Raw genomic sequence first — 228,712 nt, 5'->3', positions numbered from 1 at the left:
AGACCTATCCCGGTGTGACCGCCTTAAGCGGCGTCAGCCTGACGGTCCATCGCGGCGAAGTGCTCGGCCTGATCGGCGAGAACGGCGCAGGCAAATCCACCCTGATGAAGATCCTCGGCGGCGTCGTCGCCCCGAGCGACGGCACGATCGTCATCGACGGCGTCGAGCACGCCTCGCTGACCGTCAAGAGCTCCACCGCCGCCGGCATCGCCTTCGTCCACCAGGAGCTCAATCTCTTCGAGAACCTCGATGTTGCGAGCAATGTCCTGATCGGACGCGAACCCCGCTTCGGCGGCTTCATGAACCTGATCGACCAGGCGGCCCTGCGGAAGCGGGTGAAGCCGCTGCTCGACCGGCTCGGCGTCGATTTCGGCGTCAACGCGCTCGTCGAGGACCTGTCGATCGCCCAACGCCAGATGGTCGAGATCGCCAAGGCGCTTTCCTATGACGCCCGCGTCATCATCATGGACGAGCCGACCTCCAGTCTCACCCTGACCGAGACGGAGCGATTACTGAAGGTGATCGGCGAACTGCGCCAGTCCGGCGTCAGTGTGATCTACATCTCGCATCGCCTGTCCGAGGTCATGGCCTGCGCCGACCGCGTCGTCGTTCTTCGCGACGGCCAGCGCGTCGGCCAGCTCGATCGCGGCGCGATCACCCATGACGCCATGATCCGGCTGATGATCGGGCGCGAGCTGAAATCGCTCTATATTCCGCCGAAGGCCGCGCCGCGCGAGGGCGGCCTCGTGGTCGACGACCTCGTCACCACCGCCTTCTCCAACACCAAGGTTTCCTTCGCCATCCACCGCGGCGAAATCGTCGGCCTCGCCGGGCTGGTCGGCTGCGGTCGCACCGAGGTCGCCCAGGCAATCTTCGGCGTCGATCCGGCGCTCGGCGGCCGCGTCACCATCGACGGCAAGCCGGTGAAGCTCGGCGACGTCCATTCGGCCATCGCCAGCGGCATCTATCTGGCGCCGGAAGACCGCAAGCGCTCAGGCCTGGTGCTGGACCTGCCGATCGTCGAAAACGTCACGCTCGCCAGCCTGCCGCGCTATGCCCGCCTGACGCTGGTCGACGGGGCGCAGGAGCACAAGGTCGCCGAGGAGCAGAGCCGCAAGCTCAAGATCAAGGCCCCGAATGTCGATACGGTGGCCCTCACCCTCTCCGGCGGCAACCAGCAGAAGATCGTGCTCGGCAAGTGGATGTCGATGCAGCCCAATGTGGTGATCTTCGACGAGCCGACGCGCGGCATCGATGTCGGCGCCAAGAGCGAGATCTACGCGCTGATGCGCGAGCTCGCCGATTCCGGCGTCGCGATCCTGATGATCTCCAGCGACATGGAAGAGGTCCTGGGCGTCAGCGACCGCATGATCGTCATGCATGAGGGCCACGTCTCGGGCCTGCTCGACCGCAACCAGTTCTCCGAACACAACGTGCTGACGCTCGCCGTCGGCGGAACGATCCAACAGGAAGCCATCGAACATGCTTAGGAAAGAACTCGGTCTCTTCCTGCTGATCCTGATCATCGGCGCGATCACGGCGGTGCTCAATCCGCAGTTCATCTCGCAGATCAACCTGTCCAACCTTGCCAACCAGATCGGCCTGTTCGGCTTGTTCGCCATCGGCGTCGGCGTCGTCATCATCACCGGCGGCATCGAATTGTCGGTCGGCTCGATGCTCGCCCTGCTCGGCATCATCTTCCTCGACCTCTTGATCAATCACGAGCTCGCCTGGCCGATCGCCCTCTTGATCACGGTCGGTGGCGGCGTCATCCTCGGCACCATCCACGGTCTGCTGGTGACGCAGCTCAGGCTGCAGCCCTTCGTCGTCACGCTTTGCGGCCTGCTGATCTATCGGGGCCTCGCGCGCTACTACACCGCCGACTCCACCGCCGGCTTCGGCTATGGCAGTGGTTACGAGACGCTCGAATGGCTGGTCTCCGGACGCGTCGGCGTCGTGCCGAACGCCTTCATCTTCTTTGTCATCGTCTGCCTGATCATGTCGGTGGTGCTGCACAAATCGGTGTTCGGCCGCTATCTGTTCGCGGTCGGCAAGAACGAGGAGGCCGCCCGCTTCTCCGGCATCCCGACCCGGCTGGTCATCACCGCCGCCTATTCGATCGCAGGTCTTCTGACCGGCATGTCGGCGATCTTCTTCGTGTTCTACACGCAGTCGGTCTCGCCCTCGGCACACGGCAATTTCTACGAGCTCTACGCGGTCGCCGCGGCGGTGCTGGGCGGCTGCTCGCTGCGCGGCGGCGAAGGCTCGATCCTCGGTATCTTTCTCGGCACGGTGCTGCTGCAGGTGCTGCAGAACCTGGTCAACATGCTGGGTATTCCGAGTTCGCTGAACTACACCGTCATGGGCGCGGTGATCATGCTTGGCGTCATCGCCGATCGCGAATTGCAGCGTCGCCGCATGCACAAGATCATGCTCGACAGCGCCGCCGCCCGCGCCGCCGGCAAGCCCGCCTCCGCGGCGGGCTGATCACCAAGATTGCAGGAGCACAACAGGGCCTGGGGGCAACCTCAGGCCCTGTTTTTTTGTCCAGCGGACGCTGGGCGGCGTTTGTCGAAACGGCGAGACCCGTTGCGCACCACGCCACCCCGCCCTCGCCGTCATCCCCGGCTTGACCGGGGATCCATCCAGCCGGAGCGAAGGCCGCGCAGGGCTCCCTAAAACGGATGCATGGATCCCGGATCTCCGCTTCGCCGGGTCCGGGATGACGGCGAGCGTGGCGCGACAAACGCGCAAAATGAAGAGGCCGAGGCAGTCGCCCGCCCCGGCCTTGTTTGCTGCCTGGAAAACGCGCTGCTCAGCGCAAAGTCGTCTTCTTCATCCAGCCAAGGCCGTCCAGGGTCGCGCCGGCCGGGCGATACTCGCAGCCGACAAAACCGTCATAGCCGAGCGTGTCGAGCAGATCGAAGACGCGAAAATCGTCGAGCTCGCCGGTGCCCGGCTCGTTGCGCAGCGGCACCGAGGCGATCTGGATGTGTCCGGTGATCGGCAGCAGGACTTCAAGGCCCTTGCTGACGTCGCCATGCAGGATCTGGCGGTGGTAGATGTCAAACTGCAGCTTCAGGTTCGGCAGGCCGAGCGCGGCGATCAGATCAGCCGCCTTGCCAAAATCATTCATGAAATAGCCCGGCATGTCGCGGCGATTGATCGGCTCCAGCACGAGATCGATGCCATGCGGCGCCAGCGTCGCGCAGGCGAAACGGATCGCCTCGCGATAAGTGGCGTCCGCCTTGGCGGAATCGCTCGGCGCCAGACCCGACATCATGTGCAGCCGCTTGACGCCGGTCGCCTGCGCATAGTCGAGCGCCTTCAGGACCGAGGCGCGGAATTCGGCCTCGCGACCCGGCAGCGCCGCGATACCCCGCTCGCCAGCGGCCCAGTCGCCCGGCGGCAGGTTGAACAGCGCCTGTTCCAGCCCAGCCGCCTTCAGCCGCGCCGCCACGTCCTCCGGCGAGAAATCATAGGGAAACAGGAATTCGACGGCCTTGAAGCCCGCATCCGCGGCGGCGGCGAAGCGATCGAGGAACGACCACTCGTTGAACATCATCGACAGGTTGGCGGCAAAACGCGGCATCTCGGGTCAGTCCTTGGAATCTTGGGTCTTGGTGTCTTTAGCGGGCAGCTCGATGCCGGCGATCTGGGCATAGAGCCGGGCGACGGAGGCGTCGTCATCCTTGCCCATTCCCGCCGCCGCCGTCATCAGAAACATCTGCAGCGCCGACGAGGCGATCGGCGTCGCGAACTTCTCCGAGCGGGAGATGTCGGCGATGATGCCGAGATCCTTGGTGAAGATCTCCACCGCGCTCTTCGGCGCATAATCGCCCTCCAGCACATGCGGCATGCGGTTCTCGAACATCCACGAATTGCCGGCCGAGGCGGTGATCACCTCATAGACCCTCGCGATGTCGAGGCCGAGCCGCTTGGCGAAGACGATCGCCTCGGAGGCGGCGGCAATGTGAACACCTGCCAGCAACTGATTGACGATCTTGAAGGAAGCGCCGATGCCGACTTCGTCGCCGAGCAGATAGAGCTTGGCCGACATGGCGTCGAACGCCGCGCGCGCCTTGTCGATCGCCGCCGGCGGACCGGAGACCAGCATGGTCAGCGCACCTTCCGCCGCCCGCGCCGCGCCACCGCTGATCGGCGCATCGACATAGTGGAGGCCAGCCGCCGTCACGGCGTCGCCGAGCGCCCGCGCCCGCTCCGGCGCCATGGTGGCGCAGGAGACGATGACAGCGCCCGGCTTCGCCGAGGCGACCAGGCCGCCCTCGCCGAGCAGCACCTGCTGCGTCTGGTCGGCATTGACGACGACGATGACAAGAATATCCGCATTGGCAGCGGCCTCGGCCAGCGACGACGCCCCACTGCCATGCTCGGAAGCGAACTTCGCCACCATTTCGGCGCGCGTGTCGTAACCGGTGACGGCGAAGCCGCCCTTGGCCAGCGACTGCGCCATGCCGTAGCCCATCGAGCCAAGCCCGATGACGGAGACCCGCGTCTGCGACGCTTCCATGCTTGCCATCCTGTTGTCCTTTCCAAGCCATTCGGGCGCGTGCCGATCGGCGCCCAATCCGGGCCAACCTCTGGCGCAGGCGTTGGGCCGTTCAACGGCCCGAGCCGCATCGCAACCGCCGGCGCGGATCCCGGCACCGGAACCCGCCTCATACGCCATGACAGCGCTGTCATCGCTGTTGCGAAAGTTGCATGACAGCGCTAACAGTAGCCACTATTGCCGAGACGGCGTGGTGCCCGTCAAGCCATGGAGCCGGAAATAATGCCTTGCGCTGCAGCATCCGCGCGACCGCCTTCGTCGAAATTCCAGGCGCGGCCCTCGTCCGAGCCAGGCGCCGCTAGACGTCCGGCCATTGACGGTCGGGCGCCCCCTCGCCGATCCTCGTCCCGCCCTTCCCGCGCCGTCGCCCTCGCACGCGCCCTTTGATTCGACCGCAAGGATTTCCCGCATGCTGCTTGGATGCATCGCCGACGACCTGACCGGGGCGACCGACCTCTCGCTAATGCTCTCCCGCGAGGGACTGCGCACGGTGCAGAGCACCGGGCTGCCGCAGGACGATCTCGACCTCGCGGGTGTCGACGCGCTCGTGATCGCACTGAAGTCGCGCACCATCCCTGCAGCCGAGGCGGTCGCGCAGTCGCTTGCCGCCGCCGACTGGCTGCTCGCCAACGGCGCGAAACGGCTGTTCTTCAAATATTGCTCGACCTTTGATTCGACCGACGAGGGCAATATCGGCCCGGTGACCGAGGCGCTACTGAAGCGGCTCGACGCCGGCTTCACCATCGCCTGCCCCGCCTTCCCGGCGACCGGCCGCTCGATCTATCAGGGCCATCTGTTCGTCAACGGCGTGCCGCTCGACGAAAGCTCGATGCGCGATCATCCGCTGACGCCGATGCGCGACAGCGACCTGCGCCGCGTGCTGCAGCGGCAGACGGAGCTGCCCGTCGGCCTCGTCGCCTATGCCGATGTCGATGCCGGCGCCGCCGCGATCACCCGCGCCTTCGACCGCGAGCGCGCCGCCGGCAAGCGGATCGCCATCGTCGATGCGCTCAAGGATTCGCATCTGCGCGAGATCGGCATGACGCTGGTCGACCTCGCCTTGGTAACCGGCGGTTCGGGCATCGCCATCGGCCTGCCGGCCGCCTATCGCGACGCCGGGCTGATCGCCGAATTGACGCCGCCTGCGACCTCGATCGCCGCGCCAGAAGGCCGGGGCGCCATCCTCGCCGGCTCTTGCTCGGCGGCGACACGCGGCCAGGTCGAGACGGCGCAGAAAGCGGGCCTGCCCACCCTCCGGGTCGATCCGCTGGCAATCGCCTCGGGCGAGCTGACGCCCGCCTCTGTAATCGGCTGGCTCGTCGCCCAGCCGGCCGAAACGACGCCGCTCGTCTATTCGAGCGATGACCCCGACAGCGTCCGCGCCGTGCAGGATAAGCTCGGCCGCGACAAGGCCGGTGCGCTGGTCGAGGAGCTGCTGGCGACGGTCGCGGCGGCATTGCCCGCAAAGGGGTTCACCCGCCTGCTGGTCGCCGGCGGCGAGACCTCCGGCGCCGTGGTCAACGCGCTCGGCGTCAAGGCGTTGTCGATCGGGCCGGAAATCGACCCCGGCGTGCCCTGGACGCGCAGCCGCTCCGGCCCGGATGTTGCGCTGGCGCTCAAATCCGGCAATTTCGGCACGCCCGATTTCTTCCTCAAGGCTTGGAGTTCATTGCAGTGAGCGCACCCTCCACGACCGAATCCGCGCTGCGCGAGCGCATCTGCAAGTGCGGCGCCTCGCTGTTCCAGCGCGGCCTCACCTTCGGCTCGACCGGCAACATCTCCGTCGCGCTGCCGGATGGTGGCTGGCTGATGACGCCGACCAACGCCTCGCTCGGCGATCTCGATCCGGCCCGGCTGTCGAAGATCGACGCCAGTGGCAATCATGTTGGCGGCGACAAGCCGACCAAGGAGGCCTTCCTGCACCAGGTCATGTACCGCCAGCGGCCGACCTGCGAGGCCGTCGTGCACCTGCACTCGACCCATTCGGTCGCGGTCTCCTGCCTGCACCGCATCGACGAGCATGACTGCCTGCCGCCGCTCACCGCCTATTACGTCATGCGGGTCGGCCGGCTGCCGCTGGTGCCCTATCACCCGCCGGGCGACGAGAGCCTCGCCAAGGCAGTGGAGAAGCTCGCCGAGAAGCACCACGCGGTGCTGCTCGCCAATCACGGCCCGGTCGTCGCCGGCAAGAGCCTGGAAGACGCGATGTACGCGACGGAGGAGCTGGAGGAGACCGCCAAGCTCTTCCTGATGCTGCGCGGAGAGGCGACGAGACCGTTGACGCCGGAACAAGCCGACGACCTGCGCAAGCGCTTCGGCTGAAGCGCTATCTGCGTCGCTGCGCTCAGCCGTTGCCGATGATCTTGCTGGCAAGCAGGATCACCGCATCCTTGGACCCGACGGCATCAGGGCATTCGCCGGCCTTCATGACGGAGGCCCGGCTAGGCTGCATCCCTTGCATCAGCTTGTCAGCTTCGCAGGCGATCGCCTTTCCGCGGCTTACGTTCTTGGCGAACGTGGAGAGTGGCTTGGTCACCGTCGTATCATCCCCCACGCCGGTCAGCTCCGGGGAGAGCGCGGCCAGGGCGGGCGATCCATTTCCGATGATCTTGCTCGCGAGAATCTGGATCTTGCCGACCGCCTCGATGTCGTCCGGCGCGGCCTTGCCGTCTTTGTCCGGCAGGCCGGCGGCAAAATAGAGGATCGCGAGGGCGAGATCGCGATCTGCGACCTTGGCATCCGGCTTGATGTATTCCTCGGCGACCAGCTGCATGTCCCTAGCCAGTGAGGGCGCGGCGCTCAATCCGGTCAGCAACATGGCGGCGACGACGGCTTTCAGCATCATGATCCCCTCCCGAGGAAGACGTCCGGCCGCGCGTCGCGAGGATCCGACCACGCGGGCAGACCACGCCTCTACTATGACGAGAAACCGTCCCGCCCTGTAGTCACGACATGTTCACGAGCGCGCTAGCCTCGGTTGCAGCCAAAAGCGCCAATTCACCTTGACTTCACGTCATCAGAGGGTTGACCTTCCTCACCGGAAGTTGCGGAGGGAGGATAGTATGAAACTGGTTCTGGTGCTTTTCGTTTGCGCGAGCGTACTGGCGGGTTGCCAGACCAATCAGGGCTCGGGCTCGCTGTCGTCGGGCTGCCAGTCGACCGGCGCCGGCGGCACCACGGACGTCATCTGCCCGGATTGAGCCGTCAGCCGGTCGGCTGCGTTCGACAACAGCGGTCTACCTGGACCTGAGTAGTCGCCTCTCCCGGCAGGAGGGGGCGAGCACTGCTTTGGTGTTTCAGATAGATCCCGTCGGCGCGCAGCGCTCAGCACGGCTCGCAGGCACGCGCATAGAGCGCCAAGACGCGCTCGACGCCGCGTTCGAGCAGCGCTTCGGCGGTAGCCGGGCAATCGCCTGCGAACACCGCCTCCAGTTCCTCGGGCAGGAACTGCGCGATCAGCGGCAATGGAATGGTTCGCCCGGCCAGCGCCTGCATCAGCCGCGCAACCGCCTGCTCAGCCTGTTCATGCGGCCAGTAATAGCGGATGCGGTCGCTATAGCTGTAGTGGCGCAGCACGTGCTGCTCGTCCGGCGTGCCCGGATAGTAGCGCTGCCAATATCCAGGCTCCGCCAGCATCAGGCTCTCCATGGCATCCGCCAGCGCCCGGCCGCCATAGCCGGAATCGAGTTCCGCAGCGATCAGGTCGAGACCGTACAGCGTCTGGCGCAGGGCGAAGGTGAGGCCGGGGCCGACCTTCAGGATCGGGAAGCCGTCCCGCACCAGCGCCGCCAGCGCCGCTTCCGGTTGATAGTCGGTCGAATGCGCCTCGAACACGAACTGCGTCTCGTCCCGGAGCACCGCCACGAGTTCGCGCGCCCGCTCCGGCCGATAGACGACAACCTTTTCGTGGCCGAACTCGACGCCGGGCTGCACGACAAGACCGATCACCCGGCCAAAGGCCTCCTCGAGCCCCTGCTCGGCGAAGACGTGTCGATGGGTGGCGATGGTCTGGCGCGCCGCCGCAGCCGCCGTCGGCGGCACGTCGTCGAGCTCATGCAGCGCGCCGCCCGGCGTCGGCACCTCGGTGCCGATGATGTAGAGCGGGCCGGCAAGACCAGCCTCGCGCGCGGCTGCCTCGGCGACCTTGGCCAGCCGCGCGGCGCGATGCGCTGTCGTCTCGTCATCGAGCCCTTCCGGCTCGCCGGCGCAGCCCATCGAGGCGTCGAGATGGATCTTGGTGAAGCCGGCGGCGACATAAGCCGCGACCATGATCTCGGCCTTGGCGAGCGCCTCCTCGGCCGGCCGCGAGCGCCAGGGGTTGGGACCGAGATGATCGCCGCCGAGGATCAGCTTCGCCGTATCGAAGCCGACCTCCGCCGCGATGCCCTCGACGAAGCGGCGGAAATCGGCAGGCTTCATGCCGGTATAGCCGCCCTCGTGATTGACCTGGTTGCAGGTCGCCTCGATCAACACCGTCGCGCCGGTGCGAAATCCCTCGCGGAGCGTCGCCCGGATGACGGAAGGATGGGCGGAGCAGACCGAGGTGATGCCGCGCACGCTCCCGGTCTGATAGTCGCTGGCGAGTTGGCTCAGAAGGCTCATCAGGCGTCTCCGGTCGGCGTGGCGGCAAGGAAGGCGTCGAGTTCGGCAAAGGTCGACGTGCCTTCCATCGGTCCCTTCACCGTGACGGTGCGGGCGCCGGCGGCGTTGGCATAGCGAAGCGAGACCGGGACGGAGCGGCCCAGCCGCCGGGCGACGAGATAGGTGGCGCCAAAACTGTCGCCGGCGCCGGTCGGGTCGATCTCCTCGACGACGAAGCCCGGCATGTCGGTCCGGCCGTCACGATCGAAATGGCTGGCGCCGGCCTTGCCGCGCTTCAGCACGATCTCCCGGACACCGGCGTCGAGCAGGGCGGTAACCGCCCGCGCCTCGTCGGCCTCGCCCGAAAACAGCGCCAGTTCCTCGCCGGACGGCAGGAACAGGTCGGTTGCCTTCAGCACCGCCTCGAACGCAGCCTTGCCGGCGGGGTCGCGCAGCATCTCGACGCGGATGTTGGGATCGAACGACACCGTGCCGCCGCGCGCCTTGATGGCCGGGATCGCGGCGCGGACCATGCCGAACACGGCGGGGACCGGCAGGCCCGAGCCCATGACGTGCAGATGACCCGCCTCGGCGAGGACCGCCTCCGCCTCCGGCGTCGCTTTGATGCGGCCGGCGGCGCTGTCGCGCATGTTGAAGACGAAGTCGCGGCCGCCATCCGGGCGATAGCGGACGAAGGCGCTGCCGGTGGCAGCCCCCGGATGGATGGCGACCGCGGAGATATCGACGCCGTCGCGCTTCAGCCGCTCCAGATTGACCGTGCCGAAATCGTCGTCGCCAACGGCGGAGACGATCGCGGAGGGATGGCCGAGCTTGCCGACCTGGTCGATGAAGATCGCCGGCGCGCCGCTCGGGAACGGGCCGATCAGTGTCTGCGCCTCGAGAAAGCCGTGGCCGAGCGTGGTCGCCATGATCTCGACGAGGATCTCGCCGATGGTGACGATCTTGCCTTCAATCATCCGTAATTCCCTCCCCCGGGACGCGTCCGATTCCGGACACCGACGACTATGCACTGGGACGGCTCGGGCCGTCAGTTCTGGAACAGGGTAATCGGCTGGGCGCTCGCATAGATGGCGCTCTCGTCGATCGAGAACATGCGCTGGTGCATGATCAGCGCGCCGCCCAGCGCCGGCCCTTCGAGCCCGAGCGCCGAGATCTCGATCTTCGGCATGGGAAACCCTTCCAGGAATTCGCGCCGCATCGCCGTCGCGACCTCGTCGGCGACGAAGCGAAACAGTGGCGCCACCGTGCCGCCGAGGATGATGACGCCGGGATTGAGCACGCTGGAAAGCTGGATCAGGCCGATGGCGAGGCCGCTGCCCCATTCCCGCGCCGTCCGCCGCGCCGCCGGATCGCCGCGTTCCAGGGCGGCCAGCAGCGCATCGACATCGCTCCCCTGCGGGCCGCCATTGGCGCGGTAGCGCGCCAGCACGGCATCCTTGCCGATATAGCTTTCGAGATGGCCGGGCTTGTGCCGGCCGGCGAAGAAGCCCTCGCCGCCGAGGACGAGCTGGCCGAACTCGCCGGCAAAGCCGGTCGAGCCGCGAAACAGCCGACCACCGATGACGATGCCACCGCCAGCGCCATTCTCGATCAGCAGGAAGGCGACCGTCTCGGCGCTGTGCGAGGGATCGCGATAGGTCGAAGCGATGGCGAAGGCATTCGCGTCATTCTCGATCGAGACCGGCAGGCCGAGTTGCGGAAAGCGAAGGGCGAGCCGCGCCGTGACCAGCGCCTTCAGGTCGACGTCGCGCCAGCCGAGGATCAGGGCATTGATCACCTTGCCGTCGCCGTCGAGCAGCGCTGGCAGCGTCACGCAGAGACCGCGGATCCGCGCCGTCTCCGGCAAGCCGTCGATCCCCTCGGCGATCATCGCCGTGATCCGCTCGATGCCGGCGTCGAGCGGCTGCTCGAACACCGGGAACGGCATCGACAGCCGGCATATCTCCTGCGCGGTGAGGTCGATCGCCACCACCGTCAGCCGGTCGACGCCAATCTCGGCGCCGAGGAAGGTCGCGCCGGCCGGGTCGATCTCGATGTTGATGCCCGGGCGGCCGGTCCTGGCGGCGCTGTCGCCGCGGCCGCCATCCGGCCGCTCGACGACGAGGGCATCGGACATCAGATTGGCGATGATGTTGCCGGTCGTCGACCGGTTCAGCCCGAGCCTGCGCGCCAGATCGGCCCGGCTCATTCCGCCATGGCGAAAGAGCGCGTTGAGCGCCCGGATTTCGTTCAGGTAGCGGACGGATTGGGGCGTTGCCAAGGTCGGGAACTCGTTCTGAAGCGACTTGCTGTTCTGAATCGATTTGCGAGCGGTTCGTCGGAACCGGCTGGGATCCCTGATGAATTTAAGGCCAGGGACGCAGTCCGCCTGATTACCGCGCCTGGCGACTTTCGAGAAGGCTCGTCGTCGCGCGGGCAGAGCTGGAAAGGATGGATGGCAGCCGGTTCCGGCGCCATCCATCAAGGGCGGAACGCCTCCCGGGAGGAGACGGAGGACGAACCGCGCGCGGGGCGAGGGCCAACCGGGGTCCGCCGGCCCTGCCCCGCGATCAGAGCGAGCGCGCCGTGGCGGCCTTGCGGGCGGCCTCGCCGATGCGCGCCTCGATATAGGCCTTGGCCAGGCGCGCCACCTCGACATTGTCGGTCCAGGTATTGCGCCAGATCGCGCAGGTGATCGACAGATCCTTGTCGACGACCTCCGTGGAGAAGCTCTCGAAGGTGATCCAGTCCTGGTAGTCGATTTCCTGCAGCGCATCGAAGATGGCCGGGAAGTTGATCACGCCCGAGCCGAGGAAGCCGCGATTGCTTTCGCCGATATGGAAATAGCCGAGCCGCTCGCCGGCGGTGCGGATCGCCTGCACCGGATCGGCTTCCTCGATGTTCATGTGGAAGGTGTCGAGGTGCAGGAAGATGTTGTTTGAGCCGGATTGCTCGATGAAAGCGAGGCCCTGCGCCGTGGTGTTGAGCAGATTGCTCTCGAAGCGGTTGACGATTTCGAGGTTCATCGAGACGCCGGCGGCCTTGCCGATATCGGCGGCGCGGGCGAGCGCGGCGACACTGTTGTCCCAGCCTTTCCGGGTTGGCAGGCTCTGATATTTGGTGTGGGCCGAGAAGATGATGCCGCCGAGCTTGGAGCTACCGAGGTCGCGGGTGATGGAGATCGCCTCGGCCAGAACCGCCTCGCCGCGCTTCACCACGGCAGGATCCTCCGACGAGACATCGCTGTCGACCGGCAGGCCCGTGGTGACGACCACCTTCAGTCCATAGTCCTGCAGCCGCTTCGCCAGCCAGGAAACATCGAACTTCTTCGGGTCGAGGCGCGGGAATTCGATCAGGCCGTAGCCGAGGTCATGCGACTTCTTCATCGCGCCTTCGAGGTCTTCCTGCGTGGTGCCGCCGGTCCAGACGAAGGAATGGATGCCAAGCTTCTTCATCAGCGCTTCCTCACGGTTTCGATCGCCACACCGGCTCCCGGGCCGGACGGACAGGCCTCGCGATTTCCCCATCGCTTATTTGTTGGCAGTAGCAGCAAACAAACTTGCGTTCAAGAACGAGGCATGGCTAGCTTGCCCTATCGCCCTGCCATGACCGTGCGGTGTGCAGCCATTCGCCTGCCCGGCTCCTGCCGGGACAAGGGCTTCGGAGGAACCCAAATGTCCGCCAACCAGGCATTTCGCGCCGACATGACGCGCCCGTTCGACATGACCGGCAAGGTCGCCCTGATCACGGGAGCGGCGGGCGGCATCGGCCGCGCGCTCGCGACCCTGTTCGCGGCCAACGGCGCCACCCTCGCCTTGCTCGACAAGAACGAGGCGGTGGACGCATTTGCGGCCGGGCTCGGCGACAGCCACAGGGGCTGGACCGGCGACGTCACCGAAGCGGCCACGATCGAGCGCACCGTCGCCGAGGTCGCGGCGCATTTCGGCAAGATCGACATCCTCGTCAACAATGCCGGCATCGGCATGCTGGCGCCGGCCGAGGCGACGACCACCGAGAGCTGGGACCTGCAGCTCGCGGTCAATCTGCGCGCGCCCTACCTCTTCTCGCGCGAGGTGGCGGGCCACATGATCGCCGCCGGCTGCGGCCGCATCGTCACCATCGCCTCGCAGGCGGCGGTGATCGGCATCGAGGGCCATGTCGCCTACTCCGCCTCGAAGGCCGGCCTGCTCGGCATGACCAATTGCATGGCGCTGGAATGGGGCCCGAAGGGCATCACCGCCAACTGCATCTCGCCGACCGTCGTCGAGACCGAGCTCGCCAAGATCGGCTGGGCCGGCGAGAAGGGCGAGCGCGCCCGCGCCGACATCCCGACCCGCCGCTTCGCCCAGCCCGAGGAGATCGCGCTTGCCGCGCTCTATCTCGCCAGCGACGGCGCCGCGATGGTCAACGGCGCCAATCTGCTCGTCGACGGCGGCTACACCATCCGTTGAGGGTCCGAGCCTGAAGCGGAAAACGGGCCCGGCGCGCCGGCGGTCCCCGCCGACGCCGAAAAAATCCGGTCGCCCTGTCGAAACCGGCCCTCCCCGCTCGTCGTGCTCATGACGGCGGCCTGACGGCTGCCGATTGCCCTGTGGCAGCGAGAGGAGAACGAACGATGGATACCAAGACCGACGAGGCCAGCACCTTCGCCACCATGCCGAAGGTTCTGAGCGGCGTTGCGCCCTATCTCAGCGTCGGCGGCGCCGTGAAGGCGTCGGAATTCTACCAGCGCGCGCTGGCGGCCGAGGAAGTGATGCGGGTTCCCGTCGACGAGAAGGGGCGGACCATGCACATCCACCTCTACATCAATGGTGGCTCGATCATGCTGGCCGACCCCTACGAGGAATACGGCCATCCGCTCGAGACGCCGCAGGGCTACACGCTGCACCTGCAGCTTGCCGACGATATAGACGGCTGGTGGAACCGCGCCGTCGAGGCCGGCATGGAAGTCGTCATGCCGCTCGACCTTCAGTTCTGGGGCGATCGCTACGGCCAGCTGCGCGATCCGTTCGGCGTGCTCTGGTCGTTCGGCGCGCGGGCCCAGAAGGCCTGAGGCGCCCGGAGGGAGAAGGGGCGCCGCCCACCCCGCGCCCCTTCTCCCCCATGGCGAATGGGTAATTCTTTCCCACGCTTATGGAGCGCGTTCAGCCCTCAAAGACGTTCTCGCGATGAAACCGCAGATAGCTCGGATGCGGTCGCAACTCGGGACGTGCGGGAACGGCTAGCTTTCTGTTCAGAGGCGGCCAGCCTTGCATTTGGTCGGGCTTAAGCCGGCTTGCGACCAGGATCGTGTAGTCATCGGCAATGGAAAACAGCCCCGCGTCGAACATCCAATGCACGGAGCGCGAAAGCGCGATGCCGTTGCGAACGCTATCTGGCCCTCCTTGGGCCACGGGCCAGATATGGGCAGCTTCAGCTTCCCATCGTCCATGACAATCCATCACCCGGCTCCCGGTCATCGCGCACCGGTTGTCGTAGAGCGCCATCACGGCTGCGGGAAATGCCGGGTCGCGCATCGGGCGAGAAACCAGCCTCGTCTCGACCCGCCGCGCGGGCACCAACGACCCATCATGCACGAAGACTGCCGCGTCTTCAGCGGCGTGCAAAAGCCTTAGGTTCGGGAAGATGGTTCGGTCTGGCTCGGGGCGGAGCAACGGCGCATCGGCAGAGGCAGCCGCCAATCCGGCTTCGACGATCCGTTCGAACTCGGGTCTGGGCAGATTGCGAACACCCTGGCCTAACGCCCCGCTGTTCTTCGAACCGTCCGCCTTGCGGAGCGCAACCTCGTAGTAGTGCCCACCCTCGTTGAAAGCCACCGTCCGATCGAAATCGCGATAGTCCGCGATCCGCGCGAGAAGATAGCCTGGCCGCAACGGCTCCGGGTCGATGCACTCAACCCGTGCCATGGCAAAATAGCCGGGTGGGAGAGCCGAGCGGGCCGCCCTGTCAGGCCTGTAGTAGATGATCCAGTTGCCGATCGAGGCCTCGGCCTGGTTCAGATTTTTGCTCCTGAAAACATAGCGCGTATCGATGCGGCCATCGGAGACATCATAATCATTGGTTGTAAAAATCGAGTTTACAATCATTCAATATGAATGACCTACCTCTACGGAAGGCGCAAGAGCCTCACCTCTTGGACGTATTGATTTCTAACGGCGCGACGGTTCGATACGGCATGCCTTGACCGGATGCCGTCCCCGTTGCGGAGGTCCGGCGCAGCCCGCCTCGCAACGGCGCCGGCCTCGTCTTTCGTGTCGGCGACAAGGGGAGAAGCGGCTTGGCGCCCCTTCCCCCTCGTTTCCGATGCCTGTCCCCCTCACCCGACGCCAGGCGTATGGCGGGCCAGCGCCTTGATCACCTGCTTGGCGGTGACGCGGCCGATCTGCTTGCCGTCGGCGTCGACGACGCCGACCCATTGATGTTCTGCGAATAGCGGCAGCACGTCCTCGCAACGCGCATCCATCGACACCGACTGCTCGCACGGCTCGGTCGCGCCGCGCTCCATGATCGAGCGGACATGGATGGCGCGCGCCTTGTTCACCTGGCGCACGAACTCCTCGATATGCTCGTTGGCGGGACGCAGCACGATGTCCTCGGGCTTGCCCTCCTGCTGCAAGGCGCCGTCCTTCAGCACGGCAATGCGATCGCCGATCTTCAGCGCCTCGTCGAAATCATGCGTGATGAACAGGATCGTCTTGTTGAGCGATTTCTGCAGCGTGATCAGCTCGTCCTGCATGCCGGCGCGGATCAGCGGATCGAGTGCCGAGAACGCCTCATCCATCAGGATGATGTCGGCATCCATCGCGAGCGCCCGCGCCAGGCCGACGCGCTGCTGCTGGCCGCCCGAAAGCTGGCGGGTGCGCGAATGCTCGTAGCCGGCGAGACCGACCGTCTCGATCCATTTGGCGGCCGTCTCCAGCCGCTCCTTGCGGCCGACGCCCCGGACTTCCAGGCCGTAGGCGACGTTGTCGATGACGGAACGGTGCGGCAACAGGCCGAACTTCTGGAACACCATCGCCACCTTGGTGCGGCGATACGTACGCAGTTCGTTGAGGCTCATCTTCAGCACGTCGGTGCCGTGGACGAGAATCTCGCCCGCCGTCGGCTCGATCAGTCGGTTGACGTGGCGGATCAGCGTCGACTTGCCGGAGCCGGACAGCCCCATCACGACGAAGATCTGCCCGGCCGCGATGTCGAGCGAGACATTGTCGAGGCCGACGACGTGGTTGGTCTCGGCCTGCACCTCGGCCTTCGACTTGCCGGCCCGCAGCAGAGCCAGCGCCGCTTCCGGATCCGGGCCGAAGATCTTGGTGACGCCGCGCATGGCGATGGCGAGATCCGTCTTTCCATGGATATCGGACATTTAGCGTACCTCCTGCATGCCGATGCGGGCCTGCAGCTGCCTGCCGAACGCCTGGGTGATGCGATCGAAGACAATCGCCAGCGCGACGATGCCGAGGCCTGCGAACAGCCCGCGGCTGACTTCGAGACGACCGATGCCCTGCAGCACCTGGTAGCCGAGACCGCCGGCGCCGATCATCGAGGCGATCACCACCATCGAGAGCGCCATCATCGTCGTCTGGTTGACGCCGGCGAGAATGGTCGGCAACGCCAGCGGGATCTGCACGCCAAACAGACGCTGGCGCGGATTGGTGCCGAAGGCGCGGCTCGCCTCCATCACCGAGGGATCGACCGAGCGCAGGCCGAGATCGGTCAACCGCACCAGCGGCGGCGCCGCATAGACGATCGTCGCGATCAGCGCCGGGATCTTGCCGGGCCCGAAGATCATCACGGTCGGGATCAGATAAACGAAGCTCGGCAGCGTCTGCATCAAATCGAGGATCGGCGTGACGCACTGGCGCAGCCGGAACGAGCGCGACATCCAGACGCCGACCGGGATGGAGATGAAAATCGCCGTGAGGGTCGCGGCGATCATCAGCGCCATCGTGGTCATCGCGTCTTTCCAGAGGTCCATGACGCCGAGGAAGAGCAGCGAGCCCAGCACGATGGCCGGCAACTGCCAGCGGCGCGTGGCGAGCCAGGCGATGCCGGTCAGGAGCGCTATGATCATCCACCAGGGCGTCGCGATCAGCAGATCCTCGATCGCCTTCAGGAGCACCAGGAGCGGATAGGCGGCGGCCTCGAAGGTGCCGCCCCAATGGCGGACGACCCAGTTCAGGCCATCATCGACCGCGCGACGCCAGGGCCGCGTATCAATCAGTTGGGGGAACAAGTTCATCTCTTTCGTGAGCCCGCGCGGGCGGGGTTTGCGCAAGATCCAGGCGCGCGTCCGCCCTGCCCGGCCAAAGGTCCGGCATCGGGACGGCCAAACGGAAACGGCCGGGGTTCGCCCGGCCGTCCGATCGCCTGAAAAGCTATGTCAGTTGAGGCTGGCCTTGACCTTGGCGGCCACCTCGGCCGGAACCCAGCTGGTCCAGCGGTCTTCCTTGGTCTTCAGGAAGTTCGCCGCGGTCGCGGCCGCGTCGGCCTTGTTCTCGTCGCCATAGACGAGGATCTCGCTGATTTCGGCATTGGTCAGGCCGACCTTGGCGAGATAGCCGGCGACGTTGGGCGCGTCAGTCTTGATCCAGCTCGCAGTGCCAACGACGGCGGGCGACGACGGATAGGCCGTCACGCCGGGCTTGTCGTCACAGTCGCGGTTGGTGTTGCACTCGTAGACTTCGGGCTTGGTCGGGCCCAGATCGAGCTGCACGGCGTCATACTTGCCGAGCACGGCCGTCGGACCCCAATAGTAGAACAGGATGGGCTCTTCGCGGGTGAAGGCACGGGCGATCGAGGCGTCGAGCGCGCCGCCGGAGCCGGGCGAGAACAGGTTCCAGCCCTTGTCCTTCATGCCGAGCGCCTCGAACAATGCGCCGGTGGAAATCTCGCAGGCCCAGCCGGGCGGACAGGAGTAGAGCCGTCCCTTGCTGGAGTCCTCGGGATCCTTAAACAGCTCCGGACGGGCGATGACATCCTGGACGCTCTTGATGTCGGGATGCGCCGTCTGGACGTAGCGCGGGATGAACCATCCCTCGACCGTGCCGTCGGTGATGGCGTCAGCCAGTTCGACGACCTTGCCGTCGGCCTTGCCCTTGGCCCAGGGCTCCTGGATCGTGCTGGTCCAGAGTTCGGGCGCGACCGCCGGGCTGCCGCGCGTCAACATCGAGGACGATGTCGGAACGGTGTCGCCGGTGACGATCTCGACATTGCAGCCGAAACCCTTCTCCAGAATGATGGCGTGGATATGGGCCAAGGCGGCCGCGGATGGCCAGGTCATCTCGGCGATATCGATGGTGCGGTCGGTACCGCAGGCGGAATCAGCTTCCTGGGCAAGCGCGGGAAGGCTCGTCGCCGACAAAAGGGCAACAGCGATCGCGGCGGCCATGCCACCGGATTTCAACATCATTAGGTCTAACCTCACATGATTTCAGCAATCAAACCATAGGGATGCAGTCCTACCGTGTCAAATCACTGAAATCAGTGCCGAATATTTGCCAATATAATCCAAACTACTTGCGATTATGCCTTGCGATACCCCTAATATATACCAGATCAAGTTAATTTAAGATGGAATATGGACTGTCGCATGAGGGAAGATATACGATCACAAAGAAAAAATAAATTTTAGACACGGATCAGCCACAATCGGATACTTGAGGCGAGGCACCGGCCAAGCGTGCCGAAAGTCGTGCGCCGGTCGTCCCGGCTTTCGCGCCATCGTCGTGCGAACACCCTTGACTGGACGATCAAGCCCTATACCAAGGCGACGAAGTCAACTTTATGCGAGAGACACAAGGCCATGTCCGGCACCATCGATCTGGTCCCCCCGCCCGTCGCGAGTCGCGCCAAGACCCTGAAGGCCGAGACACGCGAGACGCATGAGCGGCTCGACGGGTCGATCATGGCCGGCAGGCCGTTCGAGAGCCAGGAACGCTACGCGCTGTTCCTCGCCGTCCAGCACGGCTTCCATCGCGACATCGAGGCGCTCTACGCCAATCCGGCGCTCGACGCCCTGCTGCCGGATCTCGCCGGCCGCCGCCGATTTGGCGACATCGAGCGGGATTTCGCCGATCTCGGCATCGTGGCGCCCGAGCGCACCGAGGCACCGGCCTTCGGCGAGACCGCCGATATTCCGACGGCGCTCGGCTGGCTCTATGTCGCCGAGGGTTCCAATCTCGGGGCCGCCTTCCTGATCAAGGCGGCGACGAAGATCGGCCTGTCGGAAGAATTCGGCGCCCGCCACCTCGCCGGCGCGCCGGAAGGCCGCGGCCTGCATTGGAAGACCTTCACCGAAGCGCTCGACGCGCTCGATCTCGACGAGGCCGAGGAAGCCCGGATGATCGCTGGCGCCAAGGCCGCCTTCGGACGCGTCCAGGGCCTGGTCGGTACCGTCTTCGGCTAAACGCAATCCGGACGGTGCACCCAGCGCCGTCCGCTCCTCCGCGAGGCCCATCCGTCGCCCACCCCTGCGTGGGAACACCGCCTCCTTCCCGCTGCCTTCCATCCAGCACCAGCGCCCATCGTCCCTTCCCGTCCGAACCAGCGGTTCCGACTGGACGCTGACGCAGCGTCCAGCTACGGTCTTTGGAACGGATACAGACAAGACTTCCGGCCGGGCCCATCGCCCAGCCAATACGGAGCCGTCTGATGTCGGATGTGGAGGCTCGTCGCCCCGTCAGTGCGCGCACGAAACGGGACGAAATCATCGCCTTTCTGATCCTGGCCGTCGTGATCTGGCCGGTCATCGCCGTGGGCGTCGTCGGCGGCTACGGATTTCTGATCTGGATGTCGCAATTGGTCTTCGGACCACCCGGCGCCCCGCCTTGAGGGCCCGGCAATGCGCACCCGCGATCACGACATCGACCGACGCGCCTTCTTGACCGGCAACGTGCTTTCCGAGGCCGACAAGGCGCGGCGACCGGCGGAGCGATTCTTCCATATTTCCAGCGCCGTCGTGACCGTCCGCCCCGAAAAGGCGGCAGAGGTGGCGCGCCGCCTCGCCGCGCTTCCGCAGACCGAGGTGCACGGCATCGAGGGTTCGAAGATCGTCATCGTCATGGAAGCCGACAGCACAGGCGAGATCGGCGGCCGGCTGACGACCATCGCGCTGATGGACGACGTGTTCTCGGCCAATCTCGTTTTCGAGCAGATCGAACCCCTCGACGACCACGGAGCTGACCCATGACGCTTTCCCGTCGCGAGATCCTGAAGGCGCAGGCGGCCGGCGTCGCGGCGCTCGTCGCCAACATCGCCCCGCCCGCCTCGGCGCAGCCGGTCTCCGGCGGGGTCGAGGCGCTGCAGATCACCTGGTCGAAGGCGCCCTGCCGCTTCTGCGGCACCGGCTGCGGCGTCATGGTCGGCGTCAAGAGCGGCAAGGTGGTGGCGACGCACGGCGACATGAAGGCCGACGTCAATCGCGGCCTGAACTGCGTCAAGGGCTACTTCCTGTCGAAGATCATGTATGGCGCCGACCGGCTGACGCAGCCGCTGCTGCGCAAGAAGGACGGCGTCTACGCCAAGGACGGCGAATTCACGCCCGTCTCCTGGGACGAGGCCCTCGACACCATGGCGGCGCAGGCGAAGCGCGTGCTCAAGGACAAGGGCCCGACCGCGCTCGGCATGTTCGGCTCCGGCCAGTGGACCATCTTCGAGGGCTATGCCGCCACCAAGCTGATGCGGGCCGGCTTCCGCTCCAACAATCTCGATCCCAATGCCCGCCACTGCATGGCGTCGGCCGCCTATGCCTTCATGCGCACCTTCGGCATGGACGAGCCGATGGGCTGCTACGACGATTTCGAGGCCACCGACGCCTTCGTGCTCTGGGGCTCGAACATGGCCGAGATGCACCCGATCCTGTGGACGCGGGTCGCCGACCGCCGGCTCGGCCATCCGCACGTCAAGGTGGCGGTGCTGTCGACCTTCACCAATCGCAGCGCCGACCTCGCCGACATCCCGATCGTCTTCAAGCCCGGCACCGATCTGGCGATCATGAACTACATCGCCAACCACATCATCACCACCGGCCGGGTGAACAAGGACTTCGTCGACAAGCACACCACCTTCCAGCTCGGCGCGACGGATATCGGCTACGGGCTCCGGCCCGACGACCCGCGCGAGGTGGCGACCCGCAAGGCCGAGGACCCGGCCGCGACGACGCCGATCGACTTCGAGGCCTATGCTGCCTTCGTTAGGGACTACACGCTCGACAAGGTCTCGGAACTGACCGGGGTCGAGCCGGGGTTCCTGGAACAGCTGGCGGAGCTCTACGCCGATCCCCAGCGCAAGGTCGTCTCGCTCTGGACCATGGGCTTCAACCAGCATGTGCGCGGCGTCTGGGCCAACCAGCTCGTCTACAACCTGCATCTTTTGACCGGCAAGATCTCGGAGCCCGGCAACAGCCCGTTCTCGCTGACCGGCCAGCCGTCGGCCTGCGGCACGGCGCGCGAGGTCGGCACCTTTGCCCATCGCCTGCCGGCCGACATGACGGTGGTCAATCCCGAGCACCGCAAGCATGCCGAGGAGATCTGGCGTGTGCCCGCCGGCATCATCCCCGAAAAGCCCGGCTACCACGCCGTCGAGCAGGACCGCATGCTCAAGGACGGCAAGCTCAATTTCTACTGGATCCAGGTCAACAACAACCTGCAGGCGGCGCCCAACAGCGCGAACGAGACCTATCCCGGCTATCGCAACCCGGAGAATTTCATCGTCGTCTCGGACGCCTATCCGACGGTGACAGCGCTCGCCGCCGACCTGATCCTGCCGGCCGCCATGTGGGTCGAGAAGGAAGGCGCCTACGGCAATGCCGAGCGGCGCACCCATGTCTGGCACCAGCTGGTCAAGGCGCCGGGCGAGGCCCGCTCCGACCTCTGGCAGCTGATGGAATTCTCGAAACGCTTCACCACCGACGAGGTCTGGCCGACCGAGATCCTCGACGCCAACCCGAACTATCGCGGGCTGACGCTTTTCGACGTCCTCTACAAGAACGGCCATGTCGACCGCTTCCCGCTGAGCGAGATCAACCCGGCCTATGACAACGCCGAATCCGTCGATTTCGGCTTCTACGTCCACAAGGGCCTGTTTGAGGAATATGCCAGCTTCGGCCGCGGCCACGGCCACGATCTCGGCCCCTACGACCTCTATCACGAGGTGCGCGGCCTGCGCTGGCCGGTCGTCGACGGCAAGGAGACGCTCTGGCGCTACCGCGAGGGGCTCGACCCCTATGTGAAGCCCGGCAAGGGCGTCGAATTCTACGGCAACAAGGACGGGAAGGCGCGGATCCTCGCCGTTCCCTACGAGCCGCCGGCGGAATCGCCCGACGCCGAGTTCGACGTCTGGCTGGTCACCGGCCGCGTGCTCGAACACTGGCATTCCGGCTCGATGACCATGCGGGTGCCCGAGCTCTACAAGGCGTTTCCGGGCGCGCGCTGCTTCATGAACCCCGAGGACGCCCGCAAGCGCGGCCTCAACCAGGGCGCCGAGATCCGCGTGATCTCGCGGCGCGGCGAAATCCGCACCCGGGTCGAGACGCGCGGCCGCAACCGCATGCCGCCCGGCGTCGTCTTCGTGCCCTGGTTCGACGCCAGCCAGCTCATCAACAAGGCCACTCTCGACGCGACGGATCCCATCTCCAAGCAGACGGATTTCAAGAAATGCGCGGTCAAGATCGTCTCCGTCTCGGCCTGACAGACCGGGGCACGGCTCTGGGCGCCGCGCTGGCGGGCCTGATCGTCTTCGCCTGCGGGGCTCTTTCGCAGGACGCGTCGCCGATCCAGATCGTGCCGCGCGTCACCGGCGAGGCGGCGCCGATGAGCGAGGTGCCCGTCCCGGCGCTGGCCCGGCCGGTCGTCGACGACGTCCGCCGCATGCGCAACTATCCCGAACAGCCGCCGATCATCCCGCACGCCATCGACGGCTATCAATTGACCGTCAACACCAATCGCTGCCTCGACTGTCACAAGCGCGAATTCACCGAAGGCTCGGGCGCGCCGATGATCAGCATCACCCATTTCCAGGATCGCGACGGCCAGGTGCTCTCCGACGTGACGCCGCGGCGCTACTTCTGCACCGCCTGTCATGTCCAGCAGACCGACGCCCGGCCCCTGGTGAAGAACCTGTTCCAGGACGCCAACGACATCGGACCGAAGCCGTAACGGGGCACGATCATGAGGGCTCTCTTCCGCCGCCTGTGGGCCCTCGTGGTCTGGTTCTGGCGGGTCATCAGCCGGCCGAGCGCCTTTCTCAGCCTCGGCTTCCTGACGCTCGGCGGCTTCATCTGCGGCGTCATCTTCTGGGGCGGCTTCAACACGGCGCTGGAAGTCACCAACACCGAGAAGTTCTGCGTCTCCTGCCACGAGATGCGCGACAACGTCTATCAGGAGCTGACCCAGACCATCCATTTCTCCAATCGTTCCGGCGTGCGCGCCAGCTGCCCGGATTGCCATGTGCCGCATAACTGGACCCACAAGATCGCCCGCAAGATGCAGGCTTCGAAGGAGGTCTGGGGTAAGCTCTTCGGCACCATCTCGACCCGGCAGAAGTTCCTCGAGCACCGGCTCGAGCTCGCCAAGCACGAATGGGCGCGGCTGAAGGCCAATGACTCCCTCGAATGCCGCAACTGCCACTCCTCCGTCGCGATGGACTTCACCAAGCAGACGCGCCGCGCCGCCGACATCCACAGCCGCTTTCTGGTCAGCGGCGAGCGCACCTGCATCGACTGCCACAAGGGAATCGCGCATCAGTTGCCGGACATGACCGGGATCGATCCGGGCTGGAAAGTGCCGCCGGAATTCAACCCCGACGGCAATGTCTCCTGGCACGCTCCCGAACACGCGCTGCAGAACTTCGTCGCCAGCATCAACAATCCGTAGGTCGACGCCTGCCAAACCCGGTCGCCGCGAGAGAATTCCGGCCCAACTTGCGGAACGCATGGGGAACAGCTAATCTGTTCGCGTTTTGTACCTTGACGATTCTGTCGTCCCCCTTTGGCAATGCCCGCAGCGCGAGATCACCATGCTCACTCGGAAGCAGTATGAACTCCTCATGTTCATCCACGAGCGGCTGAAGGAAGCAGGCGTTCCTCCCTCGTTCGATGAAATGAAGGATGCGCTCGACCTGCGCTCCAAGTCGGGCATCCACCGCCTGATCAAGGCGCTGGAAGAGCGCGGGTTCATTCGCCGTCTGCCCAACCGGGCGCGCGCCCTTGAAGTCGTCCGCCTGCCCGAGACGATGACGCCGACCCTGGCGCGGCCGAAGAAGCAGGCCTTCTCGCCGAGCGTGATCGAGGGCAGCCTCGGCAAGGTCCGCCCTGCCGAGGAGATGCCGGATCTCGCCGCCTCCATCGTTATTCCGGTCATGGGGCGGATCGCCGCCGGCGTGCCGATCTCGGCCATCCAGACCCAGAGCCATACCATCGCCGTGCCGCCGGAAATGCTGCGCGCGGGCGAGCATTTCGCGCTCGAAGTGCGCGGCGATTCGATGATCGAGGCCGGTATCCTCGACGGCGACACCGTGCTGATCCGCAAGAGCGACAATGCCGACTCCGGCGATATCGTCGTCGCGCTGGTCGACGAGGAAGAGGCGACGCTGAAGCGGCTGCGCCGCAAGGGCGCGTCGATCGCGCTCGAAGCCGCCAATCCCGCCTATGAGACGCGCATCTTCGGGCCGGACCGCGTCCGGATCCAGGGCAAGCTGGTCGGGCTTCTGCGCACCTACTGACCGTCGGGGACGGGTTCGTAGCGCGGCATCCACGGCCGGCGCAGCGGCGCATAGGCCGTCGTTACCTCGAAGCGCACCTCGAGCCGGCGCCGTGCCTCGTCGGCCGGGGGCGGCCCGGCCGGCTCGGCGACCGGAATCACGTCCTCGTCGGCATCATCGCGTTCGATTTCGGCATAGCGCGCCGGCAGGCCGGCCTCCGGCTCGGCGGACGCGGCGTCGAGTGGCGCGAAAGCGGTGTCGAAGGGCGCCGAGGCCGGTCCATCCGGCTCACTCGGAGCTGCGATAGGCTGGTCGGGTTCGAGCGCCGCCTCTCGGGCCGCTCCCTCGTCGGAATTGCGCTCCCCGGCCTCGGGCGCGTCGAGCCCCGCCATGCCGTCGGCTTGCCCCTCCCTGCCCGCTTCCCCAGGGGGGGCGTTGAACAGCAGCGTATTCCCCGTCCCCGCCCCGGTTCCGGTTTCGGCTTCCATGCCATCCGGATCCTCGCCGCTTCCTGACGGGCTGATCCCGGATGGTTCTTGACCCGTCCCGGATGAGATGAGCGCCGGATCGGCCGGTTCCCGTGGGCGCGACACCAGGGCGATCGAGCCCGAACGTTCCAGGGCGCGCCGGTCGATGACCGTCGTGTGCACGCCGCAGCCGGCGGGCGCGACCAGCGGCGTCACCACCAGCGCCGCGCGCCGGCAATCCTCCTCGAAGGCGGCGCGGTCGAACGCCAGCGCCACCAGCGCGCCGCCGGGCAGGCGGCCGACGCAGCCGGCGGCGTCACAGCCACCGGCCTGGACGACGCCGCCGGCGGCGCGGTCGCGCGGATCGCCGTCCGAGCGCAGCCAGATGTCGGTGACGAAGCGATCCGGCTTGCGGGCGAGCATGACATAGCGGCCGTCCTCGCCGCGCAAAGCGAGCTGGCGGCCGTCGGCGCTGACCAGCAGGCCGGGCCGCGCCGGGAAAAGCGCCAGCGCGACGCCGAGCGCCATGGGCATGAGGCCGAGCAGCCGCCAGCGTTCGCGCCAGAGCGCCAGCCAGACGAAGCCGGCGACGAAGACGAGGAGCGCGCCGGCGCCCGGCATCGCCATGCCGCCCGATTGGCCGGACCACCGGCTGACCGTGGCGGCGATGACGAGCATGACGTCGATGCCCCAATGCACAACGGCGAGCGGCAGCGCCTCCAGGCCGAACGGCATCGCCAGCACCGAGAGCAGCGCAAAGGGCATGATCAGGAAGTCGGTCAGTGGCATCGCCGCGACATTGGCGAGGATCGACAGCGGCGCCATCCGCTGGAAGTGGTAGAGCGCGAACGGCGTCGTCCCGATCCCGCCAAGCAGCGAGGTGACGACCATGCCGCCGCCGAACAGCAGCAGCCGCCGCGAGGCGACCGCGCCCCGCCCGCGCGGCAACGGTCCGTTGGTCGACGCCAGGCGTCGGCGATCGGCCAGGATCTCGAAACCGGCGACCAGCGCCACGGTCGCGGCGAACGACATCTGGAAGCTGGCCGACAGGATGCTTTCCGGAGTCACCACCAGCACGACCAGACCAGCGAGCGCGACATTGCGCATCGAGATCGCCCGCCGGTCAGCCAGGATGGCGAGGAAGGCGATCGACGTCATGACGAAGGAGCGCTGCGCCGCGACGTCGAGGCCGGAGATCAGCAGATAGAAGCCGCTGAGAAGCAGCGCCGCGACGGCGGCCCATTTGCGGATCGGCCGGCGCAGCGCCAGCGACGGCACCAGCGCCAGTCCGGCCCGCACGCCCCAGAAGATGACGCCGGAGACGAGCGCCATGTGCAGGCCGGAGACGGACAGAACATGGGCGAGGCCCGAAAGGCGCATCTCGTCTTCGGTCTGCTCCGACAGGCCACCGGCATCGCCGATGATCAGGGCCGAGGCGATGTAGCGGCTCTCGCCGGAGAGCGAGGCGACGATGCGGGCGCGGATCGCCTCGCGGATCGCCTCGATCGGCTGGCGCAGGCGGATGGTGAGCGGCGGCGGCCCGAGCTCCGCCGGCTTCGCCGCGCCATAGGCGAAGCCGGTGGCGCCGACGCCGCGATAATAGGCGTCGCGGGCGAAGTCGTAGCCGCCCGGCAGCACCGGCCCCGAGGCCGGGCGAAGCCGCGCCAGGACCTGGACGCCGTCGCCTACCTTGGGAACGTCCCTGCCGCGCACCGTCACGGTGACGCGCTGCGGGATCGCCGTGAGCCGCCTGGCGTCGAGGGTCGCGACACGGATGGTGAGCCGATAGCCGCCGCGCCGCGCCTTGCGCTCCTCGACCCAGCCGGTCAGCGTGCCCGTCACCTGCCGTTCGAGGCCGATGGTAGCGAGCGTGTCGGTCCGCAGCTTGATCGCCACCGCCCCTGTCGCCGCCATGGCGAGAAGGATGACGAGACGGACGGAGAGGGTTCGATGGCGCCGCGCCCAGGCCAGCCACCAGAGCCCGAGCGCCAGCGCCGCCAGCGCCATTATCGAGGGCTCGGACGGCAGCGCGAAATAGAGCAGCGAGCCGACGCCAAAGGCGACGGGAAGCCAGAGAAATCCGCGCCCGGCTTCGATCTCGCGCTCGAGCCAGGCGCCGGCGCCGAGGCGGAGATGGTCGAGCCCGAAGCCGGCCCTTGCCCAGGACGGCGGCGCGGGGAATTGAAGCCGGCGGCGCGTGCGGACCGGCGCCGGCGGGTCGCTGGCGCCCTCAATTTCGTGTGGATCGCTTTCGGCCATGGCCCCCGCCTTTCGCCCGAGCGCTCCGCCATGCTACATGACCCACCGCAGTTCGCCGAGTGGCGAGAATCCATGCCCCTTGCGGCTTCCCGCACGTCTGGAACCCCTCATGTCCAAACCAGTTGTCACCCGCTTCGCCCCCTCTCCCACCGGCTTCCTCCATATCGGCGGCGGGCGCACTGCCCTGTTCAACTGGCTCTATGCGAAGCATACGGGCGGCAAGATGCTGCTCAGGATCGAGGACACCGATCGCGAGCGCTCGACCGACGCCGCGATCGACGCGATCCTCGACGGGCTGAAGTGGCTCGGCCTCGACTGGGAGGGCGAGACGGTGTTCCAGTTCGCCCGCGCGCCGCGCCATCGCGAAGTCGTCGAGGAGCTGCTGGCATCCGGCAAGGCCTATCGCTGCTACTGCACACCGGCCGAGCTCGACGCGATGCGCGAGAAGGCGCGCGCCGAGGGCCGTGCGCCGCGCTATGACGGCACCTGGCGCGACCGCGATCCGTCCGAGGCGCCGGCCGGCGTCAAGCCCGCCATCCGCATCAAGACCCCGCTCGACGGCGAGACGACGATCGAGGACCAGGTTCAGGGCCGCGTCGTCATTCCGAACAAGGATCTCGACGATCTCGTCCTGCTGCGCTCCGACGGCAACCCGACCTACATGCTCTCCGTCGTCGTCGACGATCACGACATGGGCGTCACCCACGTCATCCGTGGCGACGATCACCTGACCAATGCCGCGCGCCAGATGGTCATCTATCAGGCGATGGGCTGGGAAGTGCCGGTCATGGCGCATATCCCGCTGATCCACGGCTCGGACGGCGCCAAGCTGTCGAAGCGCCATGGCGCGCTCGGCGTCGATGCCTATCGCGCCATGGGCTACCTGCCCGAGGCGATGCGCAATTATCTCGTCCGCCTCGGCTGGGCGCATGGCGACGACGAGATCATGTCGCTCGAGCAGATGATCGAGTGGTTCGACATCACCGATGTCGGCCGTTCCGCCTCCCGCTTCGATTTCGCGAAGCTCGAGAATCTGAACGGCCACTACATGCGGGCGATCGACGACGCGGCGCTGCTCAAGACCTTCATCGACACGCTGCCCTATCTGCCGGGCGGCGAGGCGATGGCAGCACAGCTGACGCCGGAAAAGACCGAGCAGCTGCGCATCGCGCTGCCCGGCCTGAAGGACCGCGCCAAGACGCTGGTCGAGCTCAAGGACGGCGCCGCCTTCCTCATGGTGCAGCGCCCACTCGCGCTCGACGACAAGGCGACGGCGATCCTCGACGACGCCGCCCGCGCCCTGCTCAAGGACGTGCACGCGGTGCTCGAGAACGTCGGGGAATGGACGGTCGAATCGACCGAAGAGGCCGTGAAGGCGTTCGCCGAAACCCGCGGTTTGAAGCTCGGCAAGATCGCGCAACCTCTGCGCGCAGCGCTGACCGGACGCGCTACCTCGCCGGGCATTTTCGACGTCCTGATCGTGCTCGGCCGCGACGAAAGCCTCGGCCGGATTGGCGACCAGGCCCGCTAAAACCTAGGACCGCGGCGGTTTTCGAGCCTGCCGCCGCGGCACTTTCATTGATAGCAAGACCTTATAATAGCCTTGTCGCGGGCCGCTTGCCGCGATGCAATAAATCGGATACCCAGAGGACCGTTAATTTCTCTGGCAGCGCGCCCCTCGTCACTCCGGCGACCGACGCGCCAGCACCGCCCGATCACACAATTCTGCAAGGGGGTAGGTTTCATGAGCGAAACCAAGGCGACACTTACGATCGGTGACGAGACCTGGGACTTCGGCATCAAGGAAGGCACCCTCGGCCCTGACGTCATCGACATCGGCTCGCTCTACGCCAAGACCGGTCGCTTCACCTATGACCCCGGTTACACGTCCACCGGCGCCTGCGACAGCAAGATCACCTTCATCGACGGCGACAAGGGCGTCCTGCTCTATCGCGGCTATCCTATCGAACAGCTGGCCGAGAACGGCGACTTCCTCGAGACCTGCTATCTCCTGCTCTACGGCGAGCTTCCGACCGCCGCCCAGAAGGCCGATTTCGATCAGCGCGTGACCTACCACACGATGGTGCACGAGCAGATGTCGCGCTTCTTCACCGGTTTCCGCCGCGACGCGCATCCGATGTCCGTCATGGTTGGCGTGGTCGGCGCGCTGTCCGCCTTCTACCACGACTCGACCGACATCTCCGATCCGCATCAGCGCATGGTGGCGTCGCTCCGCCTGATTGCCAAGATGCCGACGATCGCGGCCATGGCCTACAAATACCATGTCGGCCAGCCCTTCGTTTATCCGCTGAACTCGCTCGACTACGCGTCGAACTTCCTGCGCATGTGCTTCGCCGTGCCGGCGGAAGAGTACAAGGTGAACCCGATCCTCGCCCGCGCGATGGACCGCATCTTCATCCTGCACGCCGACCACGAGCAGAACGCCTCGACCTCGACGGTCCGGCTCGCGGGCTCGTCGGGCGCCAATCCCTTCGCCTGCATCGCGGCCGGCATCGCCTGCCTCTGGGGCCCGGCGCATGGCGGCGCCAACGAAGCGGCGCTCAACATGCTGCAGGAGATCGGCTCCGTCGATCGCATCCCGGAATACATCGCCCGCGCCAAGGACAAGAACGACCCGTTCCGCCTGATGGGCTTTGGCCACCGCGTCTACAAGAACTACGACCCGCGCGCCAAAATCATGCAGAAGACCTGCCATGAGGTGCTCGGCGAGCTCGGCATCACCGATGATCCGATCCTTGAAGTGGCGCTCGAGCTGGAGCGCATCGCGCTGCATGACGAGTATTTCGTCGAGAAGAAGCTCTACCCGAACATCGACTTCTATTCCGGCATCACGCTGAAGGCGCTCGGTTTCCCGACGACCATGTTCACCGTGCTGTTCGCGCTCGCCCGCACCGTCGGCTGGATCGCGCAGTGGAAGGAAATGGTCGAGGATCCGAGCCAGCGCATCGGCCGCCCGCGCCAGCTGTACACCGGCGCCCCGGCCCGCGACTACGTTCCGGTCTCGAAGCGCCACTGAGCCTTCGACCGCTGACATGCAAAAGGGCGCCTCTGGCGCCCTTTTTTGTTGCTGTGGCCTGACCCGCTGCAGCATTCGGCGACGCCGCACTCCCCTGTCATCCCCGCGAAGGCGGGGATCCATGCAGCCGCGAAGTAAGCCGTTTTCACGCGGGAACAACCCGGCTGAATGGATCCCGGGTCAAGCCCGGGGCGACGGCAGTGCGTGGGTGGGTTGGCGACTTCGTCTCGATGACGCTCGGCCCAACGGACGTTCGGCTGAGACAGACGGGCGGGAGGGCTCAGCCCCGAGCCTGCGCCAGTACCGCCAGCACCGTCGCCGCCGCCCGGTCGGAGGGTGGCACGCCGCCAGTGCTCATCAGCGCGTCAAGACGCGCGAAGCCATCGAGCTGCGCCTGGCGCGCCGTGCCGTCGGCAATCAGGGGCGCCAGTGCGTCGGCGAGCTTTTCCGGCGTGCAGTCCTGCTGGATCAACTCCGGCACATAGGGACCGTCGAGCACGACGTTGGGCAGGGTCGCGAAACGCCCGACGATGACATATTTGGCAATCCGCGCCTCCCAGTCGGAAACGCGGTAGCCGGCGACCAGCGGCACGCCGGCCAGCGCCAGTTCGAGCGTCACCGTGCCCGACGCCGCCAGCGCGGCGCGGGCCTGACGAAAGGCCGTCAGCTTCGCCGCCTCGCCCGTGACGATCTCGGGCCGCACCGGCCAGTCGCGCGTCGCTTCGCGGACCGCTTCCTCGAGACGCGGCAGCGTCGGCAGGACGAGATCGAAATCGATGCCGCGCGCCTTGAGCAGGCCCAGCGCCGCGCCGAACGGGCCGGACAGGCGACGAAGCTCCATGCGGCGGCTGCCGGGCAGCACCAGCAGCTTCGACGGCATGCCGTTGCGCACGGCGAGGTCGGCGCCGCTCGGCTGCAGATCGGGAACCTCGCTCAAGAGAGGATGACCGACATAGGTTGTCGCCGGGCCGCCGAGCTTGCGCATGACGGCGGGCTCGAAGGGCAGCAGCGCCAGCACATGATCGATGATGCCGTACATCTTCCGCGCCCTGCCCGGCCGCCAGGCCCAGACCGTCGGCGCGACATATTTCACGATCGGCAGATGCGGCAGGCGCTTGCGGACGCGGCCGGCGACGCGGCGGTTGAAGTCCTGCGCGTCGACCAGAACCAGGATGTCGGGCGGATTGGCGACGATCGCCTCGACCGTCTCCTTCATCCGCTTCACGAAGGTCGGCAGCTTGGCGAGCACGGCGCCGAAGCCCATCGCGGTCAGATCATCCATCGGATAGAGGCTGGTCAGCCCCTCCCCGACCATCCGGTGGCCGCCAACGCCCCGGAACGACAGCGAGCCACTCCACTGGCCGTCGAGCGACCGCATCAGACCGGCGCCGAGAATGTCGCCCGATTCCTCTCCCGCGATGAGGAAAACGTCGAGCGGCCGCGCGGCGGGAACGGTCATGAATCAAGTCCGATGATGAACAGGCCCGTCTCGTCGGCGATGCGGATGATGTCCTCGATATTGGCTGCGATGACGCCGCCGGCCTCGACCGCGACACCGGCAAGCCCGGCCTCGGCGGCGAGCTCGATCGTCCGGGGGCCGATCGACGGCAGATCGAGCCGGCGGTCCTGGCCGGGCTTCGGCGCCTTGACGAGCATGCCGGCCTTCTGGCGCAGCTTGATGCGGCCATTGGCACGCAGATCCCGGCAGCGCTCCAGCATCAGATCCGTGCCCTCGGCCGCCTCGACCGCCAGCACACGGCGGCCGCCGACGACGACGCCCTGGCCGATGTCGAACTGGCCGAGCGCACGGACGACGTCAAGGCCGAAATTCGCCGCCTCGAGATCCTCGGCGCTCGGCCGATGGGCGCCGAGCACGCCGGTTGGCACCAGGATGTCGGGTGCGATTTCATGTGCGCCGACCAGTTCGAAGCCATGCTCTTCGAAGATCCGCCCGACGGCCGTCAAAAGGTGATCGTCGCCGCCCCGGAACATGCCGAGCACGCGCGGGATCAGCTTCAGCGAGCCCCAGTCGACCCGAAGCTTGGCAATGCTCGGACGCAGCACGGTGCCGACGAAGACGACCTGGCGGCAGCCATTACGGCGGAGCACGGAGGAGAGTTTGCCGAAGGATCCAATATGGATCCATTCGTGCGGATAGTGCTCGACAGCGGCCGCCTCCGCGAAACCGTGGATCGGCAGCAGGAACACCTTGCGGCCCGCCTTGAGCGCCGCCTCGGCGACGACGACAGGAAATGCCCCGCCGCCGCAGATGATGCCGAGCGTGCCTTGTTCGGGCGCGCTCGGGGATGGGACGGCCGCTTCCGTCACGGCCGGCCTCTCACGCGTCCGCGTCGTGATGTTCGGTCGCCACGCTGCGCGGCGTCGTCAACCGGCGCTTGCCACGCCGGTGGATGAAATCCACCACATGCATGACGTTTGCGTCGTCGGCATAGCGCTCCGCGACCGTCTCGATGCGCTCGGCCAGTTGGCCGGGGCCGAAGAACAGGTCGCGATAGGCCGCGCGCAGGCGCTGGATCTGCGGCCGGTCGAAGCCACGACGCTTCAGGCCGATGATGTTGAGACCGCCGAGACCTTCCGCGCCCTCGCGGACGGCGCCGAACGGAATGACATCGTGCCAGATCGGGCAGAGGCCGCCGATGATCGCCTGGTCGCCAACGCGCACGAACTGGTGCAGCGCGCAGAGGCCGCCGAGAAAGACGTTGTTGCCGATTTCGACATGGCCGCCCAGCGTCGCGCAATTCGCCATGATGACGTCATTGCCGAGCGAGCAATCATGCGCGATGTGCACGCCGGTCATCAGGAAGCAGCGATCGCCGACCTTGGTCTCGCGCCGTTCGCCGACCGAGCCGATGCTGATCGTGACATTCTCGCGGATGACGCAGTTCTTGCCGATCGTCACCAGTCCCGGCTCGCCCTTGTAGTGGACGGATTGCGGGTTGCCGCCAAGCGAGGCGAACGGGTGGATCGTCGTGCCCTCGCCGACAGTGGTCCGGCCGGCGATCGAGACGTGGTTGTGGACCACCACGCCGTCGCCGAGAACCGCGTCGCTGCCGATCAGCGAGAAGGCGCCGACGCGGACGTCGGCGCCGATGCGGGCGCCGTCCTCGATGACGGCTGTGGGATGGATGTTGCTCATGAAGCTCCGTTCACTGATCGATCAGCATGGCGCTGATCTCAGCCTCTGCGACCTTGGCCCCCGCGACGATGCCCTCGCACTGGAACTTCCAGACGACGCCACGCGAACGCGTCTTGCGGACGTGATATTCGAGCACGTCGCCGGGAACGACCGGCTTGCGGAACTTCGCCCCGTCGATCGTCATCAGATAGACGACGCGCGGCGGACCGTCCGTGCCGGCGTTGCGAATGCAGATCGCACCAGCCGTCTGCGCCATGCCCTCGAGGATCAGAACACCCGGCATGACGGGATGCCCAGGGAAATGACCCTGAAAATGCGGCTCATTGAAGGAGACGTTCTTGATGCCCCTGGCGCTCTCGTCGCGGTCGATGTCGACGATGCGATCGACCATCAGGAACGGATAGCGATGCGGCAGCAATTCCAGAATCTTCTGGATGTCGGCCGATCCGAGTTCTTTTGTTTCGTCGGTCACGGTCATGGGCTCAATCCCCCTGCGTATCCTTGTGTCCGGTCCTGGCCTCGCGCTGGGCGAGGCGGCGCAAAGCCACCTCCTCGCGGAACCATTCCTTGATGTTTCGCGCCGGCGCGCCGCCATAGCGCCCGCCTGCCGCGAGATCGTCCTTGACGCTCGACGTCGCCGCGACCTGCGCGCCCGCGCCGATCGTCACATGGCCGTTGACGCCGACCTGGCCGCCGAGGACGACGAAATCGCCCAGCGTCACGCTGCCGGCAAGCGCCACCATCGAAACGATGACGCAATGCCGGCCGATGACGACGTTGTGTCCGACCTGGACCTGGTTATCGATCTTGGTGCCCTCGCCGATCACCGTGTCGCGATTGGCGCCGCGGTCGACCGTCGTGTTGGCGCCGATCTCGACATCGTCCTGGATGACGACGCGGCCGATCTGCGGCACCTTGGAATGGCCCTTGCCACTCATCAGATAGCCGAAGCCATCCTGGCCGATCCGTACGCCCGGATGCAGGATAACCCTGTTTCCGATCAAGGCGTTGGTGACAGTTGTTCCACCAGAAATAGAGCAATCGCGGCCGATCCGGACGCTGGCGCCAATGACGGCGCCCGGTCCGATGATGGTGCCGCTGCCGATTTCGGCACCGGCGCCGACGACAGCGCCGGGCTCGACGGTGACGCCGGCCTCGAGCCGAGCCGTCTCATGCACATGCGCGCCGGGCGAAATACCCGCGCCATAGACGAGAGCCGGCCGCAGCGCGCCCGGATAGAGCTTCACCTGGACGGCGACATAGGCCTCATAGGGCTTGGCCGCCTCCAGCGCTGCGACGCCAGCCGGGACGGAGGCGACCTGCTTCGGCGAACAGAAGCAGGCGGCCGCCTCGGTATCGGCGAGCAGCGGCAGATAGCGCGGATTGTCGATGAAGGTCAGGTCGGAGGCGCGCGCCTGATCCAGCGGCGCCACGCCGCGGATGATCCGGGAGCCTTCGATGCCGTTGGCGATCCGTGCCCCGGTCAGGGCAACGATGTCGTCGAGCGTGATCGGCCCTGACGGCGCGAAGAAGACGGGATCAGCCATGCCGTTGGGTCCACAAATAGAAAGGCCGCCGGCTCACCCGGCGGCCTTGCAACTCTCTATAGAGGCTATCAGAACTGCGTGCCAGCGCTGAAGCGGAAGACCTGCGTCTTGTCCCAGTCCGCCTTGGACAGGGCTTCGGCGAAGTCTGCGCGCAGCAGGCCGAACGGCGAGTTCCAGATGATCGACGCGCCGACCGACGAACGAACGGTCGAGCTGTCCTGGACATCGAGGCCCGCGAGATCGTCATGGCCCCAGAGCGAGCCGGCATCGGCGAACACGGCGCCACGCAGACCGAACTCTTCCGGGAACAGCGGCAGCGGGAACTGGGCTTCCGCCGTGACGTTCCAGTAGTTCTTGCCGCCGATGGCGTAGTCGCTGGCGTTACCCTGCACGCGACCGCCATAACCGAGCGATTCGAAGCCGCGGATCGTCTCGCCGCCACGGTAGAAGTTGTCGAGGACCGACACGTCCTTGCCGCCGAAGCCGGTGATGTTGCCAGCACCGCCCTTCAGGAAGCCGACGATGTTCGAATCAGGCCACAGTTCCTTGTAGTAGCGCGCATCGATCGAGCTGCGGACGAACTGGCCGTCGCCACCGACACCGGCAAAGTCCTGCGCGAAGCGGACGAAGACGCCGTCACGCGGATCGTTGATGTTGTCGATCGTCGAATAGGTCAGCTGGTAACCGACCGACGAGTTGACCCACGTCCCGAGCGGATAGAGGGTCTGCAGAATATCATTCGGCGGCGTGTAGTCGGCCGAGTACTGGCTGCCATACGACTTCACGTCGCGCTGGACCAGCTTGTAGTTGAACTGGACGTTGAAATCGTCCGTGATGGGCAGGCCCAGGCGGATGGTGCCGCCATAGGTGTCCATGTTGTAGGCGCGGAAGTCAGTTTCCTTCGACTGGTTGTAGAACACGTCGAAGCCGAGCGACATGCGGCGGCCGAGGAAGTACGGCTCGGTGAACGAGAGGTTCGCCGTGCGATCGTCGACGCCGCCACCGACCGCGATCTTCAGGTACTGGCCGCGGCCGAGGAAGTTCTTCTCGGTCATCGACACCTGGGCGATGAAGCCGCCGCCCTGGTCGGTCGTGTAGCCGCCGCCGATCTGGAACGAACCGGTCGACTGGTCTTCAACCTGGACGTCGATGACGACCTTGTCGGGCGCGCTGCCCGGCTGGGTGGTCACGGAAACCGTCTTGAAGTAGCCGAGATTCTTGAGGCGACGCTCTGCCTTGTCGACGATCACGCGGTTGAACGCATCGCCTTCCGACAGGTCGAACTCGCGACGGATGACATAGTCACGCGTACGGGTGTTGCCGCTGACGTTGATGCGCTCGACATAGAGGCGCGGGCCTTCGTCGATCAGATAGGTGACGTCGATCGTGCGGTTTTCGTAGTTGCGATCGCCGCGCGGACGAACCTGGGCGAAGGAATAGCCCTTGCGCGCCACGGCCGTGCTGAGATCCTCGGTCGTCCGCTCGATCAGGTTCGAGTTGAACACGCGACCCTCACGGGTGCGGACCAGGCCGCGCAGATTGGCGGCATCGACCTCGGGGATCGACGAATCGACGTTGACGGTGCCGAAGCGGTAGCGCGGACCCTCGTCGACCGTGACGACCAGGTCATAGCGGTTGGTCGCCTCGTTGAAATTGGCCTCGGCCGAGACGATGCGGAAATCGGCGAAGCCGTTGCGCATGTAGAGACGGCGGATCAGTTCCTGGTCGGCCTCGAAGCGCGACTCGTCGAACATGTCGCGCTTGGACAGCCAGCTCGTGATGTTCGTGCGCTTCGTCGTCATCACATCGCGAAGACGGCCGCTCGAGAAGTGCTTGTTGCCGACGAAATTGATGCTCGAGATGCCGGTACGCGTGCCTTCGTCGATCTTGAAGGTGACGTCGATGCGGCCATTGTCGCGCGGCGTCGTCACGACGGAGACGCCAGCCTCGGAACGGCCGTTACGGCGGTAGGCTTCCTTGATCCGCTCGACGTCGCCGTCCAGCTTCTCCTGGGTCAGCACGCCGCGAGACTTGGTCTCGATGATCGGCTGCAGCATGTCCTTCTTGAGCTTCTTGTTGCCCTCGAAGCGGACGGTGCCGACGACGTTGTTTTCCTTGACGCTGACGATCAGCGAGTTGCCCTGACGCGAGATCTTCACATCGGAGAACAGGCCGGTGCCGTAGAGCGCCTTGACGGATTCGTTGATCTCGGCGGGACCGAAATTGCGGCCCGGCTCGATCGACAGATAGTTGCGCACGGTCTCGGGATCGACGCGCGTATTACCCTGCACGACGATGTTACGCACGACGTCAGCTTGGGCGGACGTTGCCCCAATGACGGACATTTGCGCGGCAAGCACCGGGACGGCCACAGTGATGGCCGCGGCACGTGCGGCTCCCCGCGTGAAAGTCTTGAAGGAATTCATTGGGTTCAAACGCCCTGTTCTATTCTGACTTTCCAGTCCGAACCCCATGACGGGATTCGTATACCGGACTGATCGACTGCAGCTTTGTGGCATGCGCCCAACCCGTTCGCAAGCCGAGCCCTAGTGTGACACGAAGGAATTTAACGGTCCGTTGCCGAGCGGCCACGCTCGGTCAAAGGGAACTCAAGTGAATGATATCGTTCCAAGTTGTGAAGAGCATCAGCATCAGCACGGCGGCCAGGCCGATGCGGAAGCCGATGTCCTGAGCGCGCGCGCTGAGCGGCTTCCCGCGGATGATCTCGAACAGGTAGAACATCAGATGCCCGCCATCGAGCATCGGGACTGGGAACAAATTGAGCAGACCGATGCTGACCGACAGGATTGCAGCCAGATTGATGAGCGCAACCACGCCGAGCGTCGCCACCTGACCGGAAACCTGGGCCACCCGAATCGGCCCGCCGAGCTCCTCGGTCGACTCGCGGCCGGTGAAGATGCCGCCGATATAGTCGAAGGTGCGGTCGACGATGAACCAGGTCTCCTGCGCGCCGAGCACGACCGCCTGCGGCAGCGAGAAACGCTCCAGCTTGACGTCGGCGGCAGACGCGCTGCGCGACAGGCCGAGCTGACCAATCTTGTGGACATTGCCGAAACGGTCGGTGATCTCGCGGCGCTGCGGCGTCGCCTGCAGCGTGACCTCGCCGCCGTCGCGCTCGACGACGATGGTCAGCGATTCGTCGGCGCTGGCGCTGACGATCCGCTGCAGGTCGTTGAACGAGGCGATCGGTGCGCCGTCGATCGAGAGGACGAGGTCGCCGACCTTGAAGCCGGCCGTCTCGGCGGCGCCGCCGGTGACGACCTGGTCGACGCGCGCGCTCGTCACTTCACGGCCGTAGAGGGTGAAGATGCCGGCAAAGATGACGATGGCGAGGATGAAGTTGGCGATCGGGCCGGCGGCGACGATCGCCGCGCGCTGCCAGACATTCTTGGCGAAGAAGGTGTCCTTGCGGTCCTCCTCCGACATGCCGGCGATCGTGTCGCGGCTCGGCGTGCTGGCCGCGTCCTCGTCGCCGAGGAACTTCACATACCCGCCGAGCGGAATGGCGGAGATCTTCCAGCGCGTGCCGCGACGATCGTTGAAGCCGATCAGCTCAGGCCCGAAGCCGATCGAGAACGCCTTGACGCGCACGCCGCACCAGCGGGCGACCAGGAAGTGCCCGAGCTCGTGGAAGAACACGACGATCGTCAAGACGAACAGGAACGGGATCAGATAGCCGAGCGTGCTCGATCCGAATTGTCCCAGAGGGGCCAGAAAGTCCATTCCTCAATACCTTTCCGCTTCCGCGCGCGGCGCCATCAGCTGGCGCGTCGCCCCCGGAATTCAATCTGCTCGCCGGCGAGCCGCCGGCCTTCGGCGTCGAGCGCCAGGACGGTTTCGACCGTCGCGAATTCCGTGCCGCCGACCGTGGCCGTCGCCCGTTCGAGCACCTTCTCGACCGTCGCCGCGATCTCCAGATACTCGATCGCGCCTTCGAGAAACGCCCCGACGGCGACCTCGTTGGCCGCGTTCAGTATATTGGTGGCCCAGTCGCCCCTTACGAGGGCATCCCGGGCGAGCGACAGCGCTGGAAAGCGCTCCAAATCCGGCTTTTCGAAGGTTAGCGTACCAATCGCGGCCAGATCGAGACGCGGCGTTGCCGTCGCGACACGGTGGGGCCAGTTCAGGCAGTGCGAGATCGGGATCCGCATGTCGGCGGCGCCGAGCTGGGCCACCGTAGAGCCATCGGCATAGGTGACGAAGCCGTGCACCACGGATTGCGGATGCACCAGCACGTCCAGCCGATCCGAACCGATGTCGAACAGATGGTGCGCCTCGATCAGCTCGAGGCCCTTGTTCATCATCGTCGCCGAATCGATCGAGATCTTCGGACCCATCGACCATCGCGGGTGCTTGAGCGCCTGGGCGGGCGTCACCCGGCGCATCTCGTCCAGCGAGAAGGTGCGGAACGGCCCACCGGAGGCAGTGACCGTGATCCGCTCAACGGCGCCGACATTGGCCGCTTCCAGCGACTGGAAGATGGCATTGTGCTCGGAATCGACCGGCAGGATGCGGACATTGGCCGCGGCGGCGCGCCGATTGAACAGGGCGCCGGCACAGACCAGGCATTCCTTGTTGGCGAGCGCGATATCGGCGCCGGCATCGATCGCCGCCAGCGTCGGCTCCAGCCCGGCGGCGCCGACGATCGCCGCGACGACGAGATCGACCGGGCGCGAGGCGGCCTCGACGATGGCCGCCGGCCCCGCCGCGACGGCGATCCCGGTGCCCGAAAGCCTCGTGCGCAGCGCCTCGAACAGGCTGGCGTCGCCGATGACCGCAAGGCGGGCGTCGAGCCGGATCGCCATCTCGGCCAGCCCGTCGACGCGGCTTTGCGCCGTGACGACTTCAACGGCGAAGGCCTGGCGATGCTGGAGAATGACGTCGGCGGTGCTGCGGCCGATCGAGCCGGTGGCGCCGAAGATCGAGACCGTGCGAAAGGGCTTGTCAAAGCGAATCCCCCCGGCCGTGATGGCGGGGCTCCTCACCATGACAGCATCCCCTGCCCGACCTGATGCTCGCCGAGATGGAGCCAGCCGATCAGCGCAGCGCCGGCGGCCGCGAAGATCAACCCGTCGACACGATCCATCATGCCGCCATGTCCTGGAATGATCCGGCTCGAATCCTTCCTGTCGAAATGACGCTTGATGGCGGATTCGAAAAGGTCGCCCGCCTGCGAAGCAATCGACAGCAGCGCCAGGCAGAGGATCAGCATCGGCCCGATGCGCATGCCGAAGGCGTAGGCGACGATCGCCGCCAGGGTGACGCCACCGACCAGCCCGCCGATTGAACCGGACCATGTCTTCTTCGGCGAGACGCGCGGCCAGAGCTTGGCGCCGCCGATGGTCCGGCCGGCGAAATAGGCGCAACTATCCGTCGCCCAGACCAGGACGAGCAGCACGGTGACCGAAGCGAGCCCGTAGGCCGGATCGGCGCGAAGCGCCGAAAGCGAGACGCCGAGAAGACCGGCATAGGCGACGCCGCCGGCCAGCCAGGCCGAGCGCGACAACAGCGCCACGCCGATCATGCCGGCGACCAGCACGGCCAGGCCGACACCGAGCCCCTGCATGCCGGCGGTGATCGAGGCCAGCGCGACGAAGGCCGTGCCGATCGACACATCCGGCGTCGACGGCAGCAGGCGCGGCGAGCGGCCGACGATATTCGCCCATTCGGAGAAGACGATCGCGGCGACGAGCGCGACGAGAAGGAAGGCGGGCAATCCGCCCCACCATGTCGCGACCAGGGCTATCGGGATGAGCACGGCCGCCGACAGCAGCCTGAGGCGGAGTTCGCTCCGCCCCGATTGGCCGCCCTGCGCGGGCGAACCCGCGGGATGATGGGATTTCAACCGCTCCTCCGGGCGGCAATTCCGCCAAAGCGCCGCACGCGACGCGAATATTCCTCGATCGCCTGCAGATAGGCCGCGCGATCGAAATCAGGCCAGAAGGCGGGGATGAAGACGAGTTCCGCATAGGCCGCCTGCCAAAGCAGGAAATTGGACAGCCGCATCTCGCCGCTGGTGCGGATGACGAGATCCGGATCGGGCATGCCGGCCGTATCGAGATAGGACTGGACGGTATTCTCGTCGATCGCGTCCGGCGACAGGCGCCCGGCCGCGACTTCCTCGGCGATCCGCCTCGTCGCCCGGGCAATCTCGTCGCGCGCGCCATAGTTGAAGGCGATGACGAGACGCAGGCCGGTATTGTCGCGCGTCAGCGCCTCGGCCTGGTCGAGCAGCGAGCGGATGTCGGCGGCGAGCTTGACGCGGTCGCCAATGACGGTGACGCGCACGCCGTTCCGGTGCAACTCGGCCAGATCGCGCTGGATGAACAGGCGGAGCAGGCCGAACAGGAACTGCACCTCGAGCGGCGGCCGCGACCAGTTTTCGGACGAGAAGCTGAACAGCGTCAGGTAGGAGACGCCGAGTTCGCGCGAGGTCTCGACGGCGGTGCGGACGGACTCCATGCCGCGCCGGTGTCCCTCGGTGCGCGACAGGCCACGTCCCTGGGCCCAGCGCCCGTTGCCATCCATGATGATGGCAACGTGACGCGGCACGTTCAGGGGCGCCGCGGCGACGCCTGTGGGTTTCGCCAGGAGCTCGGCACCCGAATCGTCGGCATTCGAGTTCATGGCTATCCCCGCCCGATCAGATCTGCGTGATCTCCGCTTCCTTCGCCGCGAGGATCGCGTCGATCTCGGCGATGGTGTCGTCGGTGAGTTTCTGGACCTTCTCGGAGAGCTTGCGGCTCTCGTCCTCGCTCATGCCGTCCTTCTCGCTCTTCTTCAGCCCGTCAATGCCGTCACGACGGACATGGCGGACCGAGACGCGGGCGGCTTCGGCATACTTATGCGCGACCTTGACGAATTCCTGGCGGCGCTCGGCGTTGAGCTCCGGGATCGGAATGCGGAACACCTGGCCCTCGACGACCGGATTCAGGCCGAGGCTCGACTCGCGGATCGCCTTCTCGACGGCGCCGGCCGTGGCGCGGTCCCAGACCTGCACCATGATCAGGCGCGGCTCGGGAACGCTGATCGTCGCCAGCTGCGTGATCGGCATATGCGAGCCATAGGCGTTGACGACGATCGGGTCGAGCATGCTGGAGGACGCGCGCCCGGTGCGAAGCCCGGCAAGCTCGGTCCTCAGGACGGAGACGGCACCGTCCATGCGGCGCTTGAGATCGTCGAAGTTCATGGCATCCTCATATATTGGCGCGCCGACGACATTGCGGCAGCGAACATCAATCGTCAGCGACAACCGTCGCACGGCCCTGGCCGCGCAGGATATCGACGAACGCGTTGGGTTCCTGGATCGAAAATACGACAAGCGGAATGCCGTTGTCACGAGCGAGTGCAACGGCGGCCGTGTCCATCACCTGCAGGCCGCGCGACAGCACGTCCGCATGCGTCATGCGCTCGAAACGGACGGCGTTCGGGTCCTTGCGCGGGTCGGCGGAATAGATGCCGTCGACATTGGTGCCCTTGAAGAGCGCCTCGCAGCCCATCTCGGCCGCGCGCAGCGCCGCGCCCGAATCCGTGGTGAAGAAGGGATTGCCGGTGCCGCCGGCGAACAGCACGACCTTCGAGCGCTTCAGGGCGCGTTCGGCACGCTGCTGGCTGAAGGTCTCGCAGATCGTCGGCATCGGCACCGCCGAGAACACGCGCGAGGAGACGCCGCGACGCTCGAGCGCCTCGTGCATGCCGATGGCGTTCATCACGGTCGCCAGCATGCCCATGTGATCGCCGGCGACGCGATTGCCGCCCGCCTTCGCGATGGTCATGCCGCGAAAAATATTTCCACCGCCGACGACGAGGCCGACTTCGACGCCCAGCTCGACCGCCTGCCCGACTTCGCCGGCGATCCGGTCGATGACTTTCTCATCGATGCCGAAAGGCTGATCACCCAGAAGCGCTTCGCCGGAGACCTTGAGGAGGACACGTCGAAAACGGACCGATTCCGCCATACTAGCTTCCTCTTCACTTTATGAAATGCGCCTCCGGATACACGAAGGGCGCCGGATTGTCATCCGGCGCCCCATTGTTTTTCGCGAAGGAACTGGTGTTCCCCGATTATTTCGTGCCGGCGGCCGCAGCGACTTCGGCGGCGAAATCGGACTCTTCCTTCTCGACGCCCTCACCGAGGCGGAACGAGACGAAGGTCTTCAGCTCGATCGGCGCGCCGACATCCGCCTCGGCGGCCTTGAGGGCCTTCTCGACGGTCAGGTCGGGGTTGATCACGAAGGCCTGCGAGAGAAGCACGACTTCCTCATAGAACTTGCGGACGCGACCCTCGACCATCTTCTCGATGATCGCTTCCGGCTTGCCGGACTCGCGCGCCTGCTCGGCGTAGACGGAGCGCTCACGCGCCACAACGTCGGCGTCGAGCTCTTCACTGCGAACGGCCAGCGGGTTGGTGGCGGCGATGTGCATCGCGACCTGGCGGCCGAGCGCGAGGAGCTGGTCCTTGTCGCCGGTCGACTCGAGGCCGACGAGAACGCCGATCTTGCCGATGCCCGGCGCGACGGCCGAGTGGATGTAGCTGGCGACGACGCCGTCATTGACGGTGACGGCGGCCGAGCGGCGCAGGTTCATGTGCTCGCCGATCGTGGCGACGGCGGTGGTGATCGCCTGCTCGACATTCTTGTCGGAGCCGGGGAAGGTCGCAGCGGCGACAGCGCCGACCGAACCGTCCGTGTCGAGCGCTGCCTGCGCGACGTTGAGTACCAGCTGCTGGAACTCGGCGTTGCGGGCGACGAAATCGGTCTCGGAATTGACCTCGACGACAACCGCCTTCAGGCCCGACGACGCAACGCCGACGAGACCCTCAGCCGCGACGCGGCCGGCCTTCTTCGCCGCCTTGGCCAGACCCTTGGTCCGCAGCCAATCGATCGAAGCCTCGACGTCGCCGCCGTTCTCGATCAGCGCCGCCTTGCAGTCCATCATGCCCGCGCCGGTCTTCTCGCGCAGGTCCTTCACCATCGAAGCGGAAATGGTCATCGTCTGCCTCGTTTCACGTTGTTCTAACGAACAGCCGGGCAAAAGCGCCCGGCTGCGTTTGTTTCAGTCGATCCATCGCGCTTGGCGTGCGACGGCGCGTTCACATCAGACCGAAGCGGCCGGGGCTTCCTCAGCCGGGACTTCCTCGACCGGAAGAGCCTCTTCGTAGACTTCTTCCTGCTCGCCGAGATCGATGCCAGCCGAACCCGAAGCGCGCAGGATGCCGTCGAGGGCAGCGCGGGCGACCAGGTCGCCATAGAGCGTCAGCGCGCGGCCGGCGTCGTCATTGCCGGGGATCGGGTAGGTGATGCCATCGGGATCCGAGTTCGAATCGATGATGGCCGCGACCGGGATGTTCAGGCGACGGGCTTCCTGAATGGCCAGTGCTTCCTTGTTCGTGTCGATGACGAACAGGAGGTCCGGAATGCCGCCCATGTCCTTGATGCCACCAAGGGCGTTCTCGAGCTTGTCGCGCTCGCGCGACAGCGTCAGACGCTCCTTCTTGGTCAGGCCCTGCACGTCCGAAGACAGCAGCTCGTCGAGGTGACGCAGGCGCTGGATCGAATGCGAGATCGTCTTCCAGTTCGTCAGCATGCCGCCGAGCCAACGCGAGTTGACATAGTACTGGGCGCAACGCTTGGCAGCCGCGGCGACCGGCTCGGAAGCCTGGCGCTTGGTGCCGACAAAGAGAACGCGACCACCGCCGGCGACCGTGTCGCTGACAGCCTGGAGCGCACGATGCAGCATCGGCACGGTCTGGGCCAGGTCGATGATGTGGATGTTGTTGCGGACGCCATACAGGTACGGCGCCATCTTCGGGTTCCAGCGATGCTTCTGGTGACCGAAGTGAACGCCTGCCTCGAGCAGCTGACGCATCGAATAATCCGGGAGAGCCATGGCCCTATCTCCTTTTACCGGTTCTAACCTCCGTGGGGAAAGCCGCGATTGCGACACCGGTGGGTTCCGTCGGACGATTCGCAAATCGCCGCCGGAGCCCGAGCCCCACGTGTGGAATGCGCGCCTTATAGGCGGCGAAAGGCCAGAGCGCAAGCGTTTCGCCGCACTGCATCAACACAAGATGGGGAGGGTGGCGACAGATTTCCCAACCCGGCTGGATGGATGCCGTCTCGGGGGACGGGATGACGGCGAGCGTGTCATCGCCGCATGGCAATGACTACACCAGCTCCACCTGCACGACGCCGCTGACGGCGCGGAGCGCGCTGGCGATCTGCGGCGACAGTTGGTAGCGGCCCGGCAGCTGCACCTCGACCTCCTTCTGGCCCTTGTCCAGCATCAGCACCAGGCTGACATCGCCGTCCCCTCTGCCCTTGGGCAGATGGCGTTCGAGGCTCTGCAGCGGCTCCTCGCCGCGCAGGAACACGCGCAGCTGCTTGATGCCGGTCGTGATCTGGTCGAGCGGCTTCACCGTGACGATGCGGATGCTGATGCCTTCGGGCCGGTCTTCCGCGCCGACCTGCAGGATGACCGACTGGCCGGGCTCCAGCCGGTCGCGATATTCGTTGAGCGCCTCGGAGAACAGGATGGCCTCGAACTGGCCGGTCGGATCGGAGAACTGGACGATGCCCATCTTGTTGCCGGATTTCGTCCGGCGTTCCTGCCGCGTCGTCACCGTGCCGGCCAGACGACCGGCGGCGGCGCCGAGACGGACGGATTCGGAAAACTCCGCCCAGGTCTGGACCCGCATGTTCTTCAGGATCGGCCCGTATTCGTCGAGCGGGTGGGCGCTCAGATAGAAGCCGACGACTGCATGCTCGCGCTGCAGCCGCTCGGACGGCATCCACGGATCGACCGCCGGCAGGGTCAGCGTCTCGCCCTGCCCGCCCTCGCCGAACAATTCGTCCTGGCCGATGGCGGCGCCCTCGACCACCCGGTTGCCGATCGCCATGATCCGCTCGACGCCGGCCATGACGCTGGCGCGGTCCGGATTGAGCCCGTCCAGCGCGCCGGCGCAGATCAGGCTTTCCAGCGTCCGCTTGTTCAGGATGCGCGGATTGATCCGGGCGGCGAAATCGGAGAGATCGCGGAAACGACGGTCGGCCCGGCTCTCGACCAGATGCTCGACCGCCTGGCTGCCGACGCCCTTGACCGCCGCCAGCGAATAGAGGATGCGCCCCTCCTCGACGTCGAACACCGCACCGGAGCGGTTGACGCTGGGCAACTCGACAGTGATACCGAGACGCATCGCCTCGCGGCGGAAATCGTTCAGCTTCTCGGTATTGCCCATGTCGAGCGTCATCGACGCGGCGAGGAACTCGACCGGGTAGTTCGCCTTCAGATAGGCGGTCTGGTAGGCGACGAGCGCGTAGGCCGCCGCGTGGCTCTTGTTGAAGCCGTAGTCGGCGAACTTGGCCAACATGTCGAAGATGGTGTTGGCGTGGTCCTTGGTCAGCCCCTGCTTGACGGCGCCGACCACGAAGCGGTCGCGCTGCGCATCCATCTCGGCCTTGATCTTCTTGCCCATGGCACGGCGCAGCATGTCGGCTTCGCCGAGTGAGTAGCCGGACAGGATCTGCGCGATCTGCATCACCTGTTCCTGGTAGATGACGACGCCGTGCGTCTCCTTGAGCACGACCTCGATCAGCGGATGATAATAGTCCGGCTTCTCCTCGCCATGCTTGCGGGCGTTGTAGGTCGGGATGTTGTCCATCGGGCCCGGACGATAGAGCGCCACGAGCGCGATGATGTCCTCGAACCGGTCCGGCCGCATGCCCATCAGGGCCTTGCGCATGCCCTGGCTTTCCAGCTGGAACACGCCGACGGTCTCGCCCCGCGTCAGCATGTCGTAGCTCGCCCGGTCGTCGAGCGGGATGGCGGCGAGATCGACCTCGATGCCGCGCTTGGCGATCAGCTTCAGCGCCGTCGACAGCGTCGTCAGCGTCTTCAGGCCGAGGAAGTCAAACTTGACCAGGCCGGCGCTCTCGACCCACTTCATGTTGAACTGGGTGACCGGCATGGTCGAGCGCGGATCGCGATAGAGCGGCACCAGCGCATCGAGCCGCCGGTCGCCGATCACGATGCCGGCGGCATGGGTCGAGGCGTGGCGATACAAGCCCTCGAGCTTCTGCGCCATGCCCAGCAGCTGGGCGACCGCCGGATCCTCGTCGCGCGCCTCGCGCAGGCGCGGCTCGTCGATGAGCGCCTGCGCCAGCGAGACCGGGTTGGCCGGGTTCTGAGGCACCATCTTCGACAGCCGATCGACCTGGCCGTACGGCATCTGCAGCACGCGGCCGACGTCGCGCAGCACGGCGCGCGCCTGCAGCGTTCCGAAGGTGATGATCTGCGCCACCTGGGCGGCGCCGTATTTCTGCTGGACGTAGTCGATGACCTCGCCGCGCCGGTCCTGGCAGAAGTCGATGTCGAAGTCCGGCATCGACACGCGCTCGGGATTGAGGAATCGCTCGAACAGCAGCGCGAAGCGCATCGGATCGAGATCGGTGATGGTCAGCGACCAGGCGACCAGCGAGCCGGCGCCCGAACCACGGCCCGGCCCGACGGGAATATCCTTCGACTTCGCCCACTGGATGAAGTCGGCGACGATCAGGAAGTAGCCGGGGAACTTCATCTTCTCGATGACGGACAGCTCGAATTCCAGCCGGTCCCAATAGTCCTTGTCGGTCAGCCCCGGCGCGAGGCCATGGAAGGCCAGCCGCTTCTCGAGGCCGGTTCTGGCGAGATCGCGCAGCGCCGCGACCTCGGCCAGCTCCGCCGCCTCGGGCTCGGCGTCGGCGCCGGCGAAGCGCGGCAGGATCGGCTTGCGCTTCATCGGCCTGTAGGAACAGCGCAGCGCGATCTCGACCGAATTGTCGGTCGCCTCCGGCAGGTCGGCGAACAGCTCGACCATCTCGGCGCGCGACTTGAAATAGTGCTCGGGCGTCAGCCGCCGGCGCTTCTCGTCGGCCACCACCGCACCCTCGGCAATGGCGACCAGCGCGTCATGCGCCTCGTAGTCGTCGCGCTTCGGGAAGAACGCCTCGTTGGTCGCGACCAAGGGCAGGCCGTGGCGATAGGCGAGATCGATCAGCTCCGGTTCGGCCCGCTGCTCCTCGATCGTCCTGTGGCGCTGCAATTCGACATAGAGCCGGTCGCCCAGCAGGCCGGCCATGCGCTCCAGCCGCCGCTCGGCGAAGGCGCCCTGCCCGACCCGGATCGCCTGGTCGAGCGGTCCGGCGCCGCCGCCGGTGAGGACGATCAGGCCCTGATGCGATTCCTCGAGATCGGCGAACTTGATATGCGGCTTGTCGCCGGCATCCGTCTCCATGAAGGCCCGCGAGACCAGGCGGACAAGGTTCCAGTAGCCGGCCTCGTTCGACGCGATCATGACAAGATCGGAAAGCGTCTTCTGGCCGGAGACCGGCCGCCGCGACGGCTCGAAGCCGTCATCGAACTGAATGGCGACCTGGCAGCCGATGATCGGCTGGATACCGGTCTCCACCGTCTTCTCGGAGAATTCCAGCGCGCCGAACAGATTGCCGGTATCGGTCAGGCCCAGCGCCGGCATCTTGTCCGCCGCCGCCAGCTTGATCAGCGTCTTGAGCGGCAGCGCCCCTTCGAGCAGCGAATAGGCGGAGTGGACCCGCAGGTGAACAAATCCGACGTCCCGGGCGATATGACTCATCAGGCGATCCTCTTCCGCCCGATTTACGGCGAGAGCAGCCCGCCTGTCCATCACGCGGCCGCCTTTCTCCCGCCCTTGCCGGTCAGACGATGGCGACGAGCAGATCCGACCACAGGCCGATCATCGCGATGAAGAGCATCAAGGCGCCGAGGGCTGCCGCGTCACGGATATAGGCTGTCATGGCTATCTCCTAATCGGACTGTCGATATCTCATTTGTTCACGTTTTGTTCTTTTGGTCAAGCCCGACGTTTCCACCGCTAATTTCCACCCTGCGGCAATCGATCCTTTCAGTCCGAATGCGGCCATTCGGCTCGCCTCACGCGCTGTTGAAGGCGCAACCGGACGTCGGTGGCCGCGATTTGGGACGCAACGCCCGCGGATGGGATTCCGCACGCTCGCAATATTCGATCGGCAGGATATGGTAGCCGCGTCGGCCGGGCCTCGCCCGCGACCCGGCGGCCGCCCGCGAGCCGCTGACCGGGCAAACCGGCAGCCTGTTCGAAATCGTCCTGAACGATGGAGTCTACAATGAGCGACCTCGTATTCATCGCCTTCCCTTCCGAGCAGAAGGCTGAAGAAGTCCGGGAGAAGGTCCTGGAGATGCAGAAGGAGTACCTGATCGAGCTCGCCGACGCGGTTGTCGCCGTGCGCGACGACAAGGGTCGCATCAAGCTGAACCAGCTGGTCAACACGACGGCTGCCGGCGCGGTGTCGGGTGCCTTCTGGGGCACGCTGGTCGGCTTCATCTTCCTGATGCCGCTGGTCGGCACAGCGATCGGCGCCGCCTCGGGCGCGCTGGGCGGCAAGCTCACCGATGTCGGCATCAATGACCAGTTCATGAAGGACGCCGCGGAATCGCTGGCTCCCGGCAATGCCGGCCTGTTCCTGCTGATCCGCAAGATGACCACCGACAAGGTGCTCGCCGACCTGCGCGGCGTCGGCGGCACGGTCATGCGGACCTCGCTGACCGACGAACAGGAGCGGGCGCTCCGCGACGCGCTCGGCGCTCCCTCGGACGCGACGGCCGCCCCTGCCCCCGAGGCAGCGCCGTCGACGACGCCCGCCGGCAGCACCAGCTGAGCCGATAGCATGATGTCGCCCCTGCGCCGGAGCCGCGGATGAAGCCGATGGTGGACCCCCGCGGGGGCGATATTGAAGACGACGCGTCCAGCACCAAGCAGCGGTCGCTGCTGGCGATCGCCGGGTCGCTCTTGGCAGAGATCAGCCCGATCAAGCTGATCATCGCCTGGACGCTGCTGATGGGACTGCCGGCGCTCGCCCTCGGGCTGGTGCCGGTTCTCCTGTCGATCTGGCTCCGGATCGCCTCACGTCAGGCGGCGATCGTCTATACCGGCCTCGCCCCCCTGCTCTTTCTGGCAGCCCTCGGCCTGATCGGCTGGTTCGGCGGGCGGCGGGCCTTCCGCATGCTCGAGAGCAGCTTCTGGTCGCTGAACTCCGTCGCCGTGCAGCCGCTCTATGCGCTCTGCCGCGAAACCCTGCGCCACTTGACCGAACACCGCCTGCTGTCGCGTTCCAACGCGCCGCCGAAGACGATCGCCAGGGCGCGCGCCGTCACCGCCGCCGTCGCCGGGCTGATCGTGTTCGCGCTGGCGCTCGGACTGGCGCTGCTGGTCTGGCCGGCGACGCGCTGGGTCGGCACGCTGGCCGATCTCGCCGCGCCGCGCCAATTGGCGCTGGTCGCCGTCGCCAATGGCGTCGTGCTGCTCTCGCTCTATCTCGCCATCGCCGCGCTGATCTGGGGCATCGCCGACGCCACCATGGCGCAGCCGCGCACCTTCACCGCCTTCCGCCCCGCCGCCCCGGGCGCGCCGCGCTGGCGGGTCGCCCATCTCTCCGACATCCACACGGTCGGCGAACGCTACGGCTTCCGGATCGAAAGCGGCCGGGTCGGCCCGCGCGGCAACGACAAGTTCGCGGCGACGCTGGCCAGGCTCGCCGCCGTGCACGCCGCCGAGCCGCTCGACGCCATCCTGATCACCGGCGACATGACCGATGCCGGCCTTTCGACCGAATGGGCGGAGTTTCTCGACGCGCTGGAGCCCTACCCGGAGCTCGCTGCTCTGGTGACGATCCTGCCGGGCAATCACGACGTCAACGTCGTCGACCGCACCAATCCGGCCCGCATGGACCTGCCGATGAGCCCGAACAAGCGGCTGCGGCAATTGCGGACCCTGTCGGCGATGACGCAGCTGCAGGGCGAGCGCTACCATGTCGTCGACCGCGAGCGGCGCGATCTCGGCGACACACTCGCCGCCGCCATGGCGGCGCGCCGCGAGCCGGTCGAGGCCTTCGCCGACCGTGGCTCGCGCCGGGCCGGCGGGGCAATCTCCGAGCTATGGGCGACGGTCTTCCCGCTGGTGCAGCCGCCCTCGCGCCCCGACGGCCTCGGCATCCTGGTGCTGAACTCGAACGCCGAGACGCATTTCTCCTTCACCAACGCGCTCGGCATGGTCTCGCTCGAGCAGGCGCGGGCGATGGACGCCGTCAAGGCCGACTATCCCGATGCGAGCTGGCTGATCGCGCTGCACCACCACGTCGTCGAATATCCGCAGCCGGCCAAGGCGCTGTCGGAACGGATCGGCACGGCGCTGATCAATGGCAGCTGGTTCATGCGCTGGATCGGCCGCTTCGCCGGACGCGCCATCGTCCTGCACGGCCATCGCCATGTCGACTGGATCGGCGAGAGCGGCGGACTGCCCATCATCTCGGCGCCCTCGCCGGTGATGGAGGGCACCAATGCCGTCGACAGCTATTTCTACATCCACACCCTGCATCGGGCGGACGGCACCCTGACATTGGCACGGCCGGAACGGGTGGTGGTGCCGGCGCCGGACCAAGAGGCGGCGGCGCCGTCGTCGCTGGGGTAACGGGAGGTTACCAGGACGGGGCGTGTTAACCCCTGCCTAGTTCTTGGACGTTTCGGCCGGCCCGACGCCCAGGATATCGGCGATCCAGCGGCTCGATTCGTGATGGGCGCAGATCGTCACGGCGGCGATGACGATCGGCACACCGATGAAGGCGCCGGCGATCCCCCACAAGAAGGTGCCGAAGAAAACGGCGAACAGCACCATCACCGGCGAGATTGACAGCGCATTGCCGGCGATCCGGGGTTCCAGATAGCTGCCAACCAGGAACTGGATCAGGTTGAGCAAGACGAACACCAGCACCGCCGCCTGCCACGTCTCGAACTGCGCGATGGCAAACAGCGTCGGCAGAACGGTGGCGAAGAGCGGCCCGATCACCGGGATGTAGTTGAGCGCAAAGGCGATCACGCCCCACTCGGCCGACAGGCTGAGACCGGCGGCATAGGTCAGCCCCCAGACCAGCACGCCGGTCATGATGCTCATCAGCGTGCGCACCCACATGTAGCGGCGGAGCTTGGCGGCGGTCTCGCCGCTGCCAATGAGGAACGCCTGGCCAACGCTGCCAGGCTTGAAGCCGGCGAGCTTGCGACCGATCGCGCTGACTTCGAGCAGGCCCAGCATGACATAGATCAGCACGACGAGCAGGAAGGTCAGCGTCGTGTTGAGGCGGCCGCTGACATGCTGGACGATGCGGATGACCCAGCTGGCGTTGAAATGCTGCTCCCAGAGCCCGGATACGACGATGCCCCTGCCCTCGAGCCAGACGGCCAATTCGCTATACATCGTCTGGAACCGCGCCGTGTCGCTGAGCGCATAGCGCCCGACCCGGCTCAGGCTCCAGGCGAGCAGCGACGAGAACAGCACCATTACCACGATGGTCACCGTCAGGCTGAACAACAGCGCCAGCAGCTGCGGCATGCGGGACTGCAAGGCCCGCTGGAACGGCCACAGCATGGCGATGAGGAGCAGCGCGAAGGTCAGCGGCGCGAACACGTTCTGCGCCCAGTACATCGCCGCCAGGATCAGGATGAGAGCGCATATGCCGACCATCGCCGGAACCGGGCTGCGTCCTGGATTGCTCGTCGGTTCGGTCATCGGATCTGGCTGTCCTGTTCGCCGTTGCACCCAGGAGCGTCGTAGCACGCGCCGCCTGATTCGGGAGGCACGGTCCGCGTCGGCATTCCCGCGCCGGCCGGCACCCCGCCTCCGACGACGGTGACAGGGCCGCTCCGCTCAGTGCGGGATGTTGGAGGCTGGGGCGAAGGCTTCGCGGATCTGGTCCAGCAGCGCATTACCGAGCAAAGGCTTCTCCACCAGCGCAATACCGGCGGCGGTGACGCGGCGAACCAGCGCCGGCGACGGATTGGTCACGGTCAGGATGAACGGGATGGTCCAGTCGCGCGCCCGCAGCCGCTCAATCAGGTCGACGCCGGTCATGTCGGCGAGATGATGATCGACCACCAGACAGGCCCGCTCAGCGCGCTCGGCGAACCTCAGAAAGCTCTCGGCATCCGAATAGGTCTCGACACGGAACCCGTCGATCCCGAGGGCGAAACGCAACGAGCGCCGTACGGCGGCATCGCCGTCGACGACGAAGACCAATCCCGGATCCGGATCTAAGGTTGCAAGGACGGACATCGCTCAGACGGTTCGCGGCGGAAAGCGTGCAGTCTGGATCGGCGGCATTCCGGCGGCATTGATCCATCGCAAGGCGAGACGTTTCTCGCTCAGTTGTCCGTGGTGGCGATGCTTCCCGACATGCCGACGATCAGCGCCATCCGCACCAGCTCGGACAGGCTGGCGGCCTCCATCTTGGTCATGACATGGGCGCGATAGATCTCGACCGTGCGGGGGCTGATATCCAGCTCATGCGCAATGCGCTTGTTGGCATGGCCGGCGACCAGCCCTTCCAGCACCTGTTGCTCGCGGTTGGAGAGCGTCGCGAGACGCTGGCGGATCTCGGCGCGCTGCTGGCCCTCCTCCAGCGTCTGGCTGTGTCGGACCAGCGCGGTCCGGACCGCGCGCAGCATCGCCTCGTCGTCGAACGGCTTTTCCATGAAGTCGACGGCACCGCTCTTCATCGCCTCGACGGCGAGCGCTATGTCGGCATGACCGGTGATGACGATGACGGGCAACAGGCTTCCCTGCGCCTTCAGGCGCTTCAGCATCTCGATGCCGTTGATTTCGGGCATGCGCACATCGGTGACGACACAGCCGCCCACCAACACCGGCGCCACGGCGAGGAACGCTTGGGCAGAGCCATAAGTGCGGACGGTGAGATCGGCGCTCTCGAACAGGAAGGCGAGCGAATCCCGCACGGCGTCATCATCATCGATGACATGGATGACGGCCTCAGCTGACACGCTCAGTCTCCTCGATACGGACGGCGGGAATGGTGAAGTTGAAGATGGTTCCGCCGCCTGGATTGCCCTCGGCCCAGATCCGGCCGCCATGCGCCTCGATGATGGTCCTGCAGATCGACAGGCCGACACCCATGCCGGTCTGCTTCGTCGTCACGAACGGCTGGAACAGCCGCGCCATGACATCCGGCGCGATCCCCGTTCCGCGGTCGAGCACCTTGATCCGGATCATGTCGCCCGATTCGGCCTCGCTGGAAATAGTCAGGTCCTTGCCGCCGCCCTCGTCCATCGCGTCGATGGCATTGCGCATCAGATTGACCAGGACCTGCTGGATCTGCACCCGGTCGCCAAACAACAGATCCAGCTCGGGATCGAGCTGGAACCGGATCCGGATGCCTTTCTCCCGGGCGCCGACAAGCGCCAGCGCGCTCGCTTCCTCCAGTAGCCGAGCCAGGCTCTCGACCCGCTTCTCGGTCTCGCCGCGCGCCAGGAAATCGCGCAGGCGGCGGATGATCTCGCCGGCTCGCAACGCCTGGTCCGCCGCACTTTCGAGCGCCGCGCGAACCTTTGGGATGTTCTCGGCCGAGCCGCTTTCCAGCAACCGCCGCGATCCGCGCAGATAGTTGGCGACCGCCGACAGCGGCTGGTTCAGTTCATGCGCCAGCGTCGAGGCGATCTCGCCCATCGCCGTCACCCGCGAGATATGCACGAGCTCGGCCTGCAACTCTTGCAGCCGCGCCTCCGTCTCCTGGCGCTGCGACAGATCCCGGATGAAGCCGGTAAAATAGCGCTGTTCGCCCGAGCGCATCTCGCCGACGGCGAGTTCCATCGGGAAGGTCGAGCCGTCCTTGCGCTCGCCGACGACGATACGGCCGATGCCGATGATCCGCCGCTCGCCGGTCTGCCGGTAACGCTGCAGATAGCCGTCATGCTGATCGCTATAAGAGGAGGGCATCAGCAGCTTGACGTTATTGCCGACGATCTCGGCGGCGTCATAGCCGAACATGCGCTCGGCCGCAGCGCTGAAGGACTGCACCAGCCCAGTCTCGTCAATGACGATCATCGCGTCGGGAATGGTATCGAGGATCGAGCGCAGATGTGCCTCGCGGTAGCGCAGGTCCGCTGCCGCCGTCGCCAACTGGCGCCGCACCCGTAGCAGCCATTCGCCCAGCACGGCCAGGCTGCCGCCGATCACGGCGAACGCCGCCCCGCTCCACACATGCGGCGCGTCGAGTCCGCTGGCGCTCACATGGATCGCCGAGCCGAGGACCAGACTGACCAGGGTCGCGACGACGCCCGGCCAGAGGCCTCCGATACCGGCGGCCACGATCACAGCGGGGATGTAGAGCAGAAAGGCGGATTGCGCCTTGAAGATCGGCTGCAGCGACAGGAAGGTCGCAACACCGATGAGCCCGGCGATGACAGCCGAGGCCAGGATGATGCGACGCGCGCCCGGATCCTGCCGGGAGAGAAATGTCATGACCGGATCGCCAGCCTCCGGCATCGCGTCGTCTCAACTCCGGCCCTGATTGCCGCGCTTGGCATGAACACCCAACCTACCTCTCGAATGGAAACCCGGCACCTAAGTGATATCCCTTAGGTACATGATCTGAATTTTGTCGCGCTCGGCATCGGCTTAATCGAACGACAACGCTGATGGAATTCAAGGATGACGACATGCTGACGTCTGTGGCAACCGCTCGAAGCCTCGTTTCGGACACGCCCCACCGCACCCTGCCGATCGTCTCCCGTGACACGCGCTCGGCACCGTCTGATTTCATCGGCCTGATGGGCATCACGCTGCACTATGAGCGCGGCACCGAGATTGTCGGCGAGGAAGACCCTGCCGACTACATCTATCAGGTCATCGAGGGAACCGTGCGCACCTGCAAGCTGCTGTGCGACGGCCGTCGCCAGATCGGCGCCTTCGTGATGCCGGGCGGCTACTTCGGCATGGAGGCGCGGGGCACGCATTGCTTCGCGGCGGAAGCCATCACCGACGTCACCGTGCACCTGATCAGCCGCAGCGCCGCCTACGCCGCCGCCGGCCGCGAGCCCGAGATCGCGCGGTCGCTCTGGGAGGTGACGGCGCAGAGCCTCGACGCCAGCCAGCGCCACGCCCTGCTCCTCGGCCGCAAGACGGCGCTGGAGAAGATCGCTTCGTTCCTGAGCCAGATGGCGGAACGTCAGGGCAGCGACGACGAAATCGAGCTGCCGATGTCGCGCCAGGACATCGCGGACTATCTCGGCCTCACCATCGAGACCGTGTCGCGCACGATGACGCAACTCGAAGGCGCCGGCACGATCAGCCTGGAAACGTCCCGCCACGTGCTGTTGAAGCGCCCGCTGGAACTGGCGCGGCTCAGCCATTGCTGACCCCGCCGCGCCGGTTCGTCAGGCGTGGCTGGAGACGCGCTCCAGCAGCGTCTTGACCAGGAGCGTGACGAGCGCCACCAGCGTCAGCACAGCCGCCGCCGCGAAAGCGCCGGCGGCGTTGTAGTCATGATAGAGCATCTCGACATGCAGCGGCAGCGTGTTGGTCTCGCCGCGGATATTGCCGGACACGATCGACACGGCGCCGAATTCGCCGAGCACGCGCGCGTTGCAGAGGACGACACCGTAGAGCAGGCCCCAGCGGATATTCGGCAGCGTGACGCGGAAGAAGGTCTGCCAGCCATGCGCGCCGAGCGTCGCCGCGACCTCCTCGTCGCTATTGCCCTGCAGCTGCATCAGCGGGAGCAGTTCGCGCGCAACGAAAGGCGCCGTCACGAAGGTCGTGGCGAGGATGATGCCCGGCAGGGCGAACATGATCTTGAGATCGTGCGCCTCCAGGAACGGCCCGAACAGCCCCTGCCCGCCATAGACGAACAGATAGGAAATACCGGCGACGATCGGCGAGACCGAGAACGGCAGCTCGACGATCGCCAGGAGCAGCTTGCGCCCTGGGAAGCGGAACTTGGCGATCGACCAAGCGGCGGCGATGCCGAACAGCGTGTTGACAGGCACAACGACGATGGCGACCACCACGCTGAGCCAGATCGCCGCCCGCGTATCGGGATGGGCAAGCGATTCGAGCGCGATGGCGAGCCCCTGCGACAGCGCCTGGATGAAGACCGCCAGGATCGGCGCGCCGATCACGATCGCGGTCACCAGCAGGACGCTGCCAAGCAACACGTAGCGAGACCAGCCCCGTTGCGGCTGTCCGCGGGAAGTCCCCGAGGCGGCGCTCATGGCGTCAGCTCGTGCCGGCGGGCATAGGCCTGCAGCGCGTTGGTAACGACGAGCAGCACGAAGGCGGTGCCGAGCATCACCGTCGCGATCGCAGCGGCGGCCGAATACTCGTATTCCTCGATGCGGATGAAGGCGAGCAAGGCCGTGATCTCGGTCTGATAGGGCTGGTTGCCGGCGATGAAGATGACCGCGCCGAATTCGCCCAGGCAGCGGGCGAAGGCGAGCGAAACACCCGCCAGCAGCGCCGGTACCAGGATCGGCAGCACGACACGGAAGAAGATTGTGACATTGCCGGCGCCGAGCGTGCGGGCCGCCTCCTCGATCTCGCCGTCGAGTTCCTCCATCACCGGCTGCAAGGTCCGGACGATAAAGGGCAGGCTGGTGAAGGCCATGGCGAGCGCGATGCCGAGCTGGGTATAGGCGACCTTGATGCCGATGAGGCTCAGCGGCTCGCCGAACCAGCCATTCCTGGCGAAGAGCGCCGTCAGCGCGATGCCGGCGACGGCAGTCGGCAAGGCAAAGGGCAGATCGACAACGGCGTCGAGCACGCGACGGCCGGGAAATTCGTGACGGACTAGCACCCAGGCGAGCGCGAAGCCGTAGATGGTGTTGAAGAGGGTGGCGAGCGCCGCGGCGCCCAGCGTCACCCGGTAGCTGGCGAGCGCCCTCGGCGAGCTGACGACGGCCCAATACTCGGCCGGCCCGAGACGAGCGCCGACCACGATCAGCGTCGCGAGCGGCAAGCAGATAATCAGCGCCGCGTAGAGCAGCGTCACGCCCAACGAAAGGCGAAAGCCGGGAACGACCCGGCCTTGCCCTCTTCCATATATCTTCCGTGAGCGTTGGCGCGCCCCCGCGCCAACCTCGCCCACGCTCACATCAAGGGAGGTCACTGGCCGGCGAGCTGCTGATCGAGAAGGCCGTCGGAACCGAAATACTTCTTGTTCACGGTAGGCCAGCCGCCGAACACGTCCTCGATGGTGACGAGGCGCACCGGCTGGAACGACCCGGCGTATTTCTCGGCCACGGCCTTGTCGCGCACGCGGTTGCCGAACTCGGCGAGGATCGTCTGGCCTTCCGGCGAATAGAGGAAGTTCAGATAGTCGGTGGCGATCTCCTTCGAGCCGCGCTTGTCGGCGACCTTGTCGACGACCGCGACCGGGAAATCGGCCAGCAGGCTGACGGACGGCACGACGGTGTCGAACTTGTCGACTCCGAACTCCTTGCGGATGCCGGTGGTTTCGGTCTCGAAGGTGATCAGCACGTCGCCGATCTCGCGCTCGACGAAAGTGGTCGTGGCGGCGCGGCCACCGGTGTCGAACACCGCGACATTGGCGAGGAACTTCTTGATGAACGCGTCGACCTTCGCCTCGTCATTGCCGAAGGCTTCCTTGGCGTAGGCGGTGGCGGCCAGATAGGTGTAGCGGGCGTTGCCGGAGGTCTTCGGGTTCGGGAAGACCAGCTTGACGTCGTCGCGGACCAGATCGCTCCAGTCCTTGATGCCCTTCGGATTGCCGGCGCGGACGAGGAAGACCGGCAGCGAATAATAGGGCGACGCGCCGTTCGGGAACTTTTCGGCCCAGTCGGCCGCGACGAAGCCCTTGTCGGCCAGTACCTGGATGTCGGTTGCCTGGTTGAAGGTGACGACGTCCGCGTCGAGACCCTCGAGAATTGAGCGAGCCTGCTTCGACGAGCCGGCATGCGACTGCTTGACCTCCAGGGTCTTGCCCGTGTCCTTCGCATATTTCGCCACATAGGCGGCGTCGATGGCGACGTAGAGCTCGCGCGCCACGTCATAGGAAGCGTTGAGGATCGAAGTCGGGGTCTCGGCATGGGCGGAAACACCGCTCAGCGCAAACAGGATCGCGGCCGTAAATACCGGAAGGCGTCGCATCGTGCTTCCTTGCTCAATCTTGGGCCGCCGCACGGGCGCGCCTGTCATCGGATGGGCAAAGGTAGCAAGGCCCCAACGGGGCTTCGAGAAACGGTCGTCTCATTTCCCGGACCACACAGGATGGCCGTCCTATGAAACGCCGCTTCCACGCACGAAATGCGCAAGAGTCAGAACTCGACGATCTTGCCTGCTTCGAGCGTGATGCGGCGATCCATGCGCCCCGCCAGCTCCATGTTGTGCGTCACGATCAGCGCCGCAAGCCCGGAGGCCCGCACGAGCGCGTCGAGCGCGTCGAACACATAGTGCGACGTCTTCGGATCGAGATTACCGGTCGGCTCGTCGGCGAGCAGGAGACGCGGCGCATTGGCAACCGCGCGGGCGATCGCCACCCTCTGCTGCTCGCCGCCAGAAAGCTCGGACGGCCGGTGCGCCTTGCGCGCGTCCAGCTTCATGTAGGAGAGCAACTCGGCCGCGCGCCGCGCCGCTTCCTTTTTGGGAAGCCCGCGGATCAGCTGCGGCATCATCACGTTCTCGAGCGCCGAGAATTCCGGCAGCAGGTGATGGAACTGATAGACGAAGCCGATCTGCAGCCGGCGGATCGCCGTTCTCTCGGCGTCGCCGAGTGAACCGGCCAGTCGGCCGCCGATCTCGACTTCGCCGGCATCTGGCCGTTCCAGCAGACCCGCCAGATGCAGCACAGTCGACTTGCCCGCGCCGGACGGCGCCACGAGCGCCACCGTCTCGCCTGGATAGACGGCGAGATCCGCCCCGGTCAGGATGCTGAGCTTGCCGGAGCCTTCCTTGTAATGACGCTCGACGCGAAGCAGCCGAAGCGCGGGAGCCCCCGCCTGGCCGACCGGCTGCTGTCGCTGTCTCTCATTGGTCAAGGTATCGCTCATTCGTACCGCAGGGCCTCGACCGGATCGAGCCGCGCCGCCCGCCACGCCGGATAGAGCGTCGCCAGGTAGCTCAGCACCAGTGCCATGATGACGATCGAAACCGTCTCGCCGGGGTTCATGTCGGCCGGCAACCGCGACAGGAAGTAAAGCTCGGGCGAGAATATCTCCGTGCGCGTCAGCCAGGAAACGAACTGGCGGATCGATTCGATGTTCATGCAGACGACGGTACCAAGCAGGACGCCTACCGCCGTGCCGACGGTGCCGATCGCAGCGCCGGTGATGAAGAACACGCGAAGGATGGCCCCCCGCGTCGCCCCCATGGTCCGCAGGATGGCGATGTCGTGGCTCTTGTCCTTCACCAGCATGGTGAGGCCGGAGATGATGTTGAGCGCGGCGACGAGCACGATCAGCGTCAGGATCATGAACATCATGTTGCGCTCGACCTCGAGCGCCGAGAAGAATGTCATGTTGCGCTGGCGCCAGTCGGTCATCAGCACCGGCCGGCCGGCCGCCTGCTCGATCGGCCCGCGCAGCGCACCGGTGTCGTCGGCATCGGCAATGTAGACCTCGATCGCCGAGGCCTTGTCGTCGAGATTGAAATAGGCCTGCGCCTCGGCAAACGGCATGAAGACGAAGGACGAATCATATTCCGACATGCCGATCTCGAAGATCGCCACCACCGGATAGGCCTTGATGCGCGGTGTCATGCCCATCGGCGTGACGTTGCCGCGTGGCGAGACGAGCGTCAGCTTGTCGCCGATCGTCAGGCCCATATTGGTGGCGAGCCGGGTGCCGATGGCGACGCCCTCGGCGGTATCGAAATTCTCGAGCGTGCCGAGCTTCACATTGTTGGAGACGCTCGGGATGCTCGGCAAGTCCTCGGCGCGGACACCACGCACGAGCGCGCCGGTCGAGTTGGTCGGGCCAGATGCCAGCACCTGGCCCTCGACGAGCGGGATCGCAGCCGTGACGCCCTTGACCATCGCAAGCCGGCTCGCGACATCGGCGAAATCCGTGAATGGCGTATCCGTCGGCTGCAGCACGACATGGCCGTTGATGCCGAGGATCTTGTCAATCAGCTCGCCGCGGAAGCCGTTCATCACCGCCATGACGATGATCAGCGTCGCGACGCCGAGCATGATGCCGATGAAAGAGAAGATCGCGATGATCGAGATGAAGGTCTCGCGCCGGCGAGCGCGCAGATAGCGCCCCGCCAGCATCCACTCAAAGGCCGCAAAAGGTCTCGTGCCGGTCGGCTCAGCCATACCTGTCCCGATCGCGGCGCGCCGCGGGTTAAGAGCTGCCAAGTAGTCTGGCCACTGCCGTATCCAAGCTAACGGATTCGCGCTCGCCCGTCGCCCGTCGCTTGATCTCAACTTCGCCACGCTCAAGTCCCTTCGGACCAACGATCAGCTGCCAGGGCAGACCGATCAGGTCCATGCTCGCAAACTTCGCCCCCGCGCGACCCTCTGTGTCATCGTAGAGGACTTCGATTCCGGCATTCGTAAGGCGCTCATACAGGCCGTCGCAGGCGAGATCGGTCGCGGCGTCGCCGACCTTCAGGTTGATCAGACCGACCTGGTACGGCGCGACGCCCTCCGGCCAGATGATGCCGCTCTCGTCGTGGCTCGCCTCGATGATCGCCGCGACCAGGCGCGACACGCCGATGCCGTAGGATCCCATGTGAACCGGGTATTCGACACCGTCGGGACCGGTGACCTTGGCGCCCATCGGCTCGGAGTATTTGGTGCCGAAATAGAAAACCTGGCCGACCTCGATACCGCGCGCCTCGAGACGATTTCCTTCCGGCAGGGCGTCGAATACCGCCGTGTCGTGCATTTCCTCGGTCGCGGCGTATTTCTCGGTCCAGGCCGAGACGATCGGCGTCAGATCGCCTTCAAAATCGGTGTCGGCGCCGGGGATCGGCGTCTCGAGCGCCGCCTTGTCGAGGAACACCGCGCTCTCGCCGGTGGAGGCGAGCACGATGAACTCATGCGTGGCGTCGCCACCGATCGGGCCCGAATCGGCGCGCATCGGGATCGCCTTGACGCCGAGCCGGTCGAACGTCCGCAGATAGGCGACGAACATGCGGTTGTAGGCGCGACGGGCGGCCGCCTCGTCGATGTCGAAGGAATAGGCGTCCTTCATCAGGAATTCGCGGCCGCGCATGACGCCGAAGCGGGGGCGCACCTCGTCGCGGAACTTCCACTGGATATGGTAGAGGTTCAGCGGCAGCTCCTTGTAGGAGCGCACGTAGCTGCGGAAGATGTCGGTCACCATCTCCTCGTTCGTCGGCCCGTAGAGCATCTCGCGCTCATGCCGGTCCTCGATGCGCAGCATCTCCTTGCCGTAATCGTCGTAGCGGCCGCTTTCGCGCCAGAGATCGGCCGACTGGATGGTCGGCATCAGGATCTCGACAGCGCCGGCGCGATTCTGTTCCTCGCGGACGATGCGCTGGATATTGGCCAGGACCTTCTGGCCCAGCGGCAACCAGGAATAGATGCCCGCGCTCTGCTGGCGGATCAGTCCGGCCCGCAGCATGAGCCGATGCGAAACGATCTCGGCTTCCTTCGGTGTCTCGCGGAGGATCGGCAGGAACGAGCGGGAAAGACGCATCAGAAATGGGCTCCAGGCGAGTCGAATGGGCGGACATCAAGCCATAGACGGATGAAAACACAAGAGCCAGCCGCAAGCGCCATTGTCGCGGCGATCTGAACAACTCTTGGGCAGCAGACCCCAGGTGGTACTGGCGCACCGCCGAGTGCTTAAGCCAGCCCGTTTCGAGGCTTAAATACTAAGGTCAGTCATACTGTCGCAAAAAAAATGTGCTGCCGATGCACAATTTGGTGACAAGCGAGATGCCTTTGGATAACGTCGGGGAACAACAAAGGACCTCGCACTAAAAGCGTGGCTCCAAACAAAGGCAACGCGGTCTAAGTCTTGGGAGGAAGCCCCCTCTGGCGCGCTGAAAAGCTGCTGCCGCCGAGCTCGATAAAATGAGCTCGATCAAAGCCAATCGGGCGAAAAGCTCGGCTTTGAGGGGTTGAACGCGAACTCTAGAGGCAGGAACCGAAAGGTTTCCTGCCTTTTTTATTGCCATCCAGCCCGTCGCGAGATTGTCGCGCCAGGCTCAATCCGGACGTGTCGCCGTCAGAACGAGAAGCGACCCAGCATCTCGGCCGTCCAGCCCATTTTCACATAGCCGTACCAGATGCCGTAAACGACGATCGCGCTGATGATCGAGGTGATGATCATCTTGCGCGGCAGGTTGAGGTTGGCCGGTGCGCTCGGCGTCGTGCCGAGGACGACATTGCCCTCCTCGGCATGCGTGCGCACGCCGAACGGCAACACGACGAAAAGCACCAGCCACCAGATGATGAAGTAGACTGCCAGAATGCTGTAGATCGGCATGATGTCTCAAGCCTCCTCAAGTTCGACCAGCGTTCCGAAGAAATCCTTCGGATGCAGGAACAGGACGGGTCGACCATGGGCGCCGATCTTCGGCTCGCCGTCGCCCAGCACACGCGCGCCATCGGCCTTCAGCCGATCGCGCGCGGCGATGATGTCGTCAACCTCGTAGCACAGGTGATGGATGCCGCCGTCCGGGTTGCGCGCCAGAAACTTGGCGATCGGCGAATCATCGCCGATCGGCTGCAGCAGCTCGATCTTGGTATTCGGCAACTCGACGAAGATGGTCACCACACCATGTTCGGGCAGGCGCAGCGGTTCCGACACGCGGGCGCCCAGCGTGTCGCGATAGACACGCGCCGCGGCGTCCAGATCGGACACCGCAATGGCCACATGGTTCAGTCGTCCAATCATCCGAACGGTTCCCTTCGCGGCGCCGAGGTCCGCAAAGGCGTCATACGACCGCGACGAAGACAGTGCAAAGTGGCTTTTTGCCCCAAGCCTGCCGGACGGAGGCGCGGACCGAGCGCCGGATCGCCTCGCGCACCAGCTCGGGATCCCGACGCCGGGCGCGCGGAATGCTCTCGATGGTGCCGAGCACCGCCGTCATGACGGTCTCCTCGAACGGGTGTCCGGACACGCCCTGAATCGGCAGGCCGGTCAGCGCTATCTCGGGATCGACGACGACGCTGCCCTTCGCGTCGAGCACCACAGAGATCGCCACATGGCCGGCAAAGGCCAGCTTGCGCCGCTCGGGCACGCCGATGCCATCGGCATCGGCGATGATGATGCCGTCCTTGTAGAGCCGGCCGACCGGAACGTCGTCGATCTCCTCGGCGGGTCCCGGCGCCAGGCGGACGATATTGCCGTTCTCCGTCAGCACGACCTGCTTGACGCCCATGTCTCGGGCGAAGGCGGCATGCGCCCACAGGTGCATCGCCTCGCCATGCACGGGGATGGCGATCTCCGGCCGGACCCAGCCATACATCTCGGCCAGTTCGTCGCGACGCGGATGGCCGGAGACATGCACCAGACGGTCGCGGTCGGTGATCACCACGATGCCCTGGTCGCAGAGCGCATTGATGATGTTGCCAATCGCCTTCTCGTTGCCCGGAATCGGGCGGGCCGAGAACACCACCGTATCGCCCGGCGACAACCCGACGAACTTGTGCTCGTCCTCGGCGATCCGGGCCAGCGCTGCGCGCGGCTCGCCCTGGCTGCCGGTCAGAATGGCGACCACCTTCGAACGCGGCAGGTAGCCGTAGGATTCCTCGTCGAGGAAAGGCGGCAAACCTTCCATGTAGCCGAGCTCGGTCGCGACCTCGATCGCACGCCGGAGCGCCCGACCGACGACGACGACCTGGCGGTCCGCCGCCTGCGCCGCCAGCGCGATCGATTTGATGCGGCCGACATTGGAGGCAAAGGTCGTGAAGGCGACACGCCCGGTCGCTTCCTTGACGATCTCGGTCAGCGAAGCGCCGACCTCGGTCTCGCTCGGACTGCGACCGTCGCGCATGGCATTGGTCGAATCGCAGACGAGCGCGAGCACGCCCTCGTCGCCGATCTCGGCCAGCCGCGCCGCATCGGTCAGCGGGCCGAGGACCGGCTCCGGATCGAGCTTCCAGTCGCCCGTATGGACCACCGTGCCGAGCGGCGTGCGGATCGCCAGCGCCATCGGTTCGAGGATCGAATGGGCGACGGCGATAAACTCGACCTCGAAATCGCCGATCGTCACCCGCTCGCCCGGCGTGACGATGGTAATCGGGATTTCGGGCGCACCGGGCTGCGCCGCCCGCTTGGCGTTCAGGAGGCCCGCGGTGAACGGGCTCGCATAGACCGGCACGCGCAGCCGCGGCCACAGGTCGAGCAGAGCGCCGAAATGGTCCTCATGCGCATGGGTGATGACGATCGCTTCGATGAAATCGCGCTCTTCGACCAGATAGCGGATATCCGGCAGAACCAGATCGACGCCGGGAAGATCGGGACCGGCGAAACTGACGCCGAAATCCACCGCCAGCCAGCGTCGGCGGTTGGAGGGACCATAGCCATAGAGGCCGAGATTCATTCCGATCTCCCCAACCCCGCCCAGGGGGAGGAAGACGAAGTCGTCCATAGCTGCTTTTTTTGCGCTCATTGCCTCGACGTCGCCACTGAACCGAAATGAACCTCGCCGGCGGCAATGGTCCTTATCACACCCTCGGGAGAACGCATGACGAGCCGGCCTTCCTCGTCAATCGTTTCAAATACGCCCGAGAACCGCTGTTCCCCTACCCGCACGACCACGGCTTCGCCGAGGCCCGCGGCCCTGTCGAGCCAGAGCCGGCGGATCGCCTTGAAACCCTGGCCATCATCCCACACCCGCGCCACGCTCGCCCAGGAATCGGAAAGCGCGCGGAACAAATGAGGCGCGTCGATGCCGACGCCGAGCGCTGCAAGCGATGTCGCAGGATATGGCAAGCCTTCCGGCGCGGCGACGACATTTACGCCGATGCCGATCACGACTGCGAGGCGGCCATCCGCGAGCGGTTCCGCCTCGAGCAGGATACCCGCGAGCTTGCCGCCGTCGAGCAGGACGTCGTTCGGCCATTTGAGACGCAAACGATCGCGCCGCCCTGCCTCGCCATGGCCCTCGACGCCATCCAGGCCGATGCGCAGGACCAGGTCCGGCGCGACGGTCCGCAGCGCTTCGTCGAGCGCCAGCCCGGCGGCGAAGCCGAGCGTGGCGGCGATGGCGGGATTGTTGGGGACGACCACCAGCAGGCTGGCCGCGAGATTGCCCACGGGCGTCGCCCATGCGCGGCCTCGGCGGCCCCTGCCCTCGGTCTGCTCCGCCGTGACGAACCAGCAGCGCCCGGGATCCCCCGAACGCGCCGCCGCCAGAGCCTCGGCATTCGTGGACCCTACCGTCTCATAGGATCGGAGACGGTAGAGATTGTCCTCTGCGGCCCGGCCAAGCTTGAACTTCATCAATCAGAAGAAGGTCTTGGCCGCGACGCTCGCCGCCTGGCCGAGCGGGCCGGCGAAGAAGACGAAGAGGATGACGAAGACGCCGGAGAGGCCGAGCACGAAGCGAAGCTCGCCCGGCATGGGCTCGAAGGCACCGGCCGGCTCGTCAAAATACATGATCTTGACGATGCGCAGGTAGTAGTAGGCGCCCACGACGCTCGACAGCACGCCGATCACGGCAAGCACGTAGAGCTGCGCCTCGATCGCCGCCAGGAAGACGTACCACTTCGCAAAGAACCCGGCCAGCGGCGGGATGCCCGCCAGCGAGAACAGGATCATGGCGAAGATGAACGCGATCACCGGATGGGTGCGCGACAGGCCGGCGAGATCGCTGATCTCCTCGACCATCTGACCCTTGCGGCGCATGAACAGGATGACCGCGAAGGCACCGAGCGTCATGGCGACATAGATCGCCATGTAGATGATGATGCCCTGCACGCCCGACTGGTTGCCGGCCGCCAGGCCGACAAGCGCGAAGCCCATATGGCCGATCGACGAATAGGCCATCAGGCGCTTGATGTTGCGCTGACCGATCGCGGCGAAGGCACCGAGGATCATCGAGGCGATCGCGATGAAGGTGATGACCTGCTGCCAGTCGGCGGCGGCCGGGCCGAGCGAGCCGAGCAGAACGCGGACGAACAAGGCGATGGCGGCGGCCTTCGGCGCGGCGGCGAAGAAGGCCGTCACCGGGGTCGGCGCGCCCTCATAGACGTCCGGCGTCCACATGTGGAACGGCACGGCCGAAACCTTGAAGGCGATGCCCGAGATGACGAACACCAGACCGAACACGACGCCGATCGGGATCGGGCCGGTGGCCAGCGTCGAGGCGATGCTTTCGAACTGGGTGTGGCCGGTGAAGCCGTAGATCAGCGACATACCGTAGAGCAGCATGCCCGACGACAGCGCGCCGAGGACGAAGTACTTCAGGCCGGCTTCCGTCGACTTGACGGAATCCCGGTTGCTGGCCGCGACGACATAGAGCGCGAGCGACTGCAGCTCGAGGCCGAGATAGGCGGCGATCAGATCGTTCGCCGAGATCATCAGCAGCATGCCGACGGTGGCGAGCAGGATCAGCACCGGATACTCGAAGCGGGCGATCTTCTCGCGCTTCGAGTAGTTGACCGACATCACGATCGCGAAGCCGGAGCCGATCAGCGCCAGCACCTTCATGAAGCGGGCGAACGGATCGAGCACGAAGGCGCCGCCAAAAGTCACGCCGTCTTCCGCCTTGAACAGCAGGACCAGCCCGGCGACCGCGATGAGCAGCACCGCCAGCGTGGTGACGAGCGGCGTCGAGCGTTCACCGCCAAAGGCGCCGACCATCAGCAGCACCAAGGCGCCGACGGCCAGGACCAGTTCCGGCAGGAATGGCGCGAGGGAGGGAAACGTAGCGAGGTCCATCATGATCTGTCCGTGTTCCTCACTGCGCTGCCAGCGCGAGCTTGCCGGCGGCAGAGAGCGCGGCCTGATAGTTGGTAATCAGATTGTCGACCGCCTGCCCCGTCACATTGAATACGGGCATCGGATAGACGCCAAAGAAGATCGTCAGCACGACCAACGGAACGAGGATCGCAACCTCGCGCCGCGACAGATCGAAGATCGACTTGAGCGACGCCTTGTCGAGCGCGCCGAAGATCACCTTGCGGTAGAGCCACAGAGCGTAGCTGGCTGACAGGATGACACCGGTGGTGGCGAAGGCAGCAACCCAGGTGTTGGCGCGGAAGACGCCGATCAGCACCAGGAACTCGCCGACGAAGCCGCTGGTACCCGGCAGGCCGACATTCGCCATCGTGAAGACGAGGAAGGCGAAGGCGTAGAACGGCATCCGGTTGACCAGGCCGCCATAGGCGGCGATCTCGCGGGTGTGCATCCGGTCGTAGATCACGCCGACACAGAGGAACAGAGCGCCGGAGACGATGCCGTGCGACAGCATCTGGAAGATCGCGCCTTCGACGCCCTGCGGGTTCATCGCGAAGATGCCCATGGTCACGTAGCCCATATGGGCGACCGACGAATAGGCGATCAGCTTCTTCATGTCCTGCTGCATCAGCGCCACCAGCGAGGTGTAGATGATGGCGATGACCGAGAGCGTGTAGATGAAGGGCGCGAAGTCGGCCGAGGCGAGCGGGAACATCGGCAGCGAGAAGCGCAGGAAGCCGTAGCCACCCATCTTCAGCAGCACGCCCGCCAGGATGACGGAGCCGGCCGTCGGCGCCTCGACGTGCGCGTCGGGAAGCCAAGTGTGCACCGGCCACATCGGCATCTTCACCGCGAACGAGGCGAAGAAGGCGATCCAGAGCCAGGTCTGCATCGAGGCAGGGAACTGGAACTGCAGCAGCGTCGGGATGTCCGTGGTGCCGGCCTGGATGTACATCGCCATGATCGCGAGCAGCATCAGCACCGAGCCGAGCAGCGTGTAGAGGAAGAACTTGAATGCCGCATAGACGCGCCGCGTACCGCCCCAGATGCCGATGATCAGGAACATCGGGATCAGGCCGCCTTCGAAGAAGACGTAGAACAGCAGCAGATCGGTGGCGCAGAACACGCCGATCATCAGCGTCTCGAGGATCAGGAACGCCACCATGTATTCGGCGAAGCGCTTCTTCACCGAGTACTTCGACGCGACGATGCAGATCGGCATCAGGAACGTCGTCAGGATGACGAACAGCATCGAGATGCCGTCGACGCCCATCGAGTAGGAGATCTTGCCACCGAGCCAGTCGGTGCGCTCGACGAACTGGAAGCCGGCGCTGGTGTTGTCGAAATCGATCCAGATCAGGAGCGACACCAGGAAGGTGACGATCGTCGTCCAGAGAGCGATCCAGTAGACGTTGCGCCGCGCCGCGGCGTCATCGCCACGGACGAGCAGGATCAGGAGTGCGCCGACCGTTGGCAGGAAGGTAACGGTCGAGAGGATCGGCCAGTCAGTCATCTAAAACCCCTCAACCCGCGAACATCATCCACGTGACCAGCGCAGCGACGCCGATCAGCATGGCAAAGGCATAGTGGTACACGTAGCCGGACTGCAGCCGGACAACCCGGTTGGTGACGTCGACGACGCGCGCCGAGATACCGTCAGGCCCGAAACCGTCGATCAGCCAGCCGTCGCCCTTCTTCCAGAGGAAGCGGCCGAGCCACTTGGCGGGACGCACGAACAGGAAGTCGTACAACTCGTCGAAGTACCACTTGTTGAGCAGGAAGCGGTACAGCAGCGGGTGCTCGGCGGCCAGGCGCTTCGGCGTCTCGGGCGACCGGATGTAGAAGTAGTAGGCCAGCAACAGGCCAATCACCATCATGATGAACGGCGAGTACTTCACGAGAGCCGGCACACCATGCATCTCGTGCAGGATGTGGTTGTCCGGACCGGTGAACAACGCACCCTTCCAGAACTCGTTGTAGCCCTCGCCGATGAACCAGTTCGAGAAGACAATGCCCGCGAACAGCGCGCCGATCGACAGCACGTAGAGCGGGATCGTCATGACCGGCGGCGATTCATGCACGTGGCTCATCACTTCCTCGGAAGCGCGCGGCTTGCCGTGGAAGGTCATGAACACGAGGCGCCAGGAGTAGAACGACGTCATCAGGGCAGCGGCGACGACCATGAAGAAGGCGTAGCCCGAGAAGGCGTTGTGGCCGACGAAAGCGCTCTCGATGATCGCGTCCTTCGAATAATAGCCTGCCGTCAGCGGGAAGCCGGTCAGCGCCAGCGTGCCGATCATCATGGTCCAGTAGGTGACCGGGATCTTCTTGCGAAGGCCGCCCATCTTGCGCATGTCCTGCTCGCCCGAGACGGCATGGATCACCGAGCCGGCGCCGAGGAACAGCAGGGCCTTGAAGAAGGCGTGCGTGAAGAGATGGAACACGCCCGCGCCATAGGCACCGACGCCGAGCGCGACAAACATGTAGCCGAGCTGCGAACAGGTCGAATAGGCGATGACGCGCTTGATGTCGTTCTGCACCAGGCCGACGGTGGCGGCGAAGAACGCCGTCGTCGCGCCGAAGAAGGTGACGACAGTGAGCGCAGTCGGCGCCAGCTCGAACAGCGGCGACATGCGGGCGACCATGAACACGCCGGCCGTCACCATGGTGGCGGCATGGATCAGCGCGGAGACCGGGGTCGGGCCCTCCATCGCGTCCGGCAGCCAGGTGTGCAGCAGGAACTGCGCCGACTTGCCCATCGCACCGATGAACAGGAGGATGCAGATCACCGTCAGCGCATCGAGGTCCCACGACAGGAAATGGATCGTCTGGCCGGCGACGCTGCCGGTATTGGCGAAGATCGTGTCGAAATCGACCGAGCCGAACATCACGAAGATCGCGAAAATGCCGAGCGCGAAGCCGAAGTCACCGACGCGGTTGACGACGAAGGCCTTGATGGCCGCGGCGTTGGCGGCCGGACGCTTGAACCAGAAACCGATCAGCAGGTACGAGGCGAGACCGACGCCCTCCCAGCCGAAGAACATCTGGAACAGATTGTCCGACGTCACCAGCATCAGCATGGCGAAGGTGAAGAGCGAAAGGTAGGCGAAGAAGCGCGGGCGGTGCTCGTCGTGGCTCATGTAGCCGATCGAGTAGACGTGCACGAGCGACGACACCGAGGTGACGACGACCAGCATCATCGCGGTCAGCGTGTCGATGCGCAGCGCCCAATCGAAGGACAGCGTGCCCGAGGCAACCCAAGGCAGCACCTTGACCCGGACAGTCTCGCCTTCCGGCGAGCCGATCGTCAGGAAGGCAACCCACGACAGGACGGCCGAGACCAGCAGCAGGCCGGTGGTAATGAGCTCGGCCGGACGGGAGCCCGGCGCCGCGGCGTGATGGCCGTGGCCGTCGTGACCATGGTCGTCATGGCCATGGTCGTCATGGCCGTGATCATCATGGCCGTGGTGGCCATGCGCGTGATCATCATGCGCGTCGGCGAAGCTCTCCTTCGGCGCACCGACCATGGCGGCGGAGTAGCTGCCGCGCAGAGCAATGATGCCGGCGAGGATGGCGCCGAGAAGAGGGAGGAAGACGATGGCTGAATACATAGCAGGCCTCAGCCCTTCATCATGTTGATGTCTTCGACCGCAATCGACCCGCGGTTTCGGAAGAAGACGACGAGGATGGCAAGTCCGATCGCAGCCTCAGCGGCCGCCACCGTCAGCACGAGCAGCGCGAAGATCTGGCCGACCAGATCCCCGAGGAAGGACGAGAAGGTCACCAGGTTGAGGTTGACCGCAAGCAGGATCAACTCGACCGACATCAGGATGACGATGACGTTCTTCCGGTTGAGGAAGATGCCGAAGACGCCGATCGTGAACAGGATCGCCGCGACCGTCAGATAGTGGGAGAGACCGATTACCATGGTGTTTTCCTCGTCTCTCGCTCAGATGCCCTTGCCGGGCTCGACGGAGTGCAGATCAACCTTCTGCGTCCGCCCAACCTGCTCGGCGATGTTCTGCCGCTTGACCCGCGGCTTGTGGCGCAGCGTCAGCACGATCGCGCCGATCATCGCCACCAGCAGCACGAAGCCGGCGGTCTGGAAGAAGAAGATGTAGTCGGTATAGAGCAGCCGACCGATCGCTTCCGTGTTGGTGACCTTGGTCATGTCCGGAATGGCCTGGACGGGATTGGCGAGCACTTCGGGCGCGAAGGCCCAGCCGCTCAGCACGATCACCAGCTCCGCCAGCAACACGACGCCGATCAGCGCGCCGATCGGCAGATACTGCAGGAAGCCCTGCCGCAGCTCGGCGAAGTCGACGTCGAGCATCATGACGACGAACAGGAACAGGACCGCCACCGCGCCGACATAGACGACCACCAGCATCATCGCCAGGAACTCCGCGCCGAGCATCACGAAGAGGCCGGCCGCGTTGAAAAAGGCGAGGATGAGGAAGAGCACCGAGTGCACGGGATTGCGCGACGAGATCACCATGAGCGCCGAGGCGATGGTGATGCCCGAGAACAGATAGAAAATGATGGTATGCAGGATCATGATCCGTGCCCTTGGACAGCGCGGCGCACCGCGGCATCCCTCCCAAATTGCGTCGGAACCACTCCCTACCTAGCGGTAAGGCGCGTCCATGCTGATATTCTGCGCGATCTCGCGCTCCCACCGGTCGCCGTTGGCGAGAAGCTTTTCCTTGTCGTAGTAGAGCTCCTCGCGCGTCTCCGTCGCGAATTCGAAGTTCGGCCCCTCGACAATGGCGTCAACCGGGCACGCTTCCTGGCAGAAGCCGCAATAGATGCACTTCACCATATCGATGTCGTAGCGCGTCGTGCGGCGGGTACCATCGTTCCGGCGCGGGCCGGCTTCGATGGTGATGGCCTGGGCGGGGCAGATCGCCTCGCACAGCTTGCAGGCGATGCAGCGCTCTTCCCCGTTCGGGTAGCGGCGGAGCGCATGCTCGCCACGGAAGCGCGGGCTGACGGCGCCCTTCTCGAACGGGTAGTTCACGGTCTTCTTCGGGGCAAAGAAATAGCGCATCGCGAGGAAGAAGGCGGACACGAACTCCGCGAGGAAGATCGACTTGGCGGTCTGGTCGAGGCGCATCACGGTGCCCATCCCATGGTCTGCAGAACGGCGGCCACCAGCACGACCATGCCAAGCGAGATCGGCAGGAAGACCTTCCAGCCCAGCCGCATCAGCTGGTCGTAGCGGTAGCGCGGAACGATGGCCTTCGCCATGGCGAACATGAAGAACACCATCGACGCCTTGAGGACGAACCAGACGATGCCCGGCACCCAGTTGAAGGGTGCGATATCGACCGGCGGCAACCAGCCCCCGAGGAACAGGATCGTCGTCATCGCGCACATCAGGCAGATCGACGCGTACTCGCCGAGCATGAACATCATGTACGGCGTCGAGCCATATTCCGACATGAAGCCGGCGACCAGCTCGGACTCCGCTTCGACGAGGTCGAAGGGCGGGCGATTGGTTTCCGCCAGAGCCGAGATGAAGAAGATGACGAACATCGGCAGCAGGGCGAGCCAGTACCAGTCCAGGAAGCTGCCCGGCAGGCCGAGCTTGGTTCCCAGACCCGTCTGCTGCGACACGACGATGTCGGTCAGGTTCAGCGAACCGACGCAGAGCAGGACGGTGACGATCACGAAGCCGATCGAGACTTCATAGGAGACCATCTGGGCGGCGGCGCGCAGCGACGACAGGAACGGGTACTTCGAGTTCGAAGCCCAGCCGCCCATGATGACGCCGTAGACGCCGAGCGACGAGATCGCCAGCAGATAGAGCACGCCGACATTCAGGTTGGCGATCACCCAGCCCGCATTGAACGGGATCACGGCCCAGCCGGCGAGCGCCAGCGTCACGGTGACAAGCGGCGCCAGCAGGAAGATGCCCTTGTTGGCACCCGACGGAATGATCGGCTCCTTCAACACGAACTTGAGCAGATCGGCGAAGGACTGGAACAGGCCGAAGGCACCGACGACGTTGGGGCCGCGGCGCATCTGCACGGCCGCCCAGATCTTGCGGTCGGCGAGCAGGACGTAGGCGATGAAGACCAGCAGCAGCACGAGCACCAGCAGGCTCTGGCCCACCATGATCGCGCCGGGGATGAGGTAGTTTTCGACGAAGCCGTTCATTCCCGCCTCACTCCGCAGCAGCGGCAAGCTGGCCAGCCGCGAGCGCAGAGCATTCCGCCATGGTGGCCGAGGCGCGTGCGATCGGGTTGGTCAGGTAGAAATCATGGATCGGATTGGCGAAGGCCGCCTTGCCGAGCGAGCCGCCTGCCGAAGCCAGGGCGGCGACATCGGTGATGCCGGCGGGTCGAACGCTGTCGACGGCGGCAAGATGCGGATGCGCGCCGTAGAGCCCCTTCCGCAATTCACCGAGTGAATCGAACGGCAGCCGGTGACCGAGCACGTCGGAAAGGGCACGAAGGATCGCCCAGTCCTCGCGAGCATCGCCGGGCGGGAACGCGGCCCGGTTGGCGACCTGAACGCGGCCCTCGGTGTTGACGAAGGTGCCCGACTTCTCGGTATAGGCGGCGGCCGGCAGGATGACGTCGGCGCGGTGCGCGCCGGCGTCGCCATGGGTGCCGATGTAGACGACGAAGGCGGAGCCGAGCCGGTTGGTGTCGATCTCGTCTGCGCCGAGCAGGAAGAGCACGTCGAGGGCACCCTGCCCTGCGGCGTCCAGCATGCCTGCAACGTCGAGGCCGCCCTCGCCCGGCACGAAGCCGATGTCGAGCGCGCCGACGCGCGAGGCGGCGGTGTGCAGCACGGCGAGGCCGTTCCAGCCCTCGTCGCGTCCGGGCGCCGAGGCGATCTTCGCCGCGGCGGCGAGCACGGCCTTGCCGTCCTCGCGGGCGAGAGCGCCCTGCCCGACGATGACGATCGGCCGCTTGGCATTGGCCAGGATCTCGCCGAACGCGCCCTTGCCGGCAACGATTTCGGCCAGCGTCTCGGGACCGGCGCCCAGATAGTCGTGCGGGTAGGTCAGGTCGACCGATTCACCGACGACGCCGATCTTGACGCCGCCAGCCCGCCACCGCTTGCGGATGCGGGCATTGACGAGCGACGCTTCCTTGCGCGGGTTCGAGCCCACGATGAGGATGGCGTCGGCCTGCTCGATGCCGGCGATGGTCGGGTTGAAGAGGTAGCTGGCGCGGCCGAGCGACGGATCGAGCGCGGCGCCGTCCTGGCGCGCGTCGAGATTGGTCGAACCGAGCGACCCGATCAGCGCCTTGAGCGCATAGATTTCCTCGACGGCGGCGAGATCACCGGAGATGGCGCCGATCTTCGAGCCGCTGGTGGCCTTGACCTTGCCAGCGATCGCCGCGAAGGCCTCGCCCCACGACACGGACTTCAGACGACCATCGACGCGCAGATACGGGCGATCGAGGCGCTGCGTGCGCAGGCCGTCCCAGATGAAGCGCGTCTTGTCGGAGATCCACTCCTCGTTGACGGCCTCGTTGAGGCGGGGCAGCACGCGCATGACTTCGCGGCCGCGCACGTCGACGCGGATGTTCGAACCGACGGCGTCCATGACGTCGATCGACTCGGTCTTGACCAGTTCCCATGGACGGGCCTGGAAGGCATAGGGCTTCGAGGTCAGCGCGCCGACCGGGCAAAGGTCGATGACGTTGCCCTGCAGCTCGGAAGACAGCGCCTTCTCGAGATAGGTGGTGATCTCGGCATCCTCGCCGCGACCGATCAGGCCCAGCTCGGAGATGCCCGCGACTTCCGTCGTGAAGCGGACGCAACGCGTGCAATGGATGCAGCGGTTCATCGACGTCTTCACCAGCGGGCCGATGTGCTTGTCTTCGACGGCGCGCTTGTTCTCGGCGAAGCGATTCTTGTCGACGCCATAGGCCATCGCCTGGTCCTGCAGATCGCACTCGCCGCCCTGATCGCAGATCGGGCAATCCAGCGGGTGGTTGATCAGCAGGAATTCCATCACGCCTTCGCGTGCCTTCTTCACCATCGGCGACTTGGTGAGCATGACCGGCGGTTCGCCGTTCGGGCCCGGACGCAGGTCGCGCACGTTCATGGCGCAGGAGGCCGTCGGCTTCGGCGGGCCGCCCTTCACCTCGACGAGGCACATGCGGCAATTGCCGGCGATCGACAGCCGCTCGTGGAAGCAGAAACGCGGCACCTCGGCGCCCGCGGCCTCCGCCGCCTGCAGCAGCGTGTACTCCGGCGGAACGTCGACTTCGATGCCGTCAACGATGATCTTGGCCATGGTTTACTCCGCCGCTTCCATCATCTGCCGTTCGACCGGCTTCGGATTGCGGGAATAGAGGTCGATGCGCTCCTCGATCTCGTGCCGGAAATGCCGGATCAGGCCCTGGATGGGCCATGCGGCGGCATCGCCGAGCGCACAGATCGTGTGGCCTTCGACCTGGGTCGTGACCTGCAGCAGCATGTCGATTTCACGCTTTTCGGCTTCGCCGCGCGACATCCGCTCCAGCACGCGCCACATCCAGCCCGTGCCCTCGCGGCACGGCGTGCACTGGCCGCAGCTCTCATGCTTGAAGAAGTAGGCGATGCGCGTGATGGCGCGGACGACGTCGGTCGACTTGTCCATCACGAGCACGCCGGCCGTGCCGAAGCTCGACTTCACCGCACGGGTGCCGTCGAAGTCCATGATCAGGTCTTCGCACTGATCGGCCGGGATGATCGGGCAGGATGCGCCACCGGGGATGATCGCCTTGAGATTGTCCCAGCCACCGCGAATGCCGCCGCCATGCTTCTCGATCAACTCCTTGAACGGGATGCCCATCGCCTCTTCGACGATGCAGGGCGTGTTCACATGGCCGGAAATGCCGAACAGCTTGGTGCCGACATTGTTCGGACGGCCGATCGACGAGAACCAGCTCGGACCACGACGCAGGATGGTCGGGGCGACGGCGATACTCTCGACGTTGTTGACCGTCGTCGGGCAGCCATAGAGGCCGACATTCGCCGGGAAAGGCGGCTTCAAGCGCGGTTGGCCCTTCTTGCCTTCCAGGCTTTCGAGCAGGGCCGTCTCTTCGCCGCAGATATAGGCGCCGGCGCCATGCGCGACATAGACGTCCATGTCCCAGCCATGCACGTTGTTCTTGCCGATCAGGCGCGCTTCATACGCCTGGTCGATCGCCGCCTGCAGATGCTCGCGCTCGCGGATGAACTCGCCGCGAACATAGATGTAGGCAGCGTGGGCGCCCATCGCGAAACCGGCGATCAGGCAGCCTTCGACGAGGTGATGCGGGTCATGCCGCAGGATCTCGCGATCCTTGCAGGTGCCGGGTTCCGACTCGTCGGCGTTAACGACGAGATAGTGCGGACGGCCGTCGTTCTGCTTGGGCATGAACGACCATTTCAGGCCGGTCGGAAAACCGGCGCCGCCGCGGCCGCGCAGGCCCGAGGCCTTCATCTGGTCGACGATCCAGTCGCGACCGGCCTCGAGAATGGTCTTCGTGCCATCCCACGAGCCGCGCTTCAGCGCGCCCTGGAGGCCCCAGTCGTGGTGGCCGTAGATATTCGTGAAGATGCGGTCTTTGTCCGAAAGCATCGTCCGCCCCTCTACTCTTTCTTGCCAGCGTCCGGCCGGACCGCGGGGTCCGAGGCCGGCACGTTCTGCTTGACCTGATTGGGAACCTTTTCCTTGTCCGCCTCGGCCTGCGCCTTGACAGCGGGGGCGGCAGGCGTCTCGGCAGGCTTGGGCTCGGCGGCGGCGCGGGCAGCTTCCTCGGCGGCCGCGGCGCGGGCGGCGATCGCCTCGCGCGCTGCCTGGAGGCCGACGCCCTGCCCGACCATCGAGCCGTCATAGAGTTCCGGCGACGTCAGCGCCTTGAAGCCGCCGACCGGTGCCGAATGATGGCGATCGATCTGCGGGCCCGGCTTGATCGGCCGACCTGCCTCGATGTCGTCGAGGAGCTTGCCGAGGCTCTCCACCGTCAGGTCTTCATAGGTATCCGGCACGATCTGCGCCATCGGAGCGTTCACGCAGGCGCCGAGGCACTCGACCTCTTCCCACGACAGCATGCCATCGGCGGAGGGGTGGAACGGCTCCGGGTGGATGCGTTCGCGGCAGAGATCGATCAGCTTGTTGGCGCCGCGCAGCATGCATGGCGTCGTGCCGCAGACCTGGATATGCGCCTTCTTGCCGACCGGGGCGAGCAGGAACATCGTGTAGAAGGTCGCGACCTCGAGCACGCGGATATAGGGCATGTCGAGGAACTCGCCGACCCAACGGATCGCGGGCTCGGAAACCCAGCCCTGCTGTTCCTGGATGCGCCAGAGAATGGAGATCACGGCCGAAGCCTGCTTCCCTTCCGGGAACTTCGTGATCTGCTTCTCGGCCCAGGCCAGGTTCTCCGGCGTGAAGACGAAGCTTTCCGGCTGTTCGGATGCGAGACGACGAACGGACATCAGCGGTCAACCTCTCCGAACACGATATCGATGGAACCGAGGATCGCGGAGACGTCGGCCAGCATGTGGCCCCGGCACAGGAAGTCCATCGACTGGAGATGCGCGAAACCGGGTGCGCGGATCTTGCAGCGATACGGCTTGTTCGACCCGTCCGCCACCAGATAGACGCCGAACTCGCCCTTCGGCGCCTCGACGGCCGCGTAAACCTCGCCGGCGGGCACGTGATAGCCCTCGGTGTAGAGCTTGAAATGATGGATGAGCGCTTCCATCGAGCGCTTCATCTCGCCCCGCTTCGGCGGCACGATCTTGTTGTCGGTGTAGGAGACCGGACCGGTCTTCTCCGTCGTCAGCAGGCGCTGCACGCACTGCTTCATGATGCGGATCGACTGGCGCATCTCGGCCATGCGGACGAGATAGCGATCGTAGTTGTCGCCGTGAACACCGACGGGAATGTCGAATTCGAGCTGCGAATAGCACTCGTAGGGCTGCGAACGGCGGAGATCCCAGGCGGCGCCGGCGCTGCGCACCATGACGCCCGAATAGCCCCACTTCCACGCCTCTTCCTGCGTGACGACGCCGATATCGACGTTGCGCTGCTTGAAGATGCGGTTGCCGGTCACGAGGCGATCGAGATCGTCGAGACGCTTTTCGTGATGGTCGCAGAAATAGCCGATGTCGCGGATCAGCTGCTCGGGCAGGTCCTGGTGGACGCCGCCGGGGCGGACATAGGCCGCATGCATGCGGGAGCCAGAAGCGCGCTCATAGAAGATCATGAGCGACTCGCGTTCCTCGAAGCCCCAGACCGGCGGCGTCAGCGCGCCGCAGTCCAACGCCCAGGTCGTCACATTGAGGATGTGCGACAGGATACGACCGATCTCGGAGTAGAGGACGCGGATCAGCTGGCCGCGGATCGGCACATCGATGCCGAGCATCTTCTCGACCGCGAGCGCGAAGGCATGCTCCTGGTTCATCGGCGCGACATAGTCGAGACGATCGAAATAGGGCACGGCCTGGAGATAGGTCTTCGACTCGATCAGCTTCTCGGTGCCGCGATGCAGCAGGCCGACATGCGGATCGACGCGGTCGACGATTTCACCGTCGAGCTCGAGCACCAGACGCAGCACGCCGTGCGCGGACGGGTGTTCCGGGCCGAAGTTGATATTGAATGGACGAACCTGGGCTTCTGCCATCTCGTGCCTCAGCTCGACTTTTGTTCGGTCTTGGGGGCGTCGGCGGCCTTCTCGTCGCCCGGCAGCACGTAGTCGGTGCCTTCCCATGGCGACAGGAAGTCGAAGTCGCGGAATTCCTGCGTCAGACGCACGGGCTCATAGACGACGCGCTTCTGCTGGTCGTCGTAGCGAACCTCGACATAGCCGGTCAGCGGGAAGTCCTTGCGCAGCGGATGCCCCTCGAAACCGTAATCGGTGAGCAGACGGCGCAGGTCCGGATGGCCGACGAAGAGGATGCCGTACATGTCGTAGGCTTCGCGCTCGAACCAACCGGCGCCGGGAAGGATCGACGTGATCGACGGCACCGGCGTGACGTCGTCGGTCTCGAGCTTGAGACGGATACGGAGGTTCCGCGTCGGGCTCAGCAGGTGATAGACGACATCGAAGCGCAGCTCGCGCTGCGGGTAATCGACACCGCAGACATCTATGAGGCTGATGAAGCCGGTGTTCGGATCGCTGGCGAGCCAGGCAACCAGATCGGCGATCGATTCCAGCCGAACGGTGACGTTCAGTTCGCCATAGGCGACTTCCCAGCCGACTACATCCGCGCCGCGATGGCCGGCAATGTAGTCCCCGAGCTGATTGAGGGTCTCTTCCATGCTGTGCCTTCAGCGCTCGATGGTGCCGGTGCGGCGGATCTTCTTCTGCAGCAGCAGAACGCCGTAGAGCAGCGCTTCCGCCGTCGGCGGGCACCCCGGGACATAGATGTCGACCGGGACGACGCGATCGCAGCCCCTCACCACGGAATAGGAATAGTGATAGTAGCCGCCGCCATTGGCGCAGCTGCCCATCGAGATGACGTAGCGGGGCTCCGGCATCTGGTCGTAGACCTTGCGGAGCGCGGGGGCCATCTTGTTGGTCAGCGTGCCGGCGACGATCATCACGTCGGACTGGCGCGGCGAGGCGCGCGGCGCGAAGCCGAAGCGCTCGGCGTCATAGCGCGGCATCGCGACCTGCATCATCTCGACGGCGCAGCAGGCGAGGCCGAACTGCATCCACATCAAGGAGCCGGTACGGGCCCAGGTGATCAGGTCCGAAGTGGCGGCGACAAAGAAACCCTTGTCGGCCAGCTCGTTATTGACCTCCATGAAGAAGGGGTCGGAGTGCCCAATCGGCCGGCCCGACGCATCCACAAGCCCCTTCGGCCGCTCTGCGACCTGGGTGCCGGAGGTTCCGCTCAATCCCATTCGAGCGCTCCCTTCTTCCATTCATAGATGAAGCCGATGGTCAGAACGGCCAGGAAAATCATCATCGACCAGAAACCGTACCAGCCGAGGTCGCCGAACACGACGGCCCAGGGGAAGAGAAACGCGACTTCGAGATCGAAGATGATGAACAGGATCGCGACGAGGTAGAACCGCACGTCAAACTTCATGCGCGCATCATCGAAGGCGTTGAAACCGCACTCATAGGCGGAAAGCTTCTCGGGATCCGGATTGCGGTAGGCGACCAGGAAGGGCGAGATCAACAGCGCAAGCCCGATGACCAGAGCAATCCCGAGGAACACGAGGATCGGCAGGTATTCGCGCAACAGGTCTTCCATGGTCCGGCTCCGTTGCTCCATCATTCGCAGCCGCGCCGCCGCGCTACGATGGTGCGGCGCAAAATGGCCGCCAAGCGTTTCACTCGACTAAGATATCGGCCGGCCGTGAAAACACGGCGATCCGCCAGGGCGGCGGTCGAAACATGAGGCGAGGCTTAGCGGAGGCGAACAGGCGTGGCAAGCCCCGAGCCAAGCGCCGAATAGCGCGGCTACGCCCCGAAAACGCCAATCACGGCGGGAAACGGGCAAAAATTAGAACTGGAAGAATGAAAGCAATTTGCTGTGCGGCGAGATGTCCCGTCGAAACGGGCCAAAGTCCCCGGCCCGCCTCGGAAAACGAGAATCCTCGGACCCGGAATAAATTCACAGGAAAATGGGGGCGAATCGCCCCCACTGCAGGTGCTAGGTGCCGCCGGGCCAGCCCCCCGCGGCGCCGCCGGCGGCCGCTAGCGAGCGCCGGAGGCTTGATTCTTCAGCATGCCGACAATCGCCGTCAGGATGGCGCCACCAGCACCGCCACCGACCACGTCGGTGATGATCTTGCCGAGATCCATGCCAGCCATCGCCGCGCCGGCATCGGGAGCGCCGCCGCCCATCACGGCCTGCAGGATCTGCCCGAGAATGAGGCCGCCAATGCCGCCTGCAATGGAGTTGCCGGTCGTTCCGAGGCTTTTTTCCTTGAGCGCCGAACCCGCCGCGTTTCCACCAATCAGGCCGGCAACCACCTGAATGATCAGAGGCAGTAGAGTCTCCATAAGAACCTCCTGAAAGGACGACCGACCGCGAATCATTCGTGACCGACGCCAGCAGTCAGAGGATAAACTTATCACACGGACCGATCTAATCTTTCTGTCGCTGCGCCGCAGCAACAGTATTCGGCCCGGAACGACGGTCCCGACGGACACAACACGGACGTTCAACCTGAGGGAGCCTTGCCGACGGGCGGCATGCCCCCGGGGGTAGCGGGTGGTGGTGACGGATCGGAGCGCGATACGGCAGCGCGAACCGGGGCGGCGCCAGGGCCATAGAGACGTCCGGCTGGGATCTCCGGCACCCTACCCCCAGCGACGCCGGCCAGGCGGCACCCTCAATGGCAGCCTGAAGGGCCCAGGACGGCCCAGGAGGCCGACAGGCTGCTCAAGCGCCATATACAACCCTGCCGCCGTCCGCACCGCCAGGGAGGCCCCTGAGAGGCGCGCCTGGAGCAGCGCTTAGCCAACCGGACACGAAACCACAGGCCGCGCGCCTCGTCGAACTGCGCGAGCCTGGACGACGCGCATCGAGTGATGGCGAGGGCGCCTAAGGCGCCCCAACTACAAATGTGTATTCTGGGAAAAAATGGCGGGAGTGACGGGGCTCGAACCCGCGACCTCCGGCGTGACAGGCCGGCGCTCTAACCAACTGAGCTACACCCCCGCGGGTGTCCCTTTCGGGCGATGCCGCATGAAGCCGCATCGTGCTTGCGTACCGGCGAACCGACAAGTCGGCATATCGCTGCGGTGCGCGGTTCCATGCAGTTCGTGACAAGGTCACCTGCATGGGAAAGAATGGCGGGAGTGACGGGGCTCGAACCCGCGACCTCCGGCGTGACAGGCCGGCGCTCTAACCAACTGAGCTACACCCCCGCTGGGGTCCTCTTTCGAGGCCGTCGCAGCTCTTCGCCGCGTCGTGTTGAGCGCTGAAGTACGGTACCGCCCTATCCAAGTCAAGCACGCGATCCGGTGCCATTGTGGAAAACCGAACTTGCCGCCGGGGATGCGCCGATCTCCCGCAAATCCCTCCCCTTCCTGCATCCGACATCGCAATCGACTAGCCGTGTAGGCGCTGAGACCACAGCCGGCAAAGAGCCAGCGCAGACGCGAGGAAGCAAGTTTCAGGGATTGGCGTGCAGGGAGACTGGAGAAGCGCTGGCGGCCCGTGGGCGGCCTTGCGCGACGGCAGGATGGTGGGCGGTGAGAGACTCGAACTCCCGACATCCTCGGTGTAAACGAGGCGCTCTACCAACTGAGCTAACCGCCCGGAGAATCTTCCGGCGCCGAGACGTGTAGGCGAAAGTCGCCCCGTCTTTCAAGGCCCTAAGCGCGTCGTCCACGACACGGACAAAATAAAACGGCCTCGCGCCGTTGAGCGCAAGGCCGTCGAAACCCAACAAGCCTGATGATGGCTTAGTTGACGGCGTCCTTCAGGCCCTTGCCGGCCTTGAACTTCGGCGTCTTGGAAGCGGCGATCTGGATCGTCTCGCCGGTACGCGGATTACGGCCCTCGCTGGCGGCGCGGGCAGCTACGCTGAAATTACCAAAACCGATGATCTTGACTTCGTCACCCGACTTCAGGGCAGCCGTGATCACGTCGAACGTTGCGTCGACAGCCTCGGCAGCGGCGGCCTTGGACATGCCGGTACGCTCGGCGACGGCAGCGATGAGATCGTTCTTGTTAGCCATGGATGATCCTTTCTCAGGTCTTGAGCCGGGACGATTCGCATGACCCGACCGAGCGCGAGAAATCACTGAAAATAGCGCTGATGGCAAGAGAAACTGGCAGGATTCTGCGCTTTTGGCTGATAATTCAGCGAATTTCGATACAAAAACGCCCGCCAGTGCGGCGGGCGTTCGATTTTTCGCGGGATTCTGCCCCTTAGTGAGCCGTCAGAGCCGCCGCAGCCTCGTCCTCGGCAGCGGCCGATTTATCGACCACGACCTTGCTTTCGTCCCATGTGATGGGCTCCGGCTTGCGAACCAGAGCATGGGCTAGCACGTCGTCCATCCGGGCGACCGGAATGATCTCGAGGCCGTTCTTCACGTTGTCCGGGATCTCGGCGAGATCCTTCGCATTGTCCTCGGGAATCATCACCGTCTTGATCCCGGCGCGCAGCGCCGCGAGCAGCTTCTCCTTCAGACCGCCGATCGGCAACACGCGACCCCGCAGCGTGATCTCGCCCGTCATGGCGACATCCTTGCGGACCGCGATGCCCGTCATCGTCGAGACGATCGCCGTCACCATCGCGATACCGGCCGACGGGCCATCCTTGGGCGTCGCGCCTTCCGGCACGTGCACGTGGATGTCGCGCCGGTCGAACAGCGGCGGCTCGATGCCGAAATCAACCGCGCGGGAGCGGACATAGGACGCCGCCGCCGAGATCGATTCCTTCATCACGTCCCGCAGATTGCCGGTGACGGTCATGCGGCCCTTGCCGGGCATCATGACGCCTTCGATGGTCAGGATCTCGCCGCCGACTTCCGTCCAGGCGAGACCCGTCACGACACCGACCTGGTCCTCGAGCTCGGCCTCGCCATAGCGATAGTGCGGCACACCGAGATACTCCTCGACGACCTTCTCGTCGACGACGACCGACTTCACCTTCTTGAGCAGGATGTCTTTGACCGCCTTGCGGGCCAACGTGGCCAACTCGCGCTCGAGACTCCGGACGCCGGCTTCCCGCGTGTAGCGACGGATGACAAAACGCAGTGCCTCGTCGTCCAGCGAGAACTCCTTGTCGTTCAGGCCGTGGTTCTTCACGACCTTCGGCAGAAGGTGGTTGCGGGCGATGGCGAGCTTCTCATCCTCGGTGTATCCGGCGATCCGGATGATCTCCATACGGTCCATCAACGGGCCGGGGATGTTCAGCGTGTTCGCCGTCGTCACGAACATCACGTTCGACAGGTCGTAATCGACCTCGAGGTAATGATCGTTGAACGTGCTGTTCTGTTCCGGATCCAGCACCTCGAGCAGCGCCGACGACGGATCGCCACGGAAGTCCTGGCCCATCTTGTCGATCTCGTCGAGCAGGAAGAGCGGGTTGGACTTCTTCGCCTTCTTCATCGACTGGATGACCTTGCCGGGCATCGAGCCGATATAGGTGCGCCGGTGGCCACGGATCTCGGCCTCGTCGCGCACGCCGCCGAGCGACATGCGGACATATTCACGGCCGGTCGCCTTGGCGATCGAACGGGCGAGCGAGGTCTTGCCGACGCCCGGAGGGCCGACGAGGCAGAGAATCGGCCCCTTCAGCGTGTTGGCGCGGCTCTGCACGGCCAGATACTCGATGATCCGGTCCTTGACCTTGTCCAGGCTGTAGTGATCGGCATCGAGCACCTCCTGCGCGAAACGCAGGTCGTGCTTGACCTTGGAGCGCTTGCCCCACGGAATGCCGAGCAGCCAATCGAGATAGTTGCGGACCACCGTCGCCTCAGCCGACATCGGCGACATCTGGCGCAGCTTCTTCAGCTCGCCCATCGCCTTCTCGTTGGCTTCCTTCGACAGCTTGGTCTTGGCGATGCGCTCCTCGAGTTCGGCGAGTTCGTCCTTGCCGTCCTCCTGGTCGCCCAGTTCCTTCTGGATCGCCTTCATCTGCTCGTTGAGGTAGTACTCGCGCTGCGTCTTCTCCATCTGCCGCTTGACGCGGGAGCGGATGCGCTTCTCCACCTGCAGGACGGAGATCTCGCTCTCCATCAGGCCGAGCACGCGCTCCAGACGACCGGCGACGGTCGGCAGTGCGAGGATCGCCTGCTTCTCGGGGATCTTGATGGCGAGGTGCGAGGCGACCGTGTCGGCGAGCTTCGAATAGTCGTCGATCTGCGTCACCGCGCCGACGACCTCGGGCGAGACCTTCTTGTTGAGCTTCACATAGTTCTCGAACTCAGTGACGACCGAGCGCGACAGCGCCTCGACCTCGACCTTGTCGCCGAAATCATCGTCCAGGACGCTGGCATAGGCCTCGTAATAGGCCTCGTGGTCGGTGTAGCGCTGGATCTCGGCGCGCGCGATGCCCTCGACCAGAACCTTGACGGTTCCGTCCGGCAGCTTCAGGAGCTGGAGAACGCTCGCGAGCGTGCCGACCGGGAAGATCGCTTCCGGAGCCGGATCGTCGTCGCTGGCATTCTGCTGGGTCGCCAGGAGAATTTGCTTGTCCGCCCGCATCACCTCTTCCAGCGCACGGATGGATTTCTCTCGCCCGACAAACAGCGGCACGATCATGTGCGGGAATACGACGATGTCACGCAGCGGCAGAACCGGATAGAGTTCGTCGCCTGCTTCGAGGCCGATCGAACGCTTGGTATCAGCTGTCATGAGGCATTCCTTTCGAACCGTTCCGGCCCGGATTGGCACCGTACGGCTTGGGAGATGAACCAACGGCAAGAGGGGAGACGGCCGGTGGATCGACTCAGGGGTCTGAACGTCTTCCGACGCGTTGACCATTAGGTGGCGTCGCACCATCGGGGTGTCAAGTTGTACACCGCACTGCAATCAGGCTCTTGCCGGGAGTTTTTGCCGAAGCCGCCGCTTCCGCCGGCCCGTCAGGCCGAAACGGCGCCGCGTCGGGGCAATCGATCTGCGAACCGGCGATGCCGCACCTGTCGCAGACACAAAAACGGCGGGGACATGCCCCGCCGCTTGAACTTTGTCGCTGCCCTCACCCTCAGGCGCTGGTGTTGGCAACCGCCTCATCCTGGCGTTCCGCATAGATGTAGAGCGGACGGGCCGAACCGTCGACGACCTCGGCCGAGATGACGACTTCCTGCACGCCGTCGAGGCCGGGCAGGTCGAACATCGTCTCGAGCAGGATCGCTTCCATGATCGAGCGCAGGCCGCGGGCGCCGGTCTTGCGCTCGATGGCCTTCTTGGCGATGGCCGAGAGCGCGTCCGGGTGGAACGTCAGCTCGACATTCTCCATCTCGAACAGGCGCTGATACTGCTTGACCAGAGCGTTCTTCGGCTCGGTCAGGATCGTGATCAGCGCCGGCTCGTCGAGATCCTCGAGCGTCGCCAGCACCGGCAGACGGCCGACGAATTCCGGGATCAGGCCGAACTTCAGAAGATCCTCGGGCTCGACATTACGGAACAGCTCACCGGTGCGACGATCTTCCGGCGCCGAGACGCGGGCGGCGAAGCCGATCGAGGTCGACCGTCCGCGATCCGAGATGATCTTCTCGAGTCCCGCGAAGGCGCCGCCACAGATGAACAGGATGTTCGTCGTGTCGACCTGCAGGAACTCCTGCTGCGGGTGCTTGCGGCCACCCTGCGGCGGCACGGAGGCAACCGTGCCCTCCATGATCTTCAGCAGGGCCTGCTGCACGCCCTCACCCGACACATCGCGGGTGATCGACGGGTTGTCGGACTTGCGGGAGATCTTGTCGACCTCGTCGATGTAGACGATGCCGCGCTGCGCCCGCTCGACATTGTAGTCGGCCGACTGCAGCAGCTTCAGGATGATGTTCTCGACATCCTCGCCGACATAGCCGGCTTCGGTGAGCGTCGTCGCATCCGCCATGGTGAAGGGCACGTCGAGGATGCGGGCCAGCGTCTGCGCGAGCAGCGTCTTGCCGCAACCGGTCGGGCCGATCAGCAGGATGTTGGACTTGGCCAGCTCGACGTCGTTGTTCTTCGCCGCGTGGTTCAGCCGCTTGTAATGGTTGTGAACGGCGACCGAGAGCACGCGCTTGGCGTGACGCTGGCCGATCACATAGTCGTCGAGGACAGCGCAAATCTCGAGCGGCGTCGGGACGCCGTCGCGCGATTTCACCAGCGAGGACTTCGATTCCTCGCGAATGATGTCCATGCAGAGCTCGACGCATTCATCGCAGATGAATACGGTCGGGCCTGCGATCAGCTTGCGCACCTCATGCTGGCTCTTGCCGCAAAACGAGCAATAGAGCGTATTCTTGGTGTCGCTTCCGCTGACTTTGCTCATCCGTCTACCTCGCTGTCGTTCAGGCTCGGGACCTCCAAACGACTTATTCGATGTCTCGTCCGGCTCGATGTCGGTCTGACCGGCGATCGAAAATTCGGACCCTGATGCCCCTGCCGACGGACGCAATCCGAGGAGTGCAATCCAATCATGCTATGCGCGACATGATCAATATATACTTAATGTCGCGGTCGGCTGCCGTACAGCCGACCCAGCTTCGGGAGCGTTATCCGGAACGAAGCGATCAGTCCTTCTTGATCGCTTCGAGGGCCTCGCGGCTCGTCAGGACCTGATCGATCAGGCCGAACTCGACGGCCTTCTCGGCAACCATGAAGTTGTCGCGCTCGAGCGCGTCTTCAACGGTCTTCATGTCCTGGCCGGTATGGTGCACGTAGATCTCATTGAGCCGCTTGCGCAGGCTCTCGACTTCGCGCGCATGGATCAGGATGTCGGTCACCTGGCCCTGATAGCCGCCCGAAGGCTGATGCACCATGACGCGGGCGTTCGGCAGCGCGAAGCGCATGCCCTTCTCGCCGGCCGTCAGCAGCAGCGAGCCCATCGAGGCAGCCTGGCCGACGCAGAGCGTCGAAACGGCAGGCCGGATGAACTGCATCGTGTCATAGATCGCCATACCCGACGAGACGACACCGCCCGGCGAGTTGATGTACATCGCGATCTCTTTCTTCGGGTTCTCGGCCTCGAGAAAGAGAAGCTGGGCGGTGATCAGCGTCGCCATATAGTCCTCGACAGGACCCGTGACGAAGATGATCCGCTCCTTCAGCAGACGCGAATAAATGTCGTAGGCACGCTCGCCGCGATTGGTCTGCTCGACCACCATCGGCACCAGCGTGTTCATATAGAGGTCGATAGGATCCTTCATGATCTTCCTTCGGCGCAGTGGACTGCCACGATTACCTGAGATGCCCCGGCCCGACCTCACTCGGAACGACCGATTCCCGGGGCACGAAGGCCCATACATATGGTACGCCGTCTGCGTTCGAAAGGGGTGGCGGCAAGCCCTTTCGCAGATCGTCATCCCGGCCAGGCCAGGATCCATCGGTTTGGTAGTGCCTTAGCCGTTCCGCCGGCGTGCCCGATGCCCCGGCCTGCGCCGGGACATCGGTTGTCAGTTCGGACGGGTTTCGGCCCGTCAGGAAAGCGCGCGGAGGCCGATCAGGCCTTCGCTTCTTCCTCGTCGTCCTTCATCAGCTCTTCGCGAGAAACCGGCTTGTCGGTGATCTCCGCGAGGCCGAGCAGGTAGTCGACGACCTTCTCCTCGAAGATCGGCGCGCGCAGGCTGGCCAGCGCGTCCGGATTCTCGCGGTAGAAGTCGTAGACCTGCTTTTCCTGGCCGGGGAACTGGCGGATCCGGTCGACGAGAGCGCGCTGCACTTCCTCGTCGGTGACCTGGATCGAGTTCTTCTCGCCGATTTCCGAGAGGACGAGACCGAGGCGCACGCGGCGCTCGGCGATCTTGCGGTAGTCAGCCTTGGCGGCTTCTTCCGTCGTGTCCTCGTCGGCAAAGCTGCGGCCCGAACGCTGCAGATCCTGGGTGACCTGGTTCCAGACGTTCTGGAACTCCTGCTCAACCATCGTCGGCGGCAGCTCGAAGGCATGCTTCTCGTCGAGCTTGTCGAGCAGCTGGCGCTTGACCTTGGTGCGGGTCGCGGCGCCGAGCTGGTTCTCGAGCTGCTGGCGCATCGTCGCCTTCAGTTCGTCGAGCGATTCGATGCCGAACTTCTTGGCCCACTCGTCGTCGATCGCCGCTTCGACCGGAGCCGAAACTTCCTTGACGACGACGTCGAAGGTGGCGGCCTTGCCGGCGAGCTGAGCCGCGCCATACGCCTCGGGGAAGGTCACGTTCAGGACGCGCTCTTCACCGGCCTTGGCGCCAGCGAGCTGCTCTTCGAAGCCGGGGATGAACCGGCCCGAGCCGAGCGTGACGAAGGCGTTGTCGTCGGCACCGCCGTCGAACGGCACACCGTCGATCTTGCCGAGGTAGGAAATGGTCAGACGGTCGCCATCGGCAGCCGCGCCATCCTTGGGCTGGAACTCAGCCGAATCGCGCGCCAGCCGCTTGAGCTCGGTCTCGACTTCCTCGTCGGAGACTTCTGCAACCGGACGCTCGATCTTGATGCCGTTGAGCTCGCCGACTTCGAACTTCGGCAGAACTTCGTAGGACATCGTGTAGGCGAGATCCTTCTTGCCATCGAGCACCTGGCCGGCGTCGGCCTCGTCCTCGGGAAGCTCGAAGCTCGGCTGCAGGGCTGCACGCTCGCCGCGCTCTTCAAGCGTCTTGCGGGCGTTCTCGTTCAGGATGTTCTGAACGATCTCAGCCATGGCCGACTTGCCGTAGATCCGGCGCAGATGCGCAACCGGCACTTTGCCTGGACGGAAGCCCTTGAGCTGGACCTGGCCCTTCATCTCTTCCAGACGCGCCGAAAGGCGGCTGTCGAGCTCGGTCGCCGGTACCACGATCTTGAGTTCACGCTTCAGCCCCTCTGAGAGGGTCTCGGTCACCTGCATGTTCAGCGCTTTCTGTCTTGTTCCGATCGGTTCTTTGGCGTCTCGCCCGGCTGCATTCACGGCTTATTCCGGGCGTTGGTGCGGGCGGAGGGACTTGAACCCCCACGGCGCAAGCCACTGGAACCTAAATCCAGCGTGTCTACCAATTCCACCACGCCCGCAATAACCGGTCGCGGCTAGGCTCCGGCCAAGGTGGCGCCTCTATAGCATCCGAATCCGCTCGGTCAAACGAAAAGCCGCGTGAACACACGGGGAAGCGCGTCGGCGAGGTCTTCCGCGATCAATCCGCGCCCCAAAACCGCTCCGGCATCGCCATGCAGCCAGATCGAGGCCGCCGTCGCCTCGAACGCCGGCATCCGCTCGGCCAGCAATCCGACGATCATCCCGGCCAGAACATCGCCGGATCCGGCGGTCGCCAGATAGGGTGGCGCGTTGTCGGCGATGGCGGCGCGGCCTTCGGGATCGGCCACTGTCGTGTCGGCGCCCTTCAACAGCACGATGGCGCCGGAGCGAGCCGCCGCTTGCCGGGCGCGATCAAGCTTGCCGGGCAGCGCCGCGAGATCGGGAAACAGCCGCGCGAACTCGCCGTCATGCGGCGTCAGCACAACGGGGGCGCTTCTCGACCGGATCTCGGCGAAAAGGTGCTCCGACGCGTCGTGAAACGCCGAAAGGCCATCCGCGTCGATCACCACGGCCGCTTCGGATCGGAGCGCCGCCTCGACGAGCGGGCGCGCGACTTCGACAGGACCGAGGCCAGGACCGAGGCCGACGCTGTTCAAGCGCGTATCGGCGAGAAGAGCGGCGAGCCCCTCGCCTCCCTCGATCCGCTTCAGCATGATCGCCGTCAGATGGGCGGCATTGACGGCCAGCGCGTCCGGCGGTGAGGCGAGCGTCACCAGCCCTGCCCCGGCGCGAAGGGCCGCGCGTGCCGCCAGCCGCGCGGCGCCAGTCTGCGTCATGCCGCCCGAGACGATGACGGCGTGCCCCCTGTCATATTTATGGCCATCGACCTTCGGCGCCGGCATGGCCGGCAACCACAGTCGCGGCCGATTCCGTAGCGCGCGTGGCCGAATCTCTTTCAGGACCCGACGCGATATGCCGATGTCAGCGACCGTCAGGCGCCCGACATGCGCCCTGCCCGGCATCAGCACTTGGCCGGGCTTCGGCAGGAAGAACGTCACGGTTTCATCGGCCCGGACCGCAACGCCCATCACCTGCCCAGTCTCGCCCTGGATACCGCTCGGCAGGTCGACGGCGACCACATGCGCCGTCGAGGCATTGATGGCGGCGATCGCTTCCGCCGCCTCGCCAGCGACCACCCGGTCCAGGCCGGCGCCGAACAGCGCATCGATGATCACGCCGGCGCCGGCGAAATCGAGAGCACCGACGGGGAGGATGCCGCCGCGCCAACCCGCCGCGGCCAAAGCGGCGTCGCCCTTCAGCCGATCGCTCGATCCGAGCAGGCCGAGTTGAACGCGGTAGCCGCGCTCGACCAGGAGGCGCGCCGCGACGAAGCCGTCGCCGCCATTATTGCCCGGCCCGCAGACGACCACGACCGGCGTCTCGACATGCCAGCCGGCGACGGCATCGGCTACGGCGCGTCCTGCGACTTCCATGAGCACAATGCCCGGCGTCCCGGCCGCGATCGTCAGGCGGTCGGCCTCCGCCATCTCTGCCGGCGTCAATAGCTCCAACATGCTGTTCCCGCTCATCCCTCGTCGCGCCCGCAGGCTGCCTTCCAGCGTGTAACTTTGGATGGGCCGGCCCCGGGCCGCAATCAGCATCTTCATTCGGCCGCACGAACCTGCGACAACCAGCCCCTGTCGTCAGCGGCCGATCCGCATCGGGCAAGCTTGTTCGTTTACCCGGCCGGAGTAAGCTCGCATCAAGCCATCCAGTCGGGACTCCTTCATGACCGCTCTCATCCAGATCAACGACGATTTCTTCGTGGCCGGCCAGATCGCGCTGCAGGATTTTGCCACCCTCGCCGACCAGGGCTTTAAGGCCGTGATCAACAATCGACCCGATGGCGAGGAAGCGAGCCAGCCGAGCTCAGACGAGGAAGCCGCCGCGGCCGCCGCCGCAGGCCTGCGTTATGCGCATGTTCCCGTCACGGGCCCGTCGATCACCGAGCAGGATGTGCGCGCCGTGCAGGCCGTGCTCGCCGAAGCGGGCGGCCCGGTGCTCGCCCACTGCCGCAGCGGCACGCGCTCGCTGACCCTCTATGCCATCGGCGAGGTGCTGGACGGCCGCATGAAGCGCGACGAACTGTTCGCTTTTGGCGCGCCGTTCGGCATCGACCTGCGCGGTGCCGAGGCATGGCTGGCGCGCAACGGGCACTAATTTCCGCAGCGGCGGCAACCGCGACTGCTCCCTTGTTGTTCATTTGCCTAGAAAATGAACAACAATTGAAGCGATAATTCTAAAACCTCGCTATTGTGCAGCGCAACGAGCCCATTTTTCCGGCGTTTCCCACGAAATCCGGCGATTGGCACGGAGCCTGCAAGTGGATAGCCAGGCCGGCATTCGGCCAGGTTGGGCAGGCGTCACAGGCAAGCATTCGGAGATGCGGAGGCAATGAAAAAGATCGAAGCCATCATCAAGCCCTTCAAGCTGGATGAAGTGAAGGAAGCGCTGCAGGAGGTTGGCCTGCAGGGCATCACCGTCACCGAGGCCAAGGGCTTCGGCCGCCAGAAGGGGCACACCGAGCTCTACCGGGGCGCGGAATATGTCGTCGACTTCCTGCCGAAGGTGAAGGTCGAGATCGTGCTGGGCGACGAACTGGTCGAGCGCGCGGTCGACGCCATCCGCAAGGCGGCGCAGACCGGCCGTATCGGCGACGGCAAGATTTTCGTTTCCAACATCGAGGAAGCGGTTCGCATTCGCACCGGCGAAAGCGGACTGGACGCGATCTAGCCCCACATCCGACCGGCGACCCGATCGCCGGAACTCCCTCAGCCGGCACCGCCGGCTTGTTGCTTGCCTCAGCCATGACCGGGCACACAGTTCACCTGATAGAAGGAAGAGAGTTATGACGACCGCGAAAGACGTCCTGAAGCTCATCAAGGAGCAGGACGTGAAGTATGTGGATTTCCGCTTCACGGATCCGCGCGGCAAGTGGCAGCATGTGACGTTCGACATCGGCATGATCGACGAAGAGATCTTCGCCGAAGGCACGATGTTCGACGGCTCCTCGATCGCCGGCTGGAAGGCGATCAACGAGTCCGACATGCTGCTGATGCCCGATCCGTCGACGGCCACCATCGACCCGTTCTTCGCGCAGTCGACCCTCTCGATCGTTTGCGACGTTCTGGAGCCGACCACCGGCGAAGCCTATGACCGCGACCCGCGCGGCATCGCCAAGAAGGCCGAGGCCTATCTGAAGCAGACCAAGATCGGCGACACGATCTTCGTCGGTCCGGAAGCCGAATTCTTCGTCTTCGACGACGTCAAGTTCTCGGCCACGCCGTACAACACCAGCTTCAAGCTCGACGACATCGAGCTGCCGACCAACTCCGACACCGACTACGAGAGCGGCAACCTCGGCCACCGGGTCAAGACCAAGGGCGGCTATTTCCCCGTGCCGCCGATCGACAGCCTGCAGGACATGCGCGGCGACATGCTCGCCGCCATGCAGTCGATGGGCGTCGTCGTCGAGAAGCACCATCACGAGGTCGCCTCGGCCCAGCACGAGCTCGGCGTCAAGTTCGGCACGCTCGTGACGATGGCCGACCACATGCAGATCTACAAGTACGCGATCCACAACGTCGCGAACTCGTATGGCAAGACTGCCACCTTCATGCCGAAGCCGGTCTATGGCGATAACGGCTCGGGCATGCATGTGCATCAGTCGATCTGGAAGGACGGCAAGCCGGTGTTCGCCGGCAACGAGTATGCCGACCTGTCCGAGACCTGCCTGTACTACATCGGCGGCATCATCAAGCATGCCAAGTCGCTGAACGCCTTCACCAACCCGCTGACCAACTCCTACAAGCGTCTGGTCCCGGGCTATGAGGCTCCGGTTCTGCTGGCCTACTCGGCTCGCAACCGCTCGGCTTCCTGCCGTATTCCGTTCGCCACCTCGCCGAAGGCGAAGCGCGTCGAAGTCCGCTTCCCGGATCCGGGCGCGAACCCCTACCTCGCCTTCGCGGCCATGCTCATGGCCGGCCTCGACGGCATCAAGAACAAGATCCATCCGGGCGCCGCGATGGACAAGAACCTCTATGACCTGCCCCCGAAGGAACTGAAGAAGATCCCGACGGTCTGCGCGTCGCTGCGCGAGGCGCTCGTCTCGCTCGAGAAGGACCACGCCTACCTGCTGGAAGGCGGCGTCTTCTCGAAGTCGATGATCGAGTCCTACATCGAGCTCAAGATGGAAGAAGTCATCCGTTTCGAGCACACCCCGCATCCGGTCGAATTCGACATGTACTACTCGGTCTGACCGCGACAGGATGCCGTTTCAGCGGGGCGCCTTCGGGCGCCCCGTTTCATTTCGACGCCGGTTGAGCCAAGGAGGCACCATGACCACCGCCAGCGCGCCCGAGTTTCCGCACCAGACGACGATCCCCGTCATCCGCACGATCGCGATGCCGCACGACACCAATCCGTCGGGCGACATTTTCGGCGGCTGGCTGATGTCGCAGATGGATCTCGGCGCCAGCACGATCGCGACCCGGCGGGCGCGCGGCCGCACGGTCACGGCCGCCGTCGATGGCATGTCGTTCCTGAGCCCTGTCTTCGTCGGTGACGAAGTGACGATCTATGGCAAGGTGATCTCGACCGGACGCACGTCGATCCGGGTGTTCGTCGAAACCTGGCGGCGCAACCGGCTGACCGACGACGTGAACAAGGTGACGGAAGCGACCTTCACCTTCGTGTCGATCGACACCGACCGCAAGCCGCGAGCGCTACCCCCGGAAGACGAGTAGGCCGACGCCGTTTCCGATCTCGGGAGAACGCGCCTCTCCCGCAAGGGGGCGAGGGCCTTGCGGCCCCCGCCCGCTTGGGACAATCACACGTCGCGGAAGCGCGAGACGGGCGAACCGGCGACCGGCGACTCGCCGATAAACACCGAGCCGGTCAGCGGCCAGCGCGCCAGCTGTTCCTCCGTGCGACCGTCGCGCAGGCTGGTCAGGAACAGGGTCTTCATGTCGGGTCCGCCAAAGGCCGGCATGGTCGGCGCCGCGGCCGGCACGTCGTAGCTCGCCAGCAATTCGCCCTCGGGCGAGAAGCGGTTCAGTTTGGCTCCAGAGACGCCGGCGCTCCAGTAGCAGCCTTCCGCATCCGTCGCGCCGCCATCCGGCCGGCCGATCGTGTCGTCGAGCACGGCGATGCGCTTGCGCTCGCTGATTTCGCCGGTGGCGGGATCAAACGCCCAGCGATCGATCCAGGGACCGCGCGAATCGGAATGGAACATCGTCCGCCCGTCCGGGCCGAAGGCGAGCCCGTTCGAAACCATCAGCCCGTCGATCTTGCGCTCGACATGGCCCTTCGCGTCGACGCGATAGAGCGCGCCAATCGGCTGGCGATCCGGTCGCTCGTCCATCGTGCCGACCCAGAAGCAGCCATCCGGGCCGACCTTGCCGTCATTGAGGCGGGTCTCCGGAATATCGGCCTCGATCTCGGCGAGCGTGGTGCTTTCGCCCGTCTCCGGATCGAACAGCACGACACTGTCGCGCAGCGCCACCACGAAACGGCCGGTCTCGGTCAGGCCGAACGAGCCGACGACGGACGGGAAACGCCAGACCTTCGTCTCGCCGGTCGCGAGATCGACGGCGTGGATCGCCTTGTCGGGAATGTCGCAATAGAGCAGCCGGTTGTTGCGATCGTCATAGACGGCGCTCTCGGCCAGCTGGTGCAGGGTGGGAACAAGCGGGCGAAGGCCGAGATCCGTCATGAAAGCGCTCCTGTTATGGCAAGGCCGCAACCATCGCATGCGCCGCCCGTCGCGTCGACCGTCGGCCAGCCAGCGTGATCGGCCGCACCACAGGAGAATTGTCATCTCACCGGGCAATCGACCGCCTCCCCGGAAGCCAACCTGTCATTTCTCGTCGCCAAAGCGCAGAAAATATGTAATATTGGGTTACAAGTTGACTTGGAGAGCTCCGATGAAGACAGATGCCGTCACCCCCATCGATCTCGCACGATCCGTCCTTTCGGTTCCGCCGCTGCCGCGCGGGGCCGACGGCGCGATCCACGAGGGCGAGACGCGGCGCCTGGTCGACTGGCTGCGCGCCGGCGGCGTCACCACCTACATGTTCGGCGGCAACGCCAATCTCTACAATATGGGCGTCGCCGAGTTCGGGACGCTGCTCGACGTGCTGGAGCGCGTCGCCCCCGCCGATGGCTGGATGATTCCGTCGGTAGGCGCCGACTATGGCAAGGCCTGCGACCAGGTCGACCGGCTGCGCGAGCGCGCCCTCCCGACGGCGATGCTGCTGCCCCTCATCTTCCCGGCGACCCCCGCCGGCGTCGCCACCGGCCTGCGCAAGCTGGCCGACCGGTACGGCAAGCCGCTGATCGCCTATGTGAAGAACGAAGGCTATATCGAGCCGCGCGATCTCGCCGCCCTGATGGCCGATGGCGCTGTCTGCACCGTCAAATATGCGGTCGTCCGCAAGGACACGGCCGAGGACGCGCTGCTTTCCGCCCTGCTCGACGCGACGGGATCCGGCGAGCGGATCATCAGCGGGATCGGCGAGCGGCCGGTGATCGAACACGTCACCCGCTTCGGGCTGAATGCCTTCACCTCGGGCTCGGTCTGCGTCGCGCCGCATCTGTCGATGGCGATCCTGAAAGCCCTGAAGCAGGGCGACGTCGACAAGGCGGCCGCGCTGCGGGCGAACTTCATCCCGCTCGAGGATCTTCGCGACAAGCATTCGCCGATCCGCGTGCTGCACGCGGCCGTGGCGCTCGCCGGCATCGCCGAGACAGGCCCGATGTCCGAATTCCTGAGCAACCTCGACGATCCCGCGACATTGGCCGCCATTCGCAGCGCCGCCGACGCGCTCCGTGCCAGGAGCCTGGAGTATGGACAGCAGAGCACCGTAGGCTGAGGCGCAACCAGCCGGAGCAGAGACACCAGCGATGCCGTATCAGCGCGTTCTCCTGACCGGCGCGGCCGGACATCTCGGCCGCGTCCTGCGAGCACGGCTCGCCGGGCGCTTCCCCGTGCTACGCCTCTCCGATGTCGCCGAGATGGATCCGGCCGGCCCCGGCGAGGAGGTCATGCGCTGCGATCTCGCCAACGCCGACGCGGTGGCCGAGCTCTGCCGCGGCGTCGATGCGATCCTGCATTTCGGAGGCCGCTCGAACGAGGACAGTTGGGATACGATCCTCTCTGCCAACATCGCCGGCGCCATCCATCTCTGGGAGGGTGCCCGGCTGGCCGGAGTCCGCCGCATCATCTTCGCCAGTTCGAACCATGCGATCGGCCTGCATCGCCGCTCGACGCGGATCGATCACCGGGCCCAGGCAGCACCGGACGGCCGCTATGGCCTCTCCAAGGCGTTCGGCGAGGACCTCGCCGCGCTCTATGCCTACAAGCACGGCATCGCGGCGCTCTGCATCCGCATCGGCTCCTCCTTCGCCGAGCCGGCCGACGCGCGGCAATTGTCGACCTGGATGTCGTTCGACGACCTCGTCCGGATGATCGAGGTCGGGCTGGGCGCCGACTACACCTACGAGATCGTCTACGGCGTCTCCGACAATTCGCGTTCCTTCTGGGACAATTCCAACGCCGAACGGCTCGGCTATCTGCCGGCCGACAGCGCCGACCGCTTCGCCGCCGCCCTGGCCGAGAAGCGTACCGCTGATCCGGTCGCCGAACTGACCCAGGGCGGCACCTTCTCGAGCGCCGAATTCTCCGGCGACCCGAGCGCCCTGCCCTGACGCTACCCGGGCGGCTGCGTGAACCCGGCCCCCGCTCGCCCCAAAGTACAGCCTCCGCCGTAATGCACCGCTTATTGCGCAGTTGCCGCAAAGCCATGCCGCGATGCAGCAAGAGAAAATTATATCAATATTCGAAGTATTTAAGTCTTGTGCAGCGCAACACGGGCGATTGCGGCGCGAGATTTTAGGGAAAATCCTTGAGGAGCGGACCTCAAAATCGCGACAACTTGCGTCAAGCGGCCGTTGCGGGGCTTTCGCGGCTTGCCTATGCTGCGGCCATCTCGGACCGACGCTCGACGTCCCCGAGTTGGCTATTGGGGAGGATAGTATGAAAAAGATTCTGAAGACGCTCGCGCTCGGCGCATCCGTCTCGCTCATCGCCACGGCGGCCTTCGCCCAGGGCGGCACGCTCGGCAAGGCTGTCGGTGGCTACTCGTTCGAGGACGCCGCCAAGGAAGCTGCAACCACCAAGGATTTCCACTCCAAGGACGGCAAGCTCACCTTCGCGATCGTCACCCACACCGCCGGCAACGGCTTCTTCGATCCCACCTATGTGGGCGCCCAGGTCGCGGCCGATGCCTTCGGCATCAACCTGATCAAGCTCGGCTCGGAAGCCCCGGTCGACGATATCCCGCGCGAGATCGAGATCCTCAACCAGGTCATCAACGATCCGACGATCGACGGCCTGATCATGACGACGCCGCAGTCGGGCGCCTATGACGATATCGTCAAGAAGGCCTTCGCCAACGGCATTCCGGTCGCCACGACCAACTCGTTCGACCCGAAGATCGCCAACCGCTCGCAGATCAGCCACACCGGCCAGCTCTCGACGGCGGCGGCCATCGGTGGCGAGGCGCTCGCCAAGTGCATCATCGACTCGGGCGCCAAGGGCGGCTCGATCATCTTCCCGTCGACGACCACGCTCGGCAACGAGGAAGTCAACCGTCGCGTCACGGCCGCCTTCGAGGCCGCCGTCAAGGTTCTGAACGACGCCGGCCGCCTGGCCGACTTCAAGGTCGACGCCGGCCCCGAGAACATCGGCATCGACGTCAACAAGGACGACATCACCAACTCCGTCGTCTCGCTGATCGAGTCGCGCGGTGACGTCGTCGGCGCCTTCGCCGCCAACGGCTTCGTGACGCCGGCGCTCGGCGACGCGGTCGCCCAGCTCAAGCTCAACGGCAAGGTCTGCGCCTTCGGCTTCGACCTCGGTCCGAAGCAGCAGGAACAGATCCGCACCGGCGCGCTCACCGGCTCGCTCGGCCAGCAGCCGTTCCTGCAGGGCTTCTGGCCCGTCGCCCAGCTCTACCTCCAGATCGACCGCGGCGTATCGGCCGCCAATCTCGACACGAGCGCGCAGCTCGTGACGAAGGACACGGTCGACCTGGTCGGCAAGCGCTTCGAAAACTGAGCCCGTTCCGGCAGCCCTTGTCCGCAAGGGCTGCCGGACAACGCGACTGCCTCTCCGTGCGACCGTGCCCTGCCCGGTGAACGGAGAGGCGTGATGCGCTTTGCAGCCATTCGGCTCGTTTCGACGCAAAGATATAAAGCCCATGACATCGACGACCCTTGCCCCCGCACGCAGACGCCTGCCGCTTGAATTGATCGGAGGCTGGGAAGTCGGCCTGCTGATCTTCATGGTGCTGCTCTACATCGCGGGCGTCTTCATCAATCCCAAGTTCTTCGGCCAGACGGACGCCATCTCGGCGATCCTGCGCGATACCGCGCGCTACGGCGTCATGGCCGCCGGCATGACCTTCGTGATCATCAACAAGGATCTGGACCTCTCGGTCGGATCGACGTTCGGCCTGGTCGCGACGGTGTTCTCGCTGGCCTTCTCGACGTCCTATTATGATCTCGGCATCGTGCCGTCGCTCGCCGCCGCCATCATCGTCGGCCTCGGCGTCGGCCTCCTGAACGGCTTCTTCGTCACAGTCCTGCGTGTGCCGTCCTTCATCACGACGCTGACCATGCTGTTCATCGGCCGCGGCTTCGTGCTCGGATTGACCGGAGGCAAGACGGTCTCCTACAGCGAGAAGGCCCTGACGGCGCCCTGGTTCTTCCAGATCGGCGAAACCAACGCCTTCGGCTTCAACAACCAGATCCTGATCTTCGCGCTCGTCACCATCGTCGGCATGTTCGTGCTCGCCAAAACGCGCTGGGGCTACGAGACCTACGCCACAGGCGGCAACGAGCTGGCGGCAACCTATGCCGGCATCCCGACCCGCCGCGTGCGGATGCGCGCCTATGTCCTCTCCTCCCTCGCCGCCACGCTGGCCGGCCTGATGAGCGTCGCGCAGGACAAGGGCATCACCTCGCAATATGGCCAGGGCGCCGAGCTGATCGTCATCGCCGCCGTGATAGTCGGCGGCGCCTCGATCCTAGGCGGTCGCGGCCGCCTGCTCGGCGGCGCGCTCGGCGCCATCCTCGTCACGCTGATCGACAAGGTTCTCCGCGAAGGCATTCCGATGAGCCGGACCGTCAAGGTCGGCGACGTCGAGATGCAGGTGCAGGGCATGGCCCAGCTGCCGCCCGGCGCCGTGCCGGCCTTTCTCGGCCTGATCCTGCTGATCTCGGTGCTGATCGAGCCCTGGATCATCCGCCGCAACGTCTTCCCGCGCCTCTGGGCGCGGGTGCGCGGCAAGCCCCTGCCCCCGATTATCGAGATCGGCGGCGTCGCCATCGAAGGCGCGCAGACCAAGGGCTCGTCCGCCTCCGACCGCTCGATGCGGGCGCGCGGCCCGATCTCGCATTTCCTGGCGCGTCGCGACGCGGCGGCGATCATCCTCGCCGTCCTGCTCTGGTGCGCCGGCCTCTATCTCCGCCCGGATTTCTGGGGTTCGCTCGACAACACCTTCAACCTGATGCTGTCCTTCACCGAGGTCGGCCTGCTGTCGATCGGCATGACCTATGTCATCGCCAATGCCGACATCGACCTCTCGGTCGGTTCGGTGCTGGCGCTGTCGGCGGCGACCTGCGCCTTCCTGATGAAACAGATGGGCTTCGACCCGATGAGCGCCGCCTTCATCGCGCTCATCGCCGGCGCCGCGGCCGGCGCTGTCAACGCGCTGCTGACGGTGAGCTTCGGCCTGCCGGCCTTCGTCGCGACGCTCGGCATGTTCTACATGGCGCGCGGCATCGGCGCCTGGCTGACGGCCGGACGGCAGCTGTCGTCCTTCCCGGAGTCCTTCAACCTGATCGGCCGCAAGCTGATCGATGCGCTCGCCTACTTCAACGTGGCGCCGGCCCGGGGAACGCTGTTCTACGACATCGCCGCCGCCGTCAGCGTGCAGACGATCTTCATGATCGTGGTCGCCATCATCGCGGGCGTTGTTCTGGCCAAAACGCCGTTCGGCCAGATGGTTTATGCGACGGGCGGCAATCGCCGCGCCGCCGACTATGCCGGCATCAGCACGGCGCGGGTCAGGGCGATCAGCCTGGTGTTCTCGGCGCTCTGCGCCGCGGCCGCCGGCGTCATCTATGTCGCCTTCCTGCGCTCGTTCAATCCGTCTGCCGGTCAGCTGCGTGAGCTCGATGCGATCGCGGCGGTGATCATCGGCGGCGGCTCGATCTTCGGCGGCTATGGCACGGTGCTCGGCGCGCTGGCCGGCGCGGCGGTGATCGCGCTGATCCGCTCGCTGCTGTCGCTGCAATTGATCCTCGGCAATGGCCAATCCTTCGTGATGCCGCAGCACTGGGTGAATGTCTTCATTGGCCTCATCCTCGTCATTGCCGTCGTCGGCGATATCTGGTTCAGGCAGGGTGACCTCGCCGGCTCGATCCGTCGCCGCTTCTCCCGAAAATCCGGGGCATCCCCCGAAACAGCTCACGTCTGAGAACGCCCATGTCAGAAAACAAAGCTGCCCCGATCGTCGAGATGCGTCACATCTCGAAGGCTTTCGGACCCGTCCAGGCCCTCAAGGACATCAACCTGACCCTCGGCGAGGGCGAGATCCTCGGGCTCGTCGGCGACAATTCCGCCGGCAAGTCGACCCTGATGAAGGTGATGACCGGCGCCTATCAGCGCGATTCCGGCGACGTGCTGGTTTCGGGCAAGCCGACCCACTTCAAGAACCCGCATGAAAGCCGCGAAGAGGGGATCGAAATGATCTACCAGGACTTCGCGCTGTGCGGGAACATGGACATCGCGCAGAACATCTTCCTCGGCCGCTGGCCGAAGAAGGGCCTCTTCGTCGACCGCAACCGCATGTATGCCGAGGCCGACCAGGTGCTGAAGCGCCTCAAGGTCGACGTCAACTCGGTGTTCCAGAAGGTCGAGAGCCTGTCCGGCGGCCGCCAGCAATCGGTTGCCATCGCCCGCGCCATCTCGTTCAATCCGCGCGTCGTCGTCCTCGACGAGCCGACCGCCAACCTCTCCGTCATGGCGACGGAGCGGCTGCTCGAGACCATGGCCGAGCTGAAGCGCCAGGGCGTCGCCCAGATCATCATCTCGCACCGCCTGACCGACATCTTCGAGGTCGGCGACCGGATCATGGTGATGAAGCGCGGCCAGAATGTCGGCGATCGCTACATCCAGCACACGACCGAGCAGGAAGTGCTGGAACTGATCGTCTCCGGCACGCCGGAGACGGCGCTGACCGCCGACCAGGCGCTGGCCGCCCGCGCCGCCTGATACCTTCGCCGACGCGAAAGCGGCGGCGGGTTCCCCTTCGACAAAAGCGTCGCGCCCGGCACGGGTGCGGCGCTTATCCGTTCGCCCCCTGTCGAATCCGCGCAACAGGCGCCGATATTCGCGTCCAGCGGGCATGAAAAGGGCGGCTTCCCACCCTCTCCCATCCCTTGCAAATCGTCCTGGCCGGGCGCATCTCTCGAAGCGTCACCGCGCCCGAAGACGAAAGCATGCCCCCCATGAATCAGCAGGGCCCCGCCCATCACGGCAAGCCGGCAACGGCCGCCGTTCCGATCTATGACGACGCCTTCGAACTGCAATACTCGCCCAACATGCTGGCCAAGCTGGAGACGCGACGCTCGGTTCCGATGCGGGCCTTCGATCCCATGCCGATCCCGGCGGATCATCTCGACCGGATCCTGACGATCGCGGCCCGTTCGCCCGATCACGGCCGGCTGGCGCCCTGGCGCTTCATCGTCGTCGAGGACGACGCGCGCCGGATCTCGGGCGAGCGCTTCGACGCGCTCTACGCCACCCGCTATCCGGGGCTGGATATCTCCAAGAGCGACATGTGGACGCTCTACATGATGCGCGCGCCGGTGACGGTCGTCGTCGTCAGCCATCCCGACCCGACCTCGAAGATCCCCGAATGGGACCAGGTCCTCGGCGCCGGCGCCGTCGGCATGAACCTGATCATCGCCGCGTCCGCCCATGGCTATGCCGCGCAATGGCTTCTGAAATGGCCGGGCCGCGACCCCGAGGCCGCCGCGATTCTCGGCGTTGGCGCCGGCGAACGGGTCGCCGGATTCATCCATCTCGGCCGCCAGACCGAGCGGCCGGCCGATCGCATCCGCCCCGAGCTGGAAGCCGTCGTCACCCGTTGGACGGGTTGACCACCGCCGATGTCGGCTGCGCCTGCTGTGCCAGGCGCATCTCGCGCCGGAACGTGTAGACGCCCGTCGCCACGACGATCAGCGTGCCGATCAGCGTCAGCGCGTCCGGCACGTCGCCCCACACCATGTAGCCGAGGATGACGGCGAAGATGATGCCGGAATAGCGGAACGGTGCCACGACGGCCATGGCGCCGAGCCGCATGGCGAGGATGGACGTGCCGTAGCCGCCGACAAGCAGGACGGCCGCTGCCGCGAGGATCGTCCATTGCCGCGCGTCAGGCATCGGCCAGGTCTCCGTCAGCGACATCGTTGCGCCGGTCATCATGACCGCGGCGGCGGTGACCGCGATGACCAGGAGCGTCGGCATTCCCGGCTTGAATTCGCGCGTCACCAGATCGCGCAGCGTGATGAAGCCCATCGAGGCCAGCGCCGCCAGCGAGTATAGATCGAAGCCCGATACGCTCGGCCGCATGATCAGCAGCACGCCGAAGAAGCCGACGGCAATCGCCATCCAGCGCCGCCAGCCGACCGGCTCCGCCAGGAACACCGCCGCCGCCGCCGTCGTCATCAGCGGCACGATCTGCCCGATCGCCGAGACGTTGGCGATCGGCATGTTGAACAGCGCATAGAGGTAGAGCAGCGTCGCGCCGATCTCGCCGACCGTGCGCCAGGCGAGCAGCCGGTCGCAGGCGAGCCGCCATTGCCGGTGGGTACCGGTAGCAAACACCACGACCAGAATGACGGCAAAAGCGAAGGCGCCCCGGATGAACAGGATCTGGCCGGTTGGAAGGCTGTCGCTGGCCAGCTTGATCCAGGTGTCATTGATGATGAAAGCGAGGTTCGAAAGCACCATCATGATGATGCCGCGGGAATTGTTGGCCAGGGCGGGCATGGGACTTCAGGCGATGCGCGGCAACACGGCGCCGCAGATGATCCGGGTCGAAGCGGGTCGGCCCCGACCGGTCGAGATTGACCAATTCGTCGGCGCGAAGCAACCGAGACGCGGCGTAAAAGCCAGCGCAATACATGGAAGACAAGAAAAACGGTCAGGCCCGCAAGCAACGCGACTGCTGCGATGCAGCATATGGCGATGGCGCCAAGTGCGGCGTCAGCCGCCAGTCATGCTCATGTGGCGACCAACGGCCGGGCGGCGATGCTCGCGGTCGATGATGAAATCATGGCCCTTCGGCTTGCGCCCGATCGCCTCGTCGATCGCGGCCGAAAGCAGGGTATCGTTCTCCGAAGCGCGCAGCGGCGCCCGCAGATCCGTCGCATCCTCCTGGCCGAGACACATGAACAGCGTTCCCGTGCAGGTGACGCGGACCCGATTGCAGCTCTCGCAGAAATTATGCGTCAGCGGCGTAATCAGGCCGAGCCTGCCGCCGGTCTCCGCGATCTCCAGATAGCGAGCCGGCCCGCCGGTCTTGTACGGGATCTCGTTCAGGGTCCAGTTCTGCTCCAGCCGCGCCCGCACGGTCGAGAGCGGCAGGTACTGCTCGGTGCGGTCGGCTTCGATCTCGCCGAGCGGCATCGTCTCGATCAACGTCAGGTCCATGCCGCGCCCATGCGCGAAGCGGATCAAATCGTCGATCTCATGCTCGTTCACGTCCTTGAGCGCGACGGCGTTGATCTTGACCTTGAGGCCGGCCGCCTGGGCGGCGTCGAGCCCCGCCATCACCTTGTCGAGGTCGCCCCAGCGGGTGATCGCGCGGAAGCGGGCGGGATCGAGCGTATCGATCGAGACATTGATACGGCGCACCCCGGCATCGGCCAGTTCGCTGGCGAAACGCGAAAGCTGCGAGCCGTTGGTTGTCAGAGTCAGCTCGTCGAGCTGCCCGCTCTCGATATGCCGGCCGAGCGATCGGATCAGCGACAGGATGTTGCGGCGGACGAGCGGCTCGCCGCCGGTCAGGCGTAGCCGGCGCACGCCCTTGGCAATGAACGCACTGCAGAGCCGGTCGAGTTCCTCCAGCGACAACACGTCCTTCTTGGGCAGGAACGTCATGTCCTCGGCCATGCAATAGACGCAGCGAAAATCGCAGCGGTCCGTCACGGAGACGCGGAGATAGGTAATCGATCGCCCGAACGGATCGATCATCGGTTTCGTCTCGGCCACCAGTGGCACGATCTGGTTCATGCACAGCCCTCGGGCCGCCCAATTCCGACTTGGACGACCATCTCTGCTATGTAGACGAGATGGCGGGCCTTTTCAAAGGCTCGCCCGGCACACACCGGACGCCCAACGGCGCCCGGCCGCGCAATTCGTTCGGCCGCCCGGCCGCCGGAGACGACCATGACGACCCCGACCCATCCGACCGCCTCGACTTCCGCCTCGTCCCCCTGGCCGACCGAGATCCGCCTGTCGCCCGACAAGCGCCTGCTCAGCGTCACCTTCGAGGACGGCACCCGCTACGCCCTGCCGGCCGAATATCTGCGCGTCACCAGCCCGTCGGCCGAGGTTCAGGGCCATGGCAAGGCGCAGAAGCAGACCGTGCCCGGCAAGATCGATGTCGCCATCGCCTCGATCAGCCCGGTCGGCAACTACGCGGTGCGGTTGAATTTCGACGACGGTCACGACACCGGGCTATTCACCTGGACCTATCTGGCCGAGTTGGGTCGCGATCAGGACAAGCTCTGGACGGAATACCTGGCGGAATTGCAGCAAAAGGGCCTCTCGCGCAGCCGGAGCTGACGCGATCCCTCGGCCCACCTTGCGCTTGAACCAAATTCGCTCGATATCGTTGATTCGACAGCCTGGCTCAGGAGAACCGAAATGGCCGATCCGAAACTACTGATTGAACTAGACGATCGTATCGCCAGCATTCGCGAGGCCATGCGGAACCTGACAGAACAGGCGGCCGCTGTTTCCGGTGCCGCCAGCGAGGACCGCATGGCCGACCGCATCGCGGATCTTGAGCGGCAGCTGGCGGTTCTGCAAAACGAGCGCGACGCGCTCTCCTAACCTGCTCCCAGCCCACCCGCTACCAGAGGGCGGCGCTGCGGGATTTCCGTGGCTGTCGCGCAGTCGTTTGCATCCGTCGACAATGGGTGGATGGCGGAAATCGGAGGAGCAAGCGCGGCCCTTGTGGTGGCGAGATCGTTCGCCACGAGGGGCGCCCCGACGCGCCTCTGGCGGATACGTGTTGGTTTATGGGCATTCCGGCCCTATGCTGGTCTTTCGTCGGTTCGCAGACGGCTCCGCACGGCAGCCCGGAGAAATCGGCCAGCACCAGGGACGTAACCGAAGCTATGGCGGCAAAAGCTGAACTGGACGGAGCACAGGGTTCCGTGCCGACGTCGATTCCGCTGAACTGTCCGCTCCATTTTCTGCAGGGCGGTGGCGAGATGGGCCGCGTTGTCCGCGCCTATGACTGGGCCGGCAGTCCGCTCGGACCGCCAGTCGCATGGCCGCAATCGCTGCGCACGGTCGTGGCCCTCGTTCTGGCGTCCCCCTTTCCGAAATGCCTCGTCTGGGGCAAGGAAATGATCGCTATCTACAATGATGCGTTCGTTCCAATCCTCGGCAGGAAACCCCTGTCGATTGGCCAATCCTTCCGGACGATCTGGAGCGAGGCCTGGGGCGTGATCGGCCCGATCGCCGAGAAAGCCTTTGCCGGCGAAGCGACCTTCATTGAGGATTTCCCCCTCGTCGTGACGCGCAACGGCTTTCCCGAGCAGACCTATTTCACCTTCTCCTACACCCCGTTGCCGGACGAGAACGGCGAAATCTCCGGCTTCATGGACACGGTCATCGAGACCACCGGCAAGGTGGAGGCGGAATCCCGGCTGCGCGTGCTGAACGCCGAGCTTGGCCACCGCATGAAGAACACGCAGGCGATCGTCCAGGCGATCGCGCGCCAAACACTGCGGGGCGCGGCGGACGAGGAAGCCCTCAACATCTTCACCGAGCGGCTGATGGCGCTCAGCTCGGCGCATGACATCCTGCTGCGGCAGAGCTGGGATTCGGCTCCGCTGCGAGCGGTGATTGAAAACGTTCTGCGCCATCATCTCGGCGGCGACCGCTTCGTTATCGAGGGGCCGGACGTCAATGTCGGTCCCAAGGCGGTCTTGTCGATGTCGCTGATGCTGCACGAGATGGCGACCAATGCCATCAAGCACGGCGCCATGTCGGTCCCAACTGGCGCGGTCGAGATCCGCTGGAGCCTGGTGGGCGACGATGACAGCCCGATCCTGCATATGCGCTGGACCGAGAGGAACGGCCCTCCGGCGACCGCTCCGAAGCGGCACGGCTTCGGGTCACGGCTGATCAAGGGCGGCCTGACCGGCGCCGGACGCGCCAATCTGCAGTTTCTCGCGACCGGCCTGGTGGGCGATTTCGAAGCCCCACTCAACTGGCTCACCGCCGGCTCCCTGACAGCGGACGAGCGCTGAGCGCCACACGCTGGGTGGGGACGCCGTTCGGGCGCGCCACGTCCGCAAAAGCGACGCCAATGTCAGATATGCGCAAGTGGCGCCCTGCAGGACTGCCTATTGGCGGCACTCGCAGACGCCGCATCGCATTCAACGAGCAGCCTGACATCCGCCAGCCAACGAAACGGCCGGTGAACGTCCTCTATCGTTGAAATTTCGCGGCTCGGCGGACAACGCATAGCGCGTCCGTCGAGCCACTCTCCATTCGGCCTACGATGCCTTGTGGGCGAAGACCTGGATCTCGACCTTGAGTGCCGGATCGGCAAGCTTGGCCTCAACGGTGGCGCGCGCCGGCGCCGAGCCGGGGGCAAGCCACTTGTCCCAGACGGCGTTCATGGCGTCGAAATCCCCAATGTCCGGCAGCCAGATATAGGCGTAGAGCGCATCGGCCTTCGACACACCGGCGTCAGCCAGCAGGCGGTCGATCTTCGCCAGGACGTCGGCGGTCTGGCCGGCGACGTCGAGCGTCTTGTCATCGGCGACCTGGCCGGAGACGACGACCATCGAGCCGTTGGCCGGCCAGGTGACGACGCCGCTCATGCGCTGGTTCTGGTGCAGGCGAGTGATCATGAAATGTCCTCTCTCGTTTCAGGGATTATTGGTAGCGGGTGCTCGAAAAGGCGGAAATATCGACGGCTGGCCGACGGCCGGCCACCAGATCGGCGAGAACGCCGGCCGCACCGCAGGACATAGTCCATCCAAGGGTGCCGTGTCCCGTATTCAGATAGAGATTGCCGATGCCGGTCTTGCCGATGACCGGCGGACCATCCGGCGTCATCGGCCGCAGGCCGCTCCAGCGCTCCGCATTGGCAATCGCCTCGCGCGGGATCTGCGGATACAGCGCCTGCGCCACATATTCGAGCCCCTTGTAGCGGTGCTCGGGGCGCGAGAGATCGTAGCCGGCCAGTTCGGCGGTGCCGCCGACGCGGATGCGATCGCCGAGATAGGTGACGCCGATCTTGAACGTCTCGTCGGAGACGGTCGAATGCGGCCCGATCGCGTCGCTGTCCGCCTGGATGGTCAGCGAATAGCCCTTGAGCGGATAGATCGGCAGCTTGATCCCGAGTGGGGCGAGCAGCCTAGCACTGCCGACACCGAGACAGGTGACGACGGCGTCGCAGCTATACTCGTCCTTGTCCGTGATCACGGAACGGACGCGATCGCCGCTGACCTTCAGCTCTCGGATCGTCTCGCCGTAACGGAAAGTGACGCCGTCCTGCACGCATTGGGCGGCCAGGGCCTGCGTGAAGCGATGGCAGTCGCCCGTCTCGTCGCCGGGCAGCAGCGCGGCCCCGACGATGCCGTTCTCGCGGATGGCGAGATTCGGCTCGCGCAGCGCCAGGGCAGCCGGGCGCAGCGTCTCCGCCGGCACGCCCATCGCGGCCAGCGTCTTCATGTCCCGCTCGTAGATGTCGAGCTGCTTCTCGGAGCGGAAGAGCACCAGCGTGCCGCGGTCGCGCCCGTCATAGTCGATCGGGATGGTGTTGCGCAGCTCGCGGAAGCGGTCGCGGCTATACTCGCCGATCGCCACCATCGCCTGCTTGGAGCGCTCATACTGCGCCGGCGTGGCGGCCCGCCACATGCGCCACAGCCAGCGCACCATCTCCGGATCGGGGAACTTGCTGATGATGAGCGGCGGGTACTTCTCGAACATCCAGTGCAGCGCCTTGCCGACCAGGCCCGGAACGGCCCAGGGTGCGGACAGCGCCGGCGATATCTGGGCGGCGTTGGCGTAGCTGGTGCCGAGACCGGTGGCGGGCTCCTTCTCCAGGAGGACGACTTCATGCCCTTCCTGACGAAGGGCATAGGCCGTCGTGACGCCGATGACTCCGCCACCGAGCACAATGATACGCATATGAAAGTCTCCAGAATGAACTGTGCTCGGAGGGGCCAGCCCGAAAGGCCGGGCCGCCCTGGGTCAGGGCGAGCCGGCGCCCATCTTATTGGAATTTCGACTTTCCGAGGAACTCGGCAAGCCGCTGCGATTTCGGGTTGTGGAACATTTCCTTCGGATCGCCCTCTTCGGCGATCACGCCATGCTCCATGAAGATGACCTTGCTCGACACCTGATAGGCGAAGCGCATCTCGTGTGTCACCAGCAACATGGTCATGCCGTCATTGGCCAGATCCTGAATGACGTTCAGGACCTCGTTGACCAGCTCCGGATCGAGCGCCGACGTAACCTCGTCGAACAGCATCAACTTCGGATTCATGGCGATCGCCCGGGCAATCGCCACACGCTGCTGCTGTCCGCCGGAAAGCTGGATGGGATAGTGGTTCTTGCGCTGGGACATGCCCACCCGCTCCAGCCACTTCTCCGCCACCGCGACGGCCTCGTCTTTCGCCATGCCGCGGGTCTTGCGCAGGCCGAGCGTCACATTGCCGAGCGCCGTCATATGCGGGAAGAGATTGAACTGCTGGAACGCCATGCCGGTCAGGGCGCGGTTCTTGGCCCGCTCGCGCTCGGGAAGGGCGACGCGCTTGCCGTTGCTGGTCTTGTAGCCGATGAGCTGGCCGTCGATGCGAATATCACCGCCCTGGAACTCCTCGAGCAGGTTGATGCAGCGCAGCAGCGTCGTCTTGCCGGAACCGGAGGAGCCGATGATCGACACGACCTCACCCGGCTTCATGGCGAGGTCAACGCCCTTGATGACCTCGAGCGGGCCGTAGCTTTTGCGAAGGCCTGATATTTCGAGAATGCTGTTCATGATGGACTTTCCTCAGAATGCCAGACGCTTCTCGACCAGCTTGCCGAACTTCGACAGGGTGAGGTTGATGGCGAAATAGATCAGGCCGCAGACCAGGTAGAACTCGGCGTTCATGAAGTTTCGCGAGACGATCTGCTGTGTCGTGAGCAGCAGTTCCGGCACGCTGATGACGGCCAGCAGCGAGGACGCCTTGACGATCTCGACCGCCGCGTTGATCCAGGCCGGCAATGCCTGCCGCAGCACCTGGGGCAGCAGCACGTAGAACAGGATCTTCGGGAAGGTCAGGCCGACGCTCTTTGCAGCCTCGGCCTGACCAGGCGGAACGGCCGCCAGACCGCCCCGGAATACTTCCGCCACATGGGCGCTGCAGAAGGCCGACAGCGCCAGGATGCCGGCGCCGGTTGCCGAGAGGCCAAGCCCGGCCAGCGGCACGATGTAGAAGCTCGCCAGCATCAGCACCAGGACCGGCGTGCCGCGGATGAAGTCGAGATAGATCCAGCCGCAGATACGGGCCGGCATCCGGCCATAGAAGATCATCAGACCCAGCAGCGAGCCGAAGACGCTGCCGTACGCGATGGCCTGGAACGAGACCGTGACCGTGGCAATCGAGCCCTGCAGCAGGCGCGGCCAGACATTGGCCAGCTCGACGAAAAAGGCGGAAAGATCCATGACCGTCACCTCTTGATGGCCAGACGCGCTTCGAACAAGCGAAGCAGCGAGGCAATGGTGAAGGTTGCCGCGACATAGAGCAGGCTCGTGACGATCCACGTCTCGATGATGCGGAAGCTCTCCACATTGATCTTGCGGGCGTAGTAGGTCAGCTCCGGCACCGCGATCGCCGCCGCGAGCGACGTATCCTTGAAGAGCGAGATGAACGCGTTGCCCATGGAGGGCAGCGTCGAACGCAGCATCAGCGGGATGATGATCGAGAGGCGGATCTGCATCGGCCGCAGGCCGACGGCCATGCCCGCCTCAGTCATCCCCTTCGGGATCGCTTGCAAGCCGCCCCGAAAGACTTCCGCCAGATTGGCGCCGGCATAGATCGACAACGCCGCGACGAAGGACGTGATCTTGCTGAAGCGAATGCCCAGCTGTGGCAGGGCAAAGAACATGAAGAAGATGACGAGAAGAATGGGGATGTTTCGGATGAACGAAACATACAGACCGGCGATCCAGGCCGTCGGCTTGTTCTTCGAAACCAGCCCGAACGCGACGACGCCGCCGATCACAACACCGATCAGGATCGACAATGCCGCAAGCGAGAGACCGATCCCGAGGCCATACAGCAGGGTGTCGAAGTTGCGCCATATCGGCACAAAGTCAAATGAGTAGTTCATTCGTTTTTCCGTCGAAGCTGTCGATGGCGACCGAATGCGCCGCCCTCCCCGCTACAGAGACAGAGAGCGAGCGGCGCCCACGCAGGCTTCCGTCCTGCCGGACGCGCGCCGGAGGCGGCGCGGTCCGGCAGCGACCCGTTCCGCCTAGCGGAATTCGACGGGCACACCGATGGCCGGCGGCGCCAGCTCGATGCCGAAATACTCGTTATACGCCTTGGCGTAGTCGTCGAAGTTGACGCCCGCGATGGCCTCCTGGAGCGCAGTGTTGATCCAGTTCAGCCACTCCTGGTCGCCCTTCTTGACGGCGCAGGAATAGGTCATCGGCTGCCAGTAATAGCCGATGTCGATGTACTTCTCCGGGTCCTGCTTGACGAGCCAGCGGATGTTGGAGGCATCGATGACGGCGGCATCCACGCGGCCGCTGTTGACGGCCTGGGCCACCAGATCCTGGCTCTCATACTGGTCGACGGTCGCCTCGGGCAGCGTCTTGTGCGTGAACTCCTCGGCGAAGACGTTCTGCAGCATGGAGACGGTCACAGAGCTGCCGGCGGCCTTCAGCTCCTCGAGCGTCTTGTACTTCGACTTCGGGCTGACCAGCAGGCCGACGCCCTCGCGATAGTAGGGAGCGGTGAACTCGACCTGCAGGGCGCGCTGCGGCGTCACGGTGATGAACTGGCACGTGATGTCGACCTTGTCGGTGACCAGATTCGCGATGCGCGCATCGGCCGACTGATCGACGAATTCGATCTTGGTGTCGTCGTTGAACAGGCTCTTCGCGATGATCTTCGAAATCGCGACGTCGAAGCCCTTCAGCTCACCCTTCTCGTCGATGTAGTGCCACGGCGCATTGGTGCTGCCGGTGCCAACGACGATCTTGCCGCGCTTCTGAACTTCTTCGAGTTTGCCGGCGAAAGCCGCGCTGCCCGATGCCGCCATGGCTGCGGCCGCGATCAAGGTTGCTGCGATCGATTTTTTCATTGCACATCCCCTCTGTCCACTACAAGAGACACATGCCCTTGTAACGGACACAATTCACTATAGGGGATATGGCGTGTCAAGCGGCTTTGTGGAAAATGAACGGACAGGGGGAATCAGATGCAGCGCGCAAAAGGGACGGACCGCATCCTCGACATTCTCGATTTCTTCGAGAGTGCGGACGGACCGGCGACGAGAAACGCCATCGCCAGCGCCATCTCCTGCCCACGCTCGACGCTGTATGCGCTCGTGGACACGCTGATCGAGCGCGGCTGGCTGACGCAAACGCCCGACGGGCACATCAGCCCCGGCAACAAGGTTGCCCGCATGGGGCTGGCCTATTCAAGGCACGCCAAATTCGAGGCGATCGCCCGCGAGATCATGAGCAATCTGGCCAAGGAGACCGGCGAGGTTGTTGAGTTCAACATCATCGACAACTGGAAGCAGCTTGTCGTGCTGTCGGTCACCCTCAAGGAGCACAGCTATCTGCGCGCCGTCGAGGGAACCATGGTGCCCGCGCCGGCCACGGCGGCGGCCCGGGTCTTGCTGACCGATATTCCTGCTCCGATCCTCGCCAGGCACATTCCGCCGGGCGATTTCACGCTGAACTCCGGCGTCACGATCTCCATGGACGAGTTCATGGCGGATATCGAGAAGGCAAGGAAGGATGGCTATTTCGTCGGCTATAAGCTCCTCGATGACTTCGTGAGCACAATCGCCATGCCCGTCTTCAGCCGCCGAGGCGAACGGATCGGCGCCGTCAGTATCGTCATGCCGACGTCCCACCTCGAAGCGGGCCCGCAGCCACTGGTCGAAAAGCTCGGCCGAACCGCAGGCCAGATCAGCGAATTCCTGAAGCTGACGCACTGGGATTTTGGGCAGAGCGCCTATGACAAGCTCGTCAACGCGCGTGCGGGCTGATTGAGCGCGGACGATTCTCCGTGATCCCGAGACGCTTGCCGACGGCTCCCGCGCCGATCGACAGAATGAATTTTTCCGGCAAGGCGGTCTCTAGCGGGCCACGGGTCGCCTCAGGCGGGTCACAACAAGGCTCGGGGCCATCGGCGACGGAAGCGGGCGATCCGTCACGCCAACGGTGCGCCAGACGGACAAAGCGTGAGCGAAGCCGGGAAGACACTGCCGTCTGGGTGCCTCGACCGTCGCGTGGCCGAGCTTGATTCCCCTTCATCCCACCAGTACCTGCGCGATCCTCGCGTGTGGAAAAGGCGCGGTCCCGAACAAATGAGCTTGTGTCCTGCCGTTCCTACCGGTAACACCAGCGGCGGAGAGGTGGCCGAGTGGCCGAAGGCGCTCCCCTGCTAAGGGAGTAGACGGCTTAAAACCGTCTCGAGGGTTCGAATCCCTTCCTCTCCGCCATTCCCCTATCAAGGCTCTGACATCCTTACCGATTGCTCGGTATAGCCCGGCAAAAGGTTGCGCGCATTTGCACCCACGGATCAAGCCCGCTTTGGCGTGCCTGCTCGCAGAAGCTGCGCCAAGGACCTCGACCATCGCCCTCCGGCTATGGTTGGTATGACAGCGAGCGCCCCCTGAGTTTCAGCGACTTTAGCAACGATCCAGCCATCAAGCCGGAAGCCGTTGCGCGTAGGGCTCATCCGGGCCAACGGGTCGACGATCGCGCGCCGCGATTCCTCGCGTTTATCGGCCGCCTGCGATCCAGTATGTTGCGCCATGACGCGCCTTTCAGCTCGAGGGATCTGGAAGCCCGTGTCGGAGGCCTATCGAATTTGACGACAACAACGGATCCTGCCCGCCCCACCGAATGGATCGCCGCGACCTGGCCCGGGCAAACCGTGCGAAACCCGTTCGTCCAGATTCTCACCGACGGCCTCGCCAGCGCCGGCCTGGAGTTGCGGCCGATCAGTCGTCCGTCGCAAATGCTGATCCCCGAAGCCTCGGCCCTGTTGATCCAATGGCCGGACCAGATCTTCTGGCATGCAACCGGGACGCTCGATCTGATCCAGCGCGCGGCTCGGGAGATCCTCGGATTGTGGCGATGGCGACGCAGCGGGAAGACGCTGATCTGGGTGGTTCACAACGCCGTTCCGCACGACCGCTCGCGCACGGAACGACGGATCTGGGCCGCCTATACCCACATGCTGGCCCGCCTCGTACACGGCTATATGACGTTGAGCCCGGCGACGCGCGACGCTGTGCTGAAAGCGCATCCGGGCCTCCGCGGCAAGCCGTTCGCCTGGTTCCGCCATCCTGCCTATCGCGATGTCCTGCGCGAGGAAAGCGTCGCCTCCGACACCCGGGAAAAGCTCGGCGTCCGCCCTGGTCAAGTCCTGATCTCCGCGATTGGAATGCTGAGGGCCTACAAAGGCATAGACGAACTTTTGACAGTATTCGGGCAAGCGGCCCGGAATGACTGGCGACTGCTGATCGCCGGACGGCCCGGCATGCGGAGCCTCTATGACGAGATCCAGCGCAGGGTTGCAGGTCACCCCAGCGTGATCATGGACGTACGCGAGCTGAGCGACGACGAGCTTGCGAACTACGTGGCGGCTTCGGATCGGCTGGTGGCGCCGTACAAGGACTATCTCCATTCCGGCTCGCTCATCTATGCGGTGAGCGCGGCGCGCATGGTGTTGACCCCGTCGACACCCTTCGCCAGGGACCTTTCCGATCTGGTAGGAGCGGGTTGGGTCAACACCTACAACCCGCCGCTGACGCCGGGGGACTTGCGTGCTTTCATGGAAAGAAGCCTCCCCGCGGCCCCTCCCGATATCAGCAGCCTGAAGCCGTCGAAAGCCGGCCGGGACATCGTCGACTTCATCGAGCGGCTGCGGCGGTAGTCCGGACGCGATCGAGCGCCGGCAGGGCTCCTGCCAGCCCTGCCCCCCGCTCCAGCATCGCGCTTTCGGCTCCCCGGGAACAACGGATGGCTCTCGCAGGGAACTCTCGCCGAATTCGGTCGTTGGCGTCGTAGATCAATACGATCATAGGGAGGACGGATCGATGCCATCCCATTCGGAAATGGCGATAGAGTTTGAAGCCCGACGGCTGTGGGAGGCGAGCGGTCGACCGATCTGGTCCCATCCGCTCGACCACTGGTCCGAAGCCATAGGCAGCTTGGCCGGCCGTTCGGCCGCACAAAAGGCCCGGGTGCCCCGCTACGGTCCCGGCAAGGCCAATAGCGATTGGGCCGACGTTCGGCAAAAGCGGAAGGAACTCGGATCGGACGCGTGATCCGATGGCGAACGCCGACGAAGGGCCCTCGTCCGGAACCATTGCGTCGAAACTCGACATGACCGGCGCCGCCGGCCTGACGATCCGGCGCCAGCGGCGAGGCAAGGGATTCATCTATTTCGACGAAAAGGGAAAGCGGATCCGGTCCAAGGCCGATCTCGAACGGATTGCTCACCTCGCCATTCCGCCCGCCTATGACTCGGTCCGGATCGCCGCCAATCCCGCGTCCCACCTGCAGGCCATCGGCCGCGACGCGGCGGGGCGCTGGCAGCATCGCTATCACGATGCCTGGACAGTCGTGCGCGAGGCCCGAAAGGCCGATCGCCTCGACGGCCTGATCTCGGTTCTGCCCAGGCTGCGGGCGACCGTGCGGCGGGACATGGCGCGGCGGGAGCTCGATCGCCGCAAGGCGCTGGCCTGCGCCGTGGCGATCCTCGACGAAACGCATATCCGCGTGGGATCGGAACCCTATGTGAGCACGTCGGGCGCCCGCGGCGCCGCCACCCTGCTCAAGCGGCAATCGGTGCTCGGTCGTGGGCGGGTCCTGCTCTGCTTTCGCGGCAAGGGCGGCACGCGGTTTCGCTGCACCGTCGTCCATTCGCCCCTCGCCCGGGCGCTGGCGAGGATCGCCACCCTGCCCGGCCGGCGACTGCTGCAGTATATCGACGCCGACGGCGTCGTGAGAGCCGTGCACGCCGCAGACGTCAACAGCTACCTGCGCGACATATCCGGCGCTGCCATTTCGGCCAAGGACCTCCGGATGCTGGCAGCCAACGCGCTCGCGGCCGAACGCTTCGCGGCACTGGCGCCGGATGAAAGCGAGACCGCGCGCCGCCGGCAGATTGCCGGCGTGATGCGGGAGGTGGCCGAGCATCTGGGCAACACCCCGGCCGTCACCCGCAAGAGCTACGTCCACGCCAGGGTCGTCGAGGCCTTCGCGTCCGGCCAATTGCCGAAGCTGCTCCGCTCCAGCCAATCGGCCAACCACCGCACGCGAAGCGAGGCCCTGCTTCGCCGGCTGCTGCCGTCATGAGGAGTGAGGCAGTCGGCGGTTCGGCGCCGCCCTCAGCCAGAACCTTCGAACACCTGCCGGAACATCGGGATCAGCCGGCTACCGCCTCGCTCGCTCAGATGATCGTCGTCATAGTAGATCGGCAGCCCATCAAAGGCGCCCCGGCAGCGGCCGTCGCTGCAGAGATAGGGCAGAGGATCGAGGATCTTCACGCCGCAGCGCTGGGCGGCCAGATCCTGGGCGGCCCAGACGAAGGCGTGCCGCTTGTGGTATTCCTCGAACGAGATGGAAATCTCCCGAAAATTGCCCTGCAGTCGCGCTCGTCCCATGCTGATGGGAACATCGGCGGGCATCTCCGGGATCGGCCGGACGAAGTAGACCGGCCGGGTGCGGGCGAACGCGCAGGCCGTGGCTACGAGCTTCTCGCGGACATTGGCGAAATAGGCCGGATCTCGAACCGGGGTCGTCGCGCTCGCAAGCGCGCCGGGAGCAGCTTCGACATTGTCGATATCCGTCGGATCGGTGTCGACGCCGGTCCGGTTCAGGATCACCAGGGGCGCGCCCGGCAGTGTCTGACTCTTCTGAAGCGCCAGGTCGACGAACTCGGCGCAACGGATGTCGTCGCTCTTGGTCCGCTTCAGCCCGCTGATCGTCTTGCAGCCAGACCGGGTCCAGTCGAGGACATGAAGATCGGGCGCCGGCAACGCCTTCTCGACCGATCGGATGACGGCGCCCGCATGGCTGTCGCCGATGACGATCGCGCCCAGCCTGGGACCGCCATAGGTGCATTCGGGAACCGGATTGTCGCCATTCGCCTGGCACTCGGCGATCCTCGGGTTCCGGTTGTCCGTCTCGGCAAAGATCGCGAGTATTTCGGCCGGCAGGCGCCCTGGCGCCCCCTTGCTCATCTTCACCATCTGGCTCGGCAGCAGCACAACCAGCACAGCGGCCAGCACCACGGCATAGCCGGCCGAGGATGGCAGGCGGACGAGGCCGACGCGGACCGGGGTCTCGATGTAGCGATAGGAAAGCCAGCCGAGGATAGCCGTCAGCAGCAAGCCGCAGGCGATGGCGGCGGGGTCCTTCTCCAGCTCGAGATAGTAGATCGCGACGACGATCGGCCAGTGCCAGAGATAGAGCGAATAGGAGCATCGCCCCATCCACTGGACGATTGCGCCGCCGGTCAGGATGGAGTTCTGGCGATGGGCGACCAGAACCAGGCCGGTCCCCAGAACCGGGACAATCGCGAGCCAGCCGGGCCAGACGACCGTCTGGTCAAGGAGCAGGACCGAGCCCAGGATCAGGATGAAACCGCCGACTTCGAGCCCGATCTGGGCCCTCTTGGTGGGCGGCGGCGCAGTCGCGACGAGGAAGACCAGCGCGCCGGCGAGCAGTTCCCAGGCGCGCCAGGGCAGCAGGAAGAAGGCGCGCGACGGCAGGCTGGCGGAGGTCAGGATCGATAGCAGAAGCGAAGCCAGCGCCAGCGCCGCCAGCGCCATCGCGAGCCTTCGCCGGTCGGGCGCGATGCGCCACAGCACGAGGACGAGGATCGGGAACAGCAGGTAGAACTGCCACTCGACCGCCAGCGACCAGGTGTGGAGCAGGATCTTCTGATGCGCCTCGACATCGAAATATCCGATCTCGCGGCTGAAGCGGAAATTCGAGAGAAACGCCAGGGCGCTGACCGTGTGCTTTGCCAGCAGCGCATATTCCTGCGGCGACAGATAGATCCAGCCGAGTACCATCAGCACGGCACAGAGCACGAGCAACGCCGGAACAATGCGACGCGCGCGGGCCAGATAGAAATTCGCCAGGAACCGCCCCGTCGACAAACTGCCGCTCGAGACCTTCTCGGCCCCTGCGAGCACGATGCCCGCCATCAGGTAGCCGGACAGCACGAAGAACACGTCGACGCCGACGAAGCCGCCGGAGAAGGTGGAAAAGCCGAAATGGAACAGGATGACCGAACCGACCGCCCAGGCGCGTAGGCCGTTGATGTCGGAACGAAAGGAAGGGCTTGGCATTTTGAGGATCGCAAGTTCGCGCGCACGGCTTTCCCGGCCCAGAAAGGCTCGGGATCAGGCGCTATCGACGGTGTGGTGGATGGGCGGACGGGCCGCGGCGAAGGGCCCGGAAGCGGTGCGGCTAACTCGTTAGGCGTTCCCCGGCGTTCGGCCCCGAGCCGTCATATTCGCACCCTGTGACTATCTTGCAAGCTGACGCTGAGGCAGCGATACGAGCTCGTTGCCGACGCTGCGTCATGCCGGCTCCGGCCACCGCCCTCGGCCGCCTGCCGTGCTAGAGTTTCCGCATCGACGGCTCGAACAGGGATCGAATCACGGATGGCGAAGCGGGCCGGAAGCGCGGATCTGCCGTTGCATGGCGGGCATGTGCCGCGCTGGCTCTCCGACCGGATGACCCGGCTCGGCGCCGTGATCAGCGAGGCGGTCGTCCACGAATATGGCCGCGACGAGTTGCTGCGCCGGCTCGCCCATCCGTTCTGGTTCCAGTCCTTCGGCGCCGTGATGGGGATGGACTGGCATTCCTCCGGCATCACCACCAGCGTGCTCGGCGCCTTGAAGCGCGGGCTGACGCCGCTCGCGGGCGAACTCGGCATCCATGTCTGCGGCGGCAAGGGCCGGCATTCGCGCCTGACGCCGCAGGAACTGATGGGGATCGGCGATCGCGTCGGCTTCGACGGCATGGCGCTGGCCAAGGCGAGCCGGCTGGTCGCCAAGGTCGACAGCGCCGCGATCCAGGACGGCTTCGATCTCTACCTGCACGGCTTCATTGTCACCGATGACGGCAAATGGGTCGTTGTGCAGCAGGGCATGAACGACGACAGCCACCAGGCGCGGCGCTATCACTGGCTGTCCGAGGGGCTGACGAGCTTCGTCGACGCGCCGCACGCAGCGATCGACGGCATCCAGCAGGGCGAAATCGTCAATTTGACCGATAAGCGCGCCGAGCCGTCGCGGACCGGCCAGCTCGACATGCTGGCCGATCTCGGCCCGGACAAGATCGCGCTGGAATTCGCGGCGCTGCGGGCGGAAGCCGCGCCACCGCCGCCCGCGACCGACCAGCCGCTGCTACCGCATCTGATCATGCCGGCGCATCACGACGTCCGTTCCAGCGACGTGGTCACCCGCCGCCTGCATGGCGCGCTGGCGGCCGCCGCCGAGCAGGGCCCGACGGACTTCGCCGACCTGCTGCTGGTGCCGGGCGTCGGCGCGCGCACCGTACAGGCGCTGGCGATGGTGGCGGAGGTCGTGCACGGCGCACCCTACCGCTTCAGCGATCCGGCCCGCTTCTCGTTCGCCCATGGCGGCAAGGACCGCCACCCCTTCCCCGTCCCGCTGCGGGTCTACGACCACACGATCCGGGTCATGACCTCGGCCGTGCAGAAGGCGAAGCTCGGGCGAGAAGAGGAACTGGCCGCCTTGAAGCGCCTCGACCAGCAGGCCCGCCGGCTGGAACAGGTCGCGACCGGGCCGAGCGTCGAGGCGATGATCGCCGACGAACGGGAACGCTCGGCCAGCTACGCCGGCCGCAGCGTGTTCGGCTGGGAGTAGCCTTCAGTCGAAGGCGAACTCCGCCACGATCAAGTCGTGGTCCGAGATGGCGTTGCCCGCCTTGTCGAGAGCCGGCACGGTCCTCGGGTTCGACGCCTGAAGGCCCCGCGAGAACAGCCAGTCGATCCGGCCATAGGGCGGCAATGGCGTGCCGTCGGGCCGCATCCGCAACGTCGCCTCGGCCGTATTGGCGGTTTGCCAGACGAACCCGGCCTCTTCCATCAGGTTGAATAGCGCTTCCGTCTTCTGCGGGTTGGCGAGCCAGTCTTCCTGCGGCTGCTCGAGGATATCCTTGGTGTTCAAGTCACCGCCGATGACGACGGGCAGATCGCCCGCCAGACCTTCGACGGCCGCGAGTAGGCGTGTCATCTGGCGGGCGCGCTCGGCGGCGTCGGACTTGCTCTCGAGATGCACGACGACGGCCCAGAACGGCCCCTGCCCCGTCTCGATCTTCGCCGCGATCGCCATGCGCCAGCCGAGCCGGCTCTGGTCACCCTCGGCGCCCAGCCACCAGACGGCGCCGTCGTCGAGCCGGATCAGAGCCACATCGCTGAACGGCAGACGTGACAGCAGCGCGTTGCCGTGAAAGCCGGTGGCATTGGTCTCGCCGGCATGCCAGGCGCCTTCGCGCTCGTCGCCGAGGCCCAGTTCGACAAACTCGACGCCATAGGCGTAACCCATGCCGAGGGCGCCGGCGAGATCGCGCGTCGTATGACGGTTTCCGGCCCGCGCCATACCGAGATCCGTCTCGGAGAGCAGCAGGACATCCGGCCCGACGCCGGCCACGAGATCGGCCGACGCCGTATGGTATTTGAGCCGCTCGGCGTTCCAGGCGGCGACCCGCAGCGGGCCATCCGGCCGGATCACGGGAGCCGGCCCCCGGATCTCGACAGCGTTGAAAGCCGGCAGGTCGAGGGCGAGGCGATCATGCTCCGCCCTCGTCTTGTCGGAACGCAATGCCTCGCCGACAAGGCCCGGCGGCGGCGCCGGCAGGCTCGGAACGGTTGTCGTCACGAGCTCCGGCGACGGCGCGGTGGCGATATCGGTCAGAGGCATTGGACGGCTCCTTCGATCAGGCCGCGAGCGCGGCGTGGCGGGCGTTGAGGCGAGCGGCCAGTGCGCGCGCCCGCTCGATCGATTCCGCCCGGTCGGCATCGAAGCGCTCGTCGATCTCCAGGATCAGCGCCGTGCCGGGCAGCACCTCGATCGTGTCGAACACCCTCTCCCATGGCAGGTCGCCCCAACCGAGAGGCAGGTGCAGGTCGCCGATGCCGAGCGCGGCCGCCTCGCTTGGATGATAGAACTTGGTCATCGTGTAGGGACGGCCGAAGCTGTCATGCACATGCAGATGGCCGGCGACCGGGCCCATCGCCTTGACCTCGTCGAGGAAGTCGCCGCCGGTCCGGGTCGCCTCGATATAGGCGTGGCCGAAATCGATCGTCGTGACGAGGTTCGGATGGTCGATCGCCCGGACGGTCGCCGCGACCTCGGAGGGCTGCTGGCGGTACATAGCATCGTCGGCGGCGAAGATGTTCTCCAGCGCGATGCGGACATCGTGACGGCCGGCGACATCGGCAAGCTCGGCCAGCGCGTCGTGCTGCATGCGGTCGTAGCCGGCGATGACGCGGCGCGGCGCCATCGGCGCGTGGCCGCTGTGGTGCACGAGGATGTCGGCGCCGACGCGCGAGCAGAGCTCCAGCATGGCGCGGACGGCCGCCTTCTGGAATTCCAGGTGCTCGGCATCCATGAAATTGGAGACGATCAGGCCGTGCACCGTATAGCGCAGCGGGAACTTGGCGCAGATGTCGGCCAGCCGACGGGCACGCGCTTCCAGCACGCGGCCGCCGACGATCAGGTCCTCGCCGCAGAGCGACAGCTCCGCCACATCGGAGCCAAGCTCGGCGATGCGGGCAAGCGAGGCTTCCAGATGATTGAGGTCGCCGACGCCGGCCGTGGTGCAGAAGCCGACATGGCTGATCAGGTCGTTGCTCATGGCAAAGGTCTCGAATGGGTTGAGGGGTCAGAGGGAGGTCGCGTGGGCCGGCTGCGACGCCGGCAAATCAATGCGGAGGCCGCTCTCGATCGAAAAGAGATGGATGTCGGCGGGATCGATCATCACGCCGACGGGATCGCCGGTCTCGAAGGTGGCAGCGTCGCTGAGCGCGACGGCGAAAGACAGCCCGTCGAAATCGGTATGGACGACGCGGCCGGCACCAAGTTCTTCGATGAAGTCGACGGTGGCGGGCAGCGAGCCCGGCGTGCCGGCCTCGACGAGCTTCGCCGCTTCGGCGCGCACGCCGAGCACGATCTTGTGGCCGACGAGTCGGGCATCGAGCGCGCCGGGCAGCGGAATGCGGCGCTGCTCGTCATAGACGAATACGCCATGGCGATCGATCGCACCCTCCATCAGGTTCATCGACGGCGAGCCGACGAAATTGGCGACGAAGCGGGTGGCCGGGCGGTTGTAGACCTCTGCTGGCGTGCCGACCTGCTCGATGCGGCCACCATTCATGACGACGAGCCGGTCGCCCAGCGTCATCGCCTCGGTCTGGTCATGCGTGACGAAGACGGACGTCGCGCCGAGCCTGCGATGCAGGCGGCGGATCTCGGCGCGCATGGCGACGCGCAGCTTGGCGTCGAGGTTGGAGAGCGGCTCGTCGAACAAAAACACCTTCGGCTCCCGCACGATGGCGCGGCCCATGGCGACGCGCTGGCGCTGGCCGCCGGAAAGCGCCGCCGGGCGACGGTCGAGGAAGGCTTCGAGGCCGACCACCTTGGCGGTGGCGGCGACCCGCTGCATGCGCTCGGCTTTCGGCACGCCGGCAACCTTCAGCGCATAGCCGATGTTTTCGGCCACCGTCATGTGCGGATAGAGCGCGTAGTTCTGGAACACCATGGCGCAGCCGCGCTCGCGCGGCTCCAACTTGTTGACCAGCTTGCCGTCGATCCAGATCTCGCCGCCCGAGATTTCCTCGAGCCCGGCGATCATCCGGAGCAGCGTGGACTTGCCGCAGCCGGACGGGCCGAGAATGACGATGAACTCGCCCGTGGCGATCTCGAGGTCGACCCCGTGCACGACGGCGTTCTTGGCATAAGCCTTCTTGACGCCCTTGATGGCAATCGATGACATCGGATGGTCCTTTCCAATCACTTCTCGGTCGAGATCAGGCCGCGCACGAACCAGCGCTGCATCAGGATCACGACGATGAGCGGCGGCGCCATGATGATGAGCGTTCCCGCCATGGCGACGTTCCAGTCCGGCAAGCCGAATTCGGAGGGAATGAGGTGCTTCAGCTGGGTCACGGCGATGCCGAAATTCGGGTCGGTGGTGATCAGCAGCGGCCAGAGATACTGGTTCCACGACCAGACGAACATGATGGTGAAGAGCGCGATCATGTTCGGCTTCGATAGCGGGAACAGGATGTCGACGAAGAAGCGGACCGCCCCGGAGCCGTCCATCTTGGCGGCTTCCGCCAGCTCGTCCGGCACCGTCAGGTAGAACTGGCGGTAGAGGAACGTTCCAGTCGCGGTGGCGACAAGCGGCAGGATCAGGCCGGTATAGGAATTGAGCAGGCCCCATTCGAGCTTCACCTGCAGGCCAGAGACATTGCGGATCAGCCAGGAGATGCCAGTGACGTCGAGGATCGCCTGGAACGGCGCCAGCGCATTGGCGGCGACCGCGTAGGTCGGCACGATGCGGACCTCGAGCGGCAGCATGAGCGTGATGAAGATCAGCCAGAACATCAGCATCCGCCCGGGAAAGCGGAAATAGACGATGGCGAACGCCGCCATCGACGACAGCAGCACCTTGCCGGCCGCCACAGTGCCGGCGAACAGGAAGGAATTCAGCAGCTTGCGGCCGAGATCGGCGCGGATCCAGGCCTCGTGCAGATTGGCGAACAGGTCGGAACCGGGGACGAGCGGCATCGGCACCGTGTTGACGGTGCGGATATCGTGCGTCGCGGCGATGACGACGATCAGGAAGGGCAGCAGGACTGTGAGGAGACCGATAAAGAGCACGATCTGGCAGACGGCGTTGAAGATGGGAGTGCGTTCGACCATCGGCCCCGCCCCTATTTGTAGTGCACGCGCCGCTCGACGAAGCGGAACTGCACGATGGTGAGGAGGACGACGAGGCCCATCAGGATGATCGACTGCGCGGCGGCGCCGGAATAGTCGAGACCTTTGAAACCGTCGAAGTAGATCTTGTAGACCATCAGCTCGGTCGCCCTCGCCGGGCCGCCCTGGGTCATGATGTCGACGATGCCGAAACTGTCCTGAAAGCTCTCGGTGATGTTGATCACGAGAAGGAAGAACAAGGTCGGCGTCAGCAGCGGCAGCTGGATGTCCCACATGCGGCGCATCGGGCCGGAGCCGTCCATCGCGGCCGCCTCGATCAGCGAGCGGGGAATGCTCTGCAGCGCCGACAGGAAGAAGATGAAGTTGTAGCCGACATATTTCCACGAGAAGGCGATGATGACGGCGATCATCGCGTCGGTGCCGTCGAGCGCCGGATTCCACAAGCCCGGCCAGATCTGGTTGATCAGCGACAGGAAGCCGGCCTCGGGCGCCAGGATGAAGCGGAAGGCGAGGCCGAGCGCCGGCGCGGCGATGGCATAGGGCCAGATGAAGACGCTGCGATAGGCCTTGTGGCCGCGCATCTCGCGATCGGTGAAAAGCGCCAGCAGCAGCGCGACGCCCATGGCGATCGAGGTCGAGCCGAGGCCGAACACCATGCTGCGCGAGATGGCGCCCCAGTAGTAGGGATCGCTGAGCAGCTGGCGGAAATTCTGCAGGCCGACCCAGGTGTTGCCGCCGCCCCAGGGTTGTTCCAGCGTGAAGGCCCAGTAGAGCGCCTGACCGCTCGGCCAGTAGAAGAAGACAAAGATCAGCACGAGCATCGGCAGGGCGAACAGAAGGCCGATGGTCGTGGACGAGAAGGTGGCGCGCTTTTCCATGGGACAGACTCGATCTTCAGGTTGCCGGCGCCTCCGGACGGGGCGGCGACAACCTGGATCCGGCGCGGTGCATGGGGCACGCGGCCGGATCGAGGAATAGGCGGAACGTGAACGGCGCACGTTCCGCCCGGCTCCCTTGTCCTGCCTCGCCGGAGCGAGGCAGGCGGGGTGGGAGTTCGACGTGACGGGATTACGGCAGGGTCTTGCCGGCGTAGGTCTGCTCGAACTTGCGCAGGATCTGGTTGCCGCGATCGGCCGCCGTGTCGAGCGAGGCCTGGACGTCTTCGTTCTTGATGAAGATCGCCTGCAGGCCGTTCGAGATTTCCTGGCGGATCTGCAGCAGGCCGCCGAGGCGGATGCCTTGCGGAGCCGGATCCTCAGCGGGCGACGCGGTCAGGCTCTGGATCGCCAGCTCGCGGCCCTTGTACGGAGCTTCCTTGTAGAAGCCCTGCTGGTTCAGATACTCGAAGCCGGAATTGCGGACCGGGATGTAACCGGTCACCGTCGACCAGGTCAGCGCTTCTTCCGGCTTGGCGATGAAGTCGAAGAAGGCGGCCGCGCCCTTGTACTCGGCGTCGGACTTGCCGGTCAGCACCCAGAGCGAGGCGCCGCCGACGAAGGAGCTCTTGCGATCCGTGCCCTCATAGACGGGCAGCATCGCGACGTCCCAGTTCAGGCCTTCCTTGGCGGTACGGCCGATATTTCCGTGATCGCCGACCGAGGTCAGGATGACCTGGCAATCGCCGTTGGCGAAGGCTTCGATGAAGGTCTGGCCGGTTTCCTTCGACTTGATGACGGCTTCGCCATTGTCGTACCAGCCCTTCAAATCCCTAACGAACTGGACCCACTTGCCCTTGTTGAAGGAGAGCTCGGCGTCGAGGCCTTCATAGCCGTTCTTCCGAGTGGCGATCGGCTCGCCATGCACGGCCAGGAACTGCTCGCCAAGCTGCCAGACTTCGTCACGCGAGATGTTGAAGCCGAGCGGGCAAGCATAGCCGGCCGCCTTCAGCGCCTTGAAATCGGCCGCGGCTTCTTCCCACGTCGCCGGAGCATGGTCCTTGCCGATCTTGGCGAAGGCGTCCTTGTTCCAGTACAGCAGCGCCGTCGAGGAATTGAAGGGGAACGAGTACATCTCGCCCTTCGACGTCGCATAGTAGTTGGCGATGCCGGAGAAATAGTCCTTCCAGTCGACCGTGTAGCCCATGTCGGTCATGAGCTTGTTGGCCGGGTAGTAGGCGCCCGACAGCATGATGTCGAGCGTGCCGGCGTCCGACACCTGGGCGATGGTCGGCTGCTGGCCGGCGCGGAAGGCCGCGATGGTGTTCTGGAGCGAGGCGTCATACGAGCCCTGGCTGGTGCAGACGACTTCATAGTCGGCCTGGCTGGCGTTGAAGCGCTCGCACTGTTCCTGGACGCGCTTGGCGATATCGCCCGAATTGCCGAACCAGAAGTCGATCTTGGTCTTGTCGGCCGCGGCCGGGCCGGCGAGCAGGGCTGCGACGGCGAAGGTGCCGACGGCGCCGATAAGCTTGGCGTTCATGAGAGCCTCACGAAGGGGTTGAGCGCCAGTCTGGCGCGACGGCCACCGCTTAGCCCGCCGCCCGTAACGCTCGGATGACACGCCGGCTTACTGCCGTCCGCCGCCCGTCTCGGTCCGCCGTCGTCCCCAAACCGCCGCTTCGGCACGGCGTGAATTCGGACTGTTCCCGCCGGCCGCGAACGCGCATAGAACCGTCGAGACGCAGACGAGTCGCGACTCGCCCTCGTGCCACCAGCCCATTGAGACGGTCCAAGGCGATCCACGCATGAATCCCGGCATGGCGGTCATCGCCCTCGGCCTGACCCAGATCATCGGCTACGGCACGCTCTACTACAGCTTCAGCGTCCTCGCCCCCGCAATGGGCCGCGAGTTCGGTATCTCGACGGAGTGGATGTTCGCCGCCTTCTCCGTCTCGCTGCTCGTCAGCGGACTGAGCGCGCCGTGGATCGGCGCCTGGATCGACCGCGCCGGCGCCGGGCGCGTCATGACGGTCGGCTCGCTGGTCGCCACCCTGGCGCTCGCCACCGCGGCGCTGGCCGGCAACAGCATCCTGCTCGTGCTCGGCCTGATCGCGATCCAGATCGCCTCGGCGCTGGTGCAGTACACCAGCTCCTTCACGCTGCTTGTCCAGATCAACCCGGCCCGGGCGCAGCGCACCATCACCCAGCTGACGCTGATCGCCGGCTTCTCGTCGACGCTGTTCTGGCCCTTCACAAGCTGGCTGCACGACCGCCTCGACTGGCATCAGGTCTACTGGCTGTTCGCAGCGCTGCATCTCTTCCTCTGCTTTCCCGTCCATGCCTGGCTGATGGTACGGACGCGGACCGACGTCGGCCGCCGCTCCGACCTCGATCCGGCCGTTCCTTCGAGGCCGCCCCTCATCGGTGTCATCGAGGCGTCAGCCCGGCCGCGCGCCTTTGCGCTGATGCTGGTCGGCTTCGCCATCCAGAGCTTCGTCACCTCGACCTTCCTCGTCCACATGCTGCCGATGCTGACGGGCCTCGGCCTCGCCAAGGCGAGCGTGCTGGTCGCCTCGGTGTTCGGACCGGCGCAGGTGCTGAGCCGCTTCACCAACATGATGTTCGCAGGCAAGCTGTCGCAGCGGACGCTGGCGATCATCGCGTCGGTGTTTCTGCCGCTCGCCACCGGTATCCTGCTGCTGACGGCGCCAAACCTCGCCGGCGCCTTCGCCTTTGCCATCGTGTTCGGGCTGAGCTCGGGCCTCTCCAGCATCGTGCAGGGCACCTTGCCGCTCGAGCTGTTCGGCAGCGACGGCTACGGCAAGCGCCTCGGCCGGCTGACCTCGGTGCGGCTCGTCGTCTCCTCGGCCGCGCCCTTCGCTTTTGCCCTGATGACGGAGCGGCTCGGCTATCCGGCGGCGCTCACCATCATCGCGGCGCTCAGCACACTCGCCGTCTTCGCCTTCCTGGCGATCGGCAGCCCCGTCAATCCGCGTCGAAAGACGCATTGAGCACCGCCGCGACCACGGCGATGGCAAGGCCTGGCCAGACCATCAGCATCGGATGGTCGAACAGGAACATCCGATATTCGAACAGCATCGCGCCCCAGTCGGGCCGCGACGGATCGGCACCCAGGCCGAGAAACGCCAGCGACGCATAGGCTGTGACGGCGAGGCCGCCATTGCTGCCGATATGGGCGAACAGCACCGGCGCCATGTTGGGCACGACGTGGCGCAGCACCAGCGGCAGCCCGCCGACGCCGAGCGCCCTCGCCGCCTGCACATAGGGCTGGCCGAGCAGCCGCTGCGCCAGCGCATGGGCGAACAGCGTATAGGGCCCGACACCGGCAAGCCCGAGCGCCACGCCGGCCGTCAGCGGGCTCAATCCGAAGATCGCCGCGGCCGTCAGCGCGACGATCAGGGTCGGCACGACGATGAACATCTCCGCCGCCCGCAGGATCGCCCCTCCCCGCCAGCCGCCCAGCATCGCCGCCAGGATGCCGAAGAGCGAGCCGCCGACCATGCCGATCGCGGCGACGCAGACGAGCACGATCGCGGTGCGCCAGCCGCCGACCATCAGGCGCGAAAGCAGATCGCGACCGAACTGGTCGGTGCCGAGCCAATGCGCCCACGAATTGGGCGCATGGCGATGCGCCAGGTCGATGGCGTCAGGGTCATGCGGCTGCCAGAGCGCGCCGGCCAGCATCAGCGCGACGACGACCAGCGCAGGGATCGGACGGAGCTTCATGCCCGGCGTCCGCCCAGCCAGGCGAGGCTCGCGGCGATGCCGGCGTTCAGCAGCAGCAGCCAGCCCGCCACCACCATCACATAGGCCTGCAATACCGGATAATCGCGCGCCGCGATGCTCTCGACCAGGAACTGACCGATGCCGGGCAGGCCGAACAGCACTTCGATCGCCGCCGTGCTGCCGACCGCCCAGCTCGCCTCGGCGCGGAAGGCCGAGAGCAGCGCATAGAGGGCATGGGCATGACCGTGCCGCCAAAGCGCGGCGGGCCGGCCGAGCCCCTTGGCGAGCGCCGTGCGGAAGAAGGGCTGGCTGCTGATATCGATGAGGTCGCGTCGGTAGACGCGGGTAAGGACGGCCAGCGAATGCAGGGCGATCAGCGCGATCGGCAGGATCAGCCCGCTCCAGTCGCGCGAGAAAGGCCGGATCCATCGAAGCTGCACGCCGAGTACCCAGAGAAACACCAGCCCGAGCCAGATCGACGGCACCGCCTGGACCAGGACGGCCAGCATGCGGGTGACGCCATCGACGAGCCCGCGCGGCTTCAGCGCCGCCAGGAAGCCGAGCGGCACGGCGGCGACGAGCGCGAGGGTAAGGCCCGAGAAGGCAATCGTCAGCGTCAGCGGCAGGCGGCGCAGGAATTCGTCCAGCACCGGCTCACCGGTCCGGAACGAAAGGCCCCAGTCGCCGCTAAAGAAGCGCAGGATCCAGGCGGCGTAGCGCTCCAGGAATGGCCGATCGAGACCCCACTGCGCCCGGAGCCCGGCGACGATCTCGCCGTCGACGGGAAGGTTCCAGGCCCGGATCGCGATGGCGACGGGATCGGACGGCATGGCCGAGATGATCGCGAACGCCAGCAAGGATATCGCCAGCAGGCTGGCGATCGTCCGCAACGTGATCCGGACCGGGAGGGTCAAGCGTGCCTCGCCACTACCGGGCTTCGCCGATATCGGCGCGCAGGACGTGGTAGTCGGAGCCCCAGGGCTCGTAGCCCGAAAGCGCCTTCGAGACGCCGACATGCCAGACGGGCGAGACGAGGAACGACACCGGCGCGTCCTCGATCAGCTTCGCCTCAGCCGCGGCGGCGATGGCCGCCCGCTTGGCGGGATCGGTCTCTTCGGCGAAGCCATCGAGAATGGCGTCGAAGGCGTCATCGGCATAGCCCGAGAAGTTGAGCCCGGCGCCGGTCCGGAACGTGCTGTTCAGGAAGAAGGCGGGATCGCCGCTCGGCGCCGTGTGCTGAGCCCAGAGGAAGACATCGAAATCACCCGAGCCGGCGACCTCGTTGGCGTTCTCGACGATCCGCGTCTCGACTTCGATGCCGAGCGCTGCCAGTTGCGCCTTCACCACCGGCAGCATGGCGACGAGATCCGGCCGCTGCGGATAGGCGAGCACGGCGAGCCTGAGGGTGGCGCCGTCCTTGCTGCGCTTGCCATCCGCGCTGACGACCCATCCGGCCTCGTCCAGCAGTCCGGCAGCCTTCCCGACATCGGTCGAGCGCGCTTGCTTGCCGGCGAACGGGAAATAGGGCGCATAGGCGCCGGTCGCCGGCGTACCGCCATGGATGGCCAGCACGAGCTGGTCGCGGTCGATCGCGAGATCGACGGCGCGGCGGACGCGGGCGTCGGCGAGCATCGGGCTGCGGGTGTTGAGATAGGCGAGATACTGGTAACCGACGGCGAATTCCTTGACCGTCAGGTCCTCGTTCGCCTTGAGCCGCGCTATACCTTCCGACGGAAGTCCAAAGGCGAGATCGAGTTGGCCGGCCTCGAAGGCGAGCGTCAGCGCCTGGCCGTCGGCGAACTTGCGATAGGTGACCGGGCCGCGTTTTTCGGCGCCTGCGAAATGCGGATTGGGCTCCAGCTCGATCTCGGCGTCGGGCCGGAACGACTTCACGGCATAGGGGCCGCTGAAGCTCGCCGTACCGTCGCCCTGAAGGTGGTAGGTGACCAGCGGCCATTCGGCGAACAGCGCCTGGATCAGCGCCACCGGCTTCTCCGTCGTGACTTGCAGCGTCAGCGGATCGACCGCCTGGAACCGCAGCGTGCCGCCGGTCGCCAGCGCCGCCTTGTTGTTGGCCATGGTATGGGCGAGCCCAGCGCCGACCGTCGCGGCCGAGACCTCCGTACCGTCCGCGAAGCGGCGGTTCGGCTTCAGCTTTACCAGCCAGGTGAATTCATCGACCCGCTCAGCGCTCTCGGCGAGGTTGGGACCGAGCACGCCATCCCTATCGACCGAGAACAAGTTCTCGCCGATGCCGTGACTGGTCAGTGCCCAGCCGTTCGAGCCCTTGGCGGGATCGAGCCCGCTGGTGATGAAGGAGGCGCCGACGCGGAGCGGCTCGGCCGCCCATGCGGTAGTGGATAGAGCGGCTGCCGAGGCAAGCAGCGCGGCGGAGACGCGCAGGGCGCGAAGCAGGGTCTTCATGCGATGGGACTTTCTGAGATGAGAGAAAAGGGCGGTCAGCCGCGCAGCGCCTGCTTGCGCCCGGTCGGCGCATAGGCGAGCGCCGCGACGATGCGGCCGCCGAGGAGATGCTCGTCGATGATCGTGTCGATGCCGGTCTCGGTGACGCCGCCGTAATAGGTGCCTTCTGGAAACACCTGCAGGACGGGCGCGAGGTTGCAGGGACCGAGGCAGGTCGACTTGGCCGTCATGACGCCCTCGCCCACCGTCCGCAGCTTGCGCCGCTCCTGCTCGTTGCGGAGATGCCCCCAGATCACGTCGGCGCCGGCGGCGTTGCACGGTCCGCCCTGGCAGACCAGAACGCGGCGCCTCTGCGCCGGCACCAGCGAGGCGTCGGGCAGCGGCTTGTCCGAGAGCGCCACGGCAGGCCGCGCGGCCGAGCCGTCGATCAGCTGGCCGATCAGGCCGTCCAGCGCCGGCGCGTCTTCCGGCGCCGGCGCGATCCGGATCACAGGCCAGTTGTCGGGATCGTCGGCGAGCCAGCGTTGCAGCGTCCGGCCAAGCCAGGCGTGGAAGCTCGGCTCGAGCGGGATCACGAGCGGCAGGATGACGATCTCGGAATGGCCGCTGTCCCGTAGCGACAGCAGGACGTCGCGAAGCGCCGGTGTGCCCTGCTCGGAGAAGGCGAAGGCGACGGTTTCCCCCGCGCCGCGCTGGCGCTGGATGCGCTCGGCCAGGCGATGCATTTCCCACATCGGCGCGGCGGCAAAGGCGGATTTCGCCAGCAACACGACGGCGCGCGTCGGCGGCTCCGGTCCGGACCGGATGGCTTCGATGGTCGACATGTTTCCGACTCCCCGGCGGAACGGGCGAAGGGTCGGAAAGACCGCATGAATGGAGAAAGCGGGCGGAAGGCGCCCGTCGCGACCAGCCAAACGTTCCTTCAGGACACCCCGCCCAAGGACATTGAACCGGTCAGGGCAGGTCTCCTGGCTCGCGGGTCGATGCCAACGCTGCCTGTCTTCCCGGCGACATGTCGCCAGTGACGTAGAATGGCAGCGCGGCTAACCGCTTACAGTTGCGGGGGCAGCTCCGGCCTTGCCTCGGTCCTGGACCGATCGGGCGCACCGGCTTCCCTCTTAGCTCTCTGCCTTGCGGTCAGAGAGAACCTTGACCGGGGCCGAAACTAGCGATGGAGCGGCCCGAGTCAACCGCTGGATCGGCCCCTTCCCGCCACGCCGTCCCAGCGGTTCGCGCTGGCGCTATCCGCCCGGAGGTAGCATGACCGATCGGACACACCCGAGACACTTTCGGATGAATTTCCCGGCTGGACCGCATTCGCTACACACAGGCACGATCGACTCAGCTAAGCATCGAACGCGCGTTAAGGAGACGTTAAGTGTTTGATTCGGCGGTCTACTATGTTCAGCCCAATGAAGACCGGGGCTACGCGATCGTCAGCCAGAACGGATCGCAGATCGGCGCCTTCTCGTCGCATGATGATGCGTTGTCGCTGGCCAAGCATCTGGGGAACTCGGCCGCCGAACTCGGCATGGCCGCTCGCGTCTTCGAGCGTTTCAGCGACGAGACGGAAAAGCTCGTCTTCGAGCGCTGGCCGATCCGCCTGTCCGATCTGCCGTGGGACGCCGTCACCGACTGATCAAGCTAGGCATCGTCTGCCGGAGCCGCCCCCGCCACGCGCGGCCCCAAAAAGGCGCTGACGTTCTCCCGCAAGCCTGATGCCGCGGCAAATTATTCGCTTCCCTGGCAAGATTTCACAATCCCGTGGCTCGATGAACGAGCCCGCCTGACCGATTGTACCTCGAACGATTTCGCATCGTTGGAATGCGAGGTCTCCCATGCGTGACGGTCCCTTGCCGAAGATTCCCCGCCCCCTCCTTGCCGCGGCCATCGCGACCTTGCTGACCTGTGCTGCCCTGCTCGCGGGGCATCTCGCCGATCCGCCGGCCAGTGCCCGGATTGCCGATGCGGGTCCGTTGCACGATCCGCGATGAAGCGGCATGTTTTCCTCACTAGACGCAACAGAGCACCCCCCAGGCTCCTGAAATGACTACGCATATCGAGGCAGGATCGGTCGTCCAAGACGCCGATCTGGACAGCATCCGGACCTGGTTCGTCGACCTCTCGGCCTATGTCCGCGCCGTCGATTTCGTGCCGGCGCGGCGGCTGTTCGCCGAGGACTTCCTGTCGTTCGGGTCCATCACCGATTTCATGATCGGTCGAGACGAAGCGGAAGCGACGCAGTGGCGCAAGGTCTGGCCGACAATCGACGGCTTCACCTTCCGGAACGATATCCGCGCCCTCGTCTCGCCCGACCGGCTGTTCGCCGTTGGGCTCGCGATCTTCGATTCCACCGGCTACAACGAGGACGGCACGACGTTTGCCCGTGCCGGTCGCGCGACCGTCAGCTTCGTTCGCGCCTCGATCGACGAGCCCTGGGTGAGCAACCATAGCCACATGTCGCTGTTCCGCGGAACGCCGGCGCTGTCGCATGGCAACAAGCCCGCCAAGAGCTGAGCGTCAACGGAACCGAGCCGATTGGACGAAGCGCGCCGACAGGATACCCAAGCGGCCATGGTCGATTTCACCCAACCTTACCCCTCGCAGCGCTCGCCGGTCCTCGGCGACAATGTCGTCGCGACCTCGCAGCCGCTCGCCGCCCAGGCGGGCCTCGCGATGTTGGCGAAAGGCGGCAACGCGGTCGACGCCGCGATCGCCGCCGCCATGACGCTGACCGTGGTCGAGCCGACCGGCTGCGGTCTCGGCAGTGACGCTTTCGCGATCCTGTGGGACGGCAAGGAACTGCACGGCCTCAACGCGTCGGGTCGGGCGCCGGTCGCCTGGACACCGGAGCGCTTTGCCGGGCAGACGGCCATGCCGACGCAAGGCTGGGACAGCGTCACCGTGCCTGGCGCCGTGTCCGGCTGGATTGCGCTGTGGAAGCGCTTCGGCAGCCTGCCTCTGGAGGTCATCGCCGCGCCGGCCATCCGCTATGCCCGCGACGGCTTCGCCGTCTCGCCGATCATCGCGAGGCTCTGGCAGATGGGCGGCAACCGGCTCGGCACGGAGCCGGGCTTCGCCGAGGCCTTCCTGCCGGACGGCCGCGCCCCGCGCGCCGGCGAGCGCTTCCGCAATCCGGCGCTGGCCGCGACGCTGGAATCGATCGTCGCCACTGAAGGTGAAAGCTTCTATCGCGGCGCGCTGGCCGAGCGGATGGCCGCCCATGCGAAGGCGCATGGCGGCGGTCTGACCGCGGACGATCTGGGCGCGCATGGGGCGGATTGGGTCGGGACGATCGCGCAGGATTTCGCGGGCGGCACGGTGCATGAGATCCCGCCGAACGGCCAGGGCATCGTCACGCTGATCACGCTCGGCATTCTCGAAAAACTCGGCATCGGCGCCGATCCGGTCGACGATGTCGAGACGCTGCATCTCGCCATCGAGGCGACCAAGCTGGCGCTGACCGATGCGGACCAACACGTCGCCGACAGTGATCATATGGCCTTCGAGCCGACGGCGCTGCTTGACCCGGACTATCTGGCGTCCCGCGCCGCTCTCGTCGACCGGGCGCAAGCCGGGCTGCCCGCCTATGGCGCGCCGAAGCCGGGCGGCACCGTCTATCTCGCCGCCGCCGACGCCAGCGGCGTGATGATCTCCTTCATCCAGTCGAATTTCATGGGCTTCGGCTCCGGCGTCGTGGTTCCGGGAACCGGCATCAGCCTGCAGAACCGCGGCGCCGGCTTCTCGCTCGCGCCGGGTCACGTCAATCGCGTGGCGCCGGGCAAGCGGCCGTTCCACACCATCATCCCGGGGTTCGCCATGGCTGCCGACGGGCAGCCGCTCTCCGCTTTCGGCGTCATGGGCGGCCCGATGCAGGCGCAGGGCCACACCCAGATGATGCTGCGCCGGCTCGCCTATGGCCAGAACCCACAGGCGGCGGCCGACGCGCCGCGCTGGCGCGTCGTCGGCGACCGAAAGGTGGCGGTCGAGGCCAGCTTTCCGACCGCGCTTGTCGATGCGCTTCGGGCCAAGGGCCACGAGATCGTCATCGAACCGCCGGATGCGGTTTTCGCCTTTGGCGGTGCCCAGATCATCGAACGTTTGCACGAGGGCTATGTAGCGGGTTCCGACCCGCGCAAGGACGGCCAAGCCGTCGCCTTCTAAAAGCATCTTCCGAGCAAAGCGGCGGTTCGCGTGAAGAAAGCGCGCCCCCAAAGAGCATTCCGATCAGGAGAGTTGAATGACCGAGACCATCGAACGCGTCGTATTGGTGACCGGCGCCGCGAGCGGCATCGGCGCCGCCACGGTGCGCGCCATCGCCGGCCCCGGCACGGCGATCCTCCTCCATACGCGCAAGAACGAGGCGGGTCTCGCGGCAGTCGCGGAAGAGGCGCGCAAGGCCGGCAGCCTCGTCGAGACGGCGCTGGGCGATCTCGCCGATCCGGCTGTGCCCGCAGCCCTCGTGGCGACGGCCCGCGCCCGCTTCGGCCGCCTCGACCAGATCGTCAGCAATGCCGCCAAGGCCTCGATGGCTGATTTCACCACCCTGACCGAGGACGACCTCGCCCACGCCTTCGCCTCGATGCCGGCCGCCTTCCATCGCCTCGTCGTCGCCGCCCTGCCCGATCTTCAGGAGTCCGGCTGGGGTCGCGTCGTCATCGTCAGCTCCTTCGTCGCCCATACCTTCGGCAAGGCGGGTCTGACTTTCCCGGCGACCTCCGCAGCCAAGGCGGCCCTCGAGGCGCTCGGCAAGGCGCTGGCGCTGGAACTGGCGCCGACCGGCACGACGGTCAATTCCGTGGCGCCCGGTTTCACCCGCAAGGATCCCGGTGGCCACAAGGCAATGCCGCATTCGGCCGACAACCCGGCCGCCGAAGCCACGCCGAATGGCAAGATGGGCACCCCGGTCGACGTCGCCGCGACGATCGCCTTCCTGCTGTCGCGCCCGGCCGGCCACATCACCGGTCAGACCATCCATGTCGATGGCGGCCTGCTGCTGCGCTAAGCCTCCTGCCTCCCGGCCTTGACAGGGTCGCGCCCATTTGGTCAAAGGCGCGCCCCCTGTCGAGCTGGAAGGTGCCATGCCCATGGATCCGTCGACCGTCGCCGCGCATTGGGAAGCCAATGCCGAAGCCTGGACCCGCCATTCGCGCGCCGGCTACGATGTCTACCGCGACGCCCTCAACACGCCGGCCTTCCTCGCCATGCTGCCGCCGATCGCCGGATTGGACGGCCTCGACATCGGCTGCGGCGAGGGATCCAACACCCGCCAACTCGCCCGTGTCGGCGCGCGGATGACGGCGATCGACATCGCGCCGACCTTCATACGCCATGCCAGCGAGAGCGAGGCGGCCGAGCCGCTCGGCATCCGCTACCTGTCGGGCGACGGCATGGCGCTGCCGTTCGAAGATGCGAGCTTCGATTTCGCCACCGCCTTCATGTCGCTGATGGACATGCCGAACCAGGCGGCCGTGCTGAAGGAAGCACGCCGGGTACTGCGCCCCGGTGGCTTCCTGCAGTTCTCGATCCTGCATCCCTGCTTCGTGCCGCCGCGCCGGCGCAATGTACGCGACGGCGACGGCCAGCCGGTCGCCGTCGAGATCGCCGACTATTTCGAGACGACCGATGGCAAGGTGGAGAGCTGGTGGTTCTCGACCCTGCCGGCGGAGGAACGCGCCAAGGTGGACCCGTTCCGCGTGCCGCGTTTCCATCGGACGCTGAGCCAGTGGGTCGAGATGGTCGTCGGCGCGGGTCTCGCCATCGAGGCCTTCGGCGAGCCGCGCGCGAGCGTGGAAGCAGCCGCCGCCGAGCCTGTCATCGCCGACACCCGCGTCGCGCCAATCTTCCTGCATGTGCGCGGCCGCAAGCCGGGCTAGTTCCCAGGCCTAGCCGACCGACTTCATCCACGCCGCCACCGCCTCGTAGGTAGCGAGCGTCGCCGGCGGCGGGTTGGGCGCACCGATGAAGCCGTGGTTGACGCCCTGCACATGGTGGTAGCTGACCGGGGCGCCGGCGGCGTCGAGCCGGGCCGCAAACAGGGCGCCATCCTCGGCCAGCACGTCATAGGCAGCGGTAATGACCAGCGTCGGCGGGAATTCGGCCAGATCGGCGAGTCCCATTGTCAGCGGCGAGCAGCGCGGATCGGCCCAATCGGCCGGATCCGGCGCATAGAGGTCGCGGAACCAGATCATGTCCGCTTCCGACAGGCCGACCGAGCCATCGCCGAACGACTCGTAGGACACGCCCGACCCGATCGCCGTCATGTCGGTGACGGGATAGAATGCAATCACGCCGGACAGCGCCGGTCCACGCCCGCCACGGCCGGAAAAGGCGGCTGAGATGGCCAGCGTCGCGCCGGCGCTGTCGCCGGCGATGAAGACGCGTGCCGGATCGGCGCCGAGCGCCTCTGCCCGCGCGGCCAGATCGAGGACCGCGGCCAAGGCATCCTCGGCGCCGGCCGGGAACGGATGTTCCGGCGCCAGCCGATAGTTCACCGAGACGACGACGGCTCCCGCGGCGTTGACGATCCGGCGGGCATTGCGGTCATGCGTGTCATAGCTGCCGAGCACGAACCCGCCGCCGTGGAAATAGACGACGAGCGGCGGGGTCGCATCGCCCGGCGCCGGTCGATAGAGCCGCGCCGGGAGCGGCCCGGCGCCGCCGGCGACCGTCATCGCCTCGACGGCGCCGACCTGCGGCAGTCCGCCGGGATTGGCCTGCATCTCCTCGAACAGCGGTTTGGCCGCCGCCGGGCCGATATCGGGAAAGGCCGGCCGCGCCCGGCGCGCCTTCACGCCCTCGACGAAAACCGGATGCAGCGGCTCGGCCGCCTCGAGATCAGAACTTGCCATGCTGGAGATAGGCCTGCTGGGGGTCGGTGCCGGCGAGAATCGCCTTGCGGACGAGGTTTTCCGTCGTGATCGCCGTTTCGGCGCGCTCGACGACGACGAGAAGATGCTCGGCCGGGATGCGGACAAGACCGTCGCGGTCACCGAGGAAATAGTCGCCGGGGCGGATCTGGATGCCGCCGATCTCGATCGGCACCTCCGTCGCCACCGGCAGCCAATGGCCGACGATGTCGCGCGGGGTGAAGCCGCGGCACCAGGTCTGGAAGCCCATCTCGAGCAGGAAATTGGTATCGCGCACATAGCCGTCGACGATGCAGCCGCGCACGCCCTTGTTCTTCAGCGTCTCGGCCGAGAGCTCGCCCATATGGGCGACGATGCGGTCGTTCGGCTGCGAGACCCAGATCGAGCCCGCCGGCGCTTTCGAGAGCAGCCCGGTCCAGGCGAGCAGCGTCTGGTGGCCGTCGGCCTCTGGATCGGCGCGGCCTTCGATGGTGAAGGCTGGGCCGGCGAGTGTGCGCTCCGGCATAATCGGCCGCATCTCGGCCGGCAGGGTGAAATCGCGCAGGCCCATGGCGCGCATGACGTCATGCACGACGCCGGTGTAGCAGGCCTCCAGCCTGGCCGTCAGATCCGTCAAGATACATCTCCCCCTGTATCGAAGCCCAATCAGACCGGCAGGCAAGCCGGACCGATCGGCTCAAAACTCTTGTAGCCGAGCACGAATTCCTGGTGCGCCAGCTCTTCCGACTTGGTGCGCTTGCCGCGCGCCAGGTCGACGACCAGATCGTGGATCTCGCGGCCGACCTCGTCGAGCCCCGCTCTGCCCTCGATGATCCGGCCGGCGTCGACATCCATGTCGTCCTCCATCCGCCGGTAGGTCTCGGGATTGGCGCAGATCTTCACCACCGGCGAGATCGCCGAGCCGACGACCGAACCGCGCCCGGTGACGAACAGTACGGCATGACTGCCGCAGGCGATCAGTTCCGCGATCTCGGCATTGTCATTGATGTTCGGAAACCCGAAGCGCACTTCGCCATCCGGCACCACGTCGAGCAGATAGAGCCCGCCATGCGGTGGGATATCGCCGGGCTTGATCAGGCCGGAGATCGGCGACGCTCCCGATTTCGCATAGGCGCCCATCGACTTTTCCTCGATGGTGGTGAGCCCACCCTCGGCATTGCCGGCGGCGAACGAGCCATAGCCGAGCGTCGCATAATAGCGCGCGGCCTTGGCGACGCTGGCCTCCAGGATTTCGCCCAGTTCCGGCGTCACGGCGCGGGCCGCCATGATGTGCTCGCAGCCGATCAACTCGCCGGTTTCCTCGAAGATGCAGGCGGCTCCTTCCGCAACGAACATGTCGAAGGCGCGGCCGGCCGCCGGATTGCCGGAGATGCCGGACGTGCCGTCGGAACCGCCGCACACCGTGCCGATGACCAGCTCGGACGGATCCATCGGCACGGTCGGCTCCGCGTCGAGCGCGGCGCGCTGCTCGGCGACGAAGGCGCGGCCCTCCTCCATCGACTTGCGGGTGCCGCCGGTCGCCTGGATGACGATCGTCTTCACCGGTCGGCCGCTGTCGCGCACGAAACGCTCCAGCGCGTATTTGTTGAAGCTCTCGCAGCCGAGCGAGATCAGCAGCACCGCCCCGACATTCGGATGGGTGCAGAGCCGCTGCATCATCGTCTCGGCATAGGGGTTCGGATAGCAGCCCGGAAAGCCGATGACGTGCACATCGTGCTCGCGGAACGGAATGGCGATCTCGCGGGCGACGTGATGGGCGCATTCGACGAGATAGGCGACGACGACGGTGTTGCGGATGCCCTTGCGGCCATCGCGGCGCAGCCAGCCGCGCATGGTGGATGTCTGGGCCAACCCCGGCGGGACCGGCGCGACTTCCGTTGCGATAGCCATGCTCATCTGCCTGCCTCCGCCTTGTTCGCGTCCATCAAATGATAGGTCGGCGTGTAGTCGCTCTTGACGTTGTGGACATGGACCGGCGTGCCCACCGGGATCGCCTCGGTCGCCGTACCGATCGGCGCGCCATATTTGACGATCTTCTCGCCGGCCGCGATCGGCCGCCGCGCCAGCTTGTGGCCGAGCGGCAGGTCGGCGGCGAGCGTCACGCCGTTTCCCTCGACAAGAACGGTCTCACCGGCCCGGATCCTCATCCGCGCGACAAACACGTTATCGCCTTCGAAGAGGAGAAGCAGTCGGCTGTCCGTGCCGGCCGTGACGGGCACAGGTTGCTGGGAAAGGTCACGCGAAGGGTTCGGCATGGCAAGTTGGCTCTGCTCAAAAATCCCGGCTCTCGTTGAATTGGCTAGCCCAACATTCCCGCAAATGAAACATAAAATTTTTTATTGCGTGGCGAGTAAATCCCTGCCTATCGTTACGGCATGCCCAAACTGAAGCGCGCCACACTCGCGGAACAGGCCTATGAAGAGCTGCGGAGCCAGATCGTCTCCGGACGCCTGCCGGCCGGTCAACGCCTGCTGGCCGAGCAGCTGGCGGGCGAATTGCTGATCAGCCAGACGCCGGTCAAGGAAGCGATCGCGATGCTGGAGCGCGACGGCCTCGTCGAAGGCACGGCGCGGCGTTCCTCGATCGTGCGGCGGTTCACGCCGGCGGCCATCGAGGAGATCTTCGAGGCGCGCATGCTGGTAGAGCTCGACGCGATTGCCAAGGGAATCGCGGCCGGCCGCGCCACGCCGGAATTCGTCGCCAGGCTGCGCGCCATCTTCGATGCGCATATGGCCGAGGTCGCCAAGCAGAACAGCGAGGCGCTGGCCGACGCCATCCGCCTGGATCGCGAGTTCCATGAACTGATCGTCCAGCTCGGCGCCAACGACACGATCGCCGGCTGGCATCGTGTCATCCAGCGCCAGACCCAGACGATCCGTAATTTCACGCTGAAGAGCTACACGCTGGAACGGACGCGGCAGGAGCACTCCGCGATCGTCGAGGCGCTGGCGGAAGGCGATGCCGAACAGGCCGTCGCCGCGCTCCGGGCCCATCTGGCCGCGAGCCGGGACGCCATGATGTCGCGCGCACCGGAGGACTTTCCGGTCCGCGCCTGAGGGCGGACGAAAATCAAGGTAAGGCGCGATGTCGGAGGAGGACGTCGCCGCGGGAACGACAGAACCGGAGCAAACCGGACGTTTCCTCGGCACGGGACTGCGTGACTGAACCAGTGGGAGGAAACCACATGAAGACGCTGAAGAAGACCGTCCCGATCCTGGGCGCGGCATTGCTGGCGACGATGATCGGGGCGAGCGCCGCCCGCGCGGACGGGGAAAAGGTAGCGGTCGACCTGACGACGCTGACCTCGCCGTTCTGGACCTCCTACAACCGCTACATCGTCGAAGAGGCCAAGAAGCAGGGCGTCGACCTGCTCGAGCCCTTCAACTCCGAATTCGACACCGCCAAGCAGATCACCGGCGTGCAGAACGCCCTGTCGCTCGGCGCCAAGGGCATCATCTTCTCGCCGTTCGAATCCGCCGCCGCCGGCTCGGTGCTGAAGGCGGCCGAGAAGGCCGGCGCCAAGGTGGTGGCCGTCGACGTCGCCCCCGACAACGGCCCGGTCGCCATCGTCGTGCGCGCCAACAACCTCGCCTACGGCGAGAAGGCCTGCAAATTCATTGGCGACAACGTCAAGGAAGGCCCGGTCGTCCAGATCATGGGCGATCAGGCCTCGATCAACGGCCGCGACCGCGGCAACGGCTTTCGCGAGTGCATCACCAAGAACTATCCGAAGCTGAAGCTGCTCGAGATCCCGACCAAGGCCTGGTCGGGTGAAGACGCCGCCGCCGGTCTCGACGCGCTGCTCAACGCGCAGCCCGACCTGAAGGCGATCTACATGCATGCCGGCGGCGTGTTCCTTGCGCCGACCCTGCAGACGCTGAAGCGCAAGAACCTGCTGAAGCCGGCTGGCGAAGAGGGCCATATCGTCATCGTCTCGAACGACGGCATCCCGCAGGAATTCGACGCCATCCGCAAGGGCGAGATCGACGCCACCGTTTCGCAGCCGGCCGACCTCTACGCCAAATACGGTATCCAGTACCTGAAGGAAGCGATCGCCGGAAAGACGTTCGCGCCGGGTCCGACCGACCACGACAGCACCATCCTCGAAGTGCGCCCCGGCGTGCTGGAGGACCAGCTCTCGGCACCGCTCGTCACCAAGGAAAATGTCGACGACAAGAGCTTCTGGGGCAACCAGCTCTAGGGATCGAGGCGGCTCGGGAGGCACCCCCTTCCCGAGCCTTTTCAAGCCCTTGTCGGACGAAACTCATGAACCGGATCAGCGCTAACTCGCTGATCCGTTCCCACGGTCCGGAGACCGCGATGTCCTTCCCATTCCCTGACGGCGCCGGGCGAGGCCAATATGCAATCGCCTGATCCCGCCATTCCCATCGTCGAGGCGCATGGCGTCTCCAAGCGCTACGGACCGACCACCGCGCTGCATGAGGCGCATATCAAGGTCTTCGCCGGCGAGTCGCACGCGCTGGTCGGACGCAACGGTGCCGGCAAGTCGACGCTGGTCGGCATTCTGACCGGCCTGCGCGCCCCGGATTCGGGCGAGGTGCGGTTCTCGGGCGTCCCGGCGCCTGCCATCGCCGACCGCGAGGGCTGGCGCAAGCACGTCGCCTGCGTCTACCAGCACTCGACCATCATCCCCGACCTGACGGTCGCGGAAAACCTGTTCATCAACCGTCACCCGACCGAACGCGGCTTCATCAGCTGGTCGACGCTGCGTCGGCGCGCCCGCGAGCTGCTCGATCAATGGGGCGTCGCGGTCTCCGAGGACGCGCGTGCCGGCGATCTCCGTATCGAGGCCCGCCAGTTGGTCGAGATCGCCCGCGCCCTCTCCTACGGCGCCCGCTTCATCATCCTGGACGAGCCGACGGCCCAGCTCGACGGCGAGGAGATCAAGCGCCTCTTCACCCGCATTCGCGAATTGCAGGCGGCCGGCGTCACCTTCCTGTTCATCTCGCACCACCTGCAGGAGGTCTACGAAATCTGCCAGACCGTGACGGTGCTGCGCGACGCGCGCCACATCATCACGGCGCCTGTCGCCGACCTGCCGAAGGACCGGCTGATCGAGGCGATGACAGGCGAGCACGCGAGCCTCGGCGTCGCCGACGCCGCCGGCCGGACGGTGCCGGAAGGCGCCGCCGTTGCCCTCGAGATCGACCGCCTGTCCGGCGACGACTTCCAGGATGTCAGCTTCAAGGTCCGGCGCGGCGAGGTCGTCGGCTTGTCCGGACCGACTGGCGGCGGGCGCATCGGCCTTGCCGAGGCGGTGGCCGGCCTTTCGCCCTTTACGGGCGGCGCCATCCGCATCGACCAGAAGCCGCTGCCGTCCGGCGACGTCACGGCGGCGCTCGAGCTTGGCGTCGGCTGCGTGCCGAAGAGCCGGCACGACCAGGGCCTGGTGCTGTCGCAATCGGTCGCCGACAACGCGATCATGACGGTCAACCGGCATCTCGGCCCGTTCGGCTTCATCGCGCCGAAGCGCCGGACCGAACTGACCAACCGCACCATCACCTCGCTCGGCATCGTCACCGAGGGCCCAGACCAGCTGGTCTCCGGCCTCTCCGGCGGCAACCAGCAGAAGGTCGTGATGGGACGGGCGCTCGCCAACGACCCCTCCGTCCTCGTCCTGATGGACCCGACGGCCGGCGTCGACGTCAAGTCGAAGGAAGCGCTGCTGACCGTCATCGAGCGGATGCGGCAGGAGGGCAAGGCGATCCTCGTCGTCAGCGGCGAAATCGAGGACCTGAAGACCTGTGACCGGGTGCTGGTGATGCGGCACGGATCGGTCGTCGCGGAACACAAGGCAGGCTGGAGCGACAATGCGCTCGTCGCCTCCATCGAAGGGATCGAGCTCGCATGAACACGCAACCAACAGCCACGGCGGCGACGCTCGGTGCCGGCGGCAAGCCCGCCCCGCGCCGGTCGATGATCCGCCTGCATGACCTGGCGCTGCTGCCGGCCCTGGTGATCCTGATCATCATCGGCGCCTTCATCAGCCCCGCCTTTCTGACCCATGGCAACATCAACACCATCCTGACCTCCTCCGCCGCCCTCGCCCTCGTGGTGCTGGCGGAATCGCTGATCATCATCACCGGCAAGTTCGACCTCTCGCTCGAATCGACCGCCGGCTTCGCCCCGGCGATAGGCGCCCTGCTCGTCCTGCCGGTCGCCAATAACGGCTTCGGCATCGAGCTGCCGACCTTTCTCGGCATCCTGATCGTCATCGGTGTCGGCGCGCTGATCGGCTTCATCAACGGCATCCTCGTCGTCCGCTTCACGCTGAACGCCTTCATCGTCACGCTGGCGATGCTGATCATCCTGCGCGGCATGCTGGTGGGCGCCACCAGCGGCCGCACCCTGTTCGACCTGCCGGATGCCTTCTACGCGCTGATGATCATCACCATCCTCGGCCTGCCGCTGGCGGTCTGGCTGGCGGCCCTCGCCTTCGCCGTCGCCGCGATCGTGCTGCGCTATCACCGGCTCGGACGGGCGCTCTATGCCATCGGCGGCAATCCGGAAGCGGCGCGCGCCGCCGGCATCCGGGTCGAGCGCATCACCTGCGGCGTCTACATCCTGGCCGGCATGCTGGCGGCGGTCGGCGGGCTGGTGATCACAGGCTATGTCGGCGCCATCAGCGCCAACCAAGGCAACGGCATGATCTTCACCGTCTTCGCGGCGGCGGTGATCGGCGGCATTTCGCTTGATGGCGGCCGTGGCACCATGTTCGGCGCGCTGACGGGCGTGCTGCTCCTCGGCGTCGTGCAGAACCTGCTGACGCTGGCGCAGGTACCCTCGTTCTGGATTCAGGCGATCTACGGCGCCATCATCCTCGGCGCCCTGATGATCGCCCGCATGGCATCCGGCAAGGCGCAGACCTGACCGGCGGCGTCCTGTCCGGACTTGCTAAAACAAAAAGCCGCCGTGCCTGGGCACGGCGGCTTTTTCTTGGAACCTGAACGGACGGTCAGATCCGGCGGGCCAGCTTGCAGAGCTGGACGAGGTCCGTGTCGAACGACATCGGATTGCGCAGGATCGTCGGGCACTTGCGTGCCAGGGCCTGGCGCTCGCCGCCGCTCAGACGGCTGTCCGAGACCGAGGTCGGTCCATCCGGGTTGCCGGGATTGCCAGGGCCGCCCGGATTGCCGGGATTGCCCGGCCCGCCCGGATTGGTGGCGACGCGACCGCCGCACGACCCGCCGACGCTCAGGCAGAGATTGAGCAGGCTCGCCTGGTTGAGCAGGCCGAGCCGCGTGTCGATCAGGCCGAGCAGCTTGCCGCGGTCACTCGTGCCGCAACCCGAGCCGCCGCCGGCATTGACACAGACCTTGGCCAACTCCCTGTTGGAAAGCACGGCCGCCTTCGCATGGATGCCGCCGATCAGCTTCGAGTTAACCTTTGCATCGGCAACGCCCTTCTTGCCGAGCACGCTGGCGGTCACCTTGGTCCCCGCCTTGCCACCGCAGCTGGCGCCGACATTGACGCAGACATTGGCCAGCTCGTCCTTCGACAGCAGCTTCAGCCGCGCGTCGACCAGCTTGATCACATCCTCGCGCTGACCGCCGCAGCTGGCCGCGCCGCCGACACCGAGGCAGAGCCGCACCAGTTCGCGCTTGGAGAGGACATCGACGCGGGCATCAATGCCGGCCAGCAGCGTCGATTTCGGCGTTTTCTGCAGCGAGCGTCCACTGGGTGCCGTGCCAGTACCCGAGGCGCTGTTGCCGGTGACGCCGCCGACCGTGTTACCGACCGCGCCGGTAACGCCGTTGACCGTGCCGCCGACGGTGTTGCCGAGGCTCGAGACGGTGCCGCCGAGCGCGTTGCCGGTATTGCTGACGGTATTGCCCAGTCCGCCGCCGACCGCGCCACCGACGGCGCCTGTCAGCCCCGAGACGGTGCCGCCGACCGCGCCGGTGACCCCGCCCACGACCGAACCGAGACCTCCGGCATGGGCAGGCACCAGCATCGTGCCAATCAGGAATGCCACCGAAGTAGCTGTCATCCGAAACCGAGACATGTAGCCCTCCTTCTCGTTGCACCCGCAGTCCAAGAACGCCCCCTTGGCATGTAATGCATCAGAAAAGACAGGGTTCCAGATAAAACCGCCAATGATATTCACGTGAACAGGAAATAGGTCGAACGCATACATCGTCGCGCACAGCCCGAAAAGCCACATATTTCGACATCCGAAATACTTATTGCATCGCAATACTTCCGTCGAACCCCAGGACGCCAATTCGCGCGTCGACCTCCCCTGCGGCACCGTCCGCCGCGCTCAGTAATGTTCAGAACACAGAACCCAGATCGGCGACGATCGACTAGCAATACTCAAACTAGTCAATCATAAAAATTGTAGAATTTGTCAATAAAGCTATAATAATATCATGATTCTACCCGAAATTATCAGTTGTATAAAATAGAAATCGGTCGTATCTACGTAATAATAATATGAATTGCCGGCAAACAACCCCATTTCGGCGGAGCATTATAGCAACGAGCGATGTTCATAATCCTGTAATACTGGATTGTGACGCGATTCTGCGTTGCAGCAAAAAGCATCGTGGGTAGGTTCCCCCTGCCTGCCGCGAGGGGTCGTGGCAGGTGTCGTACGCGGGGGTCACGGGGTGACGCGCGGCGACCAACTCGAATGGGGGCGTCGGGCGCATCGCTGTCGCGGCCGGTCTGATCTCGGGATCAGGCCGCGTGCCGGCACAGCGGCGTTTCGAAACCTCCCCAATTGGAAGGTCAGAAATGACGTTTAAGTCTCTTCTTCTCGGCTCCGCCGCCGCGATTCTCCTCGCCGGGTCGGCCCAGGCGGCCGATCTCACCGTCGCCGAGCCGGTCGACTACGTGAAGGTCTGCGACGCCTTCGGCAAGGGCTTCTTCTATTCGCCGGGCACCGACACCTGCATCAAGGTCGGCGGCTACGCCAAGTTCATCACGTCGTTTGGCGACAGCGATTTCGGCGCCTTCAACAAGCTGTATCCGGAGAGCAACTGGAGCAACTTCGTCACCGAAGTGTCGATCCAGCTCACCGGCTCGTCGGTTACCGAATACGGCAATTTGACCGGCTTCATCGACATGCGCGCCAAGACCGGCAACGAGCCGGGAACCGGCGCCACGGTCAGCGACTACGTCAACGCGTCGACCAAGTCGGCCTATGTCGATTCGGCCTACCTGCAGTTCGGCCCGATCAAGGCCGGCTATTTCGATTCGCTGTTCGATTTCGGCCAGGGCTTCAACGACAAGGGCATGTTCGCGTCGGACACCAAGACCGACCACATCGAACTGTCCTACCAGGTCAATGGCTTCGGCCTCGCCTTGTCGCTCGAGGATCCCCGCGATCGTGACGCCGTCGCCTATGTGGCGCCATACGGCGGCAACGACAACATGCCCGACATCATCGGTGCCGTGACCTATGAAGGCGGGATCTTCAAGACCAAGGTCGCCGGCGCCTATTTCAAGCACGCCGTCGATCTCGACCTGGTCAACAACCGCCGTGACGCGAAGGACGGCTTCGCGGTCGGCGGCCTTGTCGAGTTCGCCCTCGACAACATCACCAAGGGCGACAAGCTGCAGCTCTCGGCCAGCTATGCCCAGAACGGCAACTCGTTCACGGGCATCACGGGCGGCACCTCGGTCGCCGGCTACACCACCGGCTCGGTCGCCGGCGGCGCCGGTCTCGACGCCATCCCGGGTGACAGCTGGAGCGCCTTCGCGTCCTACAAGCATGTCTGGACCGACCGCGTCTGGTCGTCGCTGAGCGCCGGCTACGCCCATTTTGAAGGCACCGCCGACCACCCGGCCTGGGCCGATCGCGAGTTCGACGCGATGCGCGTCGGCGCCACCGTCAGCTTCAAGCCTGTTTCCGGCCTCGAGCTGCTGGCCGACGCGGCCTACAACAAGGTCGATTCCGACACCACCAAGATCGACGGCGATTCCTGGGCTACGGTCCTCTGGATGAAGCGCTCCTGGTAAGCTGCAGCCAGACCGCGAACCAACATGGCCCGGCGGCGCAATCCGCCGGGCTTTTGTTTCAACTTGGCATCAGCGCCAGCAGGATCGCCGCCCGCTCCCTGTCGGGATCGCCCTCGCCGGCCGGTTGCCCGGCGCGTCCGTACCAGTAGCGCGCGTTCCAGTGATCCCCCTCGATCCGATGGATGTGGGCATGGACCCAGGCGCCGGCCCGGCTCTCGTCGTCCTGGACCAGGGCGTGCGCGGCCTCCCAGTTTCCCTTCTCCAGATGCCAGAGCGCGGCGATCGGCGCCGACAATCCCTCTGGCGGCTCCGGCGCGTCCAGCGACGCGCGAAAATGGGCTGCCGTTCCGGCCGATATCTCCACCATAGCTCTCCCTCCGGCGTTGCCTCGCGGCAACAATCCGCCGCAAGCCGGTATCGGACGGCCGGTATAGGCTTGTCGCTACGGCATGATACATATATGTAAGCCGCGTTCCTCAGGAGTTTGGATGTTCCGTTCGCTTCAGTCCCGGTGATCCCCTGCCCCCGTTAGGCAGGGTCAAAAGCCCGCGCGCGACTTCGCTGCGCGGCCCGCTTTGCTGCGGCTTTGATCACCGATATCGGAACGAACTTTCCCATGAATGTCTCGAAACTCGAGCAGCGCATCCTGCATGCGCTGGCCCAGGGCGCGACCATCCGTCATTACAAGGACGATTCCGGCCGCATCACGACGGTCGACTGTGCGACCCGCGAGGGCTGGATCCTCTCTGATTGCACGCTGGATCTGTTCCTGCGCCTGAAGCGCCGGCGCATGATCGCCTCGAACGGCGGCGCGCCCTATCGCATCACGCGGGCCGGGCTGGACGCCGTGCGCGCGCAATTGAACAACCGCTGAAACGAGAACCGGCGGGCCATGGCCCGCCGGTTCCTCCAATCATCGACTGCCGTCAAAGCGATCCCGAAGGCGCTACAGCCCGAGCCGCGCCGCGATCGTGCGCCGCTCATAGTCGATGTTCCATTCGATCAGGCGGCGCCAGAGATCGCGCGCCAGCTCCTCGTCGAGACCTGCCTCGACCGCCGCGGCCGCCACCCGGTCGAGCACTTCGTCAACCCGCTCGGGCACCAGTGCCTCTTCCGGCGACGACTTGATCTCCGCCATCCGGCGCACATAGCCGAACCGCTCCGCCAGCACCGCGACCAGCTCGGCATCCAGCCGATCGATCTCGGTACGGATATCGCTCTTGGTCACGCACTCGGCCGGTGTACGCGTCATGACGGCATCACCACCACTTCGACGGTGCGAAGCTACCGGCGGCGTCCTCGATCACCTGGCCGAGGCGGAACAGCGTCTCTTCCTCGAACGGGCGACCGATCAGCTGCAGGCCGAGCGGCAGCTTGGCCTTGTCGAGACCGGCCGGAACGGCGAGGCCGGGAAGGCCTGCCATGTTGACCGTGACCGTGAAGATGTCGTTCAGGTACATCTCGACCGGCGAGGCCGTGGCCATTTCGGCGAGTCCGAAGGCGGCGGACGGCGTTGCCGGCGTCAGCACGGCATCGACACCGGCGGCGAAGGCGAGATCGAAATCGCGCTTGATCAGGGTGCGGATGCGCTGGGCGCGGACGTAGTAGGCGTCGTAATAGCCGGCCGACAGCACATAGGTGCCGATCAGGATTCGACGCTTCACCTCGTGACCGAAGCCGGCCGAGCGGGTGTTCTCGTACATCGAGGCGATGTCGTCGCCCGGAACCCGCAGGCCGTAGCGGACGCCATCATAGCGCGCCAGGTTCGACGAAGCCTCGGCGGGCGCCACGATGTAATAGGCCGGCAGGGCGTATTTCGTGTGCGGCAGCGAGATGTCGACGATCTCGGCGCCGGCTTCCTTCAGCCAGGCGATGCCCTGCTGCCAGAGCGCCTCGATCTCGTCCGACATTCCGTCGAGGCGATATTCGCGCGGAATGCCGATGCGCAGCCCCTTGACCGACTGGCCGACCGCGCCCTCGTAGTCACCGACCGGGACATCGACCGACGTCGTGTCCTTCTCGTCGACCGATGCCATCGACTTCAGCAGGATGGCCGCGTCGCGCACGGTGCGGGCGATCGGACCGGCCTGGTCAAGCGAGGAGGCGAAGGCGACCGTGCCCCAGCGCGAGCAGCGGCCATAGGTCGGCTTGATGCCGACGGTGCCGGTGAAGGCGGCCGGCTGGCGGATCGAGCCGCCGGTATCGGTCGCGGTCGCGCCGGCGCAGAGACGCGCGGCAACGGCTGCCGCCGAGCCGCCCGAGGAGCCACCGGGAACCAGCGGCGCGTTGGAGCCTTCCTTGCGCCAGGGATTGACGACCGGGCCGTAATAGGACGTCTCGTTCGACGAGCCCATGGCGAACTCGTCCATGTTCAGCTTGCCGAGCATGACGGCGCCGTCGTTCCAGAGATTGGCGGTGACGGTCGATTCATAGTTCGGCTTGAACTGGTCGAGGATGTGCGACGCCGCCTGGGTGTGGACGCCTTCGGTCGCGAACAGGTCCTTGATGCCGAGCGGCACGCCTTCGAGCGCGCGCGCCTCGCCCTTCGCCAGCCGCTCGTCGGAGGCGGCCGCCATGGTCAGCGCCTGCTCCGGCGTCTCGACGATATAGGCGTTCAGCGAACGGGCCGCCTCCATCGAGGCGAGATAGGCCTTGGTCAGCTCGGTGGCGGAAAAGGCCTTGGCCGACAGTCCGTCGCGGATTTCGGCAATGGTCAGGCTGGTCAGGTCTGTCGAAGACATCGGCATCTCGAGGGTCAGGAGGCGGAAGCGGTGAGCGGCGTCACCGTGCTGAGGACGCTCGCGCCCTCTTCGGAAAAGTCGGCGTCAGGCGGTCACTCGACGACCTTGGGCACGACGAAGAAATCGTCGTCCGAGACCGGCGCATTGGCGACGACACGGTCGGCGTAGAAGCCGTCGGTCACGACATCCTCGCGCTTCTTCATGGTCTGCGCGACGACGGAGGTCAGCGGCTCGACGCCCTCGACATCGACCTCGTTCAATTGCTCGGCGAAACCGAGAATGGCGTTGATCTCGCCCTGGAAGGAAGCGGCTTCCTCCTCGGTGACAGCGATCCGGGCGAGATGAGCGACCCGCTTGACGGTGGCGATGTCGACGGACATGGCGAGAACCCTTTGGCAAGAACCGGTTGGATGCGCCGGCACGCGGCGGAAATGATCCGCCCGCTATATCACCCGCCCTCGCCGCACCGCAACTGAACAGGCTCGGCCTACCGACTATTGCGCGGAGACCTTCCGGCACAAACCAAGAACGAATTGCAGCGCCGCCAGCGGGCAGCTAACCTGAGCTCTCGCGGCATTGCGCCGTATTCGGACCGCCATGTCGACCGCTGCCACCACCCTCGCCGGCTTCTGCCGCGATTGCCTGACTCCCGCCTCCGGCAATCGATGCCGCGCCTGCGGCAGCCCGCGCGTGGCGTCGCATCCCGAGCTTGGCGCGCTCGCCATCACCCATGTCGATTGCGACGCCTTCTACGCCTCGATCGAGAAGCGCGACGACCCGAGCCTGGCCGACAAGCCGGTGATCATCGGCGGCGCCAAGCGCGGCGTCGTCTCGACCTGCTGCTACATTGCCCGCATCCACGGCGTCCGCTCGGCGATGCCGATGTTCAAGGCGCTGGAGCTCTGCCCGGACGCCACCGTGATTCGGCCGAACATGGAGAAATATGTCGCCGTCGGCCAGCAGATCCGCACGATGATGCAGGAACTGACGCCCCTGGTCGAGCCGATCTCGATCGACGAGGCCTTCCTCGATCTCTCCGGCACGGAGCGGCTGCACGGCGCGCCGCCGGCGCTGACGATTGCCCGCTTCGCCCGCCGGGTCGAACAGGAGATCGGCATCACCATCTCGGTCGGCCTCTCCTTCAACAAGTTCCTGGCCAAGATCGCCTCCGACCTCGACAAGCCGCGCGGCTTCTCGGTCATCGGCCGCGCCGAGGCGCTCGCCTTCCTGGCCGACAAGCCGGTCAGCATGATCTGGGGCGTCGGCAAGGCGCTGGAGGCGAAGCTGGCCGAAGGCGGCATCAAGTCGATCGGCCAGTTGCAGCGGATGGAGGAGAGCGATCTCGCCAAGCGCTACGGCGTCATGGGACTACGACTGGCACGGCTTGCCCGCGCCGACGACCGCCGCGTCGTCGAGCCCCGGCACGAGGCGAAATCGATCGGCGCCGAGACGACGTTCGAGCACGACCTCGCCGATCTCGCGACCCTGCGGTCGATCCTGCGCCGTTTGTCGGAGAAAGTCTCAGCCCGGCTGAAACGGGCGGAGCTCGCCGCCTCGAACGTCACGCTGAAATTGAAGTCGGCCGATTTCAAGCTACGCACCCGCTCGCGCCAGCTGGCCGACCCGACCCGCCTCGCCGACCGCATCTTTCGAACCGCCGAACAGCTTCTGGCGCATGAGACGGACGGCACCACCTACCGGCTGATCGGCGTCCAGGTGTCGGATTTCTCCGATCCGCAGCTCGCCGATCCCGACGACCTCGTCGATCCCGCCGCCGCCAAGCGCGCCAGGGCCGAGGCGGCGATCGACAAGGTGCGCGGCAAGTTCGGCAAGGCGGCGGTCGAGCATGGGCTGACCTTCCGCAAGACGGACTAGCTGAACCGACTTGGCCGTTCCGGCGTTGGGACGCTAGGATCCCCGCGCCGACTTCGAGAACCTGAGACGGGAGCGCACGCATGACCGGAAGGATGGCCAGGACGCCGAAAGCAGCCCCGACCGAGGACGACGGAACCCCGACGGGACAGCCGAAACTGCTTGCCGGCGGCAACCCGCAGATCGCCAAGGGCTATGGCGACGAACCGGTGCAGGCCTATATCGCCGCCATGCCGGGCTGGAAAAGCGACCTCGGCCGGCGGCTCGACGCGATCATCACGCGCGCCGTTCCCAATGTGCAGAAGGCGGTCAAATGGAACTCGCCGCTTTATGGCGTCGAGGGTGACGGCTGGTTCCTCGGCCTCCACTGCATGACCCGATACGTCAAGGTCGCCTTTTTCCGCGGCGCCGCGCTCGATCCCGTTCCGCCCGGGCCGTCGAAGCAGAAGGATGTGCGCTATCTCGACATCCACGAGGACAAGCCCTTCGACGCGGCCCGGTTCGAGGCCTGGGTAGTCCAGGCCAGCCGACTGCCCGGCGAAAAGATGTAAGCCCGCGACGAACGCAATCGATCCAGGAGGATGACCATGAAGCCAGCCGGTGACGACACGGCGGAGGACGATCTCACCTCGCCGGCACGGCAGATCGACACCAGGATCCGCGAGCTCGGCGGCTGGCAGGGCGAGACGCTCGCCCGCGTCCGCCGCTGGATCCACGCCGCCGATCCCGACGTCGTCGAGGAGGTGAAATGGCGCGGTGTCCCCGTCTGGTCGCATGACGGCATTCTCTGCACCGGCGAGACCTACAAGAACGCCGTCAAGCTGACCTTCGCCAAGGGCGCCTCGCTCGACGACCCCACCGGCCTGTTCAATTCGAGCCTCGAGGGCAACACCCGCCGCGCCATCGACATCCACGAAGGCGAGGCGATCGACGAGATGGCGTTCGCGGCGCTGATCCGCGCGGCGATCGCCCACAACGCGGCCGCGGCCGCTGCCCGCAAGAAGCCGAAGCGCAGCTGACGCCTTCGCCCCGCCAAACGCGCCGCTGCGTCAGCCGCAGACGCCCGCAATTCGGCTGTTGCTCATGACGCCGGCGCCGATCATGCTCGTCTCCAACCGTATCGGTCTGGAATCGCAGAGAGAGCGTCATGTCGGAAACCCATTTGAGCCCCCTCGCCGGAAAGCCGGTTCCCCGCTCCCTGCTGACCAACATCCCGCGCCTGATGACCGCCTATTTCGCGCAGACGCCCGATCCGGCGATCCCGACGCAGAAGGTGGCGTTCGGCACCTCGGGCCATCGCGGCTCGGCGTTTTCCTCCGCCTTCAACGAATGGCACATCCTGGCGATCACCCAGGCCGTCTGCCTCTATCGCAGCCATGCCGGCATCACCGGCCCGCTCTTCATCGGCATGGATACGCACGCCCTCTCCGAAGCAGCGCTCGCCTCGGCCATCGAGGTGCTGGCGGCCAACGGCGTCGAGACGCGGATCGACGAGCATCTCGGCTACACGCCGACGCCGGTGATCTCGCACGCCATCCTCACCTATAACCGCGGCCGCACCGAGGGCCTCGCCGACGGCATCGTCATCAGCCCCTCGCACAACCCGCCCGATGATGGCGGCTTCAAGTACAATCCCCCGAATGGCGGCCCGGCCGACGTCGACGTCACCTCCTGGATCGGCAAGGCGGCGAACGAGTTCCTGGCGGCCAAGCTCGACGGCGTGAAGCGCCTGCCCTATGCGCGCGCCATTGGGGAAGCCTGCATCCGCCGCTACGACTACATCACCCCCTATGTCGCCGACCTTGGCAGCGTCATCGACATGGAGGCGATCCGCGGCGCCGGCGTGAAGATCGGCATCGACCCGCTCGGCGGCGCGGCGGTGCGCTACTGGGAGCCGATGATCGAGCGCTACAAGCTCGACGCCACGGTGGTGAACGACGTCGTCGACCCGACCTTTTCCTTCATGACGGCGGACTGGGACGGCAAGATCCGCATGGACTGCTCGTCGCCCTCCGCCATGGCGCCGCTGATCGCGCTGCGGGACAAGTTCGACATCGCCTTCGCCAACGATACCGACGCCGACCGCCACGGCATCGTCACGCCGTCGGGCGGGCTGATGAACCCGAACCAGTTCCTCGCCGCCTCGATCGCCTATCTCTGCGCCCACCGGCCCGACTGGAAGAAGACGAGTGCCTTCGGCAAGACGGCCGTCTCCAGCGGCATGATCGACCGCGTCGTCGCCAAGATGGGTCGCAAACTGGTCGAGGTGCCGGTCGGCTTCAAATGGTTCAGCGCCGGGCTGATCGACGGTTCGCTCGCCTTCGGCGGCGAGGAGAGCGCCGGCGCCTCGTTCCTGCGCCGCGACGGCGCGGTCTGGACCACCGACAAGGACGGCATCATCCTCGGCCTGCTCGCGGCCGAGATCACCGCCAAGACCGGCGGCGACCCCAACCAGCTCTACCAGTCGGTCACCGCCGATTTGGGCAAGTCCTATTACGCCCGCATCGACGCCCCAGCGACATCCGAGCAGAAGGCGATCCTGGGCAAGCTCGACCCGTCGAAGATCGACGCCGACGAGCTCGCCGGCGAAAAGGTCACCGCCCGCCTCACCCGCGCGCCGGGCAACGACGCCTCGATCGGCGGCATCAAGGTCACGACCGAAAACGGCTGGTTCGCCGCCCGCCCCTCCGGCACGGAGGAAGTCTACAAGATCTACGCCGAAAGTTTCCTCAGCGCCGACCATCTGGCGCAGATCCAGGCCGACGCAAGGGCCGTGGTGGCGAAGGTGTTTGGGGCGGGATGAAGACGGTACTGCCAAAAATCGATTTTGCGAGAAGCTGTTAGCCGGCCGTGGAATCGACAGACCGGACTCAACACAAGGGAGCGAGAATTTTTGCGGTTCATAGCTGATGGGCCATCAATTCCCGACGACCTGCTTCTGGCCCGCGATCAAGGGCGTGTCATTTTTTTCTGCGGGGCGGGAGTTTCGAGAGCGCGGGCGAAACTTCCCGATTTTTTTGGATTGGCCCGAAGCGTCGTCTCCAAACTTGGCGTTGACCAAAACAGCCCAGCCTACAAGTTAATTCAAGAGGCTCAGGAGATCGATAAACGTATCGGTGTCTCGGGCATCATCTCCGCCGACCGTGTTTTCGGCCTCCTGGAACGGGACTTTGCCTCGCGCGACATCGAAGAGGCCGTGGCTTCTGCTCTGAGGCCATCTATCGAATGTGACTTGTCTGCTCACAATATACTTCTCGACTTAGCGACCACGCCTGAGGGAGCAGTACAACTTGTAACGACTAACTTCGATCGACTTTTCGACGATTGCGGGCGAGAGCTTCACGCGTGGCAACCTCCGAGACTGCCAGATCCTCTGCGTCCAAAAGAGATCAATGGAATAGTTTACCTGCATGGGCGATCCACACCGGAATATTCTCGCGCGGAGGGCGACGGGTTTGTTCTCTCAAGTTCCGAGTTTGGCCGCGCCTACTTATCAGATGGTTGGGCAACATCGTTTATTCGCGAGATACTCGAAAGGTATGTCGTTGTCTTCGTTGGATACACCGCAGATGATCCGCCCGTGCAGTACCTCCTTGAGGCTTTGCGTAAAACGTCGGGAAGAATCGAAAACGCATACGCTTTCCAATCGGGGGACCGCGACGATGCAACCGCACGATGGCTGCATAAGGGTGTGGAGGCAATCCCTTATAGTGCCAACAACGAGCACGCGGCCCTGTGGCAATCCCTTGAGGCTTGGGCAGAGCGTGCGCAAGATCCCGGCGCTTGGTATTCTAAGGTAATTACAGCAGCCAAGAGAGGACCTACAGCACTGCAACCTCACGAACGAGGCCAAGTTGCCCATGTCGTCTCGACTTACGAGGGTGTAAAGAAATTCTGCTCAGGCGAAAACCTACCACCTGCTGAGTGGCTTTGCGTCTTTGATCGATATCGCCGCTTTGCTAAACCCGGACGCGTCAGTTCCTCGAGCAGAAATGGCCCATACATCGATCCATTCGATCGTTATGGTCTTGATTCTGATAGTCCGCCAAACCGAGTGGACCCGGAAGACTACTATGCCAAACGTGAAGCACCAGCCGATGCTTGGGATGCCTTTGAGCTAAATCGTCTAGATCGTTCGCGGCTTAGAGATGAGAACCTAGCGGGGCTTCGAGGAAGCTGGGCCAACCACTCTCCCCAACTAGTCCCAAGAATTAGCCAACTCGGCGTATGGCTCGCGAGAGTTTGTGACCAACCGTCGGCAGTCTGGTGGGCCGCCCATCAGATATCCCTTCATAGTAGTATTCAAGCGCAGATTTCCTGGGAACTAAGGCGCGATAGAATCGTCGCCCAAAATGTCCGCCATGCTTGGCGCGCGCTTTTCGAGGCCTGGAACGACGTCGAGGACGACTTCAATCACAATTGGTATGACCTAGCTGAAACAATAGAAAAGGATGGATGGAGTAGCGCCATTATTCGGCGAATTAGCGAAGCACTTCGACCTCGTATCTCGGCAAAGTCGAACTATTGGGGAGGCCCAATTCCGCCCATGCTGGATATAGTGCCGGAAGTCGAAGGTCGTCTGGTACAAATAGATGTCGAGTATCCTAAGATTCATCTAGAAATCATTGTACCAGACGAATGGTGTGCTGCCGTCGTTCGAGCCTCCCGACAGAACCTAGAGCTAGCCCTTAGGCTTGAAAATGAAATAGGCGGCTACGGCCTCAGCCACATCAGCCCTATCGCTCCGGACACCGATCGCGGTGCCGATAGCCATGATCGAATATATGGACTTTCTGCGGCCGTGATACGATTCACTGAGCTCTTTTCTCAGCTCTTGGCACTTAACCGCCCCGCAGCTAGCCGTGAATTCTCATCTTGGCCAGTTGACGACGATTCAATATTTGCACGACTGCGCATATGGGCGGCGGGTAACCGTCGTCTCGTGTCCAATGCAGATTTCGGGAATATAATAACATCGTTAAGCGACTCCGCCTTTTGGAATAGCTATCATCAACGGGACCTGTTGCTGGTAATCGCACAACGGTGGAAGAAGCTAAGCGGCGCGACTCGCAAGTCAATAGAGCTGAAACTATTGAAGGGCCCGAAACGATGGCCGCGGGAAAAATCTAAAGATTTCGAAAGACGAAAGTCTTTCATGATCCTTGAGAGATTACTGTGGGTACAGCAATCAGGATGCAGACTTTCTTCCGGAACGCGCAAAAGTGTCGACCTACTACGCGAATCATTGCCCGAATGGAAACCTGAATATGGAACGAAGGCAGCCGATTCGTTGGAATCGCGTGGTGGATGGGTCAGGACCGACACCAAATATCAAGGGCTTCTGGACAATCCTCTCTGGTCCATACTTTCGCGCGCTCAAGAATTGAGTGGGCGATCCACCGATTTCCTAATTGAGAATGCCCCCTTTGCTGGGCTCGCGGCCCAACGGCCGGCGCGTGCTTTTGCTGCACTAACCTACGCAGCGATGCGAGGCGACTTCCCCGAATGGGCGTGGCAACGGTTTCTAAATTCGGAAAAACGGAAGAACGATAAGTCTAGACTTGCTCGAGCGATCGGAGAACGGCTCGCCAGCTATCCAGATGAGCAAATTGCGACCATTATTCGCCCTGTATCGGACTGGTTTCGTGACGCGAGCGCTAGTCTAGGCACAGAATGTCTTGCGACCTTCGATCGTCTCTCGCGAAAATTGGTGAGTGTTCTACGTCATTTTCCCAGCGACGGGCGGTCAGGCATCGTGCGCGGCTCGAAGGAGCCGGACTGGACGATGGAATCTATCAATTCGCCTAGTGGAAGGATCGCAGAAGCACTCCTCAATGATCCCCGTAAGAATAATCTAAATCTGGGGCAAGGCTTTCCTCGTGATTGGCTAGACCACGTTGAAGAACTCATGCTGCTTCCGGATGATCTGGGCCGGTATGCGCTAGTTATATTTTTTCACAACCTTAATTGGTTTTACGCTATAGATCCAAAATGGTCGAACGAGCACTTGCTGCCACGACTTCGTAGGGGCGATGCCGCCGATTACGACGCTGCCTGGTCGGGATTTCTGTGGGGTGCAAGAACACCAAACACAGAACTCTACATGCGACTCAAGAAAGATATGCTGGAATTCGCCGCCAATCCCATCCCGTCGCGCCGCTCGTACGTCGAAATCATTGCCGGAATGATTCTGTCGGGTTGGGGAAGTGTCGATGATGAGAGGGGCGAACGCTGCGTCTCAAATGACGAAATGCGTGGCCTACTTTTGAAGGTCGATGATGACTTTCGGGCACAAATCCTTTGGCACGCTCAGCAATGGTCTAGCGAAAAAAATGAGAACTCACATGAAAAGTGGGCTGATCAGCTTTCTGATCTGCTTCGAATTTGGCCCCGTCAAATGTCGGCGCGATTGCCCAACACATCGGCCCGGCTTTGCGAATTGGCATTTTCCAGTGGCAACCAATTTCCAAAGATAGCCGAATTGGTTCTGCCACTTCTTACTCGAATTGAGCGTGACCATTTGAGCCTGCCAGAGCTTCGCCGGTCAGGAGACAACATGGTGGATCGGTATCCCAGACAAGCAATGGCGCTCCTCCATGCGGTTTTGCCGGACAATGCGGCGGCGTGGCCCTACGGCATTGAGGGAACCTTGCAACGGATTGGCGAAGCCGACAGGGCGCTAAATACAGATGAACGACTAGTGGAATTGTGGCGTAGATGGAACGCTAGATGACGGCGACGCATCAAGTTGCGCAAGATGTTCTCCTAGAGAAGCGGGGCGGAGCTGAAACAAGCGCCGCCCCGTCAAAAAGCCTACTCCAGAAACACCGGCACGCCGTCCGGTTCCGCCTTCAGCTTCGCGGCGGCGGCGCAGAAGTCTTCCTTGTCGCCATGGGCTTCGGCGATGAACAGGCCGTAGCGGGCGCCGAAGGCGACGAGGATGGCGGTCTTGCGCGCCTCTGCGTCCTCTTCGGAAAGTTCCTTGTCGCCGCTGGCGATCACGTCGCCGATCGCCTTGCCGAAGGTCTCCTTGGCGAGGCCGTGGCCGTCGCAGACGCGAACCGCCGCCGCCTGGAAGGCGAGGTTGTTCAGCGCCGCGAACTGGGCGTCGGCGAGGATGGCGCCCTCCGTCTCGAGGAAATCGGCCCAGGCAGCATCGGCGCGGTCATTGTCGGCGTCGGGCGCGGGCGCGGTGGCGCCGGCCGGCGCCGCCGGGGCGATGTTCGCCGTCTCGGCGTTGGCGGGGCTTGCTGCGAACAGGGCGGCGAAGGCGACGGCGGCGAGCGCGGCGCGGACCGGACGAGCGTGCCGGAAGGAATGTGCGTGCATGATGTTCCCCTCAGCGGCCATAGACGCGCCAGGTCCAGTTGCCATTGTAAGCGCCGCCATTGTTGTAGCAGGCGCGCTGTTCCGGATAGCAGATGACACCGCCGGCGGGCGAGAATGGCGCCGGCGGGCGATAGGCCGGCGGCGGCGGCGCGCCATAGATATCGCGGTTGCGATTGGCGCTGTCGGCGATGGCAGCGCCGACGGCGAGGCCGGCGAGACCGCCCAGGATGGCGGCGCTGTTGCGGCCGTCCTTCGCCTGGCTCGGCGCCCCCTGCGCCAGCAGCAAGGCCGGCGCCAGCAGGGCCAGGGCCGCGAGATTTCGAATCGTGCTGTTCATGTCAGTCCCCTCTTGGGCTCCGCCGCCCATTGAACAGACCCGCCCCGCGCCGGTCAATTGACGAGCCCGGCTTTTGCAACCGAAGATGGGGCAACGGGCGAAGGGTAGGCGCCGCCGCGCGGGCGTCATCGAGGCGACGAAACTGTTGCGCGGCCGGCAAAAAGAGTATGCTCGCCGCGCGGATCGATCGATACCCTGGCGTCCTGACCGAACCCGGCATTTTGACGTGCCGAAGGAATAGGGGCCAACATGGTTTCAGGCGAGCGCGCCTTTCGCCTCCCCTTGCCGGCCGGCCTTTCCGGCTACCGGTTCGCATGGTTGCCGCGTGATATCTCCGCCGGCCTCGCGGTCGCCGCCGTCGGCCTTCCCAGCGCCATCGCCTATCCCGCCATCGCCGGCCTGCCGCCCGAGACCGGGATCTATGCCAGCATCGCGCCGCTGGTCGCCTATGCGTTTTTCGGCCCCTCGCGCCAGCTCATCGTCGGCCCGGACGCCGCCACCATGACCGTGCTGGCGGCGACCCTGGTCGCCGTCACCGCGGGCCTGCCGGCCGGGAGCACCGTCGACCGCGTCGGCATCGCGGCGATCCTGGCGCTCGGCGTCGGCGTGCTGTGCCTGCTGGCCTGGATCCTGCGGCTCGGCGTGCTTGCCAACTTCCTGTCGCGGCCGATCCTGACCGGCTTCTTCATCGGCATCTCGTTCTCGATCCTGGTCGGCCAGATCGGCCGCTTCACCGGCGTCGACATCGATTCCGAAGGCCTGCTGCGGCCGCTGCTCGAACTCATCCGCAAGGCCGGGTCGATCCACTGGCCGTCGCTCATCCTGGCGCTCGGCATGTTCGGGCTGCTGCAAATCGTGCGGATCACGCGGTTTCCGGTGCCGGGGCCGATCCTCGTCGTCGTGCTCTCCGTCCTGCTGTCGGCGCTGTTCAACTTCGAGGGCCACGGCATCGCCATCGTCGGCGACATCCCGAAGGGCCTGCCGTCGCTGACCCTGCCCAGCCTTGCCGGGCTGCCGCTGCGGACGCTGGCGCTCGGCGCGGCGGCGATCTTCCTGGTCAGCTATGGCGCCGGCATCATCACGGCCCGCAGTTTCGGCGCCAAGGCCGGCACGTCGGTCGACCCGAACCGCGAGCTGGTCGGCTTCGGCAGCGCCAACATCGCCGCCGGCCTGTTCGGCGCCTTCCCGGTGACGGCGTCGGACTCGCGCACGGCCGTCAACCTGAACGTCGGCGGCCGCTCGCAGCTGACCAGCATCATCGCCGCCATGACGCTGATCGCGACGCTGCTGTTTCTGGGTCCGGCGCTCAGGATCATCCCGATCCCGGCGCTCGGCGCCATCCTGGCGGCAACCGCCATCAACATGATCGATCTCGCCGGCATGCGGCAGCTCTGGCGCGTCAGCCGGGTCGAGTTCGTCTTCGCGCTGATCGCCATGTGGGGCCCGATCGGCCTCGGCGTGCTCAACGGCGTGGTCATCGCCATCGGTGCGACGCTGGTCTATCTGCTGCGCAAGCTGATGTTCCCGCGCGACACCCTGCTCGGCCGGGTCGCGGGCCGCGACGGCTTCTACAAGCTGCATCGAACCCCGGAAGCCCGCCCGGTGCCCGGGCTCGCCGTCTGCCTGATCCAGGGCAGCCTGTTGTTCTTCAACACCGATTATGTGGCGGCGCGCCTGCGCGCCATCGCCGACGGGCTGCCGGCCGACACGCGCTGGCTGCTGATCGACGCCAGCGCGATCCCTCAGATCGACAGCTCGGCGGCGGCGATGCTCGGCGAAGTCTGCGGGGAGTTGCGCCAGCGCGGCATCCGGCTCGGCCTGGCCGAGCTTCATTCCGACGCGCGCGAAATGCTTCGCCGCGCCGGCGTCATCGAATTGGTCGGCGCCGCGATGATCTTCGACATCGTCGAGGACGCCTACCAGGCGTTCGAGACCGAGGCTGCGTGACTTTCTGCACGGTTGGGAGGTTGAGCATGAGCAAGAACAAGGACAAGGACAAGGCGTCCAAGATCGCCGAAGCACCCGAGGCGAAATCGGGCGGCAGGGACTACGCGTCCGAGCTGATCCGGCTGCAGGTGGAGCTTTCCTATCTCCAGGCCTGGGTGAAGAAGTCCGGCGCCCGCATCGCCATCATTTTCGAAGGCCGCGACGCTGCCGGCAAGGGCGGCGTGATCAAGCGTCTCACCGAGAAGGTCAGCCCGCGCGTGTTCCGCGTCGTCGCCCTGCCGGCGCCAACGGACCGCGAGAAGACCCAGATCTACATGCAGCGCTATATCCAGCATCTGCCGGCCGGCGGCGAGGTCGTGATCTTCGACCGCTCCTGGTACAACCGCCCCGGCGTCGAGCGCGTGATGGGTTTCTGCAGCGAGGAGAAGGCGCGGCGCTTCCTCGAGCAGACACCGCGCTTCGAGGCAGCCCTCGTCGAAGGCGGCATCACGCTGCTGAAGTATTTCCTCGATGTCAGCGAGGAAGAACAGGAAAAGCGCTTCCAGCAACGCGTCGAGGATCCGCTCCGGCAGTGGAAGCTGAGCCCGATGGACATCGAATCCTACAATCGCTGGTGGGACTATACACGCGCCTATGACGAGATGATTCGCGCCACCGATACCCGCCACGCGCCCTGGTGGATCGTGCCTTCGAACGACAAGAAGCGAGCGCGCATCAACTGCATCTCGCACATATTGAGTTCGATCCCCTACGAGCGGATTCCGTTCGAGAAACCGAAATTCGGCAAGCGCCAGAAGCGCCCCGCCAACTTCGTCGAGGATAGAACGCCGCGCAACGTCGTGCCGGAAGTGCTGGGATAAGCCCCCGGCGCCGTCGGGCTCGACGCGGCGCCGGCGCGCTATTTCACCTCTTCCTTCCAACTGATGAAGAAGCCGACATCGCCCGGAAATCCGCCGGGAAAATTGATGATCATGGCGCTGAGCCTGAAGCCCTGCGGCTTGGCATAGGTCAGGTAGCGTTCATAGAACTGCTTGGCCTTGCCCTGCAGTGTCTCGGGCCATTGCGGATCCGAACTGTTGATCGCCCGGCCCTTGTCGGTGCAGAGCGACGACGGGAAGCTGTAGACCAGCGCCTCATACTTGCCGTTCTTGACGGCATTCAGCGCCACCCGGCGGACCGCCGCGATCTCCTCGTCGCTGATCTTGTCGTTCAGGAAGCTTTCCGCGAATTTCGTCAGCGCCTCGTTCTGCTTGGTCTGCTGCTGCTGCTGCTTGCCGAACTCCTTCATGCGCTCGGCCAAGATGGACTGACGAAGCTCCTCCGCGCTCGGTGGCGGCGCATTGACGTCGACGTCCTTGTTGTCTGCCATATCACTCCTCCAGCGGAAACTTTTGCTTCGACAGAAGGCAACGACGTCCGCAATTGGGCTTGACCGAGCCCTGGCCTCCCAGAAGGCAAACCGCCGCGGCCGTCAGGAGCGCCGGCAGAAACGGCGGCGAGATTACCCCCGCATAGTCATTGTCGTAGGGCCTATTCTACGACGGAGGATTACCCTTGGGAAGGATCGGGTTTCGGCGCTCGCATAGCGGGACAGCCGATCCTCGCCCTGCCCCGGGCGTCGCGACCTTGGGACCAGGAAGGAACGTCCCTGCCTATGCCGGCAGGACCAGCACCTTCGTATTCACGGGTGTTCGCGCGTAAAGATGCATCATGTCCTGGGTGAGCAGGCCGGTGCACCCGCTCGTCACGCCGGTGCCGATCGACTGGGCCACGCGGGTACTGTAGATCGTGTAGAGCGTGTACCTGCCGTCCTGATAAAGGTACAGCGTGCGGGCGCCGAGGGGGTTGTCGAGACCTCCCGGCATGCCGCCGGCATATTTGGCGGCCTCCGGCTGGCGCTGGATCATCTCCTTCGGTGGCGTCCAGGTGGGCCATTCGGCCTTGCGCCCGACATAGGCCTCGCCGCTCCACAGGAACCCCTCGCGGCCGACATTGGCGCCGTAGCGGGTAGCGTTCCCGTCGCCTTCGATGCGATAGACATAGTACTTGCCGGGATCGATGATGATCGTACCCGGCGCTTCCTTGCTGGCGTACTGCACGGTCCGCCGGTAATATTTCGGATCGACCTTGGCGACATCGACCGCGGGGATTGGAAACTTCTCGTCGGGCACCGGACCGTAGACCTTCGCCGCCTCGGCGCGGGTCATGCCGCCCGATGTGGCGCAGCCGGCCAGCCCTAGCGCGCCGAGACCGACGGCAGAGCCGATCAGGAACGATCGGCGGTTGAGTTGCCCAGGCAGAGCCCCCTCGCCGCCATCAGCAAGTGCACGGTCCTTGCTCATCAGAGTTCCCCATGTGCTGTTGCCCGACCAGCGACCTGCTGAGATTGCCGTCAAACGGCCCGATTGGCAAACGCCGGCCTTCGCTACGCCAAGGGTGGTCGAGGAAGACGGCGCGATCGTGTCCGGCGAGACGTCGCTGCTGAATGTCCGGAAGGTGATGCCTTGGCGCCACGGCTTCGCTCCCGCGAAGCCCCCGATACGGTGTGCAAGCGGCGAGACTCAGCTAAGTCAGGCGGGTGTGCACTGAAACCCAGACGAGCTTGATGGCGGAGACGGATCTCTATCTTCCACTGAAGGCCTTCATGGAAGGCGCCGGCTATTCCGTCAAAGGCGAGGTCAATGGCTGTGACCTGGTCGGCGTAAGGGATGGCGACCCGCCGGTGCTCATCGTCTGTGAGATGAAGCTGGCCTTCAATCTTGAACTGGTCCTGCAGGGCGTCAACCGTGCTGCAGCCTGCGATGAAGTCTGGCTAGCGGCCCGATCCTCCAAGGCTGGCAAAGGTCGGGAGCAGGACGCGCGTTTCCGCAATCTGTGTCGACGTCTTGGTTTTGGCATCATCGCTGTTTCGGCATCCGGAGCGGTGGAAGTCATCGTCGAGCCTTTTGCCGCCGCGCCGCGCCGGGATCCGAAGCGACGCTCGCGGCTGCTGCAGGAACACCGGCGTCGGGTCGGCGATCCGCAGAAGGGCGGAGGGCGTGGCAAGCCGATCATGACGGCCTACCGGCAGGACTGCATCATTTGCGCGACGGCGTTGCTGACCGGATCGCAAAGCCCGAAACAGCTGAAAGCGCTGGTTGAGAGAGCTCCCGCAATCCTTCAGAGCAACGTCTATGGCTGGTTCGTGCGGGAGAGCCGAGGGATCTACGCGCTGACGGAGCTCGGCAGGGCCGCCGTGCTGCCCCCGCAGGACTGAGTGGCGGCCTACGAGCCGAATGCGTTCCTCGGCGCTTTGCCAAAGTTCTCGAGATCCCAATGAACCATCCTATCGCCATGTGGCGCGAGGCCGAGTTGGGATGGATCGTCGGGTCGACGAACACTAAGGCGCCTACCTTAGTTTCCTTGACTCGCGGCGCTGCCCTCTGTTACTAAGGCAAATGCCTTACCATTCAACACCTCTCGACCTCGCCTTCCACGCTCTCAGCGACCCGACCCGCCGCGCGGTGGTGTCGCGACTGGCCGAGGGCGAAGTGCCGGTCAGCACCCTGGCCGAGCCTTTCGACATGGCGCTGCCCTCCTTCGCCCAGCATCTCAAGGTGCTGGAGGATTGCGGATTGATCGTCAGCGAAAAACGCGGTCGCAGCCGCTGGTGCCGGCTGGTACCCGCACGCTTCGACGAGGCGGCGGACTGGATGGAAGCCGAGCGCCGGCGCTGGGCCGCGCGGTTCGATCGGCTGGAAGCCTACCTGGACAAGAAGGAGGAGGAAGGACGATGAAGCCTATGACAAACCCGCTGGAAACCTGGTCTCATGATCGCGAAATCGTGCTGGTGAAGCTGCTGAACCACCCGCGCGAAAAGGTCTTTGCCGCCTGGATGGACCCCGAGGCGCTGGCCCAATGGTACGGCCCGGCCGGCCTCAGCATCGAGAACTATGAGGCCGATATCCGCGAGGGCGGGGTCTGGCGGTTCGACATGGTGGGGATGTTCGAGGGCCGCGAGCAGCGTTTCCCGAACCTCATGCGCTTTCTGGAGATCGTGCCGAACGAGCGGATCATGATGGACTATGGCACGCCCGACCCCGACGATCCCGACCGTTTCCGCGTGATTGTGACGTTCGATGAACAGACCGACGGCAAGACGGTGCTGACCATGCGCCAGCTCCACCCCAGTCGCGAGCGGCGTCAGGTGGTCATCGGCTTCGGCGCGGTGGAATATGGACTGCAGACGATGGACGGCCTGGCCGCCTGGCTGGACCGTTGAGCTCTGGCCGCTCGGCGTCGGCCACGGCCGGAGCCGCTGTCGAACGGAGCGGCCACGCAAATTCAAAAGCAAGCGCCGGAGTGCGGGCGGCTCCGGCAGGGCCTACCTGGAAGGCATGATCCATGCGAAGGATGAAGCCCATGGCCCACGCCCTGCAACAGAAGACCCCTGCCCCGGCGCAGAATGCCCCCGAGGCTGGGATCGAGACCAAGACCAGCCGCCCCGCGGCGGATGCGGCGCGCGCCGTCGAACTCGATCCGCGCTGGCGGGCCGTCGTGGCGCGTGACCGCGCCCGGGACGGCACCTTCGTCTATTCGGTGCACACCACCGGCGTCTATTGCCGGCCCTCCTGCCCGGCCCGCCAGGCCAAGCCGCAGAACGTCTCCTTCTTCGCAAGCTGCGAGGACGCGGAGAAAGCCGGGTTCCGCGCCTGCCGCCGCTGCACGCCAAACGCCGCGTCGCTCGCAGAACAGCATGCTTCGACGGCGGCAAAAGCTTGCCGGACCATCGAAGATGCCGAGGAAGCGCCGTCACTTGAAAGCCTCGCCGCCGTAGTCGGCATGAGCCCCTATCATTTCCACCGGGTTTTCAAGGCAGTGACCGGGCTGACGCCAAAGGCCTATGCGGCAGCGCATCGGGCAGCACGCGCCAGAAGCGAGCTGTCGCGACGCGACGGCAGCGTCACCGAGGCGATCTATGACGCCGGTTTCAATTCGAGCGGCCGCTTCTATGCGACCTCCAACGCCGTGCTCGGCATGACGCCGACCGCGTTTCGGGCCGGCGGCGCGGATACCGAGATCCGGTTCGCGATCGGGCAATGCTCGCTCGGCGCCATCCTCGTCGCCCGTAGCGCCAAGGGCATCTGCGCCATCACGCTGGGCGACGACCCGGAAGAACTGTCGCGCGAGCTGCAGGATCGGTTTCCGAACGCCAACCTGATCGGCGGCGACGCCGAATTCGAACGGCTCGTGGCGCGGGTGGTCGGCTTCGTCGAGGCGCCGGGGCTGGGGCTCGACCTGCCGCTCGATGTGCGCGGCACGGCGTTCCAGCAGCGCGTCTGGCAGGCGCTGCGCGAGATCCCGGCCGGCGAGACGGTGAGCTATGCCGACATCGCCCGACGCATCGGCTCCCCCAAGGCGGTGCGCGCGGTAGCCGGAGCCTGTGCTGCGAATGCCATCGCGGTCGCCATCCCCTGTCATCGCGTCATCAAGAATGACGGCGCGCTTTCCGGTTATCGCTGGGGCGTCGAGCGCAAGCGCGCGCTGCTCGAGAAGGAAGCGCAGGCATGAACGCGGCGCTTCCCGCGAAGGCCGGCTCCCGCCCGATCGGCGAGGCCGGCGCCATTTCGGCGCGCGTGGCAGGCCTGGATTGGCCCCGGCTCGATGCTGATCTCGACGGCTATGGCAATGCGGTGCTGAAAGGGCTGCTGACGGCGGCGGAATGCGAGGCGATCGCCGCGCTCTATGACGAGGAGGCGCATTTCCGCAGCCACATCCACATGGCGCGGCACGGCTTCGGCAAGGGCGAATATCGCTATTTCCGCTATCCGCTACCCGATCTCGTCGCCGAATTGCGCCAAGCGCTCTATCCGCGCCTCGCCAGCGTCGCGAATGATTGGAACGCGCGGATGGGCGAGGAAGCCCGCTATCCGGAGCGACACGCCGACTATCTCGCGCTCTGCCACGCTGCCGGTCAGGCGCGGCCGACGCCCTTGCTGCTGCGCTACGGGCCGGGCGATTTCAATTGCCTGCACCAGGACCTCTACGGCGACCTCGCCTTCCCGCTGCAGGTGGCGATCCTGCTGTCGGAGCCGGAGGCGGACTTTACCGGCGGCGAGTTCGTGCTGACCGAGCAGCGGCCGCGCATGCAAAGCCGGGCCGAGGTGGTGCCGCTTCGCCAGGGCGACGCCGTCGCCTTCGCCGTGCACAATCGGCCGGTCCAGGGCGCGAAGGGCAGCTACCGCGTCAACCTGCGCCATGGCGTCAGCCGCGTACGTTCCGGCAGCCGCCACACGCTCGGCATCCTCTTTCACGATGCGAGCTGACCGATGCCGGTTTCGCTGACGCTGGAGACGATCCCGACGCCCATCGGCGACATGCTGCTGACGGCCGACGCGGACGGATTTTTGCGGGCAGCGGATTTCGTCGGTTGCGAGGCGAGGCTCAGCCGCCTGCTCGACCGCCGGCTGGGGGATGGCGGCTATGTGCTCGCCGGCGGGGCGGTGCCAACAGCGATCTCAGGCGCGCTGCGGGACTATTTCGCAGGGTCGATCGCCGCCATCGACGGGATCGCCGTGAAATCGGGCGGCACTCCGTTCCAGCAGGACGTCTGGCAGGCGCTGCGCGCCATCCCGCCCGGCAGCCCGCTCGCCTATGGCCGGCTGTCGGACCAGCTCGGCCGGCCGCGATCGCCCCGCGCCGTCGGCCATGCCAACGGCGCCAATCCGATCTGCGTCGTCGTCCCCTGCCATCGCCTGGTGGGCGCCGACGGGGCACTCACCGGCTATAGCGGCGGCACGGACCGCAAGCGCTGGCTGCTCGACCACGAGGCGCGGCACACGCCGTCAATCTGACGCCCGCGCCGCGATACCGGCGAGGAAAGCGCGGAGCTGGACGTCCAGGAGCGCACGCTCCTGGTCCGAGAGCACCGAGACCAGGCGCTTCTGGGTCTCGACATGCGCGGTGACGGCCGCCTCGACGGTGGCGAGGCCCGTCGGGGTTAACGAGATGATAACAACCCGGCGATCCGCGGAGCTCTGGGCGCGGGTGACGAGACCGGCTTTTTCCAGCTGGTCGATCCGATTGGTCAGCGTGCCCGACGTGATCATCATCGTCGCGAGCAGGTCGCCCGGCGACAGGCTGTAGGGCGAGCCGGAGCGGCGCAGCGTCGCCAGCACATCAAAGCTCGCCCCAGTCAGGCCGAACGTGGCGAACGTCTTTTCCATCTCGCGTGTCAGATAGTGCACGATACGGCCGAGCCGACCGATCAGCCCCATTGGCCCGACATCGAGATCGGGCCGCTCGCGCCGCCATTGCAGCAGAATTTCATCCACGTGATCCATGCCGCATTCGCCCATAGGGGTATCTTGACGTCAAGATGTTTCGGACTATCTTGACGTCAAGATATATCGCGAGACACTCCCATGCAGCGCAATCTCGACCTTCTGCTAACGGCGATCGCCCCGGCCATCTGGGGCAGCACCTATCTGGTGACGACGGAACTCCTGCCGCCCGGCTATCCGCTGACCGTCGCCGTGCTGCGGGCGCTCCCGGCCGGATTGCTGCTGCTGCTCGTTGTCCGCACCCTGCCAAAAGGACACTGGTGGCCTCGCGTGCTGGTCCTCGGCGCCCTCAATTTCTCGATCTTCTGGGCGATGCTGTTCGTTTCCGCCTATCGGCTGCCGGGCGGCGTCGCCGCCACTGTCGGCGCGATCCAGCCGCTGATCGTCATCCTGCTGGCCCATTTGCTGCTCGGATCGACGGTTCGCCCGGCCGCCATCGCCGCCGCGATTGTCGGCATTGGCGGCGTCGCGCTGCTAATCCTCACCCCACAGGCGACCCTCGATCCGATCGGCATCCTGGCAGGCCTCGCCGGCGCCTTGTCGATGGCGTTCGGAACGGTGCTGACCCGCCGCTGGCAGCCGCCGGTGTCGCCGCTGACCTTCACGGCCTGGCAACTGACCGCCGGCGGCCTCCTGCTTCTGCCGGTGGCGCTCTGGCTGGAGCCGGCTCTGCCGCATCTCACCGTCGCCAACTGGGTCGGCCTCGCCTATCTCGGCCTGATCGGGGCGGCGCTGACCTACATTCTGTGGTTCCGCGGCATCGCCCGGCTCGGGCCCGCGACCGTGTCGCCGCTCGGCTTCCTCAGCCCGCTGACCGCCGTTATGCTCGGCTGGTGGTGGCTCGGCCAGACGCTGAGCCCAGCGCAGGTCGTCGGCATGATCCTCGTCCTGGCCAGCATCTGGTTCGGCCAGCGGGCCCAGCAGGCCGAACCGGCTGGCGCGGTCGCCCGGGCGGCGGAGCGTTGATAGGCTGACTGGACGAGCCCCGCGAAAGGGCTGAGGATAGCCCAATGATCCAGCTCAAGCGCATCTATGATCCCCCTTCGCCGTCGGACGGCTTCCGGGTGCTCGTCGACCGCCTCTGGCCGCGCGGGGTCACCAAGGAGGCGGCGAAGCTCGATCTCTGGGCAAAGGACCTGGGACCCTCGACCGCCCTTCGGCAGTGGTTTCACCACGAACCACGGCTTTGGGAGGAATTCCGCGCTCGCTACCGCGAGGAACTGGCCGGTCAAGCCGAGGCGGTGGCAAAGCTCCGCGCTGAATGCGCCGGACGCCGCACTACGCTGCTCTACGGCGCCAAGGACCAAACCCACAACCAGGCGGTCCTCCTGAAGGAGGTTCTGGAAGCGGAGGAGCCGGCACGGGAGAACGGCTAGACGCTACCGCCCGGACCATCGACAACCATCCGAAAATGCGCTGCTCTGCCGGCAATCGACCGATATGCCAGAATCGGTCCTGTCAGCGGCACGCAAAGCCCCGCCAGAAATCGGATCCGGATGGAACGCGAACACGACACTCGACCAGTACGGAGCCCGATCTGGTCCAGCAACATCGCGCTTCTGGGCGTGGCGCTGGGCGGACTTGTCGCCGGCCTGCTGCTCTATCTCGTCGGCGGCAGGGGATCGGCGGAGTTCGTCTGGGGTTTCGCCACCCTTCCCGTCCTGCTCAGCCTGCTCGTCCAGATCGTCACCTCGCTGCGCCGTGGCGACGCCGGACTGGATATCATCGCCGCCCTGTCGATGTCGGCGGCGCTCGCCTTCGGCGAGTCGCTGGCCGGCAATGTCGTCGCGCTGATGTATGCCGGCGGCCAATATCTGGAGAACTACGCCGAGGGTCGCGCACGTCGCGAAATGACGGCCCTGCTTGGCCGCGTCGCGCGCACGGTTATGCGACACGGCTCCGGCGGCCTTGAGGAAGTTCCGATCGAGACCGTCGTTCAAGGCGACACGCTATTGATCCGCCAGGGCGAGGTGCTTCCGGTCGACGGCACCATTGCCAGCGACAGCGCCATGATCGACACCTCGGCCCTGACCGGCGAGGCCTTGCCCGTCACGCTCGCGCGGCATGACGAGGCGCTGAGCGGTACGACGGCAATCGGCGCGTCCTTCGACCTGGTCGCCCTTCGCCCGGCGGCCGATAGCGCCTATGCGGCGATCGTCCGGCTGGTCGAGGCGGCCCAGAACTCCAAGGCGCCGGCCGTCCGCCTCGCCGACCGCTATGCTCTCTGGTTCCTCGCCCTGACGCTGCTGCTCTCGGGCGGCGCGTGGATCTGGACCGGCGACCCCATTCGCGCGCTGGCCGTGCTGGTGGTGGCGACGCCCTGTCCTCTCATTCTCGCCGTGCCGGTCGCCATCATCGCCGGCATTTCACGCGCCGCGAAGCTTGGCGTCCTGATCAAGGGCGGCGGGGCGCTCGAAGCCCTCGGCCGCGCCCGGATCGCCGTGCTCGACAAGACCGGCACGCTGACCCATGGGCATGCCGAACTCTCCCAAATCTGGGCGGCGCCGGGCTTTCAGGCGGACGAGATCCTGCGGCTCGCCGCCTCGCTCGACCAGGCCTCGACGCATGTCATGGCCGATGCCCTGATCCAGGCGGCGCAGGCCCGTTCGCTAAGGCTCTCGACACCAACCGACATCAACGAAACAGCCGGCGCGGGGCTTGTCGGCACGGTAGACGGCCATGTGGTCGCCGTCGGCGGCTCGGCCTTTGCCCGCGGCCAGCTCAAGCCGGGCGCCCGGATCTGGAAACCCGGATTTCCAGGCAGCGCCGCCACCATCGACATCGTCATCGACGGTGTCCTGGCCGGCGTGGTCGCCATGTCGGATCCCCTGCGCGCCGACGCCACCACGGTGATCCAGCGGCTTCGCTCCGCCGGCATATCGCGCATCGTGCTGGCGACGGGCGACCGTGCCGCCGTGGCGCAGCCGGTCGTGCGCCTGCTCGCCATCGACGAGCTGAGGGCGGATCTCACGCCGCAGGACAAGGTCGATGTCGTGATCGCAGCGCGCTCGGCCGGACCGGTGATGATGGTCGGCGACGGCGTCAACGACGCGCCAGCACTGGCGGCGGCCGATGTCGGCGTGGCGATGGGCGCGCGCGGCGCCGCCGCCTCGTCGGAAACCGCCGATGTCGTGCTGCTGGTCGACCGAATCGATCGCCTCGCCGACGCCATCGGCATCGCGCATCGGTCGGCGAAGATCGCCCTGCAGAGCGTCGTCGTCGGGCTTGGCCTATCGATCCTCGCCATGATCGCGGCGGCATTGGGCTATCTGCCGCCCCTGCAGGGCGCTCTTTTGCAGGAGGCGATCGACGTCGCCGTCATCCTCAACGCGCTCAGGGCCTTGCGAGCTTAGTCCCGCAAGCTATTGATTTAAATCATTTTCAGGCGGATCAGATTGCTGTGCCGGAGGTACGCCCCGGCACAGCAACGCCAACCAGGCGTGGCTACCCGGCCGCCTCGCTGACCCGCGTCCGCAGCTGCCGGGCGGCGGCGACCATGTTGACGAGCGCCGGCCGCACCTCGTCCCATTGGCGGGTCTTCAGGCCGCAATCCGGGTTGACCCAGATCTGGCTCGCGGAAAGGCGCACGATCGCCTTGTCGAGCAGCTCGGTCATTTCCTCGACCGCCGGCACGCGCGGCGAATGAATGTCATAGACGCCCGGCCCGATATCGTTTGGATAGCGATCGCTGACAAAGGCGTCGAGCAGTTCCATCTTCGAGCGCGAGGTCTCGATCGAGATGACATCGGCGTCCATCGCCGCGATCGCGTCGATGATATCGTTGAACTCCGAATAGCACATGTGGGTGTGGATCTGGGTCGCGTCGCCGACGCCGGAGCCGCAGAGCCGGAAGCTCTCGACCGCCCAGTCGAGATAGTGCTTCCACTCGCCGCGCCGGAGCGGCAGCCCCTCGCGCAGTGCCGCCTCATCGATCTGGATCATCCGTGCGCCGGCCTGCTCCAGATCCTGCACCTCGTCGCGGATCGCCAGCGCGATCTGGCGGCATGCGACGCTGCGCGGAACGTCGTCGCGCACGAACGACCAATTCAGGATCGTCACCGGCCCGGTGAGCATGCCCTTCATCGGCTTCTGCGTGCAGGATTGCGCATAGCGCCACCAGTCGACCGTCATCGGCTTCGGCCGCGACACATCGCCGAAGAGGATCGGCGGCCGGACATAGCGCGACCCATAGCTCTGCACCCAGCCAGACTTGGTGAAGGCGAAGCCAGAGAGCTGCTCGCCGAAATACTGCACCATGTCGTTACGCTCGAACTCACCATGCACCAGCACGTCGAGACCGATCTCTTCCTGCCAGCGGATCGCCGCATCGGTCTCGCGGCGCAGGAAGGCTTCATAGTCGAGCGGAGCCAAGGTTCCCTTGGCATGCGCCGCCCGCGCCTTGCGCACTTCTGACGTCTGGGGAAACGACCCGATGGTCGTAGTCGGGAAGCTCGGCAGCTTCAACGCCGCCTCTTGCAGGGCATGTCGCTCCGCGAAGGCGCTCGCCCGTTGCGTCATTCCGGCCGTGACTGTGGCCGAGCGTTCGGCGACGGCGCGATCGTGCACCTTCGGCGATGTCGCCCGCGTGCTGGCGGCCAGGACCGAGTCGACGATCGCTTCGGACACGCTCTCGCGTCCACCGGCCAGCGCACGGCCCAGCGTCGCCAGCTCCGCCATCTTCTGGACCGCGAAGGCCAGCCAGTTCGTCAGTTCCGGGTCGAGCTCGGTTTCGAGCGCCAGGTCGATCGGCACATGCAACAGCGAACAGGAGGCGGCGATCTGGACATGATCGGCGCCGCGGCGCGCCAGCACGGGCTCGAGCCGATCGAGCAAGGTGGCGAGGTTGGCGCGCCAGATATTGCGGCCGTCAACAACGCCGAGCGACAGCACGAGACCGCTTGGAGCCTTCGCCAGCACGGCGTCCAGCTGCTCGGGAGCCCGGACGAGATCGACGTGCAGCCCGGCGACAGGGAGTTCGACCGCCGTGTCGAGATTGTCGCCGAGCGCGCCGAAATAGGTGGTCAGCATCAGCTTCAGCTTCGGCAGCGCATAGGCGAACATGCCATAGGCGACGCGCAGCGCCTGCCTGGTCGGCTCGTCAAGATCGAGGACAAGGCACGGCTCGTCGATCTGCACCCAGTCGGCGCCATGGGCGGCGAGCCGGCGCAGGATCTCGACATAGACGGGCAGAAGCCCGCCGAGCAGCGACAGCGGATCGAGCGACGGATCCTGGCTTTTGCCGAGCTTCAGATAGCTGACCGGGCCGAGCAGGACCGGTCGGGTGTGATAGCCGAGCGCCTTCGCCTCAAGGAATTCGTCCAACGGCTTGGTGGAGGCGAGCGCGAAACGCTGCCCGCTCGTGAACTCCGGCACCATGTAGTGGTAGTTGGTATCGAACCATTTCGTCATTTCGAGCGCGGGAACGCCCTGCCCGGCATGATGATGTGAATGGCCGCAGGTGGCGTCGTCGGCGCCGCCCTGGCTCCCTCGTGCCATGGCGAAATAAGTATCAAGCGGCACCTCGCCGCCGGTCCAGCCATAGACGGCCGGGATGGCGCCGACCATGACGCTGGTATCGAGGACATGATCGTAGAGCGAGAAATCGTTCGACGGGATGTTGGTGACGCCGAGCGCATGCTGGCGCGCCCAGTTGGCGGCGCGCAGCGCGGCAGCGCTGGCGACGAGCTCATCGGCGCTGGACTGGCCGGACCAATAGCTTTCGAGAGCAAATTTGAGCTCGCGGCGCGGACCGATCCGCGGCGTACCGAGCGCACTGACAGGAAGCGTGAGAGAAGACATCGGCTCAACCCCAAATGTTTGGGGGCAAAGGCCGAGCGGACGCGTGCGTCGAATCCCGCCGATCGGGAACCGGCGAGCGCAAGCGCACCACCGGGACACCCCGCCCAGGGACGTTATGGTGTCGCGGCAGGTCTCCTGGCTCGCGGGTCGCCGCCCCGGTCCGGCCTTCCCGAAGCCGGATGGCTTCAGTGGCATGGTTGGACCCGGGCTCGCCGCTCACAGTTGCGGGGGCAGCTCCGGCATGACCTCCCCCTCGCGAAGGCGACGCACCGGATTCCCTCTTAGCTCCGGCGCCGCAACGAGCGTGCCGGAGAACCACGACGCACAACTCCTAGGCGTTCAATGTCGACACGTCAAGCAGGACATAAAGATATCCTTATATCGACATGCGCCGCCGGCATCAATGGCGGCGACCCGTCCCTATTTCAGCACGGCCGCGTAGAGTTCCGGCTTGAAGCCGGCCAGCAGGCGACCGTCGCCGAGGTCGAGGATCGGCCGCTTGATCATCGAGGGCTGCGCCTGCATCAACCCGATCGCCTTGGCCGCATCGAGGCCTTGCTTGTCCGCCTCGTCGAGCTTGCGAAACGTCGTTCCGGCGCGATTCAACACCGTCTCCCAACCCAGTTCTCCCACCCAGCGCTCTAGATCGACGCGATCAACGCTTTCGGCCTTGTAGTCGTGGAACGCATAGGAAATACCATTGTTATCAAGCCACTGCCGGGCCTTCTTCATGGTGTCGCAGTTCTTGATACCATAGATCTTGACCATCACGCCGTCTCTCTCCTGATGATGGGCCGAGCGATCGATGACCGGCGCATCCCTGATTCCATCCCAATCATAGCGGGTTGGCCGCTGGTCGCCTGCGACCGGTCATCCTGTCACGGACAAAGGGGCGGTGGCGACGTTAACGCGCCCAATCTGATCCGTTGACCGATCGTGTTCGCCTCTTTCTGCGTCAGCCGGATCGTCGTCGTTTTCGGCTGTCAGCCGCCCCGCTGCGTTTCGCGGCAGGATCCGGTCAGGGCGCTATCGAAAGGCTGAGCGCGGCGGCGACGCATCGGCTATCGGGGCGAGACCGCGGCGGCGGCAAGACCGGTACCGACCTCCCGGTAGGTCCGCCGCGCCGCTTCCGCGGAGTAGATCTCTGCCATTCCGGCGGCCGCGTCCGAGCCGAGCCGGCGGCGACGCCCCTCGTCGCTCGCCAGTCCCCGAATCGCATCCGACAGGGCCTCGGCCTTGCCGATCGGCACATGGACGGCATTGACGTCGTCGGTAGAGTAATCGTTCAGCCCGCCAACCACGGTCGTGATCATCGGCAGGCCGACCATCATCGCCTCGGCGGCGACGAGGCAGAAGCCCTCCTCCTCGCTCGTCTGCAGGAAGATGTCGTGGTGAAGCGCCTCGCGCCACCATTTGTCGACGAAACCGGCGAGGCAGAGCCGATCGGCGACCTTAGCCGCCACTGCCCTTGCGAGGATCGCTGGTCCCTCCGGCCCGGTGCCGAAAATCGTGCAACGGGCATCGATGCCGCGAGCCTTGAGGAGCGCCAGCGCATCGATCGCGACGTCGAAGCGTTTGCGCCGGATGAGCCGGCCGGCCATCACCAGCCGGATCGGCTCCACGATCCGGTAGCTGCCCTTCACCGCCTCGGCCGAAGCGATGAACAGCGGCATGACCGCCTCGCGCCGCTGGCGCGGCCACGGATAGTGGCTGCGCGTTCGCGCAAGCGTGGTCGGGCAATCCGCCCACACCTCGTCGACCCGAAAGGACAGCGCGCGAAGCAGAAACCGATAGAAATGGACCGACGGATGGCGCTCCAGCCGCGCGATGTGCTCAAAGGCGACACAGCGCACGTTGCGATGGAACACCAAAACGCCTCGGCCGACGATATTGGCCTGCTTCAGGGACAGGATGACGACCTGGGGCCGGATCCGACGGATCATTTTCGCCAAGGCAACGACGCCGCGGACCATTCCAATCAGGCTCAATCTGGCGTCCGGCGTCACCTCAACAAGCTTTTCTTCGCCGATAAGATCGATGAGGCGCTGCCGAAGGCCGCCATCACCTCGCCCGAACACCAGAACGTAAAGGTTTGTATCGCGCAGGAAGCCATTCTCCAGAATGGTCACCAACCCGTGCTCCGCCCCGCCCCGTGACAACGTGTTGATGACGTAGATCGCTGAAGCAGGCCCGGTCGAAAGCCCGAATGAACGATGCTGTCCTGTCTTGGTCGCCAACGCGACCATGGCGCGATCCGAATGCATGGGCCCAACCGCTGAGGAGTACCGATCCAATCTAGCAGCTGGTCGCAGGCCTTCTGAATATAGCCAAAGTCATAGAGCGCCGATTTCGTGATTTTCACGATCAGACGCGCGCCATGAGTCATGGGAGCCGCAGGACGCGAAAGAAGGGGATCGACCGAAGCCGGCGCGCCGGCGCGTTTCAGGTGAGCCAATCACCGGACCACGGCTTGCGATGCGTTCATGACGTCCGCCATCGCCGCGATCTCCGGCGGTATGGCGAGCCCTTCCCCGGGCACGACCTCAGGCTCCGGCACCATATCGGGCAGCTTATCCTCAGCATGGAAATTCGGCAGGATGCTACGGATGACGCCGAACAATCCGTCGCTGTCGCCATGCTCGGCGAAATCGTGCAGCCGCTCGAAGGCGCCATAGAGCACCGGCAGAGGTACCGGCGTCGGCACCGCCCCGAGCACGCCGGGTACAGGCGGCGTCACGCGCCGTTCCGTTTCGTCAAACAGTTCCTCGAACAGCTTCTCGCCCGGACGGCAGCCGACGATCTTGATCTTCACATCCTGGTCCGGTGTATAGCCGGCGAGACGGATCATCCGCCGGGCGATGTCGACGATCCGGATCGGCTCGCCCATGTCGAGCACGAAGATCTCGCCCTGCCCCAGATTCTTCTCAAGTCCGTAGGCGGAGGCCTGCAGCGTAAGTTCAACTGCCTCGCGGATCGTCATGAAAAAGCGCTTCATTTCCGGATGCGTGACGGTCAGCGGCCCGCCACGGGCCAATTGGGTCTTGAACAACGGAATCAGGGACCCGCTCGAGCCCAGAACATTGCCGAAGCGCACCGTCATGAAGCGTGGCGAGGTGGCGTCCTGCATCCCCTCCAGATCGAGCGCCTGACAGAACAGCTCGGCCAACCGCTTGGTCGCGCCCATGACGCTGGTGGAGTTCACGACCTTGTCGGTCGACACCTGGACCATGCCGAGTGCGCCCCAGCGCTTGGCCGCCTGGGCAACGTTCATCGTTCCGCAGACATTGGTGAGCGCGCCCTCGCAAGGGTTGAGCTCGACCATGGGAACATGCTTCAGGGCGGCGGCATGGAAGACCAGTTCGGGGTGATACCGGCTGAACAGCTCATTCACCCGCGCCGGATCGCGTACGTCGCAGAGATGGGCGGAGCGCGCGAGGTTCGGAAAACGCTCGGCCAGCTCCAGATCGATCGAGTAGAGGTTGAACTCGCAATTGTCGAGCACCACGAGCCGTGATGGCCCGAGCGCTGCGACCTGGCGCGTCAACTCGCTGCCGATCGACCCGCCAGCCCCGGTCACCAAGACACTGCGTCCATAGATGAACCGCTGCATGGCGGCGGTATCGAGCGCGATTTGCGGGCGCTCCAGCAGATCCGTCAGTTCGATCGGCCGCAGCTCGAACTCGTTGGTGAGACGCGGATTGCGCAGTTCCGTCACCGGATTGAGGCGCGAGACGGCCAAGCCCCGGCGATCCGCGCGCTCGATCAGCTTTTCCGCCGCCGGCGCATCGAGCGACGAGAGCGGGGCCGTGAAGATCAGATGCCGCGGGCGCTGATTGCGGGATTCGAGATCCGCCAGCACCACCTCGAAATCCTCCATCGTGCCGAGCACCGGCACGCCCCGCAGCATGGTGCCGTTCTGGGTGACCGCGTTGTCGAGGAAACCGACCGGAAGATAGGTCGAGGTGCGGTCTCGCTGCAGCGCGCGCAGATAGAGATCCGCCTCATCGCCGGCTCCGACCAGTAGAACGGGAACCAAAGGCTCGGAGCGAACGACGGTCGCGCTTCGAAAGGTCGGCAAGAGCGTCTTGAGGTCCTGCTGACGGAAACTCAGCCGCGTCGCGGCCAGAAACGACACCAGTGTCATCACTTCAATGGCGATGGTCGACCGCGGCACGAAAGCGAGACGCGAATAGAAGAACAGGCACGCCGTCAGCAACAGGGAGGCAATGAAGCTTGCCCGCGCCAGGATCATGTAGTCCAGGATCGATGCATATTTCCAGTTGCGCTTGTAGAGACCAGAGACGGGAAAGGTGACGGCGCAGATCGCGACAAAGACGACGGTCATGAAGGCGAGCGCCCTGGCTTGCTCCGGTGTCGCGAAAACCTCGTAGGGTCCGAGCCGCAAAATGACCGCAAGTACGAGCGCGACGGCGGCGAAGCCGAGGTCGATGACGAAGAGGCGACGATTGCGGAGGACCGACTTTACGATCGAAGCAGCCTTCGACCGGAGCGACTTGTAAGCGAAGTTCCCGCTGAGCCGTCCAAGCCAAGAGGCGATGGCGTCGCTGGTCCGATCCGGGCGGGGCAGTGCACCGAGATCGCCTTCCAGGCGTACCGCGCCAATCAGGTTCGGCGGCCGGTCTCTGCCGACCGGCTTGTCCTCCACCATGATGAACCCCTCAAATACTACCGACCCGGCCATCCAGAAACAGGAAAAGCAATCCAATCACCTCCAAATCGCTTTGGAGGAGCAATCCAGCCAGATCCCTGATCAATATTGAAGCGATATAAAATCGCGCCCAGCCACGTCTTCCCGAATACTACTCGGTATCGACACGCCATCTTTAGACAAGAGTCACTCGGTGTATAGGACAGGGAAACGTAGGTACGTGTCAGGTAAACCCTGCTGTGGAATCGGGTTTTTCATGGCTCTGCACAACCAGTCGCGGTGCCAGGTCATCCCGCGTTTCGGCAGGTGGGGCTGCGTCACCCCTCAACCAGCCCGACAGGTCGCGGCCAATGAGGCGACCCAACGCCTCGACGTCGTTCGCATAGTAGTCGACGAGGCGATCGCGAACGTCGTCGGGCAGGCTGCTGTAGCGGATCTCGCCGGCGAGAACCGCATGCATGTTGCGGAACAGCGCCGAGCCTCGAAACGGGGCGACCATCGGCTTCACCGGCCCGAGAATGCGGCGGAGCCTCGGCCCCAGCATGGGAGTCGTCTTGTCCTTGACCTTGCGCTGGACGAAATGCGCCACCTCGTCGGCAGGAAGGTCCAGGAAGGCGCGAACGGTCGCCAGTTGCTTCTCCGGCCGGTCATGGATACCTTCGTAGAACGTCACCAGAAGCTGTTCTCGCGGAAACAGGTCGTAGTAGACTTGGAGCTGACGCCAATAGAATCCGCCCGAGAGAAACCGGTTCTCCTTTGGACGGCGCGGATCCAGATGGCCCGCCACGTCCCGATCAACCTCGCCGCGCCGGAACATCATGCAATAGTCCGAATAGGCGCGCTCCACAGGCGATCGCAACTGTGCCACGAGCTTCGCCCGAGGCAGCTTTTGCGCGATGCGCGCTGCCGCCGCCGGGTCTTCGAGATAGCTGTTCGACTTTTCGCCGACCGCGCGGAAGCTGGCCGCTCCGTCAAAATGGCGGAGATACCAGGCATCGCCGTTCTCGTACGTCCGGCTGAAATAGTGCAATTCCGGATCCGGCATGAAAACGGCCGGATCCGCCTGAAGGGATCTCTGCAGCCATGTCGTGGCACTTTTCGCAGCGCCTATGATCAGGAAGTCGATGTCCTGCATTCTCATGAAGCGGTTCTCCGGGCCGAACTTACGGATGTGCCGTCGGCACGTCGCCGAAGCGTCTGGTAGATCGCCGTCAGTCGGGCGACATGTGTCTCGACATTGTAGGTGGCGTGAGCACGCGCCCGGGCCGCCTCCACGATCTGCCGACGGTGGCCGTCGTCCGTGAGCAGCCGGTAGATCGGCTCGACAAAGGCATCGGGCGTCTCGGGTGGCACCAGAATGCCGTTGACGCCATGCTCGATCGCTTCGGGATTGCCGCCATCATCGGTCGCCACCACCGGCGTCCCTAGGAACATCGCCTCGATCAGCGTTCGACCGAAGGGTTCGCGGATCGCCGGCACCAATAGGATATCGACGGCCTGCATCCAGGGCTCAACCGGTTGGCGGTATCCCATCAGGCGAATGCGATCGACGACACCGAGCGCTTCCGCTCGTCGCAGAACAGCCTGATCCAGTTCCGGCACTGACTTGCCCGGCACGCCGAAGAGGAGGCCGATCACCGGGATCTCGGGATGACGGCGGACGAAAGCCGCCACGACGTCGACGAAGCCGAGCGGCCGCTTGCGGTCGATCAACAGACCGAAATAGCCCAGAAACGATGTCGTCTCGGGACAGCCTAGCATCTCAACCAGCCGAGCGCGGGCATCGGCTCGATCCTCGACATCGATCGGCGGATCGAACGGGCTGTGCACCACGGAAAGTTTGTGCCCGACAGCCAGAACCGGACGAGCCGGCTGAGCAAAGCGGGAAACCGTCACGATATGGCTCGCCAGCAGCGGCGCCAGCCAGTTGACACCCCGGGCATCCGGATCGCCACGATGGTGCCAAACCTGGCGGGCGCCGGCCAACCAGGTCGGCAGCGCCCAGATGGCATGCATCCGGCCGTCATTGGTATGGACAATGGCGACGTTCCGGCTCCGCAGAAACCGGGTCAGGGGACCGACCGCCCGCAGCGGCAGAGAGAACGCACGCGGCCCCCGCGTGCCTTTTCCACCCCGCACGGCTCCTGCCCCGAGAGGCGCAACCATGAACGGAACGCCCCTCTCCCTCAGATAGGCGGCAACCGGACCGTCCGCGACATGCAGCACGACAATCGGCCGAACGAGCCCCGGATCCAGGGCCTCGATCAGCTTGATCGCCGATATGTGGCTACCGCCGATCTCCTCGCCGATGAACGGAAAGCAGACCACGATGGGGTCATTGCGCATTCCTACGGTCCCATGGCCCGGAACGGCCGTCGTACCAAACGGAACTTTCCGCCGGTCGCCTACGGCATTCCCGACGGCACCAAAAAGCTCGATCCCTCGATCGGACAGTCCATTGAGCCATGGCGGGAGCCGTTTGACAGGTCAGGAAAATCATAGTGCGTGGCCAATAACGCTCATGTTATGAGTCCGACAATCTGTCGCACCGACACTCACTCGCGTCTCGGCTTTCGCGGAACGCCCGGCTGTCGGCCGGTCCCGCGTGAAACGAAGAAAGGGCCGGTCATGCCAAGCGACCCGGCTCCGACGGCGGGAACGGAACCCGCCGTGGGGACGAGTGAAAGCGCATCGGCCGTCCGGACTCCCCACATTGTCATGGTCCTCCCGAGCCTCGGAGCAGGCGGCAGCGAGGGGGTCGTCAGCTTTCTCGCCAATATCTGGGTAGAGCGCGGCTGGCCCATTACGATCGTGACGCTGGAGAGCCAGGCGACGCCGCCCTACTACCCGCTCGACGCGCGCATCCAGCTGGTGCGCCTCAACCTGCCCGTCGGCCGCTATCGGCCGTTGCGGGCGCTTTGGCGCGCCGTACAACGCGTTCGACGGTTGCGCGGGGAGTTCAAGCGCCAATCGCCCGATCTGATCATCAGCTTTCTCACCCGGACAAACATTCTCACCTTGCTGGCAGCGGACGGACTCGACGTTCGCGTGGTGATATCGGAACGCAACAACCCGGAACTGCAGACGATCGGACGAACCTGGTCGTGGCTACGTCGCGTGCTCTATCCGCGCGCCTTCGGGCTTGTGACCATGACGAAGGGCGCGATGGAGCTGTTCCCACAGGATCAGAGATCAATCGGCTGGGTGATACCGAACCAGGTGAACCTGCCATCCGATCTTCAGCCCCGACGCGGCAACAAGATCGTCGCCGCGGTTGGACGGCTCGTTGAGCAAAAAGGATTTGATCTTCTCCTGGAGGCCTTTGCCCGCGTAGCGCCCGCTCACCCCGATTGGACGCTGGTGATCTGGGGCGAAGGCCCGGAACGGGGCCGGCTCACTGCGCAACGCGATGCGCTCGGATTGACGGATCGTGTCCAACTTCCGGGGGTCACGAAGCGGCCTGGACTCTGGATCGAGACGGCCGACGTCTTCGTCTTGTCGTCCCGCTATGAGGGCTGGGGAATCGTGCTCATGGAGGCAATGGCGGCAGGGCTGCCGGTGATTTCCTTCAATTGCCGCTTTGGGCCCGACGAAATGATCACGCATGAGCAGGACGGGCTTCTGGTGCCGGATGGTGATGTCGGGGCGCTCGCAGCCGGTCTGTCGAGACTGCTCGCTGACGAGCCGCTGCGCCGGCACCTTGGAGCCACCGCGGCGAGCTCAGCCCTGCGCTTCTCGAGCCGACGCGTGATGGTCGGCTGGGACGATGTCGTCCATACCGCGCTAACCAGCCGCGACAGGCCCGGCTGACACGGGCGTCTCGGCCCCATCGCCGACGATCGGCCCGGCGACGGGATGCGCCGCCTCCTTCGCGAGGGCAGAGCGATAGACGTAGAGCAATCCGACAAGGATGAAGGTCGCCATGACGACATGGGCGATATTGGCGCCCATGGCCCCGACCAGCGGGATCATCGAGAACGCCGTCACCTGGAAGGCGATCGTCGCCACGAGGACGATCTTCAGAATGGCAGGTTGGCGCCCCATGGCGAGAAGCGCGGTTCGAACCGCGCCCCCGCTCAACAGCATCGCCACGGCCAGCATCTGCACCACGGCCAGCGGCGCCGCTGCGATGAACTGGGGCCCCGCGGTCCAGTAGAGCAGCGGACGAATACAGAGCGCCGTCGCCGCCAGTATCCCGAGCCCGAAGACCATCAGCAGGATTTCCATCTGCAGGACCGTACTACGAAATTCACCGAACGCATGCTGGGCCCACAACCGCGCGACATCGGGATAGAGCACCGCCTGCACCTGCACGCCGAGCTGCAGGATAAGCCGTCCCAGCCGCTTGGCGATATGATAGAGGCCGGCCGCAGTGGGATCGGCCAGCATGCCGACGATCAGCGTATCAAACTCGTTGGCGCTGGATCGCAGCGTCAACTCGACATTGCTGCCGACTGTGAACGACACCAGCCCCTTGAAGCGCTGGGTCACACCTCGCAGCGGGGCGTTCCAGAGATTACGAACGCCCTGCCGGCGCAGCTCGAGAAAGGCCATGAACAGCAGCGAGATCGCTCCCATAATCTGGGTCACGGTCCACACGATGACGAAGAAGAACAAGTCCGCCCCGATCACCAGGCCGATCGTGCAAAGCACGAGACGCACGAGGCCGCCCACCAGCGTCCCATAGGCGACCAGCCTGAACCGGCCGGCGAGGCGGATGACGGCCGTCGGCAATCCGTTGATCTGGAACAGCAGTACCGTCGAATAGATCAGCACCTGCCGCAGGGCTTCGTCGCCGATCCCGAACAACGGACCGAACAGCAGCGCCAGTCCAATCGAAGCCAGATAGGCCATCAGGGCTGCCGACATGTCGACCACCAGGCCGAATTTCAGCAGCGACCGGTACGCGTCGTGATGCTCGGCGCCCTGCAGCTCGGCGCCATATTTGATGAGCGGCTGCCAGGACTGAAACGAGATCAGACGCTCGACAGCCCGGGTGTAGCTGTAGGTCAAGGCGAGGACACCATAATCGGTCGGGCCGAGCGCGCGCGCCGTGACGACAAAAGCGAGCATGCCGGTCACGGAACCGAACAGGTTGCCGGTGAGGAGATGGCCGATATTGAGAAGCCGGGTGCGCATCGCCCCCTTCTGCCGCCAGAATTGGCGAGTGCGCCCAAGCGTTCGAATGACGGCGAATGTCACGAAATGTCCTCGGCTTGAGAAAGCTCTCCGTCGTTCTCGGCGCGCGATCTACGAAATAGGTATTCGGCGTGAGGTATCAGTCGGGAAAGGCCTTACAGGTCTCGGGTCAATCGGAAGCAGACGCGCCAGACAGGCGTCGAGTTCATCGAGACTGGCGATCCGGGCATGGGCAGCATGCGCCGCGTTTGGCGCCACCACATGATGGACGCGCTCCGGGCGCTCGATCTGAACGGTCCACCAGCCGCGGGCCCGGGGCGTCACGAAATCCTTGAGCGGGTTGTCGGCGACATAGGCGAGCGGCAGGCCGTAGCGCGCGGCCCAAGCTTCGACCCGTTCGAAGGCTTCGGGATGCGGCTTGCCCCGTCCGGGACCCAGCGCCCCGGTGCAGACGATGCAATCGAGACGCTTGTCGAGACCGAGCGCCCGCACCTTGGCCTGCTGCGTGGTGGCCGGGCCGTCCGTGATCAGGGCGCTTGGAACGAGGCCATCCCGTCCGTCGAGGTAACGCGCCGCGTCGGCCGCGAGCGCGATATCCGGCTCGTGCGAACGATAGACTGAGATGAGTTGCTCCAGCAGCGCCGGGTCGGGCGGGACGCCCAGACACGCTAGCGCCTCGTCGAATATCCGCCCCCTTAGGCCCGCATCGAAGAATGCTCGGCACACCTCGCCGAGCCCCGCTATGCCGGCCCGCTCCTGCAGCCAGGCACCGGCCGCGGCAAAGCCGCTGCGTGCAAAATCACGCTCCAGATAGAGCGTATCGTCGAGATCGAAGACGATCAGCACGGGCGTTGGCATCGCCGGCTCCGTTCATCCCTCGAAAATCGCGGCGTCGTATCGCAGCATCAGGACGCCCGATCGCCAGTCGTCATGCGCGGTCGATGGCAGCGCCGCGACCTCCTCCAGCAGCCAGCGCGCATATTCCGCGCCGGCATGATGGGCCAACGGATAGCCGCCGCCGAAACGAGCATTGATCTCGAAGACGCGCGGCCCCGTTTCCTCATCGACGATGACCTGGAAGCAGAGCACGCCGCGCGCCTCGGGCAGCGCCCTCGCCACGCCCTCGGCCAGTTCGCGGAACATCGGATCGCGCTCGGTGCGTCCCTTCTCGACCTCCCCTGCCCGCACCCGCAGCCGACGATGGGCCACGGCGCTGCGCAGCACGCCCCCCTGATCGATGAACATGTTCACGGTGAATTCCGGCCCCACCAGCAATTGCTGCAGCACCATGGCTTCGTCGATGGCCTCGGGCAGATCGCCCGGACCATTGACGATGCGGATGCCCCGGCTGGCGCTGCCAGCCGACGGCTTCAGAAAGGCCGGCCAGCCGGACTGCCCCAGCACACTGCCAGCCATGAACGGAACGGTCCACGGCACCGGCACACCGGCGCCGGCAAGCACTTCCGCCGTCCTCATCTTGTCACGCGCCACGTCGATCACGCAGCTCGGACTGACATGAACGCGCGCACCCATCGCCTCGAACCGGTCGATCGCGGCCGCCAGCGGCGTGAGCTCGGGATCGATCGTCGGCACCACAAGGTCAACGCCGCGATCGCGCACGATATCAAGGATCGCATCGACGAAACTGGGATCGCCATAGGGCGGCACGGCGAAGGCTTCGTCGGCCGCGTTGCAGGCGGCGCTCAAGCCGGGCTCCATGTCACAGGCCAGGATATCGAGCGAGATGCCCGCCGCCGCCGCCGATCGGCGGAAGCAATCGATCAGCCCGACGCGCCTGCCTGCCGACGAGATGAGAAGGGTGAGATGCATCGTGCGATCCTATTCCGCGGCCACGGCGCGCAAGCCGCCCTCGGCCGGGCTCGTCGCGGACGCGGCGATCGGCGCCTCCGTCGCAACCGTCATCACCTTGACGACGGCATCCGCCACACGCTGCATCGCCTGGCCGTCCTGGCAGGGATCGACGAGGAAGGCGAGACTGGTCTCGCCCAGTGCCGCGGCGACGGGAAGTGGCGCATCCGGGCCGTAGCCATGGGCGACAAACGCCTTCTCCCGATAGACCTCCGGACAGCTTCCGGTGAAAGCAGCCACCCCTTCCGCCGTGATCGCCGCCAGAATGCGATCGCGGCTCCAGCCCGGCTTCAGCCGCTCGGGCCGCACGAAGGTATAGAACCGATACCAGGCATGGCGCATCTCGGCCGGCGGAACAGGCGTGCGCAGGCCCGGCAGATCCTTCCACGCCTGCATCAGAATGTCGGCATTCCGCGCGCGCTGCGCGTGCCAGTCCGCCAGCCGGGTCAGCTGCCGCAGCCCGATCACCGCCTGGATCTCCATCATCCGGTAGTTGGAACCGATGCTTTCATGCAGCCAACGGAAGCCCGGCGACGGCGCAGGTTGAAACACCGCGTCGTAGCTCTTGCCGTGGTCCTTCCGGCTCCAGGCCCGTTTCCAGAGAAGATCATCGTCCATCGCCAGAAGGCCGCCCTCGCCGCCCGTGGTGATGATCTTGTCCTGGCAGAAGGAAAAGGCGGCAATGTCGCCGAAGCTGCCGACCGGGCGTCCGCCAATCTCGGCCCCGTGCGCCTGCGCGCAATCCTCGATGACGGCGAAGCCGCGCTCACGGCCCAGCCGCATGATGGCGTCCATATCGGCCGGCCAGCCGGCGAGATGTACGACGATCACCGCCCGGGTTCGCGCCGTCAAAACCGCGGCGATGGTTTCCGCCGTGATCGCCTGGCTGTCCGGATCGATGTCGGCGAAGACCGGGACGCCGCCCGCCATCGGCACGCAGGCGGCCGACGCGACGAAGCTGCGCGGGGTGACGACCACCTCGTCGCCCGGCTGGAGATCGATCGCGTGCAGCGCGACATCGAGCGCGACCGTGCCATTGGCCAGCGCGACCGCATGGCGGCGGCCGATCAGCTCGGCATAGGCCTTCTCGAAGGCGCCGACCTTGCTGCCGGTCCAGGCATTGACCTTGCCCGACCGCAGCACTGCGACGACGTCCTCGATTTGCTCCTCGTCAAAATGGGGCCAACGATTCACGACGGACCTCCTTCGATGGCCGGTTCAGGGCCGGATCACATGCCTCACGAGAACAAAGGCTTCGGCCGCGCGACAATGCACGGCCGCCCCACGCAACATGGCGAGCGCGTTCAGCGCCTCGACCGAGCGCTCATGCGGAAAAGGGCGCAGCTGCGACGCGAACATCTGCATCGCCTCCAGCTTCATTGTTAGCGTCTCGTTAACGTCGATATAGACATTCGGCAGGAAACCCGGCGTCACATAGGGCGCGTTCCAGTTGGTCTCCGACAAGGTCTCATAGGCGAGGATGGTCGCCGGGAATTCGGCTTGGTGCGGCCGCGCCGCCACCATGGCCGAGAGGAAGGTCAGCTGGTGGTCGGCATGGATGTCGCCGATGAAGGGAATGATGAGCGTCGTCGGATTGACCTCGCACACGGCCTGCCGCAGCGCGGCGTTCAGCTGGGCATGCGGCGTATCGAAGAGCTGTGCCGCCGGCTGGCCGAGCCAGAGCGTCTGCCGCACGCCTAGCAAGGCATGCGCGCGCGCCGCCTCCCCCTGCACCTTCGCCACCTGCTCCGCCGAGAAGTCCGGCGGCTGGCCGCTGGTGACCACGGCGACGACGACCTCGAGACCCGCCCTGGCCAGGCGCGCCATCGTGCCGCCTGCTCCCAGGATCTCGTCGTCGGGGTGCGGCGCGATCACCAGCGTGCGCCCGAAACTCTCCAGGGATCCCGTCATGCGAAGCTGGCTCCGAGCTTGGAATGAAGGCGGGGCCGGCCGGAAACATCGCCCTCGCGCCGCCATGCGATGACGTCGATCGCCTCGCCGTCGCCGCAGCGTACCGCGAACCCGGCCGGCGTATGGATCTGGACCTGCCCGGGCAGGCCGATATAGCGATAGGATTCCGGCAACGGCGCCGCCGCGTCGATGATGAGCCTCTGACCGTCCAGGGTAGTGAAGGCGCCGGGATAGGGATCGCCGACCGCCCGGATCAGGCGCAGCACCGACTCGGCCGGCTCGCGCCAGTCGATCCGGCCGTCCTCTGGCGTCCGCTTGGCACAATAGGTGGCGCGGCTATGGTCCTGCTCGATCCGGGGTGCCTCGCCACTGGCGACCAACGCCACCGCCATCGGCAACAGCCGCGCCAGCGCGCCGGTCTGCTTGTCATAGAGGCCGCGCGCGGTTTCCTCGTCGCCGACCGTGATCACTTCCTGCAGCAGGATCGGCCCGGAATCGACGCCGGTATCGAGCCAGAACAATGTCGCCGCCGTCTCCCGCTCCCGCTGCAGGATGGTCCAGGGGATGACCGCCCGGCCACGCATATGGGGCAAGGGCGCGGGATGAAAGCCGACATTGCCGATCCGGGCGATCGACATGAATTCCTCGCGGCAGACCTGCGACCAGCCGATCACCAGCGCCAAATCCGTCTCGAAGCGCCTCAGCGCTTCGACCGCCTCCGGACCGTTGATGTCGACCGCATGCACGAGCGCGCTGCCTCCCGCGCGGGCGAGCGGCGCGAGATCGACATAGTCCGAATGGCGGCGGGCCGCTTCGGGCGGCAAGGTGATGACGAGACCAGGGGCCATGCCGGCGTCCAGCAGCGCCCGCAGCGCCATCGCCGACCCTTCGACCGCTCCAATGAAGGCGATGTTCATGCCGACCCCTCCCAGCTGGCCGGATAGTCGCCGCCTAGACCGGCCGAGCGGGCGGCGAGATGCGCCTCCGCCATCGCCAGGGGCTGCTTGCGAACCCGCTCCCCTCCCAGAATGGTGGAGACCGTCAGGAGCAGGATGCGCGCGTCGAGCGCCCGCGAGCGATGGTCGACATACCAGATGTCGAGCGCCAGCTTCTCGGCATTGGTGAGGCGCGTATTGCCGTTGACCTGGGCCCAACCGCTCAGGCCCGGCCGCACCCGGCACCGCACCTCGCCCAGGGTGCCGAACGAGGCGATCGTCTCGGGCTTCAGGGGGCGCGGGCCGATAAAGTTCATGTCGCCGGCAAGGATCGCCAGGAGCTGCGGAATCTCGTCGAGCCGCGTGCGGCGCACCCAGCGGGTGATCGCCGTCTCGCGCTGTGCATCCGGCAGCGGGCGCCCCTCGGTGTCGCGGAGATCGTGCATGGTGCGAAACTTGACGAGCCGAAACGGACGCTGGCCAAGGCCGCTACGCTCCTGCCGGAAAAGGAGCGGCCGCCCCAGCGAGACCCAGAGCAGGCCCGCCGTCGCCAGCGCCGGCAGCGCCACCACCAGCAGGGCCAACAGCGCGACGCCCCGCTGTGCCAACACCGGCGCCCAGCTCCCATGGGCGATCCGGGTCACAAACTCCTTCTCAGTTCCCGCAAGCATCTGGCACCCCATGGAAAGCAGCGCTGAACGGATGGCCCACGATCCGGGCCGCCGGGACGGACTATTGCGACGGCAGGACTCCCGTCGGCTGGATCACCGCCAGAGGTGCGTTCTCGCGCGTGCTGCGGATGCTGACGACGACGACATCGCCCGGCTGCAGCAGCGTCGACGGTTTCGCCGTGATGTCGACATTGCCCGCTGCGGTGCCGCGACGGACCGTGAAGTCGAGGATGACCTCCTTGTTCGCCGCCATCTCCTGCGCCGACAGCGCGGACAGAAGCAGCAATTGCTCCTCGGACGTCCGGCGCGAGCCGATGGCCGTGACCAGTTCTGCCGTATGCGACTGGAGTTCCGTCAGCCCCTGCATGTGCCGGGCCTGCTCGAGCTCGGCAATCTGGCTCCGCAGGGTCCCCATGGCGCGCCGACCGTCGGAGAGGTCGCTCAGAACCTGCAATTGCCGTGCCTCCTCCTGGGTCAGCTGGCGCTCAAGGTTGGACACGTCGGTCAAGGTCTTGATGCCCCGCTGCTGCAATCCGCGCCCGCGCTCCAGATCGGCCCGGCTGAACTCGATCGATGTCTCGACCTTGCCGGAAAGCTCCTGCAACAGCTTCTGCCCGATCTCGGCCTCGGCGACGCCCTCGACCAGTATCTTCTTCCGCGCTTCGAACCCGCTGCGGTCCCCCTCGAGGATCCGCAGTTCGACAGCCCGCAACGTCTCCGCCACCGGTCCCTTCACATAGGGCCGCGCCGTTTCCGGAATGTCCGCGTCCCGGATATCCGCACGGTTATCCAGCAGCGCATTCAGCCGCCCGATGGTCAGCCCCTCGCGGATGATAGTCGTCTCGATCGCCTCGAGCTCGCCATGCAGCCGCGCGCGGGCGAGAACCGGATCTTCCGCATTGGCAGCCGTGATCTGGCCCCCGGCAAGGCCCATTGCCTTCTCGACGGTAAGCTGCGCCTGGAACGGGTAGGTACCGGGCTGGCGCACATCGCCGATCACGAAGACAGGGCGAAAGGCGGCGACGGACAGTCCGATCTTCGGTTCGACGAAGATCTTGCGATCGACATAGCTCTGGTTCAGATGCTCCCGCGCCGCGCTGATCGTCCTGCCGCCGACAGAGACGGCGCCAAGATAGGGCGCCTGGATCGATCCGTCCGACGCAATCACCAGATCAACCGGCTCCTTTTCGTCATCCAGAATGTCAAATTTGAGCGTGTCGCCCGGCGCCAGAAGGAAGTCGGTCGACAGGGAGCCGCCCGCATTCTCCTCCGCCAGCGCCGGCGCGGCGAACAACACAACAAGACTTAGCGCGCTGAACGCCGCAAAGAGTCTATTCATCAAAATCGACAGCAACATGATCACGCCTTCAGATTTGGAAGCATCTGAATAAAAGATACCCGTCCATCAACTTAATATAGAATGAATATTGAATTTTGGTAATCTCAATTCATGCTATCATCCTCGCGATGACGAAAAACAACCCTGCATTCCGAAGCAACAACCCGCGGGGCGGCAGTAGCTGACCCGCACGAAGCGGAGATGACAAGCTCATGCTGCAACATGCCGGTACGCAGGCTTTCCGGAACGCCACTGCCCAGCGCCTGACCATCGCCATCGTTTGCAGCTACACCGTCTCGCTGGTTAATTTCCGCTACCGACTGCTTCAAACGATGGTGGACAATGGCCATGAGGTTGTCGCCTTCGGCCCCGAGGACGACGCCCCGACGATCGCGGCGCTCGCCGCGATCGGAGTTCGCTTCGTACGCATTCCGATGGCGAGGGCCGGGCTCGACCCACGGGCAGACGTCCGGACGCTCTCCAGCCTGTATCGCGAATTGCGCCAGCTCTCGCCCGACCTGATCCTTTCCTACACCATGAAACCGATCATCTATGGCCTGATTGCCGCACGCCTTGCCGGCGTCCGTCGGCGCCACGCCCTGGTGACCGGGCTCGGTTATGTTTTCAGCGGCGACGAAACCAACCCTCGCCTGCCCTTCATCCGCCGGGTCTCCACCTGGCTCTACCGGATTGCCCTGCACGGCGACGGTCGCGTCTTTGTCTACAATCAGGCCGACGCCGACGACATCCGGGCAGGCCGCATGATCCGCGATCTCGCCCGCATCGTCACCGTTCCCGGATCGGGCATCGACCTGCAGCGCTTCGCCGCCGCCGAGGTGCCCGAGGGAGCCCCGGTATTCCTGATGATCGCACGCCTGCTCCGGGAAAAGGGGCCGCGCGACTTCGTCGAGGCGGCCCGCCGGCTGCGCCAGCGACATCCGCAAGCGCGCTTCCAAATCCTCGGGCCGCAGGATCCCAGCCCGCTGGCGATCCCGCGCGACGAAATCGAGCGCTGGGTGACGGAAGGAACGGTCGAATATCTCGGCGAGACGACGGACGTCCGGCCCTATCTCGCCGCCAGTACCGTCTTCGTCCTGCCGTCCTACTATCGCGAAGGATTGCCGCGCAGCATCCTGGAAGCGCTGGCCACCGGTCGCGCGGTGATCACCGCCGACATGCCCGGCTGTCGCGATGCCATCGTACCGGGAGAAAACGGATATCTCGTGCCTCCCCGCGATCCCGAAGCGCTGGCGGCGGCAATGGAGCGCTATATCGTCAACCCGAAACTGGCCGCGACGATGGGCCGGCGCTCGCGGGAAATCGCCCGGGCGCGCTTCGATGTCGAGGCAGTCAATCGCCTTCTCCTCACAGAGATGGGCCTCCTGACATCGACGCTGGACTGAAGTCACTTGCACGCGTCTCTCCATCGGCTTCCGGGTCCGTTCGTCAAACCTCAAGATAGTTCCTGGCCTGCCGCGGATGGTTCATCGCGCCGAGCGATTCCTGCCCCGGCTGCGAATGCGCCTCGACCCGGTTGAGGACCGTCCCGATCAGCGGAGCATGGTTGATCTGCAGGCGCGAGACGGCATTGGTCAGGTCCTGCTCGGTCGTATGGCCGAACCGAAGCACGAGCAGCACCGCGTCGACGAACGGCAGCAGCCAGTTGGCGTCCTCCAGGATTAGAACCGGTGCGCAATGAATGACGATCATGTCGTAGCTGTTGCGCAAATCTTCGATCACCCGCCGCATATCCTCCGAGCGGATCTGCAAATCGGCATGACCGCCGTTGGGGGCTTCAAAGGCGGTGATCATGTCCAGTCCCGGCACTTCCGGGACTGGACGGACCGCATCGACCAGCCGGCAGGAGCCGGCGAGCACGTCGCCAAGCGTGCAGCCGGAAGGGCCCGCCGGGATTCCCGAGATTTCCGGAGGCGGTGGGTCGAAATCGACCAGCACGGTGCTGACGCCATCATGCGCCGCCGAAAAGGCAAAGCCGAGCGCAATGTCTGCCGACCCGTCCTTGGGAAGCGGCGAGGCAAACAGGATGATCGGCTTGGCGACCGGCAGCCGCACCCGGCAGGCGAGATAGAGCGCCCGCAGCGACTCCGTATAAAGCGAGCGCGGCCCCTCCAGCATCCGCGTCAGCGATGGCGTGCGCCGCTTGAACCATTGCCGGGCGCCTTTCGGGATGCTGGCGAGATTGGGAATGCCGGCGATCTGCAGGATGCGCTGCCCGGAGCGGATCCGCATGTCGACCGCCTCGACCATGATGGCAAGCAAGATCGCCAGAACACTCGCCCCGATGACGCCGCCGGCGAAGATGCGGCTTCTCTGCGGGAAGGATGGCTGGGTCGGCACGGCGGCGACCGACACGACCCGAGCGCTCGGCTTCGCCACCGCGGCATAGGGATCGAGGCCACCCAGGCGGCCGACCACCAGATCGTGCAATTTCTGGTCGGCCAGAAGATCACGCTCCAGTTCGCGCAGGCGGATCTCCGCCAGGCTGCGCTGGCGCAGGGTCCCGCGCAGCTCGGATATCTGCGCTTCGAGCTGTTGCACGCGGTCGGAAGTGATCGCTTCCTCGCCCGACATTTCATCGACGATGTGGCGGATCTCGCGCGAGATCATGCCGTCGACGCTGGCAAGCTCGGCATCCGCCTTGAGCACTTGCGGGTGGTTGGCGCCCAGGTTCGATGCATACTGCGCCCGTTCGCGCATCAGGGTGGCCTTGTTGTCTCGCAAGCTCGCCAGCAAGGGGGAGGTCAGCGTAGTACCATCAAGATCCGCCCCCCCTTCCAGCACGATGCGGCCCTGATCCCGGCGCGCGCGCACGCCGGCAAGTTCGACCCTGGCCGCCGTCAGCTGCGTGTTCATGCCGTCGATCCGCTGGCGCAGGATGTCGTCGCGCGCGTCGGATGCCAGCTCGTTGGTTCGGCTGAATTCGGAGATTTCGCGCTCATTCTGAGCGATCCGGGCGGCGACCTGGGCGGCGCGATCGCGCAGGAAATTGACCGCGTCAGTCATCGCCTCCTTCTTCAGGCTGCGCGACCACTCGACATAGGTGTTCGCCACCGTGTTGGCGATCGCTGCCGAAAGATCCGGGTCGGAGCTGCTGACATGAACGGAAACGGCGAGACTCTCGCCCGTGCGTGTCACCGACAGCCTGGACAGCAACATGCTGATCGCCTGGTCGCGCTGCACAGACGCCGGCGGCAGCTTTCTGGGCGGCGACGCCCCGAACAGACGATCAAGGAAGCCAGGCGGCTCGGCTGCATCTTTCGCCGCCGCGAGATAGGTATTGAACCAGGGGTGCTCGACCAGGTTCATCGCGTCGACGACGCGGCCGGCGAAGATGCGGGAAGTGATGATGTCCATCTCGGTCTCCATGGCCGAGCGGTCCCGCACCTCTCCCTGCAACTCCGTCACCGCTTCGAGCATGGGCGTGTCGTTGCGCTCCAGCACGAGCGCAGCGGTTGCCGTGTAACTGTTGCTCATCGACGCCAGTGCGATCATAAGCAGACCGATGCAGAGCAACACAAATATCAGAATGAAGTATTTGTGCCGACGCAACAACGCAAGCGTCTCGCGCAGGCCGATGACATGCAACGGTCGTGCTGGGGTCAGCCCCTCATCTACAGTCCCCGGCCCGACGGTCCGGTCGAACTTAATCGAAGAATCCATCACAATGTACCTGCACTGAAATTATTTCGTGATAAGCCCCCATGAATAAATAACCAAAGAAGTATCACCCTCCCATCAAGAGAACAGTAAACTTATGTTTACTGTTTGGGTTTCAAAATTTTCAGCTAGGATCGAGCCACATACCGATGCAGCCAGCCATTCCGCTCGGGAGCTCGCATGGACCAGTCTCCATCCTTTCCAGGCGCGCCCCCTCTCGTGGCCCCGCCCGTCCGAGCCGTGCAGCGAACCGGCTCCGCCGCGAGACGCTTCGAATTCGTCCTGGCGTGCGGAGTCGTGTTTTTCGCGCCGATGAACGTGCTGCGGGTTCCGGGCTTCTACTTCACCGCGAGCGACGCTTTCGCCTGCCTCTGTCTGGGCTTCATGTTCCTGAACCGCTCGCTGCATCTGAAACCGCTCGGGCCGGGAACCGCCTACTGGCTGCTCGGCGTGTCGCTGATGATCGGCTCCCTGCTGACCAGCAGCCTGCTGGCCGGGGTGGTCGATCGCGGGCTGATCCTTTCGATGCAATACCTGTTCGCCTATTTCGTGCTGCCGATCGTCCTGCTCGGGCGCCCCTGGCCGGAAACGACGATCCTGATGAAGGTCTTCATTGGCTCCGTCGTCCTGATGATCCTGCACGGCATCTACGTCGTCGACATCGTCGGCGAGACCAACACCACCTTCGTCAGCGGCAGCGGCCGACTGATGGGCTTCATCGAGCGCGACAATGAATGCGGCGCCCTGATCGCCCTGACCGTGCCGATGATCCTGTCTATGACCGCCATGCGCACCCTGCATCCGCTGATCACCCTGGCGATCCTGCCGCTCATTACCTACGGCATCATGCTGACCGGCTCGAACACCGCCCTCTACGCCATGTTCTACGGCATGGGCGTCTTCTTCATCGCCACCATCACCCCTCAGCGCGCCGCCATCGGCATCACGGCCGTCCTGCTGATGTGGTCCGGCCTGAATACGCCGGTCGTCCGCGATCATCTGCCGGCGGCGTTCCAGAAGCGGGTGCTGACCGGTCTCGAGAGCGGCAATCTGAGCGAGGCCGGCACTTTCGACGACCGCATGCAGTTGATCCACGAGGCGACGCACTTCGCCGGCGATGCGCTGGTGGTCGGCTATGGCGCCGACCAGTATCGCGAGATCAGCCATTGGCACACGCCGGTCCACAATCTGTACCTGCTGATCTGGAACGAAGGCGGCCTGTTCTCGCTGATCGGCTTTCTGATCATGCTGACCGGCGGCTTCATCGCCGTCGCCTTCCCGCTGCGTTATCGCGACAGTCGCGAGGTCTTCGTCTGCGGTTTCGCGACGCTCAGTCTGTTCGCGGTATTGATCAATGCGGTGCCGCATGTCTATGGCCGCTTCTGGGCGGTCCCGATCCTGCTGTCCATCGGCCCCTCGGTCGCCTTCCTGAACGACGGGCCGAACTGGCGGCGCAAGAAGAGGACGCGGCGGTCCTGACCCCCAATTCGGGCCGCGTTCCAACAAGGCGGTTTCAATGCGCTGGGGCATTGCCGACCCTCACGGATTGCATGCCGACGCCATCGCCCGCCAACTCGTGCAGATATTCCTCCAGATTGGTCCAGCCGTCGCCGTCCCGGTCCAGTTGGCCGTCGGTCGGATCGGAGGGGCTGAGGCCCATCGCGAGTTCCCAGTCGTCGGCCATGCCGTCCTGGTCCTTGTCGACCGGCGGCGCCGACGCGGCGAGCAGCGGCCAGCCACCAACTTTTGCCGGATCGGACTTCAGCAGCTCGCCCGAACGCGTGCGGACCGCCTCGACCATCCTCAGGTCGACGGCGTCCCGCATCGGCCGCGTCGCGCCGGCCCGGGCCAGGACGTCGTCATAGGCCTGACGCGGCGAACTGGGGCGGACGTCGGCCACGTCGAAGGGCGTCGCAACCAGGGAGTCCCGCCACTTCTCCGCGATGACAAGGTCATCGGCGAACGAGTCGTCGGGCCGGTAGGTCTCGTCGATGTTGTCGGCGACGAAAATCGAGAAGCCGTTCCCGCCTTCGGGGAAGGCATGGACGAGATGGTCGTCCTTCTCTCGCTTCCCCTTGATCTTGTAGTTGCCGACCACATTGGCGCGCACCTTGGTCCAGCGGTCGCTGAAGCTGATCACATAATCCCAGATCGGCGAATAGAGCACATTGTTGACGACATCGGCCGTACCACCGTGATCGCTCAGCTGGAACTGCGGATTGCGAAACTTGCCGAACGCGAAGAGGTTGTGATGGACGGAGATGTTGCCGCCCTTCGTCATCAGCATGTTGCGCGCCCGGTTTTGCTTGCCGGGCCCGCCATCGAGCAGCGGCTCGGTGACGAAGCCCCACTGGAAGGTGACATTGGTTGCCCCTTCGGAATCGATCGTCTCGTCGGAGCCCCAACTGGCCGAGACATGATCGACGATGATGTCGGTGGCGTCCTTGCCGTAGAAGCCGAGCGCGCCGGAGCAGCAGGCCTTGATGGCATGCGGCCCCGGGCGAAGCCGCAAATGCCGGACGATCACGTCGTGGGCGACGATTTCGAGCGACGGCCGGATCTGCCTCGGACCATTTCGGATGGCGATCCCCTCGCCAGGCGCCGTTTCCCCGGCGATCGTCAGGAAGGGATTGAGCACCACCAGCGAGCCATAGTCGAGGGTGATCGTCCCACCGGTCCGGAAGATGCAGGTGCGCGGGCCCTCGGCGCCGATACAGGCCCGCAGCGACCCCTCACCACGATCGGCCGTTGTCGTCACGAAAATTACTCGCCCGCCGCGGCCGCCCTGGGCAGCAGCGCCAAATCCCTCCGCCGTCGGAAAGGCCCGCTGCCGCCCGTTCGACAATTTCGGTGAGATCGGGATCTCTGAGCCGGGGTCCGGGCTCGGTGGCGTATCAAGCAGGGTGACCCAGCGCGGGATCAGGACGGCCAGATGCCCCTTGGCTGAGAACAGCGTCACGGCGAGCAGCACCACGGCAGCAACTATGCTGAAGCGCTGCAGGTGGCGGAGGGACCGGGTCAGGCTCATGACGCCTCCCGTCGACGCGGCTCAGGCCCCGCCTCAAGAACCAGGTCCTCGATCTCGGATCCATTGCCGATACGGTCCAGAACCTCGAAGATCCCCGCCTCCCCCAGTTCGAACAAGGTTCCGTCATGCCGCTGTCCCGCGGTCTTGACGACCAGCAAGAGGGCTCCCGGGCCACGGCAATAGGCCCGGATGTTGGCAATCGCGATGCGCAGGCGATCGGGCCCGAAATAGCCGAGATTGAGGATGTTGGCCGCCCGAATGAAATCGAAACGCTGCTCGAAGCCCGTCTCCGGCACGAAGATGTCGTTCTCCAAGAGGCGGATCGGCCGTCCGCTGAGCGCCCGGCTTTCCATCCGGACGGATTCCGAGGCCCCCGCGGCGATGCGCCGGCGCAGCCGCGGCTGCAACAGCGAGCGGGCAAGCAACAGCGGCAAGGCGGCCAGCGTGATGAAGTCGAGCCGTCGCACCCAGGCTCGTATGCCGATCCCGGCGACACCGTATTGCAGCGGCCAGCCCTCCGGATCGGAGAGCACGTGGATGCCGGGCGCCAGGTCGACCAGATGCGCTTCGATGAACAGATCCGTACCGACGACTTGCGGAACAGCGCCTTGCGCGCGCAGGAAGTCGGCGAGTTCGACGGTCGTCAGACCGGTCGACGCGCCGATATCGAGCACCGCGCAAGGTCCATTCTTCACGCGATCGCGGACGATCGGACCGAACTCCGCCTCGAGCGTCGCGAAACGTGACGGCCGGGTGAGCTTGAACGTTCCGTTGCGCATCTTCAGATTCGAGAAGAACTCACACTCCAGTGCGAGATCGGCCTGCGATCCGGGGGACGAAAAGAAGCGTTTCGCTGTCACAGTCATGATCTGCGAGCTCCAGGCACGATCATCCGGCGCCTCTCAGCCGTGTCCGATGAAAGTGTCGTAGCGACGCACGACCTGCGGCAGCGAGTAGTTCTCGTCGACCCGGCGCCGGGCGGCCGTCGAAAGGTCGACATAGCCGGGAAAATCGATATCGAGCATGCGGCACATGCCCTCTGCCAGGGCGTTCGGGTTGCCGGGCGGGACGACCAGGCCCGTGTCGCCAACCACGGCGGCGGCCTCCCCCACGTCGGTGGTGACCACCGGCCTGCCATAGCTCATCGCCTCGGCCACGACGTTGGGAAAGCCTTCCGTGCGGGAGGACAGCACCAACACGTCAATGCTCCGGTAGAATGCATCCATGTCGGCCACCTCGCCACGCAGCATGATGGCGGAATCCGGCAGGCCGGACTCGGCCATCATGCTGCGCACCATCTCGTTGTCGTCGCGAAGCCCGGCGCCGACCGCCAGGAACCGCGTCGCCGGGTGCCGCTGGTGAACCATCGCCGCTGCCCGGAAGAACGTCCCGTGATCCTTCTGCCGATGCAGCCGAGCCGCAATGCCGAACACCTCCGGCTTCCGGCACGCCGGCTGCACAGCAACCGGTTCGAACCCGTTCGGAATCACCTCCATGTTGTCGTTTCGGAAGCCGAAGTTGCGATGGTGCTCCATCGCTCGGGCGGAATTGAAGATGATCCCGTCCGGCAACCGGGAGAGCCGTCGGGCCAGGCGGACCGCCTGCCGGGTGTTCCAGGACAATGCCGAAGGATCGTCCAGCGATTGGCGGACGTTCCAGAACACCGGCACGCGGTGGCCGGAAAGGCGGGCAGCCAGCACGCCCGCGATCATCGCGTGATACATCCAGCAGAGAACTACCCGCGGACGCTCCTTCGCAATCAACTGCGAAAGCCGGACGATGGCCGGCACCGCGCCGGCCACCGACTGCAACTGGAGCGGCACATAGCGGATGGAGCCCCCCTCCAGCCACCGGTTGCTGTCTGAGATGTCGATGAGAGAAACGACGAGGGCCGGCTCCATCGAGACGCGAAGCAGCCTCGACAGCATCGCCTCCGCGCCGGCCTTGGCCGTGTAGTTCGTAATGACGTGCATTATCATACTACAGATCGCTCCAATCATTGATTTGTGCTGACGCCCCAAACAAGCACCAGCGGAAATAGATTGACGCCGACCCCAATTTGCTACAATTTTCAATCAAATATTGAATTAATTAGCGTACGGATCTTTCGTCCTTCGCAGGGTACGGAACGGGGGCCTTGCGGATCATCCATACTGGCGGTGATTGCCAGCAAGCTCGTTATCAATACAAGTATAGATACAAATATCTACCTGAGAGCTTGCAGTAGCATAGTCCGCCGGGCACGTAGTCTGGGAGGATTAAAAGCCTGACAAAGCCCACCGTCTCTCCTGACAAAGCAACCCTCCGCGCCTTCACTTCGGGTATTTGCCGCCAAGTGGCTCCGTTTGACGCCCAAGGCAGGGCTGCCCGGACAGGCCCGAATGTCGGAAAAGCCCGCTTTATGAGGCCCGCCGGAGGCCCGCAACCCCGGCGGGCATCACCAACATGAAACGCCACACCCCAAACGGCATCCAATCAACTGGATACAACCATACGTAAACATGAAATGTTTAGCACTGCTGCCATACAATTTGACTCACATTGACAATTATCAGCGCCGAAAATTGGAGACAAACAAGCACTTGATCGAGACATGACATTGGCCATTTATAATATATTAGGCAGACAGGTAAGGGGCAGATGTGTTTGGACGTCAGGGTTGCTCACATTTGGTTGAAACGCCACTACTTTGACCCTGAAAATATTCATGCTATCTCTCGCATCAAGCGACACATCGCCATGGGTCTTGGGCACGGCAACAAGGGCGAATGGGGTTTCCCCGGCGCCCTCGGGATGAGGGTTTTCACCTAGCGCACTTCCCCTCTCCGGCATGAGGCATTCATCTAAGGGGACAGCATGATGACATTGTCACCAGATATTGTAGTTGGCGATGATTCAGTAATATTGCCTGTTATTTCATCCTTTACTGATCAAGAATCGAGCCAAGATAAATTCTCAATGAGCGGTGGCCCTTCTCAAGAAGAGCCCGACCTCCTGCGCCAAGTCGCACCGGAGCCATCGGAAGAGGTCCTGCAATTTCGCTTGAAGAAGAAGAGAAATACTGCGCGCGCCAGTTCCGAACCCGGTCCGTTCAAATCCATAGAGGTCGGTGCCGTCGATACAGCTGTCGACATGCCCGTCTCGACGGACTCCCGACCGGCGAGCTGGTCGATCCTCACAAGAGAACGCCAACGCCTGTCACGCGATATTCATGACGTCTCCGGCCAATACATCGTTTCCATGCTGTTCCGACTGGCGGCGATCGAGAAGACCGTTACGGATCCGCGACTGCTGTCGGATTTCGTGGATCTGCGCAAGACTCTGACCCATTTCAGCGAAGAACTTCAGCAGGTCGCTGCCGGCGGAAGGGTGGGGGTTCCGCCGGGCTACTATCTCGTCACCGCGCTCACGGATCTGGTCGAACGGTGGCAAGGCGAGATCGGCATTGCCACCCGGTTCCGGCATCGCGGCATGAACCGCCCCGACGTCGACGATCGGACCGCCGAGACTGTGTACCGGATTATCCAGGAAGCCCTTACCAACATTGCCAAGCACGCCGCCACCGCGTCGACGGTCTCCATCCGGCTGCGGCGCATGCCGGACTATCTGATGCTGCAGATCGAGGATGACGGTTCCGGTCCGGGCGCCGCAATCCTGGAGGACAGCGATCCCAAACGCCGTCGTTCCGGCGTCGTCGGCATGAGTCAGCGCGTTGCCGAACTGGGCGGCACCTTTTCCATTCGGCCCCGGCGAGGCGCCGGAACCCGGCTGCTGGCCACGATCCCGCTGAAGACATCCATCTTGCGCCGCCCCGGAGGCGAAGCACGATGACATTGCCAATCCGGACCGTGATCGTCGACGACCACCCTGTCGTCGTGGCGGGCGCCCGCGCCCTTATCGAAGCCTCACCCGACATCATTTGTGTCGGCGAGGCCAATAATGGCGCCGACGCGCTGGAACTGATTGGCCGGACCGCTCCGGACGTTTCCGTGCTGGATGTCTCGTTGCCGGACATGAACGGCCTCGTCCTGACGGAACAGATCATCAAGCGCGGCTACTCGGCCCATGTCGTGATCATGACGCTCTACCATGATCGCAGCTATGTGCAGCAGGCTCTGCAGGTCGGCGCCAAGGGCTTCGTGCAGAAATGCTCCGCTGGCCAGAACCTCCTGCTGGCGATCCGCTCGGTGATGCTGGGCGGACTGTTCTTTGATCCCCCCACGGCGAGCGAAATGACAGCAGCGCCCGCCGAGCAGAACGTGGCGGTCGCGAAATCCGTCGGCGCCCTGGGGCTGACCGCCCGCGAACAGGATGTCCTTCGGATGGTCGCGCTCGGCTATTCCAACAAGGAGATCGCGGCGCGCGCCAATATCAGCATCAAGTCGATCGAAACCTACAAGGCGCGAGCCACCGAAAAGCTGAAACTGCATTCGCGAGCCCAGATCGTTCACTTTGCCGTGACACATGGCTGGATGAACGTCACCTGAGATCGATGCGACCGGGGCGCGGGAATCCGATTGGCTGCCCCCGCGGCGGGACTCCGCCGATGCAATGACAACTGCCGGAACCGGTTGCGATACAGCGGAGATCCCCGTGAGAATTGCGTTCGTCCTCTCCGGTCTCGGCGCGGGCGGTGCAGAAAAGATCGTCAACCTGCTGGCCCACCATCGCCAGCGGTGCGGGGACTCGATCTGCATCCTCGCCGTGAACGCCGATAGTCCGGAATCCTATTTCCCCTATGATCCCGACATCCGCGTCGTCACGCTGGGCGGTCGGCGGCATGGCATGACGCGCGTCACCGCCACCGGGCGACAGATCCTGGATCTCCGCCGCCGTCTCGCCGAGCTGAAGCCCGATCTGGTCGTGTCGTTCCTGACCAAGATCAACGTGATGGCCGGCATCGCGACCGTCGGCTTCGATGCCCCGGTCATCATGTCGGAACGGAACAATTTCCAATCACAGGCGATGAGCCCGATCTGGCGGCTCGCCGGCCCGATCGCCGCGCGCCGGGCCGCCAGGATGGTGATGCAGACCTCGGATGCCTGCCAGGCTTTACCGCCCGGCCTGCGATCGCGCACCACGATCATCCCCAATCCCGTCGCCCAGCCGGAGGATCTCGTCTCGCTGCCCGGCGACGGCACGCGGGTGGTGGCGGTCGGCCGGCTGGAGCAACAGAAGGGGTTCGATCTCCTGCTCGAGGCCTTCGCACGATTCGTGCGGCACGTTCCGTCCGGCCGGCTGACGATCTTCGGCGACGGTCCGCAGCGCGCCGCCCTTGAGCAGCAGGCACGGGAGCTCGGCGTCGGCGATCGCGTCCGCATGCCAGGTGTCACCAAATCGCCAGGCGACTGGGTGCTCGCCGGCGACATCTTCGTGCTGAGCTCGCGCTTCGAGGGGTTTCCGAATGTACTGCTCGAAGCGATGACAGCGGGGCTCGCCACCATTGCCTTCGATTGCCCCTGGGGCCCGTCAGAGATCCTGAACAGCCCGGATCTCGGCATTCTCGTCACGGCTGGCGATGTCGGCCGGCTCAGCGATGCCATGCTGCGCCTCGTCGCCGATCCCGATCTGCGGCATCGGCTGGCAGCAGCCGGCGCCCATGCGGCGGCCGAGCGCTATTCGATGTCGTCCGTGCTCTCGCGCTGGGACAGCGTCATCGCCGATGCCGTCATGGCGTCGCCGGTGAACCAGACTGCGCCGGCCTGAGATAGAGCACCGCGTCGCCGTAGCGATCCTCGATGACAAAATCCTTTGCCGGCGCGTAGCCGTTCGCTTCGGCAAAAGCGCGCATCGGCGCCTCGAGCCCGGGGGCGAAGCCGAGCAGCAGCGCCGCGGGCGGCTCGCTGGCCAGCAGGGCGCCGATGTGCGTCGGCGACGTCATCTTGTATTGGGCGGCCAGCGCCGGCGGCGTGATATCTCCCGTCCGGTAGGCGAAAGGCCCTGTCGAAAGTTCCGGATAGACCTCCAGCCCGCCCTCGAGCGGATAGATCGGCGCCAGCGTCGCCACCTTGCCATGCGCGCCCGCCTCGGCCATCCGATCCGCGATCGCGACGCCGGCGTCGTGAACCCGCATCACGGTCCAGCGGCCCGGATGCGACACCCGGCCGAGATACTGGCCGAAGCGCGGCGCGGCGATCACCAGCGCGATCGCCGTTGCTGCGAGCAGGATCGGCGTGACCTGCTGGCGTTGCTCCGCACCGAGGCTGGCGAAAACGACGGCGAGCGCCAGGGGAATGCAGACCAGCGGCGGTCCGAAATACTGCGGAAAGCCCGGCGTCGGTACGAAGCTCAGGACGGCACTGAAGACCAGGGCGCCGAACACGACCGATATCGGCCCCGACGACAGACGACGCGTCACCGTGCCGACGTTCGGGGCATCGCGAAGCGCCGTGATCACCAGCGTCACCAACGCCACCAGCGCGACGGCGACACCGGCGGAGAACCAGATTTCCTGCGCGAGTGCGAGCTTTCCGGCCAACGACATCGCGGCTCGGTCATCGGCCATGCCGGGCATGCGCATATACTGGACATGCGGGCCGGTGTGATATCCGAGCACATGCGCCAGGAAGCGCTGCCGGTCGGTGGCCAGATAGTAGAGAACCGGCAGGCCGCCGACGATGCCACCAATGGCGAGCGGCGTCACCACACGCAGCACCCTCTCCTTGATCCCGAGCGCCCGCGGCAGCAGGAAGGCCGCGATCACCACCGGGGGAATGAAGGCGACGGCACTGACCTTGAAACAGACGGCCAGCGACAGGAAGAACCCTGCCCCGGCATAAAGAAGCGGGCGCGGGCGCTCGTCCCGGACGCCGAGGATGAACAGACCGAGCCCGAGCAGGGAGAACGGCAGCGGCAGCAGATTGTTGGTCGCCGTCATGCCGGGTTGCGTCAGGAAGAGCTCGTTGGTCACACCGAGAAGAACGATGCACCAGCTCGCCAGGCGCGACTGGGTCAGCGCATAGCTGATGCCGCCGATCACGACGATCAGAGCGACCCATCCGAGCAGTACACCGAGACGCCCGGTCAACAGCAGATGATCCGATCCGGTCAGCTTGCCGAGGCCATAGAACAGCCAGGCCGAACCCGGCGTGTGATTATAGAAGAAGTCGCGGTACATCTCCTGCGTTTCGAGCAGACGGATTGGCGGAACATAGAGCTGCTCGTCCTTGCGCAGGTCGTAGTTCAGGATGCGGAAGGCCAGCGCGGCGAAGATCAGCCCCGACAGGATCGCGACGCCCAGGCTGGCCAGCAACGGCCCCAATCGAGTCGGGTGCCGGGCCATTCTCAGGGCGGGGGCTCTTTCAAGGTAGGCCATCTCGAAGCTCCGAATGGAAGGAGACCGTTCGGCAGGGCCGGTAAATCGCACCGAGGGACCGGTTCTGCCCAGGCCAGCGATCCAGCCACCCACGCCCCGACTGGAGACTTCCTGAATTCACGAGTATCCAGAATTTTATCAGTGACCCATACAGCCGGAATCCCGACACCGGAACGAGGGATTATCCTGACATGCTGCAGCCTTGCGGGTTTACCCAAGTCAAGATAGCATCACCATCAATATAGTAGATGAAGATACTACTTGTAATCTATAAGAACGAGCCAATTTCGGCAAAGCAGTCTGGATATTTCCCTTCAGATTATCAAATAAGTTGACTGCTTGCATGCCCAACACGCTGTCCTCGCGACACTGTTATCAAGACTGACCCTGAACGCAGCAGATCGAGGCATTTCGCGGGAGCGCGCCCTTTTCGGGCGCGCTCGCCCGCATGAACACGATGACCAGACCTGACCCCAAGGCTGGCTCGCTGGAGGCCCGTCATGAAAGTTGTTCTTCTGGCCGGAGGTCTCGGCTCTCGCCTAGCCGAAGAAACCACCCGCGTCCCAAAGCCGATGGTAGAGGTCGGCGGGCGCCCGATCATCCTGCATGTCATGGATATCTACAGCCACTGGGGCTATCGCGACTTCGTAGTAGCCGGTGGCTACAAGTGCATGATGATCAAGAACTTCTTTCACAATTTCCACTTGTCGACCGCTGATTTCACGGTCGCGCTTGGAAATGGATCGATGGTTCTACGCCCCACCAGGCCGCTCGACTGGAACGTCTCCGTCGTCGACACCGGCCTCGCCACCATGACGGGGGGGCGCCTGTTGCGGTTGCGCGACTGGCTCGACAGCGACACCTTCATGGTCACCTATTCGGACGGCGTCGGAAACATCGACCTCGACGCCCTGCTCAAGTTCCATCGCTCGCATGGCCGGCTGGCGACCGTCACCGCCGTGCAGCCGCCGGCGCGCTTCGGCAATCTGGAGATCGAGGGCGACCAGGTCGTCGAGTTCACCGAGAAGGTTCGCAAGCACGAAACCTGGATCAATGGCGGCTTCTTCGTCTTCGAACCGGGCGTGCTCGACTATATCCCCGCGCTTTCCGAACCGCTGGAAATGTCGCCACTCACCAAGCTCGCCCAGGATGGCGAACTGTTCGCCTACAAGCATGCCGGTTTCTGGCATCCGATGGATACGGTGCGCGATCGCGACTATCTCGAAGGTCTGTGCGAGAGCGACGACCCACCCTGGCTGCATTTCACCAAGCCGGTCGCTCCGCCGATCGCCAGCGGCCCGCAACCCGAGGCGAGGATCTAGGCCATGGCCGCGATCGTCGACGAGGGCTACCTGTCCGAAATACTGCGCGGGCGCCGGATCCTGGTTACCGGGCACACCGGCTTCAAGGGCGGCTGGCTGTCGCTCTGGCTCCGGCGTCTCGGCGCCACCGTCGTCGGCGTCGCGCTGCCTCCGACCGCGCCGTCTTTCTGCAAGGCGGTAGGACTGGAGGATCTGGTCGACGGCCGCATCGGCGATATCCGGTCCGAAAGCGCCTTTGGCCGCAGCATCGAGGGACAGGATTTCGATCTCGTCATCCATCTGGCCGCGCAAGCCGTCGTGCGAGCCTCGTTCGAGGCCCCGGTCGATACCTACCTGACCAATGTTGTCGGCACGGCCGTCGTCCTCGATGCCGCCCGGCGCATACCGTCGCTGCGCGGCGTCGTCGTGGTGACCAGCGACAAGTGCTATGAGAACCGCGAATGGGTCTGGGGCTATCGGGAAAACGATCCGATGGGCGGCCGCGACCCCTACAGTTCCTCGAAGGGGTGCGCCGAACTGGTCGCGGCGGCGTTCCGGTCCTCCTTCTTCAACGATCCGGCCGGCCCACAGCTCAGCACGGTCCGCGCCGGCAACGTCATCGGCGGCGGCGACTGGGGCGCAGACCGGCTGATCCCGGACCTGGTGCGCTCGGTCGAAACCGGCGTCCCGGTGCGACTGCGCAACCCGAAGAGCGTGCGGCCCTGGCAGCATGTGCTGGAGCCGGTTCGGGGCTATCTGCTGCTCGCGGCTCGCCTGCTCGAAGCCGGCGCGCGCTACGCCGGCGGCTGGAACTTCGGCCCCGACACTGGCGCCACCGTCGAGGTCGGCACGCTGGCGGACATGGTGATCTCGAAATGGAGCGGGCGCCGGCCGCACTATGTCGTCGAACGTCGCGACAACGAGCCGCCCGAATCCGTCGTCCTTCGCCTCGACAGCACGAAATCGGGAGTCGAACTGAACTGGAAGCCGCTGCTCCGGTTGGACGACGCCGTCGCGATGACGGTCGCCTGGTACCAGAAGTATCAGCAGGATCCCGCTCGTATCCGCTCCTTCTCGCAGCATCAGATCGATGACTACGCCGCCGCCTGGGCGCGCGGCGCCTGACGTCCGATTGCCGACCAACGCAGATGAGGATCGCAAAATGCGCGTGAACTACGGCCAGTCCGTCTATGGCGAGGATGAAATCGCCGCTGTCGTCAAGGTCATGCGCTCCTCCACCCAGATGGGAGCCTCGGTGAGGGCCATGCAGGAGCGCGTCGCCGCGCTCTTCGACAAGCCGCACGGCGTCATGGTCAATTCGGGATCGTCGGCGAACTATCTGGCGATCGAGATCCTGGACCTGCCCAAGGGCTCGGAAGTGATCACCCCCGCCCTCACCTTCGCCACCACTGTCGCGCCGATCGTCCGGGCAGGCCTGGTACCCGCCTTCGTCGACGCCGCCGAAGCCACCTACAACATCGACGTCGACGCGATCGAACGCATGATCTCCCCAAACACGCGGGCGGTGATGATCCCGTCGCTGATCGGCAACCTCCCCGACTGGGACCGCATCCATGCCATCGCCGAGAAGCACGGGCTGATCGTCATCGAGGACAGCGCCGACACGTTGGGCGCCACCCTCAACGGCACCAGCACCGGCAGCCGCTCCGACATCAGCACCACCAGCTTCTACGGCTCGCATGTGATCACCGCCGCCGGCAATGGCGGCATGGTCTGCATCCGCGACGAAACGCTGGCGCGGCGCGCCCTGCTGCTGCGCTCCTGGGGCCGGACCTCCTCGCTGTTCATCGACTCGGAGACGATCGAAAACCGCTTCAACGTCGAACTGGACGGCTTCGCCTATGACGCCAAGTTCGTCTTCGAAGAGCTTGGCTTCAACATCGAACCGTCGGAAATGGGCGCCGCCTTCGGGCTGGTCCAGCTCGACCGGCTGCAACAGAACATCGCGGCGCGCGAACGGAATTTCGCCGCCCAGCGCGCCTTCTTCGAAGACTATGAGGAATGGTTCCGGCTGCCACGGCAACTGCCGGGCGCCCGGACCGGCTGGCTTGCCTTCCCGCTGACGATCCGCCCCGACGCCCCGTTCACCCGGCGCGACATGCAGATCTTCCTCGAGCGTCGCGACATCCAGACCCGCCCAGTCTTCACCGGTAACATCCTGCGCCAGCCCGCCATGGCCGGCATCACGCACAAGGCAGCACCCGGCGGGTATCCGGTCGCCGACGATGTGATGCGCGGCGGCATCCTGCTCGCCTGCCATCATGGCCTGACGGAAGCGCAGCTCGGCCATATCCACGAGACGTTCCGCGATTTCGCCAAAGGTTTCGCAGCCAAGCCCCCCGTCAGGGAGGGGATCCGCATGGATCGCCCTTCCGCGGCAATCATGGAAAACTGACGATGGCCCTCATGACCCGTTGCCGTGCCTGCCTGGCGCCCTCACCGCATGTATTCCTGCCAATGGGCGACCACCCTCCCGCCAACAGCTTCGTCCGCTCGGAGGACGTGCTGAAGCAACAACCGGTCTACCCGCTCGACACGCAGGTATGCCTGGAATGCGGGCTAATCGAGGTGGAAGACCAGGTTCCAGAGGGCTTCTTCGAGCACTATCTCTACGTCCCGTCTGGTGCGACGCTGATGCACACGCATTTCGGCGAGCTTGCCGAAATCATGAAAAAGGAAGCTGGGTCCGACCTCGTCGTCGACATCGGCTGCAATGACGGGCTGCTCCTATCGGCCTGCAACAAGCTCGGCTGCCGAACCATCGGCGTTGATCCGGCCGCCAATCTGGCCGAAATCGCCCGTTCGCGCGGCGTCGATGTCGACGTCGGCTATTTCACGGCCGCGTCCGGCGCGGCGCTGGCCGAGAAATACGGCAAGGCTAAGGTGATCGTGACCACCAACACCTTCAACCATATCGGCGACCTGCATGACTTCATGGCCGGCGTCGATCATTGGCTCGCCGAGGACGGCGTCTTCGTGATCGAGGTGCCATGGGCGAAGAACCTCATCGCCGGCAACGAGTTCGACACCGTCTATCACGAGCATGTCTCCGAATTCAGCCTGCTGTCGCTGGTCAAACTCGGCGCCTTCTTCGATCTGGAAGTCGTCGACGTCCACCGTCTCGGCGTGCATGGCGGATCGATGCGGGTGTTCCTGAAGCGGACGGCAGCGGCAACGACGCCGAAGGCGATCGTCGCGGAAATGCTGGCCGAGGAACGCGATGCCGGCATGCTGGCGGTCGAGACCTACGAGGACTTTGCCGCCCGGATCGAACAGGTACGAGGCGAGTTGATCGCCATGCTGGCCGAACTCAAGCAAGCGGGTCTCAACATCGCCGGCTATGGCGCCCCGGCCAAGGGCAACACCTTGCTCAACTATTTCAAGATCGGCCCCGAAACCCTCGACTATCTCGTCGATCGCAACACCCTGAAGCAGGGGCTCTATTCGCCAGGGATGAAGATCCCCATCCGCTCGCTCGACGCGCTGGAGGAACAGAGGCCCGATGTTCTGCTGGTCCTGGCCTGGAATTTCTTTGACGAGATCCGCCAGCAGCAGAGCGCGTTTTCGGCCCGTGGCGGCCGGTTTCTGGTGCCCTTGCCGCGTCCTGTGCTGGTGAACTGATCCGGGTCGACCGACGATCGGAGGCGGCGGAGATGTCGCGGGTCCTTGTAACAGGCGGCGCAGGCTTTATCGGCTCCCATCTGGTCGCCGCCTGCCTGGCCGCCGGTCATTCCGTGCATGCGATCATTCGGCCTGGGTCCGACACCCAAAGGCTGCGGCCCTTCGACGGCCGCGTCACCCGCCACGGCTTTGATCTCAGGGACGAGGACGAACTCAAGCACTGCTTGGGAGAGGTACAGCCCGAGCTGATCTTCCATCTCGCCGCGCGGCCGCGCCGGCGGGAAGATCGGAGCCTCGACGATGTGCGGGACGTTGCTCGCGAGGATCTGCTGGGGCTGATCGGTCTGCTCGCCGCCGCCGCCGCCGCCCCCCGCCCGGCAAGCAGACTTGTCCGCGCCGGATCACTCGCCGAATATGGCGCGGCTCCCTCCCCCTATCGCGAGGATGTTCGCGAGGCGCCGTTTACCGCCTATGGTGCCGGGCTCGTCGCCGCCACCCAGATCTGCGCCGCGCTCCAGCCGCGCCTGCCCTTCCCCGTCGCCACCGCCCGACTGGCGCTCACCTATGGGCCGGCCCAGTCTACCGACTATCTGCTGCCGCTCCTGATCCAGCGCTGCCTCGCCGGCGAGCAAACCCTCGTGCGCCACCCGACGGATAGGCGCGATCTGGTTCATGTCGACGATGTCATCGAGGCCCTGATGCGCCTGGGCACAGCCTCCCTGCCGAAGGCGGCGATCGTCAACGTCGCCAGCGGCCTCGCACCGACCATGCGCCAGATGGCCGAGCTGGTGATCGCGCATACCGGGGCCGATCCGGCCTCCATTTCGTATGGTGACGGCCATGCCACATCCGGAGCCCCCGATCTCCGTGGGTCGACCGACTTGGCGCGCCAATGGCTCGGATGGCAGGCGCGCATTCCGCTCTCCGAGGGCATCGCACGCACCGTGACGTGGTATCGCGCCTCCTCCGTCGAGGCCGACCGGCGCACCGACCGCGCAGCGATGGCCTTTGCTGCCGAGGTGCCGTGATGGGAAATGCCAAACCGCTCGTCTCTGTTCTGGTGCCTGCCTTCAACGAGGAAGGAAACGTGCGGCGCGCCTATGAGGCGATTGCCGATACCTTCGTCGGCCTGCCGGAATACGACTATGAGATCATCTTCACCGACAACCACTCGACCGACCGGACCTTCGAGCTTCTGAAGGAGATCGCCGCCAGGGATCCCCGCGTGCGCGTCATCCGCTTCAGCCGCAACGTCGGCTACCAGCTCTCGCTGCTCACCGCTTACAAGGCTGCGAACGGTGACTGTTCGGTGCAGATCGACTGCGACCTACAAGACCCGCCGCACCATATTCCCGCCATGCTGGCCCGCTGGCGCGAGGGCCACCAGGTCGTCTACGGCATCCGCCGTTCGTTGCAGGACGGCTGGTTCACCATCCAGATCCGGCGCGGTTTCTATCGTTTCATCAATGCGTTGAGCGAAGATGACCTGCCCGTCAACGCCGGTGAGTTCCGCCTCGTCGATCGCCGCATCCTGAACGAGCTCCGGCAGGTCGACGATACCTCGCCCTATCTGCGCGGCCTGATCAGCGCCATGGGTTTTTCGCAGGTCGGTTTCGAATATGACCGGCAGGCCCGCGTCACCGGCGGCAGCAAATTCCCGTTCCGCGCCATGCTGGCGCTCGCGGTCGACGGCATTCTCAACCATTCGCTCGCCCCGTTGCGGCTCGCCTCGATAGCGAGCCTGGTCGTCGGCACGGTGACGCTGCTGCTGCTGTTCGGCTATCTGGTCGGCAAGCTGCTGTTCGGCCAGGACTGGCCGGCCGGCTTCGCCACGACGACCATGCTGCTGCTGCTCTCGATCACGCTCAACGCCGTCTTCCTCGGTATCGTCGGCGAATATGTCGGCCGCATCTTCATGCAGGCGAAGCACCGGCCGAAGCCGATCGTCGAAGAGACGGTGAACGCCGACAACCGGCGCGTCTACAAGCTGACGATCCCGGATCTGGAGGCGGGTTGATGCTGTCGCCTTCCGGCCCGCTCGGCCCACCCGCGCGGCGCTTCGATACGCTGCTGCGCTTCGCGGCAGTGGGCGCGATCACCACGCTGCTCGACATCAGCCTCTTCACCGCGCTGGTCGCGGCAGGAGCGCCGCCGGCGCCGGCCAATCTGGTTTCCTATTCCTGCGGCATCGTCGTCAGCTACGCACTCAACCGATCCTGGACGTTCGGAGTCGGCCATAATCCGGTCCAGGCGCTGAAATTCGGCGCCTCGACGCTGACCGGCCTGCTGATCTCGACCGTTCTGGTCGCCGCCCTCGCCACCCTGCTGCCGCCTGCGGTGGCCAAGGTCCTGAGCGTCCCGGTCGTCTTCGCCTGGAACTACCTGACCGCGCGGCTCTGGGTGTTCCGGGTCTGAGCAAGCGGCGAGGCAGGGCGCGCAGGCCCTGCCGCGCCCTCTGCCATCATGACACGGCTTCGTCCCGCCGGCTTCCATTGGACAGCTGCGCCAGGTCCAGCACCTTCTGGATCGCGGCGGCGCGGCGGAAGGTCGGCTCCTGCGCCTTGCCGGCCCGGACGGCGGCGACGAAGCGCTGATAATTGGTCTCGACCGGCTCAAGCGGCACCTCGCGCCAGGTGGCCGTATCGAGGTCGTCGCCCCGGCAGACGCGCAGCGTCGAGACGCCGGTGTTGTAATTGATCTCCAGCGCGCCCTTCTGGCAGAAGATCCGCAGATGCAGCTCGTCGAGATGGCCGGCTCCCATCCGCGTCGCATGGATGACGCCGAGCGCGCCGGTTGAAAAATCGACGTTCATGGTGAAGCTGTCATTGGCGTCGAGATCATATTCGCCGATGCGGTTTCCCGGCCCCTTGTCGAAGGTCTTCAGCCGGCCGAACACATGCGCGATGTCGAGACCGCTGCCATAGGAAGCGAAATCGACGATGTGAATGCCGATGTCGCCGAGCGTGCCGTTCGAGCCGTGTTTTCTCGAAAGCCGCCAGAGCCATTTGCTGTCGGTCTGCCAGTCGCCCCAGGCTTTGGCGACGAGCCAGCTCTGTAGATAGGACGCCTCGACATGGCGGACCGGCCCGAGCTCGCCCGACAGCACGATCTCGCGACCCTTCTGCAGGGCGGGCGAATTGCGGTAGGTGAAGTTGACCATGCCGACCTTGCCGGAGGCTTCCATCGCCTCGGTCATCTCCATCGCCTTTGCCGCGTCGGTCGCCAGCGGCTTCTCGCAGAAGACATGCTTGCCGGCGGCGATCGCCTGCATCGTGGTCGGATGATGGATGCGGTCGGGTGTTACGTTCGCCACCGCGTCGAACTCGCCCCATGCCAGTGCCTCATCGAGGGTGGCGAACTGCCGGACGATCCCATGCTCGGCGCAGAAGCCGGCCAGGCGCTCCGGCACGACGTCGACGCCGCCAACGACGCTGACGCCCTCGATGGCGGAGAAATTTTTGGCATGTTGGTTCGCCATGCCTCCCGTGCCCAGAATGAGCAGACGCATATCGACCCTTCCTCCCGGTCCCGCTTGAAGCCATGCCCCGGCCTCTTCCCTCCGCGGCATGGATGGCGCACCGCTTCGTTGCGCTGCCAGATGATAGCGACGGCTTCGGTTCGGGAACAAGCTCGGAAAGCACGGAAGCGGACGCCCGCAGACTGACAAGCCGGCGCCCACGCATTGCGACGTGCGGGCGAGGTTGCTATCCAGCTCGCCATGATCGGCGAGCCCCCAGATCGCGCGCGGCCGCCCCCCGAGAACGAAGCCAAGATCATGAACGAGCCCAAACCGTCTACCAAGCACTGGTCGATCGTCGAGCGACTGCACGAAACCGTTTCCAACCCCAACATCCATATCCGGGGCACGAACAGCTACTACAGCAACGCCTGGACGGGCTCCTTCGAGGAGAGCGTGGTGCGCTATCTCTACGGCGATGAGTACAGCGCCAAGAGCTGGGACCCGCTCTGGACCATCGATCAGCTCCATATCGGCGACTATGTCTGCATCGGCGCCGAGGCGGTCATCCTGATGGGCGGCAACCACACCCATCGAACGGACTGGTTCAGCCTCTACCCCTTCGCCGAAGTCATCCTGGACGCCTACAAGGGCAAGGGCGACACCACCATCGCCGACGGCGCCTGGATCGGTATGCGCGCCATGCTGATGCCCGGCATCACGGTTGGCGAGGGTGCCGTCATCGCGTCGGGCGCCATCGTGACCAAGGACGTCGCCCCCTACACGATCGTCGCCGGCAACCCCGCCACGCCGATCCGCCAGCGCTTTCCGGCCGAGACCGTCGACAGCCTGCTCGCGCTCGGCATCTACGGCTGGGACAAGGCGAAGTTCAACGCGTTGCGCTCCTTCATTTGCTCCGACGATTTTTCGGCGCTGGCGGCGGCATCGGCCCGATACGACGACAAACTCTGACACGGCCAGGCAACTTTCCGGGACGGCACGGCCGTCCGGGGCGGCTTTCCCCTGTGCCATGCAACACCCTCGGTTGCACCCGCCCGGTCAAAACTGGTAGTCTGTCAGCGGAATGAAGACGGGCCGCCGCGCTCGGAATTTGGGGGTTGGCGTCTCATGAGACTTGTGTCCTGCGCTCGCTTGGCGCCGTTCGCCGCGATCGCATTGGGCGGCTGTATGCAGGCGCAGGCTCCGTCCATCCCCCTGTTCGGGTCCTATTTTCCGGCCTGGCTCGCTTGCGCCGTCGTCGGGATCCTCGGCGCCGTGCTGGTGCGCGTCGTCTTCGTTTTCATCGGGCTCGACGATCGGCTGCCGCTGCGGTTGTTCGTCTATGTCTGCCTCGCGGCGGGCATCGCCTTCGCCACCTCCCTCCTCTTCTTCGGAAACTGATTCATGGCAACGCCAGGCAAGCTCGGCAAGGCGCTCGGAGCCGTCGTGGGTCTCGGGATCGTCGCGGGAGCAGCCGTGCTGGGCTGGACCTATCTGCGTCATAGCGAGCTGAATCCGATGTCGGAAGACGCGGTCATCCAGGCCGATTTGGTCAACATCTCCTCGACCGTGCCCGGCCGCATCATCCAGATCGCGGTCAAGGACAATGACCGGGTGAAGCGCGGCGATCTGCTGTTCGCCATCGACCCGGTTCCCTATCGCCTCGCCGTCGAGCAGACGAAGGCCGACCTGCAGATCGCCGAGGCGGCGCTCTCGACCCAGCAGCGGACGATCCGCGCCGAGACGTCCAACGCCGCGATCGCCAGCGAGCAGATCTCGCGCGCACGCGTCAACCTCGACCTCGCCACGCAGACGCTGGAGCGCCTGACCGCGCTTCGTCCCAAGGGCTATGTCACCGCCCAGCAGGTCGACGACGCGGCGACCGCCAAGCGCGACGCGACGATCAGCCTGAACCAGGCGCTGGCGCAGCGCGAGGCGGCCGACGCCCTGGTCAGCACGCTGGACGGCGCCGAAGCGCTGGTCTCGGCGCGCCGCGCCGCCCTGGCGCTGGCCGAACGGAACCTCGCCGATACAGAGGTTCGCTCGCCGCATGACGGGCTGGTGGCTGGTCTGACCGTCGCCACCGGCCAGTTCGTCATCACCGGCCAGTCGGTGTTCACCCTGATCGATACCGAGAATTGGTTCGTCACCGCCGCCTTCCGCGAGACGGAGCTCAGTCAGATCGAAGTCGGCGCCTGCGCCACCGGCTATGTGATGGCCAATCGCTCTATCCCGCTTCGCGGCCGCGTCACCGGCATCGGCTGGGGTGTCAGCTCGGAGGAAATCCTGATGATCCCGCGCAACCTGCCCTATGTTCCGAAGACGCTGAACTGGGTGCGGATCGCGCAACGATTCCCCGTCCGCATCCTGCTGGACAACCCGCCGCCGGATCTGATGCGCGTCGGCGCCTCGGCGCTCGCCACCATCCATAGCGCCGAGCGCTGCTGACTCCGATGTCGCTCCGAATCCACCAGGTCATCGCCGATCTCCGGCCTTTCGAGGGCCGGTTCGGCATGACATGGCGGGTCGCCCTGCTCTGCGCTCTGGTTGCCGCCGTTGCGATGATCTACAAGATCCCGGAACCGGCGATCGGCTGCTACCTGATCATCTATCTGATGAAGCAGGACGCCTCGACCAACATCGTGCTGGCCATCGGCGCCACCATCCTCGTCACGGTCTTCGTCGCGCTCGTCTTCCTGCTGACCCGGTGGACCATCGAGGTCCCGTTCCTCCGGCTGGCCGTGATGGCCCTCGCCTCCTTTGCCTTCGTCTATCTCGGGTCCGTCAGCAAGCTTGGCCCGCTCGGTTCCGACATGGCGCTGGTCATCACCTTCGCGCTGACGCTAGTCAGCGCCGCGCCGCTCGGCGAAGTGGTGACGCGGGGCCTGCTCTATGCCTGGCAGATGGTGACCATGCCGATGGCGCTGATGCTGTGTTTCAACCTGGTCCTCGGCTGGAAGCCGTCGACCCTGCTGCGCACGACGGTGCGCGAACGGGTCGAGGCCGCGGCAGAGCATCTGGTCCGGAACGACGCGGCGAGCCTCGAGAGGCTGCGAGAATTGTTGCGCGAGGGCAATGCCGAGCACGACCAGCGCGCCTTGCTGACGCGTATCCTGCACTATGTGCCGAAGCGCGTCTCGAACATGCTGGCGCAGGCGATCGAGCAGAGTTACGCGCTGATGCTCGCCGTATCCGCCCTGCCCGCCACCGTGACCGCCGACGAGCGAAACCGCCTCGCCGCGTATTGCCGGCTGGTTGCCGAGGCGCTCGCCGCAGAGGCCGCCATTCCCGCGCCACAGGAACCGACGTCATCTAGCGATCCCGCCCTGCGCGAAGCCTGGGCGGAGCTCGGTGCGATGGCCGATCCCGACCCGGCCTGGCCCGCCATGGCGCAGGAACCGTTCTTCGCGGCGGATGCGCTGTCGAACCCGGCGCATCAGCGCTTCGCCCTGAAGACCACGCTCGCGGCGATGATCGCCTATGTCGTCTATGCCGGCATTGACTGGCAGGGCATCCATACGGCGATGATCACCTGCTTCGTCGCCTCGCTCGGCACCACCGGTGAAACCGTGCACAAGCTGACGCTGCGGATCGTCGGCTGCCTGATCGGCGCGGCCATGGGCCTCGGGGCCATCCTTTTTGTCATCCCGAGCCTCACCAGCGTCGGCGGCCTCATGGTCCTCGTGTTCCTGGCCATGCTGCCGGCCGCCTGGGTTTCGTCGGGCAGCGAGCGAATCTCCTATGGCGGCGTGCAGATCGGTCTCGCCTTCCTGCTCACGGTCCTGCAGGGCTTCGAGCCCAGCCTGGACATGGATTCGGCGCGCGACCGCATTGTCGGCATCCTGCTCGGCAACCTGCTGGTCTATCTGATCTTCACGCGGATCTGGCCGGTCGGCGTCGTCGTCGCCGTGCGCGCCGAGCTCTCCAATGCGCTGGCCGGCCTGTCGCGCCTCGCCGCACTGCCGCGCGACGACCGCCGCGCCCTCGTCAACGAAGCGGCGGCGGCGACCGTCGATCTGCGCCAAGCCGCCGATCAGCTCGCCATGGCCCATTTCGAACCATCGTCACTCCGACCGAGCGCGGACGAGATACGACGGTTCGAAGCCGTGATTTCGGAGGCGGAGCAACTCCCGGCCAACCTCCTTCTGGCTAGCGCCGGCGATCCGGACGAGGCGGCGCGGCTGGCGCGGCTCTCCAAGGTCGTCGCCACCGGGACGCAGCCGGACCCGTCCGTTCCCCCAGAAACTCTGGACGCGTCTTCGGCCCGGCATGATACGGCTGCGGAACGCATATCCCGAATCGAGCATGCATTGGTAAGTTGAGGCATGATGGCGAGCCCCTTCCACCCGCGTCGACGCGTCCGCGCGAGCTTCGGCTTCGCCGTCACCGCAAGCCTGCTCGCCCTTCTGACCGGCTGCGCGCAATATGCCGAACAGCTCGCTCCGGAATCGCCGAACGAACCCTGGCAACAGGGTCGCAAGACGACGGTCAGCCTGCTGCCGCAGGATCCGGCCTCGTCGCAGCAGGGCCCCCAGCAGCGGGACTTCGCCGTTCGCGGCAATCCCGAGCTCACCGTCCTGCCCCCGGCGCCCGAAGTGCGCGCCGGCAAGGCGTATCAGCTGCCCGAACTGATCGACCTCGCGGCCCGCAACAACCCGACGACGCGCGTCGCCTGGGAGCAGGCCCGACAGGCGGCGCTCGCGGTCGGCATCGCGGAATCGACCTTCCTGCCGACGATCTCCGCCAATGTCATCGGCGGCAGCCAGCAGATCACGACCCCGGTCGACGTGCTCGGTGTTCGCAAGGACATTGAAACCAATGTCAGCGGGGCGACCACGGCGGTCGCGCTGCAGTGGCTGGTATTCGACTTCGGCCAGCGCAAGGCCGCCGCCGACGTCGCCAAACATGTGCTGACAGCGGCGAACGTGAACTTCAACGGCGCGCACCAGCTGCTGATCTTCAACGTCACCCGCACCTACTATCAGTACGGTGCGGCCCAGACGCGCACCGAAGTGGCGGGCCAATCGCTGCGGAACAGCCGCGCCATTCTCGAGGCCGCCGTCGCCCGCGAGAAGAAGGGCATCGGCACGACGGTCGAGGTGGCGCAGGCGCGCCAGCAGGCGGCGCAGTCCGAACTGCGCCAGGTCGTCGCCCAAGGCCAGGAGCGCGATGCCTATCAGGCGCTGCTCGCGGCGATGAGCGTGTCGCCGACGCTGAACATCAAGGTCGCCAATTCCGGCCGCCGCCGGCTGCCCGCACCGGCCGATGTCTCGACCGACGAGATGATCCAGCAGGCGCTCGCGCGACGCCCGGACGTGCTGGCGAGCTATGCCAACATGAAGGCCGGAGAAGCCGGGATCAACGTCGCGAACGCCGACTTCCTTCCGAAGGTGTTCCTCTCGGGCGTCGCTGGCCAGGGCACGAGCGGCTTCAACACGGCCGGCTTGCCGACGATCGGCCAGCAGGGCTCCGGGGCCGGCGTGCTCGTCGGCGCGACCATGCCGATTTATGACGGCGGCCTGCGAGCCGCCAATCTGAAGGCGGCCGAATCGCGCGCCGCCGTGGCGCGGGCCACCTTCGCCAAGACCCAGGAAGAAGCCGTCCGCGAAATGGTGGTGGCGTCCAACACGCTGCGTTCGGCGCTCGCCTCCTATCGCGCCGCCAGCAAGCTGACCGATGCCGCCGCGATCACCTATGACGCGGCGCTCGACGCCTATCGCAACGGCTTGGGGACGGTGACCGCCGCGACGGTCGCCGATAGCGGCCTGCTTGACGCTCGCCAGGCGCGAGCCGACGCGCATGCCGCCTCGCTGGTCGCCGCCGCCAACCTGGCCTTCGTGCTGGGCGCCATGACGTCGCCCCGGGCGGGCGAGACGCTCTCCTACCGCTAACGCGCCAGTAGGACGATCAGGATGCCGCCGATGGTCAGCAGGGTGTTGGCCACCGCGCAGCTGACAGTGAAACCAAGGGCCGGCGTCTGGCTCTTGGCGCGCGCCGTCAGCATGCCGAGCGACGCCGTCGAGGCGCGAGCGCCGGCGCAGCAGCCGAGCAGGATCGCATCGTCGAAGCGGAAGACGTACCGGCCGATATAGAGGGCGAGGATGAGCGGCACGCTCGTCACCACCATGCCCCAGAAGAACAGGCCGAAGCCCAGTTCCTGCACGCCGGCAAGGAAGCTCGGGCCGGAGGACAACCCGACTACGGCGATGAACATGTTGAGCCCGAGCGCATTCATCAGCCAGTTGGCCGCCGGCGGAATGCGACCGAAGGTCGGGTGGACCGAACGCAGCCAGCCGAGCGCGATGCCGGCGAGCAGGACGCCTCCCGACGAGGACAGCGTGATCGGCACCGAGCCTACCCGCAGCAGCACGGTTCCGAATAAGGCGCCGATGACGATCGCCGCGCTGACAAGCGCCAGATCCGTCTCCTCGGGGGAGCGGTCCGCGCGCCCGAAGGCGGATAGCGCTGTCGAGATATCCTGCGGCCGACCAAGAATGGTGACGACATCGCCCCGGTGCAGAGTCGTGGCCGGCAGGATCGGGATATCGACGCCGGTGGCTCCCCGGCGAATGCGGCGCAGGAAGATGCCGCGCGTGCTGGGTAACTCGGCGAGTTCCTGCAGCGTCCTGCCGTCGATCTTGCGGTTGGTGATCAGGACTTCGGTGCCCTCGACCCGCACGTTCAGCAACTCGGCGTCCTCGACCTCCTTCAGCCCGGATCCTGCCAGCCGCATCAGGGTGCCCCGATTGCCGGCGACGCCGACCACGTCGCCCGCCTGCAGCACCAGATCGGCCGTCGCCTCGACGATCGCGCCATCGCGCCGGACCCGCTCGATGAACAATTGCGACGAACCCTGCGCGGCCTCGGCGGCGGCGGCGCTCTGGCCGACCCAGTCCGAGCCCGGACCGACGCGATAGGCGCGCGCGATATGCTGATGCCAGGCGCGCGGGCCGTCGCCCGAACCGCCATGGCCGCCCATCTTCATTTCATAGGCCCGGCAAGCGGCGACGAGGTCGATTCCCAGCAGCTTGGGACCGACAACGGAGATAATCATCGTCGCACCGATGGTGCCGAAGATGTAGGTCATGGCGAAGGCCGTCGGCACCGCGTCGACCAGCGTCTTCGCTTCGGCCGCCGGCAGGCCCAGCTGCTCGATCGCGTCGACGGAAAGCGCCAGCGCCGAGGAAATCGTCGATGCCCCGGCGAACAGGCCCGCCGTCGAACCGACGTCATAGCCGGCGATGCGCCCGGCGATCCATGCGGTGGCCAGGCAGAGAATGCTGACGACCAGCGCGAAAAGCGCCTGCGGCACGCCGTTCTTGGCGATGCCCTGCACGAATTGCGGCCCGACGCTGTAGCCGATCGCGAACAGGAACAGCAGGAAGAAGATCGACCGCACTTCGTTGGAAATGCTGATGTCGAGCTGGCCGACGACCAGCGCGGCGAGCAGCGTGCCGGTCACCGCGCCGAGCCCGACGCCCTTGAACGACAATTTGCCGAGATAAGAACCGATGGAGAGACAGAGAAAGACCGCGATGGCGGGGTGAGCCCGCAAGGTGTCGACCAGCCAATTCCACATGGGATTCATTCTCGACAGTTGCGCGCCGACAGGAGGCGCAATGTTTCAGGGCCCGACGGCCATGCGCCGCATAGCATGCGATTCGTGCGCGCGAATGAAGGTGGATATACACCCACAACTCCCGCCCGGGGGGCGATCCGATGGCAGCGCCCGAAAGGAGCCGATTTCATGGGATCGCGCACATCCGCCGCACGCCTAGAGCGACGCGTACATCGCGGCGGCCTGGGCCCGGGACCCGACCTCGAGCTTCTTCAGAATTTCGATCACGTGGTAGTCGATAGAACGCTTGGATTGTCCAACGATCAGGGCGATGTCGGCATTCGATTTCCCGTTCGCAATCCATTTGAGGACTTCGCGCTGCAGCGATGAAAGCGATAGGAACTTGGCGCTGCCCCCAGGGGCCTCTCCAGTCTGCAATCCGATGGCGGCTGCACGTGACTTGCCGACCATGCCAATGATTGACGCGGCATGCAGCACGTCCCTGTCGGGCTGGCGATCTGCAAACGACAGGAGCGTCAGCGCCCCCAGCTTTTCCGAACGGCTAGGCAGTGGAATTGTCAGGCCGCCGAAAATGCCCGCATGCTCGATATACTCGTAATAGTCCCGCTGGCGACGATTGTTCCAGCGGCTCCTTTGCCACAGGAGCGGGCCCGTACCGGTCGCAGCAAAATCGAGCAAGGGGTCTCTATCCGACCATCCGTCACGCTCATAGGCGACGAGATCATCATATGACCAGTTGGTCAGGGTCGGGTCCGTCATGAAGTCGCGCTTGGCGCTCTTCTCGCAAGCTAGGTTGAAGCTGTCAAAACCGAGCGAGCAGACGGCGGAATAAATCGCAATCTGCAACTCTTGCTTGTCGGCTGCGTTACATATCTCAGCAACCGCCGTCGATGTCAGTTCCAGCAAAAGCAATACACGCATTCCCGGGAAATAAGATCATGAACGCGTTAGCAATGAATCATTTATTACAAAATTTGAACCATTGGGTAACGTATCATGGCAACCACCGGTTGGCAACTGATCGGTCGAGCTGTTGGTGCAACGTTCAGCCGACGTTATGGGGAATAGTATAGGCAGAACTTGTGACGAGATCTGTCATCGTATAGCTTTGGTTCGGTTGATGCTGGGGGGACTGCATGGAAATCGCTCGCTTTCGTCGTGTCGCGCACGGTTCGGCCTGGCAACAGGTTGTACCGGTGATCGTCACGGCAAGTGGCAAGGACCAGCCGAGGCGCCCTTGAATTCGATATCTAGACACACAGCTCTTTGACGTATTCAGGATGGCACTACCCGGCTACCATCGACCGTCACAGAGCTGAAGCACACGACGCCTAAGCATAGATCGATGTCGGCCAGCGTAGATTAGCTGCAACAAGTTCGGAGACGACGATGCATTTGACGCCGCGGGAGTTCGATAAGCTTATCATCCACATGATGGCGGATGTCGCGCTCAAGCGCAAAGCCAAGGGACTGAAGCTCAACCATCCCGAGACAGTCGCAGTGCTGTGCGCCTGGGTCCTTGAAGGCGCTCGCGAAGGCAAGTCCGTTGAAGAAGTCATGGATGGCGCCCGCCACGTGCTGACGGCCGCGGATGTCATGGACGATGTGCCGGCCATGCTGCCGCTCATCCAGGTCGAAGCGGTGTTCACCGACGGCAGCCGCCTCGTCAGCTTGCATAGTCCCATCGTCTGAACCGTCCGCTCCCAGCTGGCGAGGAAATCCAGGAGGCTGCCTTGGCTAAGAAAACGACCGCGCAACCCGCCGGCTCCGCCCAACCGGCGGCGACTTCGGCCCCGACGCCGCCCGGCGGCTATGTGCTGGCGCCCGAAGCAATCGAAATCAATGTTGGCCGGCCGCGGACGACGTTGACGGTGCGCAATACCGGCGACCGACCGATCCAGATCGGCTCGCATTTCCATTTCTTCGAGGTAAACCGCTACCTCGAATTCGACCGCGCCGCTGCCTTCGGCCAGCGCCTCGACATCCCGGCCAACACGGCCGTGCGCTTCGAGCCAGGCGACGAGAAGGAAGTGACCCTCGTCCCGTATGGCGGCAAGCGCTTCATCTTCGGTTTCAATGGTCTGGTCGACGGCTGGACCGGAAGCGGTCCGACGCCCGGCTACACGCCGAACAAGGACCTGGCGGTCGCCAAGGCTGAGGAGCTTGGCTTCAAGTCGCGGGCACAAAAGACGAAATCCGCGAAGTGATCCCTCGCCCTTTCCATTTCGGTTTCTAGAGGTACGTCGCCATGACACAGATATCTCGACAGCAATATGCGGATCTGTACGGCCCCACGGTCGGGGACAAGATCCGGCTCGGCAACACCAATTTGTATGTGCAGATCGAGAAGGATCTGCGCGATACCTATGGCGACGAACTGCAGTATGGCGGCGGCAAGACGCTGCGCGACGGCATGGGCTCCGAGAACCAGCTGACGCAGGAAGCCGGCTGCCTTGATCTCGTCATCACAAACGTCACCGTGCTCGAGCCGACGCTCGGCGTGGTGAAAGCCGATGTCGGCATCCGCAACGGCCGCATCGTCGGTCTCGGCAAGGCCGGCAACCCGTCGACCATGGACGGCGTTACGCCGGGTCTGGTGACAGGCGCCTCGACCGACGCCATTTCCGGCGAGCATCTGATCCTGACCGCCGGTGGCATGGACACCCACGTCCACTACATCTCGCCGCAGCAGGTCTATGCCGCGCTTTCGAACGGCATCACCTCGCTCTGGGGCGGCGGCATCGGCCCCGTCGACGGCAGCAACGGCGTCACGACCACCAATGGTCCGTGGAACCTCGAGATGATGCTGCGCTCGATCGAGGGGCTGCCGATCAACATCGGCCTGCTTGGCAAGGGCAACTCGACGGGCAAGGGCCCGATGATCGAGCAGCTGCATGGCGGCGCCGCCGGCTTCAAGGTGCACGAGGACTACGGCGCGACGCCTTCGGCCATCCGCGCCTGCCTCTCGGTCGCCGACGAGTACGACGTCTCGGTCGCGGTCCATACCGACACGCTGAACGAGGCCGGCTATGTTGAGGACACGATCGCTGCCTTCGACGGCCGCACCATCCACACCTATCACAGCGAGGGCGCCGGCGGCGGCCACGCCCCTGATCTGCTGAAGGTCGTCGGCCAGAGCAATATCCTGCCGAGCTCGACCAACCCGACCTTGCCCTGCGGCAAGAACTCGGTGGCCGAGCTGTTCGACATGATCATGGTCTGCCACAACCTCAACCCGAAGATCCCCTCCGACGTCGCCTTCGCCGAGAGCCGCGTGCGCTCGGAGACGATCGTCGCGGAGAGCGTGCTTCACGATCTCGGCGCCATCTCGATGATCGGCTCCGACTCGCAGGCCATGGGACGCATCGGCGAGAGCTTCCTGCGCGCCATCCAGACCGCCGACGCCATGAAGGCGGCGCGCGGCCAGCTCGAGGAAGACGCGTCGGACAACGACAATTTCCGCGTCCTGCGCTATGTCGCCAAGGTGACGATCAACCCCTGCATCACCGCCGGTGTCTCGCATGAGATTGGTTCGGTGGCGCCCGGCAAGTTCGCTGACCTGGTGCTGTGGGAGCCCGCCTTCTTCGGCGCCAAGCCGAAGATGGTGCTGAAGGGCGGCTTCGTCGCCTGGGCCAATATGGGCGACCCGAACGCCTCGCTGCCGACGCCGCAGCCGATGTACTATCGCCCGATGTTCGGCGCCTTCGGCACCGCAATGCAGAAGAGCTCGATCACCTTTGTGTCGCGCGCCGCCTATGACGACGGGATCGGCGAGAAGCTCGGCCTGCAGCGGGTGATCAGCCCGGTTTCCGGCACGAGGACGCTCGGCAAGCAGCACATGGTCCGCAACGACTATCTGCCGAACATCGACGTCAATCCGGAGACCTTCGCGGTCACCATCGACGGCAAGCATGTGACGGTCGACCCGCCGACGAGCATTTCGCTCAACCAGCTCTATTTCTTCAGTTGATCGCCTGCGTTTCCGCGCAGCAGAGGCACGCATGATACTTATCGAAAGCACGCTTGGTAACGTTCGGGATCCGGAGTGGGCGAGGACCCTCGACGGGGCGACGATCGACTGGTTCGAGCTGGACCAGTGGGAAGCCCAGAAGAGCCGCCTCCGCAAGGCGACGGCCGGCGATGTCGAACTGGCCCTTTCGCTCGACCGCAATTCACACCTGCATGACGGCGACATCCTCACCTGGGACGAGGGCAAGCGCGTCGCGATCGTCGCCCGGATCACGCTGCGCGAGGTGATGATCATCAACCTCGATGATGTGGTCAGCGAGCAGATCCCGAAGATGGTGCAGACCCTGTTCGAGCTCGGCCATGCGCTGGGCAACCAGCATTGGCCGGCCGTCGTCAAGGGAACCAAGGTCTACGTGCCGCTCACCGTCGACAAGAAGGTGATGAACTCGGTGATGAAGACGCACGCCCTCCCCGGCGTTCGCCATGAGTTCATGCCCGGCTCGGACGTGATCCCCTATCTGGCGCCGCATGAATCGCGCCGCCTGTTCGGCGGAGCCAGCGACACGCCGCATTCGCATCACCACGCGTCAAAGGATGCCCACGGTCATGGACATTCGCATGGCCATGGCCATTCCCACGACCATGAACACTGAGGAAGGTTCCGGCCGGTCCCTGTCGGAACTGCTCTACCTGCTCCAATTCGCCGATTCCGCCCTGCCGGTCGGCGGCTTCTCGTTCTCCAACGGACTGGAAACCGCCATTCAGCAGGGCATCGTCGACGGTCCGGCGACGCTGCGCACCTACACGCAGACATCGATGTGGCAGGCCGCCACCAGCGATGGCGTGGCGGTGCTCTGCGCCCATCGGGCCGTCAAGGCCGGCGATGTCGACGAGCTGATGCGCATCGATCGGCTGACCTATCAGCGCAAGCTGAACGAGGAAACGCGGCTAATGACGGTTCGCATGGGCAAGAAGCTCTGCGAGCTTTCGGCGGGCATGATCGAGGAACCGCTGCCGCGCGACTGGTTTCAGCGCATCAAGAGCGGCGAGACGCCGGGCACCCATCCGGTCAGTCTCGCCATCACGCTGGCGACGCTGGGCGCCAATCGCCGCGACGCGTTCGGCGTGCACCAATATGGCGTCGGAAACGGCGTGCTCAGCGCCGCGCTCCGCTTGATGCGGATCTCGTTCGTCGACACCCAGAAGATCCTTCTGGACGTGACGGCCCAGGTGGGTCCTGCTTATGAGCAGGTCGCCGACGCGACCGTCGACGAGATGGCGAGCTTCTCGCCGATCATCGACATTCTCGCGGCGGTCCACGTCAAGGGCCACGTCCGCATGTTCATGAACTAACAAGGTAGCTGGATAGCACTATGAAAAAGATCCCCCGCATCGGCATTGGTGGACCCGTCGGCTCCGGCAAGACCGCCATCATCGAGGCGATCACCCCCGTGCTGGTCAAGCTCGGCTATCGCATCCTGGTGATCACCAACGATGTCGTCACCACCGAGGACGCCAAGCATGTGCAGCGCACCCTGCGCGGCATCCTGCTCGAAGAGCGCATCATCGGCGTCGAGACCGGCGGCTGCCCGCACACGGCCGTGCGCGAAGACCCCAGCATGAACCTCGCCGCCGTCGAGGAGATGGAAGCGAAGTTCCCCGATTCCGACCTCGTGCTGATCGAGAGCGGCGGCGACAACCTCACCCTCACCTTCAGCCCGGCGCTGGTCGACTT

At 65.3% G+C, this 228,712-nt stretch carries 207 protein-coding genes, 5 tRNA genes and 2 riboswitches (1 of these 214 cut by a window edge); of the genes, 90 read left to right on the top strand and 122 right to left on the bottom strand.

The window, feature by feature from the left end; translation table 11 throughout:
- Window positions 1-1,490, top strand: partial view of a sugar ABC transporter ATP-binding protein gene (locus G342_RS0122655; protein WP_026304722.1) — the 3' portion only. Its footprint begins 37 nt before the window's first position; only the last 1,490 of its 1,527 coding nucleotides appear in the window; its start codon lies beyond the left edge, outside the window; its stop codon occupies window positions 1,488-1,490.
- Window positions 1,483-2,487, top strand: a complete 1,005-nt coding sequence (locus G342_RS0122650) for an ABC transporter permease (protein ID WP_018185463.1) — start codon at window positions 1,483-1,485, stop codon at window positions 2,485-2,487. Before G342_RS0122655 ends, G342_RS0122650 begins: the two co-directional genes overlap by 8 nt.
- Window positions 2,488-2,815: 328 nt before the next feature.
- Here the strand turns inward: G342_RS0122650 and otnI are convergent, their stop codons facing one another.
- Together otnI and ltnD are read right to left on the bottom strand one after the other, a co-directional pair.
- Window positions 2,816-3,592, bottom strand: a complete 777-nt coding sequence (gene otnI / locus G342_RS0122645; protein ID WP_018185462.1) for a 2-oxo-tetronate isomerase — start codon at window positions 3,590-3,592, stop codon at window positions 2,816-2,818.
- Window positions 3,593-3,598: 6 nt separating this feature from the next.
- Window positions 3,599-4,690 carry an L-threonate dehydrogenase gene (ltnD, locus tag G342_RS25045; protein ID WP_083931337.1) on the bottom strand — a complete coding sequence of 364 codons (1,092 nt, stop codon included), beginning with the start codon at window positions 4,688-4,690 and terminating at the stop codon, window positions 3,599-3,601.
- A 289-nt stretch (window positions 4,691-4,979) separates the two neighbouring features.
- Between ltnD and otnK the strand changes: the two genes are divergently transcribed.
- Entirely contained in the window at window positions 4,980-6,248 is a 1,269-nt protein-coding gene (gene otnK / locus G342_RS0122635; protein ID WP_018185460.1) for a 3-oxo-tetronate kinase, read from the top strand.
- Window positions 6,245-6,892, top strand: a complete 648-nt coding sequence (gene otnC / locus G342_RS0122630; RefSeq protein WP_018185459.1) for a 3-oxo-tetronate 4-phosphate decarboxylase — start codon at window positions 6,245-6,247, stop codon at window positions 6,890-6,892. The genes otnK and otnC overlap by 4 nt, the downstream gene beginning before the upstream one ends.
- A gap of 22 nt (window positions 6,893-6,914) precedes the next feature.
- Here otnC and G342_RS0122625 read toward each other — a convergent pair whose 3' ends face one another.
- Window positions 6,915-7,415, bottom strand: a complete 501-nt coding sequence (locus tag G342_RS0122625; protein WP_018185458.1) for a hypothetical protein — start codon at window positions 7,413-7,415, stop codon at window positions 6,915-6,917.
- Window positions 7,416-7,632: 217 nt separating this feature from the next.
- Between G342_RS0122625 and G342_RS26200 the strand changes: the two genes are divergently transcribed.
- Window positions 7,633-7,770, top strand: a complete 138-nt coding sequence (locus tag G342_RS26200) for a hypothetical protein (RefSeq protein WP_018185457.1) — start codon at window positions 7,633-7,635, stop codon at window positions 7,768-7,770.
- Window positions 7,771-7,894: 124 nt separating this feature from the next.
- Here the strand turns inward: G342_RS26200 and G342_RS0122615 are convergent, their stop codons facing one another.
- The 4 genes from G342_RS0122615 to G342_RS0122600 form a co-directional block, all read right to left on the bottom strand.
- Window positions 7,895-9,172, bottom strand: a complete 1,278-nt coding sequence (locus tag G342_RS0122615; protein ID WP_018185456.1) for a D-tagatose-bisphosphate aldolase, class II, non-catalytic subunit — start codon at window positions 9,170-9,172, stop codon at window positions 7,895-7,897.
- Window positions 9,172-10,128 (bottom strand): tagatose kinase, encoded by a 957-nt coding sequence (locus tag G342_RS0122610; RefSeq protein ID WP_018185455.1) that lies wholly within the window; start codon window positions 10,126-10,128, stop codon window positions 9,172-9,174. The genes G342_RS0122615 and G342_RS0122610 overlap by 1 nt, the downstream gene beginning before the upstream one ends.
- Window positions 10,129-10,199: 71 nt before the next feature.
- Window positions 10,200-11,432, bottom strand: a complete 1,233-nt coding sequence (locus G342_RS25040; protein ID WP_018185454.1) for an ROK family transcriptional regulator — start codon at window positions 11,430-11,432, stop codon at window positions 10,200-10,202.
- A gap of 289 nt (window positions 11,433-11,721) precedes the next feature.
- Window positions 11,722-12,606, bottom strand: coding sequence for a sugar phosphate isomerase/epimerase family protein (locus G342_RS0122600; protein WP_018185453.1), 885 nt, complete (start codon window positions 12,604-12,606; stop codon window positions 11,722-11,724).
- A 219-nt stretch (window positions 12,607-12,825) separates the two neighbouring features.
- Between G342_RS0122600 and G342_RS0122595 the strand changes: the two genes are divergently transcribed.
- Both G342_RS0122595 and G342_RS0122590 read left to right on the top strand, forming a co-directional pair.
- Complete coding sequence (locus G342_RS0122595) at window positions 12,826-13,602, top strand: GolD/DthD family dehydrogenase (RefSeq protein WP_018185452.1); 777 nt, start codon at window positions 12,826-12,828, stop codon at window positions 13,600-13,602.
- A gap of 164 nt (window positions 13,603-13,766) precedes the next feature.
- Window positions 13,767-14,204 carry a VOC family protein gene (locus tag G342_RS0122590; protein WP_018185451.1) on the top strand — a complete coding sequence of 146 codons (438 nt, stop codon included), beginning with the start codon at window positions 13,767-13,769 and terminating at the stop codon, window positions 14,202-14,204.
- Window positions 14,205-14,295: 91 nt separating this feature from the next.
- Here G342_RS0122590 and G342_RS0122585 read toward each other — a convergent pair whose 3' ends face one another.
- From G342_RS0122585 to G342_RS0122570, 4 genes are all read right to left on the bottom strand, one after another.
- Window positions 14,296-15,237, bottom strand: coding sequence for an HNH endonuclease (locus G342_RS0122585; protein WP_018185450.1), 942 nt, complete (start codon window positions 15,235-15,237; stop codon window positions 14,296-14,298).
- A gap of 230 nt (window positions 15,238-15,467) precedes the next feature.
- Window positions 15,468-16,514, bottom strand: coding sequence for a quaternary amine ABC transporter ATP-binding protein (locus G342_RS0122580; RefSeq protein WP_018185449.1), 1,047 nt, complete (start codon window positions 16,512-16,514; stop codon window positions 15,468-15,470).
- Window positions 16,515-17,384 (bottom strand): ABC transporter permease, encoded by an 870-nt coding sequence (locus tag G342_RS0122575; protein ID WP_026304719.1) that lies wholly within the window; start codon window positions 17,382-17,384, stop codon window positions 16,515-16,517.
- Between the two features lie 147 nt (window positions 17,385-17,531).
- Complete coding sequence (locus G342_RS0122570) at window positions 17,532-18,560, bottom strand: glycine betaine ABC transporter substrate-binding protein (protein WP_156831069.1); 1,029 nt, start codon at window positions 18,558-18,560, stop codon at window positions 17,532-17,534.
- Between the two features lie 393 nt (window positions 18,561-18,953).
- On the opposite strand from G342_RS0122570, the gene G342_RS0122565 reads away from it, so the two are divergent.
- The 7 genes from G342_RS0122565 (at window position 18,954) to lexA (ending at window position 24,868) form a co-directional block, all read left to right on the top strand.
- On the top strand, window positions 18,954-19,556 hold the full coding sequence (locus G342_RS0122565) for a biliverdin-producing heme oxygenase (protein WP_018185446.1): 603 nt from the start codon (window positions 18,954-18,956) through the stop codon (window positions 19,554-19,556).
- Between the two features lie 245 nt (window positions 19,557-19,801).
- Window positions 19,802-19,981, top strand: a complete 180-nt coding sequence (gene napE / locus G342_RS0122560; RefSeq protein ID WP_018185445.1) for a periplasmic nitrate reductase, NapE protein — start codon at window positions 19,802-19,804, stop codon at window positions 19,979-19,981.
- A 10-nt stretch (window positions 19,982-19,991) separates the two neighbouring features.
- The gene (locus G342_RS25035) at window positions 19,992-20,339 is read left to right on the top strand and encodes a chaperone NapD (RefSeq protein ID WP_018185444.1); all 348 of its coding nucleotides are present in this window, start codon (window positions 19,992-19,994) and stop codon (window positions 20,337-20,339) included.
- Window positions 20,336-22,837 (top strand): periplasmic nitrate reductase subunit alpha, encoded by a 2,502-nt coding sequence (gene napA, locus G342_RS0122550; protein ID WP_018185443.1) that lies wholly within the window; start codon window positions 20,336-20,338, stop codon window positions 22,835-22,837. The genes G342_RS25035 and napA overlap by 4 nt, the downstream gene beginning before the upstream one ends.
- On the top strand, window positions 22,804-23,304 hold the full coding sequence (locus tag G342_RS0122545) for a nitrate reductase cytochrome c-type subunit (protein ID WP_018185442.1): 501 nt from the start codon (window positions 22,804-22,806) through the stop codon (window positions 23,302-23,304). Before napA ends, G342_RS0122545 begins: the two co-directional genes overlap by 34 nt.
- A gap of 12 nt (window positions 23,305-23,316) precedes the next feature.
- Window positions 23,317-24,021, top strand: a complete 705-nt coding sequence (locus tag G342_RS0122540; protein WP_018185441.1) for a cytochrome c3 family protein — start codon at window positions 23,317-23,319, stop codon at window positions 24,019-24,021.
- Between the two features lie 142 nt (window positions 24,022-24,163).
- On the top strand, window positions 24,164-24,868 hold the full coding sequence (lexA, locus tag G342_RS0122535; protein WP_026304716.1) for a transcriptional repressor LexA: 705 nt from the start codon (window positions 24,164-24,166) through the stop codon (window positions 24,866-24,868).
- On the opposite strand, the gene G342_RS25030 is transcribed toward lexA, so the two are convergent.
- The gene (locus G342_RS25030) at window positions 24,862-27,573 is read right to left on the bottom strand and encodes a ComEC/Rec2 family competence protein (RefSeq protein WP_018185439.1); all 2,712 of its coding nucleotides are present in this window, start codon (window positions 27,571-27,573) and stop codon (window positions 24,862-24,864) included. The genes lexA and G342_RS25030 overlap by 7 nt on opposite strands.
- 37 nt (window positions 27,574-27,610) lie before the next feature.
- Between G342_RS25030 and gltX the strand changes: the two genes are divergently transcribed.
- On the top strand, window positions 27,611-29,104 hold the full coding sequence (gltX, locus tag G342_RS0122525) for a glutamate--tRNA ligase (RefSeq protein ID WP_425402253.1): 1,494 nt from the start codon (window positions 27,611-27,613) through the stop codon (window positions 29,102-29,104).
- 213 nt (window positions 29,105-29,317) lie between these two features.
- Window positions 29,318-30,610 carry a citrate synthase gene (gene gltA, locus G342_RS0122520; RefSeq protein WP_018185437.1) on the top strand — a complete coding sequence of 431 codons (1,293 nt, stop codon included), beginning with the start codon at window positions 29,318-29,320 and terminating at the stop codon, window positions 30,608-30,610.
- A gap of 280 nt (window positions 30,611-30,890) precedes the next feature.
- Here the strand turns inward: gltA and lpxB are convergent, their stop codons facing one another.
- The 15 genes from lpxB to dnaE form a co-directional block, all read right to left on the bottom strand.
- Entirely contained in the window at window positions 30,891-32,069 is a 1,179-nt protein-coding gene (gene lpxB / locus G342_RS0122515) for a lipid-A-disaccharide synthase (RefSeq protein WP_018185436.1), read from the bottom strand.
- On the bottom strand, window positions 32,066-32,938 hold the full coding sequence (locus G342_RS0122510; RefSeq protein WP_018185435.1) for an LpxI family protein: 873 nt from the start codon (window positions 32,936-32,938) through the stop codon (window positions 32,066-32,068). Before G342_RS0122510 ends, lpxB begins: the two co-directional genes overlap by 4 nt.
- Window positions 32,939-32,948: 10 nt before the next feature.
- Window positions 32,949-33,767, bottom strand: coding sequence for an acyl-ACP--UDP-N-acetylglucosamine O-acyltransferase (gene lpxA, locus G342_RS0122505; protein WP_018185434.1), 819 nt, complete (start codon window positions 33,765-33,767; stop codon window positions 32,949-32,951).
- A gap of 10 nt (window positions 33,768-33,777) precedes the next feature.
- Complete coding sequence (fabZ, locus tag G342_RS0122500) at window positions 33,778-34,245, bottom strand: 3-hydroxyacyl-ACP dehydratase FabZ (protein ID WP_018185433.1); 468 nt, start codon at window positions 34,243-34,245, stop codon at window positions 33,778-33,780.
- Window positions 34,246-34,249: 4 nt separating this feature from the next.
- Window positions 34,250-35,314: a UDP-3-O-(3-hydroxymyristoyl)glucosamine N-acyltransferase gene (gene lpxD / locus G342_RS0122495; RefSeq protein WP_018185432.1), complete on the bottom strand. Its 1,065-nt coding sequence runs from the start codon at window positions 35,312-35,314 to the stop codon at window positions 34,250-34,252.
- 68 nt (window positions 35,315-35,382) lie between these two features.
- Window positions 35,383-37,620, bottom strand: a complete 2,238-nt coding sequence (bamA, locus tag G342_RS0122490) for an outer membrane protein assembly factor BamA (RefSeq protein WP_198010855.1) — start codon at window positions 37,618-37,620, stop codon at window positions 35,383-35,385.
- 292 nt (window positions 37,621-37,912) lie between these two features.
- Window positions 37,913-39,058, bottom strand: coding sequence for an RIP metalloprotease RseP (gene rseP / locus G342_RS0122485; RefSeq protein ID WP_018185430.1), 1,146 nt, complete (start codon window positions 39,056-39,058; stop codon window positions 37,913-37,915).
- A 35-nt stretch (window positions 39,059-39,093) separates the two neighbouring features.
- Window positions 39,094-40,323 (bottom strand): 1-deoxy-D-xylulose-5-phosphate reductoisomerase, encoded by a 1,230-nt coding sequence (gene dxr, locus G342_RS0122480; protein WP_018185429.1) that lies wholly within the window; start codon window positions 40,321-40,323, stop codon window positions 39,094-39,096.
- Window positions 40,317-41,180, bottom strand: a complete 864-nt coding sequence (locus G342_RS0122475) for a phosphatidate cytidylyltransferase (RefSeq protein WP_018185428.1) — start codon at window positions 41,178-41,180, stop codon at window positions 40,317-40,319. The genes dxr and G342_RS0122475 overlap by 7 nt, the downstream gene beginning before the upstream one ends.
- Window positions 41,177-41,962, bottom strand: coding sequence for an isoprenyl transferase (locus G342_RS0122470; protein WP_018185427.1), 786 nt, complete (start codon window positions 41,960-41,962; stop codon window positions 41,177-41,179). Before G342_RS0122470 ends, G342_RS0122475 begins: the two co-directional genes overlap by 4 nt.
- A gap of 16 nt (window positions 41,963-41,978) precedes the next feature.
- A complete protein-coding gene (frr, locus tag G342_RS0122465) occupies window positions 41,979-42,524 on the bottom strand; it encodes a ribosome recycling factor (RefSeq protein ID WP_040879286.1) in 546 nt (181 codons plus the stop codon).
- 46 nt (window positions 42,525-42,570) lie between these two features.
- Window positions 42,571-43,293, bottom strand: a complete 723-nt coding sequence (gene pyrH / locus G342_RS0122460) for a UMP kinase (protein WP_018185425.1) — start codon at window positions 43,291-43,293, stop codon at window positions 42,571-42,573.
- A gap of 106 nt (window positions 43,294-43,399) precedes the next feature.
- Window positions 43,400-44,326, bottom strand: a complete 927-nt coding sequence (tsf, locus tag G342_RS0122455) for a translation elongation factor Ts (RefSeq protein WP_018185424.1) — start codon at window positions 44,324-44,326, stop codon at window positions 43,400-43,402.
- Window positions 44,327-44,431: 105 nt separating this feature from the next.
- Window positions 44,432-45,223, bottom strand: a complete 792-nt coding sequence (rpsB, locus tag G342_RS0122450; RefSeq protein ID WP_018185423.1) for a 30S ribosomal protein S2 — start codon at window positions 45,221-45,223, stop codon at window positions 44,432-44,434.
- Window positions 45,224-45,500: 277 nt separating this feature from the next.
- Window positions 45,501-48,962, bottom strand: a complete 3,462-nt coding sequence (gene dnaE / locus G342_RS0122445) for a DNA polymerase III subunit alpha (protein WP_018185422.1) — start codon at window positions 48,960-48,962, stop codon at window positions 45,501-45,503.
- Window positions 48,963-49,491: 529 nt separating this feature from the next.
- Here dnaE and G342_RS0122435 point away from each other — a divergent pair.
- Together G342_RS0122435 and G342_RS0122430 are read left to right on the top strand one after the other, a co-directional pair.
- On the top strand, window positions 49,492-50,043 hold the full coding sequence (locus G342_RS0122435; RefSeq protein WP_018185420.1) for a DUF1269 domain-containing protein: 552 nt from the start codon (window positions 49,492-49,494) through the stop codon (window positions 50,041-50,043).
- Window positions 50,044-50,090: 47 nt separating this feature from the next.
- Window positions 50,091-51,851, top strand: coding sequence for a metallophosphoesterase family protein (locus tag G342_RS0122430; protein WP_245557324.1), 1,761 nt, complete (start codon window positions 50,091-50,093; stop codon window positions 51,849-51,851).
- 36 nt (window positions 51,852-51,887) lie between these two features.
- Here the strand turns inward: G342_RS0122430 and G342_RS0122425 are convergent, their stop codons facing one another.
- The 4 genes from G342_RS0122425 to G342_RS0122410 all read right to left on the bottom strand — a co-directional run bounded on the left by G342_RS0122425 (window position 51,888) and on the right by G342_RS0122410 (window position 55,688).
- Window positions 51,888-52,943: an AI-2E family transporter gene (locus tag G342_RS0122425; RefSeq protein ID WP_018185418.1), complete on the bottom strand. Its 1,056-nt coding sequence runs from the start codon at window positions 52,941-52,943 to the stop codon at window positions 51,888-51,890.
- Window positions 52,944-53,081: 138 nt separating this feature from the next.
- Window positions 53,082-53,450, bottom strand: coding sequence for a response regulator transcription factor (locus tag G342_RS0122420; RefSeq protein WP_018185417.1), 369 nt, complete (start codon window positions 53,448-53,450; stop codon window positions 53,082-53,084).
- Window positions 53,451-53,575: 125 nt separating this feature from the next.
- Window positions 53,576-54,211, bottom strand: a complete 636-nt coding sequence (gene fixJ, locus G342_RS0122415; RefSeq protein WP_018185416.1) for a response regulator FixJ — start codon at window positions 54,209-54,211, stop codon at window positions 53,576-53,578.
- Window positions 54,201-55,688, bottom strand: coding sequence for a PAS domain S-box protein (locus tag G342_RS0122410; protein ID WP_156831068.1), 1,488 nt, complete (start codon window positions 55,686-55,688; stop codon window positions 54,201-54,203). Before G342_RS0122410 ends, fixJ begins: the two co-directional genes overlap by 11 nt.
- Before the next feature lie 176 nt (window positions 55,689-55,864).
- On the opposite strand from G342_RS0122410, the gene G342_RS0122405 reads away from it, so the two are divergent.
- Window positions 55,865-56,584 (top strand): helix-turn-helix domain-containing protein, encoded by a 720-nt coding sequence (locus tag G342_RS0122405; RefSeq protein ID WP_018185414.1) that lies wholly within the window; start codon window positions 55,865-55,867, stop codon window positions 56,582-56,584.
- Window positions 56,585-56,602: 18 nt separating this feature from the next.
- On the opposite strand, the gene cysW is transcribed toward G342_RS0122405, so the two are convergent.
- The 35 genes from cysW to G342_RS0122230 all read right to left on the bottom strand — a co-directional run bounded on the left by cysW (window position 56,603) and on the right by G342_RS0122230 (window position 92,179).
- Window positions 56,603-57,439 carry a sulfate ABC transporter permease subunit CysW gene (cysW, locus tag G342_RS25025; RefSeq protein ID WP_040879283.1) on the bottom strand — a complete coding sequence of 279 codons (837 nt, stop codon included), beginning with the start codon at window positions 57,437-57,439 and terminating at the stop codon, window positions 56,603-56,605.
- Window positions 57,436-58,221, bottom strand: a complete 786-nt coding sequence (gene cysT, locus G342_RS0122395; RefSeq protein WP_018185412.1) for a sulfate ABC transporter permease subunit CysT — start codon at window positions 58,219-58,221, stop codon at window positions 57,436-57,438. Before cysT ends, cysW begins: the two co-directional genes overlap by 4 nt.
- A 107-nt stretch (window positions 58,222-58,328) precedes the next feature.
- Window positions 58,329-59,333, bottom strand: coding sequence for a thiosulfate ABC transporter substrate-binding protein CysP (cysP, locus tag G342_RS0122390; RefSeq protein WP_018185411.1), 1,005 nt, complete (start codon window positions 59,331-59,333; stop codon window positions 58,329-58,331).
- A gap of 167 nt (window positions 59,334-59,500) precedes the next feature.
- Window positions 59,501-60,232, bottom strand: coding sequence for an ABC transporter ATP-binding protein (locus G342_RS0122385; protein ID WP_018185410.1), 732 nt, complete (start codon window positions 60,230-60,232; stop codon window positions 59,501-59,503).
- Complete coding sequence (locus G342_RS0122380) at window positions 60,229-61,509, bottom strand: lipoprotein-releasing ABC transporter permease subunit (RefSeq protein ID WP_425402254.1); 1,281 nt, start codon at window positions 61,507-61,509, stop codon at window positions 60,229-60,231. Before G342_RS0122380 ends, G342_RS0122385 begins: the two co-directional genes overlap by 4 nt.
- A gap of 16 nt (window positions 61,510-61,525) precedes the next feature.
- Window positions 61,526-62,848, bottom strand: coding sequence for a proline--tRNA ligase (proS, locus tag G342_RS0122375; protein ID WP_018185408.1), 1,323 nt, complete (start codon window positions 62,846-62,848; stop codon window positions 61,526-61,528).
- 534 nt (window positions 62,849-63,382) lie between these two features.
- Window positions 63,383-63,643, bottom strand: coding sequence for a DUF1467 family protein (locus tag G342_RS0122370; protein WP_018185407.1), 261 nt, complete (start codon window positions 63,641-63,643; stop codon window positions 63,383-63,385).
- Window positions 63,644-63,649: 6 nt separating this feature from the next.
- On the bottom strand, window positions 63,650-64,054 hold the full coding sequence (gene mce, locus G342_RS0122365) for a methylmalonyl-CoA epimerase (protein WP_018185406.1): 405 nt from the start codon (window positions 64,052-64,054) through the stop codon (window positions 63,650-63,652).
- 40 nt (window positions 64,055-64,094) lie between these two features.
- Window positions 64,095-65,753, bottom strand: coding sequence for a ribonuclease J (locus tag G342_RS0122360; RefSeq protein ID WP_018185405.1), 1,659 nt, complete (start codon window positions 65,751-65,753; stop codon window positions 64,095-64,097).
- A 17-nt stretch (window positions 65,754-65,770) separates the two neighbouring features.
- Window positions 65,771-66,607, bottom strand: a complete 837-nt coding sequence (locus tag G342_RS0122355) for a biotin--[acetyl-CoA-carboxylase] ligase (protein ID WP_026304708.1) — start codon at window positions 66,605-66,607, stop codon at window positions 65,771-65,773.
- 3 nt (window positions 66,608-66,610) lie between these two features.
- The gene (gene nuoN, locus G342_RS0122350) at window positions 66,611-68,050 is read right to left on the bottom strand and encodes an NADH-quinone oxidoreductase subunit NuoN (RefSeq protein WP_018185403.1); all 1,440 of its coding nucleotides are present in this window, start codon (window positions 68,048-68,050) and stop codon (window positions 66,611-66,613) included.
- A gap of 16 nt (window positions 68,051-68,066) precedes the next feature.
- Window positions 68,067-69,578: an NADH-quinone oxidoreductase subunit M gene (locus tag G342_RS0122345; protein ID WP_018185402.1), complete on the bottom strand. Its 1,512-nt coding sequence runs from the start codon at window positions 69,576-69,578 to the stop codon at window positions 68,067-68,069.
- A 10-nt stretch (window positions 69,579-69,588) separates the two neighbouring features.
- Complete coding sequence (gene nuoL, locus G342_RS0122340; RefSeq protein ID WP_018185401.1) at window positions 69,589-71,676, bottom strand: NADH-quinone oxidoreductase subunit L; 2,088 nt, start codon at window positions 71,674-71,676, stop codon at window positions 69,589-69,591.
- Window positions 71,677-71,684: 8 nt separating this feature from the next.
- Window positions 71,685-71,993, bottom strand: a complete 309-nt coding sequence (gene nuoK, locus G342_RS0122335) for an NADH-quinone oxidoreductase subunit NuoK (protein WP_018185400.1) — start codon at window positions 71,991-71,993, stop codon at window positions 71,685-71,687.
- 21 nt (window positions 71,994-72,014) lie between these two features.
- On the bottom strand, window positions 72,015-72,623 hold the full coding sequence (locus G342_RS0122330) for an NADH-quinone oxidoreductase subunit J (RefSeq protein ID WP_018185399.1): 609 nt from the start codon (window positions 72,621-72,623) through the stop codon (window positions 72,015-72,017).
- Window positions 72,624-72,692: 69 nt separating this feature from the next.
- Window positions 72,693-73,181, bottom strand: a complete 489-nt coding sequence (gene nuoI, locus G342_RS0122325; protein WP_026304707.1) for an NADH-quinone oxidoreductase subunit NuoI — start codon at window positions 73,179-73,181, stop codon at window positions 72,693-72,695.
- A complete protein-coding gene (gene nuoH, locus G342_RS0122320; RefSeq protein ID WP_018185397.1) occupies window positions 73,181-74,227 on the bottom strand; it encodes an NADH-quinone oxidoreductase subunit NuoH in 1,047 nt (348 codons plus the stop codon). The genes nuoI and nuoH overlap by 1 nt, the downstream gene beginning before the upstream one ends.
- 7 nt (window positions 74,228-74,234) lie before the next feature.
- Entirely contained in the window at window positions 74,235-76,328 is a 2,094-nt protein-coding gene (nuoG, locus tag G342_RS0122315) for an NADH-quinone oxidoreductase subunit NuoG (RefSeq protein WP_018185396.1), read from the bottom strand.
- Between the two features lie 3 nt (window positions 76,329-76,331).
- Entirely contained in the window at window positions 76,332-77,639 is a 1,308-nt protein-coding gene (gene nuoF, locus G342_RS0122310) for an NADH-quinone oxidoreductase subunit NuoF (RefSeq protein WP_018185395.1), read from the bottom strand.
- Between the two features lie 11 nt (window positions 77,640-77,650).
- On the bottom strand, window positions 77,651-78,499 hold the full coding sequence (gene nuoE / locus G342_RS25020; protein WP_018185394.1) for an NADH-quinone oxidoreductase subunit NuoE: 849 nt from the start codon (window positions 78,497-78,499) through the stop codon (window positions 77,651-77,653).
- On the bottom strand, window positions 78,499-79,689 hold the full coding sequence (locus tag G342_RS0122300; protein WP_018185393.1) for an NADH-quinone oxidoreductase subunit D: 1,191 nt from the start codon (window positions 79,687-79,689) through the stop codon (window positions 78,499-78,501). Before G342_RS0122300 ends, nuoE begins: the two co-directional genes overlap by 1 nt.
- 8 nt (window positions 79,690-79,697) lie before the next feature.
- Complete coding sequence (locus G342_RS0122295) at window positions 79,698-80,327, bottom strand: NADH-quinone oxidoreductase subunit C (protein WP_018185392.1); 630 nt, start codon at window positions 80,325-80,327, stop codon at window positions 79,698-79,700.
- Between the two features lie 9 nt (window positions 80,328-80,336).
- On the bottom strand, window positions 80,337-80,915 hold the full coding sequence (locus tag G342_RS0122290; protein WP_026304706.1) for a NuoB/complex I 20 kDa subunit family protein: 579 nt from the start codon (window positions 80,913-80,915) through the stop codon (window positions 80,337-80,339).
- The gene (locus G342_RS0122285) at window positions 80,906-81,271 is read right to left on the bottom strand and encodes an NADH-quinone oxidoreductase subunit A (protein ID WP_018185390.1); all 366 of its coding nucleotides are present in this window, start codon (window positions 81,269-81,271) and stop codon (window positions 80,906-80,908) included. Before G342_RS0122285 ends, G342_RS0122290 begins: the two co-directional genes overlap by 10 nt.
- 446 nt (window positions 81,272-81,717) lie before the next feature.
- Window positions 81,718-82,026, bottom strand: coding sequence for a hypothetical protein (locus G342_RS0122280; RefSeq protein ID WP_018185389.1), 309 nt, complete (start codon window positions 82,024-82,026; stop codon window positions 81,718-81,720).
- Window positions 82,027-82,610: 584 nt separating this feature from the next.
- A tRNA-Asp gene (locus G342_RS0122275) sits at window positions 82,611-82,687 on the bottom strand.
- A gap of 132 nt (window positions 82,688-82,819) precedes the next feature.
- Window positions 82,820-82,896: transfer RNA gene (locus G342_RS0122270), tRNA-Asp, on the bottom strand.
- A gap of 318 nt (window positions 82,897-83,214) precedes the next feature.
- Window positions 83,215-83,290, bottom strand: a tRNA-Val gene (locus G342_RS0122265).
- 146 nt (window positions 83,291-83,436) lie between these two features.
- Window positions 83,437-83,712 carry an HU family DNA-binding protein gene (locus G342_RS0122260; protein ID WP_018185388.1) on the bottom strand — a complete coding sequence of 92 codons (276 nt, stop codon included), beginning with the start codon at window positions 83,710-83,712 and terminating at the stop codon, window positions 83,437-83,439.
- Window positions 83,713-83,905: 193 nt separating this feature from the next.
- Window positions 83,906-86,338, bottom strand: coding sequence for an endopeptidase La (gene lon, locus G342_RS0122255; RefSeq protein WP_018185387.1), 2,433 nt, complete (start codon window positions 86,336-86,338; stop codon window positions 83,906-83,908).
- A 349-nt stretch (window positions 86,339-86,687) separates the two neighbouring features.
- Window positions 86,688-87,959 (bottom strand): ATP-dependent Clp protease ATP-binding subunit ClpX, encoded by a 1,272-nt coding sequence (gene clpX, locus G342_RS0122250; RefSeq protein WP_018185386.1) that lies wholly within the window; start codon window positions 87,957-87,959, stop codon window positions 86,688-86,690.
- Window positions 87,960-88,200: 241 nt separating this feature from the next.
- On the bottom strand, window positions 88,201-88,836 hold the full coding sequence (locus G342_RS0122245; RefSeq protein WP_018185385.1) for an ATP-dependent Clp protease proteolytic subunit: 636 nt from the start codon (window positions 88,834-88,836) through the stop codon (window positions 88,201-88,203).
- Between the two features lie 293 nt (window positions 88,837-89,129).
- On the bottom strand, window positions 89,130-90,482 hold the full coding sequence (tig, locus tag G342_RS0122240) for a trigger factor (protein ID WP_018185384.1): 1,353 nt from the start codon (window positions 90,480-90,482) through the stop codon (window positions 89,130-89,132).
- Between the two features lie 76 nt (window positions 90,483-90,558).
- A tRNA-Leu gene (locus tag G342_RS0122235) sits at window positions 90,559-90,643 on the bottom strand.
- A gap of 63 nt (window positions 90,644-90,706) precedes the next feature.
- Window positions 90,707-92,179: an NAD(P)H-hydrate dehydratase gene (locus tag G342_RS0122230; protein ID WP_425402252.1), complete on the bottom strand. Its 1,473-nt coding sequence runs from the start codon at window positions 92,177-92,179 to the stop codon at window positions 90,707-90,709.
- A gap of 214 nt (window positions 92,180-92,393) precedes the next feature.
- On the opposite strand from G342_RS0122230, the gene G342_RS0122225 reads away from it, so the two are divergent.
- The 4 genes from G342_RS0122225 to G342_RS0122210 all read left to right on the top strand — a co-directional run bounded on the left by G342_RS0122225 (window position 92,394) and on the right by G342_RS0122210 (window position 95,410).
- Window positions 92,394-92,825 carry a protein tyrosine phosphatase family protein gene (locus G342_RS0122225; protein WP_018185382.1) on the top strand — a complete coding sequence of 144 codons (432 nt, stop codon included), beginning with the start codon at window positions 92,394-92,396 and terminating at the stop codon, window positions 92,823-92,825.
- Between the two features lie 234 nt (window positions 92,826-93,059).
- Window positions 93,060-93,398, top strand: coding sequence for a P-II family nitrogen regulator (locus G342_RS0122220; RefSeq protein ID WP_018185381.1), 339 nt, complete (start codon window positions 93,060-93,062; stop codon window positions 93,396-93,398).
- A 115-nt stretch (window positions 93,399-93,513) separates the two neighbouring features.
- Entirely contained in the window at window positions 93,514-94,923 is a 1,410-nt protein-coding gene (gene glnA / locus G342_RS0122215) for a type I glutamate--ammonia ligase (protein ID WP_018185380.1), read from the top strand.
- A 79-nt stretch (window positions 94,924-95,002) separates the two neighbouring features.
- Window positions 95,003-95,410: an acyl-CoA thioesterase gene (locus tag G342_RS0122210; protein ID WP_018185379.1), complete on the top strand. Its 408-nt coding sequence runs from the start codon at window positions 95,003-95,005 to the stop codon at window positions 95,408-95,410.
- 83 nt (window positions 95,411-95,493) lie between these two features.
- Here G342_RS0122210 and G342_RS0122205 read toward each other — a convergent pair whose 3' ends face one another.
- Window positions 95,494-96,378 (bottom strand): SMP-30/gluconolactonase/LRE family protein, encoded by an 885-nt coding sequence (locus G342_RS0122205; protein ID WP_018185378.1) that lies wholly within the window; start codon window positions 96,376-96,378, stop codon window positions 95,494-95,496.
- A gap of 211 nt (window positions 96,379-96,589) precedes the next feature.
- Between G342_RS0122205 and G342_RS0122200 the strand changes: the two genes are divergently transcribed.
- From G342_RS0122200 to G342_RS0122175, 6 genes are all read left to right on the top strand, one after another.
- Window positions 96,590-97,537, top strand: coding sequence for a dihydrodipicolinate synthase family protein (locus G342_RS0122200; protein WP_018185377.1), 948 nt, complete (start codon window positions 96,590-96,592; stop codon window positions 97,535-97,537).
- A gap of 31 nt (window positions 97,538-97,568) precedes the next feature.
- Entirely contained in the window at window positions 97,569-98,372 is an 804-nt protein-coding gene (locus tag G342_RS0122195) for an NAD-dependent epimerase/dehydratase family protein (RefSeq protein ID WP_018185376.1), read from the top strand.
- Between the two features lie 328 nt (window positions 98,373-98,700).
- The gene (locus G342_RS0122190) at window positions 98,701-99,783 is read left to right on the top strand and encodes a substrate-binding domain-containing protein (RefSeq protein WP_018185375.1); all 1,083 of its coding nucleotides are present in this window, start codon (window positions 98,701-98,703) and stop codon (window positions 99,781-99,783) included.
- Between the two features lie 142 nt (window positions 99,784-99,925).
- Window positions 99,926-102,208, top strand: coding sequence for an ABC transporter permease (locus G342_RS0122185; RefSeq protein WP_156831066.1), 2,283 nt, complete (start codon window positions 99,926-99,928; stop codon window positions 102,206-102,208).
- Between the two features lie 8 nt (window positions 102,209-102,216).
- Complete coding sequence (locus G342_RS0122180; RefSeq protein WP_018185373.1) at window positions 102,217-103,005, top strand: ATP-binding cassette domain-containing protein; 789 nt, start codon at window positions 102,217-102,219, stop codon at window positions 103,003-103,005.
- 227 nt (window positions 103,006-103,232) lie between these two features.
- Entirely contained in the window at window positions 103,233-103,895 is a 663-nt protein-coding gene (locus G342_RS0122175) for a nitroreductase family protein (protein ID WP_245557323.1), read from the top strand.
- Here the strand turns inward: G342_RS0122175 and G342_RS0122170 are convergent.
- Both G342_RS0122170 and moaA read right to left on the bottom strand, forming a co-directional pair.
- Window positions 103,876-104,787 carry a DMT family transporter gene (locus tag G342_RS0122170; protein WP_018185371.1) on the bottom strand — a complete coding sequence of 304 codons (912 nt, stop codon included), beginning with the start codon at window positions 104,785-104,787 and terminating at the stop codon, window positions 103,876-103,878. The genes G342_RS0122175 and G342_RS0122170 overlap by 20 nt on opposite strands.
- Window positions 104,788-105,003: 216 nt before the next feature.
- Window positions 105,004-106,032, bottom strand: coding sequence for a GTP 3',8-cyclase MoaA (moaA, locus tag G342_RS0122165; RefSeq protein WP_018185370.1), 1,029 nt, complete (start codon window positions 106,030-106,032; stop codon window positions 105,004-105,006).
- A 156-nt stretch (window positions 106,033-106,188) separates the two neighbouring features.
- Between moaA and G342_RS0122160 the strand changes: the two genes are divergently transcribed.
- From G342_RS0122160 to G342_RS0122150, 3 genes are all read left to right on the top strand, one after another.
- A complete protein-coding gene (locus G342_RS0122160; protein ID WP_018185369.1) occupies window positions 106,189-106,587 on the top strand; it encodes a gamma-butyrobetaine hydroxylase family protein in 399 nt (132 codons plus the stop codon).
- Between the two features lie 81 nt (window positions 106,588-106,668).
- Window positions 106,669-106,857, top strand: coding sequence for a hypothetical protein (locus tag G342_RS25860; RefSeq protein WP_083931332.1), 189 nt, complete (start codon window positions 106,669-106,671; stop codon window positions 106,855-106,857).
- A 326-nt stretch (window positions 106,858-107,183) separates the two neighbouring features.
- Entirely contained in the window at window positions 107,184-108,287 is a 1,104-nt protein-coding gene (locus tag G342_RS0122150; protein WP_018185367.1) for a PAS domain-containing sensor histidine kinase, read from the top strand.
- Between the two features lie 249 nt (window positions 108,288-108,536).
- Here the strand turns inward: G342_RS0122150 and G342_RS0122145 are convergent, their stop codons facing one another.
- From G342_RS0122145 to G342_RS0122120, 6 genes are all read right to left on the bottom strand, one after another.
- Window positions 108,537-108,896 (bottom strand): RidA family protein, encoded by a 360-nt coding sequence (locus tag G342_RS0122145; protein WP_018185366.1) that lies wholly within the window; start codon window positions 108,894-108,896, stop codon window positions 108,537-108,539.
- Window positions 108,897-108,921: 25 nt separating this feature from the next.
- The gene (locus G342_RS0122140) at window positions 108,922-110,181 is read right to left on the bottom strand and encodes a D-amino acid dehydrogenase (protein ID WP_018185365.1); all 1,260 of its coding nucleotides are present in this window, start codon (window positions 110,179-110,181) and stop codon (window positions 108,922-108,924) included.
- 85 nt (window positions 110,182-110,266) lie between these two features.
- On the bottom strand, window positions 110,267-111,034 hold the full coding sequence (locus tag G342_RS0122135; RefSeq protein ID WP_018185364.1) for an amino acid ABC transporter ATP-binding protein: 768 nt from the start codon (window positions 111,032-111,034) through the stop codon (window positions 110,267-110,269).
- A gap of 12 nt (window positions 111,035-111,046) precedes the next feature.
- The gene (locus G342_RS0122130) at window positions 111,047-111,703 is read right to left on the bottom strand and encodes an amino acid ABC transporter permease (RefSeq protein ID WP_018185363.1); all 657 of its coding nucleotides are present in this window, start codon (window positions 111,701-111,703) and stop codon (window positions 111,047-111,049) included.
- A gap of 5 nt (window positions 111,704-111,708) precedes the next feature.
- A complete protein-coding gene (locus tag G342_RS0122125; protein ID WP_018185362.1) occupies window positions 111,709-112,371 on the bottom strand; it encodes an amino acid ABC transporter permease in 663 nt (220 codons plus the stop codon).
- Window positions 112,372-112,515: 144 nt separating this feature from the next.
- Window positions 112,516-113,349 carry a transporter substrate-binding domain-containing protein gene (locus tag G342_RS0122120; protein WP_018185361.1) on the bottom strand — a complete coding sequence of 278 codons (834 nt, stop codon included), beginning with the start codon at window positions 113,347-113,349 and terminating at the stop codon, window positions 112,516-112,518.
- Window positions 113,350-113,466: 117 nt separating this feature from the next.
- Between G342_RS0122120 and G342_RS0122115 the strand changes: the two genes are divergently transcribed.
- From G342_RS0122115 to G342_RS0122100, 4 genes are all read left to right on the top strand, one after another.
- Entirely contained in the window at window positions 113,467-114,267 is an 801-nt protein-coding gene (locus G342_RS0122115; protein WP_018185360.1) for an IclR family transcriptional regulator, read from the top strand.
- 363 nt (window positions 114,268-114,630) lie between these two features.
- Window positions 114,631-114,723, top strand: a tRNA-Ser gene (locus G342_RS0122110).
- A gap of 371 nt (window positions 114,724-115,094) precedes the next feature.
- On the top strand, window positions 115,095-116,165 hold the full coding sequence (locus G342_RS0122105; protein ID WP_040879252.1) for a glycosyltransferase: 1,071 nt from the start codon (window positions 115,095-115,097) through the stop codon (window positions 116,163-116,165).
- A gap of 398 nt (window positions 116,166-116,563) precedes the next feature.
- The gene (locus G342_RS0122100) at window positions 116,564-117,592 is read left to right on the top strand and encodes a DNA topoisomerase IB (RefSeq protein WP_018185358.1); all 1,029 of its coding nucleotides are present in this window, start codon (window positions 116,564-116,566) and stop codon (window positions 117,590-117,592) included.
- Between the two features lie 32 nt (window positions 117,593-117,624).
- Here G342_RS0122100 and G342_RS0122095 read toward each other — a convergent pair whose 3' ends face one another.
- Entirely contained in the window at window positions 117,625-119,595 is a 1,971-nt protein-coding gene (locus G342_RS0122095; RefSeq protein ID WP_018185357.1) for an acyltransferase family protein, read from the bottom strand.
- 318 nt (window positions 119,596-119,913) lie between these two features.
- Here G342_RS0122095 and G342_RS0122090 point away from each other — a divergent pair, with 318 nt between their 5' ends.
- Window positions 119,914-121,143 (top strand): DUF763 domain-containing protein, encoded by a 1,230-nt coding sequence (locus G342_RS0122090; protein ID WP_018185356.1) that lies wholly within the window; start codon window positions 119,914-119,916, stop codon window positions 121,141-121,143.
- Between the two features lie 3 nt (window positions 121,144-121,146).
- On the opposite strand, the gene G342_RS0122085 is transcribed toward G342_RS0122090, so the two are convergent.
- The 6 genes from G342_RS0122085 to G342_RS0122060 all read right to left on the bottom strand — a co-directional run bounded on the left by G342_RS0122085 (window position 121,147) and on the right by G342_RS0122060 (window position 127,641).
- On the bottom strand, window positions 121,147-122,199 hold the full coding sequence (locus G342_RS0122085; protein WP_018185355.1) for an endonuclease/exonuclease/phosphatase family protein: 1,053 nt from the start codon (window positions 122,197-122,199) through the stop codon (window positions 121,147-121,149).
- A gap of 16 nt (window positions 122,200-122,215) precedes the next feature.
- Entirely contained in the window at window positions 122,216-123,136 is a 921-nt protein-coding gene (locus G342_RS0122080; protein ID WP_018185354.1) for a sugar phosphate isomerase/epimerase family protein, read from the bottom strand.
- Between the two features lie 27 nt (window positions 123,137-123,163).
- Window positions 123,164-124,273, bottom strand: a complete 1,110-nt coding sequence (ugpC, locus tag G342_RS0122075; RefSeq protein WP_018185353.1) for a sn-glycerol-3-phosphate ABC transporter ATP-binding protein UgpC — start codon at window positions 124,271-124,273, stop codon at window positions 123,164-123,166.
- Window positions 124,274-124,290: 17 nt separating this feature from the next.
- Window positions 124,291-125,205 carry an ABC transporter permease subunit gene (locus tag G342_RS0122070; RefSeq protein WP_018185352.1) on the bottom strand — a complete coding sequence of 305 codons (915 nt, stop codon included), beginning with the start codon at window positions 125,203-125,205 and terminating at the stop codon, window positions 124,291-124,293.
- 11 nt (window positions 125,206-125,216) lie between these two features.
- On the bottom strand, window positions 125,217-126,101 hold the full coding sequence (locus G342_RS0122065) for a carbohydrate ABC transporter permease (protein WP_018185351.1): 885 nt from the start codon (window positions 126,099-126,101) through the stop codon (window positions 125,217-125,219).
- Window positions 126,102-126,291: 190 nt separating this feature from the next.
- Window positions 126,292-127,641 (bottom strand): extracellular solute-binding protein, encoded by a 1,350-nt coding sequence (locus G342_RS0122060; RefSeq protein WP_018185350.1) that lies wholly within the window; start codon window positions 127,639-127,641, stop codon window positions 126,292-126,294.
- 277 nt (window positions 127,642-127,918) lie between these two features.
- Here G342_RS0122060 and arsK point away from each other — a divergent pair, with 277 nt between their 5' ends.
- Window positions 127,919-129,112 carry an arsenite efflux MFS transporter ArsK gene (arsK, locus tag G342_RS0122055; protein WP_245557321.1) on the top strand — a complete coding sequence of 398 codons (1,194 nt, stop codon included), beginning with the start codon at window positions 127,919-127,921 and terminating at the stop codon, window positions 129,110-129,112.
- Here arsK and G342_RS0122050 read toward each other — a convergent pair.
- From G342_RS0122050 to G342_RS0122035, 4 genes are read right to left on the bottom strand one after another with little or no spacing between them, the layout of a single operon-like run.
- Window positions 129,087-129,848: an ABC transporter permease gene (locus G342_RS0122050; protein WP_018185348.1), complete on the bottom strand. Its 762-nt coding sequence runs from the start codon at window positions 129,846-129,848 to the stop codon at window positions 129,087-129,089. The two genes, arsK and G342_RS0122050, sit on opposite strands and share 26 nt — an antisense overlap.
- On the bottom strand, window positions 129,845-130,762 hold the full coding sequence (locus G342_RS0122045) for an ABC transporter permease (RefSeq protein ID WP_245557320.1): 918 nt from the start codon (window positions 130,760-130,762) through the stop codon (window positions 129,845-129,847). The genes G342_RS0122050 and G342_RS0122045 overlap by 4 nt, the downstream gene beginning before the upstream one ends.
- A 13-nt stretch (window positions 130,763-130,775) precedes the next feature.
- Complete coding sequence (locus tag G342_RS0122040; RefSeq protein WP_018185346.1) at window positions 130,776-132,272, bottom strand: ABC transporter substrate-binding protein; 1,497 nt, start codon at window positions 132,270-132,272, stop codon at window positions 130,776-130,778.
- Window positions 132,273-132,307: 35 nt separating this feature from the next.
- Window positions 132,308-133,096, bottom strand: coding sequence for a (2Fe-2S) ferredoxin domain-containing protein (locus tag G342_RS0122035; RefSeq protein WP_018185345.1), 789 nt, complete (start codon window positions 133,094-133,096; stop codon window positions 132,308-132,310).
- Window positions 133,097-133,213: 117 nt separating this feature from the next.
- A riboswitch (cobalamin riboswitch) is annotated at window positions 133,214-133,439 on the bottom strand.
- A gap of 211 nt (window positions 133,440-133,650) precedes the next feature.
- On the opposite strand from G342_RS0122035, the gene G342_RS0122030 reads away from it, so the two are divergent.
- The 6 genes from G342_RS0122030 (at window position 133,651) to G342_RS0122010 (ending at window position 138,148) form a co-directional block, all read left to right on the top strand.
- Window positions 133,651-133,911, top strand: a complete 261-nt coding sequence (locus tag G342_RS0122030) for a hypothetical protein (RefSeq protein WP_018185344.1) — start codon at window positions 133,651-133,653, stop codon at window positions 133,909-133,911.
- A 199-nt stretch (window positions 133,912-134,110) separates the two neighbouring features.
- Window positions 134,111-134,266, top strand: coding sequence for a hypothetical protein (locus G342_RS26195; protein ID WP_156831065.1), 156 nt, complete (start codon window positions 134,111-134,113; stop codon window positions 134,264-134,266).
- Between the two features lie 52 nt (window positions 134,267-134,318).
- Window positions 134,319-134,789, top strand: a complete 471-nt coding sequence (locus tag G342_RS0122025) for a Cif family virulence factor (protein ID WP_018185343.1) — start codon at window positions 134,319-134,321, stop codon at window positions 134,787-134,789.
- A gap of 57 nt (window positions 134,790-134,846) precedes the next feature.
- On the top strand, window positions 134,847-136,436 hold the full coding sequence (locus tag G342_RS0122020) for a gamma-glutamyltransferase family protein (protein ID WP_018185342.1): 1,590 nt from the start codon (window positions 134,847-134,849) through the stop codon (window positions 136,434-136,436).
- A gap of 76 nt (window positions 136,437-136,512) precedes the next feature.
- The gene (locus tag G342_RS0122015; protein ID WP_018185341.1) at window positions 136,513-137,277 is read left to right on the top strand and encodes an SDR family NAD(P)-dependent oxidoreductase; all 765 of its coding nucleotides are present in this window, start codon (window positions 136,513-136,515) and stop codon (window positions 137,275-137,277) included.
- A gap of 82 nt (window positions 137,278-137,359) precedes the next feature.
- Window positions 137,360-138,148: a class I SAM-dependent methyltransferase gene (locus tag G342_RS0122010; protein ID WP_026304699.1), complete on the top strand. Its 789-nt coding sequence runs from the start codon at window positions 137,360-137,362 to the stop codon at window positions 138,146-138,148.
- 9 nt (window positions 138,149-138,157) lie between these two features.
- On the opposite strand, the gene G342_RS25015 is transcribed toward G342_RS0122010, so the two are convergent.
- Genes G342_RS25015 through G342_RS0121990 form a run of 4 tightly spaced genes read right to left on the bottom strand, consistent with a single transcriptional unit; the run spans window position 138,158 to window position 141,396 of the window.
- On the bottom strand, window positions 138,158-139,123 hold the full coding sequence (locus tag G342_RS25015; protein ID WP_018185339.1) for an alpha/beta hydrolase: 966 nt from the start codon (window positions 139,121-139,123) through the stop codon (window positions 138,158-138,160).
- Window positions 139,110-139,757: an RraA family protein gene (locus G342_RS0122000; protein ID WP_018185338.1), complete on the bottom strand. Its 648-nt coding sequence runs from the start codon at window positions 139,755-139,757 to the stop codon at window positions 139,110-139,112. Before G342_RS0122000 ends, G342_RS25015 begins: the two co-directional genes overlap by 14 nt.
- Window positions 139,758-139,786: 29 nt before the next feature.
- Window positions 139,787-141,037 carry a UxaA family hydrolase gene (locus G342_RS0121995; RefSeq protein WP_018185337.1) on the bottom strand — a complete coding sequence of 417 codons (1,251 nt, stop codon included), beginning with the start codon at window positions 141,035-141,037 and terminating at the stop codon, window positions 139,787-139,789.
- Window positions 141,034-141,396 (bottom strand): UxaA family hydrolase, encoded by a 363-nt coding sequence (locus G342_RS0121990; protein WP_051094426.1) that lies wholly within the window; start codon window positions 141,394-141,396, stop codon window positions 141,034-141,036. The genes G342_RS0121995 and G342_RS0121990 overlap by 4 nt, the downstream gene beginning before the upstream one ends.
- Before the next feature lie 120 nt (window positions 141,397-141,516).
- Here G342_RS0121990 and G342_RS25010 point away from each other — a divergent pair, with 120 nt between their 5' ends.
- The 4 genes from G342_RS25010 (at window position 141,517) to G342_RS0121970 (ending at window position 146,032) form a co-directional block, all read left to right on the top strand.
- On the top strand, window positions 141,517-142,197 hold the full coding sequence (locus tag G342_RS25010) for a GntR family transcriptional regulator (protein ID WP_018185335.1): 681 nt from the start codon (window positions 141,517-141,519) through the stop codon (window positions 142,195-142,197).
- A 128-nt stretch (window positions 142,198-142,325) separates the two neighbouring features.
- Window positions 142,326-143,342: a sugar ABC transporter substrate-binding protein gene (locus G342_RS0121980; RefSeq protein ID WP_018185334.1), complete on the top strand. Its 1,017-nt coding sequence runs from the start codon at window positions 142,326-142,328 to the stop codon at window positions 143,340-143,342.
- A 159-nt stretch (window positions 143,343-143,501) separates the two neighbouring features.
- Window positions 143,502-145,013 carry a sugar ABC transporter ATP-binding protein gene (locus G342_RS0121975; protein WP_018185333.1) on the top strand — a complete coding sequence of 504 codons (1,512 nt, stop codon included), beginning with the start codon at window positions 143,502-143,504 and terminating at the stop codon, window positions 145,011-145,013.
- Window positions 145,010-146,032 (top strand): ABC transporter permease, encoded by a 1,023-nt coding sequence (locus tag G342_RS0121970; protein ID WP_018185332.1) that lies wholly within the window; start codon window positions 145,010-145,012, stop codon window positions 146,030-146,032. Before G342_RS0121975 ends, G342_RS0121970 begins: the two co-directional genes overlap by 4 nt.
- 85 nt (window positions 146,033-146,117) lie before the next feature.
- Here the strand turns inward: G342_RS0121970 and G342_RS25530 are convergent, their stop codons facing one another.
- Window positions 146,118-147,137: a hypothetical protein gene (locus G342_RS25530; RefSeq protein WP_051094424.1), complete on the bottom strand. Its 1,020-nt coding sequence runs from the start codon at window positions 147,135-147,137 to the stop codon at window positions 146,118-146,120.
- Window positions 147,138-147,901: 764 nt separating this feature from the next.
- Between G342_RS25530 and G342_RS25525 the strand changes: the two genes are divergently transcribed.
- Window positions 147,902-149,128 (top strand): porin, encoded by a 1,227-nt coding sequence (locus G342_RS25525; protein ID WP_018185330.1) that lies wholly within the window; start codon window positions 147,902-147,904, stop codon window positions 149,126-149,128.
- Window positions 149,129-149,186: 58 nt separating this feature from the next.
- On the opposite strand, the gene G342_RS0121955 is transcribed toward G342_RS25525, so the two are convergent.
- A complete protein-coding gene (locus tag G342_RS0121955; RefSeq protein WP_018185329.1) occupies window positions 149,187-149,495 on the bottom strand; it encodes a hypothetical protein in 309 nt (102 codons plus the stop codon).
- Between the two features lie 249 nt (window positions 149,496-149,744).
- Here G342_RS0121955 and G342_RS0121950 point away from each other — a divergent pair, with 249 nt between their 5' ends.
- Window positions 149,745-150,002: a YjhX family toxin gene (locus tag G342_RS0121950; RefSeq protein ID WP_018185328.1), complete on the top strand. Its 258-nt coding sequence runs from the start codon at window positions 149,745-149,747 to the stop codon at window positions 150,000-150,002.
- A 72-nt stretch (window positions 150,003-150,074) separates the two neighbouring features.
- Here G342_RS0121950 and G342_RS0121945 read toward each other — a convergent pair whose 3' ends face one another.
- From G342_RS0121945 to gatC, 3 genes are all read right to left on the bottom strand, one after another.
- Entirely contained in the window at window positions 150,075-150,380 is a 306-nt protein-coding gene (locus G342_RS0121945) for a chorismate mutase (protein ID WP_018185327.1), read from the bottom strand.
- Window positions 150,381-150,387: 7 nt separating this feature from the next.
- Entirely contained in the window at window positions 150,388-151,869 is a 1,482-nt protein-coding gene (gene gatA / locus G342_RS0121940) for an Asp-tRNA(Asn)/Glu-tRNA(Gln) amidotransferase subunit GatA (protein WP_018185326.1), read from the bottom strand.
- A gap of 92 nt (window positions 151,870-151,961) precedes the next feature.
- Window positions 151,962-152,249 (bottom strand): Asp-tRNA(Asn)/Glu-tRNA(Gln) amidotransferase subunit GatC, encoded by a 288-nt coding sequence (gene gatC / locus G342_RS0121935; RefSeq protein ID WP_018185325.1) that lies wholly within the window; start codon window positions 152,247-152,249, stop codon window positions 151,962-151,964.
- Between the two features lie 217 nt (window positions 152,250-152,466).
- Between gatC and G342_RS0121930 the strand changes: the two genes are divergently transcribed.
- The 5 genes from G342_RS0121930 (at window position 152,467) to G342_RS25855 (ending at window position 160,474) form a co-directional block, all read left to right on the top strand.
- On the top strand, window positions 152,467-153,744 hold the full coding sequence (locus G342_RS0121930) for a DNA polymerase IV (protein ID WP_018185324.1): 1,278 nt from the start codon (window positions 152,467-152,469) through the stop codon (window positions 153,742-153,744).
- A gap of 92 nt (window positions 153,745-153,836) precedes the next feature.
- The gene (locus G342_RS0121925; protein WP_018185323.1) at window positions 153,837-154,292 is read left to right on the top strand and encodes a DUF1801 domain-containing protein; all 456 of its coding nucleotides are present in this window, start codon (window positions 153,837-153,839) and stop codon (window positions 154,290-154,292) included.
- 36 nt (window positions 154,293-154,328) lie between these two features.
- The gene (locus G342_RS0121920) at window positions 154,329-154,760 is read left to right on the top strand and encodes a DUF1801 domain-containing protein (protein WP_245557319.1); all 432 of its coding nucleotides are present in this window, start codon (window positions 154,329-154,331) and stop codon (window positions 154,758-154,760) included.
- Window positions 154,761-154,888: 128 nt separating this feature from the next.
- Entirely contained in the window at window positions 154,889-156,544 is a 1,656-nt protein-coding gene (gene pgm, locus G342_RS0121915; protein ID WP_018185321.1) for a phosphoglucomutase (alpha-D-glucose-1,6-bisphosphate-dependent), read from the top strand.
- 90 nt (window positions 156,545-156,634) lie between these two features.
- Window positions 156,635-160,474: an SIR2 family protein gene (locus G342_RS25855; RefSeq protein WP_198010854.1), complete on the top strand. Its 3,840-nt coding sequence runs from the start codon at window positions 156,635-156,637 to the stop codon at window positions 160,472-160,474.
- Window positions 160,475-160,554: 80 nt separating this feature from the next.
- Here G342_RS25855 and G342_RS0121900 read toward each other — a convergent pair whose 3' ends face one another.
- Both G342_RS0121900 and G342_RS24990 read right to left on the bottom strand, forming a co-directional pair.
- Window positions 160,555-161,070, bottom strand: a complete 516-nt coding sequence (locus G342_RS0121900) for a hypothetical protein (RefSeq protein ID WP_156831064.1) — start codon at window positions 161,068-161,070, stop codon at window positions 160,555-160,557.
- 10 nt (window positions 161,071-161,080) lie between these two features.
- Entirely contained in the window at window positions 161,081-161,407 is a 327-nt protein-coding gene (locus tag G342_RS24990) for a YcgJ family protein (protein WP_018185317.1), read from the bottom strand.
- A 249-nt stretch (window positions 161,408-161,656) separates the two neighbouring features.
- Between G342_RS24990 and G342_RS0121890 the strand changes: the two genes are divergently transcribed.
- Both G342_RS0121890 and ppk2 read left to right on the top strand, forming a co-directional pair.
- Window positions 161,657-163,354 (top strand): SulP family inorganic anion transporter, encoded by a 1,698-nt coding sequence (locus G342_RS0121890; protein WP_018185316.1) that lies wholly within the window; start codon window positions 161,657-161,659, stop codon window positions 163,352-163,354.
- 26 nt (window positions 163,355-163,380) lie between these two features.
- Window positions 163,381-164,214 (top strand): polyphosphate kinase 2, encoded by an 834-nt coding sequence (ppk2, locus tag G342_RS0121885; protein WP_018185315.1) that lies wholly within the window; start codon window positions 163,381-163,383, stop codon window positions 164,212-164,214.
- Window positions 164,215-164,252: 38 nt separating this feature from the next.
- On the opposite strand, the gene G342_RS0121880 is transcribed toward ppk2, so the two are convergent.
- Complete coding sequence (locus G342_RS0121880; RefSeq protein WP_018185314.1) at window positions 164,253-164,723, bottom strand: hypothetical protein; 471 nt, start codon at window positions 164,721-164,723, stop codon at window positions 164,253-164,255.
- Between the two features lie 283 nt (window positions 164,724-165,006).
- Entirely contained in the window at window positions 165,007-165,696 is a 690-nt protein-coding gene (locus G342_RS0121875) for a L,D-transpeptidase (protein WP_018185313.1), read from the bottom strand.
- A 263-nt stretch (window positions 165,697-165,959) separates the two neighbouring features.
- On the opposite strand from G342_RS0121875, the gene G342_RS0121870 reads away from it, so the two are divergent.
- The 6 genes from G342_RS0121870 to G342_RS0121845 all read left to right on the top strand — a co-directional run bounded on the left by G342_RS0121870 (window position 165,960) and on the right by G342_RS0121845 (window position 170,187).
- Window positions 165,960-166,610 (top strand): DUF2161 domain-containing phosphodiesterase, encoded by a 651-nt coding sequence (locus G342_RS0121870; RefSeq protein WP_018185312.1) that lies wholly within the window; start codon window positions 165,960-165,962, stop codon window positions 166,608-166,610.
- Window positions 166,611-166,791: 181 nt separating this feature from the next.
- Entirely contained in the window at window positions 166,792-167,130 is a 339-nt protein-coding gene (locus G342_RS0121865; RefSeq protein WP_026304696.1) for an ArsR/SmtB family transcription factor, read from the top strand.
- A complete protein-coding gene (locus G342_RS0121860; RefSeq protein ID WP_018185310.1) occupies window positions 167,127-167,615 on the top strand; it encodes an SRPBCC family protein in 489 nt (162 codons plus the stop codon). Before G342_RS0121865 ends, G342_RS0121860 begins: the two co-directional genes overlap by 4 nt.
- A 140-nt stretch (window positions 167,616-167,755) precedes the next feature.
- A complete protein-coding gene (gene ada, locus G342_RS0121855) occupies window positions 167,756-168,904 on the top strand; it encodes a bifunctional DNA-binding transcriptional regulator/O6-methylguanine-DNA methyltransferase Ada (protein WP_018185309.1) in 1,149 nt (382 codons plus the stop codon).
- The gene (locus tag G342_RS0121850; RefSeq protein WP_018185308.1) at window positions 168,901-169,659 is read left to right on the top strand and encodes a 2OG-Fe(II) oxygenase; all 759 of its coding nucleotides are present in this window, start codon (window positions 168,901-168,903) and stop codon (window positions 169,657-169,659) included. The genes ada and G342_RS0121850 overlap by 4 nt, the downstream gene beginning before the upstream one ends.
- Before the next feature lie 3 nt (window positions 169,660-169,662).
- Window positions 169,663-170,187 carry a methylated-DNA--[protein]-cysteine S-methyltransferase gene (locus tag G342_RS0121845; protein ID WP_018185307.1) on the top strand — a complete coding sequence of 175 codons (525 nt, stop codon included), beginning with the start codon at window positions 169,663-169,665 and terminating at the stop codon, window positions 170,185-170,187.
- Here the strand turns inward: G342_RS0121845 and G342_RS0121840 are convergent.
- Entirely contained in the window at window positions 170,179-170,676 is a 498-nt protein-coding gene (locus G342_RS0121840; protein ID WP_026304693.1) for a MarR family winged helix-turn-helix transcriptional regulator, read from the bottom strand. The two genes, G342_RS0121845 and G342_RS0121840, sit on opposite strands and share 9 nt — an antisense overlap.
- An 81-nt stretch (window positions 170,677-170,757) precedes the next feature.
- Between G342_RS0121840 and G342_RS0121835 the strand changes: the two genes are divergently transcribed.
- From G342_RS0121835 to G342_RS0121825, 3 genes are all read left to right on the top strand, one after another.
- Window positions 170,758-171,642 carry an EamA family transporter gene (locus tag G342_RS0121835; RefSeq protein ID WP_018185305.1) on the top strand — a complete coding sequence of 295 codons (885 nt, stop codon included), beginning with the start codon at window positions 170,758-170,760 and terminating at the stop codon, window positions 171,640-171,642.
- A gap of 44 nt (window positions 171,643-171,686) precedes the next feature.
- Window positions 171,687-172,052 carry a DUF488 domain-containing protein gene (locus tag G342_RS0121830; RefSeq protein WP_018185304.1) on the top strand — a complete coding sequence of 122 codons (366 nt, stop codon included), beginning with the start codon at window positions 171,687-171,689 and terminating at the stop codon, window positions 172,050-172,052.
- Window positions 172,053-172,172: 120 nt separating this feature from the next.
- The gene (locus G342_RS0121825; protein ID WP_051094423.1) at window positions 172,173-174,029 is read left to right on the top strand and encodes a heavy metal translocating P-type ATPase; all 1,857 of its coding nucleotides are present in this window, start codon (window positions 172,173-172,175) and stop codon (window positions 174,027-174,029) included.
- Window positions 174,030-174,120: 91 nt separating this feature from the next.
- On the opposite strand, the gene metE is transcribed toward G342_RS0121825, so the two are convergent.
- The 6 genes from metE to G342_RS24975 all read right to left on the bottom strand — a co-directional run bounded on the left by metE (window position 174,121) and on the right by G342_RS24975 (window position 183,490).
- On the bottom strand, window positions 174,121-176,475 hold the full coding sequence (metE, locus tag G342_RS0121820; protein ID WP_018185302.1) for a 5-methyltetrahydropteroyltriglutamate--homocysteine S-methyltransferase: 2,355 nt from the start codon (window positions 176,473-176,475) through the stop codon (window positions 174,121-174,123).
- Between the two features lie 108 nt (window positions 176,476-176,583).
- A riboswitch (cobalamin riboswitch) is annotated at window positions 176,584-176,810 on the bottom strand.
- A gap of 85 nt (window positions 176,811-176,895) precedes the next feature.
- Window positions 176,896-177,246, bottom strand: a complete 351-nt coding sequence (locus G342_RS0121815; RefSeq protein ID WP_026304691.1) for an ArsC family reductase — start codon at window positions 177,244-177,246, stop codon at window positions 176,896-176,898.
- A gap of 290 nt (window positions 177,247-177,536) precedes the next feature.
- A complete protein-coding gene (locus tag G342_RS25520; RefSeq protein ID WP_198010853.1) occupies window positions 177,537-178,721 on the bottom strand; it encodes a glycosyltransferase in 1,185 nt (394 codons plus the stop codon).
- A gap of 209 nt (window positions 178,722-178,930) precedes the next feature.
- A complete protein-coding gene (locus G342_RS0121805; RefSeq protein WP_018185299.1) occupies window positions 178,931-181,144 on the bottom strand; it encodes a polysaccharide biosynthesis protein in 2,214 nt (737 codons plus the stop codon).
- A gap of 223 nt (window positions 181,145-181,367) precedes the next feature.
- A complete protein-coding gene (locus G342_RS24980) occupies window positions 181,368-182,285 on the bottom strand; it encodes a sulfotransferase family protein (RefSeq protein ID WP_156831063.1) in 918 nt (305 codons plus the stop codon).
- Entirely contained in the window at window positions 182,282-183,490 is a 1,209-nt protein-coding gene (locus G342_RS24975) for a glycosyltransferase family 4 protein (RefSeq protein WP_018185297.1), read from the bottom strand. Before G342_RS24975 ends, G342_RS24980 begins: the two co-directional genes overlap by 4 nt.
- 372 nt (window positions 183,491-183,862) lie before the next feature.
- Between G342_RS24975 and G342_RS0121790 the strand changes: the two genes are divergently transcribed.
- Complete coding sequence (locus G342_RS0121790; RefSeq protein ID WP_245557318.1) at window positions 183,863-184,954, top strand: glycosyltransferase family 4 protein; 1,092 nt, start codon at window positions 183,863-183,865, stop codon at window positions 184,952-184,954.
- Here G342_RS0121790 and G342_RS24970 read toward each other — a convergent pair.
- From G342_RS24970 to G342_RS0121750, 8 genes are all read right to left on the bottom strand, one after another.
- A complete protein-coding gene (locus tag G342_RS24970; protein ID WP_018185295.1) occupies window positions 184,928-186,283 on the bottom strand; it encodes a lipopolysaccharide biosynthesis protein in 1,356 nt (451 codons plus the stop codon). The two genes, G342_RS0121790 and G342_RS24970, sit on opposite strands and share 27 nt — an antisense overlap.
- 111 nt (window positions 186,284-186,394) lie before the next feature.
- Window positions 186,395-187,141 carry an HAD family hydrolase gene (locus G342_RS24965; protein ID WP_018185294.1) on the bottom strand — a complete coding sequence of 249 codons (747 nt, stop codon included), beginning with the start codon at window positions 187,139-187,141 and terminating at the stop codon, window positions 186,395-186,397.
- A gap of 12 nt (window positions 187,142-187,153) precedes the next feature.
- Entirely contained in the window at window positions 187,154-188,113 is a 960-nt protein-coding gene (locus G342_RS0121775) for an ATP-grasp domain-containing protein (protein ID WP_018185293.1), read from the bottom strand.
- A 9-nt stretch (window positions 188,114-188,122) separates the two neighbouring features.
- Window positions 188,123-189,346, bottom strand: coding sequence for a DegT/DnrJ/EryC1/StrS family aminotransferase (locus G342_RS0121770; RefSeq protein WP_018185292.1), 1,224 nt, complete (start codon window positions 189,344-189,346; stop codon window positions 188,123-188,125).
- A gap of 24 nt (window positions 189,347-189,370) precedes the next feature.
- Window positions 189,371-190,063 carry a PIG-L deacetylase family protein gene (locus G342_RS0121765; RefSeq protein WP_018185291.1) on the bottom strand — a complete coding sequence of 231 codons (693 nt, stop codon included), beginning with the start codon at window positions 190,061-190,063 and terminating at the stop codon, window positions 189,371-189,373.
- On the bottom strand, window positions 190,060-190,980 hold the full coding sequence (locus G342_RS0121760) for a methionyl-tRNA formyltransferase (protein ID WP_018185290.1): 921 nt from the start codon (window positions 190,978-190,980) through the stop codon (window positions 190,060-190,062). Before G342_RS0121760 ends, G342_RS0121765 begins: the two co-directional genes overlap by 4 nt.
- Entirely contained in the window at window positions 190,977-191,642 is a 666-nt protein-coding gene (locus G342_RS0121755; RefSeq protein WP_245557317.1) for a sugar transferase, read from the bottom strand. Before G342_RS0121755 ends, G342_RS0121760 begins: the two co-directional genes overlap by 4 nt.
- Window positions 191,643-191,730: 88 nt before the next feature.
- Window positions 191,731-193,008, bottom strand: coding sequence for a polysaccharide biosynthesis/export family protein (locus tag G342_RS0121750; protein ID WP_198010852.1), 1,278 nt, complete (start codon window positions 193,006-193,008; stop codon window positions 191,731-191,733).
- A 212-nt stretch (window positions 193,009-193,220) separates the two neighbouring features.
- Between G342_RS0121750 and G342_RS0121745 the strand changes: the two genes are divergently transcribed.
- Entirely contained in the window at window positions 193,221-194,411 is a 1,191-nt protein-coding gene (locus G342_RS0121745) for a glycosyltransferase family 4 protein (RefSeq protein ID WP_018185287.1), read from the top strand.
- A 43-nt stretch (window positions 194,412-194,454) separates the two neighbouring features.
- On the opposite strand, the gene G342_RS0121740 is transcribed toward G342_RS0121745, so the two are convergent.
- Complete coding sequence (locus G342_RS0121740; RefSeq protein ID WP_018185286.1) at window positions 194,455-196,614, bottom strand: GumC family protein; 2,160 nt, start codon at window positions 196,612-196,614, stop codon at window positions 194,455-194,457.
- Between the two features lie 369 nt (window positions 196,615-196,983).
- On the opposite strand from G342_RS0121740, the gene G342_RS0121735 reads away from it, so the two are divergent.
- Window positions 196,984-198,165, top strand: coding sequence for an O-antigen ligase family protein (locus G342_RS0121735; RefSeq protein ID WP_018185285.1), 1,182 nt, complete (start codon window positions 196,984-196,986; stop codon window positions 198,163-198,165).
- A gap of 34 nt (window positions 198,166-198,199) precedes the next feature.
- Here G342_RS0121735 and G342_RS0121730 read toward each other — a convergent pair whose 3' ends face one another.
- The 3 genes from G342_RS0121730 to G342_RS0121720 are packed head-to-tail and all read right to left on the bottom strand — an operon-like array spanning window position 198,200 to window position 201,687.
- Complete coding sequence (locus G342_RS0121730; protein ID WP_018185284.1) at window positions 198,200-199,714, bottom strand: hypothetical protein; 1,515 nt, start codon at window positions 199,712-199,714, stop codon at window positions 198,200-198,202.
- A complete protein-coding gene (locus tag G342_RS0121725) occupies window positions 199,711-200,580 on the bottom strand; it encodes a hypothetical protein (RefSeq protein WP_018185283.1) in 870 nt (289 codons plus the stop codon). The genes G342_RS0121730 and G342_RS0121725 overlap by 4 nt, the downstream gene beginning before the upstream one ends.
- A 36-nt stretch (window positions 200,581-200,616) precedes the next feature.
- The gene (locus G342_RS0121720; protein ID WP_018185282.1) at window positions 200,617-201,687 is read right to left on the bottom strand and encodes a glycosyltransferase; all 1,071 of its coding nucleotides are present in this window, start codon (window positions 201,685-201,687) and stop codon (window positions 200,617-200,619) included.
- An 883-nt stretch (window positions 201,688-202,570) separates the two neighbouring features.
- On the opposite strand from G342_RS0121720, the gene G342_RS25850 reads away from it, so the two are divergent.
- The 3 genes from G342_RS25850 to G342_RS24955 all read left to right on the top strand — a co-directional run bounded on the left by G342_RS25850 (window position 202,571) and on the right by G342_RS24955 (window position 205,420).
- A complete protein-coding gene (locus G342_RS25850; protein ID WP_083931328.1) occupies window positions 202,571-203,545 on the top strand; it encodes a sensor histidine kinase in 975 nt (324 codons plus the stop codon).
- Complete coding sequence (locus G342_RS0121710) at window positions 203,542-204,201, top strand: response regulator (RefSeq protein ID WP_018185280.1); 660 nt, start codon at window positions 203,542-203,544, stop codon at window positions 204,199-204,201. Before G342_RS25850 ends, G342_RS0121710 begins: the two co-directional genes overlap by 4 nt.
- A 106-nt stretch (window positions 204,202-204,307) precedes the next feature.
- Window positions 204,308-205,420, top strand: a complete 1,113-nt coding sequence (locus G342_RS24955) for a glycosyltransferase family 4 protein (protein WP_018185279.1) — start codon at window positions 204,308-204,310, stop codon at window positions 205,418-205,420.
- Here the strand turns inward: G342_RS24955 and G342_RS0121700 are convergent.
- Complete coding sequence (locus G342_RS0121700) at window positions 205,383-206,966, bottom strand: hypothetical protein (RefSeq protein WP_018185278.1); 1,584 nt, start codon at window positions 206,964-206,966, stop codon at window positions 205,383-205,385. The genes G342_RS24955 and G342_RS0121700 overlap by 38 nt on opposite strands.
- 563 nt (window positions 206,967-207,529) lie before the next feature.
- Here G342_RS0121700 and rfbF point away from each other — a divergent pair.
- The 7 genes from rfbF to G342_RS24950 are packed head-to-tail and all read left to right on the top strand — an operon-like array spanning window position 207,530 to window position 214,387.
- Window positions 207,530-208,351 (top strand): glucose-1-phosphate cytidylyltransferase, encoded by an 822-nt coding sequence (rfbF, locus tag G342_RS0121695; protein ID WP_083931326.1) that lies wholly within the window; start codon window positions 207,530-207,532, stop codon window positions 208,349-208,351.
- Window positions 208,352-208,354: 3 nt separating this feature from the next.
- Window positions 208,355-209,455 carry a CDP-glucose 4,6-dehydratase gene (gene rfbG / locus G342_RS0121690; RefSeq protein ID WP_018185276.1) on the top strand — a complete coding sequence of 367 codons (1,101 nt, stop codon included), beginning with the start codon at window positions 208,355-208,357 and terminating at the stop codon, window positions 209,453-209,455.
- Entirely contained in the window at window positions 209,421-210,746 is a 1,326-nt protein-coding gene (locus G342_RS0121685; RefSeq protein WP_083931325.1) for a DegT/DnrJ/EryC1/StrS family aminotransferase, read from the top strand. Before rfbG ends, G342_RS0121685 begins: the two co-directional genes overlap by 35 nt.
- 11 nt (window positions 210,747-210,757) lie before the next feature.
- Window positions 210,758-211,972: a class I SAM-dependent methyltransferase gene (locus G342_RS0121680; protein WP_040879259.1), complete on the top strand. Its 1,215-nt coding sequence runs from the start codon at window positions 210,758-210,760 to the stop codon at window positions 211,970-211,972.
- A gap of 32 nt (window positions 211,973-212,004) precedes the next feature.
- Entirely contained in the window at window positions 212,005-213,000 is a 996-nt protein-coding gene (locus tag G342_RS0121675; protein ID WP_018185273.1) for an NAD-dependent epimerase/dehydratase family protein, read from the top strand.
- Complete coding sequence (locus G342_RS0121670; RefSeq protein WP_018185272.1) at window positions 213,000-213,989, top strand: glycosyltransferase family 2 protein; 990 nt, start codon at window positions 213,000-213,002, stop codon at window positions 213,987-213,989. The genes G342_RS0121675 and G342_RS0121670 overlap by 1 nt, the downstream gene beginning before the upstream one ends.
- Window positions 213,989-214,387 carry a GtrA family protein gene (locus tag G342_RS24950; RefSeq protein ID WP_018185271.1) on the top strand — a complete coding sequence of 133 codons (399 nt, stop codon included), beginning with the start codon at window positions 213,989-213,991 and terminating at the stop codon, window positions 214,385-214,387. The genes G342_RS0121670 and G342_RS24950 overlap by 1 nt, the downstream gene beginning before the upstream one ends.
- A gap of 46 nt (window positions 214,388-214,433) precedes the next feature.
- Here the strand turns inward: G342_RS24950 and G342_RS0121660 are convergent, their stop codons facing one another.
- Window positions 214,434-215,480, bottom strand: a complete 1,047-nt coding sequence (locus G342_RS0121660; protein WP_018185270.1) for a Gfo/Idh/MocA family protein — start codon at window positions 215,478-215,480, stop codon at window positions 214,434-214,436.
- Window positions 215,481-215,747: 267 nt separating this feature from the next.
- Here G342_RS0121660 and G342_RS0121655 point away from each other — a divergent pair, with 267 nt between their 5' ends.
- The 5 genes from G342_RS0121655 to G342_RS0121635 all read left to right on the top strand — a co-directional run bounded on the left by G342_RS0121655 (window position 215,748) and on the right by G342_RS0121635 (window position 221,320).
- The gene (locus G342_RS0121655; protein WP_040879257.1) at window positions 215,748-216,401 is read left to right on the top strand and encodes a CatB-related O-acetyltransferase; all 654 of its coding nucleotides are present in this window, start codon (window positions 215,748-215,750) and stop codon (window positions 216,399-216,401) included.
- A gap of 180 nt (window positions 216,402-216,581) precedes the next feature.
- The gene (locus G342_RS0121650; protein ID WP_026304688.1) at window positions 216,582-216,830 is read left to right on the top strand and encodes a YtcA family lipoprotein; all 249 of its coding nucleotides are present in this window, start codon (window positions 216,582-216,584) and stop codon (window positions 216,828-216,830) included.
- 3 nt (window positions 216,831-216,833) lie between these two features.
- On the top strand, window positions 216,834-217,877 hold the full coding sequence (mdtN, locus tag G342_RS0121645) for a multidrug transporter subunit MdtN (RefSeq protein WP_018185267.1): 1,044 nt from the start codon (window positions 216,834-216,836) through the stop codon (window positions 217,875-217,877).
- Window positions 217,878-217,882: 5 nt separating this feature from the next.
- Window positions 217,883-219,751, top strand: a complete 1,869-nt coding sequence (locus G342_RS0121640; protein ID WP_018185266.1) for an FUSC family protein — start codon at window positions 217,883-217,885, stop codon at window positions 219,749-219,751.
- A gap of 3 nt (window positions 219,752-219,754) precedes the next feature.
- Window positions 219,755-221,320 (top strand): TolC family protein, encoded by a 1,566-nt coding sequence (locus G342_RS0121635; protein ID WP_018185265.1) that lies wholly within the window; start codon window positions 219,755-219,757, stop codon window positions 221,318-221,320.
- Here G342_RS0121635 and aspT read toward each other — a convergent pair.
- The gene (aspT, locus tag G342_RS0121630) at window positions 221,317-223,008 is read right to left on the bottom strand and encodes an aspartate-alanine antiporter (protein WP_018185264.1); all 1,692 of its coding nucleotides are present in this window, start codon (window positions 223,006-223,008) and stop codon (window positions 221,317-221,319) included. The genes G342_RS0121635 and aspT overlap by 4 nt on opposite strands.
- Window positions 223,009-223,203: 195 nt before the next feature.
- A complete protein-coding gene (locus G342_RS0121625; protein ID WP_018185263.1) occupies window positions 223,204-223,920 on the bottom strand; it encodes a helix-turn-helix transcriptional regulator in 717 nt (238 codons plus the stop codon).
- 477 nt (window positions 223,921-224,397) lie between these two features.
- On the opposite strand from G342_RS0121625, the gene G342_RS0121620 reads away from it, so the two are divergent.
- From G342_RS0121620 to G342_RS0121595, 6 genes are all read left to right on the top strand, one after another.
- Window positions 224,398-224,700: an urease subunit gamma gene (locus G342_RS0121620; protein WP_018185262.1), complete on the top strand. Its 303-nt coding sequence runs from the start codon at window positions 224,398-224,400 to the stop codon at window positions 224,698-224,700.
- A 41-nt stretch (window positions 224,701-224,741) separates the two neighbouring features.
- On the top strand, window positions 224,742-225,215 hold the full coding sequence (ureB, locus tag G342_RS0121615) for an urease subunit beta (RefSeq protein WP_018185261.1): 474 nt from the start codon (window positions 224,742-224,744) through the stop codon (window positions 225,213-225,215).
- A gap of 41 nt (window positions 225,216-225,256) precedes the next feature.
- Window positions 225,257-226,978, top strand: a complete 1,722-nt coding sequence (locus G342_RS0121610; RefSeq protein ID WP_018185260.1) for an urease subunit alpha — start codon at window positions 225,257-225,259, stop codon at window positions 226,976-226,978.
- A gap of 31 nt (window positions 226,979-227,009) precedes the next feature.
- Entirely contained in the window at window positions 227,010-227,630 is a 621-nt protein-coding gene (locus G342_RS0121605; protein ID WP_018185259.1) for an urease accessory protein UreE, read from the top strand.
- Window positions 227,602-228,330, top strand: coding sequence for an urease accessory protein UreF (locus G342_RS0121600; protein ID WP_026304685.1), 729 nt, complete (start codon window positions 227,602-227,604; stop codon window positions 228,328-228,330). Before G342_RS0121605 ends, G342_RS0121600 begins: the two co-directional genes overlap by 29 nt.
- A 20-nt stretch (window positions 228,331-228,350) precedes the next feature.
- The coding region (locus G342_RS0121595; protein WP_018185257.1) for a GTP-binding protein at window positions 228,351-228,712 on the top strand (362 nt) is incomplete at its 3' end.

This window comes from Kaistia granuli DSM 23481, assembly GCF_000380505.1.
In the GTDB taxonomy this organism is placed as follows: Bacteria; Pseudomonadota; Alphaproteobacteria; order Rhizobiales; family Kaistiaceae; genus Kaistia; species Kaistia granuli.
Note: the sequence above shows the minus strand (reverse complement) of the source record. Positions and strands in the feature narration are given on the sequence as shown.

Excerpts from the sequence above, each read along its gene's own strand:
- G342_RS0122650 (WP_018185463.1), top strand. The coding sequence starts at position 1,483 with ATGCTTAGGAAAGAACTCGGTCTCTTCCTGCTGATCCTGATCATCGGC.
- otnI (WP_018185462.1), bottom strand. The coding sequence starts at position 3,592 with ATGCCGCGTTTTGCCGCCAACCTGTCGATGATGTTCAACGAGTGGTCG.
- ltnD (WP_083931337.1), bottom strand. The coding sequence starts at position 4,690 with ATGGCGTATGAGGCGGGTTCCGGTGCCGGGATCCGCGCCGGCGGTTGC.
- otnK (WP_018185460.1), top strand. The coding sequence starts at position 4,980 with ATGCTGCTTGGATGCATCGCCGACGACCTGACCGGGGCGACCGACCTC.
- G342_RS0122625 (WP_018185458.1), bottom strand. The coding sequence starts at position 7,415 with ATGATGCTGAAAGCCGTCGTCGCCGCCATGTTGCTGACCGGATTGAGC.
- G342_RS26200 (WP_018185457.1), top strand. The coding sequence starts at position 7,633 with ATGAAACTGGTTCTGGTGCTTTTCGTTTGCGCGAGCGTACTGGCGGGT.
- G342_RS0122615 (WP_018185456.1), bottom strand. The coding sequence starts at position 9,172 with ATGAGCCTTCTGAGCCAACTCGCCAGCGACTATCAGACCGGGAGCGTG.
- G342_RS0122610 (WP_018185455.1), bottom strand. The coding sequence starts at position 10,128 with ATGATTGAAGGCAAGATCGTCACCATCGGCGAGATCCTCGTCGAGATC.
- G342_RS0122600 (WP_018185453.1), bottom strand. The coding sequence starts at position 12,606 with ATGAAGAAGCTTGGCATCCATTCCTTCGTCTGGACCGGCGGCACCACG.
- G342_RS0122595 (WP_018185452.1), top strand. The coding sequence starts at position 12,826 with ATGTCCGCCAACCAGGCATTTCGCGCCGACATGACGCGCCCGTTCGAC.
- G342_RS0122590 (WP_018185451.1), top strand. The coding sequence starts at position 13,767 with ATGGATACCAAGACCGACGAGGCCAGCACCTTCGCCACCATGCCGAAG.
- G342_RS0122585 (WP_018185450.1), bottom strand. The coding sequence starts at position 15,237 with ATGATTGTAAACTCGATTTTTACAACCAATGATTATGATGTCTCCGAT.
- G342_RS0122580 (WP_018185449.1), bottom strand. The coding sequence starts at position 16,514 with ATGTCCGATATCCATGGAAAGACGGATCTCGCCATCGCCATGCGCGGC.
- G342_RS0122570 (WP_156831069.1), bottom strand. The coding sequence starts at position 18,560 with ATGATGTTGAAATCCGGTGGCATGGCCGCCGCGATCGCTGTTGCCCTT.
- G342_RS0122565 (WP_018185446.1), top strand. The coding sequence starts at position 18,954 with ATGTCCGGCACCATCGATCTGGTCCCCCCGCCCGTCGCGAGTCGCGCC.
- napE (WP_018185445.1), top strand. The coding sequence starts at position 19,802 with ATGTCGGATGTGGAGGCTCGTCGCCCCGTCAGTGCGCGCACGAAACGG.
- G342_RS25035 (WP_018185444.1), top strand. The coding sequence starts at position 19,992 with ATGCGCACCCGCGATCACGACATCGACCGACGCGCCTTCTTGACCGGC.
- napA (WP_018185443.1), top strand. The coding sequence starts at position 20,336 with ATGACGCTTTCCCGTCGCGAGATCCTGAAGGCGCAGGCGGCCGGCGTC.
- G342_RS0122545 (WP_018185442.1), top strand. The coding sequence starts at position 22,804 with ATGCGCGGTCAAGATCGTCTCCGTCTCGGCCTGACAGACCGGGGCACG.
- G342_RS0122540 (WP_018185441.1), top strand. The coding sequence starts at position 23,317 with ATGAGGGCTCTCTTCCGCCGCCTGTGGGCCCTCGTGGTCTGGTTCTGG.
- lexA (WP_026304716.1), top strand. The coding sequence starts at position 24,164 with ATGCTCACTCGGAAGCAGTATGAACTCCTCATGTTCATCCACGAGCGG.
- G342_RS25030 (WP_018185439.1), bottom strand. The coding sequence starts at position 27,573 with ATGGCCGAAAGCGATCCACACGAAATTGAGGGCGCCAGCGACCCGCCG.
- gltX (WP_425402253.1), top strand. The coding sequence starts at position 27,611 with ATGACCCACCGCAGTTCGCCGAGTGGCGAGAATCCATGCCCCTTGCGG.
- gltA (WP_018185437.1), top strand. The coding sequence starts at position 29,318 with ATGAGCGAAACCAAGGCGACACTTACGATCGGTGACGAGACCTGGGAC.
- lpxB (WP_018185436.1), bottom strand. The coding sequence starts at position 32,069 with ATGACCGTTCCCGCCGCGCGGCCGCTCGACGTTTTCCTCATCGCGGGA.
- lpxA (WP_018185434.1), bottom strand. The coding sequence starts at position 33,767 with ATGAGCAACATCCATCCCACAGCCGTCATCGAGGACGGCGCCCGCATC.
- fabZ (WP_018185433.1), bottom strand. The coding sequence starts at position 34,245 with ATGACCGTGACCGACGAAACAAAAGAACTCGGATCGGCCGACATCCAG.
- lpxD (WP_018185432.1), bottom strand. The coding sequence starts at position 35,314 with ATGGCTGATCCCGTCTTCTTCGCGCCGTCAGGGCCGATCACGCTCGAC.
- rseP (WP_018185430.1), bottom strand. The coding sequence starts at position 39,058 with ATGGACTTTCTGGCCCCTCTGGGACAATTCGGATCGAGCACGCTCGGC.
- dxr (WP_018185429.1), bottom strand. The coding sequence starts at position 40,323 with ATGGTGAGGAGCCCCGCCATCACGGCCGGGGGGATTCGCTTTGACAAG.
- G342_RS0122470 (WP_018185427.1), bottom strand. The coding sequence starts at position 41,962 with ATGAACTCGAATGCCGACGATTCGGGTGCCGAGCTCCTGGCGAAACCC.
- frr (WP_040879286.1), bottom strand. The coding sequence starts at position 42,524 with ATGAACTTCGACGATCTCAAGCGCCGCATGGACGGTGCCGTCTCCGTC.
- pyrH (WP_018185425.1), bottom strand. The coding sequence starts at position 43,293 with ATGGCGGAATCGGTCCGTTTTCGACGTGTCCTCCTCAAGGTCTCCGGC.
- tsf (WP_018185424.1), bottom strand. The coding sequence starts at position 44,326 with ATGACCATTTCCGCTTCGATGGTGAAGGACCTGCGCGAGAAGACCGGC.
- rpsB (WP_018185423.1), bottom strand. The coding sequence starts at position 45,223 with ATGGCTCTCCCGGATTATTCGATGCGTCAGCTGCTCGAGGCAGGCGTT.
- dnaE (WP_018185422.1), bottom strand. The coding sequence starts at position 48,962 with ATGAGTCATATCGCCCGGGACGTCGGATTTGTTCACCTGCGGGTCCAC.
- G342_RS0122435 (WP_018185420.1), top strand. The coding sequence starts at position 49,492 with ATGAGCGACCTCGTATTCATCGCCTTCCCTTCCGAGCAGAAGGCTGAA.
- G342_RS0122430 (WP_245557324.1), top strand. The coding sequence starts at position 50,091 with ATGGTGGACCCCCGCGGGGGCGATATTGAAGACGACGCGTCCAGCACC.
- G342_RS0122425 (WP_018185418.1), bottom strand. The coding sequence starts at position 52,943 with ATGACCGAACCGACGAGCAATCCAGGACGCAGCCCGGTTCCGGCGATG.
- G342_RS0122410 (WP_156831068.1), bottom strand. The coding sequence starts at position 55,688 with ATGACATTTCTCTCCCGGCAGGATCCGGGCGCGCGTCGCATCATCCTG.
- G342_RS0122405 (WP_018185414.1), top strand. The coding sequence starts at position 55,865 with ATGGAATTCAAGGATGACGACATGCTGACGTCTGTGGCAACCGCTCGA.
- cysW (WP_040879283.1), bottom strand. The coding sequence starts at position 57,439 with ATGAGCGCCGCCTCGGGGACTTCCCGCGGACAGCCGCAACGGGGCTGG.
- cysP (WP_018185411.1), bottom strand. The coding sequence starts at position 59,333 with ATGCGACGCCTTCCGGTATTTACGGCCGCGATCCTGTTTGCGCTGAGC.
- G342_RS0122385 (WP_018185410.1), bottom strand. The coding sequence starts at position 60,232 with ATGAGCGATACCTTGACCAATGAGAGACAGCGACAGCAGCCGGTCGGC.
- proS (WP_018185408.1), bottom strand. The coding sequence starts at position 62,848 with ATGCGTCTTTCCCGCTCGTTCCTGCCGATCCTCCGCGAGACACCGAAG.
- G342_RS0122370 (WP_018185407.1), bottom strand. The coding sequence starts at position 63,643 with ATGCCGATCTACAGCATTCTGGCAGTCTACTTCATCATCTGGTGGCTG.
- mce (WP_018185406.1), bottom strand. The coding sequence starts at position 64,054 with ATGATTGGACGACTGAACCATGTGGCCATTGCGGTGTCCGATCTGGAC.
- G342_RS0122360 (WP_018185405.1), bottom strand. The coding sequence starts at position 65,753 with ATGGACGACTTCGTCTTCCTCCCCCTGGGCGGGGTTGGGGAGATCGGA.
- G342_RS0122355 (WP_026304708.1), bottom strand. The coding sequence starts at position 66,607 with ATGAAGTTCAAGCTTGGCCGGGCCGCAGAGGACAATCTCTACCGTCTC.
- nuoN (WP_018185403.1), bottom strand. The coding sequence starts at position 68,050 with ATGATGGACCTCGCTACGTTTCCCTCCCTCGCGCCATTCCTGCCGGAA.
- G342_RS0122345 (WP_018185402.1), bottom strand. The coding sequence starts at position 69,578 with ATGACTGACTGGCCGATCCTCTCGACCGTTACCTTCCTGCCAACGGTC.
- nuoL (WP_018185401.1), bottom strand. The coding sequence starts at position 71,676 with ATGTATTCAGCCATCGTCTTCCTCCCTCTTCTCGGCGCCATCCTCGCC.
- nuoK (WP_018185400.1), bottom strand. The coding sequence starts at position 71,993 with ATGGTAATCGGTCTCTCCCACTATCTGACGGTCGCGGCGATCCTGTTC.
- G342_RS0122330 (WP_018185399.1), bottom strand. The coding sequence starts at position 72,623 with ATGATCCTGCATACCATCATTTTCTATCTGTTCTCGGGCATCACCATC.
- nuoI (WP_026304707.1), bottom strand. The coding sequence starts at position 73,181 with ATGCGCCTCGACCAGACCGCCAAGTCGATCTTCCTCGCGGAGTTCGTG.
- nuoH (WP_018185397.1), bottom strand. The coding sequence starts at position 74,227 with ATGAACGGCTTCGTCGAAAACTACCTCATCCCCGGCGCGATCATGGTG.
- nuoG (WP_018185396.1), bottom strand. The coding sequence starts at position 76,328 with ATGGCCAAGATCATCGTTGACGGCATCGAAGTCGACGTTCCGCCGGAG.
- nuoF (WP_018185395.1), bottom strand. The coding sequence starts at position 77,639 with ATGCTTTCGGACAAAGACCGCATCTTCACGAATATCTACGGCCACCAC.
- nuoE (WP_018185394.1), bottom strand. The coding sequence starts at position 78,499 with ATGTCCGTTCGTCGTCTCGCATCCGAACAGCCGGAAAGCTTCGTCTTC.
- G342_RS0122300 (WP_018185393.1), bottom strand. The coding sequence starts at position 79,689 with ATGGCAGAAGCCCAGGTTCGTCCATTCAATATCAACTTCGGCCCGGAA.
- G342_RS0122295 (WP_018185392.1), bottom strand. The coding sequence starts at position 80,327 with ATGGAAGAGACCCTCAATCAGCTCGGGGACTACATTGCCGGCCATCGC.
- G342_RS0122290 (WP_026304706.1), bottom strand. The coding sequence starts at position 80,915 with ATGGGATTGAGCGGAACCTCCGGCACCCAGGTCGCAGAGCGGCCGAAG.
- G342_RS0122285 (WP_018185390.1), bottom strand. The coding sequence starts at position 81,271 with ATGGAAGACCTGTTGCGCGAATACCTGCCGATCCTCGTGTTCCTCGGG.
- G342_RS0122280 (WP_018185389.1), bottom strand. The coding sequence starts at position 82,026 with ATGGAGACTCTACTGCCTCTGATCATTCAGGTGGTTGCCGGCCTGATT.
- G342_RS0122260 (WP_018185388.1), bottom strand. The coding sequence starts at position 83,712 with ATGGCTAACAAGAACGATCTCATCGCTGCCGTCGCCGAGCGTACCGGC.
- lon (WP_018185387.1), bottom strand. The coding sequence starts at position 86,338 with ATGACAGCTGATACCAAGCGTTCGATCGGCCTCGAAGCAGGCGACGAA.
- clpX (WP_018185386.1), bottom strand. The coding sequence starts at position 87,959 with ATGAGCAAAGTCAGCGGAAGCGACACCAAGAATACGCTCTATTGCTCG.
- G342_RS0122245 (WP_018185385.1), bottom strand. The coding sequence starts at position 88,836 with ATGAAGGATCCTATCGACCTCTATATGAACACGCTGGTGCCGATGGTG.
- tig (WP_018185384.1), bottom strand. The coding sequence starts at position 90,482 with ATGCAGGTGACCGAGACCCTCTCAGAGGGGCTGAAGCGTGAACTCAAG.
- G342_RS0122230 (WP_425402252.1), bottom strand. The coding sequence starts at position 92,179 with ATGTTGGAGCTATTGACGCCGGCAGAGATGGCGGAGGCCGACCGCCTG.
- G342_RS0122225 (WP_018185382.1), top strand. The coding sequence starts at position 92,394 with ATGACCGCTCTCATCCAGATCAACGACGATTTCTTCGTGGCCGGCCAG.
- G342_RS0122220 (WP_018185381.1), top strand. The coding sequence starts at position 93,060 with ATGAAAAAGATCGAAGCCATCATCAAGCCCTTCAAGCTGGATGAAGTG.
- glnA (WP_018185380.1), top strand. The coding sequence starts at position 93,514 with ATGACGACCGCGAAAGACGTCCTGAAGCTCATCAAGGAGCAGGACGTG.
- G342_RS0122210 (WP_018185379.1), top strand. The coding sequence starts at position 95,003 with ATGACCACCGCCAGCGCGCCCGAGTTTCCGCACCAGACGACGATCCCC.
- G342_RS0122205 (WP_018185378.1), bottom strand. The coding sequence starts at position 96,378 with ATGACGGATCTCGGCCTTCGCCCGCTTGTTCCCACCCTGCACCAGCTG.
- G342_RS0122200 (WP_018185377.1), top strand. The coding sequence starts at position 96,590 with ATGAAGACAGATGCCGTCACCCCCATCGATCTCGCACGATCCGTCCTT.
- G342_RS0122195 (WP_018185376.1), top strand. The coding sequence starts at position 97,569 with ATGCCGTATCAGCGCGTTCTCCTGACCGGCGCGGCCGGACATCTCGGC.
- G342_RS0122190 (WP_018185375.1), top strand. The coding sequence starts at position 98,701 with ATGAAAAAGATTCTGAAGACGCTCGCGCTCGGCGCATCCGTCTCGCTC.
- G342_RS0122185 (WP_156831066.1), top strand. The coding sequence starts at position 99,926 with ATGACATCGACGACCCTTGCCCCCGCACGCAGACGCCTGCCGCTTGAA.
- G342_RS0122180 (WP_018185373.1), top strand. The coding sequence starts at position 102,217 with ATGTCAGAAAACAAAGCTGCCCCGATCGTCGAGATGCGTCACATCTCG.
- G342_RS0122175 (WP_245557323.1), top strand. The coding sequence starts at position 103,233 with ATGCCCCCCATGAATCAGCAGGGCCCCGCCCATCACGGCAAGCCGGCA.
- G342_RS0122170 (WP_018185371.1), bottom strand. The coding sequence starts at position 104,787 with ATGCCCGCCCTGGCCAACAATTCCCGCGGCATCATCATGATGGTGCTT.
- moaA (WP_018185370.1), bottom strand. The coding sequence starts at position 106,032 with ATGAACCAGATCGTGCCACTGGTGGCCGAGACGAAACCGATGATCGAT.
- G342_RS0122160 (WP_018185369.1), top strand. The coding sequence starts at position 106,189 with ATGACGACCCCGACCCATCCGACCGCCTCGACTTCCGCCTCGTCCCCC.
- G342_RS25860 (WP_083931332.1), top strand. The coding sequence starts at position 106,669 with ATGGCCGATCCGAAACTACTGATTGAACTAGACGATCGTATCGCCAGC.
- G342_RS0122145 (WP_018185366.1), bottom strand. The coding sequence starts at position 108,896 with ATGATCACTCGCCTGCACCAGAACCAGCGCATGAGCGGCGTCGTCACC.
- G342_RS0122140 (WP_018185365.1), bottom strand. The coding sequence starts at position 110,181 with ATGCGTATCATTGTGCTCGGTGGCGGAGTCATCGGCGTCACGACGGCC.
- G342_RS0122135 (WP_018185364.1), bottom strand. The coding sequence starts at position 111,034 with ATGAACAGCATTCTCGAAATATCAGGCCTTCGCAAAAGCTACGGCCCG.
- G342_RS0122130 (WP_018185363.1), bottom strand. The coding sequence starts at position 111,703 with ATGGATCTTTCCGCCTTTTTCGTCGAGCTGGCCAATGTCTGGCCGCGC.
- G342_RS0122125 (WP_018185362.1), bottom strand. The coding sequence starts at position 112,371 with ATGAACTACTCATTTGACTTTGTGCCGATATGGCGCAACTTCGACACC.
- G342_RS0122120 (WP_018185361.1), bottom strand. The coding sequence starts at position 113,349 with ATGAAAAAATCGATCGCAGCAACCTTGATCGCGGCCGCAGCCATGGCG.
- G342_RS0122115 (WP_018185360.1), top strand. The coding sequence starts at position 113,467 with ATGCAGCGCGCAAAAGGGACGGACCGCATCCTCGACATTCTCGATTTC.
- G342_RS0122100 (WP_018185358.1), top strand. The coding sequence starts at position 116,564 with ATGGCGAACGCCGACGAAGGGCCCTCGTCCGGAACCATTGCGTCGAAA.
- G342_RS0122095 (WP_018185357.1), bottom strand. The coding sequence starts at position 119,595 with ATGCCAAGCCCTTCCTTTCGTTCCGACATCAACGGCCTACGCGCCTGG.
- G342_RS0122090 (WP_018185356.1), top strand. The coding sequence starts at position 119,914 with ATGGCGAAGCGGGCCGGAAGCGCGGATCTGCCGTTGCATGGCGGGCAT.
- G342_RS0122085 (WP_018185355.1), bottom strand. The coding sequence starts at position 122,199 with ATGCCTCTGACCGATATCGCCACCGCGCCGTCGCCGGAGCTCGTGACG.
- G342_RS0122080 (WP_018185354.1), bottom strand. The coding sequence starts at position 123,136 with ATGAGCAACGACCTGATCAGCCATGTCGGCTTCTGCACCACGGCCGGC.
- ugpC (WP_018185353.1), bottom strand. The coding sequence starts at position 124,273 with ATGTCATCGATTGCCATCAAGGGCGTCAAGAAGGCTTATGCCAAGAAC.
- G342_RS0122070 (WP_018185352.1), bottom strand. The coding sequence starts at position 125,205 with ATGGTCGAACGCACTCCCATCTTCAACGCCGTCTGCCAGATCGTGCTC.
- G342_RS0122065 (WP_018185351.1), bottom strand. The coding sequence starts at position 126,101 with ATGGAAAAGCGCGCCACCTTCTCGTCCACGACCATCGGCCTTCTGTTC.
- G342_RS0122060 (WP_018185350.1), bottom strand. The coding sequence starts at position 127,641 with ATGAACGCCAAGCTTATCGGCGCCGTCGGCACCTTCGCCGTCGCAGCC.
- arsK (WP_245557321.1), top strand. The coding sequence starts at position 127,919 with ATGGCGGTCATCGCCCTCGGCCTGACCCAGATCATCGGCTACGGCACG.
- G342_RS0122050 (WP_018185348.1), bottom strand. The coding sequence starts at position 129,848 with ATGAAGCTCCGTCCGATCCCTGCGCTGGTCGTCGTCGCGCTGATGCTG.
- G342_RS0122040 (WP_018185346.1), bottom strand. The coding sequence starts at position 132,272 with ATGAAGACCCTGCTTCGCGCCCTGCGCGTCTCCGCCGCGCTGCTTGCC.
- G342_RS0122035 (WP_018185345.1), bottom strand. The coding sequence starts at position 133,096 with ATGTCGACCATCGAAGCCATCCGGTCCGGACCGGAGCCGCCGACGCGC.
- G342_RS26195 (WP_156831065.1), top strand. The coding sequence starts at position 134,111 with ATGCGTGACGGTCCCTTGCCGAAGATTCCCCGCCCCCTCCTTGCCGCG.
- G342_RS0122025 (WP_018185343.1), top strand. The coding sequence starts at position 134,319 with ATGACTACGCATATCGAGGCAGGATCGGTCGTCCAAGACGCCGATCTG.
- G342_RS0122020 (WP_018185342.1), top strand. The coding sequence starts at position 134,847 with ATGGTCGATTTCACCCAACCTTACCCCTCGCAGCGCTCGCCGGTCCTC.
- G342_RS0122015 (WP_018185341.1), top strand. The coding sequence starts at position 136,513 with ATGACCGAGACCATCGAACGCGTCGTATTGGTGACCGGCGCCGCGAGC.
- G342_RS0122010 (WP_026304699.1), top strand. The coding sequence starts at position 137,360 with ATGGATCCGTCGACCGTCGCCGCGCATTGGGAAGCCAATGCCGAAGCC.
- G342_RS25015 (WP_018185339.1), bottom strand. The coding sequence starts at position 139,123 with ATGGCAAGTTCTGATCTCGAGGCGGCCGAGCCGCTGCATCCGGTTTTC.
- G342_RS0121995 (WP_018185337.1), bottom strand. The coding sequence starts at position 141,037 with ATGAGCATGGCTATCGCAACGGAAGTCGCGCCGGTCCCGCCGGGGTTG.
- G342_RS0121990 (WP_051094426.1), bottom strand. The coding sequence starts at position 141,396 with ATGCCGAACCCTTCGCGTGACCTTTCCCAGCAACCTGTGCCCGTCACG.
- G342_RS25010 (WP_018185335.1), top strand. The coding sequence starts at position 141,517 with ATGCCCAAACTGAAGCGCGCCACACTCGCGGAACAGGCCTATGAAGAG.
- G342_RS0121980 (WP_018185334.1), top strand. The coding sequence starts at position 142,326 with ATGAAGACGCTGAAGAAGACCGTCCCGATCCTGGGCGCGGCATTGCTG.
- G342_RS0121975 (WP_018185333.1), top strand. The coding sequence starts at position 143,502 with ATGCAATCGCCTGATCCCGCCATTCCCATCGTCGAGGCGCATGGCGTC.
- G342_RS0121970 (WP_018185332.1), top strand. The coding sequence starts at position 145,010 with ATGAACACGCAACCAACAGCCACGGCGGCGACGCTCGGTGCCGGCGGC.
- G342_RS25525 (WP_018185330.1), top strand. The coding sequence starts at position 147,902 with ATGACGTTTAAGTCTCTTCTTCTCGGCTCCGCCGCCGCGATTCTCCTC.
- G342_RS0121955 (WP_018185329.1), bottom strand. The coding sequence starts at position 149,495 with ATGGTGGAGATATCGGCCGGAACGGCAGCCCATTTTCGCGCGTCGCTG.
- G342_RS0121950 (WP_018185328.1), top strand. The coding sequence starts at position 149,745 with ATGAATGTCTCGAAACTCGAGCAGCGCATCCTGCATGCGCTGGCCCAG.
- G342_RS0121945 (WP_018185327.1), bottom strand. The coding sequence starts at position 150,380 with ATGACGCGTACACCGGCCGAGTGCGTGACCAAGAGCGATATCCGTACC.
- gatA (WP_018185326.1), bottom strand. The coding sequence starts at position 151,869 with ATGTCTTCGACAGACCTGACCAGCCTGACCATTGCCGAAATCCGCGAC.
- gatC (WP_018185325.1), bottom strand. The coding sequence starts at position 152,249 with ATGTCCGTCGACATCGCCACCGTCAAGCGGGTCGCTCATCTCGCCCGG.
- G342_RS0121930 (WP_018185324.1), top strand. The coding sequence starts at position 152,467 with ATGTCGACCGCTGCCACCACCCTCGCCGGCTTCTGCCGCGATTGCCTG.
- G342_RS0121925 (WP_018185323.1), top strand. The coding sequence starts at position 153,837 with ATGGCCAGGACGCCGAAAGCAGCCCCGACCGAGGACGACGGAACCCCG.
- G342_RS0121920 (WP_245557319.1), top strand. The coding sequence starts at position 154,329 with ATGAAGCCAGCCGGTGACGACACGGCGGAGGACGATCTCACCTCGCCG.
- pgm (WP_018185321.1), top strand. The coding sequence starts at position 154,889 with ATGTCGGAAACCCATTTGAGCCCCCTCGCCGGAAAGCCGGTTCCCCGC.
- G342_RS0121900 (WP_156831064.1), bottom strand. The coding sequence starts at position 161,070 with ATGCACGCACATTCCTTCCGGCACGCTCGTCCGGTCCGCGCCGCGCTC.
- G342_RS24990 (WP_018185317.1), bottom strand. The coding sequence starts at position 161,407 with ATGAACAGCACGATTCGAAATCTCGCGGCCCTGGCCCTGCTGGCGCCG.
- G342_RS0121890 (WP_018185316.1), top strand. The coding sequence starts at position 161,657 with ATGGTTTCAGGCGAGCGCGCCTTTCGCCTCCCCTTGCCGGCCGGCCTT.
- ppk2 (WP_018185315.1), top strand. The coding sequence starts at position 163,381 with ATGAGCAAGAACAAGGACAAGGACAAGGCGTCCAAGATCGCCGAAGCA.
- G342_RS0121880 (WP_018185314.1), bottom strand. The coding sequence starts at position 164,723 with ATGGCAGACAACAAGGACGTCGACGTCAATGCGCCGCCACCGAGCGCG.
- G342_RS0121875 (WP_018185313.1), bottom strand. The coding sequence starts at position 165,696 with ATGAGCAAGGACCGTGCACTTGCTGATGGCGGCGAGGGGGCTCTGCCT.
- G342_RS0121870 (WP_018185312.1), top strand. The coding sequence starts at position 165,960 with ATGGCGGAGACGGATCTCTATCTTCCACTGAAGGCCTTCATGGAAGGC.
- G342_RS0121865 (WP_026304696.1), top strand. The coding sequence starts at position 166,792 with ATGCCTTACCATTCAACACCTCTCGACCTCGCCTTCCACGCTCTCAGC.
- G342_RS0121860 (WP_018185310.1), top strand. The coding sequence starts at position 167,127 with ATGAAGCCTATGACAAACCCGCTGGAAACCTGGTCTCATGATCGCGAA.
- ada (WP_018185309.1), top strand. The coding sequence starts at position 167,756 with ATGGCCCACGCCCTGCAACAGAAGACCCCTGCCCCGGCGCAGAATGCC.
- G342_RS0121850 (WP_018185308.1), top strand. The coding sequence starts at position 168,901 with ATGAACGCGGCGCTTCCCGCGAAGGCCGGCTCCCGCCCGATCGGCGAG.
- G342_RS0121845 (WP_018185307.1), top strand. The coding sequence starts at position 169,663 with ATGCCGGTTTCGCTGACGCTGGAGACGATCCCGACGCCCATCGGCGAC.
- G342_RS0121840 (WP_026304693.1), bottom strand. The coding sequence starts at position 170,676 with ATGGATCACGTGGATGAAATTCTGCTGCAATGGCGGCGCGAGCGGCCC.
- G342_RS0121835 (WP_018185305.1), top strand. The coding sequence starts at position 170,758 with ATGCAGCGCAATCTCGACCTTCTGCTAACGGCGATCGCCCCGGCCATC.
- G342_RS0121830 (WP_018185304.1), top strand. The coding sequence starts at position 171,687 with ATGATCCAGCTCAAGCGCATCTATGATCCCCCTTCGCCGTCGGACGGC.
- G342_RS0121825 (WP_051094423.1), top strand. The coding sequence starts at position 172,173 with ATGGAACGCGAACACGACACTCGACCAGTACGGAGCCCGATCTGGTCC.
- metE (WP_018185302.1), bottom strand. The coding sequence starts at position 176,475 with ATGTCTTCTCTCACGCTTCCTGTCAGTGCGCTCGGTACGCCGCGGATC.
- G342_RS25520 (WP_198010853.1), bottom strand. The coding sequence starts at position 178,721 with ATGGTCGCGTTGGCGACCAAGACAGGACAGCATCGTTCATTCGGGCTT.
- G342_RS0121805 (WP_018185299.1), bottom strand. The coding sequence starts at position 181,144 with ATGGTGGAGGACAAGCCGGTCGGCAGAGACCGGCCGCCGAACCTGATT.
- G342_RS24980 (WP_156831063.1), bottom strand. The coding sequence starts at position 182,285 with ATGAGAATGCAGGACATCGACTTCCTGATCATAGGCGCTGCGAAAAGT.
- G342_RS24975 (WP_018185297.1), bottom strand. The coding sequence starts at position 183,490 with ATGCGCAATGACCCCATCGTGGTCTGCTTTCCGTTCATCGGCGAGGAG.
- G342_RS0121790 (WP_245557318.1), top strand. The coding sequence starts at position 183,863 with ATGGTCCTCCCGAGCCTCGGAGCAGGCGGCAGCGAGGGGGTCGTCAGC.
- G342_RS24970 (WP_018185295.1), bottom strand. The coding sequence starts at position 186,283 with ATGCGCACCCGGCTTCTCAATATCGGCCATCTCCTCACCGGCAACCTG.
- G342_RS24965 (WP_018185294.1), bottom strand. The coding sequence starts at position 187,141 with ATGCCAACGCCCGTGCTGATCGTCTTCGATCTCGACGATACGCTCTAT.
- G342_RS0121775 (WP_018185293.1), bottom strand. The coding sequence starts at position 188,113 with ATGCATCTCACCCTTCTCATCTCGTCGGCAGGCAGGCGCGTCGGGCTG.
- G342_RS0121765 (WP_018185291.1), bottom strand. The coding sequence starts at position 190,063 with ATGACGGGATCCCTGGAGAGTTTCGGGCGCACGCTGGTGATCGCGCCG.
- G342_RS0121760 (WP_018185290.1), bottom strand. The coding sequence starts at position 190,980 with ATGAACATCGCCTTCATTGGAGCGGTCGAAGGGTCGGCGATGGCGCTG.
- G342_RS0121750 (WP_198010852.1), bottom strand. The coding sequence starts at position 193,008 with ATGAATAGACTCTTTGCGGCGTTCAGCGCGCTAAGTCTTGTTGTGTTG.
- G342_RS0121745 (WP_018185287.1), top strand. The coding sequence starts at position 193,221 with ATGCTGCAACATGCCGGTACGCAGGCTTTCCGGAACGCCACTGCCCAG.
- G342_RS0121730 (WP_018185284.1), bottom strand. The coding sequence starts at position 199,714 with ATGAGCCTGACCCGGTCCCTCCGCCACCTGCAGCGCTTCAGCATAGTT.
- G342_RS0121725 (WP_018185283.1), bottom strand. The coding sequence starts at position 200,580 with ATGACTGTGACAGCGAAACGCTTCTTTTCGTCCCCCGGATCGCAGGCC.
- G342_RS0121720 (WP_018185282.1), bottom strand. The coding sequence starts at position 201,687 with ATGCACGTCATTACGAACTACACGGCCAAGGCCGGCGCGGAGGCGATG.
- G342_RS25850 (WP_083931328.1), top strand. The coding sequence starts at position 202,571 with ATGATGACATTGTCACCAGATATTGTAGTTGGCGATGATTCAGTAATA.
- G342_RS0121710 (WP_018185280.1), top strand. The coding sequence starts at position 203,542 with ATGACATTGCCAATCCGGACCGTGATCGTCGACGACCACCCTGTCGTC.
- rfbF (WP_083931326.1), top strand. The coding sequence starts at position 207,530 with ATGAAAGTTGTTCTTCTGGCCGGAGGTCTCGGCTCTCGCCTAGCCGAA.
- rfbG (WP_018185276.1), top strand. The coding sequence starts at position 208,355 with ATGGCCGCGATCGTCGACGAGGGCTACCTGTCCGAAATACTGCGCGGG.
- G342_RS0121685 (WP_083931325.1), top strand. The coding sequence starts at position 209,421 with ATGACTACGCCGCCGCCTGGGCGCGCGGCGCCTGACGTCCGATTGCCG.
- G342_RS0121680 (WP_040879259.1), top strand. The coding sequence starts at position 210,758 with ATGACCCGTTGCCGTGCCTGCCTGGCGCCCTCACCGCATGTATTCCTG.
- G342_RS0121675 (WP_018185273.1), top strand. The coding sequence starts at position 212,005 with ATGTCGCGGGTCCTTGTAACAGGCGGCGCAGGCTTTATCGGCTCCCAT.
- G342_RS0121670 (WP_018185272.1), top strand. The coding sequence starts at position 213,000 with ATGGGAAATGCCAAACCGCTCGTCTCTGTTCTGGTGCCTGCCTTCAAC.
- G342_RS24950 (WP_018185271.1), top strand. The coding sequence starts at position 213,989 with ATGCTGTCGCCTTCCGGCCCGCTCGGCCCACCCGCGCGGCGCTTCGAT.
- G342_RS0121660 (WP_018185270.1), bottom strand. The coding sequence starts at position 215,480 with ATGCGTCTGCTCATTCTGGGCACGGGAGGCATGGCGAACCAACATGCC.
- G342_RS0121655 (WP_040879257.1), top strand. The coding sequence starts at position 215,748 with ATGAACGAGCCCAAACCGTCTACCAAGCACTGGTCGATCGTCGAGCGA.
- mdtN (WP_018185267.1), top strand. The coding sequence starts at position 216,834 with ATGGCAACGCCAGGCAAGCTCGGCAAGGCGCTCGGAGCCGTCGTGGGT.
- G342_RS0121640 (WP_018185266.1), top strand. The coding sequence starts at position 217,883 with ATGTCGCTCCGAATCCACCAGGTCATCGCCGATCTCCGGCCTTTCGAG.
- G342_RS0121635 (WP_018185265.1), top strand. The coding sequence starts at position 219,755 with ATGATGGCGAGCCCCTTCCACCCGCGTCGACGCGTCCGCGCGAGCTTC.
- aspT (WP_018185264.1), bottom strand. The coding sequence starts at position 223,008 with ATGTGGAATTGGCTGGTCGACACCTTGCGGGCTCACCCCGCCATCGCG.
- G342_RS0121620 (WP_018185262.1), top strand. The coding sequence starts at position 224,398 with ATGCATTTGACGCCGCGGGAGTTCGATAAGCTTATCATCCACATGATG.
- G342_RS0121610 (WP_018185260.1), top strand. The coding sequence starts at position 225,257 with ATGACACAGATATCTCGACAGCAATATGCGGATCTGTACGGCCCCACG.
- G342_RS0121605 (WP_018185259.1), top strand. The coding sequence starts at position 227,010 with ATGATACTTATCGAAAGCACGCTTGGTAACGTTCGGGATCCGGAGTGG.
- G342_RS0121600 (WP_026304685.1), top strand. The coding sequence starts at position 227,602 with ATGGCCATTCCCACGACCATGAACACTGAGGAAGGTTCCGGCCGGTCC.